The organism is Bowmanella denitrificans (assembly GCF_002887595.1).
Taxonomy (GTDB): domain Bacteria; phylum Pseudomonadota; class Gammaproteobacteria; order Enterobacterales; family Alteromonadaceae; genus Bowmanella; species Bowmanella denitrificans.
Genome location: NZ_PEBU01000009.1, coordinates 58,817 through 241,227, shown reverse-complemented (window position 1 = coordinate 241,227; position 182,411 = coordinate 58,817). Strand labels below are relative to the sequence as shown.

Here is a 182,411-nt window from a genome sequence, read left to right as displayed (position 1 = left end):
GTCGACCTGGGCAGGTCAAACAACTGACAGACCAATGCGGTTGGATACTGCTCACTCAACTGGTCTGTCAGCGCATGCTTTTGAAGTCGTCCGACATTAAGAGAGCTGTAGCCTTTTTTAAGATATCTTTCTCCAGCTCCAGGCGTTTAATGCGCTTCTCGAGCTCTTGGATACGCTGTTGTTCTGGTGTCATGGCTTTGGCATCAGGTGTTATTCCCTGACGCTCTGCTTGTAGCTGTGCTACCCAGCGGCGCATTGCCGTCTCACCCACGCTCATCGCTGAACAGGCTTCCATTATCGAATAGCCCTGTTCTACCACTAATGCCGCTGCATCTCGTTTAAATTCCGGAGTGAAACTCCGACGTCCCATTGCCATTATTCACCTCATTTGATGGTTGGATTCTACCACCTAACTTGGTGTCTGGTTTTATTAGACCACTACACCTGCATAGCAGGCCAGCTAAAGCTGTTCTATAGCGTTCCATACGCTATAGTGCTCCTGAACTTTATGCGCTTCTGCCTTCCTGGGTGGTGTGCCGTAACTGTCCACCTGCGCATTCTGGCGTATAATAACAATTTGATTTTCAATAAGTTGTAAAGCAATAATCCAATTGCCGATAAATTTGGCAACTTTTTGAGAAAGGCGTTGCAAAGGGGACATCAGATTCCCGGCCTTTGTCTGTTCGGGGAATACAAGAGGAACCACATGTCGCAGCCGCAAAAGGGGATCTGTGCAGAGCCTAATCTGCATGCCTTATATCTGCTGTTTAACGTAACAGACGATGACACTCAAATGATTCGTAGCAAACTGGCCAAAATGTTGGATATCTTCGAACATTACGACGAAGAGCACTACGAGGCCATGGTGTCGGGAATGGTGGCGATAGGCAGTAATTACTGGAGCGATCTTTATTCCGGATTGATCCCGCGTGAACTATCGCCCTTCCCGGATTTAACTTGTGACGACCGTCACGCTCCTGTGGTGCCTTGCGACCTTTTTATCCAAATACGCGCAGATCGTGCCGATATCTGTCATGCCATTGGCGTGGAGGTCTATGAGCTATTGAAGGAACAGGCCGAGTTGGTGGAACAAACTAAAGGGTTTCGTTATCTGGATGGACGTGACCTGACCGGCTTTGTTGATGGTAGTACCAATCCCAAAGGCATGAAAAAACTCGCCGTTGCCATTGTAGGGGATGAAGACAGTGACTTTGCCGGTGGCAGTTATGTGCATGTGCAGCGCTACCGCCATGACCTGGACCGATGGAACCGGGTGAGTATTGCCCAGCAGGAAGTCATCATGGGGCGTACCAGGGAAGATGACGTGGAGTTTCCTTTGGAAGACCGGGTTGCTTACAGCCACAGCACTCGCACCAACTTAGTGGATACTTCGGGCCGACCCATTGAGATATTGCGTCAAAGCATGCCTTATGGCGATATGCAGAATCAGGGGCTGTTCTTTGTTTCCTGCTGCAAAAGCCCGAAACCTTTTATGCAAATTCAGCACAGCCGCATTTTTGGTGACCGTCAGGGCAATTATGATCGATTGCTGGACTACAGTGTACCTGAAACTGGTGCCGCATTTTTTGCCCCCTCAATTCAGTTTCTTAAACGCCAGGCATAGGTGTTGAGTTTGCACAAACTCCACGCCTGACAGAGAACAGGTTGTGGATGCATGTTAGGATGAACACATTCTGTAATTAAATTACATTTATTTGTGATTCCTTTGCCATTTTTGTGCTAAATTTCTGTTAAAAAGTTCTTTTTGGTAATAAAGTTACAGAAATTGCTTGGTTAATGCACTTTTCTTCAGTAGGATCTGCTTCGTTAGGTAATTAAATTTCACATTCAGACTTGTCGAGGTAGTAATGAAAAAGTTTGTATTTGCAGCAGTGGCTACAGTTATTAGTGCTCAGTCTTTCGCGTCAGAAGGCAATCTTCGCTTTGTTGCGGTTGACAACAGCCCGTTTTCATCTATCTGTGTGATTGCCGCAGAACAAGGTGTGGCAGCCGCCCGTAAGTCTGCACCTCGTGAGTTTAATCAGGATATCAAGTGCAATGGCCAGGCAATTAGCCAGTTTGCTCGCCAGTTCAGAGCCGACGCGCCAGTGCAGGCCAGTAACGTAGTTTATCAATTCGTTGTGGCAGACGAGCGTCCTGAATCTATGCTGTGCAAGCAGGCAGTGTCTGCTGGTGTGGAGTCATTGGGACTGACACGTCGCCAGATGGACGGCATATTTTGCAATGGCGTGCGTTTAACTTCTTTTGCAAAAGCCTACCAGGCTAACTAAGCAAACAGGCTTGTTGTCTGAAACGTCTGGTCTTTTTCAGGCTCTCTTTTGGGGGCCTTTATTTTTTAAGTAACCAGAGCACGCTCTTGATTCGGGAGCCGGGTCGTCGGATTTAAATCCGGCCCACTAAAGGTTCAACCCTCCTGAAAGTGACCACAATTCCTTAACCGCATTGGCTAATTAGAGAGCCTGACGCTGCTGGGAATACAGATAAAAAAGCAGCCCGGTTGGGCTGCTTTTTGGTAGTGGTCGAGCACTCAAGGTTTAACGCAGTTCTGCAATTTCCGCTAAAGGATGGCCGGTGGCTTTATCCGGGTAAGTGATAGACAGTAACGCTGACAAGGTTACTGCCAAGTCCTCAGGTGAAACCTGGCGGCTGCTGCTGTAAGGTTTGACTTTCCAACCGGTAAAAAACAGCGGCACATGGGTATCATATTTGTACGGCGAGCCATGTGTGGCGGCCGAGTACCCTTCGAACATACTGGAAGGTTCTTGCACTAACACCACATCTCCCGCTCTGCTTGGGACATAGGCGTTCTGCACTTTGCTGGCGATGGGATCGAAAGATAAATCTTCACTCATCAGTTGCTGGCGGGTAAACACTTTGGCCACGCCGGGCAACTTAGCCGCATGGGCAGCTACGGCCTTTTGTACGGCATGAATATCCAGATTTTTGTCGGCAATCAAGTCCAGATCAAGATACAAAAAAGGCATGGAGGTTTTGCGTACCAGTTTGCCTTCAATATCAAACTCCTTGGCTAACTGTTGATTGATAGCGTCGAACTGTTTACCCGTATTGCCACGGAATCCGGCAAAACCTATGCTTTTCTTATACTCTGGGATGGAATCCACGCCATGATCGGCTGACAATGCAATCAGTACATTTTTCAGGCCAACCTGCTTATCCAGAAAGCTGAAAAAATCCGCCAGAGTACGATCCAAATTCAGCAGGTTGTCTTCAGCTTCCAGGCTGTTAGGGCCAAACATATGCCCAACATAGTCATTCACCGAGAAGCTGACAGACAAATAATCCGTGATCTCATCCTTACCCATATCGGCCTGAATCACTAAGCGTTTGGCAAATTCGGCTGTCAGCTTGTCACCAAATGGCGTATAGGCCAGCATGCCGTAATAGTCTTTATCGGTTTCTGTCGGCATCTGATGTGGGAATCCCGACTTAAAACCTTTGGGGGGAATTTGAAAAGGTCGATTGCCGGCATTGTTGTGATACTGACCTTCATCCAGCATCATCGCCCAACTTTGACCGGCAAAACTGTCTTTCAGGCCTGATTGATTAAATTCTTCGGCGTAAACCGGCAACTGGTCGAAATAATAGTTGCTGGTGACGACGTTGCCGGTACCTTTGTCAAACCAAAAAGCTTTGCCAAAGTGCCCGCCCGTCAACACTGCGCCTCTGTCTTTGGTGGACACGGCAAATATTTTGGCCTTGCCGCTGCTGGCCTGGTAAAGCTCATCGGAAAAAGTGGATGCCATCAAATTGGCCGGCGAGGCACTGTATCCGTCTGCACCAAGCAACTGGGTATTTTTATCCGCAACGCAATAAACACTGTCAGCCGTGAGCCGGTCTGCCCAGCTGTTAGCCGGAATACCGTGTTGAGAGGGAAGTGCACCGGTGGCCAGGGTGGCATGACCCACTGCGGTAAGCGTGGTGGCATGACGGTAGTGCGCGTTTGTGTATAAGGCGCCATCATCAAGGAAACGCTTAAAACCCTTTTGATTGCGCTTATCCACAAAATTGCTTTGATACTTGTGCAGCAGATCGCCGCGCAATTGGTCTACCGTGATTTGTACTATCAACCTGGGCGCGTCTGCCAGCGCCGGCGCGCTGAAACAGGCGCACAGCGCCAGGATGCGTATCGCGTTGTTCATACTATCCTCTTGATTGTGTGGCGGCGCTCAGCGCCGCCCGGTTCTCAGATTACGCCGAGTTCGCGCAAGCGCTCGGTTAGATAACTGTCGGCAGTGTGCCGGTCAGACAACACCACATCGGGTCTGGGATGCAAAAACAGCGGCAGTGAAATTCTTGACCTGGACTGGTCCGCCCCCATGGGGTTAATGACCCGGTGGGTTGTAGAAGGGAAGTAGCCGCCAGATGCTTCCTGCAACATGTCGCCGATATTGACGATCAGATTGCCAAAGTCGCAAGGCACATCCAGCCATTCTCCCGTTTTACTTTTCACTTGCAGGCCCGGTTCATTGGCGGCCGGCAGTATGGTCAGCAAGTTGATATCCTCATGGGCCGCGGCACGGATAGCGCTGGGCTCTTCCCCGCCAGTCAATGGTGGATAGTGCAGCACCCTGAGCAGGGTCTTATCGCTGTTTTCAATCATACTGGACAGCGGCTGTGAATAGCGTGCTGATACCTCTGTCGGTGAGTGTTTCTCAACCCAGGACAGCAGAGTAGCAGCTAACGCATTGGCTGCCTGATAGTAATCGGCCAGTTGCTGACGCAGTGCGTCAGGGCAACGACCCCAAGGGTAATAATGGAAGTATTCCTTGATGTCTTTGACTTTATGCCCTTTGGCAGTTTCCGATACTGAAGGAGGAAAATAGCCATCCTGGGTGTCTTTTTTAAACAAATATTGCTGTTTTTCTTCACCATCGAAGAAGGCTTGCCAGTTTTTGTAGATGGCATCCACCATGGCCTGTTGTATGGGGTGATTCTTCAGTACCCCAAACCCGGTTTGGTGAAGTGATTCCACAAAAAGCTGCTGTGCATTGTCAGCATGAAAGTCAACGGCGACTAGTTTCATTATGTTACCTGTCTTAGCAATATTCAGAGGAAAAGGAAAAACCCGGCAATGGCCGCACTCATCAGGTTGGCCAATGTGGCTGCCAGTACGGCACGCAGGCCCAGTTGGGCAATATCATGGCGGCGACAAGGTGCCATGCCGCCCAGCCCACCTAACAGTATGGCGATGGAGCTGAAGTTAGCAAAACCACACAGCGCGAAGGTGACAATGGCCTGACTATGCTCAGACAACTGCGCTCTTTGATTGATAAAGTCGGCGTAGGCGTAGAACTCGTTGATAACGACTTTCTGGCCGATAAAGCTGCCAGCCAATTGCGCATCTTCCCAGGGCACGCCAATAATAAAGGCCAGGGGTTGGAACAGATAACCCAGAATAACTTGCAGGGTCAGATCGCCTGCGCCAAAGAAGCTGCCCGCCCAACCGATTATGCCATTTAACAGAGCAATCAGAGCGACGAAGGCCAGTAGCATGGCGCCCACATTAAGCGCCAACTGCAATCCGCTGGCGGCACCGGCAGCTGCTGCGTCAATAACGTTGACATTTTTTTCTTCTGCCTGACTGAGATCGGTCAGATCATTTTTCGGTGTTTCGGTTTCCGGCAGAATCAGTTTAGCCATCATCAGGCCACCTGGAGCTGCCATAAAGCAAGCCGCTATCAGGTACTTAAGTTCAACACCCAGACCGGCGTATCCGGCCAGAATTGAGCCAGCCACCGATGCCAGACCACCCACCATTACGGCAAACAGCTCTGAGCGGGTCATGGTGGGAATAAAGGGTTTGACGACCAGTGGCGCTTCGGTCTGACCAACAAATATATTGGCGGTAGCAGACATGGCTTCCGGGCGACTAACCTGCAGCAACCGCTGGATGGCACCGCCAATCAGGCGAATCACCCAGCCCATAATGCCTAAGTAGTAGAGTACGGCAATAAAAGAGGAGAAAAACACGATAACCGGCAAAACATGCACTACGAAAATAAAGCCCATTTTCATCCGGCCTAAATCGCCAAACAGAAAGTCGATGCCCTGCGAGGCGTAGCCAATAATCTGTGAAACCGTATTGGACACAGACAACAGCATGTCTTTGCCAAAGGGCACATAGAGCACCAGCGCCCCCAGGCCAATTTGCAGGGCAAAAGCGCCCAGCACTGTTCGCCAGCGAATGGCCTTGCGATTGGTGGAGACCAGATAACCGAGGCCAAGTAGCAGCAGAATTCCAAGCAGACTAATCATAGGGTGCCAATTCCTTTGTTGTTATTATTTGAGTACTTGTTGAATATGCGATTTCAGGACATCCAGCGCGATGCGGTTTTTGCCACCCTGGGTAACAATCACATCCGCGGTAAAACGGCTGGGCGCGACAAATTTGTGATACATAGGCTTAACGGTATTTTCATACTGTTCACTGATGCATTGCAATGAACGCCCCCGTTCCTGCACGTCGCGGTTAATGCGTCGCAGCAGGCAAATATCCAGTGGGGTATCGATAAAAACCTTCAAATCAAAATAGGGCAGTAGTTCCGGACTGGCCAGTAACATAATGCCTTCCACAATGATCACAGAAGCGGGCGTGATGGGCTGGCTTTGCGATAAGCGAGTGTGGGTCTTAAAGCAGTATTCCGGATACTCTATGGTTTCACCGGCCTTTAATTGCGCCAGGTGTTTTTCCAGTAACTCATGCTCAAAGGCTTGCGGATGGTCATAATTGGTTTGCAGCCGCTCTTCCATGCTCAGATGAGTCTGATCACGATAATAGTGATCTTCACACAGCACACGGATATCCATTCCTTCATCAAGTATTTCGGCTATCAGGGTTTTGGTAAAAAGAGATTTCCCAGAGCCTGAGCCACCGGAAATGGCGATAATTCGCGTATTAGACATGTTAAGGAATAGTGAGCAACGACAGGTCCGGCAAGAGTACCAGCGATGGGAAAAAAAGCCAGAGACTGGCTGAATTATGTACAGAATTAGCTTTACGTAAAGAAATTACTTACCAATAATTTCTAATGTTTCAGCCTGCAACTGTTCCAGGGCATAGTTGTGCAACTTAGAACGTGACCCCTCTCCCTGTGCTTTTGGGGGATAGAAAGCGGCCTTAAATTCCGGACAATCACGAAATACATCATCCAGCGCGGCGCGAATTTCACTGAGCATTTTGTCCAGATTGCTGCTGAAATCTGGCCGTTTACGTATGGTATGGCCTAACTCAATCAACCGATAGAAATAGCGATTGGCCAGTTCCAATAATTCTTCGGGGATATTCTTGTTGTGGTTAAGTGCGGCATTTTCATGCTGCAGGCAATATTCAAGCAAGGCCACATAAAAGCAAAATGGCTTATTCGACAGCTGTATCTGTCGGTTATCTACGCTGTTGCTCAGCGTGCGCTCCTGCAAATTAACGATAAGTCTGGGCAACGCAGGTTCACTGGGGCTTTCGCCTGGCTCTAGCTGCTCGTCGGTGGTTTCTCTGCGCGAACTGCTGATCAGAAGGGTGAAAAGCAGGGCCGCCAATAAAGGAAAGATGGAAAATGCTTTGGCTAATGGAAAGTGCTGAACCCCCAACTGCAACGTCAGGGTTTGCCCCGGGATCTGCAGTTTGTGCTGCTGAATGATGCCGTCAAATTCTGGTTTGGACTGAGAAGCCGATATGCCTTGCAAGGCAAGCACTCGGATGGAATACCCCTTTAGTAATGATAACTCATTGAGTTTACTCAAATATTGGCGTACTGATTCCTCGTCTGCGACATTATTCATGACATCGTTAGGCAATCTGAGCCAGGGGAGATCCAAGGCGATGCGTTTTTCCAGCGCCAATGCCAGCGTTCCAGCCTGTTGGTAATGGGCCTGACGAGCGGCAAAAAAGTAAACCATCTGCAATACCAGTAAACTACCGATAAACAACAAGGCTGGGGTAATACGCGGATCTAATCTCATTGAGGTTGTACCTGGCAATCTGGCTCCGGGCTCAAGCGACTGAAATAGCTGGAGTTTTGCTCCTTTGCAATATGGATTAAAGTGCGCTGCACGGCGCAGAATAAATCGATATTGTTGGTTTCCATCTTCAGATACCACTTGCTGCCACTGACTTGCTGCTCAATCGGCGTGATATAGTTACGTGACAAAATGTTTTCGTCACTGTCCTGCCAATAGGAGGAAATAATATCCACTTTGCCGCTGGTCAGCATATTTCTCAGTTCGGTATGGGAATTGGCATAACTGATTTGCAGGTTATCCAGGCTCAGCCCGAGCTCTTTAAATAATCGAATGGGAATCAGATGCCCTGATCTGCTGGTAGGGTAATCCAATAAGCCGATGCGCTTGCCCAGTAAGTAAGCCTTATCTAACAAAGGTTTTTCACGGGTGGAAATTAAATAAGCAGAATAGTCAGGGTAGGCTGCGACCACCCGGTAGCCATAAGTAGATTCCCCCTTTACCGCTTCCATCAGGTTCTCTTTAACCAAGGCTAAATCGGCAATGCCCTTGCCTACATATTGCAGGACCTGGTCTTCGCTATGATTCCAGACGGCTTTCACCTGGCCGTATTGTTTGACCACCACTGGGTCCTGGCACAGCGCAGCGGACAAGTTCTTAGCCAGGTACTCGGCGTTGATAAAAACCACTAATGTGGCACTTAAGTTGTCACCATGGGTGCTGCATTCGGAAAATTGTTCAATAACGGGCGGGAATTCTGCCGTTGCACTATCGATATTTTCATTGCCAATCAACCACATAAGTACGATTAACAACACCGCAATGGTCGCTATACTGATTTTCGACAGCTTCAAACCCGATAACATCATGAAATCAGAGAACTCCGATGAGTAAGGCTATACATTTCACCAGTTAATCTTACTTGTTTCAATGGGTAAAATTATTTAAAAGGCATAACTTGTTGATTTAAAACATATATGAACAAGAAGTTATGAATCTTTATGAAGCCTTCCTATTTTAACCAGAGAAAGGACAATTTCTTCCGGAAATCTGAAGCGTCGGATAATTTTTGTTCAGTTTGGGTTGCCGGAAATTTGACTTTTCCGCAGCAGCGACTACTACAACAAAGTTGTCATAATCGCCTCTTAAACTGTGAATTGCACACAACAAACCTTAGGAAAACACAATGTTCACTAAATCCAAGCTCAATCGCGTTGCGTTAGCTGTGGCTCTGTCAGTGGGGATGTCCGCCGGAGCAATGGCTCAGGAAACATCTTCTGGTATTACCGGGAAGGTCGTTGGACCTAAAGGTAATCCTGCTCCAGGTACAGTTATTACCATTACGCATATTCCTTCTGGTACAGTGAAAACGGCCGTTGTAAATGACGCTGGTCAATTCACTGCCAAAGGTCTGCGTGTTGGCGGTCCTTATTCCATCACTGTGGACTCTGACAAGTTTCAGGATACGTCAGTGACTGACGTCTATCTGACATTAGGTGAACCTTTGCCTTTGAACGTGACGCTGGAACAGGAGCAATCTGTTGAGCGTATTGCTGTCACAGCATCTAAACTGAGCAGCATTGAGTTTGGTAACACCAGTCCGGGCTCTACTTTCAGCTTGTCGGATCTGGAACAGGCTGCATCTGCGGATCGTGACATTAAAGATTTGGTGCGTATTGACCCGCGTATCAGCATCTCCGAAGACAATGGTTCTGAATCCATTATTTGTGGCGGTAGTCACCCGCGTTTCAGCAGCCTGACCGTTGACGGCGTGCGCATGAACGACAGTTTTGGTTTGAATTACAACGGCTATCCTACTACACGTATGCCGTTCTCATTTGACGCCATAGACCAGGTTGCCGTTGAAATCGCACCCTTTGATGTGCAGTACGGTGGTTTTACCGGCTGTAACGTTAATGCGGTCACTAAATCTGGTACAAATGAAATACACGGAAGTGTGTTTTATGACTTCACCAGTGATTCTCTGACCGGTGATGAAGTTGAAGACGAAAAAGTAGACCTGGGCGACTTTACGGTTAAGCGCTACGGTTTCAATGTTGGTGCACCGCTGATTGAAGATACGCTGTTCTTCTTCGCATCTTATGAGAAGTTGGAAGGGGCTCAGATTTTCAGTTACGAAGCCCTGCAAACCGGCTCTGTAACGATGGACGAAGTTAACCGCGCAATTCAGATTTCCAAAGATGTGTATGGTTATGATGCCGGTGGTCTTCCTGCGTCCGCACCTGTGGAAGATGAGAAGATCCTGGTTAAATTGGATTGGAACATCAATGCCGAACACCGTGCCTCTTTGGTGTACAACTACAATGATGGTTACGAAATCGATCAGTCTGATGACAGCAGCCAAAACCTGACATTGTCAAACCACTTCTATAAGAAAGGTGCGACACTGGATGCAGTGGTAATGTCATTGTATTCAGACTGGACAGACAATTTCTCCACAGAAGTGCGTATCGGGCACACCAAGCTGGATAACGAGCAGCGTTCCACTGATGCAGACAGCGGCTTTGGTGAAATTCAGATCAGCTCACTGGAAAACGGCGGAACCATTTTTATCGGTCCGGATGACTCTCGTCAGTCTAACGACCTGGACTGGGAAAACACGACGTTCAAAGTTGCTGGTACATACTACCTGGATGAGCACACCATCACTGGTGGTTATGAGCAGGAAAATCTGGATATCTTTAACCTGTTTATGCAGCACACCATTGGTGAGTACCGTTTTGGTGGCGACAGAAACCGCAACACCAACGGTGGCGCCAGCGGCCTGGATGATTATGAGTTAGGTATCGCTGACGACGTTTACTACAATAACTCCGCCGGCACCAATAATCCGAATGATGCAGCAGCTTCTTTCTCCTATTCTACGCATGCTGCCTATATTCAGGACAAATGGACTCTGGATGATGTGACGCTGATCTTTGGTTTGCGTTATGACTGGATTTCCAGCAGCGATAAGCCTAAGCACAATGCGCTGTTTGAAGAACGTTACAACATGACCAATCAGGCGAGCTTCGATGGTAAAGACTTGCTGCAGCCTCGTTTTGGCTTTAACTGGGCCGTTGACGACAGCCTGGAAGTACGTGGTGGTATTGGTCTGTATTCAGGCGGCAACCCTAACGTATGGTTGTCTAACAGCTACTCCAACGATGGTGTAACCAATATTGATGCCTACCGCCCTGATATTAATATCCTAGATGCTGAGAAGATTGGTGACGGGCGCGCGGTGTTTGATCCAATCAAGTCAATGTATGATCAGGTCACGGCCAATAACCCAGCCCTGGGTGAAGAGCCATCAACCAACGCAGTTGACCCTGATTTTGATATGCCGTCTGAGTGGAAATACAACATTGGTGTCACCTACGCCACTGAAGATGATTATATCTTCTCTGCCGATTTCCTTTACACCAAGAAGCAAGACTCAGCCACTATTGTTGATTTGAGCAGCTTCGATACTGGTAATGACACCATTGACGGTCGTCCTATCTATGACAAGAAGGTACTGGCTACAGTTGACGGACGTGAGATCACTCGTAACTCTCGTTACAGCGACTTGCTGCTAACCAATGCACCTAAAGACGGTAGCTCTACCACTATCTCTTTGGCGGTGAAAAAAGAGTACGATTTTGGTCTGGATTTCCAACTGGGTTACGCTTACAACAAGTCAGAAGACTACAACCCAATGACAAGTTCCGTGGCGTATTCTAACTTCACCAACATCGCAGTTGCGGATCAGAATGACCCGGGTGTGGCGACTTCAAACTATGAAATCCCTCATAACTTTACATTGAGTGTGCGCTATACCGCTGAGTTCTTCGACGGTTACGATACAACTATCTCTTTGTTTGGTAACAGAAAAGCAGGTCGTAACTTCTCTTACACCTTTGATAACTTCGAGCCAGGTGCAGATTTGGCCGATTATCGCTCACTGTTGTATGTGCCAACCGTTGATCAATATGGTACTGATGTCACTTTCGCGTCTGCCGATGTACAGGCTGAATTTGATTCATTCGTTGAACAGGCTGGTCTTGAGAAGTACCGTGGACAGATCGTACCTCGTAATGCTGGCGAGTCCAGCTGGTACACCAGGTTCGACCTGCGTTTCGACCAGGAACTGCCTGCGTTCACTGCTGACCACCGTGCAAATGCCTTCCTGGTGATCAAGAATGTTGGCAACCTGCTTAACAGTGACTGGGGTATTCAGCGTCGCGGTCCGTTCAATGCTGCTTCTGTCGTCGATGCAGAAATGAACGATGATGGTACTTACACTATCAACGGCGTTAACCCTGAGAACGCGGCAGAGTCTGTATACAATCCAGGCTCTCTGTGGGAAGTGCGTTTGGGCGTGAAATATAGCTTCTAAGCTGATATAACGCTGAAACAAAGCCGGCCTTGTGCCGGCTTTTTCAGTAACAAAGCATGGCAGAAAACAACGCTCTGCCGTGACATCGCCGACGGAATTGATAACAATGATTAAACGCCTTCTACCTCTGTTACTTATGTTCGCAGCCAGCCAAACTTTGGCAGATATCCGCATCGCTACCTTCAACGTCAGTATGGAAGCCGACAACTATGTTGAGCGTGGTCAGCCTGTTACTGGGCAGGAATTGTTTGAGTTACTGAAAGGTGGCGAACACAAGCAGATTCGCAACACCGCCGAAATTATTCAGCGGGTCAGACCGGATATTATTCTGCTCAATGAATTTGACTATGACGCAGATGCCGAAAAGGGGCCGCTGGCATTTATTCGCCAATATCTGAACAAGAGTCAACAGGGGGCGCAAGCCATTGATTATCCTTATTACTTTCTGGCTCCGGTCAATACCGGCGTAGACTCCGGCGTGGACTTAAGCGGGGATGGCGTCGCATCTGGCAGCGAAGATGATGCTTTTGGATATGGTAAGTATCCTGGCCAGTATGGCATGCTGGTACTTAGCCGCTTTCCTATCGACAAGGCCAATGTACGCACTTTCCAGCGCTTCTTATGGAAAGACATGCCTGGCAATCTGATGGCGTCTGTGGTGAAACCAAATGGTCAACCCTGGTACTCACCAGAAGCGCAGAATGTGTTGAGGCTATCCTCTAAGTCTCACTGGGATATTCCGGTGCAGGTGAACGGTAGAACGATACATGTACTGGCCAGTCACCCTACGCCACCTGTATTTGATGGCCCCGAGGACAGAAACGGTAAACGTAACCACGATGAGGTGCGTTTCTGGGTGGATTATTTATCCGGCGGTACTCAGGCCTCCTATATCTATGACGATCAAGGTAACAAGGGGGGCTTTAAAGGCGGCAACTTTGTGGTGCTGGGAGACCTGAATTCATCCATGGCCGAAGGTGATTCGTTGCGCGATGCCATTGTTGGCCTGATTACTCATGACAAGGTCAATGGTCAGTTCGTTCCCCGCAGTGCTGGTGGTAAAGCACATAGCCCTGACAATCCGCTTGGCGCTACCCACACCGCTGGATGGCGTATGCGCGCCGACTATGTACTGCCTTCTGAAGCAGGCTGGGACATTGTTGATGGTGGCGTATTCTGGCCTGCCAAAGAGGATGCGCTTTATCGCTTGGTTAAAGATCGTAAGAGTTCTTCCGATCATCGTATGGTTTGGCTGGAATTGGCATTTAAGTAAGTGCTGAATCTGTATTGACTGGATAAACCCGACAATATTCACCGCAGAGGCGCCGAGTTCGCAGGGTTTCTCAAAATAGATAGATGAATTCTTTCTGCTTTTCTCTGTGTTCTCAGCGACTCTGCGGTGGCAATCATTGTTGCAGGAGACTTGGTTTAGCGCGTGGTTGTTGAATACGCTCTAATCACTATCAAACGTTTTCGAACAGTGCCTCAACCCGCTTCAGGGTGTCATCGATACGAGTGACGTCGGCCGGGGCAATAAATATAGTGTCATCACCGGCAATAGTACCTAGTACACCATCGGCCTGGCTCAATGAATCCAGCAGTCTGGCAATTAACTGTGCAGCCCCCGGACTGGTGCGGATAATCACCATCACATTGTTGTGTACGATATCCAGCACTAATTGCTTAAGCGGGCTCTTGGCCGTGGGCATACCCAGTTCCGGCGGTAAACAATAGACCATTTCACCCAGCGCATTGCGGGTACGCACCGCGCCAAACTTACTGAGCATGCGGGACACCTTCGACTGACTGATATTATCAAAGCCCTGTTCCTTCAGCGCTTCGACGATCTCGCCTTGCGAACCAAAGTTTTCGGTTTTGAGTATTTCCTTAAAGGATTTAATCAGTTCTTCTTGTTTACCTGCCATTGCCATCCCGCTTTTTTACACTGCTATCAATTCAAGCCGTTACTTTACCTGCCAGACCTGACGAATCAATGTTTTTTATACCTTGGTCTTATTCCGCTAAACTTGCTGATGAATTAGAGTCGATTTGCAGGCAGCTTGCTAAGCCCCCGGCCACAAAGTAGACTCTGCCCCCAATGTTTTCCGCAATCCGGCTCAAATGTCAGATCTGGCCATTTCCCGGGTTGTCAGTGGCTAAGTAGCCTAACATTTTTCACAGACTGCGCTGTCAGTCGAAAACGTTACTCACATTCACAGGAGATAAACATGAAAGTAGCCGTATTAGGTGCTGCCGGCGGTATCGGCCAGGCATTGTCACTGTTGCTCAAAACTCAGTTGCCTGCCGGCTCTGAATTGTCTTTATATGACGTTGCCCCTGTGGTACCCGGCGTGGCCGTGGACCTGAGCCATATTCCTACCGATGTGAAAGTTAAAGGGTTTGGCAAGGATGACCTGAATACCGCACTGCAAGGCTGTGACATCGTCTTGATCCCTGCCGGTGTACCGCGCAAGCCGGGCATGGATCGTTCAGACCTGTTCAATATCAATGCCGGTATCGTGCGTAATCTGGTGGATGCCATTGCTGACACTTGCCCAAAAGCCTGCATCGGTATTATCACTAACCCGGTTAACACCACTGTGGCCATTGCTGCTGAAGCGTTGAAAGCCAAAGGCGTATATGACAAAAACAAATTATTCGGTGTGACGACCCTGGATGTTATTCGCGCCGAAACTTTTGTTGCTGAATTGAAGGGTCTGAATCCTGCCAATGTGCATGTGCCTGTAATCGGTGGCCACTCTGGCACCACTATCCTGCCATTGCTGTCTCAGGTTGAAGGTGTGGAGTTCAGTGACGAGGAAGTGGCCAGCCTGACGCATCGTATTCAGAATGCCGGTACCGAAGTGGTGGAAGCCAAGGCCGGTGGCGGCAGTGCAACATTGTCCATGGGGCAGGCTGCAGCGCGTTTCTGTTTGTCATTGGTGGCGGCCATGCGTGGCGAAAATGTGGTGGAATACACTTATGTTGAAACCAACAGTGATGATGCCCGCTTCTTTGCCCACCCTGTGCGCCTGAGCGCCAATGGTGTGGAAGAAATTCTGTCTTACGGCAAACTGAGCGCATTTGAGCAAAAAGCCAAAGAAGATATGCTGGGTGGCCTTCGCGGTGATATTCAACTGGGCGAAGACTTCGTCAATAAAGCCTGATAGCTGATTCAGCTATACCGCTAAAACCGGCCTGAATGGCCGGTTTTTTGTTTGAGGCAGTTGCTGATTAGTTGCGTTAACTTGCTTGCCAGCGCATCAGATTCAGAAACTCACGACGGTTTTTCGGTCCATAGGTTTGAAAATGTGGGCTGGGTTGATTGCGATAGTTTTCCCGGGTTTTAGCCAGCTTATCCTGGCGGTTGTGCAGGGCCACTTCCTGTGGCGATACCTGATAAGGTTTACAGGCGTTCAGGCCAAAGACCTTGGCTTTTAACTCAGGGGTCAGCGCTGGATAACCGTATTGCTCAATAAAAGCCTCGCTGATTTGAAAGGCACGAAAGGCCTGGATTTGATCCTGAGGGGAGCCATACCAGATAGAATCGGTGCCCCACAGCACATTATTTTCTCCAACATATCTGAGTAATTTGCCCAGCAAGTGCGCAGCCTGTTCGGGATGACGCATCACAAAACGCCAGGTGGAGCCGAGTTCAGCATAGACATTGGTGTTGGGTGCCACCTGATTTTCCTGCAAAGAGCGGATAAGACTATCCACGCCGGCACGGTGTGAGCCATGGGTATAGGCCCGTTCTTCCACGGATGGGTCAAACCCGGAGTGGTAGATGATAAAGTTTACATCCGGATAGCGTTTGGCTACCACGCCAATGTCGCTGCATAGACTGTGCTGGTATGACTGAGCACCAAACGGAATACCTTTGTGGATACAGATGTTTTTAATGCCAAGCTGTCTGGCTTTTTCGATAAAAGCGATACCCACATCGTCATATAGAAAGAAGCCATTGCCATCTGGTCCCCATTGCGTATAGGTTTTCCAGGCGCTGACCTGCCATTTTTCGGCCAGTTCCTCCATGCCCTGCAGGTCGCCGTCCTGATTAGGATTGACCCGTCCATGCAATAGCAAGCGCTGGTGGCCTTCCAACTCGTCAATGATGCGCCGGGTAGCATCAGCCTCCTCAATGGTTAAAGGCTCGCTGTGACGCATTGAGGGCACGAAAGACAGCACCATCATGTCTGTGTCGCTATCCAGGAACACGTCCTTGATAAATTGCCTGGGCCCCAGACATTGCAAGTAGCTCCTGTCGCCAGCCAAATCAGCCAGTGGACAGTCAGCATATGGCATGCTCGAAAACGGCTTGGCATCCTGGGGGAGTTGATTCAGCCAGCGGCCATTGGGGTCAACGAAATGGCCCTGAATATCGAAGATAAATTCGTTGCCTGCTAGTGTGCTATCCGCCATTTGTGGTTCAAACGCACTAAGTTCAGACAGCGCATAAAAACCACCATTAAGACCTTGGGCAGCGTTGACTTGATTGGCACAAAGCAAAGTCAGAGCCGCGGCGCTGCTGGTCAGCATAAAGTCCCGGCGACTTAATCCCAGTTTCTTGCGGGTACTTTCGATACATTGACGGGCGAGAAAATTAATACTTTCCTCTCGCTCACTCAGCCTGGGCGGACAAAATTCGCCGTTTGAGGTACTGTCCAGTTTGATCGGCAGGGAAGGCGGCTGTTTCATCTTCGACATCCTGATTGTGCAGATGCAGAAATAAAACGTTAGCAGTGATTGTTAGTTTTGCATAAATTTTGTTCAGTGAAGATCTTTGCCTGAAGGGACGGAGATCAGGCCATGCGTTCAACCGCAATACCGGCCAATCCTATCAGGGCCTGTTTGAATTCATTGTCAGGAAGAGGGCTAAGGGCTTCAACTGCTTGCTGACTGGCTTCCAATGCCTTAGCGCGGGTATATTGCAACGCACCGGTCTGAGCCATGGCCGTCTGTATTTCTTGCAGATGAGGTAAGCCGTCGCCCTGCTCAATGGCGCGTCGAATCAGCGCAGCCTGCTGTGCATTGCCATGCCACATAGCATAAAGCAATGGCAGGGTGGGTTTTCCTTCAGCCAGATCATCACCGACATTTTTGCCCATTTCTGCCGCATCGGCGGCGTAGTCGAGGATATCGTCAACTAACTGGAACGCGGTGCCGAGGTATTTGCCATAGTTCTGCATCGCCAGTTCTATCACCTGAGATTGGTCTGTCAGTACTGCGGCCAGTTGGGTAGCAGCTTCGAACAGGCGGGCGGTTTTACTGTAGATCACCTGCATGTAGCTTTGTTCTGAGGTCTCGGGGTCATTGCAATTCATTAACTGCAATACTTCCCCTTCAGCGATAACGTTGGTCGCGTCTGAGAGAATTTCCATCACCCGCATACGTTTCAGGCTGACCATCATCTGAAATGAACGGGTATAAAGAAAGTCTCCTACCAGCACACTGGCCTGATTGCCGAATAATTCATTGGCTGTCTCGCGACCGCGACGCATGGTAGACTCGTCCACCACATCGTCGTGCAGCAGGGTGGCGGTGTGAATAAATTCAATAATGGCCGCCAGGGTGTGATGCGCTGTACCCTCAATGCCCAGCGCACGGGCGGCCAGTACAGTGATCAGTGGCCGGATACGCTTGCCACCGCTGTTGACAATGTAGAAACCCAACTGATTGATCAGCGCGACCTCTGAGCTTACCTGTTGCTGAATCAACTGGTTGACTGCCTGCATATCCTGTTCGGCAAGATCGCGTATCTGTTGGTTGTTCATTGGCACTGGGTACATCGACTGAAAACTGGCGGCATTTTTGCAGAAATTGCCGTACTGTTCCAGCGGGTTAAACCGAATCTCCCTAAACGTTGGCCGCAAAGCATTAATGTGGCTAAATTTATGGAGAATTGCTATTGCGATGCCTGCACACTTCACGTACAATTCGCGCCCTGTTTTAGAATTGTTGGCGTCCTGCGGGCGCAAAGAGCGGAGTTAAGTATGTACGCGGTTTTCCAAAGTGGTGGTAAACAACACCGTGTGGCTGAAGGCCAAACCGTTCGTCTTGAAAAGATTGAAGTTGCACCAGGCGAAACTGTCGAATTTGACAATGTCCTGATGGTCAGCAACGGTGACGACGTAAAGATCGGCACACCTTTTGTAGACGGTGGTAAAGTCAAGGCTGAAGTGGTAACCCATGGTCGTGGCGAGAAAATTAAGATTGTTAAGTTCCGTCGCCGTAAGCATTCACGCAAGCAGATGGGCCACCGTCAGTGGTTCACTGAAGTGAAAATCACCAGCATCAGCGCCTAAGAGGAGTACTGAAAGATGGCACACAAGAAGGCGGGTGGTAGTACCCGTAACGGTCGTGATTCAGAAAGCAAACGCCTGGGTGTAAAACGCTTTGGCGGTGAGTCTGTACTGGCTGGCAGCATTATCGTGCGTCAGCGTGGCACCAAGTTCCACGCGGGCACTAACGTAGGTTTGGGTAAGGATCACACTTTATTCGCTTTGTCTGACGGTAAAGTTCAGTTCGAAGTGAAAGGTCCTCAGAACCGTAAGTATGTGAGCATCGTTTCTGAGTAATCAGCGCTGCTAACTTACTAAAAGCCCCGCCATGCGGGGCTTTTTTATATGACGAAGAGAAAGGTGTTGCCCTGGTGGTGATAGTATATCGTCCTGACACACGTGGTAGCCTTCAATGTTTGCATCACGCCTTTCTGCTAAAGTATTCATATTGTCCTCATGAGGTTTAACAATGAAATTCGTAGATGAAGCCGAGATCCGTGTTGAAGCGGGTGACGGTGGTAATGGCGTAGTGGGTTTCCGCCGGGAAAAATACATCCCCTTTGGCGGTCCTGACGGCGGCGACGGCGGTGACGGTGGCAGTGTCTATCTGGTTGCTGACGAAAACCTCAATACTTTGGTGGATTATCGTTTTGAGCGCATTCACCGCGCTGAGCGTGGACAGAATGGCGCTGGTGGCAATTGTACCGGTCGTGGTGGCGCCGACCTAGAGTTGCGCGTGCCTGTGGGCACCAGGGCCTCTGATGTGGATACTGGCGAAGTACTGGGCGATCTGACCCGTCATGGCAAGCGTTTAATGGTGGCTAAAGGCGGCTTTCATGGTCTGGGTAACGCCAGATTCAAAAGCAGTGTAAACCGAGCCCCAAGGCAACAAACCAATGGTAGTCCTGGTGATATCCGCAACCTGAAACTGGAGCTGATGCTGCTGGCCGATGTTGGGTTACTGGGCTTACCCAATGCAGGCAAATCTACTTTCATTCGCTCTGTCTCTGCAGCCAAGCCTAAAGTAGCTGATTATCCTTTTACCACATTGGTTCCCAATTTAGGCGTGGTGCGGGTCGACAGCAATCGCAGCTTTGTGGTGGCTGATATTCCAGGTCTGATAGAAGGTGCAGCTGACGGCGCAGGGTTGGGGATTCGTTTCCTTAAGCATTTAGAGCGCTGCCGTATCTTGTTACATTTGGTGGATATACTGCCTGTTGATGGTTCAGATCCGGCACACAATGCCATGGCAATCATTGCTGAATTGGAAAAATACAGTCCGAAATTGGCGGCAAAGCCCCGCTGGCTGGTTTTCAATAAGGCCGATTTGCTGCTGGAGGAAGAGCTGGAAGAAGTCAAACAACGCATCATCGACGAGATGCAATGGACAGGTCCGGTGTTTTGTATTTCTGCTATCAGTGCCACTGGCACCGACAAGCTGGCACAAGAGGTTATGAACTATATCGATACCTTGCCGGCGGACGAAGAAAAGCAACAAGACGCCATCAATGTCGCGTTTAATTGGGATACGCCGAGCAGTGCGCATTCTGAAGAAATGGATGACGACGACTGGGATGATGATGACTGGGATGAAGACGACGAAGATGGCGCGGAAGTCATCTATAAGAGGTAGTAGGATGCGTGTGTCGCTGATTGCGGCTATGGCCGTAAACCGGGTGATTGGCAAAGACAATGCCATGCCTTGGCATTTGCCCGCCGATCTTCAACATTTTAAACAGGTTACCTTGGGTAAACCTGTGGTGATGGGGCGAAAAACCTTCGAATCCATTGGCCGGCCGTTACCGGGACGACACAATATTGTTATCAGCCGCGACACTGATTTTAAGGCGGATGGGATCACTGTAGTATCTTCTCCTGAACTTGCTGTGCAGGTTGCACAGCAAGGCGAGACGGAAGAGTTAATGGTTATTGGTGGTGGAGCCATTTACCGGCACTTTTTACCTCTTTGCACCCGCCTGTACATTACCGACATAGACTTGTTGGTGGAAGGGGATACCCGCTTTCCTGATTATATGGCTGAGGCCGAGTGGCGTGAGCTGGACTCTCAGGTTCGACCGGCTGATGACGCCAATCCCCATAACCTGACGTTTAGAACGTTGGAGCGTATTTAGTCTGACATCGTCGATGAGTGTTCCCTACAACATCGACATACGCCCACCATGGATGGTGGAAGTGCAGAAAACGCAGGAGCAGTCTTTCTGCCCGTCCATCCCTGGACATCGTCGATGAATGTTCCAGACAACATCGACATACCGTCCATCCCTGGACATCGTCGATGAGTGTTCCCTACAACATCGACATACCGTCCATCCCTGGACATAAAAAACGCAGTTGGAAGCTGCGTTTTTTTATGTGGCTTTCAGGTTATTAAACCCTGAACTGGCGAATCGAGCCTTGCAGTTCATCTGCCAGACGCGCCACTTCATGGCTGGAGTCTGTTGTCTGTTCGGCACCGGTTGCCGTCTCTTCAGCAATGGCGACGATATTTTCCAGTTTCTCGCTGATTTCCTGCGACACCTGATACTGTTCACGCGCAGATTGCTCAATCTGGCTGGATACATCGTGTGCCTTGTGTACCGCGTTAGTAATCAAATCCAGAGCAGAGGTGGCTTTTTCAGTTTGTGTGACACACAGTTCTGCCTGCTGCTTACCTTGTTGCATAACCGACACGGCTTTTTCAGCCCCTGCCTGCAGCATTTCAATCATGGAGTGGATTTCCTGTGTGGACTCCTGAGTGCGGCTGGCCAGGGTGCGCACTTCATCCGCTACCACGGCAAAGCCTCGACCCTGTTCGCCAGCCCTGGCGGCCTCAATGGCGGCGTTAAGGGCAAGCAAGTTGGTCTGGTCCGCTACGCCACGGATAACATCCAGAATGCCACCAATGCTGGCACTGTCCTGGTGAAGTTTATTGATAACTTCGGCGGCTTTTTCCACTTCACGGGCCAATACCATGATCGTGCTTTTGTTTTCCTGAGAAATGGCCTTCACTTTCTCCGCTTCTGCATCAGCATGACGAATCTGGTTCAGTGTGTCTTCTGCACTTTGTGATACCAACTGCGAGGTACTGTTCATCTGCGTGGTCGCGGTAGCTACCTGAGCAATCTGTGACTTCTGCTCCTGAATTGAACGGGTTGTTTGGGAAGTCACTGTTGATGTCTCTTCGGAAGCCGCAGCCAGTTGTGTGGCTCTGGAGCTGATCCCGGAGATCAAGGCTTTCAGACTTTCAATCAGGTTATTACAGTTTGTTGCCAGCTCTCCAAACTCGTCTTTGGAGCTGTCATCCAGTTTTTGGGTCAGGTCGCCGGATGAGACCACATGCAGCATCTCATTCACTTTGTTCAGCGGTACGGTAATGGCGCGTACGCTGAAAAAGGCGATAGCGGCCGCAGCAAATGCGGAGATCAGCATAATCAGGTAGGTACTGGTAGTACCGCTGGCCACAGAGTCGGACACATCGCTTTTTACTCTGGCCGTAATGCTGTTGGCCTGCTTCAGTAAATTATCCAAGTCAGCGATACCTGAGGTGATATTGGCTTCTGAGTTTTGCAGCGCACTAACGGCGTCGGCCTGACGATTTAGCTTTTCTACCTGACTTTTTAAAATACCGCCATTTGAAGAAATGGTATTGTCGATACTTTCTACCATTTCCAGGATTTCGGCCAGCATACCGCTGCTATCGCGCCCTGCTGCCGATTTTTCCATTTTCGCTGCACTGCTCTTGGCATTTTCCAGCAGCAGTTTCAGTTCGTTACCAATAGTCTCGGCCTTGGTTAGGTCTTCAGTGCGGCTGTACTGGTTGCCGACAGTCACCAACGACATCAAACCGGTTTCGAGCTCGCTGCCGACTTTGGCTGCTTCTGCCAACGGGCCATTACCCCGGGCCTGACTTAAATCCGAGAAGTCCAGCAGTAAGGTAGAGGTATCGTCTGTGTTATCTTCCAGGTCCGATAGCTGTCCGCCCAGCTTTTGTCCCAGCTCCAGATCAGCACGACGATTATCAAACATGCGGGTAACATTGTTGTTGTAGTCGTTGTATACGCTTTCAACTCTGGCCAGGGTGGCCTTAAGTTCCTGCTGACTACTCACTGTTTGTTTAAGCTTCTGCATTTCTGTTTCAAAATTACTGCGACTGGATGAGAAACGTTGCAACGCATCATCAAGGCCAGATAATTCGGCTTCGTAGAAAGCCTCAAAGGTAATTCTGCCCATATTAACAAAAGATACTTTCAATGCGCTGCTGCCCTGAAGGGTAGGTAAGGCGAGGGTATTCACCTCTTCAGTGGCGCTGTCCACATCATTTAAATTAACCAGGGAGGAAATACTGACGACAAAAAGCAACAGAGTGATGATGGCAAAACCACCGATAACACGCATTGCTACTGTTAGATTCATACGGGCTCTCCAAACAAACGGCTCGAGACCTGCTGATTGTCACAAATTTGCAGTGTCAATTCACCTGAAAACCGACGGAAGGGTTATTTTTTACTTTTTGTTACTACTACAACAATAATCTAACTGATTGTATCGACGCAAAGAATTAATTCTATACCGGAAAAATCATGGTACGTTGCAAACAGTCCAAAATATAGCCTATTGATGACCAACGCGGTAAAACTTGCCACTTTGAAGTTCGTAAAGACTCAATTGGCCGCCCCATATGTAGCCGGTGTCCAGTGCCAGGCATTGCGAATGGCCGGTCTTACCTTCAATGGCTGCCCAATGGCCAAACAGCACTTTGGCGTGCGGATGCAATTTAAGTTGAGGATGACTAAACCAGGGAAAAGTACCAGGGGGAGACTGGTCTAAGCCGGTTTTAGACTGGAAATCCAAATACCCCTTATCACTGACAAAACGCATGCGGGTCAGAGCGTTAATGGTAAAAACCAGCTTTTGGCTGCGGCTTTGGCAGTCATTCCAGGCTTGTGGTTCACTACCGTACATGGAGTCTAACAGGGTTTTCCAGTTGTTTGACTGTAATTCACTGGCCACCTGATTGCCCCAATACAGCGCGTCGCTGATACTCCAGCCAGGATACAAGCCGGCATGACTCAACATGCATTGTTCATTAAGCAAGGTTGCCATTGGCCGGTGGCGCAGCCAGTCGGCGTATTTGGCACAGTCAGGGGAGTCCAGCAACTGATCAAACTTATCGGCGGGTTTAGGCTTTTTGATGCCGGCATAAACGGCCAGAAAGTGCAGGTCATGGTTGCCTAACACTGTGTTAAAACTGGCTCCCAGCCCTTCAAGGAACTGTAATGTTGCCAATGCGTCCGGACCGCGTCCAATAAGATCGCCAACCGCCCAAAGCTGATCATGCTCTGGAGTAAAGCCCGCCAGTTGCAACAATTGTTTTAACGGAGAGAGGCAAGCCTGCACATCGCCAACGATAAAGGTTGCCATATTCAGTTGATCAAATTAGGAACGGCCAAGCGAAAAATAGCGATGGGGGCCTGAAACCTTTCTCCATCCGGGCGTTGCATCTCATAGTATCCCTGCATACTGCCGACAGGTGTATCCAGAATAGCGCCACTGCTGTATTCGTAAGTCTCTCCCACGCCAATATGAGGTTGCTTGCCGACCACTCCTGCACCTGAGACTTCGCTGACTTTGCCGTTGGCGTCACTTATCAGCCAGTAGCGGTTGAGCAATTGAGCGGGCTCGTTACCCATATTAGTAATGCTGATGTGATAAGCGAAGGCAAACCTCTGTTGTGCAGGATTTGAACTACCGGGCAGATATTCGGTTTTCACATGGATAACGATAGGACTCTTCACGCTTGGTCCAATGGTTTGATGCGATCAGACAAGGCTGCAAAATCTGCCAAACTAAGGTTCTCGGCACGAAGCTCTGGCTTAAGGCCTAATTCTTCAAAAGTGTTATCGTCAATCAGGGTACGCAGGCTGTTTCTGATGGTTTTACGTCGCTGGTTAAACGCCATGGCACAGACCTGATTCAAATTTTGTAAGCTTTGCACTTCGATTGGCTTCTGTTTGTGGGGTATCAGGCGAACCACCGCCGAATCTACCTTTGGTGCTGGTTTGAAAGCACCAGGCGGCACTTCCAGCACGGGAATCACCTGACAGTGGTACTGCGCCATCACCGACAGACGCCCATAGTCTTTACCGCCAGGGCCGGCCGCTAGCCGTTTGACCACTTCTTTTTGCAACATAAAGTGCATGTCCTGAACCTGGTCGGCAAAGCTGAACAAGTGAAACATCAAAGGGGTAGAAATATTATATGGCAGGTTACCAAATATTCTCAGTGGCCGGTCTTGTTCTACCAACTGACTGAAATCAAACTTCAGTGCATCGCTTTCCACAATATTGAGCTTGGATGCAATAAAAGGGTGGGTGCGCAATCTGGCAGCCAGATCCCGGTCCAATTCCACCACGGTTAATTTGTCCACCTGCTCGCAAACCGGCTCGGTGAGCGCTCCCAACCCCGGACCTATTTCAACCAGATTCTGGCCCGGCATCGGTGCAATTGCGTCGACGATTTGTGAAATAATATATTGGTCATGCAGGAAGTTTTGGCCAAATCTTTTACGGGCCGTATGCCCTAAATGTTGCTTACTCATTGACGAATTCCAGCCAGTTCAATGGCTCTGTGTAAAGCGACAGAAAAACTGCCAACATCTGCCTGCCCGCTACCGGCCAGATCCAGGGCGGTGCCATGATCCACTGAGGTACGGATAAAAGGTAAGCCCAGCGTGATATTTACCGAGGCGCCAAAGCCTTTATATTTCAGTACCGGCAGCCCCTGATCATGGTACATGGCCAGTACCGCATCAGCCTGTTGCAGGTATTTGGGTTGAAAAATGGTATCGGCGGGTAATGGGCCAATCAATTCTAAACCTTCTGCTCTTAGTTCATCCAACGCCGGGATGATCACATCCAGCTCTTCCCGACCTATATGCCCGCCTTCTCCGGCATGGGGATTCAGCCCACATACATAGATTTTAGGGCGGCGAATTCCGAATTTTAGAATCAGGTCGGTATTGACGATATGGATAACCTTGTGCAGACGCTCACGGGTAATAGCTTTGGACACATAGGCCAGCGGGATGTGAGTGGTCGCCAGCACCACACGCAGACCTTCAGTAGCCAGCATCATCACCACATCAGGAGTGTTGGCCTGCTGGGCAAAATATTCGGTATGACCACTAAATGACACCCCGGCCTGATTAATAATACCTTTGTGTACTGGCCCTGTTACTACAGCATCAAATTCACCACTGATATTTTTTTCACTGGCCTGACGCAGGGTTTCCACCACATAGTGGCCGTTGTTGCTATCTAACTGCCCCGGCACCACTGTTGCTGTGACAGGAATGTCTACCAGATAAGCCTGGCCGGGTTGCTGACTTGCTCGAACATCAGGGGCATACGTCAACAGTTGTAATGGCAGCCCTAACTGCGCCGCGCGCTGCTGCAGCATTGCCCCACAACCAAATAACACCAACTGTGCTGGCCATTGTTGTTGCAGTAGCTGCAGAGTGAGATCCGGCCCGATACCGGCCGGTTCTCCGGGCGTGATGGCAATACGTACTGGAGGTAGACTCAAGCTATTACTCCAGAACGTCGATATAGGCCTCGTCACGCATCTCTCTCAGCCAGTTGTCTGTTTCTTCGGCAAACTTTCGGTTAAACAGCAACTGATAAGCCTTTTCCTGCTGCACCTTATCGGTGGCATCGCCAGTGCGCTTATCGATCAGTTGTGCCAAGTGCCAGCCGTGCACCGTGCGAAACGGTTGGCTTATCTCATCTTTTTCCAGGTTGTTGAGGGTATCGCGAAACTCAGGCACATAGATATTCGGATCAGCCCAGCCAAGTTCACCGCCCTTAAGTGCTGAGCCAGGATCGGCAGAATGTTCTTTAGCCAGAGCGGCAAAGTCTGCTTCACCAGCAAGGACTTGGGCGCGGAAGTCTTTTAGCATTTGTTCGGCTTTCTCTTCGCTCAGGATCACCGACGGTTTAATCAGGATATGACGAGCACTGACTTCGGTTACTTCTACTGTTTGCACACCACGCAGGTCGATAATTTTAAGAATATGGAAGCCTGCGCCGCTGCGAATAGGACCAATTAAATCGTCTTTCTTTTTACTGTGCACGGCTTCAGCAAATAGTGTGGGCATGGCGTTAATGTTCATCCAGCCCATATCACCGCCATCCAACGCCTTAGCACCAGATGAGGAGGCAATGGCAATTTTGGCAAAATCAGAGCCGTTGTTCAGCAGTTCCAATACCTTGTCGGCCCGTTCGCGCGCGGCGTCAATATCTTCTGGAGTGGGTTCAGGAGGAAAGCCCACCAGAATGTGACCCAAATGGTATTCGGCTTGTTGCTGGCCTTGCTGCTCCATCAGTTTAACCAGGCTGTCAATTTCCTGCGGGGTAATATAAACACGGCGACGCACATTGGCCCGGCGCACTTCACCAGTGATGAGCTCACGACGGATTTCTTCGCGGTAACTGTCATAGCTTACGCCTTCTTCTGCCAGTTTCTGACGCAGGGTTTCCACAGAAACACCTTCCTGGCGCGCGATGTTGCCAATGGTTTGTTCAAGTTGCGGATCGCTAATTTGAATGCCCATCCGCTCAGCCATCTGCATCTGCAGATTGGTCAGAATTAAGCGCTCTGTTGCCTGTGTGCGCAGGGCGGCATCTGAAGGCAGTTCCTGGCCAGAGGTCAGGGCATTTTTCTTAACCGACGCGACCAATTCTTTGATTTCACTTTCCAGCACGACACCTTGGTTGACGATCACCGCCACTTTGTCCAATTCAACCTGTTTGGCCTGGCCAAGCGTGCTTACCAGCACCAATGCCGAACACAATACTGCTTTTAATTTCATAGTTATCTTCATTAATTATGCAAAAAATATGGTTGCCTGTAGCCAAACAGACCTTCATCTAACATGGTGCGGGAGCCTTTCTTGCTGCCCACGCCCTTAAATACAAACTCTAACATGATGGAAGTATCAAACTCCTCTGTGCTTTGGCCACCCAATGCATCGAAGCGGTTGCTCAGGTAGCGCATACTGCCCACCTGAATAGCCCAGCAACAGGACTCATATTGTATGCCAGTGAAGCTTTCGATGGTACGTTTGCCATGCAGATCCTTGTACCAGCGTCCCACCCAGTGCCAATTTTGCGCCAGTGGCCAACTGGCGGTGAGGCCCAACTGATTGATTTCCTCACCGGAAATATCTCGCACATACCTGTGGCTAATCTGTAACAACTTGTCTTCGCTAAGTCGGTAGTCCAGCGTCAGATTGCTGCGTTCTACTTTCTGGTTAGACGCAGACAACTGTATCGCGGAGCGGGCCATCCATTTGCTGCTCAAGCGCCAATCCAGCTCTGCTGCCAGTGCAGAACGGTCATCTTCACGTCGGTATTCGGTGAGTCTGGTGTTATTGAAATAAAATATCTGTCCAAGGCTAAGCTTGAATAACTCTTTATTTCGGGCGTCGAGCAACCTGGTTGTGACCCCCAATGTCAGATGATTGGAATCACTTATTCTGTCCAGACCAACAAACTCCTGACCTCTGAATAAGCCGGTGTAGTCGTTCAATAACCTGTTGCTGTCATACAGACCGATGGCATCCTGATTTTCATAGCTGGTATACAAATATTGAAATTTGGGCTCCAGTGTCTGAGTCATGCTGTCGCCAAAGAGTTCCGTTTGTTTTTCGAAATTGATGGCGCCGTAAATACGCCCCTGCCCAAGCGTACGGCTGACATTCTCTGATAATGCTGAACCGTCCGGCAAATCCTGCCTGTACCAGGTTTGCAACACACTGGCTTCAGTCAACAACTCCCCCCAGGCGTTTTGCAAAGGCAGGCTTAGGGTAGGCATCAGATGCAGGCGGCTGGCCGAGGGGGTGTCGCTGCGACCATCTTCAAATCTGGCTAATTCACTGCGCAGACGGAAATTTAAATAGTCAGATAATGCCTGACGGTAATGTAACTTCAATTCCGGTACCGCACGGTAGGCACTGGGGTGATCACCAATGACCTCAAAGTCGCGAATTTCAGCAGAAAAATCCAATGGATCTGAGAAGTAGTTTACTGCCAGGGTCTGATACAGATGGGTATCTCCCCGGTTGTAGTAGTCAGAACCCAAGTCGACAATATAGTTGTCGTCACTCAGGCCATTTACCTGTGCACTGATTTGCCAGTTTTCAGACAGCTTACCCTGGTGCAAAAAGCGGTAAAAATAGCGGGCATCGTCCGGCTCATAGCGCCTGTCATCAGCCAGATATTCCAGGTCCAACTGACCACTGTGGGCGGCTGTCAGATAACGAAACTCGGTTTTTAACTGCACCCCTCGGTCGGTCATAATCCTGGGGCTGATGGTGGCATCGTAGTTTGGCGCAATGTTCCAGTAGAAGGGTTGCTCGTAGCTGACCCCCACTTTGTCTGACGTGGATACCTTTGGAAACAACAGGCCGGTCTGACGCTGATCTGTAACAGGAAACTTAAAATAGGGCAGATAGAAAACCGGTACGCCACCCAGGTAGAACCGGGTATTGCGCGCCGTCCCCCAATTGTCATCTGGGCTTAACTGCAGACTGCTGGCCTTGATAAGCCAGTCTTCGGCACCTGCCGGACAGGTTGAAAAACTCACCTCTTGCAATTCTAAGCCTTGCTGGCTATCCAACTGAATACTGTCGGCCAGACCTCGTCCCTGAAAGCCCAGCATCTGATATTCGGTGTTTTCCAGCCGTAACTTACCTGAAGCCAGATTAATGTCGATCTGATCGCTGTTGACCTGAATCTGCTGATCAGCAAAACGAATATTACCGTCGGCATGCAGTGCACGCTGCGTCTTGTCTATCCTGGCTCGTTGTGCCTGAATTAAGCCCTGCTCAGAGTTAATTTCGACATTGCCACTGAACAGCGCCAGGTTGTCCTGTTGGATCTCCGTTCTTCCTGCCTTGACATGAATATCCCCCGGATTGGTGACAGGAGCGTCTGGCAATATCTGCCGTTCGGGGATGGGACATTCCATCTGTTGCGCCGTTGCAGACGTACTTAGCAACCAGAATATGGCGAGGGGCAGGCGCTTTAGTCTCATAGGCGAATGGAAATCCCTTTGATAACAATCTGTGACATTTGCATGATGGCCAGATTTTAAGGGTTTCGACCAGTTTTACCAGCAGAGTTGCAGAAAAGCGGGCTTATAATATGTTTTTTTTTGTTTATTGGCCGCTATCGGGTTGATTGCTGCCTTGAAACCTAAGGGAATCCGCTTCAATTGCTTTGGACGATTCGATATATTAACCGCGCAACGGGCTTGCATAACCCATAGATACAAACAGTTTTTGATGACGCTTAATTTCAACAAGGATATTGCGCATGCCCATCTGGGGTAAATTGCTAGGTACGTTTTTTGGCTTTATGTTCGGCCGACTACCAGGGGCGGTACTGGGTTTTATTGTTGGACACTTGTTTGACAAGGGCTATAGCCAGAATTTTGATCAGATGGGCGGCTTTGGGCGTTTTTTTGGCCAGGGCGATGATTTTAAGCGCCAGGCGGTGTTTTTTCATGCTTTGTTCGCCTGTATGGGGCATGTGGCCAAAGCCAGTGGCACAGTCACCAACGAAGAAATTCAGATGGCCACCCGCTTGATGGATCAGATGGGATTGAGCGGTGATACCCGCAAAGAAGCACAACAGGCATTTCGGGAAGGCAAAGCCGCAGATTTTCCCATTAAAGATATTTTGCTGGAATTTCGCGATTCCTGTCATGGTCGGCGGGACATTATGCAGGTGTTTCTGGAGATTCTTATTCAGGCCGCCTATGCCGACGGCAGTCTGGACAGTGCAGAGCAAAAAGTACTGGAGACAGCGGCCAGTCATCTGGGTTTTCGTAAACATGAACTGCTGTACTTGCTGTCCGTTTACGAAGCCGAACTGCGTTTTCGTACCCGCAGCCATCATCGGCGCACCTACAGCCATTCTGGCCCTAAGCAGAGTTATACTGACGCCAATAGCCTGGAAGACGCCTACAAGATTCTGGGAGTAAGTAAAACCGATGATATGGCGCAGATTAAAAAGACTTACCGCAAGCTGATGAGCGAAAACCATCCGGACAAACTGGTGTCCAAAGGCCTGCCAAAGCAAGCCATGGAAATTGCTAAAAATAAAGCCCAGGATATCCAGGCCGCTTATGAATTAATTCGTAAACAGCGCGAAGGTTAAGCGGAGCGGCAGTTTTTTAGTCGCCAATGGTCAGGGTCGAAGGGTCATCGGTTTGAATGTAGATAGCCCGGAATTGTTGCCCTTCGCCAGCGTTTGCAGCATGGTTCATAAACACGTAGTTTTTATCAAATTCGCTTAAGTCCGACAGCTCTTCTTTGCTGACGTCGGCATCATAGGAAAACTGTACGACACAAATTCGCCCGGCACAGGCATATTCCTCGCCAAACACTCTGCCCCCCAGCTTGTTGGTTAGCTGCTCGAACAGTTTGATTTCCCTTTCAATACTGGCCTGGGATTTTTGCATCGCGCTAATGTTGTCTACCCATTGATGAAAGTCGGAGTGTAGAAAAAAGTCATTTAGTGAGGTTCTGGATACAGTATTATCGGGGTATATAAAGCTTTGGTTCAGCGCTTGTTCTGAGCTAAAGCGGCTTGGATCCAATGAAGCATTATTTTGCCTGGTTAAGCTGCTTAGAGGCTCTGCCAGGGTATCAGGGGAATCAGGTTTTGACGGTGTGCTGCTAGATAATGCAGCTGAAAAGCTTGGTTGCGAAGGCAAAGATGGGGAAGGACTTTCACTATCTGAATTATTCAATTCATTTTCAGTTACTAAGCCGGGTTCATTAGTGTTTAGCGCTACATAAGTACCTGCCGCGACGACTAACGCAATGCTAACTATTAAAACGGATTTCATCTGCTGGGCGTCCAATGCCAAAAACGAGCAAACAGAATAGCGCGTTGTTAAATAAAAAAACAACGCCTGTCTGGTTGTTTTTTGGTCGTCAGAACGTCTGCGGTAACAACGTAGCTTTTTCCAGGATTACCGGCTCCACCGGCACATCTGGCCAGCCCCAGGTAGGATGGACCTGCGTTTCTACGGCGGCAATTTTGTCCAGCACCTCTGTGCCTTCCACTACCCGGCCAAATACCGCATAGCCCCACTTTCGACCTGGATCGAGGCTGGGATTATCGTTCATATTGAAAAAAAACTGACGGCCAGCGGAGTGAGGATCATTTTCCCTGGCCATGGCGATAGTATACAGCTCATTCTTATTACCGTTGCCTGACTCATTAAAGATGGTTTTCATCACCGGTTTGGTATTAAAGTCCTTGTCGTAGCCGCCGCCCTGCACCACAAAGTCCTGAATAACACGGTGAAATATCGTGCCTTCATAGCTGCGTTTATCCACATACAACAGGAAATTATTGGTGGTAATGGGGGCGCTGGCCCGGTCCAGTTCAACCACAATACTGCCCATATTGGTATCTAATTTAACCCGTGGAAACAGATTGCCTTTTTGCAGCTGTGAGCCGTCATCGGCGGCCAGTGTTAAGGTAGAAAAACAAAAGATAAGTGCGGCCATCATCCGATACATGACAGTCCTCCTTAGTTTTTATATGCAGATAAGATAACGAATTTATTATTGACTGCAACCTGGCGACAGCCACCAAACAGCCGTTTCAGTTTGTCCTGATAACCTAAATGGCGATTGCCGACAATACGCAGCTCTCCGCCTGAACGCAAATAACGCCGGGCGTCATTAAACATCTGCCAGGCAATATGGTCGGTAATGCGTTGCTGCTGATGAAAGGGCGGATTACACAGCACCAGATCAACTTGCAGCTGTGGTACCTGCTCCAGGCAGTTGCTGGCGATAAATTCACAGTGGTTGAGCCTGTCCGGCAGGTTATGTTGCACATTCAGCCTGGCTGATTCGACGGCCATAAATGACTCGTCAACAAACAGCAGTTTAGCCACTGGTGCGCGCGCCAACAGGCTCAGCCCCAGCACGCCATTTCCACAACCCAGGTCGATTACCCGCTTATTGCTGGCATCCGGAAGGTGCTGCAGCAGAAAGCGGGCACCGATATCCAGTTGCGCTCTGGCAAACACATTGGCGTGGTTGTGTATCTGCAATGTTGTGCCTTCCAGTGGCCAGATATCTGGATAGGGCGAAGGCACTGGCGTGCGCGTTTGCGGTTGGCAAAACACTAATCTGGCCTTCTTTTTGGCCAGCGAGGTGTGGGTTGACCCCAGGTATTTTTCAAATAAGGCCAGGGTGGATTTTTGGATCTGATTGGCCTTGGCACCAGCAATGATGCGGGTGTTTGCATCAACCCTGGGCTGTAACTGAATTAACTGGTGTTCCAGCAGTGCCAGGGTTTTCGGGATTTTCATCAGCACCAGATCGGCTTTGCCTTCGGGTAAGGTCAGGCTGTCATAAAAGCTGACCTTATGGGGGGCGATATTGTTGTCAGCTAAATTTTGCTGGCAAGCCAGTCTGGCAACCTGAGAGTCGCTAATCCAGGATGGCGACCAATGGGCAAGAAAACAGCTTAATGCACCGCAGTCATCATTGAATATCAGTAATCTGGCCGGTTTGGGCTGCGCTTGCATTTGTTCAAGCAGTAACTCATCGGCAGCATCCCAGGCCTGTTCATTTTTGTCCTGCAGGCGGGCTGGGTAGCGATGCAGCTTAAGGCTGTGGTCATTTGCGGTTAGAATTACCTTCATGATACGGCAGATCTCTTTGAGGCTTTTGTGCAGCAGTCGTTATTCGATACCGGTGTAATCACCTTACCTCAGGCTGAGTTGGACTATAGACCGGATTTCCTTGACCAGTGCAGTGCTGACGGATTGCTGCGTTGCTTTCGTGACAGTCTGGCCTGGCGTCAGGATCATATCAAACTCTACGGCAAAGTGGTGAAAATCCCCAGGTTGCAAGCCTGGTATGGGGATGCTGGCACACAATATCGTTATTCTGGATTGACCTTGTCACCAGAGCACTGGACTGCCGAGCTCAGCGCACTAAAACGGGCATGTGAGCAAGCCTGCGGACAACGCTTTAATGCGGTCCTGGCGAATTGGTACCGTAGTGGCGACGACAGCATGGGTTGGCACTCAGATGATGAGCCTGAACTGGGGCGCAACCCGGTGATCGCCTCTGTGAGTCTGGGGGCCTGTCGCAACCTGGATTTCCGCCATAAAGGTACCGGGCAGACCCACAGACTACCGCTGCAACACGGCAGTTTATTGATCATGTCCGGGCCGACGCAAAGCCATTGGCAGCATGGAATTGCTAAAACCCGCAAGGTGATTGGCGAGCGTATCAATCTGACCTTTCGTTATATCTATTGCTGATTTCACTGCGGGCTTTTGGCCAGAGGAAGGTTATAAATGGCTATATATCCTGTCAGAAAAAATATATCTCGAAGGCTCAGACGGTTATCATAGCCAGCCTGGAATTTGGTTGTAACCTTGGTGGCGAAGACTAAATTTAAACCTGTAAGGGACACACATCCGTGGCAAGAATGCCCTCAAGGGCTGGCCACAATTAAGTAGTATACAGGGGTTGAGAGATGAACATTCAAAACACTATCGAAGAAAAACTGTTGACACATTTTCAGCCGGCTTATCTGGAAGTCATTAATGAAAGCCATCAGCATAATGTGCCTGCTGGCGCTGAAACCCACTTCAAAGTGGTGCTAGTCTGTCCTTCATTCAACGGTGAGCGTTTGATCAACAGACACAGAGCGGTGAATGCCGTACTTAAAGATGAATTAGCTAATCATATTCATGCCCTGGCCTTGCATACCTATACAGATAGTGAGTGGCAAGGTTTATATGGCGGGGCGCCAGATTCGCCAGCCTGCCTGGGCGGCTTGAAACGAAAAGTGTCTTAGGACACTTTTTTTATGTCTGTTGACCGGCTTGCCGTTCCATTCCGGTAAGCTTTTTGTTAAAAGCATTAGCAAAAGGACAACAATAAATATCCATAGTGCCGCTGCTGACATCATCCTGCCAACGAATAGATCGAATCAATTTATACCTGTGTAAGGGCGTCAGTTGGTTGACCCTGACCATGGTTATACTGGTGTTCCTTATTGTAATACTCCGCTATGGCTTTAACCTGGGCTGGATTGCCATGCAGGAGTCGGCCATGTATCTGCATGCAATGGTCTTTATGCTGGGGGCGGCGCACACTCTGAAAGCGGATGAACATGTCCGAGTGGACATTTTTTATCGGCGATTGTCAGTTCGAACCCGCAGCCTGATTGATATTGCTGGCACTTTGTTGTTATTGCTGCCGGTTAACGGTTTTATTTTTGTGATGAGCTGGGATTATGTCAGCAGTTCCTGGTTGCTACTGGAAGCCTCGCCAGAGGCTGGGGGCCTACCGTTAGTTTTTGTGCTGAAAAGCCTAATCCCCATTTTCTGCCTGACAATGACGCTACAGGCGCTCGCACAGAGCTGGTTAAACTGGCAACAGCTTAAACAGGCTCAAGCTAATACACAGCAGGAGGCCTGATGGAGTTTCTGGCCCTGATTTTATTTGTGCTGGTGTGTCTGGTGTTAATGCTTGGCTATCCTGTTGCCTACGCCCTGGCTGGCACGGCGCTGTTGTTTGCCTCGGTTTGTGCGCTATTTGGTGTGTTTGATATGGCGTACCTGCATGCCTTGCCAAGCAGGCTGTACGGCATTATGACCAATCAGACATTACTGGCCGTACCGCTGTTTGTGTTTATGGGCATTATGCTGGAAAAGTCCAAAGTGGCCGAACAGCTGCTGGCAGCGATGTCGCAGATGTTTGGGCGTTTTCGCGGTGGACTGGCCATTTCGGTGGTTCTGGTGGGGATGTTGATGGCGGCCAGTACCGGCATTGTCGGTGCGACTGTGGTGACTATGGGGTTGTTGTCACTGCCTAGCATGCTTAACCGCGGGTACCACCCGGCATTTGCCACTGGCAGCATTTGTGCGACCGGCACCCTTGGTCAGATTATACCGCCTTCTATCGCCCTGGTTCTGCTGGGCGATGTCTTATCCAGTGCATACCAACAGGCGCAACTGGATATGGGGATTTTTTCGCCGGAGTCTGTGTCTGTCGGAGATTTGTTTGTCGGTGCTTTATTACCCGGCCTGCTGCTGGTTGTACTTTATCTTTGTTATGTGTTGCTTTGCAGTCGTTTTAAACCGCACTGGTTTGAATCCAGCGTCACGGCGGCCGCACCACTGACGTTGCTGCCCTTACTTAAAGCCTTGCTGCCGCCACTGTTATTAATGCTGCTGGTTTTGGGCTCTATTTTGACTGGTTTGGCAACACCGACAGAGGCGGCGGGGGTGGGGGCCTTTGGTGCGCTGCTGCTGGCACTCATTTCCAGACAATTGAGCATCGCAACCTTAAAAGAAGTAATGCTGGGCACCACAAAAGTCACGTCCATGGTGTTTTTGATTCTGATTGGCGCGTCGGTGTTTTCCCTGGTGTTCCGGGGGCTTGGTGGCGAAGCGCTGATTGAAGATTTCTTCGCTGCACTGCCAGGCGGGGTTTTCGCTGCAATGCTGTTGGTTATGCTGGTGATTTTCCTGCTGGGATTTATTCTGGATTTTATCGAGATCACGTTCGTGGTTGTGCCCATTGTTGGGCCTGTCTTGCTGGCGATGGGGGTGGACCCGGTTTGGCTGGGCATTATGATTGCTATTAATCTGCAGACCTCGTTTTTAACCCCACCTTTTGGTTTTGCCTTGTTTTATCTTCGCGGGGTTGCCCCGGCTTCGGTAAAAACCAGTGATATGTATAAAGGGGTGGTGCCATTTATCGTCATACAGCTAGCGCTGCTGGTGATGTTGGCAATATGGCCGCAGTTAGCTACCTGGCTGCCCGCACAGTTATACGGATAAACATAAACAACAATTTGGGAGAACAAGCAATGAAGCGGCTTAAACACGCCATGCTCACCGTCGCGGCCATGTTGGTACTGGTGGGATGTGGGAAAGAAATGACAGCTAACCAGACAGGCGCAGCACCACAGCAGCACTTTGAATGGAAGTTGGTTACTTCCTGGCCCAAAAACTTCCCAGGCCTGGGGCGGGGGCCTGAAACCTTTGCCACTATGGTGGACGAAATGTCAGCCGGCAGGTTGAAGATCAAAGTGTATGGTGCCGGCGAGTTAGTGCCGGGTTTTGAGGTGTTTGATGCGGTGGCAAATGGCACGGCACAGATGGGGCATGCTGGCAGCTACTACTGGAAGGGTAAGGCACCCGCTGCGCAGATTTTCACCGCTATACCTTTTGGCATGAACGTGACCGAAACCAACAGCTGGCTGCATTATGGTGGCGGTTTGGCCCTGTGGCGGGAAGTTTACCAGCCTTTTGGCGTCATCCCCTTTGCAGGTGGTAACACCGGCGTGCAGATGGCCGGTTGGTTTAAAAAAGAGATTCACAGCATCGCGGATTTTAAAGGCCTGAAAATACGGATGCCAGGCCTTGGCGCTGAAGTGCTGAAAAAGGTTGGAGCAGTGCCGGTGGCACTGACCGGTGGCGAGATTTTTACCTCTTTGCAAACCGGCGCCATTGATGCCACCGAATGGGTGGGCCCATACAATGATCTGGCCTTCGGTCTGCACAAAGCGGCCGAATATTACTATTATTCTGGCTGGCATGAACCCGGCGCCATGCTGGAGTTCACGGTTAATGCCGAGGCCTATAACAGCTTGCCGGCCGATTTGCAGCGTATAGTTGAGGTTGCCACCAAGGCGGTTAACCAGGATATGCTGGACGAGTATACCGCACGTAACAACGAAGCCATGGCAGCGCTGCGGGATAAGCACGGCATTAGAATACTGCCGCTGCCTGATGATGTGATGGCGGCCCTGCGGCAGGCGTCGGCTGAGGTACTGAAAGAGCAGTCAGATCAGGATCCGCAGTTTGCCAAAGTCTATGCGTCCTATGTTGCGTTCCAGAAGCAGGTTAGTGCTTATCACCGGTTATCTGAAATGGAGTACTATAAAAATCGTCAGGGTAACTAGCTGATAAAATCCATAAAGCCCGTAATGGGCTTTGTGGGTAGTCAACAATCCTTAAGTGTTCAGAGTTGTTTCTCTGTGTCTTGTCTTTACAATGGCGACACTTCTTAAAAAGGAAAGGTCCTTATGATTATTCAGCCGAAAATCCGTGGCTTTATCTGTACTAATGCGCATCCTGTGGGTTGTGCGGTTAATGTGCAAAAGCAAATCGACTATGTAAAACAGCAGGGTGTAAGTGGTCAGGGGCCAAAGAAGGTACTGGTGGTGGGATGTTCTACCGGCTATGGCCTGGCATCACGTATCGTAGCGGGCTTTGGTTATGGTGCCGCTACCCTGGGTGTGTGCTTTGAAAAAGAAGCCTCCGAAACCAAAACGGCCACGGCGGGTTGGTATAACACCGCTGCCTATCACGACAAAGCCAGGCAACAGGGGCTGTATGCCAAAACCATTAACGGTGATGCATTTTCTCATCAAATCAAGCAGCAGGTTATCGACACCATTAAGGCTGATTTAGGGAAGGTGGATTTGGTTATTTATAGTCTGGCATCTCCACGTCGCACCGACCCAGACAGTGGTGAAGTCTATTCATCAACGCTTAAACCAATAGGCGGCAGTGTTACCACCAAAAACCTCAATACCTCTAAGCGTATTATTGACGAGGTGACAGTGGAAGCGGCCAATCCTGAGGAAGTGGCCAATACAGTCAAAGTGATGGGTGGCGAAGACTGGGAGCTGTGGATTGATGCCCTGAAAGAGGCTGGCGTGCTGGCCGACAATTTTATCACCACGTCTTACACTTATATCGGCAAAGAGCTGACCTGGCCTATTTACGGTCATGCCACTATTGGTAAGGCCAAGGAAGACCTGGACCGCGCCACGCTTGAGATTCGCAACAATACCGCAGATCTGAATGGCGAAGCCTTTGTCTCTTCCCTGAATGCGGTGGTAACCCAGGCCAGCTCTGCTATTCCTATTATGCCGCTGTATATTTCTGCATTGTTTAAAGTGATGAAACAAGACGGCACCTACGAAGGTACCATTGAACAGATTCATGGCTTGTTCTGTGAAAATTTGTATGGCACGCAGCGCCGTTTTGATGCAGGCGGCCATTTGTTCCAGAATTACAAGGAACTGGAAGATGATGTACAGCAGCGTGTTCAGCATATCTGGGATAAGGTGCAAACTGAGACTATCGATGAGCTGACCGATTATGTGAGCTATCACCGTGAATTTCTGCACCTATTCGGCTTTGGCTTTGACAATGTGGATTATACCGCCGATGTCAGTCCGCTGGCAGACTGGTAAATAGCCATTGATTCAGCCGCCTTCGGGCGGCTTTTTTGTGTTTGCCAGTTACCTTGCCGTGACGCTATTACGGCAACGGATGTCATACCAAAGTCGCAGGGAATGCGTGGGATAAACAAACATTTGCATGGCGAAATGGCTGTGTTTAATGCTAAAATGCCGGGTTTGAGAGATAGATCTATCTTTTTCAAAGATCCCTCCCATTTGTAACTGGTTTTGTGCGTTTTTCATAAACGGGCAAAGCTTGAGCACAGGATGTGGTTGGCTGGTGATCAGCTGGTCAACGGGTTGTTGAGGTCTATCTGGCTGCAACAGCCAACCGGGAATGGCTGGGAAGTCGTAAAGAGAATTGCAGGCGCTTGTTACTGGATGACAGACAACAGGTGGGGTTAGTTTCGAATACTCATCAGGATGGGGCTTGGTGGGACATCAGGGCAAATCCTGATGAGTATTCAGTAAATAAGTAGTGCAATTGCGTATGATAAAAATCACCAAAGGGTTGGACCTCCCCATTGCGGGAGCGCCACAACAACAGATCCATGAAGGGCCCCGGATCACCCGGGTTGCTGTTCTTGGGGAAGAGTACGTCGGAATGCGGCCTACTATGGCCGTTGCCGAAGGCGATACTGTCAAGAAAGGCCAGGTGCTTTTCGAAGACAAAAAAAATCCCGGCGTTAAATACACCGCTCCTGCAGCAGGAACCATCAAACAAGTGAACCGTGGCGCCCAGCGTGTGCTGCAGTCAGTTGTAATTGAAGTGTCCGGCGATGCGCAGGAAAACTTTGCCAAATATGATGCCGCTCAGCTTGCGTCCCTTGGCAGGGATGACGTTGAGAAGAATCTGGTCGACTCTGGTCTGTGGACTGCCTTGCGCACTCGTCCATACAGTAAAGCGCCGGCACTGGGTTCATCTCCACGCGCCATCTTTGTCAATGCCATGGATACCAATCCACTGGCCGCTGACCCTGTTGCCATCATCGCAGAACGTAAAGACGATTTTATCAATGGTCTGACCGTGCTGCGCCGTCTTACCGAAGGTAAGCTGTATGTCAGTAAAGCACCGGGTGCCAATATTGATACTGGCAGCGCGCAGGCTGAGGTAAATGAATTCGCCGGCCCCCACCCAGCAGGGTTGGTAGGTACGCATATTCATTTCCTGGATTCTGCCGGTGCTGCCAAAGTGGTCTGGCATATCAACTACCAGGACGTGATGGCCATTGGCCACCTGTTCACCACAGGTGAGCTGGATAATCGTCGTGTGGTTGCCCTGGCAGGCCCTGCGGCCAAAAATCCACGTTTGCTGCGCACTGTTCTGGGTGCCAGTACTGAAGAGCTGACCGCAGGTGAAACTGAAGGTAGTGAAGTTCGCGTGGTATCGGGTTCGGTACTGTGTGGTACTCACGCTCAGGGCGTACATGCGTATTTGGGACGTTTCCACCTGCAACTTAGCTTGCTGGCGGAAGGGCGTGAGAAAGAACTGTTTGGCTGGCTGCGTCCAGGTAGCGACAAACACTCTGTCACCCGTGCCTACTTAGGTCACCTCAGTCCTAAGCGTCTGTTCAAAATGACCACTACTACTAATGGTTCTGATCGGGCCATGGTGCCAATTGGTAACTACGAGCGCGTAATGCCTCTGGATATTCTTCCCACTTTGCTGCTGCGCGACTTGCTGGCTGGCGATACGGACAGTGCCCAAACCTTGGGCTGTCTTGAGTTGGATGAAGAAGATCTTGGTTTGTGTACCTACGTATGCCCAGGCAAGTACAACTACGGTCCTGTGCTGCGCGATTGCCTGACCAAGATAGAGAAAGAGGGCTGATCCATGAGCTTGAAAGAATATCTCGAGAAAATCGAACCCAATTTTGAGCCGGGTGGTAAATACGAAAAATGGTATGCCTTGTATGAAGCAGCGGCGACCATTTTCTATACGCCTGGTTTGGTCAATAAGACAGGTACTCACGTACGTGACAGCATTGATCTGAAACGCATCATGATTATGGTGTGGATGGCGACCTTCCCAGCCATGTTTTATGGTATGTACAACGTTGGCTATCAAGCACACAACGCTATTCTTGGCAGCGATGCAGTCACTTGGGCTGCAACGGTGGAAGGGTACTGGCAGGCGGGTTTATTTGCTGCCCTTGGCGGTGAACTGGGCACCCAAACTACTGGCTGGTTGGCCATGTTCGGCTATGGCGCCTGTTTCTTCCTGCCAATCTACGCCGTGACATTTGCGGTGGGTGGCTTCTGGGAAGTGTTGTTTGCGTCTATTCGTAAGCATGAAGTTAACGAAGGTTTCTTCGTTACTTCCGTACTGTTTGCCCTGACGCTACCGGCAACCATTCCACTATGGCAGGTTGCCCTGGGTATCAGTTTCGGTGTGGTGATTGCCAAAGAAGTGTTTGGCGGTACTGGCCGTAACTTCCTGAACCCCGCCTTGTCTGGTCGTGCGTTCTTATACTTCGCCTATCCTGCGCAAATCTCCGGGGATGCAATCTGGACTGCGGCTGATGGTTTCTCTGGTGCGACGGCGCTGGGACAAGCTGCTTCTGGCCAGATTACCGATTGGAGCTTAAATGCTGAGTGGTGGAATGCCTTCTTCGGCAGCATTCAAGGGTCTGTTGGTGAAACCTCAACACTGGCCTTGTTGATTGGTGGTCTGTTCATTATGTATCTGCGTATTGCATCCTGGCGCATTGTGCTGGGTGTGTTAGCGGGTATGGCGGTGTTCAGCACCCTGCTTAATATGATTGGAAGCGACACCAATGCCATGTTCGCTATGCCTTGGTACTGGCATTTGGTCACTGGTGGTTTTGCCTTTGGTATGCTGTTTATGGCCACTGACCCGGTGTCTGCCTCCTTTACCAATAAAGGTAAGTGGGCATATGGCCTGTTAATCGGCTTTATGTGTGTAATGATTCGTGTGCTCAACCCGGCCTTCCCTGAAGGTATGATGCTGGCGATCCTGTTCGCCAACCTGTGGGCACCTTTGTTCGACTACTTCGTTGTTCAAGGCAATATCAAACGGAGGATGGCGCGTGTCAGCTAAGAAAGAAACTTTAGGAAGGACAGTTGGCGTTGTTGTCGCCGTCTGTTTGGTTTGTTCCATTGTGGTATCCGGTGCTGCCGTAGGCCTGCGGTCTTTGCAACAGCACAATGCGGCACTGGACAAACAAACCAATATTCTGGAAGCGGCCGGTTTACTGGCTGATGCCAAAGGTGACATTGCCGGAACTTACAAGGCGCGTGTTGAAGAGCGTTATGTGGATCTGGATTCTGGTGACTATGTCGAGAAGCCATCTGATAGCTACGACATGTACAAGGCGGCTAAGGACCCTGCTACCAGCACTAAACTGGAAGGCAGCAAAGTTGGTTTCCAACGCAAGCCTAACGTAGCGTCTGTTTATCTGGTGAAAGACGATGCCGGTCAGGTTAACCGTATCATTCTGCCCGTGCACGGCAGTGGTTTGTGGGATCTGATGTACGCCTTCCTGGCGGTTGATGCCGATGGTAAAACCGCTCGTGAACTGGTTTATTACCAACAGAAAGAAACTCCCGGATTGGGTGGCGAAGTACTGAACCCTGACTGGAAAGCCAAGTGGGACGGTAAGCAGCTGTTTGAAGATGGCAAAGTGGCCATTGCGGTGAAGAAGAATGCTTCAGCCGATGATGTACATGCTGTCGATGCGCTGTCCGGTGCCACCCTGACCAGCAACGGTGTACAACATACACTGGATTTCTGGTTGGGTGAGCAAGGTTTTGGCCCGTTTCTGGCCAAGCAACCCTGGAAGTCTTGAGGAGGCAAACTAAATGGCAATGTCTAAAGAAACCAAAAAGGTGTTGTTTGGTCCGATTTTGGACAACAACCCTATCGCATTGCAGGTACTGGGGATTTGCTCGGCACTGGCAATTACTACTAAGTTAGAGACGGCACTGGTCATGTCACTGGCGCTGACCGCCGTGGTCGCGTTCTCTAACTTATTCATCTCGTTAATTCGTAACCAGATTCCGTCCAGCGTGCGGATCATCATTCAGATGACCATTATCGCGTCACTGGTAATCGTGGTGGACCAGATCCTCAAGGCCTATTCCTACGAGATCTCCAAGCAGCTCTCGGTATTCGTTGGTTTGATTATTACCAACTGTATCGTTATGGGGCGGGCTGAAGCTTATGCCATGAAAAATCCACCCATGATGAGCTTCCTGGATGGTATCGGTAACGGTCTGGGTTACTCCTTTATCCTGATTGTCATCGGCACTATTAAAGAACTGTTTGGTTTCGGCACTATTCTGGGCTTTGAAATCCTGCCACTGGTACAAAATGGTGGCTGGTATCAGGGTAACGGTTTGCTGATCCTGCCGTTCAGCTCATTTATCCTGATTGCCGGTATGATTTGGTTTATCCGTACCATACGTCCGCAGCAAGTTGAGCCCAAGGAGTAACGCATGGAACATTATCTGAGTTTGTTTGTTCGTTCGATCTTTATCGAGAACATGGCCCTGTCTTTGTTCCTGGGCATGTGTACCTTCCTGGCTGTTTCCAAAAAAGTAAAAACAGCTATGGGTCTGGGTGTGGCGGTAGTCGTGGTTCTGGGTATTTCTGTACCTGTTAACCAGGTTATCTACACCAGTATCCTGGCCCCTGGCGCACTGGCCTGGGCCGGTTTCCCGGATGCTGATCTGAGCTTCCTGAACTTCCTGACCTTTATCGGTGTTATCGCCGCCTTGGTGCAGATTCTGGAAATGGCGCTGGATAAGTTTTTCCCTGCTTTGTACAACGCGTTGGGTATTTTCCTGCCGCTGATTACCGTGAACTGCGCCATTTTCGGTGGTGTGGCCTTTGCGGTACAGCGTGAGTACAACTTCACCGAAAGCATTGTGTACGGTGTAGGTAGCGGTATCGGTTGGGCTCTGGCCATTACCTTGCTGGCTGCGGTACGTGAAAAACTCAAGTATGCCGATATCCCAGATGGTCTGCGTGGCCTGGGCTCGGTATTTATGATCGCTGGTTTGATGGCGCTGGGCTTCCAGTCCTTCACCGGTATTTCCCTGTAACGCGCTGCACTTGGAGGTTCTGATGAATCAAATAGAAATTTATCTGGGTGTCGGCATGTTTATCGCCATCGTATTGGCCCTGGTGTTCATTATTATGTTCGCCAAGTCCAAACTGGTGCCTGCCGGCGAAGTGACCATTTTGATTAATGACGATCCCGACAAAGCCATTAAGGCGCAGCCAGGCGACAAGCTGCTGGGCGCCTTGGCCAATGCGGGTATTTTTGTGTCTTCTGCCTGTGGTGGTGGTGGTTCTTGTGGCCAGTGCCGTGTACATATTCACGATGGTGGTGGTGAGATTCTGCCTACGGAACTGGACCATATCAGCAAGCGTGAAGCGCGCGAAGGCTGTCGTCTGTCCTGTCAGGTAGCCATTAAACAGGACATGAAGATTGAGCTGGAAGAAGAAATCTTCGGCATCAAGAAATGGGACTGTACTGTTATCTCCAATGATAACAAAGCGACCTTTATCAAAGAGCTGAAGCTGGCGATTCCTGCTGGTGAAAGCGTGCCATTCCGTGCCGGTGGTTATATTCAGATAGAAGCGCCACCCCATCACGTGAAGTACCAGGATTTCGATGTACCGGAAAAATTCCGTGGCGACTGGGAGCGGTTCGGCTTCTTCAAGCTGGAATCCAAGGTAGATGACGAAACTATCCGTGCTTACTCCATGGCGAACTATCCGGAAGAGAAAGGCATTATTATGCTGAACGTACGGATCGCAACGCCGCCACCGAATAACCTTAGCCTGCCCTGCGGGAAGATGTCCTCGTACATCTGGAGCCTGAAGGAAGGGGACAAGGTCACTATCTCTGGTCCCTTTGGTGAGTTCTTTGCCAAGGAAACCGATGCTGAGATGGTGTTTATCGGCGGTGGTGCCGGTATGGCGCCAATGCGCTCGCACATTTTCGACCAACTGCGTCGTCTGAACAGCAAGCGCAAGATCAGCTTCTGGTATGGAGCACGTTCTCTGCGCGAAATGTTCTATGTGGAAGATTTTGACACCTTGCAGTCAGAGAATGAAAACTTCAAATGGCACGTGGCACTCTCTGATCCACAGCCAGAAGATAACTGGACAGGCTACACAGGTTTTATCCACCAGGTATTGCTGGAAAACTACCTGAAGGATCATCCTGCACCGGAAGATTGTGAGTTCTATATGTGTGGACCGCCTATGATGAACGCGGCCGTCATCAAGATGCTCAAGGATCTGGGCGTGGAAGATGAAAACATTCTGCTGGATGACTTCGGCGGATAATTAAAAGGGGCTTCGGCCCCTTTTTTGTCATTATCGGTTAAATGGGCGCTATTGGCTCCATGTTAGCGTTTTAAGAGAAATACATATGCAAAGATTACTAGGCGGCAGCATCCTATGGTTGTTGCTCTGTCTGTTGCTGGCCTGTACCCCGGCACCAAGTGAAACTGCCCTGTCTGGTAAGACCATGGGCACCACTTACCATATTAAGTTTGTGAATCACCAAGGGTTAGATGAACAACAACTGCAGGCGGATATCGATGCTGCGTTAGCGCTGGTGAACAAGCAGATGTCCACTTACGACCCGGACTCTGAACTATCCCGTTTTAACCAGTGGCAAAGTAGCGAGCCGTTTCCTTTATCCGCACAAACCCTGTCGGTTATGAGAGAAGCTAAACGCTTAGGGCAAATCAGTGCCGGTAAACTGGATGTCACGGTCGGCCCGTTGGTCAACCTGTGGGGCTTTGGCCCTAAGGCCAGGCCGGAGCATGTCCCTGAACAACAGGTCATCGATGCGGCCAAGGCACAAACGGGATTGGAAAAGTTACATCTGCATGCAGACAGTGCCAGTAAAAGCCAACCCGATCTGTATGTGGATTTGTCCACCATAGCCAAGGGCTACGGGGTTGATGTTGTTGCCGATATACTGGATGACAGGGGCTTACATGACTATCTGGTGGAAATTGGCGGGGAAATGCGTTTGTCAGGCCAAAAAGCCAACGGCTCAGCCTGGCGGGTGGCCATAGAAAAGCCGCTGTCCGGTGAACGTGCGGTGCAGCAAATCATTAGTGTGGGTAACAATGCCGTCGCTACTTCCGGTGATTACCGCAATTATTTTGAAGAAAATGGTGTGCGCTATTCGCATTTAATCGATCCCACCACAGGTTACCCCATTCAACACAATCTGGTTTCCGTTACCGTGGTACATCCCTCCAGTATGACCGCCGATGGTCTGGCGACGGCAATTAATGTGATGGGAGCTGAACAGGGTGTTGCCTTTGCCACAGAACACAAATTAGCAGTTTTGCTGATCACCCGAGAAAAGGATGGATTTAAAGCGTATAATAGCCCGGAATTTGAGCCATTTTTGCAGTAGGAAGTGACGTGAGTACTTTTTTTCTAGCCTTCGGTTTTTTTCTGGTTATCGTGGTTGCCATGTCTATCGGCTACCTGTTGCAGAAGAAATCCATTTCCGGCAGTTGCGGCGGGTTAGGCGCGCTGGGAATTGAAAAGGCTTGTGATTGCCCCGAGCCCTGTGACAGGAAAAAAGCCAGAGAGGCCCGCGAACAGGCGCGCCAGGAGAAGCTCAAGGAGTGGCAGCGTAATCAAATTATTTGATGTTTGTCTGAGGCCTGGGGTCCAGGCCTTTTTTATATTCAACGGACGTTATGCCGATTAAGTATTGACCGCCGATTCTAGCTTGTCCGGTTTGTATCTGCTAAGTTCCAGTTGTGGTCTTGCCAAAAGAATATTATTTATGCCGGAATAATAGTCTGGTAGCGCCACCTTCAATACCAAACAATAGATTAAAAGGGATTTTGCCATGTCAGGTATGTTTTATTGTCGGGCCTTGTGCCTGATCTTCAGCTTTATGTCTTTTGCCGTTGTTGCAGCGAAGCCACAATATTCGCCTGCGGATTTTGCCATCGATTATGCTTTTACTGATGCCAAGCTTTCCCCCGATGGTCAGTTGTTAGCAGTCACTCTCGTGCATGAGGGTAAACGCCAACTGGCGGTCTTTCGTACTCAGGACCGCAAAATTGTCGGTGGTGCCAGATTTCCGGGCCGTCAGGAAGCCGGTGAGGCTTATTGGGTCACAGATCAAAGATTGGTGATAAAACTCTTAGAGAGCGAACCCTGGGATGAAGAGCCGAAATTTTATGGGCAGCTTTATGCGGTGGACTATAACGGCAAAAATGGTGAACTGATTTATGGCGTGGGTGCGGGGGAAATGCAAACCGGCTCCAGGCTTAAAAAGAAACAGGATACCTTCGGCTGGGGCGAGATTATCAGTACACTGCCGGATGATGAAAAGCATATCTTGATTGCCTCCACACCCATGTCACAAGGTGGAGAGCGCAAGGCCAGTATCCATAAGCTTAATGTGTTTAACGGTCAACTAAGCTATCCCATTACCCGTTCACCGGTGTCTTACGCTGATTTTGTTGCCGATGGCAAAGGTCATCTGAAACTGGCCATAGGTTTGGATGATACCAACAACAGGCGTACCTACCGATACGAAGATGATGAGTGGACCGAGATCAGTGCAGACTTTGGCAAAGGTTTTTACCCGTTAGCGCTCAATGAACAGGGCGACAAACTTTATTATCTCGACAATCAGGGGCAGGCGCTTAAGGGGCTGTTCCAGTTGGATATGCAAAGCGGTGAAAAGAAAGAAGTGTATACCGATGATAAAGTGGATATTACTTCTGTAACCTACAGCGCAGACGGCGACAGTATTTATGCCCTGCGGGTAGACCCGGATTATCCCACCTATGTCATGCTTGGTCGTGACAATGATGAAGTCGCTATGTATCGCCAGTTTTTGCAAACTTTTCCAGGCTACAAGGTCAGGATTACCAGTAAAAGCAAGAATGGCAAGTTGTGGATGATCTATACCAGTAATGATGTTGACGCCGGTACTTACTACTTGTACGACAAACAAAAAAACAGCCTGTTTTCGATGTTTGCCAATCTGGCAAATCTGCAGAGTGAGCATTTGTCGCCCTCAGAACCCATTGAATTTGAGGCCTCTGATAAACTTCGTATCCCCGGTTATCTGACGTATCCACAGTCGCGGCCAGCTGACCAGAAAGTGCCGCTGGTCGTGTTGGTGCATGGCGGGCCACATGGTGTCAGAGATTACTGGGACTTCGACCGGGAAGTGCAACTGCTGGCTTCGCAGGGGTATGCGGTGCTGAGGGTGAATTACCGTGGCTCAGGTGGCTATGGCCAGGCATTTAAGGTGGCAGGCTACCAGCAATGGGGCGGGCGCATTTTGCAGGACATTATCGAAGGCACCCAATGGGTTATCGGGCAAGGGCGGGTTGACTCACAGAAAGTCTGCATTATGGGGGCCAGCTTCGGCGGTTATGCTGCCCTCCAAGCGGCAACCCGGGTGCCAGATATGTACCGATGTGTGATCGGTACTGTGGGGGTCTACGACTTACCCCTGATGTTTGAAGAGGGAGACATTCCTGATCGCTCTTACGGAGAGAGCTATCTGCAGGATGTGCTGGGTACCGACCAAGCAAAGCTGAAAGCTTATTCACCGATTTACAATGTGGACAAGCTGAAAGCGCCCGTATTGATTGCACACAACGAGAAAGACCGCCGGGTTCCCATAAAACATGCTGAGCGACTGCGTAAAGCCATGGACAAGGCTGGTAAAACTTATCAATGGTTTGTAAAAGACACGGAAACCCATGGTTTTTATGACCAGGCCAACCGCACAGACTATTTTCAGACGGTTAGTCAGTTTTTGCATCGGCATTTGCAGTAACCCGTCGGGCGGCCAAAGGGCCGCCTTTTCTTTTTTAGTCAACAGATCCTTATTGCTGGCTAAGCCTCTCTTTCTGAATATTATTTTTTTGTAACTGGTACCAAGTCAGGAACTGGCCAATGATAGTCGTTGCTATTTTGGCAGGTTACGTGTTTTACCTCTGGAGTGCATGTAACTGTATAATTTCACAAGATATTTCTCTGGCGCTTTAAGCTATGGCTGGTTATGTTATGACCTGTGGGATGGGGATAACAATAACAAGAGGAATACCATGAAAAATCAGACTTCCCTAAGCAGGCGTTTGATCCTTGCCTGTGTGAGCTCTGTTGCTGTGTTGTTCAGCCTGTATGGCGTCTGGCAGGTTCAGAAAGTGAACCAGGACACTGAGTCTAAAGTACTGTCAGATATTCGTGCCCTGGTTCAGCTAAATGCTATCGATATTACTGGCTTTTTTAATGCCAAGGGGCAGGTGGTGCATAGCCTGTTTGCCAGTCCTCAGGTGCTGGACTGGTTTGATGGTTACCGTGAACGTGGCGGTAACATTGCCAATGATACCGACTATCAGGCGGTGAAGGGATACTTCCGTTATATATCCGAGCAGGATGATACGATTAAAAGTGTATTCTTTGGTTCTGCTAATACCTTTGAGTATTTTGATCTGGATGGTCGCTATGAGGGCGACCCCAATTACTATACCAATAAGCGTCCCTGGTGGTCAGAGACGCAAAAGCAGGGGCGTTTGTATGTCTCTGATCCGGCGGTAGATGCCAATGATGGCTCTATCTCCGCCACCATAAAAACGCCGATTCGCCACCATGGTGGTTTTATCGGCATCGGCGGTATGGACATCCTGATTACTACTATCGGTGAGCAGTTGCTTGGCCGCATTAAGTACCAGGGAGTGGGCAACGCTTTTCTGGTCACAGACAAAGGGGTACTGGTGTATTTTCCGGGCTTCGATAAGGATTTTCCGCCCGGCAGCAGCATGGCGCAGGTAGATCAAAGATTCGCTGATTCCAGTGGTTTTGCCCTATTACAACAAATGACGTCTGGCCAGGACAGTGGTGTAGCCGATGTTAATTGGCAAGGTGAGCATTATCAGGTGGTATTTACGCCGGTCGCCAGTGACTACCCCTATATGAACTGGAAGCTGGGCTTTATGGTGCCGGATTCAGTGATTGAAGCGCCGGTGTGGGCTGAAACCCGTGCCACGCTGCTTTATTTGCTCGTTATCCTGGTGGTGATTACGCTTTCCATGACCTTGATTATCCGCCCACTGGTTAAACCCCTGAGCAGTATGTTAGCCGCGATGCGGGATATTTCCCGTGGCGAAGGCGATTTAACCAAACGTATCGAGGTGCGACGGGAAGACGAAATTGGCCAGTTGGCCACAGAATTCAACGATTTTATTGGCAAAATTCAGGGGCTGGTTAAACAGACGGGGGATATTACCTCAGAGGTGGCCAAGGCTACCGACACAGTGTCGCGTATTACCGAACATAATGTGCGGCTGGTGAATAATGAAAAATCCGAAATTGAAACCGTCGCCCATGCCAGTCAGGAAATGGCGCAAACCAGCCGCGATGTGGCAGCCAGTACCGAACAGGCCATGCTGGTATCTGATCAAACCCGGCAACGAATGGAAGAAGGCAGCGCAGAGGTTAGTCAGGCTGTTGCAGGAATAGAAGCGCTATCTACCCAGATTAGTCAGTCTGCGCAGGTCGTTACCGAGCTTGAACAGGAAACTGACACCATTGGCTCAGTACTGGAAGTGATCAGTAATATCACCGAGCAAACTAACCTGCTGGCCCTGAATGCCGCCATAGAAGCGGCCAGAGCCGGGGAACAAGGACGTGGTTTTGCCGTGGTGGCTGACGAAGTAAGAACGCTGGCAAGCCGCACCCATGAGTCTACCCGCTCTATTCAACAGATTATCGAACGCCTGCAAGCCAGTGCCCGTCAGGCAAACCAAGCCATGCAGAGTTGTAATCAACAGGCAGACAGCGGCGTTGAACAGGTTGGCAGGATCCGCCAGGTGTTGGAACAGGCGCTCACCGATATTGGCAGCATTCAGCAGCAAATGCACAGCATTGCCGCCGCCAACAGCCAGCAAGCGCAGATAGCCGAAGAGGTGGCTAAAAATGTCAGTCATGTGCGTGAGCTGGCTGATGAATCGGTGCATGAATCGGAAGATGTGGAGCAAAGTATCCAGCAACTTAAATCCTTGTCGCTTGGTTTGGACAAGGTCCTCAAGCAATTCAAAGTATAACTGCCATTGGTGTTGACATTTTCTCCAGCTAAGACAGAATAACTGTATTCATATACAGTTATTCTGTCAGCTGGTGCGTAAGATTATCCACATCGATATGGACTGTTTTTTCGCTGCGGTGGAAATGCGTGACGATCCTGCCTTAAAGCATGTACCTCTGGCGATTGGTGGCAGTGCAGACCGGCGTGGTGTGATCTCAACATGCAACTATGTGGCGCGTAAATATGGTGTACGCTCGGCCATGGCCACAGCGCATGCATTGAAGCTTTGCCCTGATCTGGTGCTACGGCGTGGCCGTATGGATGTGTATGTCGAAGTGTCGCGGCAAATTCGCGAAATTTTCAACCGTTATACCCCGCATATTGAACCCTTGTCACTGGACGAAGCCTATCTGGATGTCAGTGATGTTGGTCTGTTCGATGGCAGTGCCACCCGCATTGCCGAAGATATCCGCCGGACCATTCTGACCGAAACCGGATTGACCGCCTCAGCGGGGGTGGCACCCTGTAAATTTGTGGCGAAAATTGCCAGCGATATCAACAAACCCGACGGTCTTTGTGTGATCCCGCCCGCCCGACTGGATGCTTTCGTTCGCCAGTTGGAACTAAAGAAAATCCCTGGCGTTGGCAAGGTGACCTGGGAAAGGTTACAAAACCTTGGCCTCAGAACCTGTGAAGATGTACGCGCTTACCCCTTCGATAAGCTGCTTAAGCAATTTGGCAAGTTTGGTCCGGTATTGTGGCAACGTGCGCATGGCTTGGATGAACGCAACGTCAGTCATGACCGACAACGAAAATCTGTGGGGGTGGAAGTGACGTTGCCTGAGGATATTCGCAGTTTTGAGCAGTGCTGGCAGGTTGTGGAGTCGTTGTTTCCCCGGCTGCGCAAAAGGCTGGGTCAGTGCCAGTCCAATCTGGCCATTCAGAATCAGGGTATTAAGCTGAAATTTGCAGATTTTCAGCAAACCACCGTTGAGCATCGTCTGGGTAAACTGGATCAGCATTTTTTTCGTGATCTGCTCAGTGAAGCGCTGCATCGTCAGGCCGGACGTGGAATACGTCTGGTTGGACTACATGTATTGCTGCCAACAGAAACTGACAACCTGCAACTGGAACTTCCCCTGCCTGCTGTTGAGTGTCATTAACGGCACAGGCAAAATAGGCTGACTATTCCTTTCGTTTGCCGCTGGCAAATCCGTTAATGAGGTTATCAATGGCGTTTCCTAAAGCTCTGGCTGAATCTAACCCGTCTTTCGCAATATCTACCAACAGCAACTGGGATGCAGTGATAGTACTGGCAACTGACATCAGTACAATCAACCATCCACCATTAACAGAGGTTATTCGTCAGCATAGCCAGGTCGATAACAGAACCGGTAAAGAAGTGGTATTGATGGCCGCCGCCGGATTGGCTGGAAGCCGACTGATTTTCGCCCCTGTGGGCAAACTGGAGCGTGATACCGACGATGTGCGACGTATTGCTGATGCGGCCAAGCAGGCTGTATTAATGGCCAGAGACGCTGGTGCGCGAAATCCGCTGCTGATTTTGGGTGAATTACCTGATAATCCTGCCTTTGCCAATGCAATGGAAGTGGCTTATCTGGCCGCCTGTCAGGCCTTGTGGCAACCTCTGGAAGCGCGTGAAGCGCTGGATGAAACTGACATAGAGCCGGTGCAGAGTATCGGCCTGTGTAGTGCCAACTCTGTTGATTGTGCCTGGCTGGAAGCCGTGGAAGCCGGACGTCGGTTGGCCCGGGATCTATGCGGTACTGAACCTGAGCGTATGGCACCACCGCGCTTTGCCGAGTATTGCCAGCAAGCTTTTGCAGGCACATCTGTTAAAGTGTCTGTTATCACTGATGATGCAACACTGCGACAGGATTATCCGCTGCTGCATGCCGTTGCAAGGGCATCCACCCATGTTACACGCCATCAACCCAGGGTCATACGTCTGGAATATTGTGGCCAGGGGCAGATTGAAAATACCCTGCTACTGGCCGGTAAGGGCATAACCTATGATACCGGTGGCGCAGACCTTAAAACCGATGGACATATGGCCGGTATGAGCCGAGACAAAGGCGGGGCGGCGGCTGTGGCTGGCTTTATGCTGAGTCTGGCCCGCTATCAGCCCAAAGGGGTGAAGGCCATTGCTGAAATAGGCGCTGTGCGCAACAGCATTGGCTCTGATGCGTTTGTGGCTGACGAAATTATCCGCAGTCATGCAGGTGTCAGGGTGCGCATCGGTAATACCGATGCCGAAGGCCGCCTGGTGCTGGCTGATTTGCTGTCCCACCTGCGCGGCGATGCCAAGGACGCAGTGGCCCCAAGCTTGTTCTCGGTTGCTACTTTGACGGGGCATGCCGCCAGAGCATATGGACCTTACACGGCCTATGTTGAAAATGGCACAGCACGCAGCCATCGATGTGGTGAAGCCTTGTGTGAAATCGGTGATAAGTGGGGCGACCCGGGTGAAACCTCACGGCTACGCCGGGAAGACTTTGATTTTGTCAGGCCTCGCAGCAAAGCCGATGATATTTTGTCATCCAATAATGGCCCTTCCGCAGTGACGGCCAGAGGTCATCAGTTTCCCGCTGCGTTTTTAAGTATTGCCGCCGGGCTGGATAAACACGAATGCAGTAGCAGCAAACCTTTGGCTTACACCCATGTTGATATTGCTGGCAGTGGTGTGGAAGGCGGGGACTGGCAGCACGGTAAACCGTCCGCTGCCCCGGTAACAGCTCTGGCTGCACGCTATATGCCCAAGGCTTAATCTGGTAAGTCAGAAGGCGCTGCCATTTCGTTAAAACAGCGGAGTCAGTTATGTCACCAAAGCGTTCAGCAGGCTTTGAGTATCAAATGCAGCAGGCCAGAGCTGCCTATTTCAAGGCTGACTGGCAAACCGCATTTTATTATCTGGAGAACGCCCATGTACTGGGCCAGCCCAGTACCAGACGCCATACCCTGAGTCATTGGTGGATGCTAAAGGTGGCGATAAAACGTCATGATCTAAGGGAGCTGCTGGGCCAGACTATGCGCATTCTGGCCTCCTTGTTGTTTTCCCGGTTATGGGTGCCGGTGGGGAATACTGGCGGCGCTAATGTTTCAGCCGTTAAACCTATGCCAATCAGGTCCGAACTTAATCAATATCTGGAGTAATAGATGTCAGTGAAACCCGGCCGCTATCGGCATTATAAAGGTAAGGACTACGAAGTCATTGGTGTGGCTCGCCACAGTGAGGATGAATCTGAGCTGGTGGTATACAGGCCTTTGTATGGCGAAAAAGGGCTATGGGTTCGACCACTGGCCATGTTTATCGAGACGGTAAATGTTGGCGGACAAAGCGTTCCACGTTTTGCCATGTTAGAAGAATAAAAAAAGGGTCCCAAATCTGGGACCCTTTTTGTTTATTTATAGCAGGTCTAAGCCTTAGAACCTCAGGCTGGCAGACACAGTGATACGTCTGCCCACTACGTCATACAGAGACGGATCTGTGCCTGACTGAACGTTAGGCGCATAAGTTTCGGGCTCTTGATCAAACAGGTTGTTGATACCCAAGCGTAAACTGTGATTCTCTGTCATATGGTAGGTTAATGACGTATCCCAGTACATCACTGCATCTGTACCGGTAGGTTCAATTTCCAGTGGCATTTCTGCATTCAGACGGTTGTCCATACCGTCGATGTAACGTCCACGCAGAGCGAAATCGAAATCGTCAAAGCTGACCATAGTATTGAAGTTAGCTTTCCATGCTGGGAAGGATTGTCCCAGATTTACACCAAAGTAGGCGATGGTATCGGCATAATCAATGGCCGGCAGGAAGGGTAGCTCCTGGGTCTTGTATTCCATGATGTGGTTAACATACAGGTTCATGTTAACACTGGCACCACCCAGCCAACTGGCCTCAAAGTTATAACCGGCCTGGAAGTCAAAACCTGAGGTCTTGATAAAGCCGGAGTTTATGCCAGGTAAGTCACCGCCACTGCCTGGCTCTGGGTTGGCCATACCTAAGATGTCACCACCACCAAAACGCTGGATAAACTGGCAGGACTTATAGTCGCCGCTCAGGTCAGAGTTATTGCCATAAAAGTTATAGCAATCGGCAATAATCAGGTTAACGTTGGCATCGATTATGGCATCGTCGATATCGATCTTGTAGTAGTCCAAAGACATACTCAGACCATTTTCAAAGGTATGTACCGCACCCAAGGTAAAGGTATCAGCTTTCTCCGGTGCAAGTTCGGCGTTACCTGTAATGCCGATAGAGACCTGGCTGCCAGGTGTTTGTACAAAGATACTGGGATCTGCTACACCTGTGGCTTTACAAAGCGCCGTGCCAGCATCACCGTTTGCTTTTCTGAACTCGGAGGTAACAGAGCAAGGATCAAAAAATTGCGGGTTGGACGCCGAGCCGTCAAACAACTCACCAAAGTTAGGAGCCCGCACCGCACGCTGATAAGACGCTCTCAACCTGGGAAGATTATCGCCCATATCCCAGCTAAGTTCGGCTTTATAAGCTGAATTGGTGTCAGAGTCACCCTCAATTTTCTTCACCGTATCGGTAAATTTGGACTTAGAGGTACGATAGCCCAATGTCAGGTCAACAGATTCAGCGAATGGCATGCCGTCAATTAATGGGAAGAAGGCTTCCAGGAAGATATCGTTAAACTGGTTCTTACCACCTGCAGCATCCTGGGTGTTAAAACCGGATACCGGACCACTCAGAGAGCCTGGATCGAAGTCATATTCAAATTTACGTACTTCGTAACCTACAACCAGGCTGGCCATGCCTGCATGGGTCTCAAACAGATCACCAGATACAAAACCCTGCAAAATTTGCTGATCATATTCGGTGGCAACCGAAGCACCAATGGTCATGTAGTCTTTACAAGCCTGGGATACTTCGTTACGACCAAATGGATTGTAGCCACCATCACAGATACTGGCTCCGCCATCAGCGGCTTCAATCAGGTTCTGCACTTTCTGGGTATCCAGGTTACCGGTCTGGCTTTCCTTAACGGTAGTTTTACCTTGCATACCATAGACTTCCCAACTCCAGAAGTCATTGAAACTGCCACGGGCACCTAAGGTATACTGAATTACGGTGTTGTCATATTCAGAGGTTCTCAGGCCGCCCCATAAAGAACGCTGGCGCATTTGGAAGGCTTCATTAGCACCCGAACCAACCAAATCTGGATTATCCCCCGTCCTTGAATTCAACAATGTCCTAAAGTCATCGGGAATAAAAGGGTTGGTGGTAGGGACGATTAACTGGAAGCCAATCACACTGTTAGGTTCGACATATTTAGATATGGCTGCAGCAGGATCTGTGCCATTCACCCCTTGAATCTCTACGGTAGGGAATGGGGTAGGTGCCAGCGCAGCTTTAGAGTTATAGTTCGTCCAACCTGCAGTCGCAAAAATTTCAGTTGAATCTGTCACCTGATAATCAAACTTGGTGGAGAAGGTTTTTCGCTCCAGCGGCAGTACCAGAATGTTCACCGCATCAAAGTTATAGCTGTAACGGTCTGGGAACAAACGACTGTTTACACCTAAATCTACCGGATAGCGCCAGTTCTCCACATTATAGGGCTGGTTAAATATACCGGCTGAGAATAGTGAACCGTCGGTATTAAAACCAATGATATTTTGGCCCGCGGGTACCGCTCCAGCGGCTACGCCGTATTGAGCAAAAACTGAATCTATAGCAGCTTGACTCGGGGCATTGCCGCCAACGCTGTAGATACCTTCTGGGAAGAAGGTGGTGGTGGAAGTCGCATTGGCTGAGAAGGGACGTTGTGACTTAATCATGCCCTCACGTTTTGAATAGTCAAATGCGATAATGGCATTACCACGACCATCCTCAAAATTGGCTCCTAACAGAGTTGAAAAGCCATACTCTTCAGCATCTTTCTCTTCCATATGATTGGAGTGATTGATATCAAACTGGAAGCCTTCAAAGTCATCTTTCAGCTTCAGGTTGACCGCGCCGGAAACGGCATCTGCACCATAGGCCGCACCAGCACCACCGGTAATAATCTCAATACTGTCGATCATGGCCGCTGGAATCGTGTTTAAGTCCACTGTCATATCTGATGCAGATACCATGACCCGGCGTCCGTCTACCAATACCAGGTTTCGGTTGGAGCCCAGACCACGCAGGTCAATATTGGACTGACCATTATTGCCTGGGTTATTGGAGGTTGTGCCGCCTGCGGGGTTAACCTGCGGTAAGGTGTTTAAGAATGTGTCGAGTGTGATGTCTGCTCGGCTGCCGATTTCGTCGCTGTCGACTGTTAGCATTGGACTATTGGCAATCATATCCGGGTTGCGGATACGGGAGCCGGTGACTGAAATCTTTTCTACTGCTTGTTCTGCCGTATTGCCTTCCTGAGCCAATGCCTGAGTTGACAACATTCCCGAGGTAGCGCCTAAGGTTAGCGCCAGGCTTACAGACCTGGCTAATAGCCTCTTTTGCATGTGTTTCTCCCTATTAACATATTGTTACTTTTTTTATTTTTCAGATAGCAAGGAGCACGGGTAGTGCCCCGGTATCTGACCATAAGCTAGGTGGAGGGCGATAAATCGGATAGCAGTGATACGTTGTTGTCGGGTTTCCGGTGATGAAAGGTGGGTTATCAGGGATGAATTAAACGTATCTGTATTTGGTCGCAAAATCCTGTGCGCTAGGCGATTGTGAAAGTTTCGTAAGAATTGTTCGGTTGGCGTCTCTTTTGACGCATTTAGTTACTATGTCAGTAGTTGCAATGCTAAGTAGGAATGAGAAATAATCGCGACGAATTTATCGATGCCTTTCAATTATCTTCGTTTGTTTATCTGAAGGAGTGTGCTTGTCGCTTGGTTGTCGCCGCTCCTTTAGGGCGCTGATAACCGGCAATGAGAATATCTGCCAGTGCCGGATAGTTGCTGGTAGGAAGATGAATCGGTATTGAGGGGCGACAGGTTGAGGCGATATCCATAAGGACGGTTGTATGGAAAGGAGGCTGTCATGACAAAAGTAATGGTGGTTGATGATGAGCCATTGGCCCGGCAAGCCATTATTTTCTTACTTCAGCAGCAAGGTGATTTTAGCCGGATTTTGGAATCCGCAGACGGCATTCATGCACTGGAGCTTTTTGAACAGGAATCTCCGGACATCCTGTTTCTTGATATCAAGATCCCAGGAATCAATGGACTGGAGCTGGCAGAGCGGTTGGGTGGGCGCTGTGTTATTGTGTTTGTTACGGCTTATGACGAGTTTGCTGTGCAAGCATTTGAAGCCAATGCCACGGATTATCTGCTTAAGCCTTATGATGATGAACGTTTCTATCTGGCGTTGGATAAAGCCAGAGAGAAGCTGGCTAACAGACAACTGAGCTATTTTCATAGATTGATGAACATGCCTAATGTTCCAAAGATATCAAGCTATAAATCGCGTTTGGTGATTCGTGATCCGGGCAGAATTCGTCTGGTCGATGTTGAGTCTGTAGACTATTTTCTGGGGGCTGGAAATTATGCTGAAGTTCATCTTAAAGACGGCAAGCAATTGCTGCACCGGGAAACCCTGACCAGCCTGGAAAAGCAGTTGGACCCGGAGCTTTTTATCCGTATTCACCGTTCCTGTATTGTTCGTCAGGACAGAATTGTAGAGCTTCGACCTAATGAGAAAGGTGACTATACCGTCATTTTAAGTGGGGGACAGGAACTGACCCTTTCCAGACGAAATAAGCATAAGCTCGCCGAGCTGTTGGATTGACCGGGCAGATTTGCTTTTCACCCCTTGCCCGGTGAATAATCCCCTCTGATGTCCTCTTTTTGTATCATTGAATGCTCGCACTTTTTTTACGGCAAGTGCCCGGTTGGCGCTTTTGGTTGTCCGGACTGGTTTTCTGGCTGTTAATGAACACCTACTCTGCTGATCTCAGCTTTCGCAGTATGGTGGATTCGGGAAAACATTCCGAATGGGGGCAAGTCTGGCTGTACTACCTGCCGTGGTGGATCCCCTGGGCTTTTTTGTCTCCACTGATCATTGCCGCGACCAAATTAATCTCAACACAAAATGTAAGAACTTGGGTGCTCAGAGCTGCCTGGTTAAGCGCGCTATGGTTGGTGACACTTTGCTTATTTGTGTTTCTGGCCACACCGATGCTGGCTTTTGTGGAAATTGGCGGTTTTGGGCTTGAAGAGATTGAACAGGCCTTTGCTATATTGCTTCGACGGGGGGCCTGGCATCTGGATTTCATTATCTTTTCGGCCATTGTCAGCTTAGGATTCGTTATGCAGTACTATCAACGGGTTAAAAGTGAAGAAGCCAGGAATGAAAGCCTGTTGAGACAGTTGTATCAACTGGAATTGCAAGCGCTCAAGTCACAGTTAAATCCGCATTTTCTGTTTAATACACTCAATACCGTTGCCAGTCTGATTCGTTTGAATGAAAAAAACAAAGCCATACTGGCCCTGAGTGAATTGGGTTTAATGCTTAGAAAAGTCCTGGAAAATCAACAAAATCAAATGATTAGTCTGACGCAGGAGATGGAGTTTATACAAAGTTATCTAACTATTCAGAAGATGCGCTTTGAACACAAACTGGAAACGTCAATTCAGGTAGCAGAGGATTGCTTGGCGTTAAATGTGCCTTTTATGATTTTGCAACCGCTGGTTGAAAACGCAGTACAACATGGTTCACAGTTAGAATCTGACAAAAATTTGTTATCACTGAGTATTCACAAAGACAACACAACTCTATGTATTCAACTGATCAACAAAGTGCCGCGACAGGATGAGCACAACGGTTTTGGGATAGGCATAAAAAACTGCCGGGACAGGCTCAGCAAAATGTTCGGCCAGCGGTTTCGGCTGGAACTTAAACCATTGGAAAATGGTTATTTTCAAACTGTACTGGAGCTACCTGCGGAGACGACATCGTGATCAAGGTATTAATTGCCGATGATGAAAGTCTGGCCCGTCAGTCCATCCGCTTGTTGTTGCAGAATCAGGCTGGAATTGAGGCGGTTTTCGAAGCGGCCGACGGCCATCAGGCGCTGGCATTGTTTGAAGAACATCAGTGCCAACTGGTGTTTCTGGACATTCAGATGCCAGGTTTGGATGGTATTCGATTGGCCGAAAGGTTCGGCGACAATTGTGTCATTGTATTTGTTACCGCCTATGATCGATATGCTATCAACGCATTTGAACTGAGTGCGGTGGATTATCTGCTCAAGCCCTATGATGATGAACGCTTTTACCGAGCCTTGAGGCGCGCCTGGCAGCGTTTGCAAGATGCGCAGTATGTAGATTGCCAGGAGATTGGCCGGGTGGTAGCGCATATTGCCGAGCATAAGACGAATGGCTTAAACAGCAAGGTGGTGATCAGGGAGAAGCGACGGCTCAGTATCCTGGAAACAGAGCGGCTGGACGCCATTGAAATGACGGCGGACTATGCAAAACTGTATTTATGTGATGGTAGCTCAATGTTGCATCTGGATTCGTTATCCGATGTCACATCTCAGTTGCAACATCATATGTTTATCCGCCTTGATAAGACCTGGCTGGTGCGCAAGGATAGAATCAGTGCCTTAAGCTCAGACGATAACGGGCAATGCAGCGTCACTTTGACAAGTGGTCAGGCTTTCAGTCTACCCGGCATGACTCAGGCTAACATTTCTGAATTATTGGCGAAGTGACGCCTGCTAGTCACACTTAAGGTGCAGATTTATAACGCATCTCACCGGCCACCCAGGTTTGTAATACCTTTGTTTGCCATAACTCAGTAGCTGGCGCCTGAAAAATATCCCTGTCAATCAGAATGAAATCCGCCCATTTACCCGGCTGCAGGTTACCCAGAATGTCTTCCTGATGCGCAGCAAAAGCGCCATCCAGAGTGAAAGCGCGCAGGGCTTGCTCTATGCTTAGCGCTTCTTCGGCGTGCCAGCCTTGTGGGGGCCTGCCCTGATGATCCTGGCGGGTCACGGCGGCATGCAAGCCATGGAAGGGATTGGCCAGCTCCACCGGGAAATCCGACCCCGCAGCCAATACCGTGCCCTGTTTTAAGAAGGTTTGCCAGGCATAGGCACCTTGCAGTCTTTCTTTACCTATACGGTCTTCGGCCATATTCATGTCGCTGGTGGCATGTACCGGTTGCATCGAGGCGATAATATTCAGGGTCTTAAAGCGAGGAATATCCTCGAGGCTGACAACCTGCGCGTGCTCTATTCGATTGCGCAAATTCCGGCCTCCAACCCTGGTATAGGCACTGGCGAAATTATCCAGTACCAGGCGGTTGCCTCGATCGCCTATGGCGTGCACATTGAGCTGAAATCCGGCGTTTAATACCAGGTCAAATAGCTCTGGCAGTCTATCTTCCGGGGTCAGCAATAGGCCGTTATTGTGTTTGTCGTCACTATAGGGAGCCAGCATCGCCGCACCCCGGCTACCCAGCGCACCGTCAGCGTAGGCTTTAACGCTTTGTACCCAAAGCTTATCTTGTGCGTCATGGTAACGGCCCTGCTTTAGCATTGTGGCCAGTTCGGTATCACTGGCAGAGAGCATGGCGTAGATGCGAATGGCTAATTTACCATGCTGTGCCTGGGCTTTATAAAAGTCATAGGTGGCTTTGTCGATACCTGCATCATGGATACTGGTGATACCCAGTGACAATAAGTGCGCAGAGGCCGCTGTCAGGGCGGATTGCATTTTATTGTGATTGGCTTTGGGCAAACGCTCGGCCACTAAAGACATGGCGTTATCTATCAAAAGGCCGGTTGGCTGGCCCAGGCTATCCCGGATAATCTGCCCACCAGGTGGGTCCAGGGTATCTTTATTGATGCCGGCAAGAGCCAACGCTTTACTGTTAACCCAGGCGGCATGACCATCAATTCGCTCCAGCCACACCGGGGTGTCGGGGATAAACTCGTCCAGCATCGCGGCAGTAGGGAACTGCTTATCTGGCCACAGCACCTGATTCCAGCCCCGGCCTATCACCCAGTCAAGTTTGGCGTTTTGGGCAAAGTACTGACTGACTTTGGCCACCGAGTCCCTGGCGCTGCCAATTCCGCGCAAATCAACCTGCAGTAAGTTTTCGCCCAGGCCTAACAGGTGACCGTGGGCGTCAATAAGACCCGGTAGCAGCGTTTTACCCTTAGCATTAACAACGTTTGCCTGTGGGTAGCGAAGTAACAGGTCGGCATCGCCTGTTGCCAGCACTTTGCCCTCGTCAAATACCAGGGTGTCGAAGCGTTCTAGGCCCTGCATTGGCGTGATGTGGTAGCCGTTTACTTGCGTAATAGCGGTGGGGGTGGCTTGCAGTGACAAGCTGAAAGTGAGTACTGTCGCAAACCAGATGGGGCGGATTGTCATAGGGCTAATTCCGTTTTTACTTATTTTTAACATGAAGCCTTATAACAACCAACCCTTGTTATTCGCTTAGGATCGGTGGCTGACTGAGATAATCGGTCTGCCAAATCTCCTGCATTCGGCTTTGGTCAATGTTGCCACCGGATAGAATCACCAGTGCCGTACTGGGTTTGTCTTGTTCCTGCAGCCAACTGGCCACCGCAGCCATGCTCATGGCGCTGGTGGGTTCCACATGAATTTTCAACAGATGTTGCAGCCATTGTGTCCAATACGCTATCTGGGCTTCGTCTACCTCGTAGAAGTCATCCAGCTGTTGTAAGAAAGGGAAGGTGAGATCGCCGACAGAAGGCGTGGCCGCACCATCGGCAAGGGTATTGGCCGGTCCAGGCAGGGCGACAATTTTCCCGGCCCGCAACGAATTGGCGGCATCATTGGCTGCCAGCGGCTCTGCCCCTATAACCTGAGCGTCGGGGCACAGTGCACGGCAGGCTAATAATGTACCAGACATCAAACCACCACCGCCCACCGGGGCAAACACACCATCTACCTGCTTTAGATCCTGCAGGGCTTCCAGGGCGGCTGTACCTTGGCCGGCAATAATTTGCGCATGGTTGAAGGGTGGGATCCACAAGGTTCCAGGTTGTTTAGCTGCCTCCTGCACCGCAGCATCTGCTTCAACCCGGGTATCAAATAAGGCCAGTTCTGCACCATAGAAACGGGTTGCTGCAGCTTTGACCCTGGAAACCGTTTTGGTGCTGTAAATCGTGGCAGGAATATCAAACTGTGCCGCGGCATAGGCCACCGCCTGGGCATGGTTACCGGAGCTGTTGGCGACAATCTGTTGCGGAAGTTGGTTCTGCTCTTTTAGCCAGCTCAGCACATTAATGGCACCGCGCAGTTTAAAGGCTCCAATTCGCTGCAGGGCTTCTACTTTGAAATACACCCTGTGGCCCAGCCAACTGTCGAGCAGGCTGGAATTCAGTATGGGGGTGCGGTGCACATGAGGCTTAATACGCTGTGACGCGGCAAGCACATCGTCGAAGGTTGGCAGTGGCATGTTAGCTCCTCGTATGGCGAAGCCGGACTTTAGCATCTTTGCTGGTGAAAGTGGTGGGGAATAATGGCTACGGGAGTGGTGCAACTGGTTTATCAATCCAGGGTTGATGCATATAGCCCAGCACATTGGCATTCTGCTACCATGCCGCAATGGTTGGACTAAAGATTGAAGCCATCAGGCTGCAGGGGAACAAATATGCAACGTGTAGAACTGGTTAAGAATGAACTGAGTTTCTCCCGCATGGTGCAAGGCTACTGGCGACTGACCGACTGGAATATGCATGCACAGGACATTGTCCGCTTTGTAGAGCAGGGCCTGGAACTGGGCATCACCACAACCGATCATGCGGATGTATATGGTGCTTTTACCCAGGAGGCCTTATTTGGCCAGGCCCTTAAGCTGGCACCGGGACTAAGAGATAAAATTGAGGTGGTGTCCAAATGCGGTATTTTGTTCCCCTGTGACAAACAGCCCGATGTCAGGGTGGTGCATTACAACAATGACACCGACTACATCGTGGCGGCGGCAGAACGCTCGCTAAAGGAGCTGGCGGTAGAGTATCTGGATGTATTGCTGATCCATCGTCCCGATCCGCTGATGGATGCCGATGCGGTGGCAGAAGCCTTTGTCAGATTAAGAGCGGCCGGTAAGGTCAAACACTTCGGCGTGTCTAACTTCAGTGCCAGTAAATTCGCATTGCTGCAATCCAGACTGGATTTCCCCCTAGTGACCAATCAACTGGAAATCAGCGCGGTACACACGGACTATTTGTTCGACGGCAACCTGGATTTCCTTCAGCAGCACAGTGTTAAACCTATGGCCTGGTCCTGCCTGGGCGGCGGCGGGGTATTTCACGATTTTCAGTATAAGGCGCTAAGGGATTGTGCTGGGGCGATAGCTGAGGAGTCCGGCGCCAGTCTCGATCAGATATTAATGGTGTTTGTGCTGAGCATACCCGGTCAGATTATGCCAATCATTGGCAGTGGCAATATTGACAGAGTGCGTACCCAAGCGGCCTCCTTGTCTATCAGTCTGACCCGTCAGCAATGGTTTAGTTTGCTGGAAGCCGCGCGCGGTTACAAAGTGCCCTGAGGTCATAATACTGTCATCAAAGCGGGCTAGACTGCGCCTTTAACGCCTTCGTAGATTCAGAGGTTATGCGGTTTAAGCCTTTGGACAGGGTTAACGGGTTACCTTTTGCCCTGTTTCTGATTCTGTGCCTGATTTTCAGCCTGTTTAGCCTGTACCTGGAAAACCAGGAGCAGAGACGTCTGGCAGCCAAAGCCAAAGTGGTTGCCCAGCAAGTGGCAAACAGTATTGAAGTCTTCTCTGCAGACCGCCAGCGGGCCCTGAAAGATCTGATGATCACCTGGCCGGAAAATCACCCTAATCCAACCGATTGGTTTAATGCCCATGCAGTGACCATGCAACATGTCCTGCCGGGCTTTGACGATATTGTCTGGGCCGATGAACAGCAACTGGTGCAATGGAATATCAAAGGCGCAGATCGCTCCCGCCTGCTGTACCGTCCTTTGTCCGACCTGGGATTAGAGTTGGGTAAAACACCCGTCGTGGATTTTGTCAATGCGCTGATACGCAACGATAAGGGGCGTTATGTCGCTGTGGTCGGGCGCGCGATTAATCCTTATGACCCCAGTTATGGCTTTGTGGCCGCCAGCTTTGATCTTGAGGCCACTCTGGCTGTTATGGTGGGCGAGCTGATCGGCTCTGACTTCAGTCTGACGTTACAGGATGGCGAACATCGCCTGATGGCCAATGGTGTACTGCACCAGAGTGAACCTATCATAGAGCAGCAACTGCAATTTGCCGGTCGCCAGTGGCTGCTGAAACTGCAGGGTAATCGTGGCGGTTTTGAAATCGGTCGTATTGTTATGGCCATCGGCGTATTGATGTCGCTGGTCATCAGTATTTTTCTACGCCGTCAGCTGCGCAGTGCGTTTAAGCTCAATCAGTCGCAGGAGCGTTACAAAGCGGCCAGTGAATCGTCCCTTGATGCTATTTTAGTGCTGCAGGCTGTGCAGGACGCTCACAAAGACATTATTGATTTTGAACTGGTCGAATCTAATCAGGTCGCGCGAAAGATCTTTGTCACCGATTCTCCGTATCTGGTGCAATCTACCTTGTCGCAGCAGCTTCAAGCCCTGGGGCATGCTGAGCTGTTGCCACTTTGTATTCAGGTGTGCCTAACCGGTAAAGCCCACGAACAATATCTGGAAACCTCCAGTGATTTGATTCTGGCCCAGTGGATCAAGATTCAAATTGTCAAAGCCGGTAATGGTATCGCCGTCACCATTCGTGATATCACCGCCCGACGTTTGAATCAGCAGGCCTTAAAAGAGTCCGAAGAGAAGTTCCGCCGACTGGTGGATGGTTTGAATGGCCACTTTGTTTATTCCCACGACCTGGCTGGGCGGATTAATTATGTCAGTAGCAGCGTGCAGGACATTCTTGGCTATAGTCCGGAATATTTTAAACTGAACTACCGACACTGCGTCAAACGCAACCCCGGGAACATCGAGCAGATTCGTGAGCAACTGCACAGCGGCCAGCGTCCTGATCCCTATGTTGTGGAGTACTTCAATAAAAATGGTGAAATTCGGCATATTGAGTATCGTGATTCGCCGGTGTTCGACCATGAACACAAGCTTATTGCCATTGAAGGTATTGGCAGGGATGTCACCGCAGATTTAGCCTTGCAGCAGCAGGTGTATTATCAGGCGAATCACGATCAGCTTACCGGCCTGTACAATCGTTACGCCTTTGATCGGTTGCTAAAAGAGCGTCTGGCCTTGGTGCGTGAACAAAAGTCGGTATCGACGCTGTGCTACATCGATATGGACCAGTTTAAACTGGTAAACGATTCTTGTGGTCATCAGGCGGGGGATGAATTGCTCCGGCAGGTGGCGAATCTGCTCGCTACTTCTTTGAAATCTGCCGATATTCTGGCCAGAGTTGGAGGCGATGAATTCTGTCTGGTATACGCTGATTGCGCCGTAAATGAAGTGTTGGATAAGCTTGGTAAGATGCTGAATGCCATTCGCGGTTTTCGTTTTGTCTGGGAAGATAAGGTCTTTCATATTGGTGCCAGTATTGGCGTGGCCGAAATAACGGCTGGCACCATCAGCAGCACAGAACTGATTAAGGCCGCTGATCACGCCTGTTACAGTGCCAAAAATCTGGGCCGCAACCGCTACCACGTATTTGACGAAAGCGATCAGCAACTGAACTATCAGCAAAGCGAGCTGGAGTGGGTGAACGAAATTCAAAAGGCCCTGCTGGGGGATCGCTTTGAACTATTTTATCAAGTCATTGAACCGCTTAACCAACCCGCCTGTGGCCGTCACTATGAAATTCTGGTGCGCATGCTCAGCGAGCAGGGCGAATACCTTAATCCGGGTATCTTTATTCCGGTGGCCGAGCGCTACGGCTTAATGAATAAACTGGATGAATGGGTTTTTAACCAGACTATCAACGCGCTGGAGCAACATCCGGCCCACCTTGATGTGCTGGATAAGTGCGCGATTAACCTATCCGGCATGACCCTGGGCAATGACGAGTTTCTGGATAAGATTGTGCTGCGCCTTAAACATTCGTCGGTACCGCCGGAAAAAATCTGTTTTGAAATCACTGAGACAGCAGCGGTGACTAACCTGGCCGCCGCCAGCCGTTTTATCGATGTACTGCGTGATCTGGGGTGCCGCTTCGCACTGGATGATTTTGGCGCAGGGATGAGTTCCTTTACTTACCTGAAAAACATGGCTGTTGACTATGTAAAAATTGACGGTTCCTTTGTACGTAATATGTGCCGGGATCGCAGTGACTACGCCACGGTCAAAGCCATTCACGAAATTGCCACCAGTATGGGTAAGCTGACCGTTGCCGAGTTCGTCTCAGACCAGGAAACCCGCCAGGCACTGGCCGGATTAGGCATTGGTTATGGTCAGGGATTTGCCTTGGGTAAGCCTGCACCGCTACACAGCTTACTGAGGGAGTTTTCTGCTTTGGCATCTTAGATCCGGCATAAAAGATAAACAGCTCCTCACAGTCTGAATCTGGTCATTGCCACGTATCTCTGATATTACTTAGGGAACATAACGTTAAAAGGGATACTGGATGGGATTTCTGGATGCCCTGCTGGGCAATGCTGCGGAAGTGGATAAGAGTGAGGTCGCCGAAGAGCTGGCACCCATTCTGGCCGATACTGAACAGATTGACCGGGTTTATAAGTTGATCCGGGATATGTATGTATTTACTAATAAGCGATTGCTGCTGATTGATAAGCAGGGTATGACAGGCAGAAAAGTGGAGTACCACTCTATTCCTTACCGCGCTATTACCCAGTTTAAGGTAGAAACCGCCGGCCATTTTGATATGGATGCAGAACTGCAGATCTGGATCTCCGGTAGCGCAGAGCCGATCAAAAAGGAACTGAAAAAGAATACCGCAGTGGGCATACAGCGTAGTCTGGCCAACTGGATGTTTAACTAGGGCCAAGGCGATCCGCTCCTTGTCATTTGTTACCATCAAAAAGGCGTCGCGTGTGGCGGCGTTTATTGCTCTTGCGTACCTGATTCTGGGCGCCAGTTGGATATTATTTTCTGACTTGGCTTTGCAGCGCGCGGTGCCAGATACCCAGTTGCTCACCCAACTGCAAACTTACAAAGGCTGGTTTTATGTGGCGGTCAATGCCCTGCTGCTGTACTGGCTGATTCGACTGGCGTTAAAACGCTTTGAGCGGCTCGATCAGCGCGACCCATTAACAAACCTTTACCGGCATCACCAATTTATCACCTACCTGAAAGATATGCTCAAATCAGCCCGTAGCGGCGGCGAAAAGGTATTATTGCTACATCTGGATATCGATAATTTCAAAGCCCTCAATCAGGCGCTGGGGTATCGCGGAGCCGATGCTTTGTTACGCGCATTGGCGGACAGATTAAGGGCTTGCTACCAGGCCGATACGTTACTGGCCAGACTGGGGGCAGACCAGTTTGTGGTGGCACGCAAGGTCAGGGCGCAGAATCAAAACTGGGAACAGTATGCGCTCAGCTTAAACGGCTATTTTGCGGATGTGGCAGCAGGGCTGAATCTTGATGTTAGTTGTTGCATTGGTGTGGCTCTGGGGCCGGATGACGGTGACAATGCCCGCGCACTGCTGCTGGCGTCCTCTGCCTCTTTGGCTTGCGCCAGAGAAGAGGGGCCAGACAGTATTCGTTTATTCAACCGTGCCTTGTCAGAAGCCGAACAGGCACGCCAGAACCTGCTTGCTGATTTACGTCAGGCCATTGAAAATAAAAGTCTTTCGTTGGTTTATCAACCACAGTTCCATGTACCAGGTGGTAAAATCAGTGGCTGTGAGGTCCTGTTAAGATGGCGCCATCCGCAGCAGGGCTGGATTTCACCGCAACACTTTATCCAATTGGCAGAGCGGCATAACCTGATTTCCGCACTGACCGCTTTTGTTGTGCGGCAAGCTTGTCTGGATCTGACATCTTATAACTTGCTGGGGCAGGGGCTACCCAGGGTGTCGGTGAATATCTCAGCGTTAGAGTTTAATAATCCTGCGCTGATGGATGCATTGCAGCTGGAACTGGACAAGGCCTCACCGTTACTACCTTACTTGCAACTGGAAATTACTGAAACAGCAGCCCTGACAGACTTAAAAGCCAGCGTGATGCAACTGGCACGCCTGAAGCAACAGGGGTTACGCTTTTCCATTGATGATTTTGGCACAGGCTATTCGTCGCTGATGATGCTAAAAGAATTGCCTATAGATGAGGTTAAAATCGACCGCGCTTTTATCCGCGACCTGATGCAGCAGCCACGCACTATTGCCATTGTCGAGGCCGTGGCAGCCATGGCCAAGGGCTTTGGTATCAGTGTGGTGGCCGAAGGTGTGGAAACCCAGGAACAATTGCAATGTCTGACAGCTTGCGGCTGTCAGGAGGCGCAGGGCTACTTACTGGCAATGCCAATGGGGATAGAAGAGCTGGTTAGCTTTATGCAAAAACAGCAAAGCGTAACAGTCGGAATGAGCGCATCGGGCTGAGCGCCACTGGCCATGCAGTTGAGAGCAGCGGGAAAAGGCATACCGCCTTTCCCCGCCCTTAGATTAAAGGTTTTTGCCCAAATGGTGGTCAAAGAAGCCAGTAATAGTGCGGTTTAAGTGAATTTGGGTCTGCTTGCCACGAATACCGTGCTTTTTGCCCGGATAGTCCATCACTTCAAAAGGAATGGCCAGATCCTGCAAGGTTTTGTACAACCTGGTGCTATGGGTAAACAGTACATTGTCGTCGGCCATACCGTGGTAAATCAGTAAATCCCCTTTTAGGTCCTTAGCGTAAGGAAACACTGAGGATTTTTTATAGCCATCACTGTTATGGTCGGGGTGGTCCATATAACGCTCGGTATAGTGCGTATCGTACAACAGCCAGTCGGTGACCGGTGCGCCAGACACGCCAGCCTGGAAATAGTCGCCGGCCTTGAACATGCTCATCAGGGTCATATAACCACCATAGCTGTGGCCGTGTACGCCAATACGGCTGGCATCGACGAACGGCAATTGGCGTAAGAATTTCACCCCCTCTACCTGATCACGCACTTCCACATCACCCATATTACGGTAAATGGCGTCTTCAAATGCCTTACCCCGGTAATTGGAGCCTCGATTATCCAGACTGAATACCACGTAGCCTTTATTCACCCAATATTGGAACATCAGCCCCCGGCTACCTGCCCAACTATTGGTGACCACCTGAGCGTGCGGGCCGCCATATAAATAAACAATAGCCGGATGCTTATCCTGCAGCTTTTTGGGGGTATAAAGACGGTAGTACAGTTCCACGCCTTCGTCGGTGGTAAAACTGCCAAAACTGGGCTTTATCCACTGCGTCTGGTAGGCGGCAAGGGGATGGTTTTCATCTATGGCATTTTCTTCCAACCAGGCCAGACGGCTGCCGTCAGCTTTATGCAGACTGACTTGTGGCGGGGTGTTAATGGTGGAGAATCGGTCTACATAGACCTGGGCCTTTTTGTCAAAGCTGACGCCATGGAAACCACCGCGTTGACTCACCCGGCTGACTTCGCCGCCCTCCAGACTGACCTTGTATAAGTGTTTTTCTAATGGCGTGTCTTTGCGTCCGGTGAAGTACACCAGCTTATTGGTTTCATCTACCGCCGCAATGTCATCCACCACCCAATTGCCTTTGGTGAGCTGACGCACCAGCTTGCCGTCATTGTTATACAAGTACAGATGTTTAAAGCCGTCCCGTTCAGAAGGCCAGATAAATCTGGGGCTGTGCTTCAGGAAGGTCAGATCATCCTGCAGATTGACCCAGGTGTCGGCGGTTTCTTCCAATAAGGTTTTTTGTGCCCAATTGTCGGTATTGACCTGGCGAAGCTGCAGACTTTGCTGGTTACGGCTCTGCCATTGATAGGTCAGATTGCGGCTATCCCGCATCCACCGCACTCGGGCCAGATAAATATCCTGGTTATCCCCCAAATCCAGCCAATGCGGCTGTTTGTCGTTGAGACTGGCCACCGCCAGCGCGACTTTGGCATTGGCTGTGCCGGTACTTGGATAACGTTGGGTAATCATTTTGATGGAGTCGGCGTAAATTTCGCTGCGGGTGATTTCCTCAACCGGCGATTCATCAATTCGGGTGTAAGCAATCTGGCTTTCATCCGGTGACCACCAGTAGCCGGTCATACGGCCCATTTCTTCCTGGGCTACAAACTCGGCCATCCCATACTTGATGGGGCCTTTACCGTCGGTGGTCAGGGCATGTTCCTCACCGCTTTTGATATTCAGCACATACAGGTTTTGTTCACGCACAAAGCTGATGTAATTGGCTTTCGGTGAAAAGCGGATATCGGTTTCAAACTCCGGCGTTTCCAGCAAGCGCTTGGCCTGCTTGTCGCCCAGCCGGTAATAAAACACATCACCGGCCAGCGGAAACAGCAAGGCTTTGCCATCATCTGACCATTGATAGTCTACGATGCCACTGCCATGCAGACGCAAACGCTCGCGTCGGGCTTTTTCTTCATCTGACAATTCTTCTGGGCCACTGTGCAGTTGGTCGGAATCAAACAATAGGCGGGTAGTGCCACTTTCAATATGGTATTCCCACAAATCGTAGCGTTCATAGTCAGATTCTTTGCCTTTAAGGAAGGTCACCCGGCTGCCATCGGGCGAAATCTTCAGTTTAACCGGCGCACCGCCATCCAAAGATGGGGAAGAGAATATACGTTCTATACTGAGCTGTTCCGCTGACAGCCCAACACTGCTGACGCTTAGCGCCAGTCCGAGTAGGGTGGCTAATCTTTTCATTTTTATCTGTATCCTGATTTAATAGAGCCGCCTGATGCCCTGGGCGGTCATTGCGCAGGCTATTCTATTGATTCTTGTTCGGCAGGTACATTGTGACACAAACAAAAGCGTTTACTGCGCTGGTTCTCGGGGCCAGTGGACTGGTTGGACAAGCGTTGATTAGCCAGATGATGGAGTTACAGTATTTTGCCTGAGCGTCGCCCCGGCTTTGCCTTTAAGCAGTTTTTTGTCGCCCATGACCAGTGTGCTATGAAAGTGGGTACCGACAGTATTGTGCTGGGCAGTTGGGTGAACCCTGACAAAGCCCAAACTATTCTGGATATCGGCACCGGCAGTGGCTTGCTGGCGCTGATGATGGCGCAAAAATCCCACAACGAAGTACAGATTCTGGGCATAGATATAGACCACAACGCAATCACGCAAGCCCGGGACAATGCCAGGCTCAGCCCCTGGCCGCATAAGTTGGTGTTTGAACAGCGGCCATTGCAGCAATTGCAACAGCACAAACACTATGATTTGATTATCAGCAATCCCCCTTACTTCCCCCACGGTCAACAGTTTGCCCGGCAAAGACAACAGGCCAGACATACAAGTGAGCTTGAACATTCGGTGCTAATAGCGGCGGTGGCCGGATTGCTGACCTGGCAGGGGCGTTTCGCCTATGTTTTGCCGGTTGAGCCAGCTGAAACGCTGATTGAACTTGGCAAAACAGCAGGACTATTGTTGCAGCGCTGCCTGCTGTTGCAAAGCCAGCCTGATAAAGCACCGGTGCGCATGCTGGTGGAACTGGCGGCTAAAGAGTCGCAGCCAATGATCGAAAACCTTTGTATACATCAGGCAGATGGTGCTTATAGTCAGGCATACCGACAGCTGTGCCGGGATTTTTATCTTAACTTTTAGATTAAATTGCCATAACCGACTATAGTCAGAATTGTTTATTCCTTATTTTTATTTACCTGAGAGAGAAAAGCGACGACGAACTGACTACAACATTATTGGGGGGAAGCTATGTACGCCAACAAGTTACCCGAAAGTATCCTGTCTCTGTTTGATACTTTGCAGCTAGTGGAATTGGAGTGGCAAGGCCGCTGCGTCCAGATCCCCAAATTTGCCGTTTATGCCATATTGGATAAGCCGGTGTTTGACCGTTATTCCTATATTGACGGAAAGCGCATGGGCATTATCCAATTGGAACCTTATCAAATCCCTGTTCTTGACCCGTTTTCCGGTTGCATCCAGAAAGTGCCGGACCACGTGGTGGTGATCAGTCACAACAAAGGTAATCGCTTCGGCCTGTTCGGCTATCCCGCTGATCGGGTACGCGACCATATCCGCCTGTCCAAACAGCACCGCGCCGTACCTCATATAGTACGGGCGTTTTGTTAACAAAAAACCGACCATCACAGGTCGGTTTTTAATTTCTCTAAGAGGCTTATCAGAATACTAGGTTGTACTGTACGGCAAACAGATAAGCGTTGCCTTCAGATTCAAACTGCCATTCGCCCAGGCTGTCGGCTTCGCTGAAACGACGGTTCACGCCGCGTAGAATGCTTGCTCCTACATCCAGTGACGAGGTCGCGCTGAATTGATGTTTGGCGCCAGCGCTCAGCCACAGACGATTGGTGTCAGGAATGGAGATGGACATATGGTTTTCATCCGCCGGGGTTTCGTCGTAAGCGATGCCCAGCCGCAATTTGGTGTCGGCATTCAACTGGTAGTCAGCGCCGATGGCGTAGCGCCAGGAGTTTGAGAAATTCTCTTGCTTATGGAAAACCGGCGTGTCGCGGCCAGGTACAAAGGCTTCCAGTTTGTCGAAACTGCTCCACTGGGTCCACATCACGCTGTAGTGCAGGGCTACCTGCTTATCCAGTTGATGGGTGCCGGAAAACTCAGCCATGGCCGGCAGGCTGATGTCCACCGAACCAGGCAGGCTTTGCCCGGCCAGGCCACCAAGCTGGGCAGGTAACTGGTTGCTGTATTCACCCGCGAATTTAATATCGGTTTCACTGCGATAATGCAGGCCGAATCTGTGCCCTGGTGCGCTTTGATAACTTACCCCCAGGTTCCAGCCAAATCCGTAGTCGTCGCCTTCCAGGTGTACCGCTTCGGTTTGTGCCGGCACCGGTAATGGCGTAGTGCCCAAATGGCGGATAATTTTGGCATCGGCATACACATAGTTAATCCCAGCGCCAATGGCGAATTGTTCGTTGAGTTTGTACGACAGGCTGGTATTCATATTGACCGTGACGATTTCGGTTTTACCTGCCAGTTGTCCGGCGGCGTAGTCATCGGCAAACTCGGTAGACAAACCAAAGTTGGAAAATGCGCCAAAACCGAAGGCAAACTGCTCATTGATCGGCATCACCAGATAGCCTGCCGGTACAATGGCGGTAGGCGCAATGCTGTCGTTATTTAGTTGGCTGGCATCGGCATAAGGCGGCGCGCCGGTGCCCTTAAGGCTGACATCCGGGTTAACATAAGTGGCCATCAGGCTCATTTGGTTGTTGGTAAACACCGACATCAGGGCCGGGTTACGCGCCACTACTGAGGCATCTTCGGCGATAGCGGCTTCACCGGCAAAGGCGCGTCCTAAGCCGGATGCGCTTTGTTCGGCCAATTGGAAGGCGGCGCCGAAAGAATTAAAAGAAAGAAGGGCAACACTGCTTGCTAGTAAAGTTTTATTAAAAGTCATCTTGTCTCTTTAGTTACAGCCAGAGGAAAGGATTACAGCCTGATCATACGGAATCAGGGCGGGGGATAATAAGGTATTTGTCTTAGTTTTCCTGTAACTAAGCGATAGATGTCGGCGCGTTCGCTGCAAATGTCAGCAGTTTTGTTAATGTGATGTTGCCTGGTGCGGTGCTGAACTGGTTTACCAGCGATATTGCACCACGGCCAGACTCTGCTGTTGATTCTGTTTAGCGGTCTGGCCCAGAGTAGGGCGATTGGCTGCGGTATTGCGGTTGACATGATGTTCCAGTCCCACCTGCCAGTGAGGACTGAGGTCGTAACGCCAGGTTAGGGTCAGGGCGCGCCCGTCGCTGTTATTTGGGTCCCAGGCCCACTTATCGTCTTCTCTGGCTTTGAAACTGTCCAGCCTTAAGCTGAATCGATGTTCGGTCCATTTATGGCTCAGCAGCAGATACCAGGCGTCGAAATTGACAAACACCCAACGGGTGCCCATTTCTGTGTCGCCCTTCAGCCACTGGCCGATAATGCGCGTGTCATTGCCAAAGCGATGAGACAGCGCCAGTGAGTGAAAACGGGTGTGCCAGGCATACAGGCGCTGATCATTGGCGGCCAGTGGATCGGCATTATTGTCATAATAGTAATAGCGCAGGTTACTGTGCTGATAATAATCCAGATGCACACCGGCGTAGTAACCGGTGCGCCCGTCAATTTCATGAAAAGGTTCCACCCAATCGGGGTGATTGGTGCGACCAGGATCCACCACTGATGGATATGGGGCAAAGGCGATGCGGTCCTGGTGCAAAGTCTGCCTGTCATGCAAAGCAAAGCCCCGCCAGCTAAGCAGGGTGCCTAAAGGGTCATTACCGCGAAATGCGCCCATATTGACTTCCCATGACCAGGGACTATGACGCTGGCGACCGGGAGAATAGAGGGAAAACTCTACACCTGGGATGCGCAGTTCCTCACCTAGCCAGGAATTAATCGCGCTTTGGGTATACTGATACGGCGATAGCCAGCCCAGCTCGGGGTTTTCCAGTGACATATCCGGATAAAAGAAGCCAGCCCGGCCCTTAAACTTAGTTTGCGAAGGCATCAGAGGTTTATAGATAAGCTGCATCTGACTAAGACCGACATGCTGCTCGCCGTCGCCATGCAGATTTGCCACCAGATCCACAGAAAAGCCGCTGACCAGATCCTGCTCAACCCGCACTAACGCCTGCTGAAGGTGAATACCGCTGTGGTCTTCGCGTAATATGCTGGTACCATATTGCTGGTAACTATCCAGGTTGTCAGCGGCCAGCAGGTTAACCTGCAGCAGGCCGGATATTTCAGCACCTTGGCTCAGGCCGGACGCAACTGTCAGCAGGGCTAACCATCCTCGCAAACCCGTGTCTCCTTGTGCTGGTATTCCTGCAACCATTGGAAAAACGCATTGGCTGGCAGTGGTTTACTTAAATAATAACCTTGTGCTTTAGTGCAGCCCATTTGCCTGAGCAGGCTCAGCGTTTTCGCATCTTCCACACCTTCGGCCACGGTATCCAGTCCCAGGTGTCTGGCCAGGCTGATAAAGGTTCTGACCATTACCTGATCGTCTGCATTACTGGCTAGATCCAGCACAAAGGCCTTGTCTATCTTCAGTTCCTGCACCGGCATTTTCTTCAGTTGTGCCATGGAAGAATAACCCGTACCGAAATCGTCAATAGACAGAACTAAATCCATCGACCGCAACTTTTCCAGCACATCAATAGCAGTGCTTGGATCACTCATTACGGCGCTTTCTGTCACCTCCAGGGTCAGATTCAATTGCGGTTGCTGCAATATGTCAGCGAGCTCACTTAAGACATCAGGTAGCTTCATATCAACTAAATCCAACGGCGAGATATTCACCGCCAGATTCAATGTATAGCCTTGTTCCTGCCATTGCTGCTGCTGTACTAAGGCACTGCGCAACGCCCAATGGGTGAGTTCGCGGATAGCACCGGTTTGCTCGGCCAGGGGAATAAACTGGTCCGGTGGAATAAAGCCATGGATGGGATGAATCCATCTGACCAGGCACTCTGCACCCACCACTTTGTTGTGTGCCAGATCCAGCTTAGGTTGATAATAGAGCTGTAACTGCCCTTCACCCAGAGCGCCACGTAATTCCGACATCAGGCTCAAGCGCTGCACCGAATATTTGTTCAACTCCGCTTTGTATACGGCATGACCCTGGTGCTTACCTTTACAACTGTACATGGCAATATCCGCACATTGCAGCAGGCTGGCCGGGTCCTGGCCATCTTCAGGAAAACGTGCCACACCAATGCTGGCATCCAGTTCCATACGCAGAGTTTTCAGCATAAAAGGCTGTTCAAAAAGCTGTTCCACCGCCTCCAGTAACGGCGTAAGCGCCGATGAGTCCTGACACAGCCAGATAAGACCAAACTCATCGCCACCCAGCCTGGCTGGAAACAGGTTACTTAATTGCAGGTTTGCCAGCCGCTCTGCGATAAGTTGCAGAAGTTGGTCACCGGTCACATGGCCAAGGGTATCGTTAATGTCTTTAAACCTGTCCAGATCCATCATCAGCACCGCGGCATTGGTCTGGCCGTTATGAATAAGTTGCTGTAAATGGTCAATAAACTGGTTACGGTTAGGTAACCCGGTCAGGGCATCGAAATAAGCCAGTTGCTGAATTTCCAGTTCACGTTGTTTAATACCTTGTTGCATGTCCTGAATGGCCACAGACAAAGACGCAATCTCTGAGGTTGAGGACTCTGGCACGGTTTCCACATATTGGCCGCGACTGATTTTATTCGTGACCTGCACCAGCCTGGTCAGCGGGCGGGTAATGCCGTTGGAGATGATCACTGCAGCGAGCAGTGCCAGCAGACCGGCAATGGCCAATAACAAAATAAGCTGTACCAACAGACTGTTGTACGAAAGATAAGCATTGTCAGCCGGGCTGGCCAGTAACAGCCTGAGACTAAGCGGCTGCTCACCGATATTGAATGATGCGTAAATATACTCATCAAGGTGTTTGCCCTGGCCCAGATTGACCAGGTTGAGACCGCTGTCCCATTGCAGTTGCCCAGTGCTGAGGCCGTTTTTCAGTTCTTCATCCAGAGTGCTGTCCAGCAGTTGTCCATCGGGCGAAAACAAGCTGATCTGCATATCGGTCAAAGTGACCAGTTCCTCACTGATAAAACGTCTGGCATTAATTGCCGCAAACCACCAGGCGTTGATGGTCGGGCTACTTTCCACATAGCGAACTGGCACTGCCTGAACCAGGTAGTAATCGCTGCCTAATCGAAACCAACTGATATTGCTGCTACTGGCTAATTCGGGTGGCAGGGGGGATGTGATAAAGGATGCCGTTGTTGCCAGAATCTGCTGTTGGTTATTCTGTACCCAGCTTAAATCGGCATTGATACGTCGTTGATGATTACCCAAAGCGGAGACCAACGAAGCCGGGTCCTCGCTGCCACTGGCAATCAGTTGTTTAGTACTGAAATCTTTGCCCAGGGTGTCTAGAGCTGCCTGTAGCTGACGGCTTTGATTCAGAATTTTGTCTTGTACCACCATGGCCGAGGTTTTGGCATGGGCCAACACTTGGCCGGTGGAATGGCGATAGGTGGCTTGCTGCACTGTCACTATTGTGACCACCACAATCACCGCCAGGATCAGCAAAAACACCAGCAGCATGCGGGTGCGCAATGAGCTGTCGGGAAGCCATTTGCTGAGGTTATTCATAGCCGGAAAACTCGTCCTGATCTTCAAAGTCATCGGCACCGGGTAAAAGCGGCTGTTTAAGGCGCAGTTGCACCTGTTGGTTGCCCTTGATGGTGACAGCCTGGTCCAGGCTGGCGGCGTCATCCTGAATGCGCGGGTGTCGAATATGCAGCGTGTAATCACCTGCTGGTACGTCCAGACTGGCCTGGCCCTGCTTGTTTAGCTGGGTAAAGTAGGGGGTATCCACCACCATAATGTAGCCAAGCATCCAGTCATGTACATTGCAGCCTAGTTCCACCTGCCCCGCTTTGTCAAAGGGCAGAGGGGCGGGGTGATGATCTTTATATAGCTTTAGTTCAAAGGTTTTAGCTGGCGAAAAGGAATAAACATGATGCTGAATGGAATCGGAATTGGGAAAGCGAATCTGCGTGCCTTTCTGTACCACCAGAATATGCGGCTTAAATTGCTTGTTGACCTGATCCATCTCCGCTGTAGCCCCTTCTGCAACCGGGGGAAGGGGTTGCGCAGAGGTCAGATAAACCACGGTGCCAGGCAGCACGGAATCGTCACTGGTTTTTAAGCTGACATCCAGCCTGGCGGCCTGTAGCGACAGACTGAATAGCGCAGATATCAATATAGCGTATCGAAGTATCATGGCGTACGGCTCGTTCGATAGGTGCTTCCTACTATACCTGTATTGTCCAAAGGGTAAACCTATTATGGTGTGCTTAGCCGTACACCATACAAATCCCCTTGCGCTGTGTCGGCCCGCACAAAAAACAGCCTGTCGGTGGTCAGACTGTATTGGTGAATAAAGTCGGCCTGCGGGGCCATCAATAATGTTGATATCTGGGTTTGTGGGTCAAATAAGAATACCCCCTGGTCCTGACGATAGAAGGCGATTTTTCCGTCCAGAACTTGCCAGTTAAGCCAGTTAATGATGGAAAAATCCTCAATAACCTGTGTTTCCTGCTCAGCCCCCAGACGTTTTTGCCAGAGTCCCGGTTGATGAAACTTGCTGAAATAGAGCTGGTCGTTGAGCAGCCAGCCACTATATCCCCCTTGTTCGGTTAACTGCTGGTGGCCGGTTGCAGGATGCCATCGCCAAAGCTGCCAGTCGCCGCTTTTTGTGCTGCTGTACAGCAAGGCATTATCCGCTGCCGGGTTAACCACATACGCCTGGGTCTGTTCGGGTAGCAGTTGGGTTACCTGGCCGCTGTGAATTTCAACCTGATAAACCGCGCCCTGATGGCTGTACAACAGGGCTGAATCATCCAGTTGCCAGCTTAAGCGGGTAAAACCCGCCGGTAAATCCGCCAGCAGCCTGGCGGCATTCTGACCGGATTGCAGCCAGATTTGATGTTTGCCCTGACGGGTGCTGATAAAAGCCAGGTGCTGTCCGTCATAACTCACCCTGGGCAGCAAATCCAGTTTGGAGCTGTTGATCTGTGCGGCTAATGCGCCATCGGGCAGCGACTTCTGCCAGATGCCGGTGCGCTGCAACAGGTCGCTGTAAATAAGCTGCTGCCCCGCCAGGGCAAAAGATTGCACCGTCTGCCCGGCATAAAATAAAGGCGCAACCTGTTCGCCAGTCCATTGATACAAATACGCCCCGTGACTGAAAATAACGCTGCCGCTGGCGGCGTGCCACTGCATATCTTTTACTCCCATGGCCAGTTCGTGGCGGCTGACCACCTGCATATCCTGGCTGTTGTACCAGGTCAGAATGCTTTGCTGCGGACTTTGGTAAGTGGCAACTAACAGGCTGTCTCCTTCATTTCCCACCGCCATGGCAATATCGCCCAAGCCATTACCGGCATTGGCGGGCAGGGTGAGTTGACGGCTCATGCCGGTATCCAAACGATACAGATACATGGCATAGGGCTGGGTCTTGTCCAGCCGGTAGCGATAATAGAAGCCTTTATTGTCAGGCATCCAGGCGAAGCGAATGCCATTGTCCGGGGTGCAGTCAAATAACGGACGGCTGCTAAAAGGCGCCAGATCGGCCAGCATCACCCGGCAATCTTGTTCATGCAGTTCTACAAATACCGCTTGCTTGCCATCCGGGCTGAGCTTGGCTGAGAGGTGCTCGGCCGGGGTTTGGCTCAGTTGGCTGCTTTGTTGATTGTGCTGTAACCAAAGCTGTACCCGCCCCTTGTTATCTGCCTTATGAAAAAGCACAGACTGACCATCGCCGGACAGGCTCACATCAAATTCCAGCCCGTCATCGCCGGTGAGTGGGTGAACGCTTTTATCCGCGATAAGCAAAGGGCTGGGCGGACGGGGTGGGGCATCAGCCGGGATGATGAACCATAACAGCGCAGCCAGTAACGCTAAAGCGCCAGACATTATTTGCCACTTGTGCTTGGTGAGTTGCGGAGTTGGCCTGGTCAGCCTGGGCATCACTTTTAGCCGGTAACCCAGTTTCGGCAGGGTTTCAATATAGTCATTCTCAGGGTCCAGTTCGGCCAGGGCTTTACGTAACTGGGATATGGCCCTGTTAATCGCACTTTCACTGACAACCCGCCCCTGCCAGACCGTGGCAATCAGGTGGTCGCGGCTTACCAGGTGATCAGGGCTGCTGAGTAATTGTTCCAGCAGTGCATATATCCTGGGTTCCAAAATCAGCTTGCGCTTATCACGGCACAGCTCGCGGCTGTGGCGATAAAGGGTTAAAGGTCCCAACTGAATTTCAGTGGCGGTCAATTCCAAGCGCTTATCTCCATGATTTGTATCTTTTATTTTTCATAAGCTCTGTTCACGGCCAATGATATTGCCAAAGTCACACTGATTTAGGTTTTGGCGGGCTTAACAAAGATGCTAATGCTGAAGCCTGTTAAGGGCAGGTGGTTGTGGCCAAGGTGCCATTCAAACTAACAGCCTGTTGTTGATTCGACAATAGTTAGGTTCAGTTGCGCGACACTGTTGCCGGAAGTAATTGAGAACTTCGTAACTGTTGCCTGGCAGGGCACTTTCTGGTGGCCAACCTGTTGATGGATAAGGTAAAAGTGATTGGCGAAGGCGGCCCAGTGCAAACAGTAGGTAGCGGCCTTCTATCCGTGTGATTGGCCGTATTTTAGCCATCATCAGGTTTTCATCACATAAATATCAGTGCCAGTGATGTCGTCATGTTCTGCGCTTCGATAGCTTTTGCTGACTTAACAAGGAGCATGCTATGAAACTGCGATCACTGGGGGGGCTGCTGGCCCTGACAATCACCTTATTTACTCTGTCAGCCTGTAGTTCGTCTGACAAAAGCGGAACCTCACCTTCACCCGTCGCACCGGAGAGTCCCGATGCCCAAACCATTCAGCTGGGCGACCGCACATACTTATTGGCGCTGCCGGACAACTTCAGCCAGAGCAAGGCTTATAAACTGCTATTGGCCTTTCATGGCTCTGGCGGCGACAGTGCCGGGATGCGCAGCCTCTCGCGCTTTGAACGGCATAGTTCAGACTATATAGTGGCCTACCCCAAATCCAAAGAAGTGGAGTGGAACGAAGGTTGCGATTGCAATATTGCCCATCGCAAAGGCGCGGATGACTTAGGCTTTATTGAGCAGATTATTGCAGATATCGGCCAGCGTTATACTATCCAGGAAGGCGAAGTCTATGCTGCAGGCTTTTCCCAGGGCGCGTTGTTTGCCCAGAATGTGGCTTGCAACTTAGGCCATAAGGTAAAAGCCGTCGCGGGTGTTGCTGCGCCGATGTCCAGGCAACTGGCCCTGAGTTGTGCCATGCAGGAACCGGTTTCCATTATGATGGTGCATGGTAAAGCCGACGGCGTATTGCCTTATCAGGGCAGTATGCATGCTAACTTCGGTCTGCTATCCAGCCCGGATGCCATCGCCAGATTAGCGGAACTCAACTTTAGTCTGCCGAATCCTATGCTGAAAAACCTGGGGCCAGATGTCGACCTGATTCACTACAGCAATGGTAAGCAAAAAGCCCAGTTAGTTAGTATTAAAGGTGGCGCCCATACCTGGCAGTTTGCCGGGTTTGATACCACCACCAGGATCCTGGCCTTTTTCGGTGCGCTGGAGCAGCCTGAGTTACCCGAGCATTCGCAGCTTATTGAGGTAGAGGGGCAAAAGTTTCATGTGCGGGCTTTAGGATTGTCGAATGACGGCCCGGCTATCGTGCTGTTACCAGGGTTTAACTATAACTACTCTGCAGATTCAGCCTGGTTTGCACTGCTGCAGCCTTATCTGGCGAGGCATTACCGGGTGTATAGCATCGATCGTCTGGGCAATGGCTTTAGTGACGCCAGTGAAGAGGTGAGCTTCGGCCGTGTTGCTGAGGATTTAAACGGCATTCTAAACGCATTGAATGAAAAAGAGCTGATTGTGGTGGCTTTTTCCAATGCCAGTATCAGTGCCAGTCAGTTTTACCAGCATCATCATGCCGATATTAATCTGCGCGGCATGTTATGGATTGACCCGGATATTCCGTTGCCCAATTCTCTGGCGCTATACAAAGGCTACCCCGCTGACTGGTACCTGGCCAATCTGGATGCCCTGTTACCGCATCTTGCCGCAGGCAACTGGACCGAACGCACCTGGCAGAAACTGGTGGTGGAAAGAGAAGAAGTGGCCGCCTTACTGCCTGAGCAAAGTGCTGCGCTGATGGATTGGAACTTCTTTGACGTACTTAGCCAGCAGCGCTTGCTGGTGGGTCATCAGCAAACCCGGGCCAGAGAGATTGCTGGTTATAGCGCCGATTTGGATGCCTATGCCGCTTTGCCTCTGCCTGCTTCTGTGCCTGTCAGCGTGATTGATTCGGACTTTGAAGAACAGGATATTCAGAATAATCCGGATAACGCCGAAGCATTGCGTTTGTGGCAACAGGAAGGTACTGCCTGGAGTCAGGAACTGGCAGCGTTTTCCGGTGGGCAGTATATCAGCCTGGAACAGGCCGACCATATGGTGATGTTTCAGCACCCCGAGGTGATTCAACAAGCCATCGACTGGCTGGTGGCGCAGGGGCAGTAACGATACAGTTATTCACCGCTGAGACGCAGAGAGCGCTGAGATTTCAATAGCTTAAACCATGGCTTTTGTGTCTCTTTGTGCCTCAGTGGTGACTATTTATTTGCGCAGAAAGATTAAAAACCACAGAGGCACAGAGAGCACGGAGTTTTTAGTAGCTTATATTTTTGTCTTCTCTGTGACCTCTGCGTCTCGGCAGTGACAACGCATCTTTGCCGAAGCCATTATTCACCGCAGAGGCGCAGAGAGCGCTGAGTTTTCAATAGTTTATGATCTGAGCTTTTGTGTCTCTGCGTGCCTTAGTGGTGGCCATATGTTTGCGCAGAAGTATAAAAACCACAGAGGCACAGAGAGCACAGAGTTTTTACTAGCATACATTCTTTGTTTCTCTGTGACCTCTGCGTCTCGGCGGTGACAACGCATCTTTGCCGAAGCCATTATTCACCGCAGAGGCGCAGAGAGCGCTGAGAGTTTAATAGTTTATGATCTTAGCTTTTGTGTCTCTATGGTGAAAAGTGTATCCCCGCAAAGCTAATAAGCCTGAGAGACGTGGACTATTGTCTTTCAGGCATGCTGGCCGGTTTCCATAGCAACCAGGCAGAGCCTAAACAGAAACCCAAAAACAAAGTCTGAAGCTGTAATGGCCAACTCTCGGGCAGGACGCCCAACGAGTAAAATGCAATAGAGTTGATAGTCACATCACTGAGCATAATGCCAAGGGTTAATAAAATACCTGGCTTTCGCCATTTTAAAAGCAACAACACCGCCACAAGGTCTAACACACCTAAAGCAGACCAATAAGCGTTTAACCAGCTAGGGACAAACTTATAAGGCAATAAGCCAAAATAGAGATTGTCGAAGATATGCGTTGCCCCACCCAACATCAGGCAGAGGCACCAGATTGCCAAAATCACTTTCGTCACTGTGTTGATATCCATATTCCATGACTGCGCCATTTTAAGCATGGAATACTTTGCAAGCCTAGTGTATTGGCTATGAGTTGCAGAATTTAACTTTCCCCTTGTACCTCGTACCCACAAGGCCGAAGCAATAGATTCATTATATAGATAGGTTGATTATCTACATCTTAGGTATATAGTTTTTGTATCTATGTTTGACGTGTCTCAGAGGGCGAGATGGGAAGTGGAACCGTATTTAAAAACAACAGCACCCAAGCTGTGCGTCTACCCGTTGACGCAAGATTTCCCGAGGGGGTACGCAAGGTCAATGTTCGTATTGTCGGGCAGGATAGAATTCTGACCCCTGTAGATAATACCTGGGACTCATTTTTTCTTTCGAATGAATGGGTTAGCGACGATTTTATGCCAGAACGGGCCTCGCAAACGCAATCTGAACGGGAATCCTTTTAGTGCTGCGCTATATGCTCGACACCAATATTGCGATTTATGTTATTAAGCGCCGCCCACTGGCGGTGCTAGATACCTTCAATGCCTGCTGTGCATCAGCGCCATTAGCTATGCAGAATTGCAACATGGTGTAGAGAAAAGCAGTCGGCCGGAACACAATCGCCATCATGTTGAAGACTTTGTCAGCCGCCTGGAGATTCTGGACTACGGCCAAAAGGCTGCTGCGCATTATGGAGATATACGCGCAACCCTTGAGAAACAAGGCCAGCCAATTGGTGTCAATGACCTGCATGTTGCCGCGCATGCCAGAAGCGAAGGCCTGGTTGTTGTAACCAATAACCTCAGTGAATTTGAGCGGGTGCCGGGGTTGCGAACTGAGAACTGGCTTGCGTCACTGGGATAAACCGGTTTCTAATACTACAACAGACAAGGACAGTGCTTCTCAATACTGGCTATGCTTGGCAGTACCCTGAGATTGGGGCATATCATTGGTGATAACAAAAAATAAATACTACCGCGAACTTCTGGGCTATGCCCATAAGCTGGCATGGCATGCCGATGAAGCCGAGGATCTGCTTCAGACCGCGCTGCTTGCGGCGGTCGAGACAGGCCGAACGGACATGTCTTGTGTGGATAACCGCCGTTGGTTAATGGGCGCTATTCGCAATCAGTCTGCCTTTTGTGCCAGAACGGCAATAAGACGACGAAAGCGGGAAGCCTCGTTTGCCTATTTGGGGGATGTCCAAACACAGAGCGAGGTATCCACCACGTGCTTTGTTAACACCTTACCTGCAAGCCTTAAAACGACCGCTCTGTTGGCCTTGACCGGGCACACCAAGGCTGAAATTGCCTGGCTTCTGCGATTGTCCGATGCGGCACTACGCCAACGTATTGTGCAGATTAAAAGGCGCTGGCGTCTGTTCGACGGCAGCCATGTATTGGAACTTAAAGGTTTAAAAAGCGGGCTGGCGTTTGGCCGGATACGCCAGGCATTACTCAAACTGCCTGGTCGGCAACATGTCACACTAGCCAGTCATGATCCGGACGGACATCTTTTTATGCTTGGCTCACAAAATGGCCCTGCGCGGCAACATAGGGTGATATCAACCCAAAAAGAGGAAAAAGACAATGTTTAGTCAAAGTAAGATTGGCGCCATTTGTTATTACGTAAACGATATTGAAAAGACCGAAGCGTTTTACCGCGACGCGTTGGGGCTGGACATTCAGAGAATGGAAGGGGAAGACGGTGATTGGCTATTAGCTAAAACCGCCAATGAGGTGGAACTGCTGTTTTTTAAACAGGAGTCGCGACCAGGCAACAGCCCTATTATTGTGTTTGACCTGCCCGATGGTGGTATAGACGATATGGTCGCTGCGCTGTCGGAAAAAGGTGTCACTATCGTCACGCCGGTGAGCCATGCACCTGGTGGCTGGTCTGCTGAAATTGCCGACCCGGATAATCATCAGATATCTATGTATCAGTCTGATGGGGTGCCGCGTCGGCTTAAGTGAGTGTTGTTTGTTTAACTAGTGCTGCGTGATAGAGATATCACTTGGCGGGTAAGCCGGGCGGACTTTGGTGCGTTTGGCTTTGCCTTTGGACCAGCGAGAGCTGTTTCATCTGGTTCCAGACCAGATTTTTCCCAAAATTTTCTTCACCACGAAGATCACGAAGTGCACGAAGGGTAAAACCGATTGTCCACACTTCGTGTTCTTCGTGTTCTTCGTGTTCTTCGTGTTCTTCGTGTTCTTCGTGATCTTCGTGGTGGAAAGAGAATTAATTAAAAAAACCAGGACGGGTTTTGGTATCAGGCACGCAACAATGAACTTCTGATTATGCTCGATGCCATCCCAGGCATGTCTTCCACTCAATTTGCGCCCAGTAAATTGCCCGCCTTTTAGCAGCGCCCTGAACCGACCGGGAATTTTAAGCGGGGGATAAAGCGGCTCGGGCCGCTTAAGGGCATCATCGATCTGTTTGATTATTGGATCTAGAGGTCAAGTCGTATTGGCTAGTAGTTGCGCTTTAGCTTCGTATAAATGCCGCGCCACATTCTGGGTGTTAGGATGACGCTCACCCAGTGATTTTTGAAGACTGACTAGTGCCAACTCTAAATAGCCAATGGCTTTGTCGTAGTCGCCTTTGTCATGCCAGGCTAAGCCTAAGTTATTGCGCTCTCTCGCCACATTGGGATGGTCTTCACCGAAGGTGTTAAGGTCACTGTTCAGCGCCAGCTCATAATAGTCAATGGCTTTGTCGTAGTTGCCTTTGTGCTGCCAGGCTAAGCCTAAGTTATTGCGACTAATCGCCACATTGGGGTGGTCTTCACCGAAGGTGTTAAGGTGACTGTTCAGCGCCAGCTCATAATAGGCAATGGCTTTGTCGTAGTCGCTTTTGTACTGCCAGGCTGAGCCTAAGTTATTGCGGTCTCTCGCCACATTGGGATGGTTTTCGCCGAAGGTGTTAAGGTCACTGTTCAGCGCCAGCTTAAAATAGCCAATGGCTTTGTCGTAGTAGCCTTTGTGCCGCCAGGCTGAGCCTAAGTTATTGCGACGAATAGCCACATCGGGATGGTTTTCGCCGAAGGTGTTAAGGTCACTGTTCAGGGCCAGCTCATAATAGCCAATGGCTTTGTCGTAGTCGCCTTTGTCATGCCAGGCTGAGCCTAAGTTATTGCGACGAATCGCCACCTTGGGATGGTCTTCACCGAAGGTGTTAAGGTCACTGTTCAGCGACAGCTCATAATAGCCAATGGCTTTGTCATAGTCGCCTTTGTCATGCCAGGCTGAGCCTAAGTTATTGCGACGAATCGCCACCTTGGGATGGTTTTCGCCGAAGGTGTTAAGGTCACTGTTCAGCGACAGCTCATAATAAGCAATGGCTTTGTCGTAGTCGCCTTTGTCATGCCAGGCTGAGCCTAAGTTATTGCGACGAATCGCCACATTGGGATGGTCTTCACCGAAGGTGTAAAGGTCACTGTTCAGCGCCTGCTCAAAATAGTCAATGGCGTTGTCATAGGCGCCGAGTGTAATGCACAAAAGTCCTGCTTCGTTATGATACCGCGCCAGATATTGCGCTATCTCCTGGGTCTGCTGTTGCACTGGGCTAAGCAGCCTGATGGCCTGCTCGTAGGCGCCCAGCGCCTGTTGGTATTTGAGCTCTATCTCATAGCTCTTGGCGATTTCCTGGTGGTTGGCAGCACTGTTGAGCAGTCGTGTTAGCTGGGCCTGTTGTGCTTGTTGCATAAGCGCTTCGGCATCGTTGGCAGCCGCTTCTTCGGCTTTGGCCACTATCAGCAATAATTCCCGCTGTTCGTGGTACCGGCCTTCAGTTAATGCCTCTTTGGCTTTTTCCAGTGTGTCCTGATGCTCCGGGGTGCTGCACTGAAGGGTATTCATTACCTTCAATGCTTCCTGGTGTTTGGCGGCAATCTGCTCCAGCGCCTGAGGCCATTCATGCTCGGGCAGGGACTGTTGCTGGAGAATACCGAAGAAGGTGCGTAAGGCGTTGGTGGTGACGTTCAGACGCTCCTTGATGACTTCAAATTCCGCATTTGCACCATGGACCGCTTTGATAATAGTGTCTAGGTCATTAATAGTGACATTGTTGTGTTGGGCATTTCTGCCGAAAGCAACACTGCCCTTGTCGGCAGAGACCTTATCGCTCAGACTCATTGCTTGTATTCCTTGACTGATTGACCTGAATGCTGTTTCCCTGCGCGTTGTCCCCCAGCGCTACACTGCCGTGTCTGGCCGTCACGGATGTCTTGCCTTTGAATTTGTTTTTGAATAGCAGACCCAGGATGGCAGCCGCCAGTGAGGCCACTGCGACCCATTCAGCAAAAGAACGCTGTTGTAGCCATGTCATGATATCTGCCATACCTATCTCCCTGACGTTTAGCGTCAAACCTTATTGAATAGCATATTTTTATACTGATCAAAGGGTTGATCAAAGGGTCAGAGTTGTCGATCACTGCCGCCCTCTGCGATTCGGTAAAACGTGATTTTTACACAGTCATTTTTTAGCATGCTTATAACCCTTTGCCTAGCAAGAGTTTTTTAGGCTGCCCCAAGATGGTGCCGGGTAAAGGCGGACGTGTTCCGCGCCATTGCTGTTATGCGGCTCAACATCTGGAACTTTATCAACACACAGCTTAAAGTCGTTATCACAAGGTGCCATATGTGCCAAAGTTCTCGCACTTGCGATAGTCAAAAGTTGGTTTGTCGTTGGTGGACCAGTTACTTGTTAAATAGACCGATAAACAGGGTCAGGACCAAATTAAACGTCTGTTGTTGGTACAGCAGAAATAACCAGAATAAGTCAGCAAGCTCTCCCCTAAGCGGTCCGAGCCGCTTTGACACCTGATACGTTACAGGGTACATTCAAGGTATGATTCGAAGTTTCAAACACAAGGGCTTGGCAAAATTCTTCAAGTCCGGCAGCACTGCAGGGATTCAGGCCGCTCACGAGAGGAGACTTCGACTGATTCTCGGTAGGTTGAATGCAGCGTTGAACGCCAAAGATATGGACTTACCAGGTCTTCGCTTGCACGAACTTTCTGGTAATCGTGCCGGAATCTGGTCAGTAACTGTCAGTGGTAACTGGCGGGTGACCTTTAGGTTCGAAGACGGAGATGCCGAGATCGTGAACTACGAAGATTATCACTGAGGTACCACCAATGTTAATGCACAACCCGCCGCACCCAGGTGAAGTATTGCGAGAGCTTTGTCTTGAGCCTCTTGGCCTTTCTGTTACTGCAGCAGCAGAGGCATTGGGTGTTAGCCGCAAAACGCTGAGTGCTGTATTGAATGGCAAGGCTGGCATCAGCCCAGAAATGGCGGTACGGCTTTCTATCGCTTTCGATACCTCGGCAGAAAGCTGGTTAATTCAGCAGTCTCAATATCAACTTTGGCATGCCGAACAGCATCGCAAAGAGCTTAATGTGAGGAAGCTTGTTACAGCCTGACGAGGCCCGAGCTGCTCTATCCTCCGCAAAGATGCGTTGTTACCGCAGAGACGCAGAGGTCACAGAGAAAACAAAACACCAAACAAGCTATTGAAGACGCAGAGGTCACAGAGAAAAGCAAAAAACCCAAATATAAGCCAGTCCACTTCGTGATCTCTGTGCCTCTGTGGTTTTTATACTTCTGCGCAGATAAATCTTCACCGTTGAGGCATAGAAGCCCAACGTATAAGCTATTGAAAACTCAGCGCTCTCTGCGGTGAATAGTGGCTTCTGAAGCTATCGGCCATACAATCAGAGCTAATTCAGGTGTTTTTCTAAACTAACGCATACCCAAGACAAAAAAATGCCGTTCACCCAATGAACGGCATTGCAAACAATCCGGCTCCCGGCAGGGAGCAAAAATCAATGCAAAATGCGGGTCTTAATCGTGCCTTCAATTGTCATTAAACGCTGAAACGCCTGATCAGCGTCATCAGAGTCCACATCAATCACCACATAACCAATTTCAGGATTGGTTTGCAGATACTGGGCGGCGATATTGATATCCATTTCGGCAAAGGCCTGGTTGATCTTGGTCAGCACCCCGGGAATATTGCGGTGTACGTGCAACAGGCGTGAGCGGCCGCGATGCTCCGGCAATGATACTTCCGGGAAGTTGACCGCCGACAGGGTAGAGCCGTTGTCGCTATATTTAGCCAGTTTACCGGCCACTTCAATGCCGATATTTTCCTGTGCTTCCTGGGTAGAGCCACCTACATGCGGGGTCAGCAATACATTGTCCAGGCCACGCAGTGGCGACATAAATTCTTCGTCATTGGACTTGGGCTCAACCGGGAACACATCAATGGCAGCACCGGAGAGCTTTTTCTCTTTTATGCTGTCGGCCAGGGCGTCGATATCCACCACCGTACCGCGTGAAGCGTTAATTAAAATCGCCCCCTGCTTCATGGCATCCAACTCGGCCGGGCCTATCATATTTTTGGTTTGCGGGGTTTCCGGCACATGCAGGCTGATCACATCTGAGGTTTTCAGCAATTGATTCAGGCTTTTGATCTGGCGGGCATTGCCCAGTACCAGTTTGTCTTCGATATCGTAAAACTGCACGCGCATACCTACATGCTCGGCCATAATGCTGAGCTGGGTGCCGATATGGCCGTAGCCGATAATGCCCAGGGTTTTGCCGCGCGCTTCAAACGAACCCACTGCACTTTTGTCCCAACCGCCGCGATGACACTGGGCATTTTTCTGCGGAATACCGCGTAGCAGCAGCAGAATTTCACCTAGCACCAGCTCCGCTACCGAACGGGTATTAGAGAAGGGCGCATTAAACACCGGAATGCCGCGGCGCTGGGCGGCATCTAAATCCACCTGATTAGTGCCGATACAGAAGCAGCCAATGGCCACCAATTTCTGCGCGGCATCAATCACCGACTCGGTTAGCTGAGTGCGGGAGCGGATACCGATAAAATGCACATCCTGGATTTTTTCAATAAGCTCGGCTTCGGGAAGGGAGGTCTTCAGGTATTCGATATTGGTGTAGCCGTTGGCTTTGAGGGTTTCCAGGGCGCTTTGGTGCAACCCTTCCAATAACAGAATACGGATCTTGTCTTTTGGCAGTGACACTTTGCTCATCGAACTTTCCAACTTGGTTTGCGTGCTTTGGGATTGAATGGCGCAGGCTTGATACCGGCCTGTTCATTCTGCTTAATAGGCGTCTGGACGGCTAAAATAACAGAACTGAATGCTTTGGAAAAGGGAATTTTGCTGCGTTTTCGGCCAGCGCCCAGGGCGCCGGCATAATCCGGCTCAGAGTTGCTTGACGCCACCTGCACCTGCAACCAGCACAATATCGGCCCCGCGCCGGGCAAATAGGCCATTGGTTACTACCCCGGCAATCTGGTTGATCTGGCTTTCCAGTTCCACCGGATTGAGGATGGTCAGGTTATGTACATCCAGAATCACATTGCCATTGTCGGTTACCACACCCTGGCGCCATACCGGATCACCGCCCAGTTTGACCAGTTCACGGGCCACATAGGAACGGGCCATGGGGATCACTTCCACCGGCAGCGGGAATTGCCCCAGTACATCCACTTGTTTACTTTGATCAACCACGCAGACAAAGGTTTTTGCCACCGCCGCCACGATTTTTTCCCGGGTCAGGGCAGCGCCGCCGCCTTTGATCATATGTTTATGCGCGGTGATTTCATCGGCGCCATCCACATAGATATCCAGGCTATCAACATTGTTAAGCTCAAATACTTCGATACCCAGGGCTTTCAGTTTGTTGGTGGAATCTTCCGAACTGGATACCGCACCTTGTACTTTGTGCTTTATATTACCCAGCCCTTCAATAAAGTAGGCCACGGTTGAGCCCGTGCCGACACCTACAATGGCATCGTCTTGGATAAAATCCAGTGCGGCCATGGCCGCGGCTTTTTTAAGTTCATTCTGGTTCATGGTTCGGTCCGGCTCTTTCAGCTATGGCTATATCATCCCTGAATGTTATTGGCTTTGGAAATGAAAGATTTTGTCGGGCGTTATAATTTTATGCATAGGGATATCCCAGGGTTGCACGGGTAAGGTATCGCATTGCTGGCAGTTATGTGCCAGGCCCACCACCTCTACATTGGCTGGCTGGCGCTTAAGCGGGGCCAGGGTGCGATCATAATAGCCGCCACCCATGCCCATACGATTGCCCTGCCGGTCAAAGCCCACCAGTGGGGTAAACAGCATATCCAGTTGACCAACCGGGCAAAGGCCCGGACATTCCAGGCGAGGCTCGGCAATACCATAGCGATTGGCAATCATCAGGCTATCGGGCTGATAGCGCATAAACAGCAGGTTGCCGACACAAAAAGGATGCAAGACCGGTAAATACACAGCTTTGCCTGCTTTCCAGCAATGCTGAATGACTTGTGCAGGGTCCAGTTCGCCGTCATTAGCCAGATACAGGGCCACATGGCTGGCCTGTTGAAAGGATGCCAATTGCAGGCATTGTTCAAGCAGAGCGGCGGAGGCCTGCTGTTGTTGTTGCGGGCTTAATGCCTGGCGCTTGCGACGCAATGCCTGGCGCAGGGCCTGTGGATTATGCGTATTCCTTTGCTTCAAGCCTGTCTACCAGTAGAGAAATAATGGCCTGTTTTTCCATGGGTTTGCTTAAAAAGTCAAGTTCGGCGGCCTGCTGCTGCCCGGCAATATCACGTAAATGCAGATCCGCAGATAACATCACTACGGGCAGCTTGGGGTGCTTCTTACGCACCAGACTGGCGGCTTGCAAACCGTTCATGCCCGGTAAATTCATATCCATAAACACTGCGTCAGGTTCGAACTGTGCCATTAATTCAAAGGCCTGTTCGGCGCTGTCGGCCAGTAAACAGAGCAGCCCCAGACTGCTGAGCATGGCTTTGGCCACTTCCTGATTTATCGGGTCGTCTTCAACCACCAGAATCTGCTGATTCCTGTATGCTTGTGGCAGCTCCAGCACCGAATCACTGTTCTTGCGTATCGCCAGTCGCAGCGGAAACTGCACTTTAATTAATGTGCCTTTGCCTGGTTCGCTCAGCAACTGCAAACGGCCTTCCATCAATTCCACCAGGGCTTTGGTAATGGACAAACCCAGCCCGGAGCCTTGTTTGCGGGCCGGGCTGTCGGCTTGCTCAAAGCGTTCAAACAGCCGTGCCTGATCTGCCTCAGCAATCCCTATGCCCTGATCTTTTACCGCCACCAACAGGTGCGCTTTGTTAACATGCACTTGGGTGGTGATGGATTTGCCGCTGGGAGTGAATTTAATCGCATTGGACAGCAGATTGGTCAGGATTTGCCCAAGCTTTTCCATGTCCATATGCAGCCACTGGGGGAGCTGTTCGTCCAGGTTTAAGTCAAACTGCAACCCTTTCTGATGTGCCTGACCGCTTAACATGCCGTGTACCTGTTGGAAAAACAATCTGGCGTTAAAATCCTGCCGGTGCAGTGGCATCTTACCGGCTTCCACCTTGCTTAGATCCAGCACATTGTTAATTTGTGCCAGCAGGCGCTGACCACTGAACTGAATGTGTTGCAAATGTTCACCAAACTGTTCACCCATCTGACCGGCGGCAAGCTGCTCCTGCATTAGCTGGCTAAAGGCCAGAATGGCATTCAGCGGGGTGCGTAATTCGTGGCTCATATTCGACAGAAAGTCGGTCTTGTACTGATTGATACGACGAATATCTTTAAGTTTGCGGCGCAGTTCCATTTGCGAAATAACCGCCCGGCCCAGACTTTCCAGGCCTTGCCTTTGTTCTTGAGTCAGGGACTTGGGCTGATCGCTGATGGTGCAAAGGGTGCCGATGGCATGGCCCTGCGGGGTAACAAGTTGGGTACCGGCATAAAAGCGGATATGCGGAGGGCCGGTGACCAGCGGGTTATTGGCAAAGCGTGGATCTTGCCGGGCATCCGTTATTTCAAACAGCTCTGTTTGCAATATTGCATGGGCACAAAAAGCGATGTCCCGGCTGGTTTCACAGGCCTCGACACCGACTTTGGCCTTAAACCACTGCCGGGACGGGTCCACCAGGCTTATCAGAGCGATGGGGGTCTGGCACAATTGGGCGGCCAGTTTCGCCAGGTCGTCAAAGGCCTGCTCAGCATCAGTATCCAGTATCTCATAAGCAGCCAGCGCCTCGAGGCGCTGCTGTTCGGTATCGGGTAGCCGGGCTATTTGCATCCATGTCTCAAATCAGGTCGGTTGCACTAATCCTAGACGCTTTAACAACGGATATGCAACCGGGGCGTTTAACCTGCGGGATCTGGGTTTATTTGCCAACCCAGACCCGCCAGATGCCCTTAGCGATTCAGTCTGGCATCCAGGCTCAGCTTACCGCCACCCAATAACATCAGGGCCAGAAAGCCACCGCTGATGGACAGGTTTTTGTAGAACATCAGAAACTGGGTTTGATCAGCCAGATCCAGATGGAAGATAAAGGCCGATGCCAGGGTGAACAGTGCCAGGGCCAATGCCACCAGGCGGGTTTGAAAGCCAATCAGCAGGGCCAGCGCGCCACCGACTTCGGCGACAATCACCAATGGCAACAAACTTCCGGGTACGCCCATGGCGTTCATCCAACCCGCTGTGGCTTCATATGCACTGATTTTACTGGTGCCAGCCAGGAAAAACAGCGCGATAAGCAGGACCCGGGCGGTGAGGTTAATAACAGCACTAAAGGTCGCGTCGTGATTAAAAGTCAGGATTTCAGTTTTCATATTTAAGTCTCGTTAAGTGGTGTTGACGAGAATTATATTAGTCCGTAAAAAAAGAATTTAAATTACTTAAAAACGAGCATTTAATTCTAAAAAATAGAATTATATTTTGCCGCAGCTTGTCCTGGCTTCGGTTAAGCTGATTATTCGGCTTGCCAGGCTCTTGTTTATGAAAGCTAACGATTGGTGTTGTCTTGGTTTATTGGCGCTTTGTTTGCTGCTGGCCAAAGAGGCCATGCTGGAATTGTGGAACAGGGCGTCCACTGCAAAGAAAGAGGGCGTCTCCCAAAATGCCGCTGCCCAGAATTAGCCCTAGAACCGAAAAGTTCAGGGCGGGAGTATCATCACTACCGTAGGCTTCTCGGTACCAGCCGAGCCTGCACAAAAGCAGCCGAATCAACTCCCTATGATGATAGCATCGGCCAGGGACGTTACTGAACTGGCGAACACCTCAGGAGACAAACCGGTTGGCAAACCCGCAGAGCGGATTTACCGAATTCTTCAACATCCTGTTGTGAATATCCCTTAACAGAAGAGTGCGGCTGGGCGCATGAATCGCGCCTGGATTATTGTGGTTATGCCAGCAAGTGCATCTCAATGCCTCATTATAGGCCCGGTCCGCACAGGAAAACCAGCCCAAACTGTTCGACTGGCGGTTTAACCAACGAATCGATCACTGTCTGTGCAGTGTGGCTGGCGCATGGCCTGGCGTTGCACTGTTTTGCCTGGCTGAATGGGAGTAAGATAAGGCTAACAATTCACAATAGGTGGACCGGGTTTGAATAACCTTAATCAAGTTTTTGACGAACTGACAGCATTGCTGGAACAAAATGGTGTGGCCAGTGATGCAGCCGAAATTCAGGGCATACTGACCGGGATGCTGGCTGGTGGCATGGCCACTGACAGCAAGGAGTGGATGGCAGCGCTGGCGGATTTTACCAATCAGGGTGAGCCGTTACCCGGCGAGGTAAAAATCGCTATTCAGGCGCTTTATGATACCACCTGCCAGCAGTTGCAGGCGGCAGACTTCTTGCTGAATTTATGCTTGCCCGACGATGCCGCGCCGATTAATGACAGAGGGCAGGGGCTGGTGAACTGGGTACAGGGCTTTATGCTGGGATTTGGCCTGCACCAGGCAGATCTGAGCCGTTGCTCTGATGATGCCAAAGAGGCGCTGGAAGATTTCGCCGAAATTGCCCGCATGGACGAGGAAATGCCAGATAATGAAGACTCTGAGCAGGCCCTGTTCGAAGTGATGGAGTACGTGCGTATGTCTGCCATGTTGTGTTTTAACGAAATGGGCAACGCGACGGTACAGGCCAATAAGTCGAATAAGACACTGCATTAATATGATTGCCATCCAAGAATATGCTGTGCGTCGCCAGCAACTGCTGGCACAACTCGAAGACAATGTGCTGTGCATTGTGCCGGCGGCCAGGGAAGTGACACGCAGCCGCGACACCGAATTTCCCTTTCGTCAGGACAGCGATTTTTATTATCTTACCGGTTTTAACGAACCTGATGCCGTGCTGGTGATGGAAAAAAGCCAGGGGAAATCCGTCAGTTTGTTGTTTTGCCGTGAGCGTGACCCACATGCCGAGATCTGGCATGGTCGCCGTTTGGGGCCAGAGCGTGCTGTAGCGGCGCTTGGGGTAGATGCAGCGTTTAGCTTATCGCAGTTGGAAGAGGAAGTGCTGGTCCGTGCCAATGGCAAGTCCCGACTGGTTTTCGCCCAGGGCGCCGATGAGGCGCTGGACAACATGTTATTCAGCACACTGGCTCAGCTGCGCAGCGCGCCGAAAAAAGGCTATATCGCACCAAAGCTGATGCAGGATATTCGCCCTGCGGTGCACAGTCTGCGGCATATTAAGTCTGCAGCGGAAATACAGTTAATGCGCCGCGCCGCAGAGATTTCCTGTCAGGCGCACATACGCGCCATGCAGTTCTGCGCCCCCGGCCGGTACGAATACCAGCTTGAAGCTGAATTGCATCATGAATTTGCCATGCAAGGCGCCCGCTATCCGGCCTATGGCACTATTGTCGGCAGCGGTATCAACGCCTGTATATTGCACTACACCGAAAATCAGGATGAGCTGCAAGCGGGCGATCTGGTGCTGATTGATGCTGGTGCCGAACTGTGCGGATACGCCGCCGATATTACCCGTACCTTTCCGGTGTCGGGGCAGTTCAGCCCTGAACAGGCGCAGCTTTACCAACTGGTGTTGGATGCACAACTGGCGGCCTTTCAGCATATTCATCCAGGCGGTACCTTACCCCAGGCTATGGATGCTGCAGCGCGGGTTTTAACCCAGGGTTTGATCCAGCTCGGTATTTTGCAGGGCGAACTGCAGGACAATATACAGTCTCAGCACTACCGTGATTACTTTATGCACGGTATCGGCCACTGGCTGGGATTGGATGTACATGATGTGGGGGATTATAAGCGCGATGGCGAGGACCAGCCGCTTGTTCCAGGCATGGTGCTGACCATCGAGCCCGGTCTGTATATCAGCGACTTGGCTGAGGTTGAGGCAAAATGGCGGGGCATTGGCATTCGTATTGAAGATAATCTGCTAGTTACCGCAGATGGCTATGAGAATCTGACTGCCGCCTGCCCCAAACACATAGCAGACATTGAAAGGTTAATGGCGACAAGGTGACGGAACAACGCAGCGAACTGGACATCATCATTGTTGGAGGCGGGGTCGTGGGCTGTCTGTTGGCCCGTGCGCTCAAACACACAGATCTGAAGATTGGCATAGTGGAAGCCCGGGCCTATCAGCCACAACAAGGTCACCCCGGTTTTGACAGTCGTACTCTGGCTCTGGCCCGCCATTCGGCCCATTACTTGTGGCAGTTGGGGTTTAAACCGCAACTCAGCCAATTTAGCACGCCTATTCAGAGCATTAAAATCACCGACCAGGGGCACCTGGGGCAGTGCTATCTGGACAGTCAGAGCCAGGGTATTGAGGCACTGGGCTATGTGATCAGTCAGCAGCAACTGGGGACCATGCTGTATAGCGCGCTGCAATCACAAGACCTGCAGTGGCATTGCCCGGATACGATTCACGCGCTGGGTTTAGCGCAGGACAAAGTAACCCTTACCCTGGCATCGGGCCAGGTCCTGAGCTCCAGCTTGCTGGTAGTGGCCGATGGCGGTGACTCACCCACCGCCAGGTTACTTGGGGTAAACAGCAACATTGAGGATTATGCTCAGGTGGCGCTAGTGGCCAATGTGGAATGTGAATTGCTACACAAGCAGCGCGCATTTGAACGATTCACCGGGCATGGTCCACTGGCGTTATTGCCTATTGGGGAGCGCCAGGCCGGGCTGGTCTGGAGCCTGGCTAAGACGATGCAGGACGATTTTGCCGGGCTGACTGACGAGGCCCTGCTGAGCAAGCTGCAACAGGCCTTTGGTTATGATCTGGGGCGTTTCACCCGGATTAGCCGCCGAACCTTGTATCCGCTGCGCCTGGTGACCAGCGAAACCAACCTGCTGCATCGTTGCCTGATTTTAGGTAATGCCGCCCATACCCTGCATCCTATTGCTGGCCAGGGTTTTAATCTCGGTCTTAGGGATGTCGAGCAATTGGCCGCCTTGCTGGCCAGTCATACGGGCCAGGATCCTGGCATGTTCAGCCTGTTGAACCAATATCACCAGGCGCGACAGGGCGATCAGCGTAAAGTTATCGGCCTGACCGATTCATTGGTGCGGCTTTTTTCCAATCAATATGCACCGCTGGTGGTGGGACGCAATATGGGCCTCGGCCTGTTGCAGGGCTGCCAGAGTGTGAAAAATCTGCTGGCCTGGCAGGCCATGGGGTATGCGGAGAAACAAGATGCGTGACCTGGACCTGATTATTGTTGGCGGCGGTATGGTCGGCCTGGCCCTGGCGGCGGCTTTGAAAAACAGCGCCTTATCGGTGTTGGTGATAGATGAACATCTGCCCCTTAAACCCTTGTCACGTCAACCTGAACTGAGGGTCAGTGCCATTAATCAGGCCAGTGAAAATCTGCTGCGCCGCCTGGAAGTCTGGCCGCGAATGCAGGACATGCGCCTGCAGCCATATAGTCATATGCAGGTCTGGGAACAAGACAGTTTTGCCCGTATCGACTTTGACCATCAGATGTTACACCAGGCCCACTTAGGCCATATTGTGGAAAATCAGGTAATGGTCAATGCCCTGTGGGAATCCTTGCTGGAAGCCGACAATATTGAGCTTAGCGCCCCTATGGGCATCACCCAGTGGCAACAGAATGAACAGGGCGTGGAGGTGCAATTGCATGATGGCAGCACTTATACCGCGCGTTTACTAGTGGGGGCCGACGGTGCCCATTCAAAACTACGTCAGCAAGCTGGGCTTCCGCTCAGCTTTGCCGACTATCAGCATAAAGCTATGGTCGCCACAGTGCGCTGTGAGCGGCCTCATCAGCAGGCCGCCAGACAGATTTTTACTCCCCACGGCCCGCTGGCATTTCTGCCCCTTTATGAACCGGATTTGTGTTCCATTGTCTGGTCGGCCAACACCCTTGAGACGGATAGACTGATGGCACTGGATAAGCATGCATTTGCCCGCGAACTTACCGCCGCTTTTGATGCCCGGCTTGGCTGTTGTGAGTTGCAAAGCGACCGACAGGCCTTCCCCCTGACCATGCGCTACGCGCGCCAATGGCTGAAAGACAGACTGGTACTGGTGGGCGATGCCGCCCATACCATTCATCCGCTGGCCGGACAGGGTGCCAACCTTGGCTTGATGGATGCGGCGGCGCTGGCCGAACGGCTGCTGCTGTTATGCAAGCAGCAGCAGGATATCGGCCTTAGGGTTAATTTACGGCCCTATGAGCGCTGGCGTAAGGCGGAAGCGGCACAGATGCTGGCGGCTATGGCCGGTTTTAAACTATTATTTGATGGCGCCAATCCAATGAAAAAGCTGATGCGCGGCTTGGGCATGAATCTGGTGGATAAATTACCTTTGGCAAAGCACCAGGCCATGGCGCTGGCCGCCGGATTACGTGGTGAACTGCCGACGCTGGCCAGGCCGATAACCTGAGCGGTTTTTCTGCTCATCCATCCCTGGATATCGCCGATGAATGCTCCATGCTACATCGGAATACGACCACCATGGACGGTGGAAGTGCAGAAAACGCAGGAGCGGTTTTTCTGTCCATCCTTCCCTGGATATCGCCGATGAGTGCTCCATGCTACATCGGCATACGCCCGCCAAGGATGGTATCAGTGCAGAAAACGCAGGAGCGGTTTTTCTGCCCATCCATCCCTGGATATCGCCGTTCTTTCGCATCCATGCGATCACGGCATACCATCCATCCCTGGATATAAAAGGGCTCCCGTAGGAACCCTTTTTTTACTCTTTTGGTGCGCGATCGCGTCTGGGGCGATCACCGCGAGGTTTATCCGATCTGGGTTTATCCGATCTGGGTTTGTCAAAACGGGGCTTATCACGACGTGGTGGCTCATCTGACCATTCACGCAGATTCATACGCTGACCTGCCACTCTGGCCTTTTGCAGAATCTGACGGATCTCGGCAGGCATTCCCTGGGGCAAATCAACTGTGCTGTAGTTGTCGTAAATTTCAATGGCGCCAATATGCTTGCTTTCAATCCCGGCTTCATTGGCGATAGCGCCGACAATGTTGCCTGGTTTGACACCATGGGCATGACCCACTTCCAGCTTGAAGCGCTGCATCCCTTCATCCGGGGTGCTGCGACGACGTGGGGCACGTTCACCACGCTCTGCTCTGTCACCACGGCCACGGCCTTCACCACGATCGTCACGGTCACGGAATTTAGCGCCGCGCTCAGGACGATCGCCCCTTGGTGCGCGTTCAGACAGATCCGGGCGATCGGTTTCTTTCAGTAACAACGGCTCTTCACCCTGGGCAATTTTGGCCAGTGCCGCCATCAGCACTTCCGGAGTCGCTTCGGTTTCGGCCTGAATGGCTTCGATAATAGGGATCAGTGATTCAATACTGTCGTCTTCCATGGCTTCCACCACGGCTTGCTTAAAGCGTTTCAGACGCTGCTCGTTAAGCTCTGACACAGATGGAATTGGCATGGACTCAATGCGCTGGTTAGTGGCCTTCTCAATAGCGAACAACAAGCGCTTTTCACGATGCGAAATAAACAGAATGGCATCGCCTTGACGGCCGGCACGACCGGTACGGCCGATACGGTGTACATAAGACTCTGTATCGTAAGGGATATCAAAGTTGATAACATGGCTGACCCGTTCTACGTCCAGACCGCGAGCAACCACGTCTGTGGCGATCAGAATATCAATCTTGCCGTCTTTCAGCCTTTCTACCGTGCGCTCACGGGCATTCTGCGGAATATCACCATTCAGTGGCTCGACCGCATAGCCGCGTGCTGCCAGTTTTTCTGCCAGTTCCAGGGTGGCGGTTTTGGTGCGTACGAAAACAATCACGCCGTCAAACTCTTCCACTTCCAGAATACGGGTCAGGGCCTCCAGTTTGTGATGGCCTGCTACCTGACAAAAACGCTGGCGAATGGTACTGGCGGTGCTGACTTTAGATGCAATTTTCACCAACTTGGGATTCTTCAGATAGTTGTTGGTGATATTACGGATACGATCCGGCATCGTAGCTGAGAACAGCGCGGTTTGGCGCTCTTTCGGCGCATGGCTCAGGATCCATTCCACATCGTCAATAAAGCCCATGCGTAGCATTTCGTCAGCTTCGTCCAGCACCAGGAACTTCAGCTTATCCAGTTTCAAAGTGCCGCGCTTGATATGGTCGATAACCCGGCCCGGGGTTCCCACCACCACCTGCACACCACGCTTGAGAGGGCGGATCTGGTTGTCGTAAGACTGACCACCATAGATGGGCAATACCTTGATTTGGCGGTTGAAACTGGCATAGGTATGGAAGGCTTCAGCAACCTGAATGGCCAGTTCCCGGGTGGGCGCCAATACCAATAACTGTGTGGTGCTGTCTTCAGGATCCAGTCGTGCCAGCATCGGCAGGGCAAACGCGGCGGTTTTACCGGTACCAGTCTGGGCTTGTCCCAGCAGGTCATGACCTTCCAGCAATAAAGGAATACTTTCAGCCTGGATGGGGGACGGTTTTTCATACCCCACTTTTTCCAGGGCCTGGAGCAAATGCTCAGGCAGGTTTAAATCTTTGAAGCTGATGTCTGTGGTGCTGGTCATCTGGGATCCTGATAGGTGGCGAGGCAAAAAACTACTGCTGGGCCGACTGCAAAAGCGCAATTATATTAGATCAGCGGAATTTACACCACGTTGATGGTGAATTTATAGCAATTAAGCTGTTGTGGGGTGTTGTAATGTCGTTGCAATAAAGGTGCAACCGCAATAGCCTAGGCTTTTTACCATATCAATTCGCAGATGTAAGGAATTCAAGTGCGTAGAACACTCATCGCCTCATTGGTGCTTGGCAGCCTGTTGGCCTGTACCCCCAAAGATTCGGACAGCTATCTGGCGGCGGCCAGAGATGCGTTGGCCAAAGGCGATACCCAGGCTGCCGTGATCGAATTTAAAAATGCCGTACAGGTGGCACCGCAGGATGCGCGGGTACGATTCGAACTGGGTAAACTCTATCTTGAACAAAGAATGTATCAGGACGCAGAAAAAGAACTGAACCGGGCGATGGAATACGGTTACGATCCAGCCGAGGTTGTGCCGCTGTTATCGCGTTCGTATCAGAAAACCGGTGCTGATGTGGCGCTGAGCAAGTTAGCCAACAAGTACGCAGGTCTGACTGAGGCACAAGCCGCTGAGGTGGGTTTTTATCGTCTTGAATCCCTGGTCCGCCTCGATCAGAAAGAAAAAGCCAAAAGCCTGATTGAAGATATTCGTAACTACCAGACCAGTTCTGCCTTTAAGTCATTGGCATTGGTGTATGGATATTTGCTGGACGAAAATGTTGAAGCCGCCCGCATTCAACTGGAAGAAATTCTGGCCAATCAACCAGAGCAACCGGATGCGCTGAAATTGCTGGCCCGTATGCAACTTCAGCAAGGCGATGTAGACGCTGCCATTGCCACCTACCAAACCTATCAGCAGGCCAACCCGGACGATCATGAAATCACCTTTATGCTGGCGCGCTTGCTAACCGATCATGGCCGGGCCGCCGAAGCTGAGCCTCTGGTAGACAGCTTGCTGAAACTCAACAAAGACAATCCGTTGCTGAACCAGCTCAAAGGCTTAAGTCGCGCGGATGCCGGAGATTTTGAAGCGGCCCAGGAATTTACCGAAAAGGCCTTACTCAAAGAAACCACCGATCCGGCCATGCGCCTGACCGCAGGTTTTGCTGCTTATCAGAGTGGCGACTATGAATCGGCCCGCACCCACTTGTCACTGGTGGCCAGTGATTTACCAGCCAACCACCCGGCATTGCGGTTATTGGCCGCTGCGCAGCTAAAGCTGGGGTTAAATGAACAAGCCGAAGAAACCCTGAATCGCCTGGACCAAAGCTCTGCTGACGATGCATCACTGTTTTCTGCAGCGGGTTTTGGTTTGTTGCGGGAAGGGGATTTGCATGGTGCCCAGGCCATGATCGACAAATCCGAGCAAGTCAGCCAAAGTCCGATGGATCTGACCCGCTTGGGGATTTTGCAACTGTCGGTCAACGATGTTAAAGGCATATTGAATCTTGAACAGGCGCTGGAGCAGGCACCGGACCAGGCCATTACCAGGACCACACTGGCAACGGCCTATCTGGCCACCAAGCAACTGGACAAGGCGTTGGCATTGGCTGATGAATGGAAAGCACAAGAGCCGAAATCTGAGCAACCTTACCTGCTGGCTGCTACGGCGTATCAGCGTAAAGGCGAAAAAGACAAGGCGCTGGAGCAATTGCTTAAAGCAAAAGAGCTGGCACCAGACAATGCCAAGGTACGACTGGCTTTAATTGACATTAAACTGGTGGAAAATCAGTTGCAAGAGGGCGAAGCTGAACTGCGCGCCTACCTGAATGATTACCCCGATAACATTGCCGCGCTGTCACGTTATTTTGACCTGACCAGATTGCGTGAACAAGGGCAGGAAGGTCTGGCCCTGATTCAGAAGGCTTTTGACAAACAGAAAAACAACCTGTCTTTGCGCTTGTTGTTGGCTAATGCCCATATGCTGCTTGGCCAACAAGATAAAACCATCAGTTTGCTCGCCGAGGTTAAGCAGCCAGCAAATGGTCAGCCACTGCCGGCCAGCTACTGGGATATGCTGGGTAAGGCCTATCTGCAAAAAGACCGCGTTGCCGATGCGGAAGCGCACTATGACAATTGGTTGAAGGTGCAATCCGGCAATGTCCAGGCGTTGTTAGGCAAGCTGTTCCTGTTAGATGTGCGCAGTAACTTCAAACAAGGCAAGGAACTGGCGAAATCCGTGTTGGACAAGTACCCGGACGATCCGCGCTTTTTGTCCATTTATACCCATTTCCTGCTAATGAATGCGGAATTCGCAGAGGCACGTAGGCGTTTTGATACCCTACCGCAGGCGGTGAAAGATTCTCCGGCAGGTTTGGGCATGCAGGGGCGTTTGCTGGCCGGTGAAGGCAATTGCCAGGCGGCTCAAGCCAGTATTCAGGCGGCCTACGACAACAAGCCTAATCAGCGCAATCTGACCCTGGCGATGTTTTGCCTGGAAAAACTGGGGCAAAAAGATCTGAGCCATGATTTGCTGAGCCGCCACGTGCAGGCTCATCCCAAGGATCTGCCGGCCATTATGTTATTGGCCGAACGGGAAATTGGCAGGGATAACAGCAAGGCGATAGAACTGTATCAGCAGTCCCTTGAACTCCATGAGGCTAACTTTTTGGTGCTGAACAACCTGGCTTATTTGTTATACGAACAGAATAAACTGGACGATGCTCTGAAGTATGCCAACCGTGCTTTGGAACTGCAGCCTCAGGAACCGTCAGTGCTGGATACGGCGGCGCAAATTCTGATTGCCAGAAAAGATTTGGGCAAGGCGGAAGAATACTTGTCCAGAGCATCAAATAGCGAGGCTGTGACCGATGAGGTTTATCTGAACTATGTGGACTTGCTGATCAAACGGGGCAAGAAAGAGCTGGCCGGGCGCAAATTACAGCAGCGTCAGTACAAGGACGACGGTGCTCAGGCGCGGGCCGAGCAATTGAGCGGCAAGCTTTGATCTGCTGTGTTAAACGCCGGGCACAACGAATCGGCTATTAAATCTTAAACAGGGGCTTTCAGCCCCTGTTTATTTTGTTAAGCTAGATGCGCAAAAAATAGCCCGGACATGGACCCATGGCAGTCACATCGCAATCTATTGTGCAGTTGAAAGAAAAACTCAGGGATTTTAATACCTGTCTGGCGTCATCAGGCAACAGCCTGGAAGATGTGCGTCAGATGAAGCAGGCTCTGCAGAGCCTGCTGGAAGAATTATCATCCGCTAATCTGGTCGAGCGCAGCAAATAAGCAGCCGTGGGGCGGCAGTTGAATCACATTGCCGTCAATTTCACCACTAGCTACAGCCTGTCCCCGCAGCGGTTGCATGGTTCCTAACTGAACCGTCAGACTGGTGCTTTGTTCCGACAGATTAAAGCAAGCCAGTATGGCTTCGCCCTGCCACTGGCGAACAAATGCCAGTACCGGCTCTTCGGTGTCGATAAAGCGAATATCCCCATAGAGCAGTGCGGGCTGTTGCTTACGCCAGGCCATGATCTGCCGGTAAGTATTTAGTACCGAGTCAGGCTGTTTTTCCTGTTCCTCAACCGACAAAGGTAAATGTGCTTCTGGCACCGGTAGCCAAGGTTTGGCCGAACTGAAGCCACCCTGAGGCTGGTTGCGCCAGGGATGTGGAGTACGACAGCCGTCGCGCCCCTTAAAGTTAGGCCAGAAGGTGATACCGTAGGGGTCTTGTAGATCCTCAAAGGTCAGCTCGGCTTCCGGTAAGCCCAATTCTTCACCCTGATACAGGCAAAGACTGCCGCGCAGGGCACTAAGCATCGCCAGCAGCAGTTTGGCCAGTGCTGGGTTTGCCTCACCGTTGCCCCAACGACTGACTGCTCTGACGACATCATGATTGCTGATAGCCCAGCAAGGCCAGCCGTCCAACATTTTGTGTTCAAGTGTTTCCACTGTGTGCCTGATATAGGCAGCAGAGAATTCGTCACACAGCAATTCAAAGCTGTAGCCCATATGCAGGCGTTTATTGCCTTCGGTGTATTCCGCCATGCTGGCCAGGGAATCTTCCGACGACAGCTCACCTAATGACACAGTACCAGGGTATCTGTCCAGCAGGGCGCGCAGTGCTTCAATAAAGCCCAGATTTTCCGGCTGGGTATTGTTGAAATAGTGGTACTGGAAGGCATAGGGGTTGTCTTCACGAAAGCCCCGGCCTTTGCGCTCATGCACGGGTTTAGCCGGATTGTCGCGAAGCTGAGCATCGTGATAGCAGAAATTAATGGCATCCAGCCGCAGGCCATGCACGCCTTTTTGCAGCCAGAATTCAACGTTGTCCAACACCGCCTGACGTACCTGCGGGTTGTGGAAGTTCAAATCCGGCTGGCTGACCAGAAAGTTATGCAGGTAGTACTGACAGCGTCTGGGCTCCCATTGCCAGGCACTGCCGCCAAAAATCGACAACCAGTTGTTGGGCGCTGAACCATCGGGTTTGGCATCGGCCCACACATACCAGTCGGCCTTGGGGTTGTCGCGGCTCTGACGGCTTTCTTCAAACCAGGCATGTTGGTCTGAGGTATGACTCAGAACCTGATCGATCATCAGTTTGATACCCAACTGATTGGCTTTGGCTACCAGGGCATCGAAGTCGGCCATGTTGCCGAACATTGGGTCGATATCCCGATAATCACTGATATCGTAGCCAAAATCTTTCATCGGGGATTTAAAAAACGGTGAAATCCAGATCGCGTCTACCCCCAGGCTGGCCACATAGTCCAGTTTTTGGATGATACCCGGCAAATCGCCTATACCGTCCTGGTTGGTGTCAAGAAAACTGCGAGGATATATCTGATAGATGACGGCGCCCCGCCACCATGGCTGTTCAGTCATAGCGAGTCTGGTGTTAAGCGAATGTTGGCGAAGGATACGTCAGGCCCCGGTTAACTGTAAAAACCCTGCATACGTATTCAGCGTTAATAACCAGTTAAGACACATTTTGCGCCCCGTCACTTTTCTCGCGACTGGCAATGACATATTCTTGTCGGGTATGCCTGACATAAAGGCGTTCATCAGGGAATTACATAGTACTTCAGGGGAGTGAAATGCAACCTATCGATTATTCTACCTATAGCCTTAAAGAGTTAAACGAAGCGCGTAAAACGCTGGACGGCGAGGCGCATCCTGAACGCGCCGCCGAGCTGGAGCAATGGCTGGAAAAACGCATTGCCGAGCAGCATGACGCCGAACTGGCCCGACGCAATGAGACAGACCCGCTGCGCAAAGGCCGGCTGGTGTTTCACGGCGAAGGACGGGAGTTTTTCGGCATCTGGATTGTTAATCTGCTGCTGAGCATAGTCACTCTGGGCATTTATTCTGCCTGGGCCAAAGTGCGTACCAACAGATATTTCTATGGCAATCTGGAAGCGGATGGCCACAGATTCAGCTACCTGGCTGAACCGCTGCAAATTCTGAAAGGTCGTATTATTGGCGTGCTGCTGTTCGGTGGTTACTTTCTGGCCAGTTATCTCAGCCCCTTTGTGGCCGCCATTATTATGCTGGTATTGGTGGGTTTGATGCCGGTGCTGATTTGCCTGAGTCTGCGCTTTAATTTGCGTATGACGGCGTATCGTAATGTGCGGTTTGGCTTTAAGGGCAGTATTGGCCGCGCCTATTTGTTGTTTCTGCTGTACCCGATTTTAAGTTTGTTAACCTTGTATCTGACCATGCCGATTCTGTTGAAAAAAATCGATGAGTTTCTATACGGTAATATGCGCTTTGGTGACCGCCAGGTGCAGACTAATCTGCGTACCGGGGAATATTATGTGGCGGCCATCGGCGCGGCGATTATCGCGGCACTACTGAGCGTGGTCATTATGTTTCCTGTCGGCCTGTTGGTTGGCCTGGCGGCGGGCGGCGGCGATATGCAGGATGGCAGCGCTGCAGCCACCATCATCACTATTGCCGCCATGCTGGTATATATCCTGATGATTACCCTGGCGAGCAGTTACTACCAGGCGCAGATCCGCAATCATCTGTTTAATAACAGTCGCATCGACAAAGTGGCCGCCTTTCATTCCGACCTCGGCTTCTGGGCACTCGCCAAGCTAAGGCTGGCCAACTTATTTATGCTGGTTTTCAGTCTGGGATTAGCTTACCCCTGGGTGAAGGTCAGAGTGGCTAACCTGTTTGCGACTGCCACCGAACTGCAGGTACTGGCCGAAGCGGATCAGGTTGTGGCCGTACACAGTGCCGACCCCAACGCGATTGCTGAGGAAGTATCGGATATTTTTGATATGGATATAGGCCTGACCTGATGCAGTTGTATCAAGGCAAGCTATATGCACCTGGCAGCAGCCAAAGCTGCGAGGTGCAGGTTCGGTTCGAAACCGGGGAGCTGTGTCTGCAGGCGGATGGGGTTTGGCACAGTTATGAAAAATCTGGTTTATCCAGCCCTGCGGCCCTTGGCCGTATGCCCAGGGAAATCCGGCTACCGGATGGCGGGCTGCTGCAGGTAGCGGCTGATAAAGCGCTGAATCAATGGCTCGACGGTGATGGCCTGTCGGCCCGTCTTGCGGCCATGGAGACGAATCGCTGGGGAATACTGGCCAGCCTGATCCTGGCGCCACTGTGTTTGTTTGCGTTATTTAAATATGCCATTCCGGCGCTGGCGATTGGCTTTGCCCAGTATGTGCCGCAAAGTTATGTACAGATTGCCTCAGAACATACCTTGCTGGCGCTGGACCAATCGCTGCTGGACCCCAGTGAGCTGGATGCTGCCACGCAAAAGGACTACCTGGATTACTGGCAAAATACCGTGACCCAGCTGGGGCTTTCACCCGCCAGCTATCATATTCAGTTTCGTCACACCGAAACCCTTGGTCCCAATGCCTTTGCCTTGCCTGATGGCACCATCGTCATAACTGACCAACTGGTAACCTTGCTGGATAATGATAAAGAGGTATTACAGGCGGTACTGCTACATGAAATAGGTCATGTGGAGCATCGTCATTCCATGCGTCTGATCGCGCAGACCCTGGTCTCTTCTGTGGTGATCAGCTATATGTTCGGTGATCTATCCGGCATGGCTGACCTGTTTGCCGGTGCATCTACCACTTTGGTGCAAAACCAGTTTTCCCAGGAATTGGAATGGCAGGCCGATGACTATGCCCTGACGCAATTGGATAAACTGGGCAAAGGACGTGACAGTTTTGCCCAGGCAATGGAGAAGCTGGCCAGTCTGGCACCTTCATCCAGTATGGAGCGTTGGTTGTCCAGTCACCCCATGCTTAAAGACCGCATTCAAAACGCCCGTCAAGACGCACAAGACTAAACTGTGCAAAAGTCTTCCTGATAAGAGGCAGTCTGAGCATGCCGTTGTTCAGGCTGCTTTCCGGCCCTGAGTAAGTTCGACATAACTTCTATACTCAAAAAGCACAACATGCTCTTGAGATAGGTGATCTTTATGTCACAGCGAGACGCTATTTTAGATAACGCCCTGCAACTGGCAGAACAGCTGGGGTGGTCACGCCTGAATCTGGCTCAGGTGGCGGCGGCAATGACGCATTCGGTCGCTGAAGTCTATCGTTACTTTCGCGACAAAGATGCGCTGGCAGAGGCCTGGTTTGAACGTGCCGACCTGGCCATGTTGCAAAGCGGTAAGGCAGTAGATTGGGCCAATACTGATGCCAGTATCAGGCTGGAGCAAACAATCTGGGCCTGGTTGTCTGCTCTTGCCCGACATCGCCGCCTTACCCGGCAAATGTTGTACTACAAACTTGAGCCTGGTCATCTTCATCTGCAACTTGCCGGGTTGCTCAGGATCAGCCGCACGGTACAGTGGATTCGGGATGTGGCAGGTCTGCAGGCCAAAGATCTCAGGCGCACCGCTCAGGAGCTGTTTCTCAGCAAGATCTTTGTCAGTACTTTTGTTAACTGGCTGTGGGATGAATCCGCCGGGCAGCGGCGCAGCCGCCATTTTCTGCATGGGCAACTTAAGCTCGGCAACAAGCTGGGCCTTTGGCGTTAGTGATGAATTTTTGGTCGCTGGATGGCGCGATACGCTGGGACACATTAATTAACAAGCCATTAAAGATGAAAGTTTTCACCTCTTGTTTCAGGATTTTTACATTCTGTTAATTGTGAACATTCTGTTTGCTGCTCTATGTTTAATAATGCCGTCAATAAGTTCTTAGGCCGCATTTTTGCTGGTCTTCAGAGTTTGTTGTTAATGAAATGTTTTTTTGTGACTTATGAATACGTATGCAGGCAGTTGTGCCTGTTTGATGGCCAGCGATACTATCCTTTGCAACATTTTTGACACACTTTTGCAGTGGTTTGTAAAAGTACGCCCTTCGATTGGGCAAGTTGAAAACACACTCAAGCAACTCAGGACACCAGGCATGAAAACATTTAAACCCAGTTTACTTTCCGCGGCGGTGGCCACTGCATTCACTATGAGTGCAGCCTCCTATGCGCAGGAAGCTCAACAACAGCAACCAAGCAGTGAAGACGTTGAAGTCATTGCAGTATCCGGCGTACGCGTCAGTATCCTAAGTGCTCTGGATGCCAAGCGTAATTCTGACGTGGTCGGCGATTTCGTCGGTGGTGGTGATCTCGGCGTGCTGCCGGATCCTTCCATTGCAGATGCCCTTGGTCGTATTCCTGGTGTGACCACAGTGCGGGACAACGGTCAGTCTTCACAGTTGAATATTCGCGGTATGAACGGCGACTTTATTCAGACTACCTTAAATGGCCGTGAGCAGGCGTCTACCTCTGGTTATACCGAAAGCACGCGCTGGATGGCCTTTGATCAATATCCAGCCGAGTTAATTACCGAAGCGGCCGTGTATAAATCGCCTAAAGCCTCGCATATTGAAGGTGGTGTGGCCGGAGCCGTTGAGTTAAAGACGGTCAATCCGTTGCGTGGAGAAAAAGAACATAATTTCAACGCCAGCTTCCGAGCCTCATACAATGATGCGGCCAGTGATGTAGGAGCCGATGAATTTGGTGAGCGTTTGACCTTGTCATATACCGGCAAGTTTATGGACGACAAATTGGGCTTAGCTCTGGGCTTTTCGCATTTAAGTCAGCCAAATAGCTTCACTAAAGCCAGAGCAGGTGCTGATGATGCTGACCATGTCGGCTATGACACCAACGTTGATTATGATGGCGACGGTAAAGCCGACACACGTGCACGTGCTTTCCAATGGCAGGCCGGCAACGGCACTGACAAGCGTAATGGCTATCTGGCGAGTTTAGTGTATGAGCCGAGTGATAATCTGACGCTGACGCTAGATTACTTTAAGTCCAAATTTGAGCGCGACGATTTCAGACATGGTATTACGGTAAGTGGCCTGAAAAACGATAATGAATCGAGATTTGATTTGTCGAATGTATCCGTCAGCAATGGTGTCGTAACCGGCGCGACTGTTTCAATTCCCGACCCAACAGTAAGTGGAAAGGCCGTGCCTTGGTTTGAGGCTAGAAGCGAAGATCAGTCTACGGTCGCTGATACCGATAGTTATGGCCTTAATCTGGAGTGGAAAATAGACGATACCCAACAGCTTACTGTTGATATTGCGCGCAGCGAAGGCACCAAAACCCGTAAAGACCGCATTGTTTCAATGCATGCTTATGATCTGACCTATCAAGGTGATACGCTAGTTGCATGGCAAGAAGCCGCTGGCCAGACGTTCACCTATACCAGTAATGGTGACGAGATCCCAACCGCCAGTTTCTCAGGGGTCGATTTCACTGATCTGGATAACATGCGTCTGTCTCGATATGAGGAATATCCGCACCTGTATAAAGATGAAGTAAACAGCTACAAGGTTGATTACAAAAAGTATGTTGAATTAGGTCCGATTAATTCTATTGAGGTCGGTGCTCGTATTTCTGAGCGTAAGTTTGATTCGGATCGTGGCGCTTTCCTATATGGGTCTCGTGATGGCCAATTTGATGGCACAAGCTGCGCTGACAACCTGTCAAATATTGCCTGTATGCCACAAAGTTTGGATGGGTTTGTGGGGGTAGATTCTGTGGCAGGCGCGCCTAATCACTTGGTTATCAGTGACTTTGACGGCTTGGCTACAAGTATTTTCGGGGCAGGTAACTACCGCGGGAAAAAGGTATTTAGCCAAGACTGGACTTTTGTTGAATCAGGGCTGCTGACCGAGAAAGTAGACGCGTATTACTTAATGGCCAACCTGGATACTCAATGGGGCGACATAGCAGTCACAGGTAATGTTGGTGTGCGTTATATAAAAACTGACGTGAAATCAAGTGGCGTGCAGAATGTCGGTGCAGGGCTTGGCAAACCTATTACCGATGATGTTGGTGTAACCCAGGATAATTACGACTACATAACCTATGGTCCTGAATACAATGACACCTTGCCTTCACTGAACTTGAACTTCCAGTTGACAGATAATGATGTCGTGCGCTTTGCTGCCGCTAAAGTGATGGGACGTCCTCCTGTAGGCCAATTGAAAGGAGGTGCTGGATCATGGAATGGCACCAATGAGCAGGGAGAGACAACCTATAACGTATGGACCAAAGGCTCTCCTTATTTGGATCCTTTCCGTGCGACACAAATGGATCTGTCTTATGAACATTATTTTGAAGAGGGGGGCGCTTTCACGGCGGCTATCTTCTGGAAGGACATTGATAGTCTGGTTGAACAGGTCTCTGAAACCTTAACTGTTCAGCAATTTAATGATTTGGGTATAGAGGTACCAAATGGACTGGCTGGCGGAACTTTCCAAACATTCGTAAATAATGACAAAGGCGGCTACATCCGCGGTGTCGAACTTGCTGGCACTAAGACATTTGATCAGTTACCTGGTGTTTTTGCCGGATTGGGTTTGACTGCCAGCTACTCCTATACGGAGAGTGAGACACAAGTGAGTGGTGGTAGCTTGTATGGGCAGAATCTACCGCTGCCGGGACTTTCCAAAAACGTTTGGAGTACCACAGCGTTTTGGGATATCGGCAACTTCAGCACCCACATGAACATTCGCTACAGGGACGAATTCGTGTTGAATATGCCTATTCCGGGTAGTTTTACTCCAGTTCGAGCGAAAGCTTATACCACAGTTGATTTGCAAGCCTCGTATGCGTTTGAAAATGGTTTAGATGTTGTATTCTCCGTGAGTAATCTAACAGATGAACCAAATCTAATTGCTTATGGCAATGACAGTGTCTTGGGAGAGTACACAGAGTTTGGTCGCCAGTATTACTTAGGTTTCAATTACAAGTACTAAGTTGAATGTTGCCCGGGTAACCGGGCAGATGCCCCGTCGCCCGCCTCTGGCGGGCGATTTTTTATCTGATAGCCGCTATGCTGAGCAGGTACAGAAGTAGAAGGTAAACCCCATGACGCAAAGCATTAACAGAATCGTTATCCTTGGCGGTGGTACCGCAGGCTGGATTGCCGCTAACCTGATGGCGACCCATTGGGCAGACAAAGGAGTGGAGATCACCCTGGTGGAGTCACCGGATATTGGCATTATCGGTGTGGGCGAAGGTTCCACTCCACCACTTAAAGGCTTTATGCAGACGATTGGTGCCAAGGAAAGCGAGTGGATGCCAGCCTGTAATGCCACCTACAAAGTGGGTATAACCTTTAAGGACTGGTCGGTAAAACCCGGCTTTAGTCAGTATGTGCACCCGTTTTTGTGTCAGCCTGACCAGTTTACCGCGCCGGCGTTTTTTCATAATAGTTTTCTGCGTCGTAAAGGCGTTGATCTGGAAGGCCATCCGGATCATTTCTTTCTGACTACTGAACTGATCCGGCAAAAGCTGGCGCCTCTGGCACCGCCGAATTTTCCCTTTGAAATTAACTATGGCTACCACTTCGATTCCGGCTTGCTGGGCCAGTACCTGGCACGTTTTGCGGCTGGCAAGGGAGTGAAACACCAATATGCGACAGTGACCGAGGTGTTGCTGGACAGTGCCGGTAATATCGATTGTCTGGTCACTGACAGTGGCGACAAGATCAAAGGCGACTTCTATGTTGATTCAACCGGCTTTAAGGGCCAGTTGATCCAGCAGGCCTTAAAAGAGCCATTTTTAAGCTGTGCCGACAGCCTGTTTAATGACTCGGCCGTGGTGTTTGCTACCGAAGCGGATCAGGATATTGCCCCGCATACCGTCTCAACCGCCCTTAAATATGGCTGGGCCTGGCGTATACCGCTGACCAATCGAGTAGGCAATGGTTACGTGTATAGTTCGGCTTTTGTGGATCATGATCAGGCCGAGACCGAGTTTCGCTCGCACTTAGGCTTGCTGGATAAAGACACGGAAGCACGCCGTCTGCAATTTAAAGTCGGCCGGGTGGCGCGCCACTGGGTCAAGAACTGCCTGGCAGTAGGCTTATCGCAAGGCTTTATTGAACCACTGGAGGCCACTGCTCTGGATATGGTGCAGGAAACTGTGGTGCGTTTTATCGAGGCCTATAACCAGGGGAATGGCAGCGACCAGCATCGCGAGGCCTTTAATCAGCGCATCAGTAATCGATTTGACGCGGTACGCGACTATATTGTTTGCCACTATCGCATCAGCTCCCGCACTGATAGCGAATACTGGCGTGCCTGTGGCAGCAACGAGAAGATCTCCATGTCACTGCGTTCCATTCTGATGTCCTGGATGGCGGGCAATAACATTACCGATGAGCTGGAAAAACAGAAGCTGGATGCCTATTTTCCTAATGTTTCCTGGAACTGTTTGCTGGCGGGCAAAGGCATTTACCCCAGTCAGGAACAACTTAAGCCAGGCAGTGAGCTGGCTAACCAATATAAGATTGATGGCATTCAGCGCTTTATTCAGGGCTGTGCCATGAACTTCCCACCGCATATGCAGGCATTGGCCCAGCTCAGGGCGGGGTAAATCTATCAGCCAACCCGGCGGCTGTGCATTTCATTTGATTTGGATCATAACAAAGGCGCTTAGGCGCCTTTGGCCCTGCTGGTGAGCTGAAAAACTTGATCTCAATCAGATTATTGCAGGCCATGTAGCAGCACAATCCTCTCCAGACACACAACACTCTGGAGAGAAATATGAAGTCTCTGTTTACCACATCCGCCCTGATGGCTGCTATGTTTGCCCCTGCGGCATTAGCCGATTTTCATGTCAATGTTGGCGCCATCAATGTCAATCCTAATGCCGACAGCACCTATCTGAATGTGGTGGAAAGCGTGGCCGGATTGCCGCAGAACTCAAGTAAATTGGATGTCGACAGCAATACCCAGCTTGGCCTGACGTTTGATTACGACCTGAACGACAACTGGACACTGGAGCTGATTGCGGCCACGCCGTTTTCCCATGATATCAGCCTGGACAGCTCAGTCGGCGCAGTTGATGGTCTGGCCGTAGGTGAAACCAAGCACCTGCCGCCCACCTTGTTGATGCAGTACCACTTTATGGACAAGCAGCAGGCATTTCGCCCCTTTGTGGGACTGGGCCTGAACTACACGCTGTTTTTTTCTGAAAAGGTCAGCCCGGCGCTGAAGAACGTGCTGGTTTCCACCGGGGCCGCTACCGCGGGAGATGATGTGAGTCTGCACCTGGATGATTCATTTGGTGTGGCGGTACAAGCCGGTTTTAACTACAAACTCAATCAGAACTGGGGTGTGCATGCCATGGTGGCCTGGGCCGATATTGATACCGATGCCGAAGTGCGGGTTAATGGCACCAGCGTCCAACCGGTAACAGTGAATATCGACCCAATGATCTTTATGCTGGGTGCCCGCTACAGTTTTTAAGTTCCCAACCTCCCTGGCGGAGCTGGCGGTGTAATCACCGCCTTTTTTGTTGTTATGGCCATGTTAAAATTATAGCGAGAATCCTATAAAGCCATTATTCTCAATGTTCTTCAGGAAAAGCGAGAACAATAACCCATGTTTGTTAAAGCCAGCAGACTGACCGATTCACAATCCGAAGTGGAACGCCTCAAACAACAAAATCAGGAACTGCAGGCACAACTGCAACAGGCCCGAAGTCAGAGCGACACTTTGCAGCATCAACTGGATGAAAAAGCACGGGAAAAGCACGACTTGGGTGTGATGCGTATGGCCGTCAATGGCATGAATCCCTTGTCAGAGATTCGCGAAAGGGTGGCCGAACTGGCCAATCATATGCTTGAAGAACGAGATAATATTATTAGTTCTTCTGCTATCTATGACCAATCTTCGGCCAATATGGGAACCTTATTGAGCGGCCTTAACAAAGTTGACCAGGAAGTTAAGCTGACTCATTCCGGTATTTCCCGGCTGCGTGGAGTAGCTCAGGAAATCACCAAGTTTGTCAGCATTATTAATAATATTTCTGAACAGACTAACCTGCTGGCATTGAATGCGGCTATTGAAGCGGCCCGTGCCGGGGAACAGGGCCGCGGCTTTGCCGTGGTCGCCGACGAAGTCAGGACGCTGGCCCAGCGGGCGGGGGAAGCCAGTGCGGAAATTGCCAAGCAGGTGGCTGATATCGATAAAAGCACCCTGGAAGCGGATAACAATATTTCCAGCACGCTGAATCAATGTTCGGAGATGCTGGATACCGCCACCGAAACCGCGAAGTCGCTGGAAAGTCTGATTGATCACTCCCGCTCAATGCATGCCACTATTACCGACGAAGCCATGGCCAGTTTTATCGAAACCGTGAAGCTGGATCATATGGTGTGGAAACAGGTTATTTACCGGCGCTGGTTGAATAATCAATCCGCCAATGGCGAGGTTTCCGATCACCATCAATGTCGATTGGGTAAATGGTACTATCAGGGCGATGGGGCGGCGAACTTCCGCCACCTGGACAGCTATGCCAGCCTGGAAAAACCCCATGCAGCAGTGCATCAGGGGGGATTGCAGGCCCTGGAAAAACTGGTGGCGGGCGATATGCAAGCGTCCATCAGTGCCCTGAAAAGTATGGAAACAGCGAGTGACGACACAATTAAAATCCTGGCCAGAATGGGGCAGCAGATCGGTAAATAATGTGTTCAAAGAGTGCTGTGCGACTATTGGTTTGTTGAATGAAGGATCTTCTAAACATCTGCCCCTAGAGACCAAGAGGCAGATATGATTTCAGTTCAACGTCGAGAGTGATGGTGGTGACAACTTGTTAATTGTCAGATTGGCTTCTATAAATTCGCTGGGTGTTCTGGGGTAGCGTCCGCCTGCCAGATCGGTGCAGTACCATCTGATTTTCATTATTCTCGATTGAAAAAATGGGCCGCTAACCTTGCTGCCTGTTGTAGCGCTAACCTTGCTAAAACTGCTGTTGTCTATGGATTCAAAACACTCGGCAACGTTTGTTATTTGCCAGTTAAAGGTCGATGTTTTTCCTACAACTGTTTTGTTTTGTGCCCAAGAAAAAGTCACAACAGCAGGAGTCGCTTGATTGGTTGATACAGGGACTGATGGTGCTGACCATTCTGCTGAACATTGTCCGTTAGCCACGCAGGCTCGCATTCGATATCGACGATTTTGTACAACGCCTACATTATTCCAGGTTTGACTGTTGCCTGTTAGGGGCGCACTGGATGGTTGCCATTGACCACCACCGTCTTGATATTGAAGCTGATAGTGCAAGTCACCTAGTGATTGCCATGTCAGTGAAATGCTATTGCCCGTCGCGCTTGCGGCAGGGGCATTCATCACAGGTATGTATGAAATTGTGTTTGAAGGGGGGGACCAGGCAGCCGGACATACATCATCGGCAGAGCAAACGCGCATGCGATAGCGGCGATCTTTAATGACATGCAATGCACTATTTGGCCAGCTTACTGTGCTTCCTGAATAACTCGTAGATGCGCTTTTCCAGGCGGCATTTCCATCGCTGTATTGCAGGCGATAATGGTGTGCTCCGGTAATGGCTTGCCATGACAGTCCTATTGAAGTTGAATTACTTACGGCTGTCGGTGCTGCCATTCTGGCAGGCAGGTTAATGACATTAGACGCAGTTGACCAGGGAGAACAAGCCGAAGGATTACAGCTGCTAACCCGGTACTGACGGCTACTTAGTGAAGTGGTAAGCTGCCATGTTACAGTATTGTTTTGGTAGTTTCCGTTGGCTGCATTCCAGGCGCCCGTACCGTTACGATATTCAATCTTGTAATAATCTGTACCTGATACCTGTTCCCAGCTTAACGTCACTACTCCATCTAACACGGTGGCAATGACAGAAACTGGTGTAGCAGGGGTGGGATATATTGAAACAGCATTGGACGCTGCCGACCAACTGGAACAACCTGATTCATTGCAAGCCCTCATGCGATAGCTTCGATTCGTAACAGCAGGCAGATTTGACCAAGTGTATGTACTCCCGGTGTAAGATTGGTTAGACGTTAGCCAACTGCCCGCGCCATCTTTGTACTGCAACTGATAGAAATCGCTCTGTGCTACTGGCGTCCAGGTCAGACTGACATTGCTGGCCGATACCACAGCCAAAGGTGCCGTCATTGCCGCTGGAACTGGGTCAATTGTGACGCTATTCGACGTAACTGACCAACCAGAACAACCTGCGCTATTACAGGCTTGGATTCTATATGAACGCGATTGAACTGGGGTAAAGCCTAACCATGTGCGGGAAGTATTGGCATAATTGCCACCAGCATTCCAATTGGAAACACCATCACGATATTGAAGATTGTAGTAACTAGCGCTTGCGACTGACTGCCAACTCACCGTTAAGTCATTGCCATTGAGATTGGCGCTGATCCAAGTGGGGGTGGCAGGCCTTTGTGCTGAACTCACTGGCGATGAAGCCCCCGACCATGCCGAACATACAGAGCCGTTACAGGCTTGTATGCGATAAGAGCGAGCGTTTAAATTGGTGATACCCGTCCATGTGCGGCTGCTCCCGGTATATTGGGCTCCAGCTGTATTCCAGCTTCCGGCACCATCCCTGTAGCCTATATGATAATAACTGGCACCCGAAATCGTGCCCCAACTGAGCGTGAGAGTTGTACCGGATAAGTTTGCACTGGGTGGGTAAGGTGTAGCCAGGGCAGCAAAAACCTGCCATGGCGCGCAAAGCAACAGCAACCAACAACAAGCGAAAATCTTGGACAAATCCTTTTTCATTGAGCTTCCTAATGATAGTGGGGGCTTAAAAAAACGGGAGTATAACAGCAAGAATCCCTGGCGGTTAGCCCTGCCTACCAGCAATCTATGAAACAACAGCTAAGCTTCGGCAGATATAATGGTTTACTGCTTGCTGATTCTGTGATGAGATCTTTAGCTGGCACAAGCTCCAAACTCGTGTTGAAAGCAGGGAAGAAAAAACAAAAGGAATTGGTTTTGAAGCGTTAGCTCTGCTTCTTTCGAGAAATCCCCTCCTTTTTCTAACCTCTTTTTTAGCACCACTTAGTGTGTGCATGGCGTAAAAATATGCCCCTCACCAGATAACTGGTGATTAAGATGTATGGGGCGTCGACATATGGGACGTCTTTAGGTAGCAATTGTTATGTTCAATCAGTATGCGAATTTTATGAAAATCACCACACAGCGGCCACATGCTTTCAGCGTATGGGTTATCCCCCTAGTTGCTCTACTTTTTCCCTTTAAAACACTGGCATCGCAGGATTTTACCTTGGTATGGGATGCAGTGACAGGTGCCAGCCATTACCGGGTAGAAGAAAAAATTAATGGCTCCTGGCAGGTGTTAACGCCACAAACCGCCCTAAGCATCACCTTTAGTAACAGGGCAACAGGCAAATATCGCTTCAGGGTGGGCGGCTGCGTACAAGAGCCAGGCGCAAATCTGCATTGTGGTAGCAGTGTTGCTATTTACAGCAATGAAGTGGAAGTGGATACCAGTAAAGGATCCGGTGAACGCCGGGTGATATTTGTGCATACGGATTTGTTGGGGAATCCTGCTGCTGAGACACAAGAAAAAACGGGGATATAAATGAATAGCACACTGAAAGGTTTCCAAGCTTTACCACTGTTATTGTGTCTTCTTGCGTCAGCTGAATCGTTATCACAAGAAAATGGTGAGATGATCTTTACGGAAGAAGACACTCAGACCAAGGCTTATAGTGCACTGGATACCTCTGATAACTTAGGAGATGCTTATGATCCCGTATCCGGCTCTATCAGTTTTTCGGTAACAGATATTAGCTTAAAAGGGAATTTTAATATTCCTGTAGAGTTACGTCGTAATTTCCAACCTGGAATAAAAGCATTATTTAAAACGAAATTTAAAGGTATCGTTGATGGGCTTGGGGGTTGGAATCTGGATGTTCCCGTAATTCAGGGGAATTTTGTGCTCCCAACATTAGATATGATGGGGAGGAGCACAGGTGTTGAAAGTGGAACTGGTTATCATATTCGTGGTGAAGGAGGGTGGTACGCTAACCAAGAATGCTCTTCAGATATTGGTTCATTTTATGCTACTGATAGGAATGGTTCTTATCCGATAACACCTCAGGAGTATTGGTTTGGCAAGTTTTTACATATACCGGGAAAAGAGTCTGCTGACTTAGTTTTGGGAAGTGGTGAATTTGATGGTATGCAAATTACCTCAAGATTATATAAGGTAACCAACTGTTATGAACGTAGTGATGGTATTGGTGAAGGCTTTGAAGTAACTGCTCCAGATGGAACTCGCTATTATTTTGATCATGCGGTGACATTTAATTCTGGAACGAACAGTAGATTGCTCGGTAATGCTGGTGGTACCAGACAAATTTTTGCTACTAGGGTGGTTGATAAATTTGGGAATACTGTAAGTTATAATTACTCAGGAAAAAAGCTTGATTCAATTACTAGCTCGGATGGGCGTGAAATTCATTTTGCATATGAGGGGGATAACTTAATAAGTGCCAGTGCTAACGGTAGAGTATGGAGGTATGAGCGATTCTCCGATAGCAGTGCAATTGAGAAAGTAGTTCAGCCTGATGGTAAGGCTTGGATATATTCAAAAAACTTCTATAAACAGTGGCTTGCCAAGACTAAAACAAGGCAGTCTATTACCGAAAGTTCCGGTCTTTGTGAATCCTATTTGGATGACTTATCAAAGTCAGAACTGGAGTTTTCAGTTTCGACTCCTGATGGATTGCAGATAAACTATAAAGTCAAGGATATATATCATGGCCGCCATAATGTCAGGCCATATAACTGGGGCTCTCCGCTGCCAATTTTTAAACAGCCACATTGTTCTTTTAGGCAAAATCTGATCTCACGGGAAGTGTTACTGAATGGTCAGAATTCCACCGAAGGTAATAAGAATAAATGGCAGTATGATTACTCCGAAAATGCTGGCTTATATGTTGCTCAGCTTTATGATACGCACAACGTTACGCAAGCCATTTTTGATGATTTTATTCAAAGGGTCAATGCATTAACAACTCGCGAGTTAGAAGCTTCTTTACCCTATGGGAAACCTGACAGTGTTATTACTGCTAGAGATGTTAAGACAGTTACGGTTACTGAAGATAAAATTGAGACAATCTTTTATATAGAACGATTGGAAGGGGCGTTTTCTGAAAATAAAATCCTGGCTAAGGATACTATTGATAGCTCATCAAATACATTGCTTAGGAGGGAGGAGTATTACTACACCCAAGGGGAGCAATACCTTTCCTCTTGTAAGCGTTTATCACCTCTAAATAGCTCGAATAACCCACAAGATGAAACTAAAGTTTTTCAAAATCTTGGTTTGAAAGATGAATGTTATATATCTGTAAATGAAGACGCGGAAAATTTCTGGGTTAATTTGTCAAAAAAGATAGTTAAACTATACGACTCCTCGGGAATCAAAAGTGTTTATACAACGGAGTATTCAGATTTTAATAAGTATGGTATAGCCACGAAAACTGTTGAGAAACAAGGCGGATATTCAAGATATATTACCAAGAGCTTTGAAGACGATCCTGAAAATGAGGTTATAAATTTGCCCGGTGCTACTCATATCAGTAGTACAGACAGTAATTACAAAACGGTAAGTGAAGTAAAATATAAAGTCGTTTCTGCAACTAATGAGTTGGCCGATGGCGTTACCCACCAGTATGCCGTGAAATTGCCTGAATATGAAAACTCCTTTGGCGTATGGAAGAAGAAATTCTCAGAATACCACGCAGATGGCAATATTAAGAAAGTAGAATATAACCAAGGATTGCGTGATAGCGCCGGTGCTATTTCCTCTTCAGAGAATCGCTACACCCTGTTTGAACAATACAAGCGTGGTATTCCACAGACGATTACTCATACCAAACGTAACGAATTCGGAGAGGGCAAAACGTTTTCGCAAACCCAGATAGTGGATGACAATGGCTGGGTATCCAGTGTCACAGACTTAAACCAAGTGACTACTAAATACGGCTACGATGCAATGGGCAGATTAGCCTATATCGACAGGCCGGATAGCTGGCTGGATGCTGTTTACAGCTGGTCGGGCGTGGATGCTGACGGCAACACTGTTACCCCGGTTACCCGCACCGAGCTGCGCTGCAAACTGAATGCGGATAGAAACGGTTGTGAAGGCAGCGCCAGTTTTAGCCGTGAGCAACGCTTTGATGGTTTATTAAGACCCACCTTAATCACCGAAACTGTTGGGGGTGTCAGCCGTTATCAGGTGAATAAATGGAATGCGTATAACCAAAATACCTTTAAAGGTAAATGGTTAGGCAGTACAACGAAAAGTGCTGGTGTACAGACGAGCTACGATGCGCTGCAGCGCCAGGACAAGGTTGAGGAGATAGGCACAAATGGGGTGACTTATGGCTCTATCGATTATGACTACCTATCCGGCAATAAAATAAAGGTCACGGACGCCGAGAATAATGTTACCACCACGACTTATCTGGCCTATGGCAGCCCCGCTTATGACCAGGCCGTAAAGATAGAATCCCCAGAAAATGTCACCACCGATATCGATATCAATATCTTTGGCAATATCAACTCAATCACCCAAAGCGGTAAAGGGGCGGACAATACCGATGTCAGCCACACCGAAACACGCCGCTACAATGCCCAGCAACAGCTGTGTCTGGTGATACGGGGAGATGTGGGTACCACGGCGTATCAATACAATAACCTGGGCGAAATGGTTTTACAGGCTCAGGGCGTAACGGCCAGCGGCACAGACTGTGGTTTTAACTACACTGATGCCAGTAAGCAAAAAGTTGAGTTTGTTTATGACAACCTGGGTGACCTGTGGAAGGTGAATTATGCCGATACTAACACCCCGGATATTAAGTATACCCGGGATGGCAATGGCAATATCACAAACTTGACCGCTGGCACGGTGGTGCAGGCGTATAACTACAACAGCCTTAACTTGCTTGATGATGAAACGCTGACTGTAGATGGCAAGCGCATCGCTGCCAGTGCAACGGCCTTCTCACTGGATTACACCTACGACGGTCTGGGCAATGTGAAGAGCCTGACCTACCCCGATGGCGATGTGATTAGTTTTGCGCCGAATGCCTTTGGCCAGCCAACGAAGGCGGTGGGCAAACGTGCCGGGCGTACCACGGACTTCACCTATGCCTCAAATGCAGTCTATTACCCCAATGGCAGTATCAAAAGTTTTAACTACGGTAATGACTATCAGCATAAAACCACCCTGAATACACGTAATGTGCCGTCAGATATAGAGGACTTTAAAGGCACAACCCATGCCCTTCGATATGGTTATCTGTACGACAACAACCTGAATATCACCAAGCTGACGGATGGAGTTAATTCTGCGTTTAGTCTTAGCAGTCTGACCTACGATGGTTTGGACAGGCTAAAAACCACCACCGGCGACACCACTGGCATTGGCAGCAGCAGTATCAGCTATGACGGGTTGGGTAATATTCTGAGTTATAACAGTAAAGGGCATACCCTAACTTACACTTATAACTACGCTAAGGATACGTCAACCTACAGCGATGGGTATTCCAATCAACTGCGACAGGTCGCCGATGGCATTGGCAACAAAGACTATGCCATGTTTGCCTATGATGACCGCGGCAATATCACCAATAACAGTTATCACGCCTTTGCATACAACCGCGCCAATCAGATGGTGAAGTCAATCGATAAGACCTATCTGTACGACGGCCACAATCGCCGGGTAAAACAAACCGACAGCAAAGGCACCAGCTTTAGTCTGTATAGTCTGGATGGCACCCTGCTTTACCGCGAAACCGACCAGGGCGGCATTAACTATATCTATCTGGGTAAAAAGCTTATCGCCAAAGACGGCGTGATTCCCGAAGACAGCGGCACCCAGCATTACCGCCCTTATGGTGAAAGTATTGAAGGGGCGATAGATGATGTGGGCTATACCGGGCATAAGTTTGATACAGACTTAGGTTTGAGTTATATGCAGGCACGATACTATGATCCAGTTATCGGGCGGTTCTATTCGAATGATCCTGTTGGATGGACGCCGAAAAATCCGGTGATGTCGTTCAACCGATATGCTTACGCCAATAATAATCCCTATAAGTATGTAGATCCTGATGGTGAAAATCCCCAAGCAGCCGCAAGAGCAGGCTGGGCCATTGGTGAAGGCATTAACTTAGTAGCATTCCATTTAACTGGCGTCACACTATCTACGATGTTGGCAAACGCAGTATGGGATATCGTACACAACGAGTCAGCAGATGATGTTACAGATCGTTCAGGTCAGGATGGGACAAAGAATGAAGTCGATGGATTTGTTAAAGATCTTGATAGCGTTTCTGAACCGCAATCAGATGATAAAAACATCCGAGTTTTAAAACCGGGTGTGAAGGTGGATGATCTTAAGAATAAAGCGCCGGGTTCTGACAATGGTAGAGGTAGAAATAAAACACAAGAAGGAGGAGTTATTGGTACTCATGAGTCGACTTCCACTTTAAATTCTGACGGTTCCAGAGCAAAAACTATTGATGTTCATAGACCCAGTGGCTCTGCAAACAAAAAGTACAGAGAGAGTCATTAATAATGAAACAGAAAAAATTAAGTGACATCATAAATATAAGTAACCTTCCCAAAAGAATTGAGGTGAATTCTGATTGGGATGTAAGCATGTTGTTAACTGATTTTAATTATGTAAATAATAAAGGATATATTCCTGAAGTCTTATGTAAAGAACTACCAAAGGAGTTGAAAGGTAGCTTGATTGATATTAGTGACTTGGATATGGAATATGGAAAATCGACGACATATAGAGTGTATGAAACTGAGAGTGTTTTATTCAATTGTAAGAATGTGGATGATTATGTAGAAAAAACTGGTGCGCATAATATACTGATAGAGTTTAAGCGTTCAAATTCATTTATTATTGGTCTAGATAGAGAATTTATTTTAATAGTATCCTTGAAGACCGATGGTTTCTTGTCTGCTTTCGGTGGCGTAAATTGGTTCGAGACAGTATTTAATTGTCAAAAGAAGAAAGGTAGTCCAGCAATATCCCAAGAAAGTTTGGAAGACTTGGGTAATGCCATATACAGGCTAAGGGACACACGTAAATCATGAATTGATCATCAAGGGTTCACCAATAGGCAGCGATCAAGGGATCGAAAGGGGGCAGAGTCTGACCTATCCCCACAAATAAAATAGATAAATCAGTTGGACGGTTACTATAGTAAAGCGAAGTCTAGGAAACGGAGTTTACTTGAGAAGAATATTTGTTTAGAGTTGGAAAACGCAATTATCAATTATTAAAGGAATAAATGATAATTGCTTGAGCATGGACTCAAAATAAGGTAAGGAAACCCAGCATTAAATACTCCCTATCTTGATTCATCTCTCTATTCGCATTTTAGTTATATCAAACAAGCGTCATGAAAATCGAATTGCTATAAAATTAATTTGGATAAATACTTTTATGCTTTTCTCAAAAGTAGAAAATTTGACCGTTAAGATGGGATTTCTCTTTGGGTGGATACACCTCTTATTTCCCATTTCAGCTCAAGCAACTTCCGCCCCTTCATTAAGTTTTAGATGGGTTCCAAGTACAATTTATTCCGGTGACTCAACCTACCGTACGTGGAGTTCAACAAATGCTACACAATGCATTGGCGATAACGGCAGCTCAGTAGGTACCTCTGGAACTAACAACGAACTAACAAGACACCCATCACAACTTGACTGAATTTTAAACAAGTCTAGTCTTGAGTTAGATGAATGGTTGACGTTCAGGAGTGGATGATGCCTAAGTCCCGCGCCAGTCAGGTGAGTTTGGTCGATACCCCGTATTATCATTGTGTGTCGCGCTGTGTACGGCGAGCGTTCTTGTGTGGTGAGGACAAAATAAGCGGCCAGAACTATGAACATCGCCGCCAGTGGGTGGAGGATGCACTGCTGAAACTGGCCGAAGTCTTCGCCATTGATGTGAGTGCCTATGCGGTGATGTCTAATCATACGCATGTGGTGCTCTGTGTGGACAAAGACCAGGCATTGAGCTGGTCAATGGAGGACGTGCTTGGTCGCTGGCATAAACTATTCAAAGGCACCTTGCTAACCCAGCGCTTTATGTTGCGAGGGGAGCGTGAGCAGATGACCGCGGCAGACATCCTCACCGTAGAGCAAACCGCTGCTATCTACCGCCAACGCTTGTACGACATCAGCTGGTTTATGCGCCATCTGAATGAATCCATCGCCCGTCAGGCGAATCAGGAAGACGGCTGTAGCGGCCGCTTTTGGGAAGGACGGTTTAAATCCCAAGCCCTGTTAGACGAACAAGCCGTACTCAGTTGCATGGCCTATGTAGACTTAAACCCTATTCGCGCCAAGATGGCGAAAACCCCCGAAACATCTAACCATACCAGCATTCAACAGCGCATCACGGCGGCCAGACAAGGTAAACAACCTCACAACCTGCAAGCCTTTGTTGGCAATCCAAGAGTCAATATGCCCAAGGGCATTGCCTTTAACCTAAAGGACTACTGTGAGCTGGTTGACACCACAGGTCGCTGCATCAGAGAAGACAAAGCCGGTCATATTGATAACCACCAAAGCCCGATTCTCGAACGCCTGGGGCTTAATAGCGAACAATGGCTGACCCTCACCCAACAGTTTGAACAGCACTTTCACGGCCCGGTAGGCAGTGAGCATATGCTTAACCAATTTAAAGCCCATACCCATCACCAACGTATTCACGGTATCAAGCAAGCCAGAGCGTTATTTGCATCCGGATGATGACCATCCCAACATCATGGCTGCTCAAATATCCATCACATCCTGACCACCGTGCTCAGGTGCTCTCCTTTGGCCGACTTTCATACTAAACGTCCCAATCTGCTGAGAACACAAGGTTTATCGCCGAACATCAATGGCCGATAGCGACTTATTTGACTCATGATCACCATCGAACCTTAAGTGTTGGTGCAGTTTTAGAACCTATGCTTGCAATACAGCCTATAATGGCTGTCTTTCTTTATAATTTATGGCTGTCTTTCTTTATATTTATAATAGTTTTCCGGTATTCAGTAACCGTTCGGTGATCACCGGACAGTTACTGACGGTTACTATAGTAAAGCGAAGTCTAGGAAACGGAGTTTACTTGAGAAGAATATTTGTTTAGAGTTGGAAAACGCAATTATCAATTATTAAAGGAATAAATGATAATTGCTTGAGCATGGACTCAAAATAAGGTAAGGAAACCCAGCATTAAATACTCCCTATCTTGATTCATCTCTCTATTCGCATTTTAGTTATATCAAACAAGCGTCATGAAAATCGAATTGCTATAAAATTAATTTGGATAAATACTTTTATGCTTTTCTCAAAAGTAGAAAATTTGACCGTTAAGATGGGATTTCTCTTTGGGTGGATACACCTCTTATTTCCCATTTCAGCTCAAGCAACTTCCGCCCCTTCATTAAGTTTTAGATGGGTTCCAAGTACAATTTATTCCGGTGACTTAACCTACCGTACGTGGAGTTCAACAAATGCTACACAATGTATTGGCGATAACGGCAGCTCAGTAGGTACCTCTGGCTCAAGTGCGATGCGGCCTCAAACTCAAAGTAAATCAGTTACCATGACCTGTACGGGACCAGGAGGTACTGTGAGTAAAACAGCCTCTCTTACTGTGCTTCCAAAGCCTCCGGCACCAACACTCAGTTTTAAATGGGTACCTGCCACCATCTATGCTGGGGAATTAACCCACCGCGAATGGACGTCTACAGATGCTTCTGGATGCATTGGAGATAATGGTAGTTCGGTAGGAACTTCTGGCTCAAGTGTTCATCAACCTCAAACTGAGAGCAAAACCGTTACCATGACCTGCTCGGGACCAGGAGGTACTGTGAGTAAAACAGCCTCTCTTACTGTGCTTCCAAAGCCTCCGGCACCAACACTCAGTTTTAAATGGGTACCTGCCACCATCTATGCTGGAGAATTAACCCACCGCGAATGGACGTCTACAGATGCTTCTGAATGTATTGGAGATAATGGTAGTTCGGTAGGAACTTCTGGCTCAAGTGTTCATCAACCTCAAACTGAGAGCAAAACCGTTACCATGACCTGTACGGGACCAGGAGGTACTGTGAGTAAAACCATTACTTTAATGGTACTCCCAATGGAAACCGCCGAATTAAGGTCACCTAAAGCGAATTCAACAATCTCCAACAGCGGACTATGTTTTAGTTGGGAGGTCGCCGCAGGAGCAACACATTACACCGTTCAAGTAAGTAGTGATGCGGCATTTAATGAGCACAGTCAGCGTTGGGCCGCTCAGGATTGGCGCAGTACCCAAATCTGTTGGAGCAATGCCTTTTTACCTAACGAGAATGCCAGCCATTTGAGCGAACTAGAAACGGGAAAAACCTACTATTGGCGGATTAAGTCAATGAATAACCCCACAGGACAAGATACATCAACAACGTTTACCGAGGCATGGCGTTTCACTGTGGGAGATAGCAGCGCTCAGCCGCGTACAATTAAGTTTATTCACACCGATCTGTTGGGAAATCCGGCAGCTGAAACTAGCCAATAGCAGCTATAAATACCCGGCAGCTAGACTGGCAGTGATATTCAGTGAAGATAGACTAAAACTGCATTAGGTAGAGTGCTTGTTGAGCACTTTGCCCCGAGCCAGATCGATCAGCAACCCGTTAATCACGGCGATTTGCCTGCCGTCCGAATGCTCAAGAAAGAAAACTGCCTGTTTGTCACTGGTGGGTTTGCTTTGTGGAAGCCCTTTGCCTTGTTGAGCCAGTGGCAGGCCGCTTAGATTTTTAAGTCCAATGCCATTGGGCTCTATCAGCCCAATACCCTGTTTTAACAGGGCTAAATAACCCGCCTTATCCAAAACCAGGGGAGCATCCAGCCGATACTCCCTGGCAGGTTTGTAGTGCCAGCCTTCGGCATCAAATGTAAAGAATGCCGTGTAAGTAGACAGGTCGCCCACTTCTTTAATACGTACGGCATCTGCATCCGGTAGATCCAGATCCAGGGCAATATCGAGTTGGTATGACTGGCTGTTAGCCTCGACCTGCACATTCTTAATGATGACATCGCGAAATGCTTCCCGCCGGTTCATCGGGATGGCCTGATAGGCGGACAGGTTTTGGTTTGCAAAACCAGCCGAGGCAATACTGTCGATAGCGGCACTGAGCATGGCCAGGTTTAGGGTTCTGGCTACCTGGCGGTTGGCATCATTTCGGTGGGCGCCGGATTCTATCAAAATGGTGCTGATGCCCATACCGGCCAGATTATCGCCAAAGGCACGGGGAGCAAAGGTATCGTCGTAGCGGCCTAAGTGGCCAGGGATCATCTCATCGGCCACTTGTTTTAACACGCCGATAAGCTGCATGGCCTTTTTACGGGCCGGGCTAATGGTTTTGGCCTGATCAAAGGCCGGAGCCAGCAACGAAATGGTGGCCGGGTTAAGGCTGTCGCCAGCGGCATAGAAACGGTTCTGATCGTGCAGGTTAAAACCAAAAGTCGGCTTAATGGCTTTGGCTTGCTCCAGCAGAATTCTGCCCTCCGGGGTCTGCAGGGCAGCAGCGTCACGATTAATGTCTATGCCCTGGGCATTTTCTCTGGTGGCCCGTTCGGCACCATCCGGGTTTAACATCGGGATAATATACAGGCTTAACTTGTTCTGCCATTGCGCTCGCCAGGCTTGGTCTTGCTGGATGCGTGCAATTAAATCAAATACCGCCGCGGTGGCGGTGGGTTCGTCGCCATGCATTTGTGACCATAGCATCACCCTGACCGGACCCTGACCAAATCCGATACGAAAGATATCGCGGCCTTCGAATGACTGGCCTATTTTGTCTACCCTGAATTGCGGGTCGGACTTGGCCTGCGCCAGGTACGCTTGAATATCCGCATAACGCAGTTGGGGCTTGTCCAGTCCGGGTACCTGAAAGGATGGCCAGTTAATCGGGGTAGCAAACAATGACATTGACATAATCAGGCTCATGATAAATAACAGTGGCTTCATTATTTATTACTTTAATGTGATTTTATGGTAATAATTTATTTATATCAGGTTAATCATTGGCCAGTAACAAGTCAAAACTCACGGCGTTGTTGATCCCAAATTTTCCACCAGGCAGCCCAAAAGCAATATATTGAGGAGTTTATATGGACCGTAGAGGTTTTATTAAAGCGTCCACCGCGGGTCTTATGGCCAGCCAACTTGTACCTACTACCGTACTGGCAAACGCCAGTGTATCCGCCAAATTGCCGAAACGGCTCCGACAGGGCGACAAGATTCGTCTGGTGGCACCGGCCAGTGCGATTTTTGATCCCGATGAAGTGGCAATAGCCAAAGAATCTTTTGAGGCCATGGGCCTGGCGGTTGACACGGGGCAGCATATTCTGGACCGCTACGGATACCTGGCCGGACAGGATAAAGCCCGGGCGGAGGATATAAACCAGGCCTTTGCCGATCCTTCGGTGCAAGGCATTGTGGCTATTCGTGGTGGTTGGGGGTGTAACCGTCTGTTGCCCTATCTGGACTTTGCCAACATAGCGGCCAATCCCAAAGTGTTGCTGGGATACAGTGATATTACCTCGCTACTGAACAGCTTGTATCACTATACCGGGTTGGTGTCATTTCACGGGCCAGTGGGGATGTCGTACTGGGGGCAATTTCAGGCCGAGCAGGTACGCACCATGTTGTTTGACGCCAATGCCACGCAAATGCAAAACCTGCCTGCTGACGATGATGCCCTGACTATGCGCAGCAACAGAGCCAGAACGGTGCGTTCTGGCAAGGCCAAAGGGCTGCTGGTCGGGGGCAATCTAACGGTCTTAAGTAGTCTGGTGGGCACGCCTTACCTGCCGGATATGCGCGGTAAAATATTGATGCTGGAAGATGTGGGTGAGGCCATTTATCGAATTGACCGCTACTTTTCCACCTTGCAACTGGCAGGTATTCTGGACCAATTAGCCGGTGTGGTCTTTGGCCACTGCACCGAATGTGAGCCGCAAAAAGGCTACGGTGGTTTTACCCTGATGGAAGTGATGCAGAATTACCTCAGGCCGCTCAACATTCCCAGTTATGTGGGCGCGCAGTTCGGGCATATTAAGGACAATCATATCCTGGCGGTGGGAGCTGAAGTTGAGCTGGATGCCGATGCCTGTACGCTGCGCCATCTTGCCCCTGTTGTGGTTTGATTATTTATGGCTAGTGTCAGTTGTGTAGCCTTTACTTTAGCTCACTACTGTACCAATACTTAAACACGTCTTAGTGACGCTGGTCTGCTGTTCGCGGCCCAATGCGGCATAAGTATTGGAATGGATGTGCCAAAAAGGGAATGAGCGTCTGGTAACTGGCTGACAGTCTGAGGTACTGATGCGACAGCATTTATTTTTCAGGGCATGTCTGGGTATGTTGCTAACCTGGCCGGTAAATGTTCTGGCCGACGACCTGCCGGTGATTCACTGGGGCGCTGCCCATTTTCCGCCCTTTTGGCAGGTGGAGGATAATCAACCGCCAAAGGGGATCTTCGCTGAAGTGCAGCAACTGGTGCTGGACCAGCTGTCCGACTACCAGCATCAATTTGACCATTCGAATTTCAACCGACTGTTATTGGAAATGCAGCAGGGCAAGCCGCTGTGCTTATTTGGTCTGACAAAAACGCCGGAGCGCCAGACCTATCTGATGTTCTCAGAGCCATTTCTACCTTTGCCTGCCTATGGCGCAATCTTCAAACAATCAGAAAAGCACAAGCTAGAGCCATTTTTACTGCCAGATGGGCGGCTTAGCCTGAGATCTTTGCTGAATTCACAGAATCTGCTGTTGGGGCATATCGGCGGCCGCTCGCTGGGACCAGATATCGATGCATTGCTGGTGGATGGCCGGGGCAGACCCAGGCCCACGCTGGTGCCTTTTATGAATACACAAAGCTATCAGCCCATGATGGGTATGCTGCTAAAGGGGCGCCTGGATATTATTCTTGGTAATGCCATTGAAGCCAGATATTATTCGGCGAAATATGATAGTGAAGACTTGCTTTCGTTTTTGCCTTTCGAAGAGAGTCCGCCACATTTTAGCGCCCATTTCGCCTGTACCACTGGGGCCTGGGGGCAGCAGATTATTGCTAATATCAATCGTATTGTGACAAACAATGCGCTTATCCTCGCGGGGGTTGAACGCATGGCTGCGCATATGTTGTCAGACAACCGTCGTGCGTATCTCCAGCAGGCGGACACATTCAGTCAGCTAAGCCCTGGCCGCCCGCAGGGTGCCATGTAATTTGTCAACCACTGCATGAATACGTATGCACTTTGCTGCAGCTGTGCAGCCTTGCCGATACTATGAAGACATTCTGAACCTGGCAGTTCTATGCCGTGGTCCGCCTAAGCGCTTGTCTGTGCTTCAACATTAGCTGTGATAACAAGATGAAAAAATTTGTATTGCTAGTATTCGTATCGCTGTTTGTGATTCAGGTCAAAGCTGCCGAGTTGTTGAGCCACCAGCTGATTGACGGTAGCCTGCAATTGACGACGGATGAGGGCCTGGTCAGTATCACCCCTTACGCCAGGGATACCTTTGAAGTCTTTTATCAACCCAGCGGTGTTCATCAGTTTCCTTCTTTTGCGATTGCCGATACGGCCATAAAGCACAGCGGACAACTGACCAGCCAAGACACAGGGTTAGTGTTTCGTCATGGTGAATTGGCGGTACATATTCAAAAGAAGCCGTTCAGACTCAGCTATTTCCATCAAAATAACCCTCTGATTGCCGAGGACAGCGGTTTATTTAATCATCAAAGCTTGCGCGGTTTTCGCTTTAAGCTGCAAGACGGAGAAAAACTGTTGGGCGGCGGCCAACGGGTACTGGGTATGGACAGACGTGGTCAACGCCTGCCGCTGTATAATCGCGCCCATTATGGCTATGGCACTGAATCCAGTCAGATGTATTTCAGCCTGCCTGCCGTGGTGTCCAGCAATAAGTATTTTCTGGTGTTTGACAATGCGGCCAGTGGCTATCTGGATCTGGGCCACAATGAAGCGGATATTTTACAGTTTGAAGCCGTTTCCGGTCGCACGGCTTACCTTATCGGCGCGGCAGACAGCTATCCGCAGCTTATTCAACGGTATGTTTCGCTGACCGGTATGCAGCCGATGCCGCCGCGCTGGGCGCTGGGCAACTATGCCTCGCGCTTTGGTTATCGCAGTGAGGCGCAAACCCGTGAAGTGGTCAATGCCTTCCGGCAACAGGATATCCCGCTGGATGCGGTGATCCTGGACTTGTATTGGTTTGGTAAGGATATCAAGGGCACTATGGGTAATCTTGATTGGGATGCAGACGCCTGGCCCAGCCCTGAAAAAATGCTGCAGGATTTCAGCGCGGATGGGGTAAAAACCATCTTAATCACCGAGCCTTTTATTTTGACCACCTCGGATAAATGGTCCGAAGCGGCGGATGCCGGGGCTTTGGCGCAAAATCTGGCTGGTCAGCCGAAACGTTTCGATTTCTACTTTGGCAATACCGGCCTGGTCGATGTATTCAACCCAAAAGCCCAGGACTGGTTCTGGCAAACCTATCAGCGTCTGCTGGAGCAGGGTGTCGGCGGCTGGTGGGGAGATTTGGGTGAACCAGAAGTGCATCCTGCCGATACCCTGCATCAATTACCCGGTGTGGGGAAAGTCAGCGCCGATGAAATCCACAATGCCTATGGCCATCAGTGGGCAAAGATGCTGTTTGCACGCCATCGTCAGGCCCGCCCCAATGAGCGCCCTTTTATTATGATGCGCAGTGGTTTTGCCGGTTCACAGCGCTACGGCATGATCCCCTGGACCGGTGATGTAAGCCGCAGTTGGGACGGATTGAAGCCACAGGTGGAACTGGCCCTAAGCATGAGCATGCTGGGTATGGCGTACACCCATTCAGACTTAGGCGGCTTTGCCGGTGGTGAACAATTTGATGCCGAGTTATATACCCGCTGGTTGCAATACGGTGTTTTTCAACCCGTCTACCGCCCGCATGCGCAGGAGGAGATTGCCCCTGAGCCCATCTTTCACGACGACAAGACCAAGGCCATTGTCAGGGACTTTATTAAGCTGCGCTACGCACTGCTGCCTTATAACTACAGCCTGAGCTACCAGAACAGCCAGACCGGCATGCCGATGATGCGGCCGCTGTTTTTTGAGGACGAGCAGAATCTGGCCCTGATGGATAATAAAGACAGTTATCTGTGGGGGGATGCCTTTCTGGTTACCCCCGTAGTGGCACCTGGGGTGACTTCGGTACAAGTGACCCTGCCTGCTGGCGTGTGGTTTGATTATTTTACCGGCCAGCGCTATTCGGGCGGGCAGCAAATCCATCAGCCAACCCATTTGGAAACCTTGCCGGTCCTGGTCAGAGGCGGCGCTTTTGTCCCTATGGTGGAGCCGGTTGCTACGACCCGTGATTACCGCAGTAACAAACTCACTTTACATTATTACGCTGATAAATCGGTGCAACAGGCCGAGGGCCAGATGTATGAGGACGATGGGCAAAGCTTTGATGCGGTTGGCAAAAAGCAATACGAACTGCTGCATTTTTCCGCTACGCAGCAGGAGCACCGTCTGAGCTTCAAACTGACTCGCGAAGCTTACCAGTACACTGGTATGCCAGACAGCCGGGAGATAAAACTGGTGGTACATCACTGGCCGTCTAAACCCAGACAAATCAGGCTAAATGGTGAGAAGGTTGGCTTTGATTATGCACGGGACCAGCAGACATTGCTGATCCCTTTTACCTGGGGGATGCATGACATCACCCTGGAGGTGGAATAGTGCCTGGCTTTGACATCTATGTCGGTCAAACAGACACAGCAGCCAGTAACAAAACATTGGATACCCATAAATGATAAAGACTAAACTTTCTCTGTTGAGCCTGGCCCTGGTGTTGACTGGCTGTGGCGACAATTCAGCTCCAGAGCAGGCTGCCATGCATAAAGCGACACCAAACACTGAAGTATCAGCGCCCGAGCGGCCGGTCATTTATCAGATGATGACCAGACTGTTCGGCAACAAAAATACTACCAATCAGCCCTGGGGTACGCTGGCGCAAAACGGGGTGGGTAAGTTTGCTGATATCAACGAAGCAGCGCTGACTGAAATCAAGGCTCTGGGGGCTAACTACGTGTGGTATACCGGTGTGCCACACCATGCACTGGTGGGGGACTACAGTCAGTATGGCATCAGTGCTGACGATCCGGATGTGGTTAAAGGCCGGGCCGGTTCGCCGTATGCCGTGAAGGACTATTACAACGTCAATCCGGATCTGGCCACAGATCCGGCTAAGCGCTTGGCAGAATTCGAAGCGCTGATTAGCCGTACCCATGATGCTGGTCTTAAAGTGATGATGGATATTGTGCCCAATCATGTGGCAAGACAGTATCAATCTCTGTCTAAACCAGCAGGGGTAAGGGATTTTGGTGCCGATGACGACACCCATCTGGAATATGCCAGAGACAACAACTTCTACTATATTCCCGGCCAGCCTTTTGCGGTACCGCATGGAGTCGAGCCCTTAGGTGGTGAACCGCATCCTCTGGCTGACGGACAGTTTGCCGAGAACCCGGCCAAATGGACAGGCAATGGCAGCCGCAGTGCCAGACCGGACGCCAATGATTGGTACGAAACAGTAAAGATTAATTTTGGTGTTCGCCCGGACGGCAGCCATGATTTTGCCTCGTTACCTCAGGAATTCGCCGATAAAAGCTGTGATGAGCATTTGGCCTTTTGGGCCGATAAAAGCGTGCCGGATTCCTGGCAGAAGTTTCGGGATATTGCGCTGTACTGGACAAAAAAGGGCATAGATGGCTTTCGTTATGATATGGCGCAGATGGTACCGGTGGAATTCTGGAGTTACCTGAACTGCTCTGTCAAAGCTGCCAACCCGGATGCTTTGTTGTTATCTGAAATCTATATTCCCGAGCAGTATCGTAACTATATTCGTTTGGGCAAGATGGACTACCTGTATGACAAGGTGGGTACCTATGATGCGCTGCGTGCGGTGATTGAAGGAAAAAGCGGCACTGAGCACCTGCCGCAGTTATTCAATAATATGGCGGATATTCACAGCCATTTGTTGATGTTTTTGGAAAACCATGACGAGCAACGTATTGCCAGCCCAGAGTTTGCCGGCGATCCACGTAAGGCTATGCCAGCCATGGTGGTGTCATCGCTGGTCGCAGCCGGGGCTAATCTGCTGTATTTCGGCCAGGAAGTGGGTGAACCTGGCGCCGGCGATGCCGGCTTCGGCCAGGCCAGTCGCACTACCATTTTTGATTATTGGGGCGTTCCAGCCCACCAGCGTTGGATGAATGACGGTAAATTTGATGGCGGGCAGCTTTCTACCCAGGAAAAAGCCCTGCGCGACTTTTATGCCCGATTACTCAATCTGGCAGCCCATCAACCCGCCCTGCGCGGTGAATTTGCTGACTTGCATCAGGCCAACAGCCAAAGTCCGGGCTATGACAACCAACTATATAGCTTTGCGCGCTTTAGCAAAGAGCAAGCGCTGTTAGTTATCGCGAACTTTGAAGCCCAGCAGGGGCGGCAGGTGCAATTCACCATTCCGGCCGGGGTAATAGCCGCCATGGGCGTGGCCAATGGTCGGTATCCGTTGGCGGAGTTGCTATACCAGCAAGCTGGATTGGAATTGAAGGTAGAAAAGGGTATTGGCCATTTGTCGTTGCAACTGGCGCCGCTGCAGTCGCTGGTGTTACAGGTTCGTTAACATCGTATCGGCGCTTCTGTGCTGACAGGAGCGCCAGTTTTACTGGTTTGTAGATTGTTAGTGCATGAATACGTATGCAGATTTAACTATTATCTTCTTGCCCAGCCGCTGATTTTGTAACATCAAACTTTCACTCATATTTACAACCTGATTACACTCCGGCTGGACTTCACCTAAGCTAATGGAGGATCTATCAGGACTAACCGAGAAGCCGCACTATGCAAAATGCCAGTTCTCTGACTTCCGCACCTGTTGCCGGGCCCACACCAACCCATGTCATTCCCAACGCTAAACCCAATCTGAGTTTCTGGCAAATCTGGAACATGTGTTTCGGCTTCTTAGGCATCCAGTTTGGCTTTGCCCTGCAAAATTCCAACGTCAGCCGCATTTTTGAAACCCTGGGCGCCGATTATAACAATCTGGCTATTTTGTGGGTGGCAGCACCGGTGACAGGCTTAATTGTGCAGCCCATTATTGGCTATCTGAGTGACAACACCTGGACCCGCTTTGGCCGCCGTCGCCCTTACTTTGTGCTGGGCGCACTGCTTGCCAGTTTCGCGCTGTTTGTTATGCCCCATTCACCTGTGTTGTGGATGGCTGCGGGCATGCTGTGGATTATGGATGCGTCTATAAACATTGCCATGGAGCCCACCCGGGCCTTTGTTGGTGATATGTTACCCAAGCATCAGCGTGGTATGGGGTATGCCATGCAAAGCTTCTTTATTGGTGTTGGTGCGGTGGTGGCGTCGGCATTACCCTGGGTTATGAATAACTGGTTGGGTATCAGCAATACCGCTGCGGCTGGTGTCATCCCCGATTCGGTGCGTTTTTCTTTCTATGCCGGCGGTTTGATTTTTCTGCTGGCAGTGCTTTGGACGGTATATACCACCAAGGAATACAGTCCCGAGCAACTGAAGGCATTTGAAGCCGCAGACAAAGCGGCCGAAGGGCAGAGTTATGAGGCGTTGCCACAGGTGGTCAGAACCGCCAGTCGCAGCTATCTGCAAGGCGGGATTTGGCTGGTTGCCGGGTTGGTACTCTGGGCGCTGATTCAGGGCAACATCGAGCAGCTGGATAAAAATCTGCTGATCCTGGCGGGAGGCTGTGCCGTGTTTGGTGTTTGTCAGCTAGTCGCCGGATGGCTGGCAAGTACAGGGCGACACAGCAATGGTTTTTCCGTGGTGATGAACGATCTGTTTGCCATGCCCACCGCCATGAAACAACTGGCTTTTGTGCAGTTTTTTTCCTGGTTTCCGCTCTTTGCCATGTGGACCTATATGACAGCGGCAGTGACATCACACCATTTTGGCACCAGTGACCCAACCAGCCTGCTATATAATCAAGGGGCTGACTGGGTTGGCGTCTTAAATGCTACCTACAATGGCACCACCATATTTGCCGCTATGCTGATCCCCATTTTGGTAAAACTCACCAACCTGCGCATGGCCCACATGGTAAACCTGTTTCTTGGCGGGCTTGGTTTTATCTCCTTTTTGTTTATCACCGATCCTGATTGGCTGGTGCTGCCGATGATTGGGGTAGGGTTTGCCTGGGCATCTATTCTGGCTGTGCCTTATGCCATTTTGTCTAATAGTCTGCCGGCCGGGAAAATGGGCGTATTTATGGGCATATTTAACTACTTTATTGTTCTGCCACAGATTCTGGCCGCCAGTATTCTCGGCTTCTTGGTGACCCGTATTTTCGACAACCAGCCGGTGTATGCGCTGGTGGTGGGTGGCTGTAGCATGTTGTTAGCGGGGCTGTTGGTACTGCGTGTTAAAGAGCCTGATTATCAGCAGGAGCCGTCGGTATGAAGTCCACCGCGATGACAATGCTGGCATTACTGGTCTTCAGCGGTTGTGCCAACCAAGTACCCAGATCAGCAAACATTGAGGAATTTGTCGGTACCCGCCATCCGTTTGCTGCAGAGTCAGTGTACTTTCTGATGACTGACCGCTTTGTTGATGGCGACCCGTCTAACAATCATGAAGATCAGGGCGGTGCACATCCGACCTTTAATCTGCCGCTAATTGGGCCGGATGGCCAGGTCGCCAATGTGGGCTATATGGGCGGTGATTTTCGCGGCGTACTGAACAACGCCGCTTTTATCCGCGACATGGGTTTTACCGCCATCTGGATGACACCCATCGTCGACAACCCCGATGAAGCCTTTGCCGGTGGTGAGCCTATTACCTTTGGTGGGGCATTTAAAGACGGCGGTAAAACAGGCTATCACGGCTATTGGGGGGTAAACTTTTTTCAGGTAGACGAGCATTATCCTTCGTCGGGTCTGGGGTATGCAGAATTAACCGCACAGTTGCGTGATAATTTTGGCATTAAAACCATTCTGGATATTGTTACCAACCATGGTTCGCCGTCATTCGACATGCCGGTTGATCAGCCAAAATTTGGCGAAATTTATGGCCGCGACGGCACGTTGCTGGCCGATCACCAGAACCTGCCGCCCGAGCAACTGAACCCGGACAATCCCTTGCACCAGTTCTTTCATACCGAGCGGGACATTCTGCAATTATCCAATCTGAATGATCAGAATCCGGCGGTAGTGGATTACTTTGTTGAAGCTTATGACTACTGGTTAGAGCAAGGTGCAGCAGCGCTGCGTATTGATACCATCAAGCATGTACCGCATCACTTCTGGAAGCAATTCAGCGATCGTATTCGCGCCAGGCATCCCGGACTGTTTATGTTTGGCGAAAGCTATGACTACAACGCCAATTTTATTGCGCAGCACCAGTTGGATAAAAACGGCGGCATCAGCGTATTGGATTTCCCTGGCCAGCAGGCCATGAGCAAAACCTTCTCCACCCCTGGCAGTGACTATGCAGATTTACTCGACTATCTGCATCTGACCCATGGGCCCTACCAGAATCCCTATGAGCTGACCATATTCTATGACAACCATGATATGGCGCGTATGAACGCCAGCGATGCGGGATTTATTGATGCCCATAACTGGCTGTTTACCAGCCGCGGCATTCCGGTGGTGTATATGGGCTCAGAAATGGGCTATATGCGCGGCACGGTGGAGCATCAGGGCAACCGCAACTATTACGGGCAGGACAATATTGAACTGGCCAAGACACATGTAATTCACCAGCACCTAAAGCAAGTGGCAAACGTACGTAAAAGTTTGCCTGCATTGCAGCGCGGATTGCAGGTAAATCTGGACTTTGGCGGCGATCAGGCCGCATTTTACCGGGTATTGCAGTATCAGGGCCAGGCGCAAACTGCATTGGTACTGCTGAATAAAGGTGACAAACCGGCCAGATTCAGCGTCAGCCGGTATATGCAATCAGGGTTATGGCAGGAGCAGTTCAGCCAACAAAGTCGCGATCTGCCTGCCGATGGAGTATTAGATGACGAAGTGCCGGCCCACAGCGTCAGAATCTGGCTGCGGCAAGGGCAAATCGAGGGCGCTGACTTGCTTGAGAAGCTGCGTATTTTAACCGCCCATCGTTGATTTTTATAAAAATTATCCAGAAAAGTAGAAATTTCTGGGCTCTTTCTTCGGCCTGGGAAAATCGCTCCAGGCCGCGTGTTTTCTGAGCTATAGCGCTCTGGCTTTTATACCTGAGTGCCTTAAAGGTATTTAATCTTATACTTACGTACCAGATCAGGGTCTGTAATTGACGATTGCTCATTTGTTAGCCTGTTTACGTCAAGACACAAAAGAGAGGCAACATCATGAAAAAATCAACTTTTATTCTGTTGGGTGCGGTATCAGCGTTTACCTTTTCACCCGCCAGCTTTGCAGACATTAATGAAGCATTGGCTAATATCTGCACTATTGTAAAAAACGACGATAAGTCGGAGCTGCGTAAAAAGCTTAAAAATGTGCAGGACGATTTTCGCTTACGTTTGGGCGATTATTACTCAGGGATCAGCTGTGGTGGCAATAGCCTGATTCGTTATGCCATGGAAAACGGCGCGGTGGAAACCGGCACCTATATGATTAAGAAAATGGGCAGAAGCGATCTGACCACGGTGGAGAAAGATGGCATGGCCCTGAAAGACTGGGCACAGAATAACGGCTATCTGGACAACCCTATCGGGCAGGAACTGATCGCCCGTATCGACTGATTGCATTAATGAATTAAAAAAGCCCGGATTTCCGGGCTTTTGTATGTCCATGGCGGTCGCACTTATTGGCGATGGCAAAGATCTAAACCAGCCAGGTAGCGACAAAGGCCGCAGCCAGGCAATAGTACAACATGGGAAACAGCGTGAAGCTGATCACCCGTCCTTCCTGACCTGCCAGTTTCACCACACTGGCTGCCGCCACCACATTAACTACGCAGATCATATTGCCGGCATTGGCTCCAAGCATCTGCAACGCCAGCACCAGGTTGTGATTCAACCCCGCTAGCCCGGCAGTAGCTTGCTGCATCGAGGCAAACATCAGATTAGAGAAGGTTGCAGAGCCGGCGATAAAGGAACCCAGTGCGCCAATAAAGGGCGCAATGATCAGCCAGTGGTCTGCCAGGTGAGTGGCGGCTAAATTGGCCAGCTCCAGGGGCATACTTTGCAGTCCGGCTTGATTTTGCCCCGAATGAATAAATAACCTGACCATCGGCACAGCCGTCCCCAGGGAAATCACCGCCCCTTTCAAGCTGAGCAGGCTGGCAGTCCACGCCCGCTGAAGCATGCCTTGGTCGGCACGTAGAAATCGCAGACTTAAAAAGGTGGCGAGCATCATTAAACCACCGGGCAAGTATAGCGGCTGGAAACTTACCGACAGTTCAGTGCCCAGTATTCCTGTCCAATTCAGGTCAAGTGCCTGCAGATAGGCTTTAAATGGCAACGCATTGATACGGCTCAATACCAGCAGGCTGGTAGCAATAAGGTAAGGTAGCCAGGCACGTATCAGACTTACCCGGGTCTGAGCGGAAGGAACTGATGTCTGAGGCTGGTCACTGATTTGCCAGAGGACTTTAGGCTGTAACCAACCTTTTCTGATCAACATCGTTGCCAGCAGCAATCCCACCATTGCGCCTATCAGGGACGGAAACTCCGGACCCAGTAACCAGGCCACCAGATAAGCCGGCAGGGTAAAAGCCAGCCCGCAAATCAGCGCAAACGGGGCCATGACCAATGCGGCTTTCAAACTGGCGCGAGCGGAAAAGAAACAGGTTAGCATCACGCACATCAGCAGTGGCAAAACAGAGGCCACCAGAATATCGATGCCAATCGCTTGCAGGGCAATTTGCAGCACTTGCTCATCTGTTGCTTGCAGCCCTTGTTGCAGGCCAACCACCACCGGCGTGCCGATGGCGCCAAAGGATACCGCACTTGAATCGGCTACCAGCGCTAGCACCACGGCCGCTAATGGCGGAAACCCTACGGCCACCAGTAAAGGGGCGCAAATGGCAGCTGGGGTGCCAAATCCGGCCGCCCCTTCCAGAAAACTGCCGAATAACCAGGCAATTAAAAGTAGTTGCACCCTGGGATCTGGGGATAGCCGCACAAAGCCCTGACGGATCACATCCAATGCACCGGTTTCACGCAGGGTATTCAGTAACAACAGCGCACCCAGCAATATCCACAAGATGGAAAATGCCAACCATATGCCTTCCAATGTGGCAGCCAGCATATAAGTGGGCGACATTCGCCACAGACCAAAACTTGCCACAGCGCATATCAGCAGGCTGAATGGCATGGCTTTGGTAGCGGGCAAACGCAATACCACCAACAGCAGGAACACCGATAACACCGGCATCAATGCGGCGATAAGTTGTAAGCTGTTCATCACTGACTACCTTTTGAGGCGAATTTCTGCCTCCAGCTCGATATCCTGACCAAGACGCTGAGTGATACTTTGCTTCAGGGCTTCAACATGTGCCGTCCCCAACTGTTCACTGCTGACTAACTTAACTGATATCAGCGTTGGTTCACCGCGGATCACCTCCTGAATACTCAGTTCTGCCTGGTGATCCAGTATGGAGACCTGACCCTGTGGCAAGGCCCTGATCAAACGGTTTTTTTCCACCAGTTTCTGAAAGGACAAAAACAGTGGGATGCTGATAATGGCCAGCGACAGCAAGGTAATGCTGACGCCTTTACGGGCCAGATGAAAAGGCGCAAAACCCAGCACCAGAAAGGTTAAGGCCGCTGCCAGAGCAATACCCACCAGGTTAGTGGTAAACAGCAGCATGGCGCCACCGGCCATCGCCAGATCGCCCCACCCCAGACCAATTCCCACTACCGATAGCGGTGGCACCAATGCCACGGCAATGGCAACACCTGCCAGGCTCTTGGCCACTTCTTCCTTGGCATTGGCATAGGCACCGGCAATACCGGAAATAACCGCAACACCCAGGTCCAATAATGTGGGGGTCAGGCGGGCCCGCATTTCTGAAGTGAGGGTGGAAAGCGGCATCAGCCAGGTTACCAACACGGCACAAAACAGGGCCAGTACAATGCCACCAGACAGGGTTTTAATCGCATTTTGCAACAAGCCACTGTCGGCTCTGGCCAGGCCCATGGCCAGGGAAATAATCGGTGCCATCAAAGGGGCCAGGATCATCGCGCCGATAATGACCGGTGCAGAATCGGCGAACAGACCGGTTACCGCCAGCAGTACACTGAGCACCATCAAGACGTTAAAGGCCGGACTGGCGATGGCGTTTTCTCTCAGACTGCGAAACAGCTCGCGAAACTCGTCTTCTGAGGCGTGGTGAAACAACGGAATCGGCTTGTCGGCCAGCTCCGCTACCGCGCTACCACAAGGTAGTTGGGCCATCTTGAGCTGATCTTTACGAATATCGGAAGTGCTGGTCTTTTCCTTCAGTTGCGGACTGATCAACTGGATATGTTTCTCCTGCACCTCACAAACCAGCTCTTTAGCGCCCATGGCCAGACCATCCAGCTGATAATTTATCCCTTCCGCAGCGCTCAATGTCAGACGGCGGGTTTTGATCAGGCCGATACTGTCGGGCAGGTTGCGGGGATTAATACGACCCTGAAACAGGAAACGCAAAATCAGGGCGATAAAGGCCATCACACTGCGCGGGGCCACCGCTACCAGGGACAGTCGTCGGTCGCCCGGGTCGAGTATTTCAGCCAGTCCCCGCCCCATCCAGGGCCGGCGACCTTGCTCCAACACCATCATGCCCAATAGTGCCAGACTGATACGTTGGTCGGTGGCGGTCACCAGTTCATAGCTATGTAACTGCAGTTGCCTGAATTTGCGCACCATATTGATAAGCGCATGCCAGCGGGACAAGGCGTGAGACGTGTCTTTTAAATTAAAGACCAGTAATTCTCCGACGATAATATTAGAGAATACCGGGGTGCCATTACAGGACAAGGTATCCAGGCTTTGGCATTCTGCCTCCAGTAACTTGGTGAAGCAGTCGGTAAGTTTCACATTAGCCGGGCAGAATGCGCGACTGGCATGTTTACTCTGTGGATGGGGTAATATGCCCAATTGCCATTGATTTTCACTGGCATTATTCCAAAGCAGTTTTATGCTTTCATCATTGAGATAAAGAATAACCCTGGCCCCTTGCGGCGGTAATTCTGTCTGGCCGAATAACAAGGGTTGAACATTTGCTTCCACGCCGGATATCAGCGTTTCAGGGTCAAGTGTCTCATCATGGATAAGGTAAACCGGGTTCAAGAACGTTCCTTATTTCAACACAAGGTCTTGCATGCTACTTTAGTGCAGGGATGGGCAGGGCGAAAGTGATATTGGCTGTCAGTCTGCCTTCGCTGACGTTAATCGGAATCTGTGCACAAAGGTCGTATGCCTTGGTGGCATTGCTGCTCAGACCTGTGATATTTTGCCGCCCCAAATCGTTAACTGAGAATTAAAAATGCAAATTGCCGATAACGCAGTGGTTCAGTTTCACTATGATGTGAAAGAGTTGGATGGTGAAGTAGTTGATAGCAGCCGTGAAGAAGAACATCCGGTTGCTTACCTGCATGGCCACAACAATATTATGCCAGCCCTGGAACAAGCTCTGATTGGTAAGAGTGCGGGCGATAAGCTGTCTGTTACCCTTGAAGCCAAAGATGCCTATGGCGAATATCAGGACGGTGCAGAACAACGGGTTTCGCTGAAACATTTGTCAGGTGCAGACAAGTGGGCGCCGGGCATGTTAGCGCTGGTACAGACCGAGCATGGTGCACGACAAGTCAAAATCAAGAAAGTGGGCAAGTTTATGGCCACGGTAGATCTTAACCATCCGCTGGCTGGTAAGACCTTGGCATTTGATCTGGAAGTAGTAGATGTACGCGAAGCCACGGCCGATGAAATTGAGCATGGTCATGCGCATGGCGAGGGTGGCCACCACCATCATTGATGGTTGAGGCCCGTGTTTTTACTGGGTGGAAATATTTGCATTGAGCTTGAAAAACTCCCGCTACACCTCTCGTCTGGACAAGGGCCTGCTGCCTGTATTGCTGTTTTTCCCAACCCTGTTAATTGCAGTAGGTTGTTGGTTTGTTACAGACAGCCCTCTGGTTGGTATCGCAGCCGTGGTACTGGCACTGTTTCACATCGTTCTTACCCTGGTGTTTATCTGGCCTTGTTATTACCTGCTGGGCGAATCGCAATTAGAAGTGCGGTGCGGACTTGCCAGGGTTGTTTTGTCATATAAAGACATACAGCGGGTTCAGGCCAGTAACGCGTCAATGCCATCACCTGCTTTGTCATTGCGTCGTCTGGCCATTGAGTCCCATCAAGGCCTTTTGCTGATTTCACCGGCTAACCGCAGCAAATTTCTACAGGAACTCAGTTTGCGTATGCACGGACGTTATGTTGCCGGGGCAGAATCTACTGCTGACGACAGTGTGAATATATCTCATATCGTCAATGACAGAATTTAACCTGGCGATATTATTGGCCTTGCTGGCTGGCCTGGGGATTCCGGCTGGTGGCTGGTTGGCGACCCTGGGCCGCTTTCGTGCGCAGTGGCTACAGCGGGAGTTTCGCCATTTTGTGATTGCACTGGGCGGCGGCGTGTTATTGGGGGCCGTGGCTCTGGTTCTGATCCCTGAAGGCCTGACTCAGCTAAACCATAGCTTGTGGGCCATCAGCATCTTTGTCGCAGGGGGCGGCTGCTTTTTCTGTTTCGAAAGATTGCTTGGGTTGCGCAGACGTGAAGCGCCGCAGCTCACGGGCATGTTGCTGGATTTTATTCCCGAAGCCCTGGCATTGGGCGGATTACTGGCACTTGGCAGCAATGAAGCCTGGTTGCTGGCGCTGTTAATTGCTACGCAAAATATTCCTGAAGGGTTTAATGGTTTCAGGGAAATGGTTGGCCTTACCAATCGCAGGCCTGCACAAGTGTTGTTGTTTATGTTGTGCTTGTCGCTGCTCGGCCCGCTGGCGGCCCTTGTCGGTTATGTATGGTTAGCGGATATGCCCCAGTTGCTGGGCGGCATCATGCTGTTTGCTTCCGGGGGGATTTTGTATCTGCTGTTTCAGGATATCGCACCTCAATCCCATCTGCGTAAACACTGGGCGCCACCACTGGGCGCGGTCATTGGATTTACCCTTGCTATGGCCGGCCAGTTGGCACTGCAACATTGAATTAGCTGGCTTTGATTGCGCCACAACTTTGTCGTATGACTAATTCAGCCGGCAACAACTTCGGCTCCTGGCGTTCGCCTTTAATCAGACTGACCAGGGCTTTGACCAGCATTTCACCGGCCAGTTTAGTGTTCTGATGTACTGTTGTCAGTGGCGGATTGGTAAAACTGGCCGCCAGAATGTTGTCATAGCCTACCACGGCCACCTGGCCTGGAATGGCTAAGCCTTTGTCATGCAGAGCACGCATTACACCTATGGCAATCAGATCGCTGGCACAGACAATGGCATCAATCTTGTGGCCAGTGTCCAACAATTGGATGGCCGCCCGGTAGCCTGAGTCTTCGGTGGTAATGGCATCCATTTGCAATGGAAGCTGTTTCGCCCCGGCCTGTGAAAGGGCGTGGCACATACCCCGGTATCGTTCAAAAAACTCCGGGCAGTGGCTGTCGGCGCCGCCGACAAAGGCAAAATGTTTGCGTCCTTTTTGAATCAGGTGCTGCGTGATTTTGTAGCCACCCTGAAAGTTGTCGCAGGCTATGGAGATGCCAGGGTGTTCCTTATCCACTGCGCCCCACAGCACGAAGTGAGTTTGCTGCTGTTCCAGCTTGGCCAACTTGTCCTGGTAATCCATATAATCGCCATAACCCAGCAGGATAATACCGTCGGCTTTGTTGGTATCTTCATAATCTGCATGCCAGTCATCACTTAATTGCTGAAAGGACACCAGCAAATCGTAACCTTCCTGAGCCGACGCGCGGGTAATACTGCCCAGCATGGATAAAAAAAATGGATTGATCATGGAGTCGTCTGAGGTGGGATCTTCAAACAACAACAGGGCCAGGGTCTTGCTACTTTTTTGTCTTAAGCTGCTGGCATTTTTATCCACTTTATAATTCAGTTCACGGGCGATGGCCTTGACCTTGTCGCGTGTTTCCTGGTTAACCAACGGACTATTGCGCAGGGCTCTTGAGACGGTGGATTGAGATACGCCGGCCAAATGAGCTATATCAAACGATGTGGCCTTACCTTTCATAAATGGGGAAACCTGCCTACAACACTTTATTGGGCTCAGTTATACACCAGCTTGTCTGGAATACCAATTGACTTGGGGTGAGAAGAAAAAAGCGGATACGACACAAGCAGTTCGTATCCGCACTCCTTCAACAAGCGTTAAAGGCCACAGGGAGAGGGTAAAGCAGGGGATTGCTCCGCGACGGTATCGATAAAATATTGCTGGTTGGCACGCAGTGCCGCAACACGCTGCTCAACGTCATCCTGACTTAACAGTTCGCCAGCGCTATGGTAAACCCAGTCAATGTCCTGTTGATATTCACGCAATTCGGTTGACTCCAGCGGCCCCTGTGAGCCATCCGCGCCTTTAGGCATAAACCACAGGTTGAAGTTCATCGACATATGTACTTCCGGGGCCACGGCTGCGGAATGGGTACTGAACAGCTGCCCATCCACGTAGTAACGCACCGCATCTTCTTCTACTTGCAGAAGTAAAGTATGCCAGCCTGCGTAGCTGCCGCCCTGACGGGTGTTTTCGTTAACCGGTGTCCATGGCTCTAACTGAAAGGTTTCCCAGGTGGTGGTCCACATGGCCGGGTCATGATTATGTCCCCAACCACCGTTGGGCAGGTATTCAAAGTCGGTTTCGCTGTAATCAGGATCCATCGGCGCTTCTATTGGGCTGATGGCATAGAAGGTTTGAATAACCTCGTCACCATCGGGGCCGAAAGTGGGTTCGTCGCGGAAAAATACTCTGGCCGCATAGGTACCCTGCAGGTATTTTCGCGCATGGCAAATCTGTGTGTGGCGGGTATTCTCTCCTTGTCCGGCCGTTTGTGATGCCATGCGTAGAATGCCATATTCCGCGCCGGTTGGCGCCTGATGAAAACTGATGCCCTCGTCGGACCAGGCTGCACCTTTAATGCCAGGGTGGCCGGTTTCATCCCGGCTCTTCCAACCGTTAGCATAGAAGGCAGCCAGGTCTGGATAAGCAAAATCGTCAAACATCACTTGTTTGGTGACTGGATCTGTGGAATGAGATGTTTGCCTCTGTTCTTGCGAGCAGGCCGTCACAAGCAACACCACACTGAGGTAAAGCGGTAACCCTTGCTGACTTTTGTTCATGTTGGTGCCTTTGTTTTGTAAATTTATAACATCCTATTCATCGAATGACAGCGTTGTCAATGCTGTTTTTGTGGAAAAATTACACACTTTTTGGGTCGGCGCTTGACCACCGGGCTAACAAGGAGAAGATCAGAAAAACTTCAGAAATAAAAAAGCCCCTGAATCGGGGCTTGGTCAGAAATATCAGTTAAATCAGGATTTTCCGGCGACCTTCAGGCCACGGTTAATATCCATTACATCCTGTTCAGATAAGGTGCCAGCGGCCTGTTTCAGCTCCAGGTTCGCTACGATGTACTCATAACGGGCAATCGACAGGTTACGGCGGGCGTTGTACAGGTTACTGGTACTGTTTAACACGTCAACAATGGTACGAGTACCCACTTCAAAACCGGCTTCTGTGGCTTTCAGGGCGCTTTCGGCCGAGACCACGGCCTGTTCCAGAGCTTTGATACGGGAAATATAGGCAGACACATCATAGAAGTTTGAGCGTACATCCCGCACAACTTTGCGGTACACCTGCTCGCGCTCTTCGCTGCTGGCAACAAACTGATGTCTGGCCTGTTCCGTTTGCGAGCTGACTCTGCCACCGGAATAAATTGGAATATCAATACCAATGCCAATAGACGCCGTATTATTGCGGCTGCTGATCTTATCTGTGTCACTTGAGGTCGCTGACGCGGTTAATCCCACCGATGGCAAATGACCGGATTTGGCTATTTCAATATCCTGCTTGGCAATATCCACGCCGAGCTTGGCTACGGTTAGCTCCAGACTGCGCTCATCAGCAATCTTCAGCCAATCCTCTACAATTGCAGGAGTTGGCGGAGCAGTACTGAAACTGTCGGTATTCAGCACATTTATGTCGGCATGGTACGCACCGGTTATTTCGCGTAACACTTCTCGGCTGATTTCAACCGTATTACGTGCAGAAATCTCTTTTGCCACCGCGTTGTCAAACAGGGACTGTGATTCATGTACGTCAGTAATGGCGGTTAAGCCTACCGCATGACGTTGTTTGGTTTGCTCCAGTTGTCTTTCAATGGCACGTTTTTCTGCCTGCGCCAGTTCCAGATCGTCAAGGGCTTGCAGCACCTGGAAATAAGCGCTGGCAACGCGCACAATCAGGGCCTGCTGGGCTTGCGCATAGGTAGCATTGGCCTGTGTTGCTGACAGCTCTGCCCTGTCCAGGCTTTTCCAGTAGCTGTGGTCATAAATGGACTGGCGCAGGGTCAGGGTGCCGCTATTGCTTTCACCGTCGGCATCCCAACGTTCCATACCTGCATTCAGGGATAAATCGATTTGTGGCAACAAACTGGCGCGACTAATACCTACCGCGGAGTTAGCGGCCTCCTTACGAGCCTGGGCTGCCAGAATAACTGGATCTTTTTGTAATGCTTGCTGATACACCTGGAACAGGTCGTCAGCGAAAGCTTGCGAGGTCAGGCTAAAACCCACAAGCAAAGACAGCAGGGATTTCTTCATGAGTGTTCCTAAGAAATGATTTGCACGATCACAATTCTGATTAGTGGCTGCAAAGTCTAAGTAAATCAAGCGCTAACTGTAACCTTTTAAGGGTAACACTGAGTGTCCAAGTGTAACAGAATATTTATTCAGCAAATCCAGGTCCGGAATTAACTAAATCCAGACTGACAATTCAGCTTCGATTTGGCTATGCTAGGCTCCCGCCGTTAATCTACCAGAATTAGGAGCAGGAATTGAAAGACTTCGGAGTCAGTTGCGACGACAAGGTACAAATGTTGGACAAGCAGCCTCTGTACAAGGGTTTTTTCACCATGCTCAGGTACAGTTTCCGGCATAAACTGTTCGCTGGCGGCTGGAGTCAGATACTGCACCGGGAAATTTTTGAGCGTGGCCATGCCGTGGCCGTGCTGCCCTATGATCCGGTCACCGATGAGGTGGTATTAATAGAACAATTCCGGGCGGGTGCCATGGCCACCTCTGCTAATCCCTGGTTGTTTGAATGTGTTGCCGGCATTATTGACGAGGGTGAGAGCCCCGAACAGGTTTGTCAGCGTGAAGCAATGGAAGAAGCCGGGTTGCAGATTGGCCGTTTGCATCCCATGCTCAGTTATCTGTCCAGTCCGGGTGGCACGACCGAACGCCTTTATCTGTTTATCGGCGAGTGTCGGGCCGAACAGGCCCAGGGCGTGCACGGATTGGCTGAAGAGGGCGAAGATATTCGGGTACACAGAATGCCTTCTGCCCAGGCCCTGACCATGATGGATAATGGCCAGATAGATAACGCGGCAACTCTGATATCTCTGCAGTGGTTTGCCCTGAACAAGAACAAACTGATCGAGCAATGGTGTGAGTGAAGTAAGAACCCTGAAAAAACATGTGCCAAAACTGGCCAGTCTGCACGCAGTTTGCGAGGCGAATTATGGCCGTTTACTCAGGTTGCTGCCGGATTTGGATCAGCAGAAGTTGGAGTATTGTTTTGCCGTGGGTAAAGGGCTTAGTTACCGCATCGTGATTCAGCTTTGTGAACCTTATACAACTACCTTGGAAATGCGTCAGTTAAATGAAGGGTTGCCAGCTTATATGCAACCGGTTATGCAAATCCGCTTATATCATGATGCCAGAATGGCAGAAGTGATGGGTTTTCAGCAAATGGGCAGATTTAAGCCCAGCTACCCCTATCCAAACAGCCTGATGCATCAGCGCAACGAAAAGGAACTGGTGAACCATTTTCTATCGGAATGGCTGGGATTCTGCCTGCGTAACCTGTCCCCTTCATCCATCCAACAAGGTTGATTACAGGCAATATGAAATCCTTTCGGCTGGTGCAAATCAGCGATTGTCATCTGTTTGCTGAACCAGATAGAGCCAGTTACGGCGGTATCCGGCCCTGGTATAGTCTGGTTGAAGTTCTTAAGTTGGCGACTCAGTTCACAGCGGATGCCTTGCTGTTCAGCGGCGATATCAGTAATGACTTGTCGCCGCACAGCTACCAGCACTTGCAGGCATTAATCAACCAGTATTGCCAGGGGATACCCTGGCATCTGATTCCCGGCAATCACGATGACAGTGCCCTGATGCAGACTATGTTTGCCGACAATATGGGTTGTCTGGCTAGCTCTGTGGATATGGGAAACTGGCAATTGCATGGTTTGGACAGCCAATACCGTGGCACCTTAGGCCAGGTCAGCGCGGCGCAGCTTGCTGACCTGCAACAGCGTATCAATGCATCGACAAAACCTTATCATCTGGTGGCGGTGCATCATCACCCCTTAGCGTCTGATAGTTGGATGGATAAGCACGCCTGGGTCAACCGCGAGGCATTTCTTAAGTTGCTGGAGCGCAATCCATCGATTCGCCTGGTGTTGCATGGCCATATTCACACCGATAAAACCTGGCAATATGCCAGCGCCACTATTGCCGCCTGCCCCTCCAGTTGCTGGCAATGGGCTATGCAGCCGGAATTTGCCCTGGCCGATGAACGGCCGGGACTGCGTATTATTGATCTGGGCGACAATGGTGACATACACAGCCGGGTAGCCAGGTTGTCATTAGACAGCGATATTTAGGAAAACACTATGACGGAAAAGGTGCTGATCTACCTGCACGGATTTTTAAGTTCGCCACAATCCCATAAGGCGTCACTGGTCGCAGATTATATGGCCACGTATGCCAGGCATATTCGTATGGAATGCCCGCAACTGGCCAATTTCCCTGAACAGGCACTGGCTCAGGTCAGAGCGCTGGCCAGCCAGTATAAAGATGCGGAGCTGGCCTTTATCGGCAGCTCAATGGGCGGATTTCTGGCTACCCATCTGGTCAATGAATTTGGTGGTCGCGCGGTACTGATCAACCCTGCCGTTAACCCACATATACTGCTAAGCGGTTTATTAGGACAGCACCAAAATCCTTACACGCAGGAAAAGTTTACCCTGGATGGCCAGCATGTGAAGCAGTTGCAGGCACTGGCCGTACAAGGCATTAAGCAGCCTGACGCCTTCTGGGTATTGCTGCAACAGGGGGATGAAACCCTGGATTATCGCTGGGCAGAACAGTTGTATCAGCATGGGCGCTTGAGCATCGAAGCCAACGGCAGTCACGCGTTTGATGGCTTTGAGCGTTATTTGCCGCAGATTGTGGATTTTCTGTTTAATGACAAGGCGGTATGTACTGTGCCTGATGCTGGAATTGCTCCGCTGACATTGAGTTGATAACATCAAACCAGTCGCCGCTTTCCTATGCCCCGGAACGGCCTGAATCAACCTCCAACCTGTAGAAATTGCATGTCAAATCAAAGCTATAACGCAGAAGCCATAGAGGTCTTAAGTGGACTGGACCCGGTAAAACGCCGTCCGGGCATGTATACCGACACAACCCGGCCCAATCACCTGAGTCAGGAAGTCATTGATAACAGCGTGGACGAAGCCCTGGCGGGGCATGCCAGCAGTATTAAGGTCACCTTATTTGAAGATCAGTCACTTGAAGTGATTGACGATGGTCGTGGCATGCCGGTGGATATTCACCCCGAGCATGGCATCAGCGGCGTAGAACTGATTATGACCAAGCTGCATGCAGGCGGTAAGTTTTCCAATAAAAATTACCAGTTTTCCGGCGGTTTGCACGGCGTGGGTATTTCCGTGGTAAATGCGCTGTCTAACCGGGTTGAGGTAACCATTCGCCGTGACGGTCAGGTCTATCAGATGGCCTTTGCCAATGGTGACAAGGTGGAAGAGCTGCAGGTGGTGGATACCTGTGGCAAACGCAATACCGGCACCCGGGTGCGTTTTTGGCCTGACAGCCAATATTTTGATTCGCCAAAGTTTTCGGTATCCAAGCTGTTACATGTTCTGCGCGCTAAAGCGGTACTCTGTCCGGGGCTGCGTATTCGCTTCGAAGATAAAACCAGCAATCAAAGTCATGAATGGCACTATGAGGATGGCCTGCGTGATTATTTGTTCCAATCGGTGGGCGAGAGCATCAGTATTCCCAGCGACAACCCTTTTGTGGGCAGTTTTTCCGGCAATCACGAGGCCGCTGACTGGGCGGTGATCTGGTTGCCCGAAGGCGGGGAGCTGTTAACCGAAAGCTATGTAAACCTGATCCCCACCGCCCAGGGCGGCACCCACGTGAATGGTTTGCGTCAGGGCCTGCTGGAATCTATGCGCGAGTTTTGTGAATTCCGCAACCTGATGCCGCGGGGCGTCAAGCTGACCCCGGAAGATATCTGGGACAGGTGCAGTTATATCCTGTCGACCAAAATGCAGGATCCGCAGTTTGCAGGCCAGACTAAAGAGCGTTTGTCATCCCGCCAGGCTGCTGCTTTTGTTTCCGGTGTGGTTAAGGATGCCTTTAGTCTGTGGCTGAACCAGCACACCGATATTGCTGAACAACTGGCAGACATGTGCATCAGTAATGCCCAGCGTCGTTTGCGTCAGGTTAAAAAAGTTGAACGTAAAAAGGTCACTCAAGGTCCGGCTTTGCCCGGCAAGCTAACCGATTGCTCCAGTCAGGACAACAGTCGCAGTGAGCTGTTTCTGGTGGAAGGGGATTCGGCTGGTGGCAGTGCCAAACAAGCCCGTGACCGGGAGTTTCAGGCGGTGATGCCGCTGCGTGGAAAGATTCTTAATACCTGGGAAGTGGAGTCCAGTCAGGTGCTGGGCTCGCAGGAAATCCATGATATCTCTGTGGCACTGGGGATAGACCCAGACTCCAGTGATCTATCCGGTCTGCGCTATGGCAAAGTTTGCATTCTGGCTGATGCCGACTCAGACGGTCTGCATATTGCGACCTTGCTATGTGCCTTGTTTATTCGTCATTTCCGCGCATTGGTGGAGCACGGGCATGTGTATGTGGCGATGCCGCCACTGTTTCGCATTGATGTGGGCAAAGAAGTGTATTACGCCCTGGATGAAGGCGAGAAGCAGGGCATTCTGGACCGCATTGAAGCGGAAAACAAACGCGGTAAAGTCAATGTCCAGCGCTTTAAGGGCTTGGGCGAGATGAACCCGTTGCAATTGCGCGAAACCACCATGGATCCCAATACCCGACGCCTGGTTCAGCTTACCGTCGATGATGACGCTCATACCCAGGAACTGATGGATATGTTGCTGAATAAAAAGCGCGCCGGCGATCGCAAGGAATGGCTTGAGAACAAAGGGAATCTGGCGGTTATTCAATGATGATTGGGAGACAGAAGGGGCCGTGACGGGCCCCTTGCAGATTTACTGCATGATATGTTTGGTCAGCCAGGCCAGTTCACTATTGCTGGCACAGCTCAAAGGTTGACGCGGTACACCCGCCTCAATGCCCTGTATTGTTAAGCCCGCCTTAACTGTTTTTGGCAGTCCACCGGCAACAATAAAATTCAGCACTGGTAGTTGTTGATAAAAAAGTGCTCTGGCCGCGTCCAGGTGGTTATTTTGCACGGCATCAAACAAGGCTTTGGGTTTACCGCCGAGAAGGTTAGGGGCCGCTGTGCACCATCCGCTGGCACCTGCACATAGCGCTTCCAGCGCAAGCGGATTACAACCGTTGTAAAACGGCAGTTGTCCGCCAGACAAACTGAAAATCTTGTGCATGCGCTGAATATCGCCGCTGCTCTCTTTAACCATGCAAATGTTGCTGATATCGGTGGCCATCTTCACTATCAGCTCCGGTGACATATCAACGCCGCTGGTGCCCGGATTGTTGTAAAGCATAAAGGGTAACTTGGTGTGTTCTGCAATCGCCTGATAGTAACTCTGAATTTCGCTGTCGGTGAGTTTCCAATAAGACACAGGGATCACCATAATCGCATCTGCACCAATATGCTCTGCATATTGGGCTTTCACTATGGCTTGCCATGTAGTGAGTTCAGAAATGCCAATGATAACGGGAACCCGTTTGTTTACTGCCCGAACCGTGCAATCAGCCACGCTTTTCCACTCATCAAGGCTCAGATAGGCGCTTTCTCCCGTACTGCCCAGTGGCGCGATGGCGTCACAGCCTTGTTCAAGCAAATGCGTCAGACACTGTTCAAATACACTAAAGTTAATGCTGCCATCTTTGTGATTAAACGGGGTAACCGGATAGGCGATAATGCCGGATAGTTTCATTTTGTACTCCTTGATATACAGTCAGAATGTTGTTTAAGGGCTTGCCTTGCGTAGTAGGCAAAATTCACTTTGTTGCGTCTGTCGGTTGATACCCAGTCATGGGCTTCCAAAGCCAGCGCTTCGGGCAGGGCTTGAATTTGTCCGGCAGCCATAGCCAGTAATTGCAGCTTGGCGGCTCGTTCAATAAGAATGGCCAGATTGCAGGCCTCCTCTATGCTTTTGCCGACCACCAACTGGCCATGATGGGCCAACAAGATGGCGCGTTTTTCCCCTAATGCGGCAGAAATAATCTTTCCTTCCTCATTGCCTACTGGCACGCCAGGCCATTCACGCAGAAAGGCGCAGTCCTGATAGAGCGCACAGGTATCCATCTGTGCAATTTGTAAAGGTGTGGCCAGCATGGCGAGTGCGGCGACATGGGTTGGATGGGTATGAATAATGCAGTTTACTTCGGGGTGTTGCTGATAAATCCAGGTGTGGAAGCGATTGGCTGGATTTGCCATGCCGGTTCCGTATATGGGCTTTAAATCAGCATCTACTTCCAGCAGGTTGTCGGCGGAGATTTCATCGAACCCCAAACCGAAGGCTTGGGTGATAAAGGTGTTCGTCGATTGTTCCCGGCAGGTGATTTGTCCGGCCAGGCCTGCATCATGGCCCTTGTCAAACAGAATACGACAGGTCAGAGCAAGCTTTTCTCTGTTGCTGAATTGCGGTTCCTGCATCAGCTCATGCATTTGACGCTGGGCGTCAGACATGAGTTGATGTTTTGATAAAGAGGCGGTTTTCATGATCACTCCCGTTGACTTTGACTCAATGAGCGTCACAATTTAGACGGAGTCTGGACCATTAAAAACATCCAGTTTTTTAATCTTGTATGGTCCAGTATGGGAGAGACATGCTAAGACCCTGGCAACTGCACATTACCTTGAACGAAGGGCAGGGACGCTCTTTACAGGAGCGATTGCTCAATAGCCTGATTGGACAAATCCAATCTGGTCGATTACCACCCGGTGAGGCTTTGCCCGGTAGTCGTACAATGGCCCAGCAATTGGGGGTAAACCGCAAAACTGTGCAATGGGTGTTTGATGAAATGATTGCCCAGGGATGGCTAATCAGCGAGCCAAGGCGAGCAACCAGGGTCAGTCCGGTGTTACCGGAAGCGACCACGGCTGAGCATAACGCGTTACCCGCACAAACCAAGCTCAGGTCAATCCAGCTTATGCCGGAAGGCTTTAACAGCCAGGCTTTTCGGCAGCAGCTTGCAGTCAGCCCAAATGACGGTGTGCCGGACTTGCGCTTGATTCCCTATGAGCAGCTTGCAAGTGCCTGCCGTCGAGGGTTATTGCAGTCTATCCACAGCGGCGCGTTGGGCTATGGCGATCCGCGGGGCGAGCTGACGCTCAGACAGGCTCTAAAACAAATGTTGAGCATGGACAGATTTATGAACGTCAGTACCGACGAAATCTGTGTGGTGCGTGGCAGTCAAATGGGGATTTTCTTAACGGCACAGCTATTGGACCCTGGCAAAGGTGCGGTGGTGCTGGAAGCGCTGAGTTACCCTCCGGCTCAGGCTGCATTTGAGGCCCAGGGGTTTAAGGTGCTGCGCTGTCGTCTGGACGAACAGGGGCTGGATACAGAACACCTGCAGACCATATTGGCAGAACACTCGGTGGCTGCGGTGTATATTACGCCGCATCATCAATACCCCACGACGGTGTGTTTGTCAGTGGCCAGGCGCATGGCGCTGCTGAAACTTTCATTGCAGTATGATTTCGTGGTGGTAGAAGACGACTACGACCATGAATTTCACTATGACAGCCGACCTGTTGCGCCTTTGGCCAGCTTACCTGAAGGCGGTAACGTTATACACATCGGTTCATTGTCCAAGGTTTTTGCGCCGGGATTAAGACTGGGTTATATGGTGGCTGCGGCCGATTTTATCGACAGAATTGCCGAGCAGGTTATGCTGGTGGATCGTCAGGGCAACGCCATTATTGAGTTAGCGGTAGCCGATCTAATGGCTAGCGGCCAGGTTAAGCGGCATATTCGCAAAGCACGACGCATTTATCAGCAACGTCGTGATTTTACAGTTTCTCTTCTCAATCAATTGTTGCCGGACAAGCTGAGCTTTGATGTTCCTGCCGGTGGCATGGCGCTTTGGCTGAAATGCCATCATCCCGTGTCCGATGAGGGGGCTGCGCAACTAAGGAGCCGTGGCTTTAGTGTGGCCAGAAGCTTTGGTAATGGTGTGGGTAGTGATCGATTACGTTTTGGTTTTGGCTCTTTAAGTACAGATGAGATTAACGAGGCGGTGGTTTGTTTGGCACAGTGGTTAAGATAAGCCTTGCTCACAGCTTTTATTGGTTCAGTTCATCCTCAACCTTGTGTTTAAATGCGCCCTGAATTTAAAAATTACCGTTTTTGGGGCGTCGTATGACCCGGGCTGTTAAGTGGTTGGTCCTGCCGTTGATACTGGCAAGTGTTTTACTGCTCGCTGTGGCTGGAATTTCTATTGTCTTTTTGCTTGAGGACAAACCCTGGGTGACAGAAGATGTGGCTGGCCAGTTAGACCAGGCCGATTCCGTTAACCCCTTGCTGAAGCAAGCACGCGGCTTGCTGCGCTACAATCAGTATCCGCAAACGCTCAGGGTCAGCAAACCTCAGTTGCAAAGTTTAGCCGGATTGGCCCAGCGTGCGTTGCCTGGTTTGCAGGGGCAGGTGGGACTGAGTGAGCAATTGGGCTGGACGGTCTGGAGCTATCGTCTGCCAGACAACCCTTTTGGCCGGTATATTAACCTGAGGGCGGAATTATTGCCGGCCAAGGGTATGCAACTTGGTGATTTCCAGGTTGGTGGTTTGCGTCTCCGCGGTGATACATTTCTGCACCTGGCAACCTGGATACTGGACTGGAAACTAGGCGATGAACTGGCCAGTGATTTTTTGCAGCGCATAGAGCAAGTGCAATTGAGTGAACAACAGGTCGTAGTGCGCATCGCGGCATTTGATGATTTATATGCCAAGCTCAAAGCCTTACCCAAATCTGCCCTATCGGCACAGGATGAGTTAAAGCGACAGCGAGTACAGTTTTACCTGAGTCAGTTAGACAGCATGGCGCTGCCACCGGCAGACATTTCTCTTGGCCCATTGATTGGACATGTTTTTGAACATGCCAGACAGCGTGCCCAGGCTGGTGCCAATGCATATGAAGAAAATGAAGCCGCTTTGATGGCGCTGGCTATCTTTGCCGGAACATACCGTTTCGCCCATTTTGTTGGCGACCTTAACAATGCGCAGGGCAAGATACCGGTAGCGAGAACGCACACAACCCTGGCGGGGCGTCGTGACCTTAGCCTGCACTTTCTTTACTCTGCGGCCATCAAGCTGTTATCGGAACAAGGCGTCAGTATGGCTATCGGGGAGTTTAAGGAATTGATGGACAGAAGTAAGAAAGACAGTGGTTTCAGTTTTGTAGACCTGACGGCAGATATGACAGGGATACGCTTTGCTGAGTTGGCCACGCACCCTGATACGGCTGTCAGGCTGCAGGAAGCGGTTGCCGGCCTGGGTAATGAAGCATTGTTTTTCCCCGATGTTAGTGGACTGCCGGAAGGCTTCGATAAACAGGCATTCACCGAACGATATCAGCAGGTAGATAGCCAAGCCTATAAGGCCGAAATTCAAGAAATACATCGTCGCATAGACAGTCTGGCGCTTTACCAGCCCTGATTGACCGGGCACCCCTTGCAATCTGCCTTATCAGACCGGATTATTGCCCTTTTTGCGAAGCGAGGAGCATAAGGCTTGGAATTGTGGCTTGAGAAGATCCTGGAGTTTGTGGTCGGACATAAGCTGGTGTTGTCTGTGCTGTTTGGCGCGCTGTTTCTGGTGCTGCGGCAGTGGCTGCTAAGGCTGATCCGTAAACGTGCCAAGCGTAAGTCAGAAGATAAACGCCATGTGGTCAATGCTATTAAAAACATTACTAACCTGTTGTTAGTGTTGTTTTTGCTGGTGGTTTGGTCCACAGAATTGCAGAATCTGGCCTTGTCCATCGCCGCTTTTATGGTGGCCATTGTATTGGCTACCCGTGAATTTATTCAGTGCATCATGGGCTTTGTATATGCCACCAGTACCCGCATGTTCAGGGTTGGCGACTGGATCCAGGTGGGTAATTATCAGGGGGAGGTCATAGAGTCCCACTGGTTTACCCTGACCCTGCTCGAAGTCGATATCGAGACCTATGAGTATTCAGGTAAAACCTTAAACATACCTAACAATCTGTTAGTCACCAGCACGGTTAAAAACCTCAATTATCTGAAGCGTTATGCCAGCCATACTTTCACTTTGGTCAGGGATCAGTCGGTGAATGTGTTTGCCTTCAAACGGGAATTACTCGACCTGGCAAAAGTTCATTGTGAACACTTTCGCGATGTGGCCATGCGTTACAACAACCTGATTCAGAAACGATTGGATGTCAGTATCCCCGGGCCAGACCCAGATATCCGCGTGACCACCAATCATCTTGGCGATACTGAAGTCCGGATTAAGATTTTCTGCCCGACTGAGCAAGCCATTGAAATTGAACAAAAGATTACAGAGGACTTTATGCGCTTGTGGTTTTACCACCAAAACCCATCGGCTTCGTCGCTGCCATCTTTGCCTGAAACCCAGCTCCAAGAATAAAAGTGCGACTAATAGCAGCTTTGTTACAAATTATGTGTAAAGACGATAAAAGTGGCGCAACCATTCCTGATTACCGTTGATTAGGAACGATAAGATTTAAAAGTAGTGTGCTTTTTAACCACTTTTGCATTTGACTATGCAGGTTTGAATTAACCATGTTAAGTCGATTTTATGTTTATTATTCAAAGTATTAGCTCTACTTTCTGCGCTGGCTCTGTCATCTTTAACGTTGTTCAACGGCAAAATAGATAAGTTCATTAAATGATTTTGTGAGTTTGCGGCAGTTTTATAGTGAATGTCGGGATTTAAGTGACTAATCAGCCTGATTAAATAGCCTTCTGATCAGAAGTAGCTCTTCTTCAAAACGCCATTGCTGAATCTGTATCTCAAATGGGTCGGTCAGTTGGATGCTGCTGACCTCTGTTGTGGCCCATTCCGGGACCGGGAAGGTCTTAAAATCATGGCCGAAATTACCCTGCAACTGGCAGGCGTAAATACGAAAGCCGTTTTCATTGGCGCCCAGAAAACGTCCCACTTCCACGTTAAAGCCGGTTTCTTCCCAGGTTTCCCGGTGTGCAGTGCACTGGGCACTTTCCTGCCCGCTGCGTAAACCGCCGGGTAAGTCCAGTTTTCCGGAATGTCGGTGACCTATAGTTACCAGCCATTTGTCGATTTTAATTAGGCAGGCTGCGTTGCCGGGGGTAGCCTCCTTGGTCTGTTCTTTTACCCTGCACATAGGATCGGCTGGCCGCTCTGGAGTACAGGCCATCAGGGATAAAGTACAGGCAACAAGTAATCTGATTCGCAAGGCAGCATTGGTATTGAGTCGGGCAGGCGCCCATATTAGGCGGATGGTACTTGGCAATCAATACTTCCCGCATAACTCTGCCATACTGCATAAGTTAACAATAACAGGGGTGGGCGTGTCCACGACCCCGTAAAATAATGAATTACCTTTGGGGCAACAGGCCAGATGAGCAATAAACGCCATATTTCACCCGTACTAATCATACTGCTGCTGGTGGCGGCATTAACCCTTTATTTATTTTTACAGGAAGACCAGACGCAGAATCAGCGTATGGTGCAGATTGTGCCGGTCAAAGTGCAACAGGCGCAGCAGCAGGAATTTGCCGTTCTGATTGAAGCTCTGGGAACCGCCAGAGCCAACGAAGCTGTTGCCATTACCGCATTGGAAAGTGAGATTGTTGACAGTATTGCTTTTGATGACGGTGATTTGGTCAAGAAAGGTCAGTTGTTGCTGACCTTAAATAACCGCGAAGAGCGGGCCAGAGTGAATGAACTGGAAGTCAACCTGCAGGAAGCCAAACGCCAGTTGATGCGAATTCGTGACTTGGCCAAAGAGAATGCCACATCGGCGCAACTACTGGATGCACAGGAAGCCCGAGTCAATGCACTGGCTGCCCAACTGGAAGTGGCGAATGCGCAATTAGCAGAGCTGGAAATACGTGCTCCTTTTGCCGGTAAGCTGGGTATTCGCCGGGTCAGTAAAGGGGCTTTGGTAAAACCCGGCGATGTGATTACTACTTTGGATGATCTTCAGCAGATTAAAGTGGACTTTAGTATCTCCGAAGCCCACCTGCCGGACGTGGAAAAAGGGCAACTGGTGCTGGCCAGCACCGTGGCCTATCCTGGCGAGCAATTCAAAGGTGAAATTTCCAGTCTGGATTCGCGTATCGACCCTGTCACTCGCTCAGTGCAGGTGCGCGCCCTGATCAGTAACCCGGAGCTGAAACTTCGTCCAGGTATGCTTTTGCAAATTAATTTGCAAAAACAAGTACTAAATACGCTGGTGTTACCGGAAGGGGCGCTATTACCCATTCAGGATAAGCAATATGTGTATGTGGTGGACAGCAATAATAAAGCCCACCAACAGGAAGTTGAGGTTGGACGGCGAAAACCCGGTCTGGCGCAAATCCTGTCCGGTATCCAGGCCGGTGACAAGGTGGTGATTGAAGGGACCCTGCGTTTAAGCGAAGGGTCACAGGTCAGGATTCAGGAGTAAAGTCATGCTGCTGTCAGATCTGTCGGTAAAACGCCCGGTTTTCGCCTCTGTTGTTAACCTGCTGTTGATTGTGTTCGGTATTGTGGCGGTCAGTATGTTGTCGCTGCGGGAATATCCGGATGTGGATCCGCCCATTGTTTCAATTAACACTAACTATCCCGGCGCGTCAGCCAATATTGTCGAAAGCCGCATTACACAGTTGCTGGAAGACAGAATCAGCGGTATCGAAGGTATCAAAAATATTACCTCCAACAGTCGCAATGGTCGCTCATCCATCAGCATCGAATTTGAGCTATACCGGGATATCGATGCGGCCGCCAACGATGTGCGTGAAAGGGTCAGCCGGGCCTTAAATAACTTACCGGAACAGGCCGACCCGCCGGAAGTGTTTAAGTCCGATTCAGACGAAGATGTGGTGGTCTGGTACAACCTGCGTAGCGATACCATGTCAGTGATGGAACTGACCGATTATGCGGATCGCTATATTGTTGACCGTCTGGCCATAGTTGATGGGGTGGCCAGGGTGCAGATTGGTGGAGGACGCACCTACGCCATGAAGGTGTGGTTGGATCGCAATGCCATGGCAGCCCGCAATATCACGGTCAGCGATATTGAGCAGATCATTCGTGCCGAGAACGTAGAGCTACCAGCCGGGGTGATTGAATCAGATGACCGGGACTTTGAGGTCAGGGTGGCGCGTACCTTTCTGACCCCGGACGATTTTTCCAAGTTAACCATCAAGGCGGGTGAAGACGGCTATCTGGTGCGACTGGGGGAAGTCGCGCGGGTGGAACTGGCGGCCGAAGACGATGAAACCGAATTCCGTGGGAATGGCGTGAATATGATTGGCCTGGGCATTGTCAAACAATCCAAGGCCAATACCCTGGATGTGGCTATTGCGGCCAGAAAAGCCATTGTCGAAATCGAAGCTAACCTGCCCGCCAGTATCTTTATTGTGCCCAGCTATGACTCGTCGGTATTTATTGAAGACTCTATCGATGAAGTGTACGAAACCCTGGCTATTGCGATGGCAATGGTCGTGATAGTGATCTACCTGTTTCTAGGCAATGTACGCGCCACACTCATTCCAGCTGTGACTGTGCCTGTGTCCCTGGTAGCGGCCTTTATGGTGCTGTATATGCTGGGGTATTCCATTAACCTGCTGACATTACTGGCGTTGGTACTGGCCATCGGCTTGGTGGTGGATGACGCCATCGTGGTACTGGAAAATATCTATCGTCGGGTCGAAATGGGGGAGCCACCGCTACTGGCCGCTTACCGTGGCGCCAGGGAGGTGGGGTTTGCCGTGATCGCCACCACATTGGTGTTGATTGCGGTGTTTTTGCCCCTGGTGTTTTTGCAGGGCAATATCGGTCGCCTGTTTACCGAGTTTGCCGTGGCTATAGCGGCGGCAGTGGCATTCTCTAGTTTTACCGCCCTGACCCTGTCACCCATGCTTTGTTCCAGGATCCTCGAGAAACGAGAAAGAGGCAGTTGGTTTGGGCGTTTGGTGGACAAAGGTTTTCTGCGCCTGGAAAACAGCTACTTTGCATCATTAGGTAAGAGCCTGCACCAGCCTTTGGTGAGCTTGTTGATGGTGCTGGTCAGCCTGGTTGCCCTGTATGGTCTGACGGCCAAGGTACCCAGTGAGTTTGTGCCCAAAGAAGATCGGGGTAACTTCTTTATTATGATGCAGGCCGCCGAAGGAGCCAGTTTTGAAAGCAATAGTCGCAATATCGCCAAGATAGAGAGCATCTTACTGCCTTATCTGGATGCCGGGGAGGTAAACCGGGTATTGGTGCGCACCCCTGGCTGGGGAGGAACAGCAGGTATTGCCATAGTTGGTGCGGTGGATTGGGAGCTCAGGCAGCGTTCTACCTTCGACATAATGGATGAGGTCAGTGCTAAGATTTCAGAGATCCCTGATGTACGCGCGTTTGCCATTATGCGTAGCAGTATTGGCGGCAGGGGCCTGGGGCGCCCGGTGCAGTTTGTGCTTAAAGGCGATACCTACGAGGACCTGGTGCGGGCCCGTGATATTGTAATGGCCAGAGCCGCTGAAAATCTGGGACTAGTGCGGATTGACAGTGATTACAAGGAAACCTGGCCACAACTTTTGGTTAAAATTAACCGCGACAGGGCCGCCGATCTCGGCGTATCCATTGGTGATATTGGCCGCACCCTGGAGACCATGCTGGGACAGCGCAGGGTTTCCACTTACCTGGACCGTGGCCAGGAGTACTATGTGATTATGGAAGGAAACAAGGAGGATTACCGCAGCCCACAGAGTATAGAAAACCTCTATGTGCGCTCCAACCGAAGCGGTAAATTGATCCCGCTGGACAACCTGCTGACCTTCGAAGAAGGGGCAACGTCTTCCACCTTACATCGTTACAACCGCATGCGGGCTATTACTATCAGTGCCAACCTGGCAGAGGGATACACCTTGGGCGAAGCCCTGACGTTCCTGAACAAGGTGGTGGATGAAGAGGTCGCCGATACCATAGCCGTGGACTATCGTGGGGAGTCGCAGCTTTTCCATGAGTCAGGTAATTCGGTACTGTTTATTTTTGCCATGGCACTGGCGGTTACCTATCTGGTGCTGGCGGCGCAATTTGAAAGCTGGGTACACCCTTTGGTGATTATGCTGACCGTGCCCCTGGCACTGCTTGGTGCCTATATAGGTCTGTATCTGGCGGATATGTCGATTAATATCTATAGCCAGATAGGAATGGTGATGCTGATTGGCCTGGCAGCAAAGAACGGTATCCTGATTGTGGAGTTTGCCAACCAGCTCAGGGATGTGGGCATTGAGTTCGAGCAGGCCTTAAAACGCGCTGCCAAACAGCGTCTGCGCCCCATTGTGATGACGGGGTTCACCACGGTATTCAGCTCCTTGCCCTTGGTACTGGCCAGTGGTCCAGGCTCGGAGAGCCGTATGGTGATTGGTATGGTGATTTTTGCCGGGGTAATGATGGCCACTTTTATGACCTTGTATGTGGTGCCCACGGCTTATTATTGGCTGGCACGTCACACCGGCTCACCGCTGCAAAAGACACACGAGCTGGAGAAACTGGATAAACAAATCCCTTATCGTAAAGGCGAGTTGGAATAGCATCGCCTACCGATCAGGGTTGAAATCAATCTGGGTTGGCTATCAATGATAGCCAACCGCTTCCAGTGAGTGTAAGAAGCTGTTTCCCGCCACTAGGTGTCTGGGATGAGGCATACCGGTAATTTTGTAGAAGGACCAGCCCCGGCGCTGTAATTTGTAGCGCAGGTGTCGGGCGCGCAAAATGGGATTGTCTACCTGATCATGCCAGATGGCACCGAAGCCATAAGCGGTGTCTTCCAGGCGATGGACAAAGAAGGAATAGAGCCCCTGCTCTCTTTTCCCGCTGGGGATAACGATATCGAAGATTTTCAGAGCGCGGTAACGCATGCCGCCGTGGTCTATATCGCCTACTGCCATTCTAACGCTGCCGCCATCCGCTGACACCCGGTGAAACTGGTTGCCCTTCATAGGGTCCCACTCATCAACCCAGTCCAGTGCGTTGATCATTAACGATTCAATACTTCTGTAAGACATGACTACAAACCTCCTAATTGACATCCGGATTTCGCTCTCGCCGCGGCAACTACTTGCTTTGAGTCAAATTCTGTATCGGCAGGGGCCGCCAAAATTTAGCGATAATTCCGATAAAAGGTGTCTGATACCGCTAGCACCATCTGATTAGTGTAGATTAGCTGGACAGAATATAGGTGGATATGACCGGGAATTGTTTTTTTGATGCGGGTCTTTAAGCAAACTGGGGGGAGCGAAAGCTTAGGTTCCTTATTATTTATTAGCTCGTCGGTCTGAAGCGAATTGATATACCGAATAGCCTATCAAGCACAAACACAAGATTGCCAGAATGGTGCATGGTACAGATAGAAGCAACAGTTCGGCCCGGTATCCGCCTATAGCAAAGATAACACTTATTACACCAACGAATGCTTCTATAGCCAATGCTTCCCAGTCCAACCTGACAGTCGGACTGACGGCCTTTGCAGCATAATGGTTAAATTTGAATCCTACGTTCTGTTTCCCTCAGGCAAAAAAATACCCCCAAAATCGGGGGTATTCAAAGATAACTTTTAACTTACTCGTCCAGGAAGCTTCTTAGCTGCTCGGAGCGGCTGGGGTGGCGCAGCTTACGCAGTGCCTTGGCTTCGATCTGACGGATACGCTCACGGGTCACGTCAAATTGCTTGCCCACTTCTTCCAGGGTATGGTCGGTGTTCATATCGATACCGAAACGCATACGCAGTACTTTCGCTTCACGAGCGGTAAGACCGGCCAATACTTCCTGAGTGGCGCTTTTCAGGCTGCCTGAAGTGGCTGAGTCCAGCGGCTGGATAATCGTGCTGTCCTCAATAAAATCGCCCAGATGCGAATCTTCATCATCACCAATAGGGGTTTCCATGGAGATAGGCTCTTTGGCAATCTTCAGTACCTTACGGATTTTATCTTCCGGCATCAGCATGCGTTCAGCCAGTTCTTCCGGGGTTGGTTCACGGCCCATTTCCTGCAACATCTGACGGCTGATACGGTTGAGTTTGTTGATGGTCTCAATCATATGCACCGGAATACGGATGGTACGGGCCTGGTCAGCGATGGAACGGGTAATGGCCTGACGAATCCACCAGGTGGCATAGGTTGAGAACTTATAACCACGGCGGTATTCGAATTTATCTACCGCTTTCATCAAACCGATGTTGCCTTCCTGAATCAGATCCAGGAATTGCAGACCGCGGTTGGTGTATTTCTTGGCGATAGAGATAACCAGACGCAGGTTAGCTTCCACCATTTCCTTCTTGGCACGACGGGCTTTAGCTTCGCCAATGCTCATGCGGCGGTTAATATCTTTAATATCGGCAATGGTCAGGCCGGTTTCTTCCTCAACCTGATTCATTTTGGCAATGCAGCGTTCCAGCTCTTCCTTGTGGGTCAGCAGGTCGTTAACATACGCTTTGCCTGACTTCAGCAGGGTTTCCAACCAGGCCGTAGTGGTTTCATTGCCAGCAAATGCCTTAATAAAATCTTTCTTAGGCATCTTGGCATGCATCACGCAGTGCTTCATCACAATGCGTTCCTGCACGCGTACCCGGTCCATCATGCTACGCATATTTTTAACCATGCGGTCAAACTGCTTGGGCACCAGGCGGAATTCTTTAAATACTTCACTCAGCGCCGCAATTTCTGTTTTGGCATCGGCGTGGTCGCGGCCTTTGCTGGCGATGGCATCACGGGTTTTAGTATATTGCTCACGCAGAGCACTGAACTTGGCGCGTGCTACTTCCGGGTCGACACCGGAATCACCGTCGTCGTCGTTATTGTCGTCGTCTTCATCTTCATCATCGTCCTCATCGTCGAGTTCTTCTTCGGACAATTCAGAGCCAATATGGGTGGCCGTGGGGGCGACGTCGGTCTCATTGGGGTCGATAAAGCCCAGAACAATATCGCTCAGGCGAATTTCTTCGGCTTCGTATTGATCCCACTGGTCAAGCAGGTAAGTAATGGCTTCTGGGTATTCGGCAACGGAACACTGCACCTGATTAATGCCGTCTTCGATACGCTTGGCGATGTCAATTTCGCCTTCACGGGTCAGCAGTTCCACTGTGCCCATTTCACGCATGTACATACGTACCGGGTCAGTGGTGCGACCGATTTCGCTCTCAACCGTCGCCAGCGCCTGTGCCGCTGCTTCGGCAGCATCTTCATCGGCCGTGGTCTCTTGCATTAACAACTCATCGGAATCCGGTGCAGATTCAAACACCTGGATCCCCATGTCGTTGATCATGCGGATAATGTCTTCTATCTGATCGGAATCGACGATATCCTGTGGGAGGTGGTCATTAACTTCAGCAAAGGTGAGGTAACCCTGCTCTTTACCTTTTGCGATGAGGAGTTTAATCTGAGACTGCTTATTCGACGCCATATACCTTCCACTTCTCAAAAATTAGGGTTAAATCTGTTCTGAACCGACGCGCAGAGAATTACGCAGTATAGCAGAATCACCGCTTGTGCCGCTAGCCCATTTGTTGTTGCAGGTACGTTGCTGTTTTTTACAAATCGCGCATCAGGCTGTTCAGTTCTTGTTTCTCTTGCATAGAGATAGTGCCTAGACGGGCTTTTGCCAAGAGTTCCTCGCAACGACTTTGCAAATAAAAATTAATCAGCCGATCAAATCCGTCACGATAAAGCGACTCAATGGGATTGTTGTCATCCACCGGCAAATCCATGCTCATCAGCTTGGACAAACTATCCTGAATTTTGTGCCCACGAAATCGTTCCAGCAAATGTGGCGTGTTGTAGTGAGGGTTGGCAAGGCAATAGCCATGCACCTGCTGAAGAACATCCAGGCCACTGATTTGTGCATCGGCTAGGATGGCTGGTGAATAATCCGGAAAGGCTGCTGCCAGTGCAGGTTTTTCCAACAGCAGACGCAACAGCAGGCGCACCGGAGTCCAACTGTGTCTGGACAACAATTGGTTGTCTACCTGACGAGGTTTATGACGCTGATAGGCTTCTTCTATCTCGCGTTTCAGGCGCAGATTCTTATCTTCCAGGGTGTATTCGTTTAGCTGCTCTTCCAGCATTTTCTTTTGCGTAGATTCCGGGATCTGGTTAAGCAATGGCATGGCTTCGGCTTTGAGTGCCGCCTTACCTTCATTACTTTTGGTATGATGGCGACTCATCAGGCTGTCAAAAAAGAACCTGGATAGCGGCACGGCTTCATCCAGCTTAGCTTCAAACGCCTCTTTACCTAATTTGCGGACCAGGGTATCCGGGTCTTCGCCATCGGGCAGAAACAGAAACTTCATTTCGACCCCATCCTTGATATAGGGCAGGGCATTTTCCAGCGCGCGCCAGGCAGCATCCCGCCCGGCCCGGTCGCCGTCGTAACAGCAGATTAATTGTGGGGCGGCGCGAAACAGCATCTGAATATGTTCGGCGGTGGTGGCGGTACCCAGGGATGCTACTGCATAGTCGATACCATATTGAGCCAGCGCCACCACATCCATATAGCCTTCTACAATCATTAACCGCTCCAGTTTGCGGTTAGCTTGTCGGGCCTGATAAAAGCCATAGAGCTCATGGCCTTTGTGGAAAATCCGGGTCTCGGGACTGTTTAAATATTTGGGACTGCCATCACCCATGACCCGACCACCGAAACCGACCACCCGCCCGCGGCGATCACGGATGGGGAACATAATGCGGTCGCGGAAAAAATCAAAACGGCGACGCTGGTCATTTTCGCTGATTACCTTCAAATCCAGCAATTGCTGTTGCAGGGCAGGAGTGCACCCAAAGGTTTTCAGCGCGCTATCCCAGTCAGAAGGGGCATAACCAATATTAAACTGCTTAACGATGTCCCCCGACAGTCCACGACCTTTAAGGTAGTCTATGGCCTGTGGTGCATTGGCATGATTTTTTAGCTGATGAACGAAAAAACGCGTCACCTTTTCCATCAGCTCATAGTCGTTTTCCTGTTGCTGACGCTTTTCTTTACTTTGTTGTGGGGACTTACCCTGCTCGCGCGGCACTTCCACACCCTGATAACGGGCCAGCTCTTCAATGGCATCAGGAAATTCCAGCCGGTCATACTCCATTAAGAAGGAAATGGCATTGCCGTGGGCGCCACAACCAAAGCAATGGTAAAACTGCTTGTCCTGACTGACGGTAAACGACGGGCTTTTCTCGTTATGAAACGGGCAACAGGCCTGATAATTCCTGCCGGCCTTTTTCAGTCGCACCCGACTGTCTATCAGCTCAACAATATCAGTGCGCGCCAGCAAGTCGTCAATGAAGTCGCGGGGGATCAAGCCTGCCATAGTCGCCGTTTATGAAAAAGTAAGAAAAGGATGATGCCATAAAGGCAAAGACGGGTCAGCGTTAATTCTCTGACCCGGAACAGACTTTTTATCAGCCGAGTTTGGCTTTAATTTTACCGCTGAGCTGGCCCATATCGGTGCGACCTTGTACCTGCGGCTTTAGCCAGGCCATAACTTTACCCATGTCCTGCATTGCGGCTGCACCGGTTTCCTGCATCGCCTTGGCTATCAGGGCTTCCAGCTCGGCTTCAGTCAAGGCTTGGGGTAAGAACTCAGTCAGTACGACCATCTCGGCCGCTTCCTGCTCGGCTAGATCCTGACGACCTGCAGCCTCAAATTGGCTATGCGCATCTTTGCGCTGTTTGACCATCTTGGTCAGAATAGCAATAGTGTCGGATTCAGTGACTGGCTCGCGGCTGTCCACTTCCTTTTGTTTTACTTCGGCCAGGGCCATACGAATGGTACCAAGACGAAGTTTATCCTTGGCACGCATGGCGTCTTTTTGGGCTTCTTTCAGGCGTTCAATCAGACTCATGGGATTACTCATCGGCTAAAAGTAAAAAGGCGCTTAACGCGCCTTTTTAGTGAGATCTTAGTAAAGCTTGATACGGCGTGCGTTTTCGCGAGCCAGCTTCTTCAGGTGACGCTTTTTAGCAGCAGCTTTTTTGCGCTTGCGTTCCCAAGTTGGCTTTTCGAAAAACTCACGACGACGAACTTCAGACAGAACTCCAGCCTTTTCACAAGAACGCTTGAAACGGCGCAGAGCTACGTCAAACGGCTCGTTTTCTTTAACTTTAACAATCGGCATTAAAATCTCACCTCAAAAATAAGTGCGTATTACCAGCTCGAATTATGACCGGCATGGTTAAAAATGGTGCGGAATTTTAATCATATCTGCGGGCATTGTAAAGGCCGTTACCCGCTTTAATTATAAATAAAGCTAGGTTAGGGGGATCTATCCGCTGCTTGAGCATGGAGAAATTTACCCCACCGGGTTAGAATTCGCCCCTTCGAACCGACTAAGAAGCTGATTTCATGCGCATCCTGGGAATAGAAACCTCCTGTGACGAAACAGGAGTAGCCATATATGACGACGAGCTGGGGCTATTGTCCCATGAACTTTATAGTCAGGTAAAGTTGCACGCCGATTACGGTGGTGTGGTGCCTGAGCTGGCGTCCCGCGACCATGTGCGCAAAATCATTCCTCTGATTAAAAAGGCGTTGGCTGATGCCAATACCTCGCCAGAACAACTGGATGGGGTGGCGTTTACCCAGGGGCCGGGTCTGGTCGGCGCTTTACTGGTCGGCTCATCTGTCGGTCGCAGCCTGGCTTATGCCTGGAATGTCCCCGCTGTCGGCGTGCATCATATGGAAGGGCATCTGCTGGCCCCTATGCTGGATGAGCCTGCACCTGAATTCCCATTCGTCGCCCTGTTGGTTTCCGGGGGACATACTATGCTGGTGCAAGTGGATGGTATTGGCCAATATCAGATGCTTGGCGAATCGCTGGATGATGCCGCCGGTGAGGCGTTTGACAAAACCGCTAAGTTACTCGGTCTGGATTATCCTGGCGGACCGCTGCTGGCCAGACTGGCTGAGCAGGGTACCCCCGGACGCTTTGTGTTTCCCCGCCCCATGACCGACAGACCGGGGCTGGACTTTAGTTTCAGCGGCCTGAAGACCTTTGCCGCCAACACCATTCGCGATCAGGGCGATGATCCTCAGACCAAGGCGGATATCGCCATGGCCTTTCAGCAGGCGGTGGTGGAAACCCTGGTGATTAAGTGCCGCCGTGCTCTGGAACAGACCGGTTTAAAACGCTTAGTGATTGCAGGTGGGGTCAGTGCCAACAAGGCTTTGCGCGAGGCGTTACAAGAGATGACGCAAAAAGCCAGGGGCCAGGTTTTTTACCCCAGGCTGGAATTTTGTACTGATAACGGCGCTATGATTGCTTACGCCGGTATGCAGCGTCTGAAAGCCGGTCAGCACGAAGGCCTGAGTGCCAAAGCCAAGCCGCGCTGGCCGCTGGAGAGCCTCGAACCTGTAAGCTAGATGTTGTCAGAACAAAGTCGGCAGTTAGCTGAATTAAGTGGTCAGATGGCAGAAATCAGTTGACAGAGAGCTAGGGCGGGTCAGATTGCCAACTGCCAACTGCCAACTGCCAACTGCCAACTGCCAACTGCCAACTGCCAACTGCCAACTGCCAACTGCCAACTGCTCACTCAAGCGTCTTACCTTTATCCCAAATCCGCCCTTCCTGGCCTTTAAACAGTCGCACAATATTACTGCGGTGGCGGGCAATAATCAGAATAGACAACATAGTCACCGGAATACTGTACTGGGGCTTAATAAACCAGGTAAAAACTGGCGCCAGACCGACGGTGATCAGCGCCGCCAGCGACGAATAACCGGTAATAAACACCGTGGCTATCCAGGTGGCTATCAGCAGGCCGGACAGATCCAGGCCGATGGGTAACATTGCACCAAGGGCAGTGGCCACAGCCTTACCGCCTTTAAAACCAAAAAACAGCGGGTAAATATGCCCGAGGCAAGCGGCGATAGCGATAAAGCCCAGATACAAAGGTTCAATACCGAGGAAATAGCTGCCCCAGACCGGAATGGTGCCTTTCAGAATGTCACACCAAAGGGTCAGAAAAGCGGGAAAGCGGCCGCCAATGCGATACACATTGGTTGCACCGGGGTTACCAGAGCCCTGTGAGCGCGGATCCGGCAGGCCAAACAGTTTGCAGATCAGCACGGCGCTGGAAATGGAGCCTGCCAGATATGCTGCCGTCATCATCAATAAGGTCAATGCCGTCATTTGCTTTGTATGATCCCTTGTGTAAACTTGCCCGCCAACGTTATTTGGCCTGACTGGGCTAAATGAAATCCGTCCCGGCTGGCGAGCACTCGCTTCGCCTACAGGTAGATTACCTGAAAAGGGGGGTTATCTCATCATTTCTACTGGCCTGATGTGTTATGGACAAGATTTATATTGAGGGGCTTGCCCTGCAATCGCTGATTGGGGTGTATGACTGGGAGCGCACCGCGCCGCGCCCCCTGTTGGTTGACCTTTGTCTGTGGGCCGACCTGCGACAGGCGGCACAGTCTGACAAGGTGGCAGATACCATTGATTACGCCAAGGTAGCCGAATGCCTGGAGCAGGTGGCAGCCAGCAGCAGTTTTGAATTACTGGAAGCCCTGGCATCCTGCATGTTGGACAGGCTATTTGCCGAATTCCCGGTGCTCAAAGTCAGCTTGAAGCTGAGTAAGCCGGATATTCTGGCTAACGCCAGCAATGTGGCCGTGAAACTGACCCGGACCCGCACTTAGATGGCGCAGATCTATATCAGTCTTGGCAGCAATGTGCAGCGGGAAAAACACACCCGCGCCGGGCTTGACGCACTCTTTGCGGCCTTTGGCACTTTGCAATTATCCAGCTTGTTTGAAAGTGAAGCGGTTGGATTTGCCGGGAAGGCCTTTTTCAATATGGTGATCGGTGCACAGACCCGGTTGTCAGTGGACGAGGTGGTGAAAACCCTGAAAGCCATCGAAGCCAGCAATGGCCGTTTGCAAGGCGACAAGAAATTTGCCCCCCGCACTCTGGACCTGGATCTGCTCTTGTATGATGATCTGGTACAGGGTGAACCTTTGACCCTTCCCAGGGCGGAAATATTACACAATGCCTTTGTCTTGTGGCCGCTGGCAGAGCTGATTCCGGCTCGCCTGCATCCTCAAACACAAACCTCTTATGCGCAGCTTTGGCAGGACTATGACAAGGACAGCCAGAAGCTATGGAAAGTAGAATTTAACTGGAAACCTTCACTATGACGTTGCTTGAAATCATCGTACTGGCCCTGATCCAGGGGATTACCGAGTTTTTACCCATTTCCAGCTCAGGGCATTTAATTTTGCCTTCTGCGCTGTTGGGCTGGGACAATCAGGGCCTGGCTTTTGACGTTGCCGTGCATGTGGGCAGCCTGCTGGCGGTGGTGTTGTATTTTCGTCAGGATATTCTGCGCTTAATCAACGCCTGGTTATATGCGGTATTTAAAGGCCAGCATAGTGAACACAGCCGACTGGCCTGGTGGGTTATTGTGGCAACCATTCCGGCGGTGATTTTTGGCTTTGCGTTTAAGTCTGCTATCGAGATTTATTCCCGTTCGGCCCTGGTCATTGCGGTGACGACCATCGTATTTGGTCTGCTGCTTTGGTATGCCGATGCCAAGGCCAAACAGCATAAAAATATTTTTCAGTTAACCTGGAAAAGCGCACTGTTTGTTGGTTTTGCTCAGGCTTTGGCAATTATCCCGGGCACGTCCCGTTCAGGTATTACCATGACGGCTGGATTGATGGCCGGACTGGATCGGGAAAGTGCCGCCAGATTTTCATTTTTGCTGTCTATTCCCACCATTCTTGGTGCGGGATTGCTGGTGTCACTGGACCTGGCGGCCAGCGAACATGCGGTTGACTGGCAGGCGATGCTGTATGGCGCGCTTTTCTCCTTCGTCAGTGCCTATCTGTGTATTAAGTTGTTCCTGACCTGGATTTCCCGCATTGGTATGCTGCCATTTGTAATCTACCGACTGCTGCTGGGTGTGGTATTGTTAGTGTTCGTGTTTAGTTAATTGCCGGGACGCTGTTATGTCAGACACCTTGTTTACCAAGATTATTAACCGGGAAATTCCCGCCGAGATTATTCATGAAGATGACTTATCACTGGCCTTTAAGGATATTAATCCCCAGGCGCCGGTGCATTTTCTGGTGATTCCCAAAAAGCCCATCGCCACTATCAATGATATTGAAGAAGCCGACCGCGAGCTGGTCGGGCATTTGTATGTGGTGGCTGCCAGGCTGGCCGAGAAAATGGGCTTTGCCGAAGAGGGCTACCGGGCGGTAATGAACTGCAACCCTTATGGGGGCCAGACCGTTTATCATTTGCACTTGCATGTGCTGGCCGGAAAACCCCTTGGCTGGCCGCCTTATCAGGATAAGCTGAAGACGGCCTGATTGGGTCAGGATTAGGGGCTGGTTGTCTATAATCGAAAGATAAAACAGCCCCTAGTGCGAATGACGGGGTAACTTGTCGCGCAGACGGCGGTATTTGAGCATATCCACAAATACCGCTCCTTCATCCAGATTGGACACTTTGGCCCGGTAGATTTCCTGCCACCAGGTCTGGTTGGCCGGATACTGGCTTTGCAGGTCCAGCTCGGCGCGACGCTGAGCCAGTTCCTCGCTGCTTATTTGCACATTCACGCTACCCTGATTTAAATCCACCATTACCAGATCGCAGCTTTTCAGCAGCGCCAATCCGCCACCATCGGCCGCTTCCGGCGAGGCATTCAGAATAGAAGGCGAGCCAGAGGTACCGCTTTGACGGCCATCACCCATGGTGGGCAGTGAGCTGATACCGCGCTCCAGCAAGGCCTTGGGCGGCTGCATATTGACTACCTCTGCCGAACCGGGATAGCCCTTGGGCCCGGTATAGCGCATCACCAGAATGCAGTTTTCATCGATATCCAGTTCAGGGTTGTCAATCTGGCTGTGATATTCCTCCGGGCCGTTAAACACAATTGCGCGGGCGGTAAAACAATTTGGCCTGGCCGGGTCAGATAAATAACGCTGACGGAAGTCAGCATCAATGGCCGAGACTTTCATAATCGCCGAATCAAACAAGTTACCGGACAGCACCATCAAGCCAGCTTGTTGTTTAACGGGCGAGTCAACCTGATAGATTACGTCGGTATTGTACAGCGGTGCGCCCTGGCAATTCTCGCCAATGCACTTGCCGGTAACCGTCAGGGCCTGGGCGTTAAGTAAGTCAGCCTGCAGTAACTGGCCGATAACGGCGGGTAAGCCACCGGCATTATGAAAGTCTTCGCTCAGGTATTTACCTACCGGCTGGCAGTTGACCAATTGCGGAATATGCTGGCCCACCGCCTGCCAGTCCTGAATTTTTATATCCACACCGGCATGCGCGGCGATGGCATTGATATGAATAGGCGCATTGGTGGAACCGCCCAGCGCAGAGCACACCCGGATAGCATTTTCAAACGCATCGCGGGTTAATATTTTCTCTGGCGTGAGGTCTTCCCACACCATCTCTACAATTCGCTTGCCGGTATGGTAGGCCATTTGCGCCCGCTCGCGGTAGGGCGCCGGAATAGAAGCACAGCCAGGCAGCATCATACCCAGAGCTTCGGCCAGGCAGTTCATGGTCAGCGCCGTGCCCATGGTATTGCAATGGCCGCTGGAAGGGGCCGAACTGGCCACTTCAGCGATAAATTCGTTGTAGTCGATATCACCTTTGGCCAGGCGTTTTCTGGCATCCCAGATAATAGTCCCGGAGCCGACACACTGGCCTTTATAGCGGCCATTAAGCATCGGCCCCACCGAGTAAGCGATGGCAGGAATATTAACGCTGGCTGCGCCCATCAGCAGGGCCGGGGTGGTTTTATCACAGCCGGTGGTCAGTACTACGGCATCAATAGGGTAGCCATGCAGCACTTCAATCAGCGACAGACATTGCAGATTGCGATCCAGCGCCGCAGTGGGGCGACGGCCGGTTTCCTGGATGGGATGCACAGGAAATTCAATGGGAATACCGCCTGCATCGCGGATACCGGCTTTTAAACGCTCGGCCAGCTCAATATGGGCGCGGTTACAGGGCACTAAATCTGAGCCGGTCTGGGCAATACCAATAATAGGTTTACCGCCTTGCAGCTCTTCAATGGTTAGGCCGTAGTTCAGATACTTTTCCAGGTACAGGGCGGTCATATCCGGGTTGGAATCGTCGTTAAACCACGCTCGGCTACGCAGTGAAATGTCCTTTTTCATGCCTGATTCTCCTGGGGCTGACTAAGGGAAATAAAACGGTTTATCAAGGTTTCGGCATTGTGCTTAAAGGCCTCAACGCTGATGCCGGGCTGATAGAGCGAGCCGCCCAAACCAAAGCCCCGGCAGCCTGCGGCCATATAATCGGCCATATTGCTGCTGGTAACGCCGCCAACCGCACAAACCAAAGTACCGGCTGGCAGAATAGTGCGAATAGCTTTAATCACCGCGGGTGGAGTGAGTTCGGCCGGGAAAAACTTCAGCGCGTCGGCGCCGGCGTCCAACGCAATTAATGCTTCAGTGGGCGTGATGCAGCCTGGCATACAGTACATGCCCGCCTGTTTGGCGGCGCGAATTACGTCGGCATTGGTATTGGGGGCCACCATCAGCTTGCCACCTACTGCGGTAACCTGCTTAACCTGTTCCACGCTAGTCACTGTACCTGCACCAATCAGCACATCCTGGCCAAACTCTTTGGCCAGTAACTCGATGGACGCCAACGGTGTGGGCGAATTCATCGGAACTTCGATCATCTGATAACCGGCATCCACCAGAATACGCCCCAGACTCAGGCACTCGTGCGGTTGAACTCCTCGTAGGATGGCAACCAGCGGCAGGTAAGAAGACTCAGACATGTGCTACCTCTGAAAATAGGGTTACTGGCCGGTGGCCAGGCGGTACAGGCCGGCTAATACCGCCTGTTCGCCGGAGATGGTCCGGCAGGGTAATTGGTAAAACGCCAGCGCCTGCTGGTAACGTTGGGTCAGTACCTCAGAGCCGACCAACAGCAGTGGTTTATCAGCACTGAGCAGCCCCGGCTCGATCAGTGCCCGGCGGGCGCCCTGGATTTCAGCGCCGATAATCAAACCGGACAAATAACTGCCTGCCTGCTGTGGGCGCATCTGGCCGGTAACCACGGCGGCTCTTGGGCTAAACAGCAGATGGGATAATCCACGTATATCTGCGGCTTGTTCCAGGCCGAGTAAAAAAGCGGGTTCATCATGTACCTGGATATCGCATACCCCAGCCAGCGAGCTGTGTTTGGTTAACAAGGCAAAGAGTTCGCCGCTGAAGAAGGTGGAAAATGCGGTGATGCTGCCATATTCGACCCGGGCCCACTTGCTATGAGTACCTGGCAGACACAACAAGGCTTCGTTCATTTCGGTTAACTGCAAAGCGCCGATAATTTGAGTTTCCTCACCCCGCATCACATCCATCAGGCCGCTGTGACCGGCGTATTGCAGACCGGGCACCAGTTGCATATTAGGGTGTAGCTCGCTGTGCAAACTTGTCAGGGCAGCAGTGATATCTTCAGCCCCGGCAGGGCAGGGCAAATAAGGCACTTCCTGCCAGCCATTGCGACTGCCAACCATACCGGCCATGATGACTGTGGTGGACTGCGCCAGCCAGGGGCCGCAATGGGCTTGCAGATAATCCGCAAAACCCTGGCCCTGAAAGCTCAGGATGCCCTTTTGTGTGCTGAGCTTAGCCAGAATGTCGCCCGCGGCATTCAGATGCCAGGCGCGAAAACTGCTGGAGCCCCAATCAATGGCAAGCATGTTTATACACGTCCGCCGTCGACCACCAGGGCCTGGCCGGTCAGCATTCGGGAAGCTTGCGATGCCAGAAACAGCGCGGCTTCGGCAATATCCTGTTCTTCAATACAATCCTTAAGTGCTTGCTGCTCCAGGCACTGTGCCACCGCTTCCGGGGTTGCCCACAACTGTTTCTGACGCTCGGTCATCACCCAGCCTGGGATCAGGCTGTTTACCCTGATACCACTTGGCCCCAGTTCACGGGCCAGAGCCTTGCTTAACCCCAAAATAGCAGACTTGGCCGCTACATAGGCCGGGTAGCCGGTCAGGCCCAGCAAGGCTGAATTCGAGCCGATATTGATAACACTGCCACGGCCCTGATTGGCCATCAGTGAGGCGACCGCCTGGGTAGCAAACAGATGTGGGCGCAGGTTGATATTCAAACTATCGTCCCATTGTTCTGGGGTCAGGCTGGCCAGGCTATGACGGTTATCCGAGGCAGCGTTATTGATCAGCACGTCCACCCCGTCCATCTCTGCACAGGCATTTTCGATACAGCGCTGCAAGGCACTAATGTCACGGATATCACAGGATTGAAAATAGGCCTGGCGTGAATAGTCGGCCTGTAATTGGGCGTTCAACGCCGCTGCGGCTTGCGTTTGTATGTCCACAAAGGCTACCTGTGCGCCTTGCGCAATAAAGGCCCTGACCAATGCGGCACCTATACCTGAGCCGCCGCCGGTGATAAACACCCGGGCGTTGGAGAGATCGCTATATTGTCCGAACATCAAAGCCTCCTGTGCATCTACCATGCATCTCAATATATTATTTATAATATAATTATACGTTGGTCAAATCAACCTGCTAACTTGTCAGTATAAGAAAAATAACCCGGCCGCAAGGACCTTAAATAACTGTCTGGTTTTAAAAGGAAAAGCCTGAATTTCTGCGGACGCAGAAAAACTGCCGTTGCAGGGCGCTGTTCAGGCTATTCAGAACGATAGGTTGTGAGACAAAGAGCATCGAGACATCCTGCTCTGTGTAAGGACGGCGATGTAAATCATTCAACTGAGAAATACGCTGACAGCGGCGCAGTGCGAGGAGTCAGGCTACAGACATCCCAGTCTTCAGGCTGCGCAGGTTGCTTCTATGCTGCCAACAGCTGAGCAGCGCTTATCTCAGGCCTTAATCCGGCCTTCAATTAGTTGCAGGGCCTCAGCTTCCATGGCGTGCGAGGTTTGATGTGCAAGCGGCGCATCACCGGCCGCAATGGCATCGTATATCTTACGATGTTCCTCATAACTGGCGGTATCGACGCCTTTAAACTGGTTAGTAAAGCGAATGCTGACTTTAAGGGCCGTTTCAATAAAACTGCGCAATTGCATAAAGAACGGGTTTTTGCTGGCACGCAGGATAGCTGAATGGAAGTCGATATCGGCTTCCAGTGGGTCTTCCAGGCCTTCCTCGGCGGCTTTCATCCGCGCCAGGGCATTACCAATGGCCTTAATATCTTCAGGTTTGGCATTTTTGGCGGCCAGTGCCGCCGCTTCGGGCTCAATGGCCAGACGCAGTTGCAGAAAATCCCGCAGGGTTTGCAGGCTGGGGGTGCTGGATAAGATCCAGTCCAGCACATCGGGATCAAACAAGTTCCAGTGTTCCCGGCTTTGTACAGTAATGCCTTTGCGTGGGCGCGACACCAGCAAGCCTTTGGCTGCCAGCATTTTTACCGCTTCGCGGGTGGCGGTGCGGCTTATCTGATAGCGGTTACAGATTTCTGCTTCCGATGGCAGCCCTTCACCCACGGCAAATTGCTCGCGCACTATGGCTTTACCCAGCTCATGCACCAGTTGGTGGGTGAGATTATTATGATTGGCTGTTTGAAGCATGCATTGCCACCGTATTTATATACTATTTGTATGTTAATGGAGTCAGGCGATGGATACCAGATTTCTGCCTGATTTTCCTACACTTGTTTATTGAGCAGGGCCCCGGCTTTAAATTGGGGCTCGGCCAAAGCCTGTGCGTCGACCGCAAAGATAAACAGGTCGCCAGCATAAGGCTCTTTGGTACGCTGGCTATCACTGAGCTCATCCCAGGCACTGGTGACAAACAGCAAGTTGCCCTGTTTTCCACCCAAGGCTACGCAGGTAGGCTGGCTGACCGGTAAATTCAGTTGCCCAACAGGTTTACCAGAAGGGCTGTAGCACACCACGCGGCTGCCGCCCCACTGGGCATTCCATATTCTGCCCAGGCTGTCCACACAGGCACCATCCGGACTGGCGCCTTGCTCTGTTTGCACAAATTGCTGCCCTTGCTCGGGCATATCCACAAAACGATAACGGCGAATCAGGCCAAGGGGAGAGTCGGCGTGATACATCTGCCTAGCATCCGGGCTCCAGCATAAGCCGTTGGAAATACTTATGCCGTCAAATGCCCGGGTCAGCTCCCCTTGTGTATCCAGTCGATACAGACTGGCACTGGCTTTTGCTGGATTGGCCTGTGGGTTTTCCACCATGGAACCAATCCAGAAATTGCCATCCGGGCCGACTTTGCCGTCATTAAACCTGTTGCCTGGCAGGTGCGATTCACCATCGTGTAACCGTTGCACCTCACCCGTTTCTGGCCAATAAAAGGCCAGGGCATGCACAAAAGCCACCAACAGGCATCCGGCAATATCTGTAAAGCCAAAGGCGCTGATGGCAAACGGCGGTTCAAAGTGCTGCGTTTGATTATCTGTCAGGCTATGCCGGTACAAACCACCACCTTTGATATCTGTCCAGTACACAGAATCTGTCGCCTGATGATAAAGCACCCCTTCGCCAAGCCGGTTTTGTACCGGCAGGCGGGCTATTAGTTGGGCTGGTGTTGTTACCATCAAACTTACCACCAGGTGATATATAGCGCGGCCAGGATCGCAGTGACGGCCAGGGTGGCAACATTGTAGGAACCCGAAGTGCTGAACTGCACACCATCAAGCAGATTCTGGCCCCTTGCCTGGGCATTGCGGTCCAGTTTGGAGACCAGCATGGCTAACAGCAGGCAGCTAACAAACACCACACCAACCCGGTCAATAAAGGGTAACTGTGGGGCCAGCACTTTCAGTGCCAGGGACAGGGCAAATGAGCCCAGCGCCGCGGCCATGGCACCTTTTGCCGTTGTTTGCTTCCAGAACATACCCAGCAAGAACAACACGACAATACCTGGGGTAAAGAAACCGGTAAATTCCTGAATATACTGGAAGGCCTGATCCAACTGGCCCAGCAACGGCTGCGCGCAGATCACCGCCAGCAACATGGCGACCACACTGACAGTGCGGCCCACCCGCAGATAATGGCGGTCGGTTCTGCTCTGACGATAATGGGTATAGATATCCATAGTGAAGATCGTTGAAATACTGTTGGCCATGGACCCCAGCGAAGACACGATGGCCGCCACTAGCGCGGCAAACACAAAGCCTTTAATACCTTCTGGCATCATACCCAACAGCATAGGGTAGGCTTTATCGGCTGGCTCCAGACCTGGGTGCAGCACAAAAGCAACAATGCCCGGCAGCACCACAATAATGGGCATCAGTAGTTTCAGGAAAGCGGCAAACACTATGCCTTTCTGCGCTTCTTTAAGATTTTTGGCCGCCAGCGTGCGCTGAATAATGTACTGGTTAA

Annotated in this window: 151 protein-coding genes, 1 other RNA gene and 1 pseudogene (1 of these 153 cut by a window edge); 89 read left to right on the top strand and 64 right to left on the bottom strand. The window is 50.4% G+C overall.

The genetic code is table 11. The features are described 5' to 3' along the window. Both CSR04_RS17125 and CSR04_RS17120 read right to left on the bottom strand, forming a co-directional pair. Positions 1-376 (bottom strand): annotated as a pseudogene (locus CSR04_RS17125) (transposase); the annotation flags it as partial. 84 nt (positions 377-460) lie between these two features. Next, on the bottom strand, positions 461-661 hold the full coding sequence (locus CSR04_RS17120) for a hypothetical protein (RefSeq protein WP_102797530.1): 201 nt from the start codon (positions 659-661) through the stop codon (positions 461-463). Positions 662-706: 45 nt separating this feature from the next. On the opposite strand from CSR04_RS17120, the gene CSR04_RS17115 reads away from it, so the two are divergent. Together CSR04_RS17115 and CSR04_RS17110 are read left to right on the top strand one after the other, a co-directional pair. Further along, positions 707-1,624 (top strand): Dyp-type peroxidase, encoded by a 918-nt coding sequence (locus CSR04_RS17115; RefSeq protein WP_102797529.1) that lies wholly within the window; start codon positions 707-709, stop codon positions 1,622-1,624. A 244-nt stretch (positions 1,625-1,868) separates the two neighbouring features. Next, positions 1,869-2,291: a hypothetical protein gene (locus CSR04_RS17110; RefSeq protein ID WP_102797528.1), complete on the top strand. Its 423-nt coding sequence runs from the start codon at positions 1,869-1,871 to the stop codon at positions 2,289-2,291. A 264-nt stretch (positions 2,292-2,555) separates the two neighbouring features. On the opposite strand, the gene CSR04_RS17105 is transcribed toward CSR04_RS17110, so the two are convergent. From CSR04_RS17105 to CSR04_RS17080, 6 genes are all read right to left on the bottom strand, one after another. Then, positions 2,556-4,181 (bottom strand): alkaline phosphatase family protein, encoded by a 1,626-nt coding sequence (locus tag CSR04_RS17105; RefSeq protein ID WP_102797527.1) that lies wholly within the window; start codon positions 4,179-4,181, stop codon positions 2,556-2,558. 44 nt (positions 4,182-4,225) lie between these two features. Further along, positions 4,226-5,065 carry a 2OG-Fe(II) oxygenase family protein gene (locus CSR04_RS17100; RefSeq protein ID WP_102797526.1) on the bottom strand — a complete coding sequence of 280 codons (840 nt, stop codon included), beginning with the start codon at positions 5,063-5,065 and terminating at the stop codon, positions 4,226-4,228. Positions 5,066-5,088: 23 nt separating this feature from the next. Beyond that, on the bottom strand, positions 5,089-6,297 hold the full coding sequence (locus CSR04_RS17095) for a NupC/NupG family nucleoside CNT transporter (protein WP_102797525.1): 1,209 nt from the start codon (positions 6,295-6,297) through the stop codon (positions 5,089-5,091). Positions 6,298-6,321: 24 nt separating this feature from the next. Continuing rightward, positions 6,322-6,945 (bottom strand): uridine kinase, encoded by a 624-nt coding sequence (gene udk / locus CSR04_RS17090; protein WP_102797524.1) that lies wholly within the window; start codon positions 6,943-6,945, stop codon positions 6,322-6,324. Between the two features lie 105 nt (positions 6,946-7,050). Continuing rightward, positions 7,051-7,998: a hypothetical protein gene (locus CSR04_RS17085; protein WP_102797523.1), complete on the bottom strand. Its 948-nt coding sequence runs from the start codon at positions 7,996-7,998 to the stop codon at positions 7,051-7,053. Then, entirely contained in the window at positions 7,995-8,864 is an 870-nt protein-coding gene (locus tag CSR04_RS17080; protein WP_102797522.1) for a substrate-binding domain-containing protein, read from the bottom strand. The genes CSR04_RS17085 and CSR04_RS17080 overlap by 4 nt, the downstream gene beginning before the upstream one ends. A gap of 317 nt (positions 8,865-9,181) precedes the next feature. On the opposite strand from CSR04_RS17080, the gene CSR04_RS17075 reads away from it, so the two are divergent. After that, complete coding sequence (locus tag CSR04_RS17075; protein WP_102797521.1) at positions 9,182-12,376, top strand: TonB-dependent receptor; 3,195 nt, start codon at positions 9,182-9,184, stop codon at positions 12,374-12,376. A 106-nt stretch (positions 12,377-12,482) separates the two neighbouring features. Continuing rightward, positions 12,483-13,649, top strand: a complete 1,167-nt coding sequence (locus tag CSR04_RS17070) for an endonuclease/exonuclease/phosphatase family protein (protein ID WP_245921703.1) — start codon at positions 12,483-12,485, stop codon at positions 13,647-13,649. Between the two features lie 190 nt (positions 13,650-13,839). Here the strand turns inward: CSR04_RS17070 and argR are convergent, their stop codons facing one another. Then, positions 13,840-14,307 (bottom strand): transcriptional regulator ArgR, encoded by a 468-nt coding sequence (gene argR / locus CSR04_RS17065; RefSeq protein WP_102797520.1) that lies wholly within the window; start codon positions 14,305-14,307, stop codon positions 13,840-13,842. A 297-nt stretch (positions 14,308-14,604) separates the two neighbouring features. Between argR and mdh the strand changes: the two genes are divergently transcribed. Then, on the top strand, positions 14,605-15,543 hold the full coding sequence (gene mdh, locus CSR04_RS17060; RefSeq protein ID WP_102797519.1) for a malate dehydrogenase: 939 nt from the start codon (positions 14,605-14,607) through the stop codon (positions 15,541-15,543). Between the two features lie 76 nt (positions 15,544-15,619). On the opposite strand, the gene CSR04_RS17055 is transcribed toward mdh, so the two are convergent. Both CSR04_RS17055 and ispB read right to left on the bottom strand, forming a co-directional pair. Further along, the gene (locus CSR04_RS17055) at positions 15,620-17,074 is read right to left on the bottom strand and encodes an amidohydrolase family protein (RefSeq protein WP_216362583.1); all 1,455 of its coding nucleotides are present in this window, start codon (positions 17,072-17,074) and stop codon (positions 15,620-15,622) included. Positions 17,075-17,178: 104 nt separating this feature from the next. Then, positions 17,179-18,150 (bottom strand): octaprenyl diphosphate synthase, encoded by a 972-nt coding sequence (gene ispB, locus CSR04_RS17050; protein ID WP_102797517.1) that lies wholly within the window; start codon positions 18,148-18,150, stop codon positions 17,179-17,181. A gap of 219 nt (positions 18,151-18,369) precedes the next feature. On the opposite strand from ispB, the gene rplU reads away from it, so the two are divergent. The 4 genes from rplU (at position 18,370) to folA (ending at position 20,789) form a co-directional block, all read left to right on the top strand. Continuing rightward, positions 18,370-18,681, top strand: a complete 312-nt coding sequence (gene rplU, locus CSR04_RS17045; protein WP_102797543.1) for a 50S ribosomal protein L21 — start codon at positions 18,370-18,372, stop codon at positions 18,679-18,681. 15 nt (positions 18,682-18,696) lie between these two features. After that, on the top strand, positions 18,697-18,954 hold the full coding sequence (rpmA, locus tag CSR04_RS17040; RefSeq protein ID WP_102797516.1) for a 50S ribosomal protein L27: 258 nt from the start codon (positions 18,697-18,699) through the stop codon (positions 18,952-18,954). Between the two features lie 172 nt (positions 18,955-19,126). Further along, positions 19,127-20,290 carry an Obg family GTPase CgtA gene (gene cgtA, locus CSR04_RS17035; RefSeq protein WP_102797515.1) on the top strand — a complete coding sequence of 388 codons (1,164 nt, stop codon included), beginning with the start codon at positions 19,127-19,129 and terminating at the stop codon, positions 20,288-20,290. Beyond that, positions 20,247-20,789, top strand: coding sequence for a type 3 dihydrofolate reductase (gene folA, locus CSR04_RS17030; RefSeq protein WP_425427699.1), 543 nt, complete (start codon positions 20,247-20,249; stop codon positions 20,787-20,789). Before cgtA ends, folA begins: the two co-directional genes overlap by 44 nt. Positions 20,790-21,045: 256 nt before the next feature. Here the strand turns inward: folA and CSR04_RS17025 are convergent, their stop codons facing one another. From CSR04_RS17025 to CSR04_RS16995, 7 genes are all read right to left on the bottom strand, one after another. Next, positions 21,046-23,070, bottom strand: coding sequence for a HAMP domain-containing methyl-accepting chemotaxis protein (locus CSR04_RS17025; RefSeq protein WP_102797514.1), 2,025 nt, complete (start codon positions 23,068-23,070; stop codon positions 21,046-21,048). Positions 23,071-23,268: 198 nt separating this feature from the next. Beyond that, a complete protein-coding gene (locus tag CSR04_RS17020) occupies positions 23,269-24,078 on the bottom strand; it encodes a symmetrical bis(5'-nucleosyl)-tetraphosphatase (protein ID WP_102797513.1) in 810 nt (269 codons plus the stop codon). A 2-nt stretch (positions 24,079-24,080) separates the two neighbouring features. Beyond that, the gene (gene apaG, locus CSR04_RS17015) at positions 24,081-24,452 is read right to left on the bottom strand and encodes a Co2+/Mg2+ efflux protein ApaG (RefSeq protein WP_102797512.1); all 372 of its coding nucleotides are present in this window, start codon (positions 24,450-24,452) and stop codon (positions 24,081-24,083) included. Continuing rightward, a complete protein-coding gene (rsmA, locus tag CSR04_RS17010; RefSeq protein ID WP_102797511.1) occupies positions 24,449-25,255 on the bottom strand; it encodes a 16S rRNA (adenine(1518)-N(6)/adenine(1519)-N(6))-dimethyltransferase RsmA in 807 nt (268 codons plus the stop codon). The genes apaG and rsmA overlap by 4 nt, the downstream gene beginning before the upstream one ends. Then, a complete protein-coding gene (gene pdxA, locus CSR04_RS17005) occupies positions 25,252-26,241 on the bottom strand; it encodes a 4-hydroxythreonine-4-phosphate dehydrogenase PdxA (RefSeq protein WP_102797510.1) in 990 nt (329 codons plus the stop codon). The genes rsmA and pdxA overlap by 4 nt, the downstream gene beginning before the upstream one ends. A 4-nt stretch (positions 26,242-26,245) precedes the next feature. Beyond that, complete coding sequence (gene surA / locus CSR04_RS17000; RefSeq protein WP_102797509.1) at positions 26,246-27,526, bottom strand: peptidylprolyl isomerase SurA; 1,281 nt, start codon at positions 27,524-27,526, stop codon at positions 26,246-26,248. Between the two features lie 11 nt (positions 27,527-27,537). Further along, a complete protein-coding gene (locus CSR04_RS16995; RefSeq protein ID WP_102797508.1) occupies positions 27,538-29,751 on the bottom strand; it encodes an LPS-assembly protein LptD in 2,214 nt (737 codons plus the stop codon). A gap of 281 nt (positions 29,752-30,032) precedes the next feature. Between CSR04_RS16995 and djlA the strand changes: the two genes are divergently transcribed. After that, on the top strand, positions 30,033-30,878 hold the full coding sequence (djlA, locus tag CSR04_RS16990) for a co-chaperone DjlA (RefSeq protein ID WP_172449401.1): 846 nt from the start codon (positions 30,033-30,035) through the stop codon (positions 30,876-30,878). A 16-nt stretch (positions 30,879-30,894) separates the two neighbouring features. On the opposite strand, the gene CSR04_RS16985 is transcribed toward djlA, so the two are convergent. The 3 genes from CSR04_RS16985 to CSR04_RS16975 all read right to left on the bottom strand — a co-directional run bounded on the left by CSR04_RS16985 (position 30,895) and on the right by CSR04_RS16975 (position 33,393). Beyond that, entirely contained in the window at positions 30,895-31,572 is a 678-nt protein-coding gene (locus CSR04_RS16985; RefSeq protein WP_102797507.1) for a hypothetical protein, read from the bottom strand. A gap of 88 nt (positions 31,573-31,660) precedes the next feature. Then, positions 31,661-32,254 (bottom strand): peptidylprolyl isomerase, encoded by a 594-nt coding sequence (locus tag CSR04_RS16980; RefSeq protein ID WP_102797506.1) that lies wholly within the window; start codon positions 32,252-32,254, stop codon positions 31,661-31,663. Between the two features lie 11 nt (positions 32,255-32,265). After that, positions 32,266-33,393: a methyltransferase gene (locus tag CSR04_RS16975; protein ID WP_102797505.1), complete on the bottom strand. Its 1,128-nt coding sequence runs from the start codon at positions 33,391-33,393 to the stop codon at positions 32,266-32,268. 27 nt (positions 33,394-33,420) lie between these two features. Between CSR04_RS16975 and CSR04_RS16970 the strand changes: the two genes are divergently transcribed. From CSR04_RS16970 to CSR04_RS16875, 20 genes are all read left to right on the top strand, one after another. After that, positions 33,421-34,020: an alpha-ketoglutarate-dependent dioxygenase AlkB family protein gene (locus CSR04_RS16970; protein WP_102797504.1), complete on the top strand. Its 600-nt coding sequence runs from the start codon at positions 33,421-33,423 to the stop codon at positions 34,018-34,020. Between the two features lie 218 nt (positions 34,021-34,238). Next, positions 34,239-34,562: a transcriptional regulator BolA gene (gene bolA, locus CSR04_RS16965; protein WP_102797503.1), complete on the top strand. Its 324-nt coding sequence runs from the start codon at positions 34,239-34,241 to the stop codon at positions 34,560-34,562. A 191-nt stretch (positions 34,563-34,753) separates the two neighbouring features. Beyond that, the gene (locus tag CSR04_RS16960) at positions 34,754-35,188 is read left to right on the top strand and encodes a TRAP transporter small permease subunit (protein WP_245921701.1); all 435 of its coding nucleotides are present in this window, start codon (positions 34,754-34,756) and stop codon (positions 35,186-35,188) included. Further along, a complete protein-coding gene (locus CSR04_RS16955) occupies positions 35,188-36,555 on the top strand; it encodes a TRAP transporter large permease (RefSeq protein WP_102797501.1) in 1,368 nt (455 codons plus the stop codon). The genes CSR04_RS16960 and CSR04_RS16955 overlap by 1 nt, the downstream gene beginning before the upstream one ends. A 29-nt stretch (positions 36,556-36,584) precedes the next feature. Continuing rightward, the gene (locus tag CSR04_RS16950; RefSeq protein WP_102797500.1) at positions 36,585-37,682 is read left to right on the top strand and encodes a TRAP transporter substrate-binding protein; all 1,098 of its coding nucleotides are present in this window, start codon (positions 36,585-36,587) and stop codon (positions 37,680-37,682) included. 123 nt (positions 37,683-37,805) lie between these two features. Then, complete coding sequence (gene fabV, locus CSR04_RS16945; protein ID WP_102797499.1) at positions 37,806-38,984, top strand: enoyl-ACP reductase FabV; 1,179 nt, start codon at positions 37,806-37,808, stop codon at positions 38,982-38,984. Positions 38,985-39,462: 478 nt separating this feature from the next. After that, positions 39,463-40,803, top strand: coding sequence for a Na(+)-translocating NADH-quinone reductase subunit A (locus CSR04_RS16940; RefSeq protein WP_102797498.1), 1,341 nt, complete (start codon positions 39,463-39,465; stop codon positions 40,801-40,803). A 3-nt stretch (positions 40,804-40,806) separates the two neighbouring features. After that, positions 40,807-42,033 carry an NADH:ubiquinone reductase (Na(+)-transporting) subunit B gene (locus tag CSR04_RS16935; protein WP_102797497.1) on the top strand — a complete coding sequence of 409 codons (1,227 nt, stop codon included), beginning with the start codon at positions 40,807-40,809 and terminating at the stop codon, positions 42,031-42,033. Beyond that, positions 42,023-42,781, top strand: a complete 759-nt coding sequence (locus CSR04_RS16930; RefSeq protein ID WP_102797496.1) for a Na(+)-translocating NADH-quinone reductase subunit C — start codon at positions 42,023-42,025, stop codon at positions 42,779-42,781. The genes CSR04_RS16935 and CSR04_RS16930 overlap by 11 nt, the downstream gene beginning before the upstream one ends. Positions 42,782-42,794: 13 nt before the next feature. Then, positions 42,795-43,427 carry an NADH:ubiquinone reductase (Na(+)-transporting) subunit D gene (locus tag CSR04_RS16925; protein WP_102797495.1) on the top strand — a complete coding sequence of 211 codons (633 nt, stop codon included), beginning with the start codon at positions 42,795-42,797 and terminating at the stop codon, positions 43,425-43,427. Positions 43,428-43,430: 3 nt separating this feature from the next. Beyond that, positions 43,431-44,039, top strand: a complete 609-nt coding sequence (gene nqrE, locus CSR04_RS16920; RefSeq protein ID WP_102797494.1) for an NADH:ubiquinone reductase (Na(+)-transporting) subunit E — start codon at positions 43,431-43,433, stop codon at positions 44,037-44,039. A gap of 22 nt (positions 44,040-44,061) precedes the next feature. Further along, the gene (gene nqrF / locus CSR04_RS16915; RefSeq protein ID WP_102797493.1) at positions 44,062-45,294 is read left to right on the top strand and encodes an NADH:ubiquinone reductase (Na(+)-transporting) subunit F; all 1,233 of its coding nucleotides are present in this window, start codon (positions 44,062-44,064) and stop codon (positions 45,292-45,294) included. An 85-nt stretch (positions 45,295-45,379) separates the two neighbouring features. Continuing rightward, complete coding sequence (locus tag CSR04_RS16910; RefSeq protein WP_102797492.1) at positions 45,380-46,387, top strand: FAD:protein FMN transferase; 1,008 nt, start codon at positions 45,380-45,382, stop codon at positions 46,385-46,387. An 8-nt stretch (positions 46,388-46,395) separates the two neighbouring features. Further along, the gene (gene nqrM / locus CSR04_RS16905; protein WP_102797491.1) at positions 46,396-46,629 is read left to right on the top strand and encodes a (Na+)-NQR maturation NqrM; all 234 of its coding nucleotides are present in this window, start codon (positions 46,396-46,398) and stop codon (positions 46,627-46,629) included. Positions 46,630-46,834: 205 nt separating this feature from the next. Beyond that, positions 46,835-48,793, top strand: coding sequence for an alpha/beta hydrolase family protein (locus CSR04_RS16900; protein WP_102797490.1), 1,959 nt, complete (start codon positions 46,835-46,837; stop codon positions 48,791-48,793). A 271-nt stretch (positions 48,794-49,064) separates the two neighbouring features. Further along, on the top strand, positions 49,065-51,062 hold the full coding sequence (locus tag CSR04_RS16895) for a methyl-accepting chemotaxis protein (protein ID WP_102797489.1): 1,998 nt from the start codon (positions 49,065-49,067) through the stop codon (positions 51,060-51,062). 73 nt (positions 51,063-51,135) lie between these two features. Next, positions 51,136-52,206 carry a DNA polymerase IV gene (dinB, locus tag CSR04_RS16890; RefSeq protein WP_102797488.1) on the top strand — a complete coding sequence of 357 codons (1,071 nt, stop codon included), beginning with the start codon at positions 51,136-51,138 and terminating at the stop codon, positions 52,204-52,206. Between the two features lie 68 nt (positions 52,207-52,274). After that, on the top strand, positions 52,275-53,831 hold the full coding sequence (locus tag CSR04_RS16885; RefSeq protein WP_102797487.1) for a M17 family metallopeptidase: 1,557 nt from the start codon (positions 52,275-52,277) through the stop codon (positions 53,829-53,831). Between the two features lie 50 nt (positions 53,832-53,881). After that, a complete protein-coding gene (locus tag CSR04_RS16880) occupies positions 53,882-54,217 on the top strand; it encodes a DUF3703 domain-containing protein (protein WP_102797486.1) in 336 nt (111 codons plus the stop codon). Between the two features lie 3 nt (positions 54,218-54,220). After that, a complete protein-coding gene (locus CSR04_RS16875; protein WP_102797485.1) occupies positions 54,221-54,433 on the top strand; it encodes a DUF1653 domain-containing protein in 213 nt (70 codons plus the stop codon). Between the two features lie 54 nt (positions 54,434-54,487). Here CSR04_RS16875 and CSR04_RS16870 read toward each other — a convergent pair whose 3' ends face one another. Continuing rightward, positions 54,488-57,538 carry a TonB-dependent receptor domain-containing protein gene (locus CSR04_RS16870; protein ID WP_102797484.1) on the bottom strand — a complete coding sequence of 1,017 codons (3,051 nt, stop codon included), beginning with the start codon at positions 57,536-57,538 and terminating at the stop codon, positions 54,488-54,490. 529 nt (positions 57,539-58,067) lie between these two features. Between CSR04_RS16870 and CSR04_RS16865 the strand changes: the two genes are divergently transcribed. The 3 genes from CSR04_RS16865 (at position 58,068) to CSR04_RS16855 (ending at position 60,741) form a co-directional block, all read left to right on the top strand. Further along, the gene (locus tag CSR04_RS16865) at positions 58,068-58,814 is read left to right on the top strand and encodes a LytR/AlgR family response regulator transcription factor (RefSeq protein WP_102797483.1); all 747 of its coding nucleotides are present in this window, start codon (positions 58,068-58,070) and stop codon (positions 58,812-58,814) included. Positions 58,815-58,957: 143 nt separating this feature from the next. Further along, positions 58,958-59,986, top strand: a complete 1,029-nt coding sequence (locus tag CSR04_RS16860; protein WP_172449400.1) for a sensor histidine kinase — start codon at positions 58,958-58,960, stop codon at positions 59,984-59,986. After that, complete coding sequence (locus CSR04_RS16855; protein WP_102797481.1) at positions 59,983-60,741, top strand: LytR/AlgR family response regulator transcription factor; 759 nt, start codon at positions 59,983-59,985, stop codon at positions 60,739-60,741. Before CSR04_RS16860 ends, CSR04_RS16855 begins: the two co-directional genes overlap by 4 nt. 16 nt (positions 60,742-60,757) lie before the next feature. Here the strand turns inward: CSR04_RS16855 and CSR04_RS16850 are convergent, their stop codons facing one another. Next, positions 60,758-62,413 carry an amidohydrolase gene (locus tag CSR04_RS16850; RefSeq protein ID WP_102797480.1) on the bottom strand — a complete coding sequence of 552 codons (1,656 nt, stop codon included), beginning with the start codon at positions 62,411-62,413 and terminating at the stop codon, positions 60,758-60,760. Positions 62,414-62,471: 58 nt separating this feature from the next. Further along, positions 62,472-63,467 carry a serine/threonine dehydratase gene (locus tag CSR04_RS16845; RefSeq protein ID WP_102797479.1) on the bottom strand — a complete coding sequence of 332 codons (996 nt, stop codon included), beginning with the start codon at positions 63,465-63,467 and terminating at the stop codon, positions 62,472-62,474. 195 nt (positions 63,468-63,662) lie between these two features. Between CSR04_RS16845 and CSR04_RS16840 the strand changes: the two genes are divergently transcribed. The 4 genes from CSR04_RS16840 to CSR04_RS16825 all read left to right on the top strand — a co-directional run bounded on the left by CSR04_RS16840 (position 63,663) and on the right by CSR04_RS16825 (position 69,537). Beyond that, the gene (locus CSR04_RS16840; protein ID WP_102797478.1) at positions 63,663-64,559 is read left to right on the top strand and encodes an aldo/keto reductase; all 897 of its coding nucleotides are present in this window, start codon (positions 63,663-63,665) and stop codon (positions 64,557-64,559) included. 65 nt (positions 64,560-64,624) lie between these two features. Next, positions 64,625-67,501: an EAL domain-containing protein gene (locus CSR04_RS16835; RefSeq protein ID WP_102797477.1), complete on the top strand. Its 2,877-nt coding sequence runs from the start codon at positions 64,625-64,627 to the stop codon at positions 67,499-67,501. A 100-nt stretch (positions 67,502-67,601) separates the two neighbouring features. After that, positions 67,602-67,976, top strand: coding sequence for a PH domain-containing protein (locus CSR04_RS16830; protein WP_102797476.1), 375 nt, complete (start codon positions 67,602-67,604; stop codon positions 67,974-67,976). Between the two features lie 19 nt (positions 67,977-67,995). Beyond that, the gene (locus CSR04_RS16825) at positions 67,996-69,537 is read left to right on the top strand and encodes a putative bifunctional diguanylate cyclase/phosphodiesterase (protein ID WP_102797475.1); all 1,542 of its coding nucleotides are present in this window, start codon (positions 67,996-67,998) and stop codon (positions 69,535-69,537) included. A 63-nt stretch (positions 69,538-69,600) separates the two neighbouring features. Here the strand turns inward: CSR04_RS16825 and CSR04_RS16820 are convergent, their stop codons facing one another. Continuing rightward, positions 69,601-71,817 carry a S9 family peptidase gene (locus CSR04_RS16820; protein ID WP_102797474.1) on the bottom strand — a complete coding sequence of 739 codons (2,217 nt, stop codon included), beginning with the start codon at positions 71,815-71,817 and terminating at the stop codon, positions 69,601-69,603. A gap of 186 nt (positions 71,818-72,003) precedes the next feature. On the opposite strand from CSR04_RS16820, the gene CSR04_RS16815 reads away from it, so the two are divergent. After that, a complete protein-coding gene (locus tag CSR04_RS16815) occupies positions 72,004-72,717 on the top strand; it encodes a tRNA1(Val) (adenine(37)-N6)-methyltransferase (protein WP_102797473.1) in 714 nt (237 codons plus the stop codon). A gap of 108 nt (positions 72,718-72,825) precedes the next feature. After that, the gene (locus CSR04_RS16810; RefSeq protein ID WP_102797472.1) at positions 72,826-73,203 is read left to right on the top strand and encodes a hypothetical protein; all 378 of its coding nucleotides are present in this window, start codon (positions 72,826-72,828) and stop codon (positions 73,201-73,203) included. A gap of 49 nt (positions 73,204-73,252) precedes the next feature. Here the strand turns inward: CSR04_RS16810 and CSR04_RS16805 are convergent, their stop codons facing one another. The 5 genes from CSR04_RS16805 to CSR04_RS16785 form a co-directional block, all read right to left on the bottom strand. Continuing rightward, complete coding sequence (locus CSR04_RS16805) at positions 73,253-74,509, bottom strand: outer membrane protein transport protein (RefSeq protein ID WP_102797471.1); 1,257 nt, start codon at positions 74,507-74,509, stop codon at positions 73,253-73,255. Positions 74,510-74,689: 180 nt separating this feature from the next. Next, a complete protein-coding gene (locus tag CSR04_RS16800; RefSeq protein WP_245921698.1) occupies positions 74,690-75,892 on the bottom strand; it encodes a hypothetical protein in 1,203 nt (400 codons plus the stop codon). After that, positions 75,877-78,240, bottom strand: coding sequence for an EAL domain-containing protein (locus CSR04_RS16795; protein ID WP_245921696.1), 2,364 nt, complete (start codon positions 78,238-78,240; stop codon positions 75,877-75,879). Before CSR04_RS16795 ends, CSR04_RS16800 begins: the two co-directional genes overlap by 16 nt. Then, positions 78,233-78,874, bottom strand: a complete 642-nt coding sequence (locus tag CSR04_RS16790) for a methylamine utilization protein (protein ID WP_245921694.1) — start codon at positions 78,872-78,874, stop codon at positions 78,233-78,235. Before CSR04_RS16790 ends, CSR04_RS16795 begins: the two co-directional genes overlap by 8 nt. Before the next feature lie 62 nt (positions 78,875-78,936). Next, positions 78,937-80,931, bottom strand: coding sequence for a winged helix-turn-helix domain-containing protein (locus CSR04_RS16785; RefSeq protein ID WP_102797469.1), 1,995 nt, complete (start codon positions 80,929-80,931; stop codon positions 78,937-78,939). 463 nt (positions 80,932-81,394) lie between these two features. Between CSR04_RS16785 and CSR04_RS16780 the strand changes: the two genes are divergently transcribed. After that, positions 81,395-83,209, top strand: coding sequence for an alpha/beta hydrolase (locus CSR04_RS16780; RefSeq protein WP_102797468.1), 1,815 nt, complete (start codon positions 81,395-81,397; stop codon positions 83,207-83,209). Positions 83,210-83,760: 551 nt separating this feature from the next. On the opposite strand, the gene CSR04_RS16775 is transcribed toward CSR04_RS16780, so the two are convergent. Beyond that, positions 83,761-84,171, bottom strand: a complete 411-nt coding sequence (locus CSR04_RS16775) for a hypothetical protein (protein WP_245921693.1) — start codon at positions 84,169-84,171, stop codon at positions 83,761-83,763. Positions 84,172-84,342: 171 nt separating this feature from the next. On the opposite strand from CSR04_RS16775, the gene vapB reads away from it, so the two are divergent. The 4 genes from vapB (at position 84,343) to CSR04_RS16755 (ending at position 86,085) form a co-directional block, all read left to right on the top strand. Continuing rightward, a complete protein-coding gene (gene vapB, locus CSR04_RS16770) occupies positions 84,343-84,576 on the top strand; it encodes a type II toxin-antitoxin system VapB family antitoxin (RefSeq protein ID WP_102797467.1) in 234 nt (77 codons plus the stop codon). A 115-nt stretch (positions 84,577-84,691) separates the two neighbouring features. Next, positions 84,692-84,976 carry a type II toxin-antitoxin system VapC family toxin gene (locus CSR04_RS16765; RefSeq protein ID WP_281259798.1) on the top strand — a complete coding sequence of 95 codons (285 nt, stop codon included), beginning with the start codon at positions 84,692-84,694 and terminating at the stop codon, positions 84,974-84,976. A gap of 88 nt (positions 84,977-85,064) precedes the next feature. Then, positions 85,065-85,709, top strand: coding sequence for an RNA polymerase sigma factor (locus CSR04_RS16760; RefSeq protein WP_216362582.1), 645 nt, complete (start codon positions 85,065-85,067; stop codon positions 85,707-85,709). Continuing rightward, the gene (locus CSR04_RS16755) at positions 85,702-86,085 is read left to right on the top strand and encodes a VOC family protein (protein WP_102797465.1); all 384 of its coding nucleotides are present in this window, start codon (positions 85,702-85,704) and stop codon (positions 86,083-86,085) included. The genes CSR04_RS16760 and CSR04_RS16755 overlap by 8 nt, the downstream gene beginning before the upstream one ends. A 486-nt stretch (positions 86,086-86,571) precedes the next feature. Here the strand turns inward: CSR04_RS16755 and CSR04_RS16745 are convergent, their stop codons facing one another. Together CSR04_RS16745 and CSR04_RS16740 are read right to left on the bottom strand one after the other, a co-directional pair. Continuing rightward, positions 86,572-88,248, bottom strand: coding sequence for a tetratricopeptide repeat protein (locus CSR04_RS16745; RefSeq protein WP_102797463.1), 1,677 nt, complete (start codon positions 88,246-88,248; stop codon positions 86,572-86,574). Beyond that, positions 88,232-88,453 carry a hypothetical protein gene (locus CSR04_RS16740; protein ID WP_102797462.1) on the bottom strand — a complete coding sequence of 74 codons (222 nt, stop codon included), beginning with the start codon at positions 88,451-88,453 and terminating at the stop codon, positions 88,232-88,234. Before CSR04_RS16740 ends, CSR04_RS16745 begins: the two co-directional genes overlap by 17 nt. A gap of 510 nt (positions 88,454-88,963) precedes the next feature. Here CSR04_RS16740 and CSR04_RS16735 point away from each other — a divergent pair. Further along, entirely contained in the window at positions 88,964-89,242 is a 279-nt protein-coding gene (locus CSR04_RS16735; protein WP_102797461.1) for a type II toxin-antitoxin system RelE/ParE family toxin, read from the top strand. A 10-nt stretch (positions 89,243-89,252) separates the two neighbouring features. After that, positions 89,253-89,540 (top strand): HigA family addiction module antitoxin, encoded by a 288-nt coding sequence (locus CSR04_RS16730; protein WP_102797460.1) that lies wholly within the window; start codon positions 89,253-89,255, stop codon positions 89,538-89,540. Positions 89,541-89,942: 402 nt separating this feature from the next. On the opposite strand, the gene serA is transcribed toward CSR04_RS16730, so the two are convergent. From serA to ssrS, 6 genes are all read right to left on the bottom strand, one after another. Next, positions 89,943-91,172, bottom strand: coding sequence for a phosphoglycerate dehydrogenase (serA, locus tag CSR04_RS16725; RefSeq protein WP_102797459.1), 1,230 nt, complete (start codon positions 91,170-91,172; stop codon positions 89,943-89,945). 174 nt (positions 91,173-91,346) lie between these two features. Continuing rightward, complete coding sequence (gene rpiA / locus CSR04_RS16715; protein WP_102797457.1) at positions 91,347-92,000, bottom strand: ribose-5-phosphate isomerase RpiA; 654 nt, start codon at positions 91,998-92,000, stop codon at positions 91,347-91,349. A 45-nt stretch (positions 92,001-92,045) separates the two neighbouring features. Then, the gene (locus CSR04_RS16710) at positions 92,046-92,651 is read right to left on the bottom strand and encodes a 5-formyltetrahydrofolate cyclo-ligase (RefSeq protein WP_102797456.1); all 606 of its coding nucleotides are present in this window, start codon (positions 92,649-92,651) and stop codon (positions 92,046-92,048) included. Then, positions 92,629-94,248, bottom strand: coding sequence for a hybrid sensor histidine kinase/response regulator (locus CSR04_RS16705; protein ID WP_102797455.1), 1,620 nt, complete (start codon positions 94,246-94,248; stop codon positions 92,629-92,631). Before CSR04_RS16705 ends, CSR04_RS16710 begins: the two co-directional genes overlap by 23 nt. A 119-nt stretch (positions 94,249-94,367) precedes the next feature. Next, positions 94,368-94,784 carry a DoxX family protein gene (locus CSR04_RS16700; protein ID WP_102797454.1) on the bottom strand — a complete coding sequence of 139 codons (417 nt, stop codon included), beginning with the start codon at positions 94,782-94,784 and terminating at the stop codon, positions 94,368-94,370. A 275-nt stretch (positions 94,785-95,059) separates the two neighbouring features. Continuing rightward, positions 95,060-95,242: non-coding RNA, 6S RNA (ssrS, locus tag CSR04_RS16695), on the bottom strand. A gap of 317 nt (positions 95,243-95,559) precedes the next feature. Between ssrS and CSR04_RS16690 the strand changes: the two genes are divergently transcribed. From CSR04_RS16690 to CSR04_RS16675, 4 genes are read left to right on the top strand one after another with little or no spacing between them, the layout of a single operon-like run. Then, complete coding sequence (locus CSR04_RS16690) at positions 95,560-96,129, top strand: UPF0149 family protein (RefSeq protein ID WP_102797453.1); 570 nt, start codon at positions 95,560-95,562, stop codon at positions 96,127-96,129. A 1-nt stretch (position 96,130) separates the two neighbouring features. After that, complete coding sequence (gene pepP, locus CSR04_RS16685; RefSeq protein WP_102797452.1) at positions 96,131-97,441, top strand: Xaa-Pro aminopeptidase; 1,311 nt, start codon at positions 96,131-96,133, stop codon at positions 97,439-97,441. Further along, on the top strand, positions 97,438-98,631 hold the full coding sequence (ubiH, locus tag CSR04_RS16680) for a 2-octaprenyl-6-methoxyphenyl hydroxylase (RefSeq protein WP_102797451.1): 1,194 nt from the start codon (positions 97,438-97,440) through the stop codon (positions 98,629-98,631). Before pepP ends, ubiH begins: the two co-directional genes overlap by 4 nt. Next, positions 98,624-99,835, top strand: coding sequence for an FAD-dependent monooxygenase (locus CSR04_RS16675; RefSeq protein WP_216362581.1), 1,212 nt, complete (start codon positions 98,624-98,626; stop codon positions 99,833-99,835). The genes ubiH and CSR04_RS16675 overlap by 8 nt, the downstream gene beginning before the upstream one ends. A gap of 312 nt (positions 99,836-100,147) precedes the next feature. Here CSR04_RS16675 and CSR04_RS16670 read toward each other — a convergent pair whose 3' ends face one another. Then, positions 100,148-101,971 (bottom strand): DEAD/DEAH box helicase, encoded by a 1,824-nt coding sequence (locus CSR04_RS16670; RefSeq protein WP_102797449.1) that lies wholly within the window; start codon positions 101,969-101,971, stop codon positions 100,148-100,150. Positions 101,972-102,181: 210 nt separating this feature from the next. Between CSR04_RS16670 and prsT the strand changes: the two genes are divergently transcribed. Together prsT and CSR04_RS24995 are read left to right on the top strand one after the other, a co-directional pair. After that, positions 102,182-104,932, top strand: coding sequence for an XrtA/PEP-CTERM system TPR-repeat protein PrsT (gene prsT, locus CSR04_RS16665; RefSeq protein ID WP_172449399.1), 2,751 nt, complete (start codon positions 102,182-102,184; stop codon positions 104,930-104,932). A gap of 116 nt (positions 104,933-105,048) precedes the next feature. Continuing rightward, a complete protein-coding gene (locus CSR04_RS24995) occupies positions 105,049-105,219 on the top strand; it encodes a hypothetical protein (RefSeq protein ID WP_172449398.1) in 171 nt (56 codons plus the stop codon). Here CSR04_RS24995 and CSR04_RS16660 read toward each other — a convergent pair. Beyond that, positions 105,187-106,815, bottom strand: coding sequence for an alpha-glucosidase family protein (locus CSR04_RS16660; protein ID WP_102797447.1), 1,629 nt, complete (start codon positions 106,813-106,815; stop codon positions 105,187-105,189). The genes CSR04_RS24995 and CSR04_RS16660 overlap by 33 nt on opposite strands. A gap of 212 nt (positions 106,816-107,027) precedes the next feature. On the opposite strand from CSR04_RS16660, the gene CSR04_RS16655 reads away from it, so the two are divergent. The 7 genes from CSR04_RS16655 (at position 107,028) to CSR04_RS16625 (ending at position 116,906) form a co-directional block, all read left to right on the top strand. Further along, complete coding sequence (locus CSR04_RS16655; RefSeq protein WP_102797446.1) at positions 107,028-108,239, top strand: YjgN family protein; 1,212 nt, start codon at positions 107,028-107,030, stop codon at positions 108,237-108,239. Continuing rightward, the gene (locus CSR04_RS16650) at positions 108,239-109,255 is read left to right on the top strand and encodes a M48 family metallopeptidase (protein WP_102797445.1); all 1,017 of its coding nucleotides are present in this window, start codon (positions 108,239-108,241) and stop codon (positions 109,253-109,255) included. Before CSR04_RS16655 ends, CSR04_RS16650 begins: the two co-directional genes overlap by 1 nt. A 132-nt stretch (positions 109,256-109,387) precedes the next feature. After that, positions 109,388-109,951 (top strand): TetR/AcrR family transcriptional regulator, encoded by a 564-nt coding sequence (locus tag CSR04_RS16645; protein ID WP_102797444.1) that lies wholly within the window; start codon positions 109,388-109,390, stop codon positions 109,949-109,951. Positions 109,952-110,324: 373 nt separating this feature from the next. After that, a complete protein-coding gene (locus tag CSR04_RS16640; protein WP_102797443.1) occupies positions 110,325-113,186 on the top strand; it encodes a TonB-dependent receptor in 2,862 nt (953 codons plus the stop codon). Positions 113,187-113,298: 112 nt separating this feature from the next. Then, positions 113,299-114,810 (top strand): tryptophan halogenase family protein, encoded by a 1,512-nt coding sequence (locus CSR04_RS16635; protein ID WP_102797442.1) that lies wholly within the window; start codon positions 113,299-113,301, stop codon positions 114,808-114,810. A gap of 170 nt (positions 114,811-114,980) precedes the next feature. Beyond that, positions 114,981-115,685, top strand: coding sequence for an OmpW/AlkL family protein (locus CSR04_RS16630; protein ID WP_102797441.1), 705 nt, complete (start codon positions 114,981-114,983; stop codon positions 115,683-115,685). A 135-nt stretch (positions 115,686-115,820) separates the two neighbouring features. Next, positions 115,821-116,906, top strand: a complete 1,086-nt coding sequence (locus CSR04_RS16625) for a methyl-accepting chemotaxis protein (protein WP_102797440.1) — start codon at positions 115,821-115,823, stop codon at positions 116,904-116,906. A 90-nt stretch (positions 116,907-116,996) separates the two neighbouring features. Here the strand turns inward: CSR04_RS16625 and CSR04_RS24780 are convergent, their stop codons facing one another. After that, positions 116,997-118,997, bottom strand: a complete 2,001-nt coding sequence (locus tag CSR04_RS24780) for a fibronectin type III domain-containing protein (protein ID WP_146027197.1) — start codon at positions 118,995-118,997, stop codon at positions 116,997-116,999. A 406-nt stretch (positions 118,998-119,403) separates the two neighbouring features. On the opposite strand from CSR04_RS24780, the gene CSR04_RS16620 reads away from it, so the two are divergent. The 5 genes from CSR04_RS16620 to CSR04_RS24775 all read left to right on the top strand — a co-directional run bounded on the left by CSR04_RS16620 (position 119,404) and on the right by CSR04_RS24775 (position 128,835). Continuing rightward, positions 119,404-119,823 carry a hypothetical protein gene (locus CSR04_RS16620; protein WP_146027196.1) on the top strand — a complete coding sequence of 140 codons (420 nt, stop codon included), beginning with the start codon at positions 119,404-119,406 and terminating at the stop codon, positions 119,821-119,823. Continuing rightward, complete coding sequence (locus tag CSR04_RS25280) at positions 119,824-124,833, top strand: RHS repeat domain-containing protein (RefSeq protein ID WP_102797438.1); 5,010 nt, start codon at positions 119,824-119,826, stop codon at positions 124,831-124,833. A gap of 2 nt (positions 124,834-124,835) precedes the next feature. Then, positions 124,836-125,369 carry a hypothetical protein gene (locus tag CSR04_RS16610; RefSeq protein ID WP_102797437.1) on the top strand — a complete coding sequence of 178 codons (534 nt, stop codon included), beginning with the start codon at positions 124,836-124,838 and terminating at the stop codon, positions 125,367-125,369. Positions 125,370-126,044: 675 nt separating this feature from the next. Beyond that, on the top strand, positions 126,045-127,034 hold the full coding sequence (locus CSR04_RS16605; protein ID WP_102797436.1) for a transposase: 990 nt from the start codon (positions 126,045-126,047) through the stop codon (positions 127,032-127,034). 487 nt (positions 127,035-127,521) lie between these two features. Continuing rightward, the gene (locus CSR04_RS24775; protein ID WP_146027195.1) at positions 127,522-128,835 is read left to right on the top strand and encodes a hypothetical protein; all 1,314 of its coding nucleotides are present in this window, start codon (positions 127,522-127,524) and stop codon (positions 128,833-128,835) included. 63 nt (positions 128,836-128,898) lie between these two features. On the opposite strand, the gene CSR04_RS16595 is transcribed toward CSR04_RS24775, so the two are convergent. Then, positions 128,899-130,290 (bottom strand): M14 family metallopeptidase, encoded by a 1,392-nt coding sequence (locus CSR04_RS16595; protein ID WP_102797434.1) that lies wholly within the window; start codon positions 130,288-130,290, stop codon positions 128,899-128,901. Between the two features lie 143 nt (positions 130,291-130,433). Between CSR04_RS16595 and CSR04_RS16590 the strand changes: the two genes are divergently transcribed. From CSR04_RS16590 to CSR04_RS16560, 7 genes are all read left to right on the top strand, one after another. Further along, positions 130,434-131,471 carry a S66 peptidase family protein gene (locus CSR04_RS16590; protein WP_102797433.1) on the top strand — a complete coding sequence of 346 codons (1,038 nt, stop codon included), beginning with the start codon at positions 130,434-130,436 and terminating at the stop codon, positions 131,469-131,471. Positions 131,472-131,649: 178 nt separating this feature from the next. Continuing rightward, on the top strand, positions 131,650-132,552 hold the full coding sequence (locus CSR04_RS16585) for a transporter substrate-binding domain-containing protein (RefSeq protein ID WP_102797432.1): 903 nt from the start codon (positions 131,650-131,652) through the stop codon (positions 132,550-132,552). Positions 132,553-132,698: 146 nt separating this feature from the next. Beyond that, positions 132,699-135,080 (top strand): glycoside hydrolase family 31 protein, encoded by a 2,382-nt coding sequence (locus CSR04_RS16580; protein ID WP_102797431.1) that lies wholly within the window; start codon positions 132,699-132,701, stop codon positions 135,078-135,080. 70 nt (positions 135,081-135,150) lie between these two features. Then, on the top strand, positions 135,151-137,031 hold the full coding sequence (locus CSR04_RS16575) for an alpha-amylase family protein (RefSeq protein ID WP_102797430.1): 1,881 nt from the start codon (positions 135,151-135,153) through the stop codon (positions 137,029-137,031). A gap of 323 nt (positions 137,032-137,354) precedes the next feature. Next, complete coding sequence (locus CSR04_RS16570) at positions 137,355-138,845, top strand: MFS transporter (RefSeq protein WP_245921706.1); 1,491 nt, start codon at positions 137,355-137,357, stop codon at positions 138,843-138,845. Continuing rightward, positions 138,842-140,512 carry an alpha-amylase family glycosyl hydrolase gene (locus tag CSR04_RS16565; protein ID WP_102797429.1) on the top strand — a complete coding sequence of 557 codons (1,671 nt, stop codon included), beginning with the start codon at positions 138,842-138,844 and terminating at the stop codon, positions 140,510-140,512. Before CSR04_RS16570 ends, CSR04_RS16565 begins: the two co-directional genes overlap by 4 nt. Before the next feature lie 224 nt (positions 140,513-140,736). Further along, positions 140,737-141,132, top strand: a complete 396-nt coding sequence (locus CSR04_RS16560) for a DUF3718 domain-containing protein (protein ID WP_102797428.1) — start codon at positions 140,737-140,739, stop codon at positions 141,130-141,132. An 82-nt stretch (positions 141,133-141,214) separates the two neighbouring features. On the opposite strand, the gene CSR04_RS16555 is transcribed toward CSR04_RS16560, so the two are convergent. Beyond that, positions 141,215-142,798, bottom strand: a complete 1,584-nt coding sequence (locus CSR04_RS16555; protein WP_102797427.1) for an L-lactate permease — start codon at positions 142,796-142,798, stop codon at positions 141,215-141,217. A gap of 6 nt (positions 142,799-142,804) precedes the next feature. Then, a complete protein-coding gene (locus CSR04_RS16550) occupies positions 142,805-144,670 on the bottom strand; it encodes a TIGR00341 family protein (protein WP_102797426.1) in 1,866 nt (621 codons plus the stop codon). Positions 144,671-144,866: 196 nt separating this feature from the next. On the opposite strand from CSR04_RS16550, the gene CSR04_RS16545 reads away from it, so the two are divergent. From CSR04_RS16545 to CSR04_RS16535, 3 genes are read left to right on the top strand one after another with little or no spacing between them, the layout of a single operon-like run. After that, complete coding sequence (locus CSR04_RS16545; RefSeq protein WP_102797425.1) at positions 144,867-145,355, top strand: FKBP-type peptidyl-prolyl cis-trans isomerase; 489 nt, start codon at positions 144,867-144,869, stop codon at positions 145,353-145,355. 40 nt (positions 145,356-145,395) lie between these two features. Further along, complete coding sequence (locus tag CSR04_RS16540) at positions 145,396-145,881, top strand: PH domain-containing protein (protein ID WP_172449396.1); 486 nt, start codon at positions 145,396-145,398, stop codon at positions 145,879-145,881. Beyond that, positions 145,868-146,587, top strand: coding sequence for a ZIP family metal transporter (locus CSR04_RS16535; RefSeq protein ID WP_102797423.1), 720 nt, complete (start codon positions 145,868-145,870; stop codon positions 146,585-146,587). The genes CSR04_RS16540 and CSR04_RS16535 overlap by 14 nt, the downstream gene beginning before the upstream one ends. 1 nt (position 146,588) lies before the next feature. Here CSR04_RS16535 and CSR04_RS16530 read toward each other — a convergent pair whose 3' ends face one another. From CSR04_RS16530 to tolC, 3 genes are all read right to left on the bottom strand, one after another. Then, positions 146,589-147,620: a LacI family DNA-binding transcriptional regulator gene (locus tag CSR04_RS16530; protein WP_102797422.1), complete on the bottom strand. Its 1,032-nt coding sequence runs from the start codon at positions 147,618-147,620 to the stop codon at positions 146,589-146,591. Between the two features lie 137 nt (positions 147,621-147,757). Next, the gene (locus tag CSR04_RS16525; RefSeq protein ID WP_102797421.1) at positions 147,758-148,723 is read right to left on the bottom strand and encodes a glycoside hydrolase family 16 protein; all 966 of its coding nucleotides are present in this window, start codon (positions 148,721-148,723) and stop codon (positions 147,758-147,760) included. Positions 148,724-148,915: 192 nt separating this feature from the next. Continuing rightward, positions 148,916-150,205, bottom strand: coding sequence for an outer membrane channel protein TolC (gene tolC, locus CSR04_RS16520; RefSeq protein WP_102797420.1), 1,290 nt, complete (start codon positions 150,203-150,205; stop codon positions 148,916-148,918). 272 nt (positions 150,206-150,477) lie between these two features. Between tolC and nudF the strand changes: the two genes are divergently transcribed. The 5 genes from nudF (at position 150,478) to parE (ending at position 154,881) form a co-directional block, all read left to right on the top strand. Beyond that, positions 150,478-151,059, top strand: coding sequence for an ADP-ribose diphosphatase (gene nudF, locus CSR04_RS16515; protein WP_102797536.1), 582 nt, complete (start codon positions 150,478-150,480; stop codon positions 151,057-151,059). Then, on the top strand, positions 151,052-151,498 hold the full coding sequence (locus CSR04_RS16510) for a DUF1249 domain-containing protein (protein WP_245921690.1): 447 nt from the start codon (positions 151,052-151,054) through the stop codon (positions 151,496-151,498). Before nudF ends, CSR04_RS16510 begins: the two co-directional genes overlap by 8 nt. An 11-nt stretch (positions 151,499-151,509) precedes the next feature. Next, entirely contained in the window at positions 151,510-152,271 is a 762-nt protein-coding gene (locus CSR04_RS16505; RefSeq protein ID WP_102797419.1) for a metallophosphoesterase family protein, read from the top strand. Between the two features lie 9 nt (positions 152,272-152,280). Next, positions 152,281-152,913, top strand: a complete 633-nt coding sequence (locus CSR04_RS16500) for a YqiA/YcfP family alpha/beta fold hydrolase (RefSeq protein ID WP_102797418.1) — start codon at positions 152,281-152,283, stop codon at positions 152,911-152,913. Between the two features lie 72 nt (positions 152,914-152,985). After that, complete coding sequence (gene parE / locus CSR04_RS16495; RefSeq protein ID WP_102797417.1) at positions 152,986-154,881, top strand: DNA topoisomerase IV subunit B; 1,896 nt, start codon at positions 152,986-152,988, stop codon at positions 154,879-154,881. 42 nt (positions 154,882-154,923) lie between these two features. Here the strand turns inward: parE and CSR04_RS16490 are convergent, their stop codons facing one another. Further along, positions 154,924-155,796 (bottom strand): dihydrodipicolinate synthase family protein, encoded by an 873-nt coding sequence (locus CSR04_RS16490; protein WP_102797416.1) that lies wholly within the window; start codon positions 155,794-155,796, stop codon positions 154,924-154,926. After that, entirely contained in the window at positions 155,793-156,584 is a 792-nt protein-coding gene (locus tag CSR04_RS16485; RefSeq protein WP_102797415.1) for an aldolase, read from the bottom strand. The genes CSR04_RS16490 and CSR04_RS16485 overlap by 4 nt, the downstream gene beginning before the upstream one ends. A 107-nt stretch (positions 156,585-156,691) precedes the next feature. Between CSR04_RS16485 and pdxR the strand changes: the two genes are divergently transcribed. The 3 genes from pdxR to CSR04_RS16470 all read left to right on the top strand — a co-directional run bounded on the left by pdxR (position 156,692) and on the right by CSR04_RS16470 (position 160,476). After that, the gene (gene pdxR / locus CSR04_RS16480; RefSeq protein ID WP_102797414.1) at positions 156,692-158,137 is read left to right on the top strand and encodes a MocR-like pyridoxine biosynthesis transcription factor PdxR; all 1,446 of its coding nucleotides are present in this window, start codon (positions 156,692-156,694) and stop codon (positions 158,135-158,137) included. A 92-nt stretch (positions 158,138-158,229) separates the two neighbouring features. Then, positions 158,230-159,522, top strand: coding sequence for a hypothetical protein (locus CSR04_RS16475; RefSeq protein WP_102797413.1), 1,293 nt, complete (start codon positions 158,230-158,232; stop codon positions 159,520-159,522). Between the two features lie 75 nt (positions 159,523-159,597). Further along, entirely contained in the window at positions 159,598-160,476 is an 879-nt protein-coding gene (locus CSR04_RS16470) for a mechanosensitive ion channel family protein (protein WP_245921688.1), read from the top strand. Between the two features lie 313 nt (positions 160,477-160,789). Here CSR04_RS16470 and CSR04_RS16465 read toward each other — a convergent pair whose 3' ends face one another. Beyond that, on the bottom strand, positions 160,790-161,341 hold the full coding sequence (locus CSR04_RS16465) for an NUDIX hydrolase (protein ID WP_146027194.1): 552 nt from the start codon (positions 161,339-161,341) through the stop codon (positions 160,790-160,792). 108 nt (positions 161,342-161,449) lie between these two features. On the opposite strand from CSR04_RS16465, the gene CSR04_RS16460 reads away from it, so the two are divergent. Together CSR04_RS16460 and CSR04_RS16455 are read left to right on the top strand one after the other, a co-directional pair. Next, positions 161,450-162,499 carry an efflux RND transporter periplasmic adaptor subunit gene (locus CSR04_RS16460; protein ID WP_102797411.1) on the top strand — a complete coding sequence of 350 codons (1,050 nt, stop codon included), beginning with the start codon at positions 161,450-161,452 and terminating at the stop codon, positions 162,497-162,499. Positions 162,500-162,503: 4 nt separating this feature from the next. Beyond that, the gene (locus CSR04_RS16455) at positions 162,504-165,614 is read left to right on the top strand and encodes an efflux RND transporter permease subunit (protein ID WP_102797410.1); all 3,111 of its coding nucleotides are present in this window, start codon (positions 162,504-162,506) and stop codon (positions 165,612-165,614) included. Between the two features lie 42 nt (positions 165,615-165,656). Here CSR04_RS16455 and CSR04_RS16450 read toward each other — a convergent pair whose 3' ends face one another. The 5 genes from CSR04_RS16450 to rpsU form a co-directional block, all read right to left on the bottom strand. Then, positions 165,657-166,088 (bottom strand): hypothetical protein, encoded by a 432-nt coding sequence (locus CSR04_RS16450; RefSeq protein WP_102797409.1) that lies wholly within the window; start codon positions 166,086-166,088, stop codon positions 165,657-165,659. Positions 166,089-166,641: 553 nt separating this feature from the next. Beyond that, positions 166,642-168,480 carry an RNA polymerase sigma factor RpoD gene (gene rpoD, locus CSR04_RS16445; protein ID WP_102797408.1) on the bottom strand — a complete coding sequence of 613 codons (1,839 nt, stop codon included), beginning with the start codon at positions 168,478-168,480 and terminating at the stop codon, positions 166,642-166,644. A 127-nt stretch (positions 168,481-168,607) separates the two neighbouring features. Then, entirely contained in the window at positions 168,608-170,377 is a 1,770-nt protein-coding gene (gene dnaG / locus CSR04_RS16440) for a DNA primase (protein ID WP_102797407.1), read from the bottom strand. A 91-nt stretch (positions 170,378-170,468) separates the two neighbouring features. After that, on the bottom strand, positions 170,469-170,912 hold the full coding sequence (locus CSR04_RS16435) for a GatB/YqeY domain-containing protein (RefSeq protein ID WP_102797533.1): 444 nt from the start codon (positions 170,910-170,912) through the stop codon (positions 170,469-170,471). A 57-nt stretch (positions 170,913-170,969) separates the two neighbouring features. After that, positions 170,970-171,185: a 30S ribosomal protein S21 gene (gene rpsU / locus CSR04_RS16430; RefSeq protein WP_062481949.1), complete on the bottom strand. Its 216-nt coding sequence runs from the start codon at positions 171,183-171,185 to the stop codon at positions 170,970-170,972. A gap of 227 nt (positions 171,186-171,412) precedes the next feature. Here rpsU and tsaD point away from each other — a divergent pair, with 227 nt between their 5' ends. Continuing rightward, positions 171,413-172,429 (top strand): tRNA (adenosine(37)-N6)-threonylcarbamoyltransferase complex transferase subunit TsaD, encoded by a 1,017-nt coding sequence (gene tsaD, locus CSR04_RS16425; RefSeq protein WP_102797406.1) that lies wholly within the window; start codon positions 171,413-171,415, stop codon positions 172,427-172,429. A 166-nt stretch (positions 172,430-172,595) separates the two neighbouring features. Here tsaD and plsY read toward each other — a convergent pair whose 3' ends face one another. After that, positions 172,596-173,198, bottom strand: coding sequence for a glycerol-3-phosphate 1-O-acyltransferase PlsY (gene plsY / locus CSR04_RS16420; protein WP_102797405.1), 603 nt, complete (start codon positions 173,196-173,198; stop codon positions 172,596-172,598). 158 nt (positions 173,199-173,356) lie between these two features. Between plsY and folB the strand changes: the two genes are divergently transcribed. Genes folB through CSR04_RS16400 form a run of 4 tightly spaced genes read left to right on the top strand, consistent with a single transcriptional unit; the run spans position 173,357 to position 175,387 of the window. Further along, the gene (gene folB, locus CSR04_RS16415) at positions 173,357-173,710 is read left to right on the top strand and encodes a dihydroneopterin aldolase (protein WP_102797404.1); all 354 of its coding nucleotides are present in this window, start codon (positions 173,357-173,359) and stop codon (positions 173,708-173,710) included. Further along, complete coding sequence (folK, locus tag CSR04_RS16410) at positions 173,711-174,208, top strand: 2-amino-4-hydroxy-6-hydroxymethyldihydropteridine diphosphokinase (protein ID WP_102797403.1); 498 nt, start codon at positions 173,711-173,713, stop codon at positions 174,206-174,208. Further along, complete coding sequence (locus CSR04_RS16405; RefSeq protein ID WP_102797402.1) at positions 174,205-175,005, top strand: undecaprenyl-diphosphate phosphatase; 801 nt, start codon at positions 174,205-174,207, stop codon at positions 175,003-175,005. The genes folK and CSR04_RS16405 overlap by 4 nt, the downstream gene beginning before the upstream one ends. 16 nt (positions 175,006-175,021) lie before the next feature. Next, positions 175,022-175,387: a histidine triad nucleotide-binding protein gene (locus CSR04_RS16400; protein ID WP_102797401.1), complete on the top strand. Its 366-nt coding sequence runs from the start codon at positions 175,022-175,024 to the stop codon at positions 175,385-175,387. Positions 175,388-175,438: 51 nt separating this feature from the next. Here the strand turns inward: CSR04_RS16400 and CSR04_RS16395 are convergent, their stop codons facing one another. From CSR04_RS16395 to CSR04_RS16365, 7 genes are all read right to left on the bottom strand, one after another. Continuing rightward, positions 175,439-177,217, bottom strand: coding sequence for an IlvD/Edd family dehydratase (locus CSR04_RS16395; RefSeq protein ID WP_102797400.1), 1,779 nt, complete (start codon positions 177,215-177,217; stop codon positions 175,439-175,441). Further along, positions 177,214-177,849, bottom strand: a complete 636-nt coding sequence (locus CSR04_RS16390) for a 2-dehydro-3-deoxy-6-phosphogalactonate aldolase (RefSeq protein WP_102797399.1) — start codon at positions 177,847-177,849, stop codon at positions 177,214-177,216. Before CSR04_RS16390 ends, CSR04_RS16395 begins: the two co-directional genes overlap by 4 nt. A 21-nt stretch (positions 177,850-177,870) precedes the next feature. After that, positions 177,871-178,773, bottom strand: a complete 903-nt coding sequence (locus tag CSR04_RS16385; RefSeq protein WP_102797398.1) for a 2-dehydro-3-deoxygalactonokinase — start codon at positions 178,771-178,773, stop codon at positions 177,871-177,873. 2 nt (positions 178,774-178,775) lie between these two features. Further along, positions 178,776-179,537 carry an SDR family NAD(P)-dependent oxidoreductase gene (locus CSR04_RS16380; protein ID WP_102797397.1) on the bottom strand — a complete coding sequence of 254 codons (762 nt, stop codon included), beginning with the start codon at positions 179,535-179,537 and terminating at the stop codon, positions 178,776-178,778. Positions 179,538-179,927: 390 nt separating this feature from the next. Further along, positions 179,928-180,635: a FadR/GntR family transcriptional regulator gene (locus CSR04_RS16375; RefSeq protein WP_102797396.1), complete on the bottom strand. Its 708-nt coding sequence runs from the start codon at positions 180,633-180,635 to the stop codon at positions 179,928-179,930. 77 nt (positions 180,636-180,712) lie between these two features. Next, a complete protein-coding gene (locus tag CSR04_RS16370; RefSeq protein ID WP_146027193.1) occupies positions 180,713-181,624 on the bottom strand; it encodes an SMP-30/gluconolactonase/LRE family protein in 912 nt (303 codons plus the stop codon). A gap of 5 nt (positions 181,625-181,629) precedes the next feature. Next, positions 181,630-182,411: the 3' portion of a sodium/sugar symporter gene (locus CSR04_RS16365; protein WP_102797394.1), read on the bottom strand. The gene runs 781 nt beyond the window's last position; only the last 782 of its 1,563 coding nucleotides appear in the window; the start codon falls outside the window, past its right edge; it ends in the stop codon at positions 181,630-181,632.

Bases quoted from the DNA above. Each gene is read 5' to 3' on its own strand.
- CSR04_RS17120 (WP_102797530.1), bottom strand. From the start codon at position 661: ATGTCCCCTTTGCAACGCCTTTCTCAAAAAGTTGCCAAATTTATCGGC.
- CSR04_RS17115 (WP_102797529.1), top strand. From the start codon at position 707: ATGTCGCAGCCGCAAAAGGGGATCTGTGCAGAGCCTAATCTGCATGCC.
- CSR04_RS17110 (WP_102797528.1), top strand. From the start codon at position 1,869: ATGAAAAAGTTTGTATTTGCAGCAGTGGCTACAGTTATTAGTGCTCAG.
- CSR04_RS17105 (WP_102797527.1), bottom strand. From the start codon at position 4,181: ATGAACAACGCGATACGCATCCTGGCGCTGTGCGCCTGTTTCAGCGCG.
- CSR04_RS17100 (WP_102797526.1), bottom strand. From the start codon at position 5,065: ATGAAACTAGTCGCCGTTGACTTTCATGCTGACAATGCACAGCAGCTT.
- CSR04_RS17095 (WP_102797525.1), bottom strand. From the start codon at position 6,297: ATGATTAGTCTGCTTGGAATTCTGCTGCTACTTGGCCTCGGTTATCTG.
- udk (WP_102797524.1), bottom strand. From the start codon at position 6,945: ATGTCTAATACGCGAATTATCGCCATTTCCGGTGGCTCAGGCTCTGGG.
- CSR04_RS17085 (WP_102797523.1), bottom strand. From the start codon at position 7,998: ATGAGATTAGATCCGCGTATTACCCCAGCCTTGTTGTTTATCGGTAGT.
- CSR04_RS17080 (WP_102797522.1), bottom strand. From the start codon at position 8,864: ATGATGTTATCGGGTTTGAAGCTGTCGAAAATCAGTATAGCGACCATT.
- CSR04_RS17075 (WP_102797521.1), top strand. From the start codon at position 9,182: ATGTTCACTAAATCCAAGCTCAATCGCGTTGCGTTAGCTGTGGCTCTG.
- CSR04_RS17070 (WP_245921703.1), top strand. From the start codon at position 12,483: ATGATTAAACGCCTTCTACCTCTGTTACTTATGTTCGCAGCCAGCCAA.
- argR (WP_102797520.1), bottom strand. From the start codon at position 14,307: ATGGCAATGGCAGGTAAACAAGAAGAACTGATTAAATCCTTTAAGGAA.
- mdh (WP_102797519.1), top strand. From the start codon at position 14,605: ATGAAAGTAGCCGTATTAGGTGCTGCCGGCGGTATCGGCCAGGCATTG.
- CSR04_RS17055 (WP_216362583.1), bottom strand. From the start codon at position 17,074: ATGAAACAGCCGCCTTCCCTGCCGATCAAACTGGACAGTACCTCAAAC.
- ispB (WP_102797517.1), bottom strand. From the start codon at position 18,150: ATGAACAACCAACAGATACGCGATCTTGCCGAACAGGATATGCAGGCA.
- rplU (WP_102797543.1), top strand. From the start codon at position 18,370: ATGTACGCGGTTTTCCAAAGTGGTGGTAAACAACACCGTGTGGCTGAA.
- rpmA (WP_102797516.1), top strand. From the start codon at position 18,697: ATGGCACACAAGAAGGCGGGTGGTAGTACCCGTAACGGTCGTGATTCA.
- cgtA (WP_102797515.1), top strand. From the start codon at position 19,127: ATGAAATTCGTAGATGAAGCCGAGATCCGTGTTGAAGCGGGTGACGGT.
- folA (WP_425427699.1), top strand. From the start codon at position 20,247: ATGAAGACGACGAAGATGGCGCGGAAGTCATCTATAAGAGGTAGTAGG.
- CSR04_RS17025 (WP_102797514.1), bottom strand. From the start codon at position 23,070: ATGAATCTAACAGTAGCAATGCGTGTTATCGGTGGTTTTGCCATCATC.
- CSR04_RS17020 (WP_102797513.1), bottom strand. From the start codon at position 24,078: ATGGCAACCTTTATCGTTGGCGATGTGCAGGCTTGCCTCTCTCCGTTA.
- rsmA (WP_102797511.1), bottom strand. From the start codon at position 25,255: ATGAGTAAGCAACATTTAGGGCATACGGCCCGTAAAAGATTTGGCCAA.
- surA (WP_102797509.1), bottom strand. From the start codon at position 27,526: ATGAAATTAAAAGCAGTATTGTGTTCGGCATTGGTGCTGGTAAGCACG.
- CSR04_RS16995 (WP_102797508.1), bottom strand. From the start codon at position 29,751: ATGAGACTAAAGCGCCTGCCCCTCGCCATATTCTGGTTGCTAAGTACG.
- djlA (WP_172449401.1), top strand. From the start codon at position 30,033: ATGCCCATCTGGGGTAAATTGCTAGGTACGTTTTTTGGCTTTATGTTC.
- CSR04_RS16985 (WP_102797507.1), bottom strand. From the start codon at position 31,572: ATGAAATCCGTTTTAATAGTTAGCATTGCGTTAGTCGTCGCGGCAGGT.
- CSR04_RS16980 (WP_102797506.1), bottom strand. From the start codon at position 32,254: ATGTATCGGATGATGGCCGCACTTATCTTTTGTTTTTCTACCTTAACA.
- CSR04_RS16975 (WP_102797505.1), bottom strand. From the start codon at position 33,393: ATGAAGGTAATTCTAACCGCAAATGACCACAGCCTTAAGCTGCATCGC.
- bolA (WP_102797503.1), top strand. From the start codon at position 34,239: ATGAACATTCAAAACACTATCGAAGAAAAACTGTTGACACATTTTCAG.
- CSR04_RS16955 (WP_102797501.1), top strand. From the start codon at position 35,188: ATGGAGTTTCTGGCCCTGATTTTATTTGTGCTGGTGTGTCTGGTGTTA.
- CSR04_RS16950 (WP_102797500.1), top strand. From the start codon at position 36,585: ATGAAGCGGCTTAAACACGCCATGCTCACCGTCGCGGCCATGTTGGTA.
- fabV (WP_102797499.1), top strand. From the start codon at position 37,806: ATGATTATTCAGCCGAAAATCCGTGGCTTTATCTGTACTAATGCGCAT.
- CSR04_RS16940 (WP_102797498.1), top strand. From the start codon at position 39,463: ATGATAAAAATCACCAAAGGGTTGGACCTCCCCATTGCGGGAGCGCCA.
- CSR04_RS16935 (WP_102797497.1), top strand. From the start codon at position 40,807: ATGAGCTTGAAAGAATATCTCGAGAAAATCGAACCCAATTTTGAGCCG.
- CSR04_RS16925 (WP_102797495.1), top strand. From the start codon at position 42,795: ATGGCAATGTCTAAAGAAACCAAAAAGGTGTTGTTTGGTCCGATTTTG.
- nqrE (WP_102797494.1), top strand. From the start codon at position 43,431: ATGGAACATTATCTGAGTTTGTTTGTTCGTTCGATCTTTATCGAGAAC.
- nqrF (WP_102797493.1), top strand. From the start codon at position 44,062: ATGAATCAAATAGAAATTTATCTGGGTGTCGGCATGTTTATCGCCATC.
- CSR04_RS16910 (WP_102797492.1), top strand. From the start codon at position 45,380: ATGCAAAGATTACTAGGCGGCAGCATCCTATGGTTGTTGCTCTGTCTG.
- CSR04_RS16900 (WP_102797490.1), top strand. From the start codon at position 46,835: ATGTCAGGTATGTTTTATTGTCGGGCCTTGTGCCTGATCTTCAGCTTT.
- CSR04_RS16895 (WP_102797489.1), top strand. From the start codon at position 49,065: ATGAAAAATCAGACTTCCCTAAGCAGGCGTTTGATCCTTGCCTGTGTG.
- CSR04_RS16885 (WP_102797487.1), top strand. From the start codon at position 52,275: ATGGCGTTTCCTAAAGCTCTGGCTGAATCTAACCCGTCTTTCGCAATA.
- CSR04_RS16880 (WP_102797486.1), top strand. From the start codon at position 53,882: ATGTCACCAAAGCGTTCAGCAGGCTTTGAGTATCAAATGCAGCAGGCC.
- CSR04_RS16875 (WP_102797485.1), top strand. From the start codon at position 54,221: ATGTCAGTGAAACCCGGCCGCTATCGGCATTATAAAGGTAAGGACTAC.
- CSR04_RS16870 (WP_102797484.1), bottom strand. From the start codon at position 57,538: ATGCAAAAGAGGCTATTAGCCAGGTCTGTAAGCCTGGCGCTAACCTTA.
- CSR04_RS16865 (WP_102797483.1), top strand. From the start codon at position 58,068: ATGACAAAAGTAATGGTGGTTGATGATGAGCCATTGGCCCGGCAAGCC.
- CSR04_RS16860 (WP_172449400.1), top strand. From the start codon at position 58,958: ATGAACACCTACTCTGCTGATCTCAGCTTTCGCAGTATGGTGGATTCG.
- CSR04_RS16850 (WP_102797480.1), bottom strand. From the start codon at position 62,413: ATGACAATCCGCCCCATCTGGTTTGCGACAGTACTCACTTTCAGCTTG.
- CSR04_RS16845 (WP_102797479.1), bottom strand. From the start codon at position 63,467: ATGCCACTGCCAACCTTCGACGATGTGCTTGCCGCGTCACAGCGTATT.
- CSR04_RS16840 (WP_102797478.1), top strand. From the start codon at position 63,663: ATGCAACGTGTAGAACTGGTTAAGAATGAACTGAGTTTCTCCCGCATG.
- CSR04_RS16835 (WP_102797477.1), top strand. From the start codon at position 64,625: ATGCGGTTTAAGCCTTTGGACAGGGTTAACGGGTTACCTTTTGCCCTG.
- CSR04_RS16830 (WP_102797476.1), top strand. From the start codon at position 67,602: ATGGGATTTCTGGATGCCCTGCTGGGCAATGCTGCGGAAGTGGATAAG.
- CSR04_RS16820 (WP_102797474.1), bottom strand. From the start codon at position 71,817: ATGAAAAGATTAGCCACCCTACTCGGACTGGCGCTAAGCGTCAGCAGT.
- CSR04_RS16810 (WP_102797472.1), top strand. From the start codon at position 72,826: ATGTACGCCAACAAGTTACCCGAAAGTATCCTGTCTCTGTTTGATACT.
- CSR04_RS16805 (WP_102797471.1), bottom strand. From the start codon at position 74,509: ATGACTTTTAATAAAACTTTACTAGCAAGCAGTGTTGCCCTTCTTTCT.
- CSR04_RS16795 (WP_245921696.1), bottom strand. From the start codon at position 78,240: ATGAATAACCTCAGCAAATGGCTTCCCGACAGCTCATTGCGCACCCGC.
- CSR04_RS16790 (WP_245921694.1), bottom strand. From the start codon at position 78,874: ATGATACTTCGATACGCTATATTGATATCTGCGCTATTCAGTCTGTCG.
- CSR04_RS16780 (WP_102797468.1), top strand. From the start codon at position 81,395: ATGAAACTGCGATCACTGGGGGGGCTGCTGGCCCTGACAATCACCTTA.
- CSR04_RS16775 (WP_245921693.1), bottom strand. From the start codon at position 84,171: ATGCTTAAAATGGCGCAGTCATGGAATATGGATATCAACACAGTGACG.
- vapB (WP_102797467.1), top strand. From the start codon at position 84,343: ATGGGAAGTGGAACCGTATTTAAAAACAACAGCACCCAAGCTGTGCGT.
- CSR04_RS16755 (WP_102797465.1), top strand. From the start codon at position 85,702: ATGTTTAGTCAAAGTAAGATTGGCGCCATTTGTTATTACGTAAACGAT.
- CSR04_RS16745 (WP_102797463.1), bottom strand. From the start codon at position 88,248: ATGAGTCTGAGCGATAAGGTCTCTGCCGACAAGGGCAGTGTTGCTTTC.
- CSR04_RS16740 (WP_102797462.1), bottom strand. From the start codon at position 88,453: ATGGCAGATATCATGACATGGCTACAACAGCGTTCTTTTGCTGAATGG.
- CSR04_RS16735 (WP_102797461.1), top strand. From the start codon at position 88,964: ATGATTCGAAGTTTCAAACACAAGGGCTTGGCAAAATTCTTCAAGTCC.
- CSR04_RS16730 (WP_102797460.1), top strand. From the start codon at position 89,253: ATGTTAATGCACAACCCGCCGCACCCAGGTGAAGTATTGCGAGAGCTT.
- serA (WP_102797459.1), bottom strand. From the start codon at position 91,172: ATGAGCAAAGTGTCACTGCCAAAAGACAAGATCCGTATTCTGTTATTG.
- rpiA (WP_102797457.1), bottom strand. From the start codon at position 92,000: ATGAACCAGAATGAACTTAAAAAAGCCGCGGCCATGGCCGCACTGGAT.
- CSR04_RS16705 (WP_102797455.1), bottom strand. From the start codon at position 94,248: ATGCAAATAGCCCGGCTACCCGATACCGAACAGCAGCGCCTCGAGGCG.
- CSR04_RS16700 (WP_102797454.1), bottom strand. From the start codon at position 94,784: ATGAAAACTGAAATCCTGACTTTTAATCACGACGCGACCTTTAGTGCT.
- pepP (WP_102797452.1), top strand. From the start codon at position 96,131: ATGATTGCCATCCAAGAATATGCTGTGCGTCGCCAGCAACTGCTGGCA.
- CSR04_RS16675 (WP_216362581.1), top strand. From the start codon at position 98,624: ATGCGTGACCTGGACCTGATTATTGTTGGCGGCGGTATGGTCGGCCTG.
- CSR04_RS16670 (WP_102797449.1), bottom strand. From the start codon at position 101,971: ATGACCAGCACCACAGACATCAGCTTCAAAGATTTAAACCTGCCTGAG.
- CSR04_RS24995 (WP_172449398.1), top strand. From the start codon at position 105,049: ATGGCAGTCACATCGCAATCTATTGTGCAGTTGAAAGAAAAACTCAGG.
- CSR04_RS16660 (WP_102797447.1), bottom strand. From the start codon at position 106,815: ATGACTGAACAGCCATGGTGGCGGGGCGCCGTCATCTATCAGATATAT.
- CSR04_RS16655 (WP_102797446.1), top strand. From the start codon at position 107,028: ATGCAACCTATCGATTATTCTACCTATAGCCTTAAAGAGTTAAACGAA.
- CSR04_RS16650 (WP_102797445.1), top strand. From the start codon at position 108,239: ATGCAGTTGTATCAAGGCAAGCTATATGCACCTGGCAGCAGCCAAAGC.
- CSR04_RS16645 (WP_102797444.1), top strand. From the start codon at position 109,388: ATGTCACAGCGAGACGCTATTTTAGATAACGCCCTGCAACTGGCAGAA.
- CSR04_RS16640 (WP_102797443.1), top strand. From the start codon at position 110,325: ATGAAAACATTTAAACCCAGTTTACTTTCCGCGGCGGTGGCCACTGCA.
- CSR04_RS16635 (WP_102797442.1), top strand. From the start codon at position 113,299: ATGACGCAAAGCATTAACAGAATCGTTATCCTTGGCGGTGGTACCGCA.
- CSR04_RS16630 (WP_102797441.1), top strand. From the start codon at position 114,981: ATGAAGTCTCTGTTTACCACATCCGCCCTGATGGCTGCTATGTTTGCC.
- CSR04_RS16625 (WP_102797440.1), top strand. From the start codon at position 115,821: ATGTTTGTTAAAGCCAGCAGACTGACCGATTCACAATCCGAAGTGGAA.
- CSR04_RS24780 (WP_146027197.1), bottom strand. From the start codon at position 118,997: ATGAAAAAGGATTTGTCCAAGATTTTCGCTTGTTGTTGGTTGCTGTTG.
- CSR04_RS16620 (WP_146027196.1), top strand. From the start codon at position 119,404: ATGAAAATCACCACACAGCGGCCACATGCTTTCAGCGTATGGGTTATC.
- CSR04_RS25280 (WP_102797438.1), top strand. From the start codon at position 119,824: ATGAATAGCACACTGAAAGGTTTCCAAGCTTTACCACTGTTATTGTGT.
- CSR04_RS16610 (WP_102797437.1), top strand. From the start codon at position 124,836: ATGAAACAGAAAAAATTAAGTGACATCATAAATATAAGTAACCTTCCC.
- CSR04_RS16605 (WP_102797436.1), top strand. From the start codon at position 126,045: ATGCCTAAGTCCCGCGCCAGTCAGGTGAGTTTGGTCGATACCCCGTAT.
- CSR04_RS16595 (WP_102797434.1), bottom strand. From the start codon at position 130,290: ATGAAGCCACTGTTATTTATCATGAGCCTGATTATGTCAATGTCATTG.
- CSR04_RS16590 (WP_102797433.1), top strand. From the start codon at position 130,434: ATGGACCGTAGAGGTTTTATTAAAGCGTCCACCGCGGGTCTTATGGCC.
- CSR04_RS16585 (WP_102797432.1), top strand. From the start codon at position 131,650: ATGCGACAGCATTTATTTTTCAGGGCATGTCTGGGTATGTTGCTAACC.
- CSR04_RS16580 (WP_102797431.1), top strand. From the start codon at position 132,699: ATGAAAAAATTTGTATTGCTAGTATTCGTATCGCTGTTTGTGATTCAG.
- CSR04_RS16575 (WP_102797430.1), top strand. From the start codon at position 135,151: ATGATAAAGACTAAACTTTCTCTGTTGAGCCTGGCCCTGGTGTTGACT.
- CSR04_RS16570 (WP_245921706.1), top strand. From the start codon at position 137,355: ATGTGTTTCGGCTTCTTAGGCATCCAGTTTGGCTTTGCCCTGCAAAAT.
- CSR04_RS16565 (WP_102797429.1), top strand. From the start codon at position 138,842: ATGAAGTCCACCGCGATGACAATGCTGGCATTACTGGTCTTCAGCGGT.
- CSR04_RS16560 (WP_102797428.1), top strand. From the start codon at position 140,737: ATGAAAAAATCAACTTTTATTCTGTTGGGTGCGGTATCAGCGTTTACC.
- CSR04_RS16555 (WP_102797427.1), bottom strand. From the start codon at position 142,798: ATGAACAGCTTACAACTTATCGCCGCATTGATGCCGGTGTTATCGGTG.
- CSR04_RS16545 (WP_102797425.1), top strand. From the start codon at position 144,867: ATGCAAATTGCCGATAACGCAGTGGTTCAGTTTCACTATGATGTGAAA.
- CSR04_RS16535 (WP_102797423.1), top strand. From the start codon at position 145,868: ATGACAGAATTTAACCTGGCGATATTATTGGCCTTGCTGGCTGGCCTG.
- CSR04_RS16530 (WP_102797422.1), bottom strand. From the start codon at position 147,620: ATGAAAGGTAAGGCCACATCGTTTGATATAGCTCATTTGGCCGGCGTA.
- CSR04_RS16525 (WP_102797421.1), bottom strand. From the start codon at position 148,723: ATGAACAAAAGTCAGCAAGGGTTACCGCTTTACCTCAGTGTGGTGTTG.
- tolC (WP_102797420.1), bottom strand. From the start codon at position 150,205: ATGAAGAAATCCCTGCTGTCTTTGCTTGTGGGTTTTAGCCTGACCTCG.
- nudF (WP_102797536.1), top strand. From the start codon at position 150,478: ATGTTGGACAAGCAGCCTCTGTACAAGGGTTTTTTCACCATGCTCAGG.
- CSR04_RS16505 (WP_102797419.1), top strand. From the start codon at position 151,510: ATGAAATCCTTTCGGCTGGTGCAAATCAGCGATTGTCATCTGTTTGCT.
- CSR04_RS16500 (WP_102797418.1), top strand. From the start codon at position 152,281: ATGACGGAAAAGGTGCTGATCTACCTGCACGGATTTTTAAGTTCGCCA.
- parE (WP_102797417.1), top strand. From the start codon at position 152,986: ATGTCAAATCAAAGCTATAACGCAGAAGCCATAGAGGTCTTAAGTGGA.
- CSR04_RS16490 (WP_102797416.1), bottom strand. From the start codon at position 155,796: ATGAAACTATCCGGCATTATCGCCTATCCGGTTACCCCGTTTAATCAC.
- CSR04_RS16485 (WP_102797415.1), bottom strand. From the start codon at position 156,584: ATGAAAACCGCCTCTTTATCAAAACATCAACTCATGTCTGACGCCCAG.
- pdxR (WP_102797414.1), top strand. From the start codon at position 156,692: ATGCTAAGACCCTGGCAACTGCACATTACCTTGAACGAAGGGCAGGGA.
- CSR04_RS16475 (WP_102797413.1), top strand. From the start codon at position 158,230: ATGACCCGGGCTGTTAAGTGGTTGGTCCTGCCGTTGATACTGGCAAGT.
- CSR04_RS16460 (WP_102797411.1), top strand. From the start codon at position 161,450: ATGAGCAATAAACGCCATATTTCACCCGTACTAATCATACTGCTGCTG.
- CSR04_RS16455 (WP_102797410.1), top strand. From the start codon at position 162,504: ATGCTGCTGTCAGATCTGTCGGTAAAACGCCCGGTTTTCGCCTCTGTT.
- CSR04_RS16450 (WP_102797409.1), bottom strand. From the start codon at position 166,088: ATGTCTTACAGAAGTATTGAATCGTTAATGATCAACGCACTGGACTGG.
- rpoD (WP_102797408.1), bottom strand. From the start codon at position 168,480: ATGGCGTCGAATAAGCAGTCTCAGATTAAACTCCTCATCGCAAAAGGT.
- dnaG (WP_102797407.1), bottom strand. From the start codon at position 170,377: ATGGCAGGCTTGATCCCCCGCGACTTCATTGACGACTTGCTGGCGCGC.
- CSR04_RS16435 (WP_102797533.1), bottom strand. From the start codon at position 170,912: ATGAGTCTGATTGAACGCCTGAAAGAAGCCCAAAAAGACGCCATGCGT.
- rpsU (WP_062481949.1), bottom strand. From the start codon at position 171,185: ATGCCGATTGTTAAAGTTAAAGAAAACGAGCCGTTTGACGTAGCTCTG.
- tsaD (WP_102797406.1), top strand. From the start codon at position 171,413: ATGCGCATCCTGGGAATAGAAACCTCCTGTGACGAAACAGGAGTAGCC.
- plsY (WP_102797405.1), bottom strand. From the start codon at position 173,198: ATGACGGCATTGACCTTATTGATGATGACGGCAGCATATCTGGCAGGC.
- folB (WP_102797404.1), top strand. From the start codon at position 173,357: ATGGACAAGATTTATATTGAGGGGCTTGCCCTGCAATCGCTGATTGGG.
- folK (WP_102797403.1), top strand. From the start codon at position 173,711: ATGGCGCAGATCTATATCAGTCTTGGCAGCAATGTGCAGCGGGAAAAA.
- CSR04_RS16405 (WP_102797402.1), top strand. From the start codon at position 174,205: ATGACGTTGCTTGAAATCATCGTACTGGCCCTGATCCAGGGGATTACC.
- CSR04_RS16400 (WP_102797401.1), top strand. From the start codon at position 175,022: ATGTCAGACACCTTGTTTACCAAGATTATTAACCGGGAAATTCCCGCC.
- CSR04_RS16395 (WP_102797400.1), bottom strand. From the start codon at position 177,217: ATGAAAAAGGACATTTCACTGCGTAGCCGAGCGTGGTTTAACGACGAT.
- CSR04_RS16390 (WP_102797399.1), bottom strand. From the start codon at position 177,849: ATGTCTGAGTCTTCTTACCTGCCGCTGGTTGCCATCCTACGAGGAGTT.
- CSR04_RS16385 (WP_102797398.1), bottom strand. From the start codon at position 178,773: ATGCTTGCCATTGATTGGGGCTCCAGCAGTTTTCGCGCCTGGCATCTG.
- CSR04_RS16380 (WP_102797397.1), bottom strand. From the start codon at position 179,537: ATGTTCGGACAATATAGCGATCTCTCCAACGCCCGGGTGTTTATCACC.
- CSR04_RS16375 (WP_102797396.1), bottom strand. From the start codon at position 180,635: ATGCTTCAAACAGCCAATCATAATAATCTCACCCACCAACTGGTGCAT.
- CSR04_RS16370 (WP_146027193.1), bottom strand. From the start codon at position 181,624: ATGGTAACAACACCAGCCCAACTAATAGCCCGCCTGCCGGTACAAAAC.